The 230,686-nt window shown below is 72.1% G+C and carries 198 protein-coding genes, 4 tRNA genes, 3 pseudogenes and 1 riboswitch (2 of these 206 running past the window's edge); of the genes and pseudogenes, 120 read left to right on the top strand and 85 right to left on the bottom strand.

Annotated elements, in window-relative coordinates:
- Positions 1-413: the 5' portion of a PP2C family protein-serine/threonine phosphatase gene (locus QUY26_RS22915; protein WP_289949641.1), read on the bottom strand. It extends 712 nt beyond the left edge of the window; only the first 413 of its 1,125 coding nucleotides appear in the window; its start codon is at positions 411-413; the stop codon falls past the left edge of the window.
- A gap of 343 nt (positions 414-756) precedes the next feature.
- Entirely contained in the window at positions 757-2,121 is a 1,365-nt protein-coding gene (locus QUY26_RS22920) for a hypothetical protein (RefSeq protein WP_289949644.1), read from the bottom strand.
- A gap of 350 nt (positions 2,122-2,471) precedes the next feature.
- Between QUY26_RS22920 and QUY26_RS22925 the strand changes: the two genes are divergently transcribed.
- Positions 2,472-4,655 carry an ATP-binding protein gene (locus QUY26_RS22925; RefSeq protein WP_289949648.1) on the top strand — a complete coding sequence of 728 codons (2,184 nt, stop codon included), beginning with the start codon at positions 2,472-2,474 and terminating at the stop codon, positions 4,653-4,655.
- Positions 4,656-4,851: 196 nt separating this feature from the next.
- On the opposite strand, the gene QUY26_RS22930 is transcribed toward QUY26_RS22925, so the two are convergent.
- On the bottom strand, positions 4,852-5,532 hold the full coding sequence (locus QUY26_RS22930; protein WP_289949649.1) for a TetR family transcriptional regulator: 681 nt from the start codon (positions 5,530-5,532) through the stop codon (positions 4,852-4,854).
- A gap of 347 nt (positions 5,533-5,879) precedes the next feature.
- Between QUY26_RS22930 and QUY26_RS22935 the strand changes: the two genes are divergently transcribed.
- Both QUY26_RS22935 and QUY26_RS22940 read left to right on the top strand, forming a co-directional pair.
- Positions 5,880-6,362 (top strand): antibiotic biosynthesis monooxygenase, encoded by a 483-nt coding sequence (locus QUY26_RS22935; RefSeq protein WP_289949651.1) that lies wholly within the window; start codon positions 5,880-5,882, stop codon positions 6,360-6,362.
- Positions 6,352-7,614 (top strand): MFS transporter, encoded by a 1,263-nt coding sequence (locus tag QUY26_RS22940; protein WP_289949653.1) that lies wholly within the window; start codon positions 6,352-6,354, stop codon positions 7,612-7,614. The genes QUY26_RS22935 and QUY26_RS22940 overlap by 11 nt, the downstream gene beginning before the upstream one ends.
- Before the next feature lie 54 nt (positions 7,615-7,668).
- Here QUY26_RS22940 and QUY26_RS22945 read toward each other — a convergent pair whose 3' ends face one another.
- Complete coding sequence (locus QUY26_RS22945) at positions 7,669-9,108, bottom strand: MFS transporter (RefSeq protein WP_289949656.1); 1,440 nt, start codon at positions 9,106-9,108, stop codon at positions 7,669-7,671.
- A 98-nt stretch (positions 9,109-9,206) separates the two neighbouring features.
- On the opposite strand from QUY26_RS22945, the gene QUY26_RS22950 reads away from it, so the two are divergent.
- Positions 9,207-9,836 carry a TetR/AcrR family transcriptional regulator gene (locus QUY26_RS22950; RefSeq protein ID WP_354670704.1) on the top strand — a complete coding sequence of 210 codons (630 nt, stop codon included), beginning with the start codon at positions 9,207-9,209 and terminating at the stop codon, positions 9,834-9,836.
- Here QUY26_RS22950 and QUY26_RS22955 read toward each other — a convergent pair.
- Complete coding sequence (locus tag QUY26_RS22955; protein ID WP_289949661.1) at positions 9,814-10,218, bottom strand: MerR family transcriptional regulator; 405 nt, start codon at positions 10,216-10,218, stop codon at positions 9,814-9,816. The two genes, QUY26_RS22950 and QUY26_RS22955, sit on opposite strands and share 23 nt — an antisense overlap.
- A gap of 407 nt (positions 10,219-10,625) precedes the next feature.
- Here QUY26_RS22955 and QUY26_RS22960 point away from each other — a divergent pair, with 407 nt between their 5' ends.
- The 3 genes and pseudogenes from QUY26_RS22960 to QUY26_RS41195 all read left to right on the top strand — a co-directional run.
- On the top strand, positions 10,626-12,131 hold the full coding sequence (locus QUY26_RS22960) for a SulP family inorganic anion transporter (protein ID WP_289949663.1): 1,506 nt from the start codon (positions 10,626-10,628) through the stop codon (positions 12,129-12,131).
- 125 nt (positions 12,132-12,256) lie between these two features.
- Positions 12,257-12,415, top strand: a pseudogene (locus tag QUY26_RS22965) (transposase); the annotation flags it as partial.
- A 20-nt stretch (positions 12,416-12,435) separates the two neighbouring features.
- Positions 12,436-12,534 (top strand): annotated as a pseudogene (locus QUY26_RS41195) (tyrosine-type recombinase/integrase); the annotation flags it as partial.
- A gap of 53 nt (positions 12,535-12,587) precedes the next feature.
- On the opposite strand, the gene QUY26_RS22970 reads toward QUY26_RS41195, so the two are convergent.
- A tRNA-Arg gene (locus QUY26_RS22970) sits at positions 12,588-12,663 on the bottom strand.
- Positions 12,664-12,772: 109 nt separating this feature from the next.
- Positions 12,773-13,861: a LysR family transcriptional regulator gene (locus tag QUY26_RS22975; RefSeq protein WP_289949665.1), complete on the bottom strand. Its 1,089-nt coding sequence runs from the start codon at positions 13,859-13,861 to the stop codon at positions 12,773-12,775.
- Between the two features lie 113 nt (positions 13,862-13,974).
- On the opposite strand from QUY26_RS22975, the gene QUY26_RS22980 reads away from it, so the two are divergent.
- The 3 genes from QUY26_RS22980 to amaB all read left to right on the top strand — a co-directional run bounded on the left by QUY26_RS22980 (position 13,975) and on the right by amaB (position 18,380).
- Entirely contained in the window at positions 13,975-15,153 is a 1,179-nt protein-coding gene (locus QUY26_RS22980) for an NAD(P)/FAD-dependent oxidoreductase (RefSeq protein WP_289949667.1), read from the top strand.
- A gap of 33 nt (positions 15,154-15,186) precedes the next feature.
- Positions 15,187-16,710 (top strand): 2-oxoadipate dioxygenase/decarboxylase, encoded by a 1,524-nt coding sequence (hglS, locus tag QUY26_RS22985; RefSeq protein WP_289949669.1) that lies wholly within the window; start codon positions 15,187-15,189, stop codon positions 16,708-16,710.
- Between the two features lie 119 nt (positions 16,711-16,829).
- A complete protein-coding gene (amaB, locus tag QUY26_RS22990; protein WP_289949671.1) occupies positions 16,830-18,380 on the top strand; it encodes an L-piperidine-6-carboxylate dehydrogenase in 1,551 nt (516 codons plus the stop codon).
- Positions 18,381-18,473: 93 nt separating this feature from the next.
- Here amaB and QUY26_RS22995 read toward each other — a convergent pair whose 3' ends face one another.
- On the bottom strand, positions 18,474-19,001 hold the full coding sequence (locus QUY26_RS22995; RefSeq protein WP_289949673.1) for a GNAT family N-acetyltransferase: 528 nt from the start codon (positions 18,999-19,001) through the stop codon (positions 18,474-18,476).
- Positions 19,002-19,879: 878 nt separating this feature from the next.
- On the opposite strand from QUY26_RS22995, the gene rho reads away from it, so the two are divergent.
- On the top strand, positions 19,880-21,070 hold the full coding sequence (gene rho / locus QUY26_RS23000; RefSeq protein WP_436840382.1) for a transcription termination factor Rho: 1,191 nt from the start codon (positions 19,880-19,882) through the stop codon (positions 21,068-21,070).
- A gap of 35 nt (positions 21,071-21,105) precedes the next feature.
- Here the strand turns inward: rho and QUY26_RS23005 are convergent, their stop codons facing one another.
- From QUY26_RS23005 to QUY26_RS23025, 5 genes are all read right to left on the bottom strand, one after another.
- Positions 21,106-21,606: a hypothetical protein gene (locus tag QUY26_RS23005; RefSeq protein WP_289949677.1), complete on the bottom strand. Its 501-nt coding sequence runs from the start codon at positions 21,604-21,606 to the stop codon at positions 21,106-21,108.
- A gap of 9 nt (positions 21,607-21,615) precedes the next feature.
- Complete coding sequence (locus QUY26_RS23010) at positions 21,616-22,101, bottom strand: hypothetical protein (RefSeq protein WP_289949679.1); 486 nt, start codon at positions 22,099-22,101, stop codon at positions 21,616-21,618.
- A gap of 62 nt (positions 22,102-22,163) precedes the next feature.
- Positions 22,164-23,501: a hypothetical protein gene (locus QUY26_RS23015; RefSeq protein ID WP_289949681.1), complete on the bottom strand. Its 1,338-nt coding sequence runs from the start codon at positions 23,499-23,501 to the stop codon at positions 22,164-22,166.
- Between the two features lie 20 nt (positions 23,502-23,521).
- The gene (locus QUY26_RS23020; protein ID WP_289949684.1) at positions 23,522-23,992 is read right to left on the bottom strand and encodes a hypothetical protein; all 471 of its coding nucleotides are present in this window, start codon (positions 23,990-23,992) and stop codon (positions 23,522-23,524) included.
- A 180-nt stretch (positions 23,993-24,172) separates the two neighbouring features.
- Entirely contained in the window at positions 24,173-25,507 is a 1,335-nt protein-coding gene (locus QUY26_RS23025) for a M6 family metalloprotease domain-containing protein (protein WP_289949686.1), read from the bottom strand.
- A gap of 417 nt (positions 25,508-25,924) precedes the next feature.
- Here QUY26_RS23025 and QUY26_RS23030 point away from each other — a divergent pair, with 417 nt between their 5' ends.
- Entirely contained in the window at positions 25,925-26,641 is a 717-nt protein-coding gene (locus QUY26_RS23030) for a TetR/AcrR family transcriptional regulator (protein ID WP_289949688.1), read from the top strand.
- A gap of 98 nt (positions 26,642-26,739) precedes the next feature.
- Positions 26,740-28,269: an MFS transporter gene (locus QUY26_RS23035; RefSeq protein WP_289949689.1), complete on the top strand. Its 1,530-nt coding sequence runs from the start codon at positions 26,740-26,742 to the stop codon at positions 28,267-28,269.
- A gap of 49 nt (positions 28,270-28,318) precedes the next feature.
- Here QUY26_RS23035 and QUY26_RS23040 read toward each other — a convergent pair whose 3' ends face one another.
- Both QUY26_RS23040 and QUY26_RS23045 read right to left on the bottom strand, forming a co-directional pair.
- Positions 28,319-28,870 (bottom strand): MarR family winged helix-turn-helix transcriptional regulator, encoded by a 552-nt coding sequence (locus tag QUY26_RS23040; protein ID WP_289949691.1) that lies wholly within the window; start codon positions 28,868-28,870, stop codon positions 28,319-28,321.
- A gap of 79 nt (positions 28,871-28,949) precedes the next feature.
- Positions 28,950-30,104, bottom strand: a complete 1,155-nt coding sequence (locus QUY26_RS23045) for a questin oxidase family protein (protein WP_289949693.1) — start codon at positions 30,102-30,104, stop codon at positions 28,950-28,952.
- Between the two features lie 604 nt (positions 30,105-30,708).
- On the opposite strand from QUY26_RS23045, the gene QUY26_RS23050 reads away from it, so the two are divergent.
- Positions 30,709-31,731, top strand: a complete 1,023-nt coding sequence (locus QUY26_RS23050) for a sigma-70 family RNA polymerase sigma factor (protein ID WP_289949695.1) — start codon at positions 30,709-30,711, stop codon at positions 31,729-31,731.
- Positions 31,732-32,028: 297 nt separating this feature from the next.
- Here QUY26_RS23050 and QUY26_RS23055 read toward each other — a convergent pair whose 3' ends face one another.
- A complete protein-coding gene (locus QUY26_RS23055) occupies positions 32,029-33,009 on the bottom strand; it encodes a helix-turn-helix transcriptional regulator (RefSeq protein WP_289949697.1) in 981 nt (326 codons plus the stop codon).
- Between the two features lie 128 nt (positions 33,010-33,137).
- Between QUY26_RS23055 and QUY26_RS23060 the strand changes: the two genes are divergently transcribed.
- The 6 genes from QUY26_RS23060 (at position 33,138) to QUY26_RS23085 (ending at position 39,806) form a co-directional block, all read left to right on the top strand.
- Positions 33,138-34,700 carry an MFS transporter gene (locus QUY26_RS23060; protein ID WP_436840383.1) on the top strand — a complete coding sequence of 521 codons (1,563 nt, stop codon included), beginning with the start codon at positions 33,138-33,140 and terminating at the stop codon, positions 34,698-34,700.
- A 215-nt stretch (positions 34,701-34,915) separates the two neighbouring features.
- The gene (locus tag QUY26_RS23065) at positions 34,916-35,677 is read left to right on the top strand and encodes a DeoR/GlpR family DNA-binding transcription regulator (protein ID WP_289949700.1); all 762 of its coding nucleotides are present in this window, start codon (positions 34,916-34,918) and stop codon (positions 35,675-35,677) included.
- 53 nt (positions 35,678-35,730) lie between these two features.
- The gene (gene pfkB / locus QUY26_RS23070; RefSeq protein ID WP_289955938.1) at positions 35,731-36,678 is read left to right on the top strand and encodes a 1-phosphofructokinase; all 948 of its coding nucleotides are present in this window, start codon (positions 35,731-35,733) and stop codon (positions 36,676-36,678) included.
- Between the two features lie 135 nt (positions 36,679-36,813).
- Entirely contained in the window at positions 36,814-38,832 is a 2,019-nt protein-coding gene (locus tag QUY26_RS23075) for a PTS fructose transporter subunit IIABC (RefSeq protein ID WP_289949702.1), read from the top strand.
- 136 nt (positions 38,833-38,968) lie between these two features.
- Positions 38,969-39,391: a hypothetical protein gene (locus QUY26_RS23080; RefSeq protein WP_289949704.1), complete on the top strand. Its 423-nt coding sequence runs from the start codon at positions 38,969-38,971 to the stop codon at positions 39,389-39,391.
- 163 nt (positions 39,392-39,554) lie between these two features.
- The gene (locus QUY26_RS23085; RefSeq protein WP_289949706.1) at positions 39,555-39,806 is read left to right on the top strand and encodes a hypothetical protein; all 252 of its coding nucleotides are present in this window, start codon (positions 39,555-39,557) and stop codon (positions 39,804-39,806) included.
- Between the two features lie 45 nt (positions 39,807-39,851).
- Here QUY26_RS23085 and QUY26_RS23090 read toward each other — a convergent pair whose 3' ends face one another.
- The 4 genes from QUY26_RS23090 to QUY26_RS23105 all read right to left on the bottom strand — a co-directional run bounded on the left by QUY26_RS23090 (position 39,852) and on the right by QUY26_RS23105 (position 44,636).
- Positions 39,852-40,616, bottom strand: coding sequence for a DUF6227 family protein (locus QUY26_RS23090; RefSeq protein ID WP_289949708.1), 765 nt, complete (start codon positions 40,614-40,616; stop codon positions 39,852-39,854).
- Between the two features lie 233 nt (positions 40,617-40,849).
- Positions 40,850-42,079, bottom strand: a complete 1,230-nt coding sequence (locus tag QUY26_RS23095) for a L,D-transpeptidase (protein ID WP_436840384.1) — start codon at positions 42,077-42,079, stop codon at positions 40,850-40,852.
- Positions 42,080-42,256: 177 nt separating this feature from the next.
- A complete protein-coding gene (locus QUY26_RS23100) occupies positions 42,257-43,318 on the bottom strand; it encodes a P1 family peptidase (RefSeq protein WP_289949711.1) in 1,062 nt (353 codons plus the stop codon).
- A 103-nt stretch (positions 43,319-43,421) separates the two neighbouring features.
- Complete coding sequence (locus QUY26_RS23105) at positions 43,422-44,636, bottom strand: low temperature requirement protein A (protein WP_289949714.1); 1,215 nt, start codon at positions 44,634-44,636, stop codon at positions 43,422-43,424.
- Between the two features lie 455 nt (positions 44,637-45,091).
- Between QUY26_RS23105 and pflB the strand changes: the two genes are divergently transcribed.
- The 3 genes from pflB to QUY26_RS23120 all read left to right on the top strand — a co-directional run bounded on the left by pflB (position 45,092) and on the right by QUY26_RS23120 (position 48,704).
- Entirely contained in the window at positions 45,092-47,377 is a 2,286-nt protein-coding gene (gene pflB / locus QUY26_RS23110) for a formate C-acetyltransferase (protein ID WP_289949715.1), read from the top strand.
- Between the two features lie 129 nt (positions 47,378-47,506).
- Positions 47,507-48,403 carry a pyruvate formate-lyase-activating protein gene (gene pflA / locus QUY26_RS23115; RefSeq protein WP_289949717.1) on the top strand — a complete coding sequence of 299 codons (897 nt, stop codon included), beginning with the start codon at positions 47,507-47,509 and terminating at the stop codon, positions 48,401-48,403.
- Between the two features lie 82 nt (positions 48,404-48,485).
- Complete coding sequence (locus tag QUY26_RS23120) at positions 48,486-48,704, top strand: hypothetical protein (RefSeq protein WP_289949718.1); 219 nt, start codon at positions 48,486-48,488, stop codon at positions 48,702-48,704.
- Between the two features lie 7 nt (positions 48,705-48,711).
- On the opposite strand, the gene mscL is transcribed toward QUY26_RS23120, so the two are convergent.
- The 6 genes from mscL to QUY26_RS23150 form a co-directional block, all read right to left on the bottom strand.
- Positions 48,712-49,236, bottom strand: a complete 525-nt coding sequence (gene mscL / locus QUY26_RS23125; protein WP_289949719.1) for a large conductance mechanosensitive channel protein MscL — start codon at positions 49,234-49,236, stop codon at positions 48,712-48,714.
- 165 nt (positions 49,237-49,401) lie between these two features.
- Positions 49,402-50,025, bottom strand: coding sequence for an RcpC/CpaB family pilus assembly protein (locus tag QUY26_RS23130; RefSeq protein WP_436840385.1), 624 nt, complete (start codon positions 50,023-50,025; stop codon positions 49,402-49,404).
- 318 nt (positions 50,026-50,343) lie between these two features.
- Complete coding sequence (locus QUY26_RS23135; RefSeq protein WP_289949723.1) at positions 50,344-51,195, bottom strand: S-methyl-5'-thioadenosine phosphorylase; 852 nt, start codon at positions 51,193-51,195, stop codon at positions 50,344-50,346.
- A gap of 112 nt (positions 51,196-51,307) precedes the next feature.
- A complete protein-coding gene (locus QUY26_RS23140; RefSeq protein WP_289949725.1) occupies positions 51,308-51,646 on the bottom strand; it encodes an FmdB family zinc ribbon protein in 339 nt (112 codons plus the stop codon).
- Positions 51,647-51,713: 67 nt separating this feature from the next.
- The gene (locus QUY26_RS23145; RefSeq protein WP_289949727.1) at positions 51,714-52,979 is read right to left on the bottom strand and encodes an MFS transporter; all 1,266 of its coding nucleotides are present in this window, start codon (positions 52,977-52,979) and stop codon (positions 51,714-51,716) included.
- A gap of 378 nt (positions 52,980-53,357) precedes the next feature.
- Complete coding sequence (locus QUY26_RS23150; RefSeq protein ID WP_289955940.1) at positions 53,358-54,857, bottom strand: potassium/proton antiporter; 1,500 nt, start codon at positions 54,855-54,857, stop codon at positions 53,358-53,360.
- A 229-nt stretch (positions 54,858-55,086) separates the two neighbouring features.
- On the opposite strand from QUY26_RS23150, the gene QUY26_RS23155 reads away from it, so the two are divergent.
- Positions 55,087-57,948, top strand: coding sequence for a penicillin acylase family protein (locus QUY26_RS23155; protein ID WP_289949730.1), 2,862 nt, complete (start codon positions 55,087-55,089; stop codon positions 57,946-57,948).
- A 99-nt stretch (positions 57,949-58,047) separates the two neighbouring features.
- On the opposite strand, the gene QUY26_RS23160 is transcribed toward QUY26_RS23155, so the two are convergent.
- Complete coding sequence (locus tag QUY26_RS23160) at positions 58,048-58,659, bottom strand: 5-formyltetrahydrofolate cyclo-ligase (RefSeq protein WP_289949732.1); 612 nt, start codon at positions 58,657-58,659, stop codon at positions 58,048-58,050.
- Positions 58,660-58,753: 94 nt separating this feature from the next.
- Between QUY26_RS23160 and galU the strand changes: the two genes are divergently transcribed.
- From galU to QUY26_RS23200, 8 genes are all read left to right on the top strand, one after another.
- Positions 58,754-59,656: a UTP--glucose-1-phosphate uridylyltransferase GalU gene (gene galU, locus QUY26_RS23165; RefSeq protein WP_289949734.1), complete on the top strand. Its 903-nt coding sequence runs from the start codon at positions 58,754-58,756 to the stop codon at positions 59,654-59,656.
- 3 nt (positions 59,657-59,659) lie between these two features.
- Positions 59,660-61,012, top strand: a complete 1,353-nt coding sequence (gene glp, locus QUY26_RS23170; protein ID WP_289949736.1) for a molybdotransferase-like divisome protein Glp — start codon at positions 59,660-59,662, stop codon at positions 61,010-61,012.
- A gap of 121 nt (positions 61,013-61,133) precedes the next feature.
- The gene (gene moaC / locus QUY26_RS23175; protein WP_289949739.1) at positions 61,134-61,637 is read left to right on the top strand and encodes a cyclic pyranopterin monophosphate synthase MoaC; all 504 of its coding nucleotides are present in this window, start codon (positions 61,134-61,136) and stop codon (positions 61,635-61,637) included.
- A gap of 50 nt (positions 61,638-61,687) precedes the next feature.
- Positions 61,688-62,185, top strand: coding sequence for a MogA/MoaB family molybdenum cofactor biosynthesis protein (locus QUY26_RS23180; RefSeq protein WP_289955942.1), 498 nt, complete (start codon positions 61,688-61,690; stop codon positions 62,183-62,185).
- A complete protein-coding gene (locus QUY26_RS23185) occupies positions 62,182-62,805 on the top strand; it encodes a GNAT family N-acetyltransferase (protein ID WP_289955944.1) in 624 nt (207 codons plus the stop codon). The genes QUY26_RS23180 and QUY26_RS23185 overlap by 4 nt, the downstream gene beginning before the upstream one ends.
- 255 nt (positions 62,806-63,060) lie before the next feature.
- Positions 63,061-64,398: a divisome protein SepX/GlpR gene (sepX, locus tag QUY26_RS23190; protein ID WP_289949741.1), complete on the top strand. Its 1,338-nt coding sequence runs from the start codon at positions 63,061-63,063 to the stop codon at positions 64,396-64,398.
- A 70-nt stretch (positions 64,399-64,468) separates the two neighbouring features.
- Positions 64,469-64,542: transfer RNA gene (locus tag QUY26_RS23195), tRNA-Ala, on the top strand.
- Between the two features lie 452 nt (positions 64,543-64,994).
- Positions 64,995-65,843, top strand: coding sequence for an arylamine N-acetyltransferase family protein (locus tag QUY26_RS23200; RefSeq protein ID WP_289949745.1), 849 nt, complete (start codon positions 64,995-64,997; stop codon positions 65,841-65,843).
- A gap of 50 nt (positions 65,844-65,893) precedes the next feature.
- Here QUY26_RS23200 and QUY26_RS23205 read toward each other — a convergent pair whose 3' ends face one another.
- Positions 65,894-66,856 (bottom strand): sigma factor, encoded by a 963-nt coding sequence (locus QUY26_RS23205; RefSeq protein ID WP_289949747.1) that lies wholly within the window; start codon positions 66,854-66,856, stop codon positions 65,894-65,896.
- 86 nt (positions 66,857-66,942) lie between these two features.
- On the opposite strand from QUY26_RS23205, the gene QUY26_RS23210 reads away from it, so the two are divergent.
- Genes QUY26_RS23210 through QUY26_RS23220 form a run of 3 tightly spaced genes read left to right on the top strand, consistent with a single transcriptional unit; the run spans position 66,943 to position 69,412 of the window.
- A complete protein-coding gene (locus QUY26_RS23210; protein WP_289955947.1) occupies positions 66,943-67,668 on the top strand; it encodes an FMN-dependent NADH-azoreductase in 726 nt (241 codons plus the stop codon).
- Between the two features lie 28 nt (positions 67,669-67,696).
- Positions 67,697-68,173: a hypothetical protein gene (locus tag QUY26_RS23215; RefSeq protein ID WP_289949749.1), complete on the top strand. Its 477-nt coding sequence runs from the start codon at positions 67,697-67,699 to the stop codon at positions 68,171-68,173.
- Positions 68,174-68,179: 6 nt separating this feature from the next.
- Entirely contained in the window at positions 68,180-69,412 is a 1,233-nt protein-coding gene (locus tag QUY26_RS23220) for a sensor histidine kinase (protein ID WP_289949750.1), read from the top strand.
- Here QUY26_RS23220 and QUY26_RS23225 read toward each other — a convergent pair whose 3' ends face one another.
- Positions 69,413-69,892 (bottom strand): GNAT family N-acetyltransferase, encoded by a 480-nt coding sequence (locus QUY26_RS23225; RefSeq protein WP_289949752.1) that lies wholly within the window; start codon positions 69,890-69,892, stop codon positions 69,413-69,415.
- Between the two features lie 81 nt (positions 69,893-69,973).
- Between QUY26_RS23225 and QUY26_RS23230 the strand changes: the two genes are divergently transcribed.
- Together QUY26_RS23230 and QUY26_RS23235 are read left to right on the top strand one after the other, a co-directional pair.
- Complete coding sequence (locus QUY26_RS23230; protein WP_289949754.1) at positions 69,974-70,765, top strand: exodeoxyribonuclease III; 792 nt, start codon at positions 69,974-69,976, stop codon at positions 70,763-70,765.
- Between the two features lie 217 nt (positions 70,766-70,982).
- Positions 70,983-72,056, top strand: a complete 1,074-nt coding sequence (locus tag QUY26_RS23235) for a DUF6528 family protein (protein ID WP_289949757.1) — start codon at positions 70,983-70,985, stop codon at positions 72,054-72,056.
- 115 nt (positions 72,057-72,171) lie between these two features.
- Here QUY26_RS23235 and QUY26_RS23240 read toward each other — a convergent pair whose 3' ends face one another.
- On the bottom strand, positions 72,172-72,813 hold the full coding sequence (locus tag QUY26_RS23240; protein WP_289955950.1) for a MerR family transcriptional regulator: 642 nt from the start codon (positions 72,811-72,813) through the stop codon (positions 72,172-72,174).
- Positions 72,814-73,020: 207 nt separating this feature from the next.
- Between QUY26_RS23240 and QUY26_RS23245 the strand changes: the two genes are divergently transcribed.
- From QUY26_RS23245 to QUY26_RS23255, 3 genes are read left to right on the top strand one after another with little or no spacing between them, the layout of a single operon-like run.
- Positions 73,021-74,568: a flavin-containing monooxygenase gene (locus tag QUY26_RS23245; protein WP_289949758.1), complete on the top strand. Its 1,548-nt coding sequence runs from the start codon at positions 73,021-73,023 to the stop codon at positions 74,566-74,568.
- Entirely contained in the window at positions 74,565-75,524 is a 960-nt protein-coding gene (locus QUY26_RS23250; RefSeq protein ID WP_289949761.1) for an alpha/beta fold hydrolase, read from the top strand. The genes QUY26_RS23245 and QUY26_RS23250 overlap by 4 nt, the downstream gene beginning before the upstream one ends.
- A complete protein-coding gene (locus tag QUY26_RS23255) occupies positions 75,521-76,399 on the top strand; it encodes an SDR family oxidoreductase (RefSeq protein ID WP_289949763.1) in 879 nt (292 codons plus the stop codon). The genes QUY26_RS23250 and QUY26_RS23255 overlap by 4 nt, the downstream gene beginning before the upstream one ends.
- A gap of 102 nt (positions 76,400-76,501) precedes the next feature.
- On the opposite strand, the gene QUY26_RS23260 is transcribed toward QUY26_RS23255, so the two are convergent.
- Positions 76,502-76,720 (bottom strand): hypothetical protein, encoded by a 219-nt coding sequence (locus QUY26_RS23260; RefSeq protein ID WP_289949765.1) that lies wholly within the window; start codon positions 76,718-76,720, stop codon positions 76,502-76,504.
- Positions 76,721-76,846: 126 nt separating this feature from the next.
- Positions 76,847-80,188 (bottom strand): S41 family peptidase, encoded by a 3,342-nt coding sequence (locus QUY26_RS23265; RefSeq protein WP_289949768.1) that lies wholly within the window; start codon positions 80,186-80,188, stop codon positions 76,847-76,849.
- Positions 80,189-80,403: 215 nt separating this feature from the next.
- Between QUY26_RS23265 and QUY26_RS23270 the strand changes: the two genes are divergently transcribed.
- Together QUY26_RS23270 and QUY26_RS23275 are read left to right on the top strand one after the other, a co-directional pair.
- On the top strand, positions 80,404-80,997 hold the full coding sequence (locus QUY26_RS23270) for a TetR/AcrR family transcriptional regulator (RefSeq protein ID WP_289949774.1): 594 nt from the start codon (positions 80,404-80,406) through the stop codon (positions 80,995-80,997).
- Between the two features lie 157 nt (positions 80,998-81,154).
- A complete protein-coding gene (locus tag QUY26_RS23275) occupies positions 81,155-83,395 on the top strand; it encodes an MMPL family transporter (RefSeq protein WP_289949778.1) in 2,241 nt (746 codons plus the stop codon).
- A 1-nt stretch (position 83,396) separates the two neighbouring features.
- On the opposite strand, the gene QUY26_RS23280 is transcribed toward QUY26_RS23275, so the two are convergent.
- A complete protein-coding gene (locus QUY26_RS23280; RefSeq protein WP_289949779.1) occupies positions 83,397-83,738 on the bottom strand; it encodes an SsgA family sporulation/cell division regulator in 342 nt (113 codons plus the stop codon).
- 267 nt (positions 83,739-84,005) lie between these two features.
- Here QUY26_RS23280 and QUY26_RS23285 point away from each other — a divergent pair, with 267 nt between their 5' ends.
- Genes QUY26_RS23285 through QUY26_RS23300 form a run of 4 tightly spaced genes read left to right on the top strand, consistent with a single transcriptional unit; the run spans position 84,006 to position 87,962 of the window.
- Positions 84,006-85,172, top strand: coding sequence for an energy-coupling factor ABC transporter permease (locus QUY26_RS23285; protein ID WP_289949780.1), 1,167 nt, complete (start codon positions 84,006-84,008; stop codon positions 85,170-85,172).
- A gap of 1 nt (position 85,173) precedes the next feature.
- Positions 85,174-85,938, top strand: coding sequence for a cobalt ECF transporter T component CbiQ (gene cbiQ, locus QUY26_RS23290; protein ID WP_289949782.1), 765 nt, complete (start codon positions 85,174-85,176; stop codon positions 85,936-85,938).
- Positions 85,923-86,696: an energy-coupling factor ABC transporter ATP-binding protein gene (locus tag QUY26_RS23295; protein ID WP_289949783.1), complete on the top strand. Its 774-nt coding sequence runs from the start codon at positions 85,923-85,925 to the stop codon at positions 86,694-86,696. Before cbiQ ends, QUY26_RS23295 begins: the two co-directional genes overlap by 16 nt.
- A 36-nt stretch (positions 86,697-86,732) precedes the next feature.
- Positions 86,733-87,962 carry a serine hydrolase domain-containing protein gene (locus tag QUY26_RS23300; protein ID WP_289949784.1) on the top strand — a complete coding sequence of 410 codons (1,230 nt, stop codon included), beginning with the start codon at positions 86,733-86,735 and terminating at the stop codon, positions 87,960-87,962.
- A 198-nt stretch (positions 87,963-88,160) separates the two neighbouring features.
- On the opposite strand, the gene QUY26_RS23305 is transcribed toward QUY26_RS23300, so the two are convergent.
- Entirely contained in the window at positions 88,161-88,829 is a 669-nt protein-coding gene (locus QUY26_RS23305) for an ATP-binding protein (RefSeq protein ID WP_289949785.1), read from the bottom strand.
- A 111-nt stretch (positions 88,830-88,940) separates the two neighbouring features.
- Here QUY26_RS23305 and QUY26_RS23310 point away from each other — a divergent pair, with 111 nt between their 5' ends.
- The 3 genes from QUY26_RS23310 (at position 88,941) to QUY26_RS23320 (ending at position 91,139) form a co-directional block, all read left to right on the top strand.
- Positions 88,941-89,729, top strand: coding sequence for a helix-turn-helix domain-containing protein (locus tag QUY26_RS23310; RefSeq protein ID WP_289949786.1), 789 nt, complete (start codon positions 88,941-88,943; stop codon positions 89,727-89,729).
- Positions 89,726-89,905 (top strand): DUF397 domain-containing protein, encoded by a 180-nt coding sequence (locus tag QUY26_RS23315; protein WP_289949788.1) that lies wholly within the window; start codon positions 89,726-89,728, stop codon positions 89,903-89,905. Before QUY26_RS23310 ends, QUY26_RS23315 begins: the two co-directional genes overlap by 4 nt.
- 265 nt (positions 89,906-90,170) lie before the next feature.
- Positions 90,171-91,139 (top strand): hypothetical protein, encoded by a 969-nt coding sequence (locus QUY26_RS23320; RefSeq protein WP_436840386.1) that lies wholly within the window; start codon positions 90,171-90,173, stop codon positions 91,137-91,139.
- Between the two features lie 117 nt (positions 91,140-91,256).
- Here the strand turns inward: QUY26_RS23320 and QUY26_RS23325 are convergent, their stop codons facing one another.
- The 5 genes from QUY26_RS23325 to QUY26_RS23345 all read right to left on the bottom strand — a co-directional run bounded on the left by QUY26_RS23325 (position 91,257) and on the right by QUY26_RS23345 (position 98,225).
- Complete coding sequence (locus QUY26_RS23325; RefSeq protein WP_289949790.1) at positions 91,257-92,108, bottom strand: DMT family transporter; 852 nt, start codon at positions 92,106-92,108, stop codon at positions 91,257-91,259.
- Entirely contained in the window at positions 92,105-92,647 is a 543-nt protein-coding gene (locus QUY26_RS23330) for a YbaK/EbsC family protein (RefSeq protein WP_289949792.1), read from the bottom strand. Before QUY26_RS23330 ends, QUY26_RS23325 begins: the two co-directional genes overlap by 4 nt.
- Before the next feature lie 188 nt (positions 92,648-92,835).
- Complete coding sequence (locus tag QUY26_RS23335) at positions 92,836-94,557, bottom strand: penicillin-binding transpeptidase domain-containing protein (RefSeq protein WP_289949793.1); 1,722 nt, start codon at positions 94,555-94,557, stop codon at positions 92,836-92,838.
- A gap of 191 nt (positions 94,558-94,748) precedes the next feature.
- Positions 94,749-96,383 carry a penicillin-binding transpeptidase domain-containing protein gene (locus QUY26_RS23340; protein WP_289949797.1) on the bottom strand — a complete coding sequence of 545 codons (1,635 nt, stop codon included), beginning with the start codon at positions 96,381-96,383 and terminating at the stop codon, positions 94,749-94,751.
- Positions 96,384-96,482: 99 nt separating this feature from the next.
- Positions 96,483-98,225, bottom strand: a complete 1,743-nt coding sequence (locus QUY26_RS23345) for a dolichyl-phosphate-mannose--protein mannosyltransferase (RefSeq protein WP_289949799.1) — start codon at positions 98,223-98,225, stop codon at positions 96,483-96,485.
- A 152-nt stretch (positions 98,226-98,377) separates the two neighbouring features.
- Between QUY26_RS23345 and rsmI the strand changes: the two genes are divergently transcribed.
- The 6 genes from rsmI to QUY26_RS23375 all read left to right on the top strand — a co-directional run bounded on the left by rsmI (position 98,378) and on the right by QUY26_RS23375 (position 105,023).
- A complete protein-coding gene (rsmI, locus tag QUY26_RS23350; RefSeq protein WP_436840521.1) occupies positions 98,378-99,202 on the top strand; it encodes a 16S rRNA (cytidine(1402)-2'-O)-methyltransferase in 825 nt (274 codons plus the stop codon).
- A 403-nt stretch (positions 99,203-99,605) separates the two neighbouring features.
- A complete protein-coding gene (locus tag QUY26_RS23355; RefSeq protein WP_289949805.1) occupies positions 99,606-100,043 on the top strand; it encodes a hypothetical protein in 438 nt (145 codons plus the stop codon).
- Between the two features lie 154 nt (positions 100,044-100,197).
- Positions 100,198-101,070 carry a TatD family hydrolase gene (locus QUY26_RS23360; protein WP_289949807.1) on the top strand — a complete coding sequence of 291 codons (873 nt, stop codon included), beginning with the start codon at positions 100,198-100,200 and terminating at the stop codon, positions 101,068-101,070.
- Between the two features lie 158 nt (positions 101,071-101,228).
- On the top strand, positions 101,229-102,905 hold the full coding sequence (locus QUY26_RS23365; protein WP_289949808.1) for a resuscitation-promoting factor: 1,677 nt from the start codon (positions 101,229-101,231) through the stop codon (positions 102,903-102,905).
- 319 nt (positions 102,906-103,224) lie between these two features.
- Complete coding sequence (rsmA, locus tag QUY26_RS23370; protein WP_289949811.1) at positions 103,225-104,127, top strand: 16S rRNA (adenine(1518)-N(6)/adenine(1519)-N(6))-dimethyltransferase RsmA; 903 nt, start codon at positions 103,225-103,227, stop codon at positions 104,125-104,127.
- On the top strand, positions 104,124-105,023 hold the full coding sequence (locus QUY26_RS23375; protein WP_289949813.1) for a 4-(cytidine 5'-diphospho)-2-C-methyl-D-erythritol kinase: 900 nt from the start codon (positions 104,124-104,126) through the stop codon (positions 105,021-105,023). Before rsmA ends, QUY26_RS23375 begins: the two co-directional genes overlap by 4 nt.
- An 8-nt stretch (positions 105,024-105,031) precedes the next feature.
- Here the strand turns inward: QUY26_RS23375 and QUY26_RS23380 are convergent, their stop codons facing one another.
- The gene (locus QUY26_RS23380; protein ID WP_289949814.1) at positions 105,032-105,634 is read right to left on the bottom strand and encodes a Uma2 family endonuclease; all 603 of its coding nucleotides are present in this window, start codon (positions 105,632-105,634) and stop codon (positions 105,032-105,034) included.
- 145 nt (positions 105,635-105,779) lie between these two features.
- On the opposite strand from QUY26_RS23380, the gene QUY26_RS23385 reads away from it, so the two are divergent.
- The 4 genes from QUY26_RS23385 to QUY26_RS23400 all read left to right on the top strand — a co-directional run bounded on the left by QUY26_RS23385 (position 105,780) and on the right by QUY26_RS23400 (position 112,590).
- A complete protein-coding gene (locus QUY26_RS23385; protein WP_289949816.1) occupies positions 105,780-107,591 on the top strand; it encodes an ABC-F family ATP-binding cassette domain-containing protein in 1,812 nt (603 codons plus the stop codon).
- A gap of 146 nt (positions 107,592-107,737) precedes the next feature.
- Positions 107,738-109,522, top strand: coding sequence for an outer membrane protein assembly factor BamB family protein (locus tag QUY26_RS23390; protein WP_289949818.1), 1,785 nt, complete (start codon positions 107,738-107,740; stop codon positions 109,520-109,522).
- Between the two features lie 49 nt (positions 109,523-109,571).
- The gene (locus QUY26_RS23395) at positions 109,572-111,551 is read left to right on the top strand and encodes an outer membrane protein assembly factor BamB family protein (RefSeq protein ID WP_289949821.1); all 1,980 of its coding nucleotides are present in this window, start codon (positions 109,572-109,574) and stop codon (positions 111,549-111,551) included.
- 328 nt (positions 111,552-111,879) lie between these two features.
- Positions 111,880-112,590, top strand: a complete 711-nt coding sequence (locus tag QUY26_RS23400; RefSeq protein ID WP_289949823.1) for a helix-turn-helix transcriptional regulator — start codon at positions 111,880-111,882, stop codon at positions 112,588-112,590.
- Positions 112,591-112,757: 167 nt separating this feature from the next.
- Here the strand turns inward: QUY26_RS23400 and QUY26_RS23405 are convergent, their stop codons facing one another.
- The 4 genes from QUY26_RS23405 to galT form a co-directional block, all read right to left on the bottom strand.
- Positions 112,758-113,231 (bottom strand): carboxymuconolactone decarboxylase family protein, encoded by a 474-nt coding sequence (locus QUY26_RS23405; RefSeq protein ID WP_289949827.1) that lies wholly within the window; start codon positions 113,229-113,231, stop codon positions 112,758-112,760.
- A gap of 104 nt (positions 113,232-113,335) precedes the next feature.
- Positions 113,336-114,499, bottom strand: coding sequence for a galactokinase (gene galK, locus QUY26_RS23410; RefSeq protein ID WP_289949828.1), 1,164 nt, complete (start codon positions 114,497-114,499; stop codon positions 113,336-113,338).
- Between the two features lie 7 nt (positions 114,500-114,506).
- A complete protein-coding gene (gene galE / locus QUY26_RS23415) occupies positions 114,507-115,478 on the bottom strand; it encodes a UDP-glucose 4-epimerase GalE (RefSeq protein WP_289949830.1) in 972 nt (323 codons plus the stop codon).
- Positions 115,478-116,554, bottom strand: coding sequence for a galactose-1-phosphate uridylyltransferase (gene galT / locus QUY26_RS23420; RefSeq protein ID WP_289949833.1), 1,077 nt, complete (start codon positions 116,552-116,554; stop codon positions 115,478-115,480). The genes galE and galT overlap by 1 nt, the downstream gene beginning before the upstream one ends.
- A gap of 247 nt (positions 116,555-116,801) precedes the next feature.
- Between galT and QUY26_RS23425 the strand changes: the two genes are divergently transcribed.
- Together QUY26_RS23425 and QUY26_RS23430 are read left to right on the top strand one after the other, a co-directional pair.
- Positions 116,802-118,499, top strand: a complete 1,698-nt coding sequence (locus QUY26_RS23425; RefSeq protein ID WP_289949836.1) for a sodium:solute symporter family protein — start codon at positions 116,802-116,804, stop codon at positions 118,497-118,499.
- A 45-nt stretch (positions 118,500-118,544) separates the two neighbouring features.
- On the top strand, positions 118,545-118,829 hold the full coding sequence (locus QUY26_RS23430) for a hypothetical protein (RefSeq protein ID WP_289949838.1): 285 nt from the start codon (positions 118,545-118,547) through the stop codon (positions 118,827-118,829).
- A gap of 220 nt (positions 118,830-119,049) precedes the next feature.
- On the opposite strand, the gene QUY26_RS23435 is transcribed toward QUY26_RS23430, so the two are convergent.
- A complete protein-coding gene (locus QUY26_RS23435) occupies positions 119,050-119,493 on the bottom strand; it encodes a GNAT family N-acetyltransferase (RefSeq protein WP_289949840.1) in 444 nt (147 codons plus the stop codon).
- A 240-nt stretch (positions 119,494-119,733) separates the two neighbouring features.
- Here QUY26_RS23435 and QUY26_RS23440 point away from each other — a divergent pair, with 240 nt between their 5' ends.
- On the top strand, positions 119,734-120,510 hold the full coding sequence (locus tag QUY26_RS23440; protein ID WP_289949842.1) for a response regulator transcription factor: 777 nt from the start codon (positions 119,734-119,736) through the stop codon (positions 120,508-120,510).
- Here QUY26_RS23440 and tamR read toward each other — a convergent pair.
- On the bottom strand, positions 120,469-120,966 hold the full coding sequence (gene tamR / locus QUY26_RS23445) for a MarR family transcriptional regulator TamR (protein WP_289949844.1): 498 nt from the start codon (positions 120,964-120,966) through the stop codon (positions 120,469-120,471). The genes QUY26_RS23440 and tamR overlap by 42 nt on opposite strands.
- 171 nt (positions 120,967-121,137) lie before the next feature.
- Between tamR and QUY26_RS23450 the strand changes: the two genes are divergently transcribed.
- Positions 121,138-121,977, top strand: coding sequence for a trans-aconitate 2-methyltransferase (locus QUY26_RS23450; protein WP_289949846.1), 840 nt, complete (start codon positions 121,138-121,140; stop codon positions 121,975-121,977).
- Positions 121,977-122,354: a VOC family protein gene (locus QUY26_RS23455; protein WP_289949847.1), complete on the top strand. Its 378-nt coding sequence runs from the start codon at positions 121,977-121,979 to the stop codon at positions 122,352-122,354. The genes QUY26_RS23450 and QUY26_RS23455 overlap by 1 nt, the downstream gene beginning before the upstream one ends.
- 126 nt (positions 122,355-122,480) lie before the next feature.
- Here QUY26_RS23455 and QUY26_RS23460 read toward each other — a convergent pair whose 3' ends face one another.
- Positions 122,481-123,200, bottom strand: coding sequence for a TetR/AcrR family transcriptional regulator (locus QUY26_RS23460; protein ID WP_436840387.1), 720 nt, complete (start codon positions 123,198-123,200; stop codon positions 122,481-122,483).
- Entirely contained in the window at positions 123,197-124,228 is a 1,032-nt protein-coding gene (locus tag QUY26_RS23465; protein ID WP_289949848.1) for an acyl-CoA desaturase, read from the bottom strand. The genes QUY26_RS23460 and QUY26_RS23465 overlap by 4 nt, the downstream gene beginning before the upstream one ends.
- A 369-nt stretch (positions 124,229-124,597) precedes the next feature.
- Between QUY26_RS23465 and ppc the strand changes: the two genes are divergently transcribed.
- On the top strand, positions 124,598-127,366 hold the full coding sequence (gene ppc / locus QUY26_RS23470; protein WP_436840388.1) for a phosphoenolpyruvate carboxylase: 2,769 nt from the start codon (positions 124,598-124,600) through the stop codon (positions 127,364-127,366).
- A gap of 108 nt (positions 127,367-127,474) precedes the next feature.
- Here ppc and QUY26_RS23475 read toward each other — a convergent pair whose 3' ends face one another.
- The 7 genes from QUY26_RS23475 to QUY26_RS23505 all read right to left on the bottom strand — a co-directional run bounded on the left by QUY26_RS23475 (position 127,475) and on the right by QUY26_RS23505 (position 133,140).
- Positions 127,475-127,930 carry a hypothetical protein gene (locus QUY26_RS23475; protein WP_289949850.1) on the bottom strand — a complete coding sequence of 152 codons (456 nt, stop codon included), beginning with the start codon at positions 127,928-127,930 and terminating at the stop codon, positions 127,475-127,477.
- Positions 127,931-127,994: 64 nt separating this feature from the next.
- Positions 127,995-128,591 (bottom strand): aminoacyl-tRNA hydrolase, encoded by a 597-nt coding sequence (pth, locus tag QUY26_RS23480; RefSeq protein WP_289949851.1) that lies wholly within the window; start codon positions 128,589-128,591, stop codon positions 127,995-127,997.
- A gap of 88 nt (positions 128,592-128,679) precedes the next feature.
- A complete protein-coding gene (locus QUY26_RS23485) occupies positions 128,680-129,270 on the bottom strand; it encodes a 50S ribosomal protein L25/general stress protein Ctc (protein WP_289949854.1) in 591 nt (196 codons plus the stop codon).
- Positions 129,271-129,493: 223 nt separating this feature from the next.
- Complete coding sequence (locus QUY26_RS23490; protein WP_289949855.1) at positions 129,494-130,480, bottom strand: ribose-phosphate diphosphokinase; 987 nt, start codon at positions 130,478-130,480, stop codon at positions 129,494-129,496.
- Positions 130,481-130,606: 126 nt separating this feature from the next.
- Positions 130,607-132,064, bottom strand: coding sequence for a bifunctional UDP-N-acetylglucosamine diphosphorylase/glucosamine-1-phosphate N-acetyltransferase GlmU (gene glmU / locus QUY26_RS23495; RefSeq protein WP_289949857.1), 1,458 nt, complete (start codon positions 132,062-132,064; stop codon positions 130,607-130,609).
- 117 nt (positions 132,065-132,181) lie between these two features.
- A tRNA-Gln gene (locus QUY26_RS23500) sits at positions 132,182-132,253 on the bottom strand.
- A gap of 29 nt (positions 132,254-132,282) precedes the next feature.
- Positions 132,283-133,140 carry a hypothetical protein gene (locus QUY26_RS23505; RefSeq protein ID WP_289949858.1) on the bottom strand — a complete coding sequence of 286 codons (858 nt, stop codon included), beginning with the start codon at positions 133,138-133,140 and terminating at the stop codon, positions 132,283-132,285.
- Positions 133,141-133,352: 212 nt separating this feature from the next.
- Here QUY26_RS23505 and QUY26_RS23510 point away from each other — a divergent pair, with 212 nt between their 5' ends.
- Positions 133,353-134,696 (top strand): sensor histidine kinase, encoded by a 1,344-nt coding sequence (locus QUY26_RS23510; RefSeq protein ID WP_289949859.1) that lies wholly within the window; start codon positions 133,353-133,355, stop codon positions 134,694-134,696.
- A 66-nt stretch (positions 134,697-134,762) separates the two neighbouring features.
- On the opposite strand, the gene QUY26_RS23515 is transcribed toward QUY26_RS23510, so the two are convergent.
- Complete coding sequence (locus QUY26_RS23515; RefSeq protein WP_289949861.1) at positions 134,763-135,251, bottom strand: SUKH-3 domain-containing protein; 489 nt, start codon at positions 135,249-135,251, stop codon at positions 134,763-134,765.
- 83 nt (positions 135,252-135,334) lie between these two features.
- Positions 135,335-135,901, bottom strand: coding sequence for a YwqJ-related putative deaminase (locus QUY26_RS23520; protein ID WP_436840522.1), 567 nt, complete (start codon positions 135,899-135,901; stop codon positions 135,335-135,337).
- A 266-nt stretch (positions 135,902-136,167) separates the two neighbouring features.
- Between QUY26_RS23520 and QUY26_RS23525 the strand changes: the two genes are divergently transcribed.
- The 3 genes from QUY26_RS23525 to QUY26_RS23535 all read left to right on the top strand — a co-directional run bounded on the left by QUY26_RS23525 (position 136,168) and on the right by QUY26_RS23535 (position 141,470).
- Entirely contained in the window at positions 136,168-137,157 is a 990-nt protein-coding gene (locus QUY26_RS23525) for an SMI1/KNR4 family protein (protein ID WP_289949864.1), read from the top strand.
- Between the two features lie 8 nt (positions 137,158-137,165).
- Positions 137,166-140,213: an SUKH-4 family immunity protein gene (locus QUY26_RS23530; RefSeq protein ID WP_289949867.1), complete on the top strand. Its 3,048-nt coding sequence runs from the start codon at positions 137,166-137,168 to the stop codon at positions 140,211-140,213.
- Between the two features lie 303 nt (positions 140,214-140,516).
- The gene (locus tag QUY26_RS23535; protein WP_436840389.1) at positions 140,517-141,470 is read left to right on the top strand and encodes a cellulose-binding protein; all 954 of its coding nucleotides are present in this window, start codon (positions 140,517-140,519) and stop codon (positions 141,468-141,470) included.
- A gap of 104 nt (positions 141,471-141,574) precedes the next feature.
- Here the strand turns inward: QUY26_RS23535 and QUY26_RS23540 are convergent, their stop codons facing one another.
- The 3 genes from QUY26_RS23540 to QUY26_RS23550 all read right to left on the bottom strand — a co-directional run bounded on the left by QUY26_RS23540 (position 141,575) and on the right by QUY26_RS23550 (position 145,287).
- On the bottom strand, positions 141,575-143,188 hold the full coding sequence (locus tag QUY26_RS23540; protein ID WP_289949870.1) for a cation acetate symporter: 1,614 nt from the start codon (positions 143,186-143,188) through the stop codon (positions 141,575-141,577).
- Positions 143,172-143,585: a DUF485 domain-containing protein gene (locus tag QUY26_RS23545; protein WP_289949873.1), complete on the bottom strand. Its 414-nt coding sequence runs from the start codon at positions 143,583-143,585 to the stop codon at positions 143,172-143,174. Before QUY26_RS23545 ends, QUY26_RS23540 begins: the two co-directional genes overlap by 17 nt.
- Positions 143,586-143,694: 109 nt before the next feature.
- Positions 143,695-145,287, bottom strand: coding sequence for an MFS transporter (locus QUY26_RS23550; protein ID WP_289949874.1), 1,593 nt, complete (start codon positions 145,285-145,287; stop codon positions 143,695-143,697).
- A 496-nt stretch (positions 145,288-145,783) separates the two neighbouring features.
- Here QUY26_RS23550 and QUY26_RS23555 point away from each other — a divergent pair, with 496 nt between their 5' ends.
- Complete coding sequence (locus QUY26_RS23555) at positions 145,784-146,572, top strand: ABC transporter ATP-binding protein (protein ID WP_030360651.1); 789 nt, start codon at positions 145,784-145,786, stop codon at positions 146,570-146,572.
- Complete coding sequence (locus tag QUY26_RS23560) at positions 146,569-149,154, top strand: ABC transporter permease (RefSeq protein WP_289949876.1); 2,586 nt, start codon at positions 146,569-146,571, stop codon at positions 149,152-149,154. Before QUY26_RS23555 ends, QUY26_RS23560 begins: the two co-directional genes overlap by 4 nt.
- Before the next feature lie 73 nt (positions 149,155-149,227).
- On the opposite strand, the gene QUY26_RS23565 is transcribed toward QUY26_RS23560, so the two are convergent.
- The gene (locus tag QUY26_RS23565) at positions 149,228-149,476 is read right to left on the bottom strand and encodes a type II toxin-antitoxin system RelE family toxin (RefSeq protein ID WP_289949878.1); all 249 of its coding nucleotides are present in this window, start codon (positions 149,474-149,476) and stop codon (positions 149,228-149,230) included.
- Positions 149,473-149,727 (bottom strand): type II toxin-antitoxin system Phd/YefM family antitoxin, encoded by a 255-nt coding sequence (locus tag QUY26_RS23570; RefSeq protein ID WP_289949880.1) that lies wholly within the window; start codon positions 149,725-149,727, stop codon positions 149,473-149,475. Before QUY26_RS23570 ends, QUY26_RS23565 begins: the two co-directional genes overlap by 4 nt.
- A 154-nt stretch (positions 149,728-149,881) precedes the next feature.
- Here QUY26_RS23570 and mfd point away from each other — a divergent pair, with 154 nt between their 5' ends.
- Complete coding sequence (mfd, locus tag QUY26_RS23575; RefSeq protein ID WP_289949883.1) at positions 149,882-153,445, top strand: transcription-repair coupling factor; 3,564 nt, start codon at positions 149,882-149,884, stop codon at positions 153,443-153,445.
- A 107-nt stretch (positions 153,446-153,552) separates the two neighbouring features.
- Here mfd and QUY26_RS23580 read toward each other — a convergent pair whose 3' ends face one another.
- Together QUY26_RS23580 and QUY26_RS23585 are read right to left on the bottom strand one after the other, a co-directional pair.
- Positions 153,553-154,917, bottom strand: coding sequence for an SGNH/GDSL hydrolase family protein (locus QUY26_RS23580; protein ID WP_289949884.1), 1,365 nt, complete (start codon positions 154,915-154,917; stop codon positions 153,553-153,555).
- A gap of 111 nt (positions 154,918-155,028) precedes the next feature.
- Positions 155,029-155,472 carry a nuclear transport factor 2 family protein gene (locus QUY26_RS23585; RefSeq protein WP_289949885.1) on the bottom strand — a complete coding sequence of 148 codons (444 nt, stop codon included), beginning with the start codon at positions 155,470-155,472 and terminating at the stop codon, positions 155,029-155,031.
- A 250-nt stretch (positions 155,473-155,722) separates the two neighbouring features.
- On the opposite strand from QUY26_RS23585, the gene QUY26_RS23590 reads away from it, so the two are divergent.
- The 17 genes and pseudogenes from QUY26_RS23590 to QUY26_RS23670 all read left to right on the top strand — a co-directional run bounded on the left by QUY26_RS23590 (position 155,723) and on the right by QUY26_RS23670 (position 175,372).
- Positions 155,723-156,514 (top strand): HNH endonuclease family protein, encoded by a 792-nt coding sequence (locus QUY26_RS23590; RefSeq protein WP_289949886.1) that lies wholly within the window; start codon positions 155,723-155,725, stop codon positions 156,512-156,514.
- A gap of 165 nt (positions 156,515-156,679) precedes the next feature.
- Positions 156,680-157,423, top strand: coding sequence for an N-acetyltransferase (locus QUY26_RS23595; protein ID WP_289949888.1), 744 nt, complete (start codon positions 156,680-156,682; stop codon positions 157,421-157,423).
- 316 nt (positions 157,424-157,739) lie between these two features.
- Positions 157,740-157,963, top strand: a pseudogene (locus QUY26_RS23600) (hypothetical protein); the annotation flags it as partial.
- Between the two features lie 225 nt (positions 157,964-158,188).
- Complete coding sequence (locus tag QUY26_RS23605) at positions 158,189-158,785, top strand: hypothetical protein (protein ID WP_289949890.1); 597 nt, start codon at positions 158,189-158,191, stop codon at positions 158,783-158,785.
- Positions 158,782-160,320 (top strand): serine/threonine-protein kinase, encoded by a 1,539-nt coding sequence (locus QUY26_RS23610; RefSeq protein ID WP_289955960.1) that lies wholly within the window; start codon positions 158,782-158,784, stop codon positions 160,318-160,320. Before QUY26_RS23605 ends, QUY26_RS23610 begins: the two co-directional genes overlap by 4 nt.
- A gap of 176 nt (positions 160,321-160,496) precedes the next feature.
- On the top strand, positions 160,497-161,168 hold the full coding sequence (locus QUY26_RS23615) for a SurA N-terminal domain-containing protein (RefSeq protein WP_289949893.1): 672 nt from the start codon (positions 160,497-160,499) through the stop codon (positions 161,166-161,168).
- A gap of 95 nt (positions 161,169-161,263) precedes the next feature.
- Positions 161,264-162,268 carry a nucleoside triphosphate pyrophosphohydrolase gene (locus QUY26_RS23620; protein WP_289949895.1) on the top strand — a complete coding sequence of 335 codons (1,005 nt, stop codon included), beginning with the start codon at positions 161,264-161,266 and terminating at the stop codon, positions 162,266-162,268.
- A gap of 91 nt (positions 162,269-162,359) precedes the next feature.
- Complete coding sequence (locus QUY26_RS23625) at positions 162,360-164,351, top strand: zinc-ribbon domain-containing protein (RefSeq protein ID WP_289949896.1); 1,992 nt, start codon at positions 162,360-162,362, stop codon at positions 164,349-164,351.
- Between the two features lie 37 nt (positions 164,352-164,388).
- Complete coding sequence (locus tag QUY26_RS23630) at positions 164,389-165,675, top strand: cytochrome P450 family protein (protein ID WP_289949899.1); 1,287 nt, start codon at positions 164,389-164,391, stop codon at positions 165,673-165,675.
- 167 nt (positions 165,676-165,842) lie between these two features.
- Positions 165,843-166,919: a transglycosylase family protein gene (locus tag QUY26_RS23635; RefSeq protein ID WP_289949901.1), complete on the top strand. Its 1,077-nt coding sequence runs from the start codon at positions 165,843-165,845 to the stop codon at positions 166,917-166,919.
- Between the two features lie 203 nt (positions 166,920-167,122).
- A riboswitch (cyclic di-AMP (ydaO/yuaA leader) is annotated at positions 167,123-167,306 on the top strand.
- Between the two features lie 4 nt (positions 167,307-167,310).
- Positions 167,311-168,036 carry a transglycosylase family protein gene (locus QUY26_RS23640; protein ID WP_289949903.1) on the top strand — a complete coding sequence of 242 codons (726 nt, stop codon included), beginning with the start codon at positions 167,311-167,313 and terminating at the stop codon, positions 168,034-168,036.
- A 399-nt stretch (positions 168,037-168,435) separates the two neighbouring features.
- The gene (eno, locus tag QUY26_RS23645; protein ID WP_289949905.1) at positions 168,436-169,722 is read left to right on the top strand and encodes a phosphopyruvate hydratase; all 1,287 of its coding nucleotides are present in this window, start codon (positions 168,436-168,438) and stop codon (positions 169,720-169,722) included.
- 84 nt (positions 169,723-169,806) lie between these two features.
- Positions 169,807-170,310: an FtsB family cell division protein gene (locus QUY26_RS23650; RefSeq protein WP_289949907.1), complete on the top strand. Its 504-nt coding sequence runs from the start codon at positions 169,807-169,809 to the stop codon at positions 170,308-170,310.
- Positions 170,311-170,366: 56 nt separating this feature from the next.
- Positions 170,367-170,888, top strand: coding sequence for a DUF501 domain-containing protein (locus QUY26_RS23655; RefSeq protein ID WP_289949909.1), 522 nt, complete (start codon positions 170,367-170,369; stop codon positions 170,886-170,888).
- Between the two features lie 135 nt (positions 170,889-171,023).
- Positions 171,024-171,968, top strand: coding sequence for a Ppx/GppA phosphatase family protein (locus QUY26_RS23660; protein ID WP_289949911.1), 945 nt, complete (start codon positions 171,024-171,026; stop codon positions 171,966-171,968).
- Positions 171,969-172,424: 456 nt separating this feature from the next.
- On the top strand, positions 172,425-173,822 hold the full coding sequence (locus QUY26_RS23665; protein WP_289949914.1) for an NAD(P)/FAD-dependent oxidoreductase: 1,398 nt from the start codon (positions 172,425-172,427) through the stop codon (positions 173,820-173,822).
- A gap of 233 nt (positions 173,823-174,055) precedes the next feature.
- A complete protein-coding gene (locus QUY26_RS23670; RefSeq protein ID WP_289949916.1) occupies positions 174,056-175,372 on the top strand; it encodes an SAM-dependent methyltransferase in 1,317 nt (438 codons plus the stop codon).
- Positions 175,373-175,487: 115 nt separating this feature from the next.
- Here the strand turns inward: QUY26_RS23670 and QUY26_RS23675 are convergent, their stop codons facing one another.
- Both QUY26_RS23675 and QUY26_RS23680 read right to left on the bottom strand, forming a co-directional pair.
- Positions 175,488-178,010, bottom strand: coding sequence for an ABC transporter permease (locus QUY26_RS23675; RefSeq protein WP_289949917.1), 2,523 nt, complete (start codon positions 178,008-178,010; stop codon positions 175,488-175,490).
- Between the two features lie 144 nt (positions 178,011-178,154).
- Positions 178,155-178,928: an ABC transporter ATP-binding protein gene (locus QUY26_RS23680; protein ID WP_289949919.1), complete on the bottom strand. Its 774-nt coding sequence runs from the start codon at positions 178,926-178,928 to the stop codon at positions 178,155-178,157.
- A gap of 531 nt (positions 178,929-179,459) precedes the next feature.
- Between QUY26_RS23680 and QUY26_RS23685 the strand changes: the two genes are divergently transcribed.
- A tRNA-Leu gene (locus QUY26_RS23685) sits at positions 179,460-179,543 on the top strand.
- A 67-nt stretch (positions 179,544-179,610) separates the two neighbouring features.
- On the opposite strand, the gene QUY26_RS23690 is transcribed toward QUY26_RS23685, so the two are convergent.
- Positions 179,611-180,408: a VOC family protein gene (locus QUY26_RS23690; protein ID WP_289949922.1), complete on the bottom strand. Its 798-nt coding sequence runs from the start codon at positions 180,406-180,408 to the stop codon at positions 179,611-179,613.
- A gap of 156 nt (positions 180,409-180,564) precedes the next feature.
- Between QUY26_RS23690 and QUY26_RS23695 the strand changes: the two genes are divergently transcribed.
- A complete protein-coding gene (locus tag QUY26_RS23695; protein ID WP_289949923.1) occupies positions 180,565-181,740 on the top strand; it encodes a 4-hydroxybenzoate 3-monooxygenase in 1,176 nt (391 codons plus the stop codon).
- A gap of 152 nt (positions 181,741-181,892) precedes the next feature.
- Positions 181,893-182,816: a Bax inhibitor-1/YccA family protein gene (locus tag QUY26_RS23700; RefSeq protein ID WP_289949924.1), complete on the top strand. Its 924-nt coding sequence runs from the start codon at positions 181,893-181,895 to the stop codon at positions 182,814-182,816.
- A 147-nt stretch (positions 182,817-182,963) separates the two neighbouring features.
- Here QUY26_RS23700 and QUY26_RS23705 read toward each other — a convergent pair whose 3' ends face one another.
- The gene (locus tag QUY26_RS23705; protein ID WP_289949927.1) at positions 182,964-183,194 is read right to left on the bottom strand and encodes a DUF4287 domain-containing protein; all 231 of its coding nucleotides are present in this window, start codon (positions 183,192-183,194) and stop codon (positions 182,964-182,966) included.
- A 101-nt stretch (positions 183,195-183,295) separates the two neighbouring features.
- Between QUY26_RS23705 and QUY26_RS23710 the strand changes: the two genes are divergently transcribed.
- Positions 183,296-183,607: a hypothetical protein gene (locus QUY26_RS23710; protein WP_289949930.1), complete on the top strand. Its 312-nt coding sequence runs from the start codon at positions 183,296-183,298 to the stop codon at positions 183,605-183,607.
- A gap of 45 nt (positions 183,608-183,652) precedes the next feature.
- Here the strand turns inward: QUY26_RS23710 and QUY26_RS23715 are convergent, their stop codons facing one another.
- From QUY26_RS23715 to QUY26_RS23725, 3 genes are all read right to left on the bottom strand, one after another.
- The gene (locus QUY26_RS23715) at positions 183,653-184,468 is read right to left on the bottom strand and encodes a hypothetical protein (protein WP_289949934.1); all 816 of its coding nucleotides are present in this window, start codon (positions 184,466-184,468) and stop codon (positions 183,653-183,655) included.
- Positions 184,469-184,790: 322 nt separating this feature from the next.
- Entirely contained in the window at positions 184,791-186,011 is a 1,221-nt protein-coding gene (locus QUY26_RS23720; RefSeq protein ID WP_289949936.1) for an acetyl-CoA C-acetyltransferase, read from the bottom strand.
- Between the two features lie 372 nt (positions 186,012-186,383).
- Complete coding sequence (locus QUY26_RS23725; RefSeq protein WP_289949938.1) at positions 186,384-187,397, bottom strand: SGNH/GDSL hydrolase family protein; 1,014 nt, start codon at positions 187,395-187,397, stop codon at positions 186,384-186,386.
- Between the two features lie 264 nt (positions 187,398-187,661).
- On the opposite strand from QUY26_RS23725, the gene QUY26_RS23730 reads away from it, so the two are divergent.
- Positions 187,662-189,053, top strand: a complete 1,392-nt coding sequence (locus tag QUY26_RS23730) for a cystathionine beta-synthase (RefSeq protein ID WP_289949939.1) — start codon at positions 187,662-187,664, stop codon at positions 189,051-189,053.
- A gap of 337 nt (positions 189,054-189,390) precedes the next feature.
- Here QUY26_RS23730 and QUY26_RS23735 read toward each other — a convergent pair whose 3' ends face one another.
- The gene (locus QUY26_RS23735) at positions 189,391-189,816 is read right to left on the bottom strand and encodes a hypothetical protein (RefSeq protein WP_289949942.1); all 426 of its coding nucleotides are present in this window, start codon (positions 189,814-189,816) and stop codon (positions 189,391-189,393) included.
- A gap of 85 nt (positions 189,817-189,901) precedes the next feature.
- Positions 189,902-190,675, bottom strand: a complete 774-nt coding sequence (locus QUY26_RS23740; protein WP_289949943.1) for a carbonic anhydrase — start codon at positions 190,673-190,675, stop codon at positions 189,902-189,904.
- A 566-nt stretch (positions 190,676-191,241) separates the two neighbouring features.
- Between QUY26_RS23740 and QUY26_RS23750 the strand changes: the two genes are divergently transcribed.
- A complete protein-coding gene (locus tag QUY26_RS23750; RefSeq protein WP_289949947.1) occupies positions 191,242-192,861 on the top strand; it encodes an aromatic amino acid ammonia-lyase in 1,620 nt (539 codons plus the stop codon).
- Positions 192,858-193,691: a MurR/RpiR family transcriptional regulator gene (locus QUY26_RS23755; RefSeq protein ID WP_289949949.1), complete on the top strand. Its 834-nt coding sequence runs from the start codon at positions 192,858-192,860 to the stop codon at positions 193,689-193,691. The genes QUY26_RS23750 and QUY26_RS23755 overlap by 4 nt, the downstream gene beginning before the upstream one ends.
- Before the next feature lie 84 nt (positions 193,692-193,775).
- Here QUY26_RS23755 and QUY26_RS23760 read toward each other — a convergent pair whose 3' ends face one another.
- The 7 genes from QUY26_RS23760 to QUY26_RS23790 all read right to left on the bottom strand — a co-directional run bounded on the left by QUY26_RS23760 (position 193,776) and on the right by QUY26_RS23790 (position 199,542).
- Entirely contained in the window at positions 193,776-194,150 is a 375-nt protein-coding gene (locus QUY26_RS23760) for a hypothetical protein (RefSeq protein WP_289949951.1), read from the bottom strand.
- Positions 194,151-194,215: 65 nt separating this feature from the next.
- A complete protein-coding gene (locus tag QUY26_RS23765) occupies positions 194,216-194,632 on the bottom strand; it encodes a roadblock/LC7 domain-containing protein (RefSeq protein WP_289949953.1) in 417 nt (138 codons plus the stop codon).
- Between the two features lie 82 nt (positions 194,633-194,714).
- Positions 194,715-195,461, bottom strand: a complete 747-nt coding sequence (locus QUY26_RS23770) for a transcriptional regulator (RefSeq protein ID WP_289955961.1) — start codon at positions 195,459-195,461, stop codon at positions 194,715-194,717.
- Between the two features lie 59 nt (positions 195,462-195,520).
- Entirely contained in the window at positions 195,521-195,931 is a 411-nt protein-coding gene (locus QUY26_RS23775; RefSeq protein ID WP_289949955.1) for a hypothetical protein, read from the bottom strand.
- Between the two features lie 235 nt (positions 195,932-196,166).
- Positions 196,167-197,534 carry an APC family permease gene (locus QUY26_RS23780; protein ID WP_289949956.1) on the bottom strand — a complete coding sequence of 456 codons (1,368 nt, stop codon included), beginning with the start codon at positions 197,532-197,534 and terminating at the stop codon, positions 196,167-196,169.
- A gap of 288 nt (positions 197,535-197,822) precedes the next feature.
- Positions 197,823-198,824 carry a GNAT family N-acetyltransferase gene (locus tag QUY26_RS23785; protein ID WP_289949958.1) on the bottom strand — a complete coding sequence of 334 codons (1,002 nt, stop codon included), beginning with the start codon at positions 198,822-198,824 and terminating at the stop codon, positions 197,823-197,825.
- A 76-nt stretch (positions 198,825-198,900) separates the two neighbouring features.
- Positions 198,901-199,542 (bottom strand): hemerythrin domain-containing protein, encoded by a 642-nt coding sequence (locus QUY26_RS23790; protein WP_289949960.1) that lies wholly within the window; start codon positions 199,540-199,542, stop codon positions 198,901-198,903.
- 143 nt (positions 199,543-199,685) lie between these two features.
- Here QUY26_RS23790 and QUY26_RS23795 point away from each other — a divergent pair, with 143 nt between their 5' ends.
- Entirely contained in the window at positions 199,686-200,573 is an 888-nt protein-coding gene (locus tag QUY26_RS23795; RefSeq protein ID WP_289949962.1) for a LysR family transcriptional regulator, read from the top strand.
- 20 nt (positions 200,574-200,593) lie between these two features.
- On the opposite strand, the gene QUY26_RS23800 is transcribed toward QUY26_RS23795, so the two are convergent.
- On the bottom strand, positions 200,594-202,087 hold the full coding sequence (locus tag QUY26_RS23800; protein WP_289949964.1) for a diaminopimelate decarboxylase: 1,494 nt from the start codon (positions 202,085-202,087) through the stop codon (positions 200,594-200,596).
- 115 nt (positions 202,088-202,202) lie between these two features.
- Here QUY26_RS23800 and hutU point away from each other — a divergent pair, with 115 nt between their 5' ends.
- The 4 genes from hutU (at position 202,203) to hutI (ending at position 208,176) form a co-directional block, all read left to right on the top strand.
- The gene (gene hutU / locus QUY26_RS23805; RefSeq protein WP_289949966.1) at positions 202,203-203,933 is read left to right on the top strand and encodes a urocanate hydratase; all 1,731 of its coding nucleotides are present in this window, start codon (positions 202,203-202,205) and stop codon (positions 203,931-203,933) included.
- 137 nt (positions 203,934-204,070) lie between these two features.
- On the top strand, positions 204,071-205,273 hold the full coding sequence (locus QUY26_RS23810; protein ID WP_289949968.1) for an allantoate amidohydrolase: 1,203 nt from the start codon (positions 204,071-204,073) through the stop codon (positions 205,271-205,273).
- Positions 205,270-206,625: a formimidoylglutamate deiminase gene (locus QUY26_RS23815; RefSeq protein ID WP_289955962.1), complete on the top strand. Its 1,356-nt coding sequence runs from the start codon at positions 205,270-205,272 to the stop codon at positions 206,623-206,625. The genes QUY26_RS23810 and QUY26_RS23815 overlap by 4 nt, the downstream gene beginning before the upstream one ends.
- A gap of 381 nt (positions 206,626-207,006) precedes the next feature.
- Positions 207,007-208,176: an imidazolonepropionase gene (gene hutI / locus QUY26_RS23820; protein WP_289949970.1), complete on the top strand. Its 1,170-nt coding sequence runs from the start codon at positions 207,007-207,009 to the stop codon at positions 208,174-208,176.
- 166 nt (positions 208,177-208,342) lie between these two features.
- Here the strand turns inward: hutI and QUY26_RS23825 are convergent, their stop codons facing one another.
- Positions 208,343-209,359: an RNA polymerase sigma factor SigF gene (locus QUY26_RS23825; RefSeq protein ID WP_436840523.1), complete on the bottom strand. Its 1,017-nt coding sequence runs from the start codon at positions 209,357-209,359 to the stop codon at positions 208,343-208,345.
- Between the two features lie 272 nt (positions 209,360-209,631).
- Between QUY26_RS23825 and QUY26_RS23830 the strand changes: the two genes are divergently transcribed.
- From QUY26_RS23830 to QUY26_RS23855, 6 genes are all read left to right on the top strand, one after another.
- Positions 209,632-210,000, top strand: coding sequence for an STAS domain-containing protein (locus QUY26_RS23830; RefSeq protein WP_289949973.1), 369 nt, complete (start codon positions 209,632-209,634; stop codon positions 209,998-210,000).
- 286 nt (positions 210,001-210,286) lie between these two features.
- The gene (locus QUY26_RS23835; protein ID WP_289949975.1) at positions 210,287-210,796 is read left to right on the top strand and encodes an ATP-binding protein; all 510 of its coding nucleotides are present in this window, start codon (positions 210,287-210,289) and stop codon (positions 210,794-210,796) included.
- Positions 210,797-211,282: 486 nt separating this feature from the next.
- Positions 211,283-212,041, top strand: a complete 759-nt coding sequence (locus QUY26_RS23840; RefSeq protein ID WP_289949976.1) for an LPXTG cell wall anchor domain-containing protein — start codon at positions 211,283-211,285, stop codon at positions 212,039-212,041.
- Between the two features lie 39 nt (positions 212,042-212,080).
- Complete coding sequence (locus QUY26_RS23845) at positions 212,081-213,058, top strand: COG1470 family protein (RefSeq protein ID WP_289949977.1); 978 nt, start codon at positions 212,081-212,083, stop codon at positions 213,056-213,058.
- Positions 213,051-214,289, top strand: coding sequence for a hypothetical protein (locus QUY26_RS23850; RefSeq protein ID WP_289949978.1), 1,239 nt, complete (start codon positions 213,051-213,053; stop codon positions 214,287-214,289). The genes QUY26_RS23845 and QUY26_RS23850 overlap by 8 nt, the downstream gene beginning before the upstream one ends.
- Positions 214,290-214,363: 74 nt before the next feature.
- Complete coding sequence (locus QUY26_RS23855; protein WP_289955963.1) at positions 214,364-215,800, top strand: hypothetical protein; 1,437 nt, start codon at positions 214,364-214,366, stop codon at positions 215,798-215,800.
- 19 nt (positions 215,801-215,819) lie between these two features.
- Here the strand turns inward: QUY26_RS23855 and QUY26_RS23860 are convergent, their stop codons facing one another.
- Entirely contained in the window at positions 215,820-216,773 is a 954-nt protein-coding gene (locus tag QUY26_RS23860) for an alpha/beta hydrolase family protein (protein WP_289949980.1), read from the bottom strand.
- A 108-nt stretch (positions 216,774-216,881) separates the two neighbouring features.
- Entirely contained in the window at positions 216,882-218,372 is a 1,491-nt protein-coding gene (locus QUY26_RS23865; RefSeq protein WP_289949982.1) for a peptide MFS transporter, read from the bottom strand.
- Between the two features lie 545 nt (positions 218,373-218,917).
- Here QUY26_RS23865 and QUY26_RS23870 point away from each other — a divergent pair.
- Together QUY26_RS23870 and QUY26_RS23875 are read left to right on the top strand one after the other, a co-directional pair.
- Entirely contained in the window at positions 218,918-219,595 is a 678-nt protein-coding gene (locus tag QUY26_RS23870; RefSeq protein ID WP_016644465.1) for a response regulator transcription factor, read from the top strand.
- 1,431 nt (positions 219,596-221,026) lie between these two features.
- Positions 221,027-222,343 (top strand): ATP-binding protein, encoded by a 1,317-nt coding sequence (locus QUY26_RS23875; protein ID WP_289949987.1) that lies wholly within the window; start codon positions 221,027-221,029, stop codon positions 222,341-222,343.
- 57 nt (positions 222,344-222,400) lie between these two features.
- Here QUY26_RS23875 and QUY26_RS23880 read toward each other — a convergent pair whose 3' ends face one another.
- The gene (locus QUY26_RS23880) at positions 222,401-222,961 is read right to left on the bottom strand and encodes a GtrA family protein (protein ID WP_289949989.1); all 561 of its coding nucleotides are present in this window, start codon (positions 222,959-222,961) and stop codon (positions 222,401-222,403) included.
- Between the two features lie 262 nt (positions 222,962-223,223).
- Between QUY26_RS23880 and QUY26_RS23885 the strand changes: the two genes are divergently transcribed.
- The 11 genes from QUY26_RS23885 to QUY26_RS41200 all read left to right on the top strand — a co-directional run.
- Entirely contained in the window at positions 223,224-224,375 is a 1,152-nt protein-coding gene (locus tag QUY26_RS23885; protein ID WP_289949990.1) for a 5-(carboxyamino)imidazole ribonucleotide synthase, read from the top strand.
- Positions 224,372-224,914 (top strand): 5-(carboxyamino)imidazole ribonucleotide mutase, encoded by a 543-nt coding sequence (gene purE / locus QUY26_RS23890; protein WP_289949992.1) that lies wholly within the window; start codon positions 224,372-224,374, stop codon positions 224,912-224,914. The genes QUY26_RS23885 and purE overlap by 4 nt, the downstream gene beginning before the upstream one ends.
- A gap of 4 nt (positions 224,915-224,918) precedes the next feature.
- A complete protein-coding gene (locus QUY26_RS23895; protein ID WP_289949993.1) occupies positions 224,919-226,115 on the top strand; it encodes a dipeptidase in 1,197 nt (398 codons plus the stop codon).
- A gap of 204 nt (positions 226,116-226,319) precedes the next feature.
- The gene (locus QUY26_RS23900; protein ID WP_289949995.1) at positions 226,320-227,231 is read left to right on the top strand and encodes an alpha/beta fold hydrolase; all 912 of its coding nucleotides are present in this window, start codon (positions 226,320-226,322) and stop codon (positions 227,229-227,231) included.
- 452 nt (positions 227,232-227,683) lie between these two features.
- Positions 227,684-227,902 (top strand): hypothetical protein, encoded by a 219-nt coding sequence (locus QUY26_RS23905; RefSeq protein WP_289949997.1) that lies wholly within the window; start codon positions 227,684-227,686, stop codon positions 227,900-227,902.
- A complete protein-coding gene (locus QUY26_RS23910; protein WP_289950000.1) occupies positions 227,886-228,383 on the top strand; it encodes a DUF6879 family protein in 498 nt (165 codons plus the stop codon). Before QUY26_RS23905 ends, QUY26_RS23910 begins: the two co-directional genes overlap by 17 nt.
- Positions 228,380-229,213 (top strand): helix-turn-helix domain-containing protein, encoded by an 834-nt coding sequence (locus tag QUY26_RS23915; RefSeq protein WP_289950001.1) that lies wholly within the window; start codon positions 228,380-228,382, stop codon positions 229,211-229,213. Before QUY26_RS23910 ends, QUY26_RS23915 begins: the two co-directional genes overlap by 4 nt.
- Positions 229,214-229,423: 210 nt before the next feature.
- Positions 229,424-229,600 carry a hypothetical protein gene (locus tag QUY26_RS23920; RefSeq protein WP_289950003.1) on the top strand — a complete coding sequence of 59 codons (177 nt, stop codon included), beginning with the start codon at positions 229,424-229,426 and terminating at the stop codon, positions 229,598-229,600.
- A 38-nt stretch (positions 229,601-229,638) separates the two neighbouring features.
- On the top strand, positions 229,639-229,869 hold the full coding sequence (locus QUY26_RS23925; RefSeq protein WP_289950005.1) for a DUF397 domain-containing protein: 231 nt from the start codon (positions 229,639-229,641) through the stop codon (positions 229,867-229,869).
- A gap of 98 nt (positions 229,870-229,967) precedes the next feature.
- A complete protein-coding gene (locus QUY26_RS23930; RefSeq protein ID WP_289950007.1) occupies positions 229,968-230,465 on the top strand; it encodes a hypothetical protein in 498 nt (165 codons plus the stop codon).
- Positions 230,462-230,686, top strand: partial view of a DUF7848 domain-containing protein gene (locus tag QUY26_RS41200; protein ID WP_436840390.1) — the 5' portion only. 123 nt of this gene lie beyond the right edge of the window; only the first 225 of its 348 coding nucleotides appear in the window; the start codon lies at positions 230,462-230,464; its stop codon lies off the right edge, out of view. Before QUY26_RS23930 ends, QUY26_RS41200 begins: the two co-directional genes overlap by 4 nt.

The following is a 230,686-nucleotide window of genomic DNA, read 5'->3' on the forward strand; positions in this document are numbered from 1 at the left end:
ATCGGCCGCAGGATCGCGTTCTGGGACGCCTGCGCGACTGCGGTGGCCCGGGCCAGCGCGGCCGCGTCGGCCGTGTGCCGGGCGGCGTCGCGGACGGCCAGCGTGCCGCCGACCAGCAGGACGAGGAACTCGATGGCGAAACCCGGAGTCACCATGAGGCCGCTCGCGGCGCCCGCTCCGAGAGCGAGCAACAGCGACGAGGCCGCCACCGCCGCGGTGTGCCGTGCGTCCAGGCGGGTGCAGGCCAGCACGGGACCGATGACCAGTACAGCGACTCCCGGGTGCCGGCTGCCGAGACCGCTGAGGACGGCGAGCAGGCCACTCACCACCAGCGCGAGCACCGGACGGCCCCGGCTGCGCCAGCGCCGCGTGCTCGTCTTCCGCCACCACCGCTCGACTGCCCTGACGGCCATGTGCAGCTCCAGCCTCCCCTTGCGTCTCGTGAGTCCGCGGCAGAGGACGGCCACTCTGGTCCAACGCGCCGCCGGGCGGGTCCGGCCGACCGGAGCGGACCGAGAGGTGGTCGGGTGTGTTCGCCGTGGTGCGGTCATGTGAGCGCCTTGCTCGAAGAATCGGGCCTCTCGTGACGTGCGCGGCCCGGGGACGGAGCCGGGGAGAACGGACTTGGGAGAGGGCGCCGTGGCGCGGCGTGCCCGCTGCGCGGGGCCGCCTCCCCTGGCACCCGGGTACGGGCACGGGACGGCGGTGATCCGGGAACGCCGTCCCGGATCACCGCCGCCGTCCGCTGTGGCCGCCCTACCCCTGGAGCTTGGCCAGGGCGAAGTCGAGCCCGGTGCTGCTCGATGTCGCGCCGCCGGCGATGACGATGTCGTCGCTGCCCGTCAGCGCGATGCCCCGAGCGACATCGGCCCCGCCGGAGAAGTCGACGGTGGCGATGCCGTCCCCGCTGAAGCCGGTGTCCAGGCTGCCGTCGGAGTTGTAGCGGACGACGAGGGCGTCGCCGTCGACGGGGTCGACGGGAAACACGACGGACTCCCCGGCCAGTCCGGCGATCACGATCTTGCCGTTGCTGTCCACGGCGACATCGCGCGCCTCGTCGGCGAGCAAGGTGTGCACGTCGGTCGTGACCTTGCCGTCGCCGCTGAAGCCCGTGTCCAGGCTGCCGTCGGAGTTGTAGCGGGCCACGCCGGTCTTGATGGGGCCCGCGATGCCGAACGGCTCGGGGGCGTCGACCGCGCCCGCGATCACGTAGTCGCCGCCGGGCGCCTGGGCGAAGCCGAACGCGAGGTCGGAGAGTCCGTTGAAGTCGGTGGTCACGATGCCGTCGCCGCTGAAAGAGGTGTCGAGGCTGCCGTCGGAGTTGTACCGGACCAGCAGGAAGTCACTGTTGGCGCTGCCGGCCGCGATCATCTTCCCGGTGGACAGCTCCTCCAGCGCGAAGAGGTGGTCGCCGGTGCCGAAGTCCGTGATGACGACGCCGTCGCCGCCGCCGAAGCCGGTGTCCAGGGTTCCGTCGGAGTTGTAGCGGGCGATGAAGGAGTCCGCCCCGGCCGCCCCGGCCGCCAGGATCTTGCCGCCGCTCGTCAGGCTCAGGCCGCGGATGCCGTCGCCGAGCCCGCCGGTCAGGTCGGTGGTGACCTTGCCGTCGCCGCCGCCGAAGGAGGTGTCGAGGGTGCCGTCGGAGTTGTACTTCGCCAGCGCCAGGTCGGCGATCTGCTCCCCTCCGGTGAACCCGCCCACCAGGATCTTCCCGTTGCCGGCCTCGATGACCGACCGGGCCATCGACAGGGTGTCGCCGAAGCCGGTGGCGACCTTGCCGTCGCCGCTGAAGCTGGTGTCCAGTGCTCCGCTGGAGGTGTACTTGGCCACACCGAAAGTGCCGGGGCCCACGCCGGGGGTGCCGAAGCCCCGTCGCCCGGCGACGAACAGGGACCCGTTGGACGTACGCAGCAGGTCGTTGCCGACCTCCGGCTCCGACGGGGTGGCGCCGAAGTCGGTGGTGACCTTGCCGCTGGTGCCGAAACCGGTGTCCAGGTCACCGGGCGCGGCCGCCGCGCTGGGCGCGAGAACCAGCATCAGGCCCACGGCCAGTGCGGACACGGCTGCCACGTGGGCTCTCCACGTCGGGCGCTCTTCGAAGAGCGGGAAACGTCTGTTCATGAGTGGGACTCCTCACGGTTGCCGAGGCAATATGCCCCCGGTACGGCGGGCACCATTCCGCGCCCTTCACCCACGGACAACCGGCGCACCGGCGGCGCTCGGATGGGCGTCAGGGCGCGCTGGCCATTCGCCGGAGCGTGCCCATGGTGACGCTCCGTAGCGCGCGCCGTGCGCTCGTCAGCCCCACCGGTCATGGACGGGGGCGAACTGGTCGCCGCGTACCCCGAAGCGAACAGGGACGGCCAGGCGATGCCGTGTTTCTGTCCGCATGGCCGGTGCCTCCCCTGGACGGGTACCGGCGGAGCAGACTCAGCCGGGTTCGGTCAGGGAGGAAGCCAAGGGAGGGTCCCGTGTCACACGGCGTGCCGGAAGAGACGGAGATGAGCGAGTGGTCGGGAAACCTGCCGTCGGAGACTCCCAGTTTCGTCGGACGGAAGGACGAACTCGCCCGGCTCGACGCCATGCTGCGTCCGGATGACGGGCCGGCCGACGGCGGCGGGGGACGGAGGGACCGGAACGGCCGGAGCCGCCTTGTGACGCTCCTGGGACCCGGTGGGATCGGCAAGACACGCCTCGCGGTGGAGGCCGCGCGCCGGATGCGGTCCGCCTACCCGGACGGTGTGTGGCTGGTGGAGCTCTCCTGCCTGTACGACAGCGGTCTGACCGGCCCCAGCACGCTGGGGCTTGTGACGATGGAGGCGCTGCGGGTGGCCGACCAGACGACGCGTCCGGCAACGGAGGCGCTGGCCGCGTGGATCGCCGACAAGCAACTGCTGCTGGTACTGGACTCCTGCGAGCACCTGCTGGAGGACTGCGCGGCCTTCATCGACGAATTGCGGTCGGCTCCGCACGTGCACATCCTGGCCACCAGCCGCCGACGGCTCGGGCTGCCGGGGGAGCGGTGTCTGGAAGTCGAGCCGCTGCCGGTGGACGAGTCGGGCACCGCGGCTCGGGAGGACGCGGTGACCCTGTTCGCGGAGCGGGCGACCGCCGTGCGCTCCGGCTTCGTGCTCGACGAGGCCACCCGGCCGGTCGTGGTCTCCGTCTGCCGGTACCTGGACGGCATCCCGCTGGCCGTCGAACTGGCCGCGGCCCGGCTGTCCACCCTGTCGCTCACCGAGCTCGACGACCACCTCGGGACGCGGACGGACCACCGACTGGCCCTGCTGGCCTCGGACGACGGCACCGAGGACCCGTCGCGCCACCAGGCCCTGCGCACCACCATCGGCTGGAGCCACGAGCTGTGCGCTCCGCTGGAGCGGCTGCTGTGGGCCCGGCTCGCGGTGTTCACCGGCGGCTTCGACGCCGAGGCCGCCCAGGAAGTGTGTTCCGGGGGACCGCTGGCGGCCGGACAGGTGCCCGTCCTCCTTGACGAGCTCGCCGCCCAGTCCATCGTGCAGCGCGACCAGCGCACCGGCACCGCCCGCTTCCGGATGCTCGACACGGTGCGCGAGTACGGCGCGGACTGGCTGGGGGAGTTGGGAGAGGAGGACGCCGTACGGCTGCGCCACCGCGAGTACTACCGACGGCTGGCCCGCGACGGCTGCGCCGAGTGGAACACCGGCCGCCAGGTGCAGTGGAGCGCGCGCGTGCTGACCGACCACGCCAACCTGCGCGCCGCGGTGGACTGGTCCCTCGACCGGCCCGATCGGCGGGCCGCCCTGGAGATCGCGGGCACCGCGGGCTTCCTGTGGCGGCACTGCGGCCATGTGCGCGACGCGAACCACTGCCTCGACCGGGCGCTCGCCGCCGATCCGCCGCCAGGGCCCGATCTCCTCCGGGCCCTGTGGACACGTGGCGCCGGAGCGATCATGCAGGGCGACGTGGACACCGCCGCTGAATACGGGCGCCGGTTCACCGCCGTGGCACGGCAGCAGGCGGACCCGGCCGCCCTCTCCGTCACCGCCTACCTCACGGGCAGCCAGCTCGCCCTGCGCGGCCGGTCGGCCGAGGCGGTCGGCCTCATGTCCGTTGCCCCCCGCCTCCCCGTCCGGGACGACTGGCTCGGTTCGGCACAGATCCAGACGATCGGCGCCCTCGCGTACGCGCACCTGATGAGCGGCGATCACGAAGCGGCCCGCGCGGTGTCCGAAGAGGTCCGCGCCGAGTGCGCCCGGCGCGGCGAGCACTGGACGCGCTCGACCTCCGACGTGATCGTGGCGAAGCTGGACCTCGCCCACGGTGACACCGCCTCGGGGGCCCGCAACGCCACCCGGGCCGTCGCCGCACACCGGCTGCTGCACAACGTCAGCATCCTCGCGGCCACGGCCATCGAAACCCTGGCATCCGCCACCGTCGCCGCGGGCGAAGCCCACCGGGCGGCCGAACTGCTCGGCATCGCCCAGCGCCTGTGGGACCGCGCCGGCGGCCGCGCCCAACTGAACTCCCCGGACTTGATCGCCGCCCGCCAAGCCTGTGAACGCGCCATCCGCGACAGGACCGGCGACCCGGCCTACGAGCACAGCTACGAGGCGGGCCGCGCCATGTCGTACGAACAGGGAATGAGCTACGCGGCCGCGAGGACGGCGCCTTGACGCGTTGTGCCCCGGCAGGATTCGAACCTAGGACACCCGTTTTAGGAGCGGGACGGAATCCATGATCGGTGGTGCTTGATCCTGCCGCGTGGTGCTGTTCTGTCTGATCAGCGCCACGCGGCGGGATCGCCGATCCTGTCCGAGCTGGCCTGTGACGCGCAGTCCGCTCACGCATCGCCCACGCAGGCGGAGATGCTCAGCCGCCATCGTGCAGGTCAATCGTCAGTGCGGTCGGGATGGCGTCGAAGGCTTCTTCGACGCGGCGGGCGAGGGTCTTGGTGCCGCCGTGGCCGCGGCGTTTGTCGTAGCCGTCGGGTCCTCGGCCGGCGACCCAGTTGCGGGCGCCACAGCGCCAGGCGCTCAGCGCGAACTCGCCGAGCAGGCGCAGCCGTACGTCCTCGCGGCTGTCGACGTCGAGGCGTGCTTCGAGGATCTCCACCAGGCGGTGCTGGACCTTCATGGAGGACACGAGGCTGTGGTCGTGCAGGACGGGGGTGCCGGCGGCGAGGCGGCGGGTGCGCAGGAAGCGCTGGTCCCAGCCGTCGGGCATGGACAGGATGGCTGCGGTCAGTGAGGTGCGCAGTGCGTCGAGTGCCGGGCCGGGTGCGGTGTGGGCTTCGAAGTGGGCGGTGTAGGCACCCCAGAGTTCGCTCTCGGCGGCCATGGCGACGTCCTCTTTGGTGCCGTAGTAGCGGAAGAAGGTGCTGCGGCCGATCTCGGCGTGGGCGGTGAGTTCGTCGAGAGTGACGCGGTCGAAGCCGCGCTCGCTGAAAAGCGTCAGCGCGGCGTCAGCGAGCGCGCGGCGGGTGCGCTGCTTCTTGCGCTCGCGCAGCGGCAGGGCGCTGTCGTCGTCCGGGTCTTGGGTGTTGGTGGCCACCAAGCCAGCCTATCGAAGCGGCACTTGGGCCTGTATGGAACTGGAGTCATTTCGGCACTCATGACACTCTGGGACTGAGTCTCACTTTATCGGAATGGGTAGGCCGGGGCTTCGTCCTGCCCGCTTGGCTGACGTGTGGGGAGAACCGACGTGATCCGCCGTACTGAAACTCCGCCCGAGATCACCCGTGCCGATGCGCGCACAGTGGTGATCACCGTCCGGTACGTCGACGATTCGGCCCGCCAGCAGTCCCTGGCCCAGGCGGCGACAGCCCGCCGTGAGCAAGAGTCGTGGCCGGATGGGCTGTTGACCTGGTCGCTGTTCGCCTGTACCGACGGTCAGGCGCGATGGCGTACGAGCAGTGGACCGATGACGAGGCCCTCGATGCGGCCGTGGCCTCGTCGGCGCCGTACGTGACAGGGATACCGGGCACCGAGCTGTCCACACCGGTTCGCTACCGGGTGCACCGCTCCCATGTGAGCGTGATCGGGCAGGGCGAGGTGGGATGCGTGGTCACGCCGGTGTTCGACGTGGACGGGCCGGAGCGGCAGCGGCACTTCATCGACGAGGTGTTCGCGATGACCAAGCACGTACCGCCGATGCCCGGCGCGATCGCCGCGCACTTCCACACCAGCACCGATGGCACTCGGGTCCTCAACTACGCGGAGTGGAGCGACGAGCAGGCCCACATCAACCTGGTCAGCGCGGACGACCCGCGAGGCATCCGGCGCCGCATCACCGGCGAGATCCCGGGCGTGCGGCCGTGCGGATACCGCCGCTGGCGCCTGCATGCCGCCTTCACCGTGGCAGGGAGCGGCGATGTCCGCTGACGCCATGAGTCCCGTCGGCGCCCAGGGAGCGGGGCGGGGTGCGCTGACGGTGCTGCTGCTGGCCTCCACACTGGGGGTGATGGGCGGCGCCACCATCGCCCCGGTCATCGAGGTGATCCGCCAGGCCCTCGATGTGGGCGGCACCGAGGCCGGCCTTGTACTCACCTCCCACAGCCTGGCCATCGCCCTGGTCAGTCCGCTGGTGGGCCGGGCCACCGACCGCTTCGGCGTCCGCCTCCCACTCGCCGCAGGGCTGGTGGTGTACGGCCTCGGCGGTGGCGCGGGCCTGGTCATCGACTCCTACCCGGTACTGTTCGCCTCCCGCCTGGTCCTGGGGGTGGGCACTGCGGCGGTGTTCACCTGCTCCACCGCGGCCCTCCTTGCCCTGTACCGGGGCGGGATGCGCGACAAGGTGATGGGCTGGCGTACCGCCGCCACCACGGCCGGCGGTTTCGTCTATCCCCTGGCGGCGGGCGCGCTGGGCAACCACTCCTGGCACGCCCCGTTCGCCATCTACCTCATCGGGCTTCCGCTGGGCATCGCCACCCTCCTCGCGCTGCCCAAGACGGCCCCGACGAGTGAGAGCACCTCGAAGGTGAAGGGGGAGCGGGGCGGGGCGGTTCGGCTGCTGCGCGAGCATCCGTTGGTCCTGGGGCTGTGCGGGTTGTGGGTGGCCAGCACCGGGTTGATGATGGTGCTGGCGGTCTCCCTGCCGCGGCGCCTGGACCAGCTCGGCATCCACGACACGCTGGTGGTCGCCCTGTATGGCATCGTGCTGTCCTCCGGCGCCGCGAGCCTGATCGGCTTGACCTACGCCAAGCTCACTGCCCGCTTCGGTTATGCGGTGTTGATGCGGTGCGCGGTCGGTGCGTGGACGGCAGGGCTGGTGTTGTTCGCCGTGGCCGGACACTGGGGTCCATTGCTGCTGGTGCCGGTGCTGACCGGAATCGGCAGCGGCATCATGATGCCCACCCTGACCGTCCTGGTCGACCGGGCAGCCCCTGCCGAACAGCGAGGCACCGCGACCTCGTTGCAGGCCACAGCGCTGTTCGGCGGGCAGTTCGCCTCGCCTCTGGTGTTCGGCCCGCTGGTCGACGCCACCTCGATCGCCACCGGCGCCCTGGCCGCCGCGATCAGCACCGCAGGCATCCTGGCGGCTCTGTTCCGCCTGCGCGAACCCGCCCCGCTGAGCGACAACGGGGTGGCGAGTAAGGGTGATCCGTACGAAATTCCAGTCGACGAACAGCCTTGACCGGGCCTGGCGGGAGCAACGCTCCGTGTGCGCGGGCGGAGTCCCGGGCTGCGCCTACTGCTCCGGCGCCTGGGCTGCCCCTGGCCGGTGCGGGGCCGGCAGCGCGAAGGCGAGCGCGGCAACGGCTGTGCACACGGCCGCGATGGCCAGGAACACCGTGCGGTAGGAGGCGGTCGCATCGGTGGCGGTGGCGGCGAGGGTGACCAGGGCGGCCAGGCCGACGGCGCCGCCGATCTGGCGGGCGGCGTTCATCAGCCCCGAGGCCGCACCGGCATCCTGTGCGGCGATGCCGGAGGTGACGGTGGTGGTGATCGGGGTGATCAGCAGGCCCATCCCGGCCGACATCACGATCGCGGGCCCCAACAGGCCCTCCATGTAGCTGCTGTTGGCGCCGATCCGGCTCTGCCACACGAACCCCGCCGCGGCGAGCAGCGCGGCCAGCATGATCAGAGTGCGGGGGCCGGTCCGGCGCATGACGGCCGGGGCGAGGCGGGCTCCGGCGATGCCGACCAGGGTGTGCGGCAGGAAGGCGACGCCGGTGGCCAAGGCCCCGTAGTGCATCACGTCTTGCATGTAGAGGGAGAGGAAGTACCACATGGGGATGAAGCAGGCTCCGGCCAGCAGCATCACCGCGTTGCCCGCCCAGATGGGCCGCATCCGCACCAGGCGCGGTGGCACCAGCGGCGCCGCCGCGTACCGCACTTCGGTCACCGCCAAGGCGGCCAGCGCCAGGACGCCAACGGCAAGGCCGGTCAGGGTGGTTGGCCCGCTCCAGCCGTGATCCTGGGCCTGCGTGACGCCGTGGACGAGGGCGGTGACACCGAGGGTGGCGAGCATCGCACCCGGCAGGTCCAGCTTCCCGGCCTGCGTACGGGTGTGGTCGGTGGGCAGCAGACGCAGGGCCGCGAGCACGGAGACGACGCCGATGGGCACGTTGATCAGCAGGATCCACCGCCAGGACAGCGACTGGGTGAGGACCCCGCCGATCAGGTTGCCCGCCGCTCCGCCCGCCGAGCTGACCGCGGTCCAGATCGCCAACGCCTTTGTACGGGATGGTCCTTCGGTGAAGGTGGTGGTCAGGATCGTCAGCGTGGCCGGGGCCAGGACTGCGGCTCCCAGGCCCTGTACGACCCGCATCCCGACCAGCAGTCCGGGCGTGGAGGCGAGCCCGCCCACCAGGCTGGAGGCGGCGAACAGAGCCAGCCCCCACAGGAAGACCCGTCGCCGCCCGTAGACGTCGGCCAGGCGGCCTCCGAGCAGCAGGAATCCGGCGAAGACGAGCGCATAGCCGCCCACCACCCACTGCAGGCCGGCGGCGCTGAAGCCCAGCGCGGACTGGATCGAGGGCAGCGCGACGTTCACCACGGACACGTCGAGCACCACCATGAACTGCGCCGCACAGGCCAGCCACAACACCGCCGCCCGCCCCGCGCCTTCGACCGCCGGTTCCGTGTCCGCGTGGCTGGTGGTGTCGTGCGCTTCGCGAAACCCCATGACCCTCACCCGTCGTCGCCCGCCGATTTTTCATCGTACAGCGGTACTATGAAAACGCATGGGCCGCAGAAGGGAAGAGGTTCGGGGTGCCGAAGAGGGTGGATCACGCCCAACGGCGGGCGCACGTCATCGATGCCCTGGTGCGGGTGGCGGCGGCCGAGGGCCTGCACGCGGTGAGGCTACGAGCGGTCGCCGCCGAGGCGGGCATGTCACTCAACCTGGTGCAGTACTACTTCGAGACGAAGGCGCAGTTGCTGCACGCCGCCCTGGAGCGCTTGGAGCAGCAGAGCCACGCGCGGTGGTCGGCCCGCCTGGACGGTCTGCCGCACCCGGTGACCGCGCCCGCCTTCATCGAGGCGTTCCTGGCCGAGGCGCTGCCCACCGACGAGGCCAGCCGGGCCTTCCACCTGGTGTGGACCTCGTACGCGGTCCTGGCGATGACCGACCCGGAACTGGCTGCGCAGCCCTTCGTGGAAGGACCCGACCGCCTGGAACGACAGCTCACCGACGTGCTGGAACAGGCCCAGCGGGACGGCGCCCTGGACCCGCTGCGGGATGCGGCAGCCGAGGCCGCCCATCTGCTGTCCCTCGGTCACGGTCTGGGCACCAGTGTCCTGGTCGGCCAGCGCAGTGCGGACGCGGCCATGGAGATCCTGCGCGCCCACCTCGGCCGACTGTTCGCGCCCTTGCCTGCGGTCGAAGGTGTCAGAGGGCGGGGACGCGGGTGAGTCGTTCGCGCAGGGTGGCGGCGAACTCCTCGGCTCGCGCCAGCTGCGTACGGAGCTTTTCCACCTGTCCGGCCGCGTCCTGCTCAAATCCGCGCACGCGCTCCAACAGGGCTTGGCGCTCGTCCGCCGTGAGCTCCTCGCTGGAGTCGAGGCGGTCAGTCGCGGCCAGCAGCTCCCGCATCTGATCCAGGGTGAAGCCGAGCGGTTTCATCCGGCGGATGACCATCAGGCGGGCGACGTCGGCCTCGGTGTAGAGGCGGAAGCCGCCTTGGGAGCGGGCGGAGGGGGTGACCAGGCCGGTCTCCTCGTAGTGCCGGATGGTGCGCAGCGACAGTTCGGTCCGTGCGGCGACCTCGCCGATCTGCATGTGCTCGCTGCTCACGCGGGCGCCCTTCCTCTTGTGTCGCCAAGGCCACAGGCGGCCGACGTCGATCTCTACCGTAACGTTAGGGTAGAGTAAGCGATCGTCGAGGTCGGCTCCGTGCCGTCCCCGCTCCCATGGTGCGGGATCGTTCCCGTGACCGTCAGCCGTGTCGGGGCCGACGATGCCCCCGGCGAAGACCGATGCCTGCAGGAGAGAGCGTGCGCATGTCCACGATGCCCAGCGCCGCCGCCTGCCCGCCGTGAACCTTCGCCCCTGAAGCAGTGCCCGGAGCCTCTGCTCGCGCCTGCTTTCTGAACTTCGGCCCGCCGTACGTGGGCTCCGCGGATGGCCGCCTCGGCCTTCCCGCGCCTTCCCGCACGCCCACGCCACGGCCGGGTGTGCCCGAGCACGACAGGTATCTGCTCTTGTCTACGTCCGCACTGTCCCCGGCCGCGCGGCTGCGTGGCCGCAAGCCCGACTGGCTGAACGACCCGAAGGTCTGGCGCACCGAGGTCCTGGCCGGCCTCGTGGTCGCCCTCGCCCTGATCCCCGAGGCGATCTCCTTCTCGATCATCGCCGACGTCGATCCGGCGATCGGCCTGTTCGCGTCCTTCACCATGGCCGTGGTGATCTCGATCGTCGGCGGACGCCGGGCGATGATCTCCGCCGCGACCGGCGCGGTGGCCTTGGTCATCGCGCCGCTCAACCGCGAACACGGCCTGGGCTACCTGATCGCCGCGGTCATCCTGGCCGGCGTCTTCCAGGTCGTCCTGGGCGCGCTCGGGGTGGCCAAGCTGATGCGGTTCGTGCCCCGATCGGTGATGGTCGGTTTCGTCAACGCGCTGGCCATCCTGATCTTCATGGCGCAGGTCCCCGAGATGCATGACGTGCCCTGGCCCGTCTACCCGCTGATCATCGGCGGCCTCGCGCTCATGGTGTTCTTCCCGAAGGTCACCAAGGTGATCCCGGCGCCGCTGGTCTCCATCGTCATCCTCACGGTGATCACGGTCGCCGCCGGGATCGCGGTGCCGACCGTCGGAGACAAGGGCGAGCTGCCCTCGTCCCTGCCGGTGCCGGGGCTGCCGGACGTGCCGTTCACGATGGACACCCTGACCACCATCGCCCCCTACGCGCTCGCGATGGCGCTGGTCGGCCTGATGGAATCCCTGATGACGGCCAAGCTCGTCGACGAGATCACCGACACCCACTCCAGCAAGACTCGTGAGTCCATCGGCCAGGGCATCGCCAACATCGTCACCGGCTTCTTCGGCGGCATGGGCGGCTGCGCCATGATCGGCCAGACGATGATCAACGTACGGGTGTCCGGCGCCCGCACCCGCCTGTCCACGTTCCTGGCGGGCTCGTTCCTGATGGTGCTGTGCGTCGTCTTCGGGCCGGTCGTCTCCGACATCCCGATGGCCGCCCTGGTCGCCGTGATGGTGATGGTGTCCTTCGCGACCTTCGACTGGCACTCCATCGCGCCCAAGACCCTCAAGCGGATGCCCACCGGCGAGATCGCCGTCATGGTCATCACTGTGGCCTGCGTGGTCGCCACCCACAACCTCGCCATCGGCGTCGTCGTCGGATCCCTCACGGCCATGGTCATCTTCGCCAAGCGCGTCGCCCACCTCGCCAACGTCACCGCGGTCACCGACCCCGACGGCGACAGCGTCGTCTACTCCGTGACCGGCGAGCTGTTCTTCGCCTCCTCCAACGACCTCGTCGGCCAGTTCAACTACGCCACCGACCCCGACAAGGTCGTCATCGACCTCACCGCCGCCCACATCTGGGACGCCTCCTCGGTCGCCGCTCTCGACGCGATCGAGACGAAGTACGCCCAGCGCGGCAAGACGGTCGAGATTATCGGCCTCAACAAGCCGAGCGCCCAGATCCACGAGAAGCTCAGCGGCGAACTCACCGGGAGTCATTAGCTCGCATCGGTACGATTGATGGCCGCAAGAAGCCGTGGGCTTCTTGCGGCCATCGTTCTGCGCAGACCAACAGTGTCCCTCCCCTCGTAGCGTGGAGTCCGTGATTGCAGGGGAAGTTGGGGTTCATGGGGCTCAAGCAACGGACGTACACGCCTGAGTTTCGTGAGGGTGCTGTACGCATCGTGATCGAGACGGGCAGGCCGATCCCGGAGGTCGCCGAGGAACTCGGCGTGCACTCCGGCACGCTGCACAGCTGGGTGTCGCGGTGGCGCCGCAACGGCTCCGCGTCGTCCGACCGGCCGGCATCACCATGGACGTGTACACGCACGTTGTGCACGACACCCAGCGGGAAGCGATCAGCCACATGGATAGGCTGCTCAAGCGCCGTCGACCGGCCGCCTGAGGGGGACTGCCGTCAAAAGGCCCCGGACCATGATCGGTCCGGGGCCTTTTGCCTGGTGCCCCCGGCAGGATTCGAACCTGCGACACCCGCTTTAGGAGAGCGGTGCTCTATCCCCTGAGCTACGAAGGCAGACCAGGACAGCGTAGCGGATCGAGGTGTGGGGCCGGATGGTGGTGGGGGCGGTGCCCGGCAGGGGGCCGAGGTGTCCTGTGGACGGCCCCGTGCCCGCTCGCGGGTGCTACCCCGCGTCGCCTTCGAGGAGCGCGATCAGCGAGGTGAGCGTGGGCAGGGATGCCGACGCGGTCCGGTAGACCATCACGATGTGGCGCTCCGGGGGCGGGGTGAGGGGGAGGACGTCCACCCGAGAGGGGCGCAGGCGGAGCATCAGGTCCGTGACCGTGGCGACGCCGACCCCCGCCTCCACGAGGGCCAGCGTCGCCGCCGTGTCCGTCACCTCGTGGTGGACCCGGGGTTCGAAGCCCGCCCGGCGGCAGGCCGTGCGGATCGCCCTGCCGTAGTACGTGGACGGGGACGGCAGGATCCAGGGGAGCGGCTCGGCCTCGGTGAGGGGCAGGGGCGCGGGCGGGCGGTCGGCGTACGTCCCCGGCGGCAGCGCCAGCGCGAAGCGTTCCGTGCGCAGGTGGCGTACGCGCAGGCCGGGGTCGCGGGGGATCGGCACGTCCGGGTAGTCCAGGCCGAGCGCCAGGTCCGCCGTCCCCGACGCCACCGCGTCGTACACGTCGTCCACCTCCATGTCCCTGCTGCGCACCTCCAGGCCGGGATGCGCCTCGCGGGCCCGGCGCAGTGCCTCGGGCAGGATGTCCGCCGCCGCCGTCGCGAACAGCGCCACCCGCAGGACCCCGGTGATCTCGGTGCGGGTTCGCTCCACGGCCGCCATCGCCTCCGCCTCCGCGGCGAGGATCCGCTCCGCGTGCTCGGCTAGCGTGCGGCCCGCCTCGGTCAGCTCCACCCTGCGGCCCGCCCGGCGCAGCAGCTCCCGGCCCGTGGCCCGCTCCAGTGCCGCGATCTGCTGGGACACGCCGCCCGGCGTGTACCCGAGCGCCGCGGCCACCGCCGTGATCGTTCCTCTTCTGGACAGTTCCATGAGGGAGCGCAGCTGGGCGCTGGTCCAGTTCACGGGGCGGGGGAGGGCGCGGGGCCGCGGCACGGTGCGGGGGCGCGGTCGGGGGTCGGCATCGTGCGCCTCCGTCTTCTCGTACTTCTCGCTCTGCTCGTACTGCTCGTACTTCTCGTTCCTGGGCGCGTTCGTCCAGCGGTGTTCCTTCGTATAGCGGTGTTCCTTCGTATAGCGATGCTCAACGGTCACGCGCAGGATCTGTTCATGGACGTCAATGGTCGCGCTGCTGCACGATGACCGGTAGATCGCGTCGAGCTCCTGTTGACTGCCCCTTGCCCCTGCCGAGTGGGAGGGATCGCACCGTGACCGCTACGTCCGGCACCCCCTCGACCGTCATCGTCGGCGGCGGCGTCATGGGCGTCTCCATCGCCTTCCACCTCGCCGAGGCCGGGGTCGAGGACATCGTCGTCGTCGAGCGCGGCACGCTCGGGTGCGGCAGTTCGGGCAAGCCGATCGGGGGCGTACGGGCGCAGTTCTCCGACCCGGTCAACATCGAGCTCGGGCTGCGGAGCCTGCGGGCGTACGCGGACTTCGGGCGCAGGCCCGGCGGCGACATCCGGTTGGAGCAGGTCGGGTATCTGTTCCTGCTGAGCGAGGAAGCCGATCTCGCGGCCTTCGAGGAGAGCGTCGCCACGCAGAACGCCCTGGGGGTGCCGAGCCGCGTCATCAGCCCCTCGCGCGCTCGCGCGCTGTGTCCGTACGTACGTGAGGACGGCCTCGTCGGCGCCGTCCACTCGCCGGACGACGGCCACGCGCGGCCCGGCCTCGTCATCCAGGGCTACGCCCGCGCCGCCGCCCGCGCCGGAGTCCGGTTCCGCACCGGCACCACGGTCACCGGCGTGGACCTCGACGACGGCGGCGGGCGCGTCACCGCCGTCCGCACCGACCGCGGCGTCATCCCCTGTTCCACCCTGGTGTGCGCCGCCGGCGCCTGGTCCGCCGGGGTCGGCGAGGCGGCCGGGGTGCGGCTGCCCGTGCGGCCCGTGCGGCGCCAGATCGCTCTCACCCGGCCCCTGGACCCGCCCGCCCCGCGCATCCCCTTCACCATCGACTTCTCCTCCACCGCCTACTTCCACAACAGCGACGACGGGCTGCTGATCGGGCTGGCCGACCCCGCCCAGGAGGAGGGCTTCGACACCACCTGGACCGAGGAGTGGGTCGAGCTGTTCCGGGACGCGGCGCGGCGGCGCGCCCCCGCCCTCGCGGACCTGGAGATCGCCGAAGGATGGGCCGGGCTCTACGAGGTCACACCCGACCGCAACGCCCTGATCGGACGGGACGCACGCGTCTCCAACTTCCTTTACGCCACCGGGTTTTCCGGTCATGGGTTCCTTCAGGCCCCGGCTGTGGGAGAGGTTGTACGGGATCTCCACCTCGGGCGGCCGCCGTGCGTCGACGTCACCCCGCTCGGCGCCGACCGCTTCCAGGACGGCGACGGCGACGCGGCCGGCGGCGGGCGCCCCGAGGCCCACATCGTGTGACGAGCAGGATCTGGCCGACAGGGAGGCACGTTGATGGATCATCAGGCCGCGCGCGAGGTGTCCGGCGCCGACCCCGAGGGGGCCGCATGGCTCACTCCGTGGCAGCTCCGCGCCGCCTTCGCCGCCCGCCTCTCCACCATGTACGGGCGCGAGGTCCCCGCGTACACCACCCTCGTCGACGTCTCGCGCGAGGTGAACGAGGGCGTGCTGCGCGAGCGCGGCGCGGACGCCGAGCGGCTCGGGGCGATCGGGCGGGTGACCGCCGAGCGGCACGGGGCCATCCGGGTCGGGACGCCCGCCGAGCTGGCGCAGGTCGGCCGGGTCTTCGGCGCGCTCGGGATGCGGCCCGTCGGGTTCTACGACCTGCGCGAGGCCGCCGCCAGCGCCGTGCCCGTCGTGTCCACCGCCTTCCGGCCGGTCGACGGCGACGAGCTGGCCCGCAACCCCTTCCGCGTCTTCACCTCGCTGCTCACGCCGGCCGACCCCCGCTTCTTCGACGCCGACCTGCGGGCCGGGCTCGAACGGTTCCTGGGGGAGCGGGAGCTGTTCCCCGCCGAGCTGCTCGCCCTCGCCGACCGGGCCGAGGCGGAGCAGGGGCTGCCGGGCGGCGACGCCGAGCGGTTCCTGCAACTCGCCGTAGGAGCCTTCGAGTTGTCGCCCGAGCCGGTCGACCGGGCGTGGTACGAGACGCTGGAGCGGGTCTCCGCCGTCGCCGCCGACATCGGGGGCGTGCGCAGCACGCACATCAACCATCTGACCCCGCGCGTACTCGACATCGACGAGCTGTACCGGCGCATGACCGACCGGGGCGTCCGCATGATCGACGCCATCCAGGGGCCGCCGAAGTGGGACGGACCGGACGTGCTGCTTCGCCAGACCTCCTTCCGGGCCCTCGACGAGCCGCGCGCCATGCGGGAGCCGGACGGCAGCGTGGTGGCGGGGGCGCTGCGGGTGCGGTTCGGGGAGGTGGAGGCGCGGGGGATCGCGCTGAGCCGACGGGGACGTGCGCTGTACGACGAGTTGCTGGCGCGGCTCGACGCGGAGGGGGCGGACGGAGCGGCCGGGGCGTCCGGGACGGCCGGGGCGTCCGGAGCGTCCGGAGCGGCCGACCGCGCTCCCGCTGCCCCGACCACCCGCGCGGACCGCTCCCGCGCCCTCTGGCCCGACCACTTCCCCCGCACCGAGCACGGCCTCGCCGAACGCGGCCTCGCCCACTTCACGTACCACGTCGTCGCCGACCGGCCCCGCGACGGCCGCACGCCGCCGACGGACCTGCCCGGGCTCCTGAGCGAGGGCTGGGTGCGCGCCGACCCCATCGTGTACGAGGACTTCCTGCCCCGGTCCGCCGCCGGGATCTTCCAGTCCAACCTGGACGGCTCCGGCACCCGCAAGGACGGCGAGGCGGGTGCCGCGTACGACAGCGACTGGCTGTCCGGCGCCGTCGGTCGCGAGGTGCTGGATCCGTTCGCCCTGTACGAGGGGCAGCAGGCGGAGTCCCTCGGGCGGGTCGCGGAGGAACTGCGGCTCGAACGGGTAGAGGTGACGCCGACTGTCTGACCGACCGCCCTGACCCGGACAGGTTCTGTCCTGGTCCCGAGCCCGGGTGCTGTCGACATTCCGCCACCCGGGCCGCTCGCCCCCGGCCCGCTCACGGCCCGCCGATCCGAAGGAGACCCATGCCCCGCACCCTCCCCACCACCGACGACCTCCGTACCCGGGCCCGCGCCGCCCTCGACCGCGTCGGCGTCACGCTCGACGAAGGCGCGGGCGGCGGCGGAACCGAGCGCGAGGTCTGCCACGCGCGTACGCCGCTGACCGGCGAGCGCCTGTTCCCCGTGCGCGCCGCCACCCCGGCCGATGTCGAGGAGGCCGTCGCCGACGCGCACCGGGCCTTCCTCGACTGGCGCTCCACCCCGGCCCCGCGCCGGGGCGAACTGGTTCGCAGACTCGGCGAGTTGCTGCGCGAGCACCAGGAGGACCTGGCCGACCTCGTCACCGTCGAAGCGGGCAAGATCCGCTCCGAGGCGCTCGGTGAGGTCCAGGAGATGATCGACATCTGCGACTTCGCGGTGGGCCTGTCCCGGCAGCTGTACGGACGGACCATCGCCTCCGAGCGGCCCGGGCACCGGCTCACCGAGACCTGGCACCCGCTGGGCGTCGTCGGCGTCGTCTCCGCGTTCAACTTCCCCTGCGCGGTGTGGTCGTGGAACACGGCCGTGGCCCTGGCCTGCGGCGACACCGTCGTCTGGAAGCCGTCCGAGCTGACCCCGCTGATCTCCCTCGCCTGCGCGCGGCTCCTCGAACGGGCCGCCGAGGACGTCGGCGCCCCCGACGGCGTGCACCGGCTCGTCATCGGCGACCGGGCCGTCGGCGAACAACTCGTCGACGACTCCCGGGTCGCGCTCGTCAGCGCCACCGGGTCCACCCGCATGGGGCGCGAGGTGGGGCCCCGCGTCGCCGCCCGGTTCGGCCGGACGCTGCTCGAACTCGGCGGCAACAACGCCGCCGTCGTCGCGCCCTCCGCCGACCTGGACCTCGCCGTGCAGGGCATCGTGTTCGCGGCGGCGGGCACGGCCGGACAGCGGTGCACCACGCTGCGCCGCCTCATCGTGCACCGCGACATCGCCGACACCCTCGTGGCCCGGCTCACCGCCGCCTACGCCAAGCTGCCCGTCGGCGACCCCTTCGACGAGGCCACCCTCGTCGGGCCGCTGATCTCCACGGCCGCGCTCGACCGCATGCAGGAGGCCGTGGCCCGCGCCCAGGCCGAGGGCGGCAAGGTGCTCGCGGGCGGCGGCCGGAGGTTCGCGGACCTCGCGCCCGACGCCGCGTACGTCGAGCCGGTGATCGTCCGCGTCGGCGCGCAGACCGGGATCGTCCGCGAGGAGACCTTCGCGCCCATCCTGTACGTCATGACGTACGAGACGCTGGAGGAGGCGATCGCCCTGCACAACGACGTGCCGCAGGGCCTGTCCTCCAGCATCTTCACCCGCGACCAGGCCGAGGCCGAGCTGTTCCTGTCCGCCGAGGGGTCCGACTGCGGCATCGCCAACGTCAACATCGGCACGAGCGGGGCGGAGATCGGCGGGGCGTTCGGCGGCGAGAAGGAGACCGGCGGCGGGCGGGAGTCCGGGTCCGACGCGTGGCGGGCGTACATGCGGTCCGCGACGAACACCGTCAACTACTCGGGGCGGCTCGCGCTCGCGCAGAACGTCAGCTTCCTGTGACGGTGGGGCGGTTGAGGCGGCTGTGACCGTGGGGCGTACGGGCCGTGTGGGGCCGCCGCGACCCCCGGTACGCGAATCGCCCTGAACGGCCCCTTATGTGGTGTACCGTCGCCCGGACACGGCCCCTGTCCGGGCGCGGCCCGTCAGGTCCCTGGAGTACGTGACCCCGGGCCGGCCGTCGAGCTCGATCTCGCCCGCCGGGACGAATCCGCAGCGGGCGAGGACCGCCTGGGAGCCGGGGTTGTCGTGGGTCGTCGACGCGTGCAGGGACGTCAGGCCGTACTCCGTGGCCGCGAGCCCGCACACCTTCTCCACCGCGGACGTGGCGAGGCCCTGCCGGGCGGCCTTCTCGGCGATGCGGTAGCCGAGCTCGGCCGTGCCGTCCGCCACGTCGATGAGGTTGACCCGCCCGAAGATCTCGCCGTCCCCGCCCACGAGGACGTGGAAGTGGCAGGTCCCGGCCTCCTGCTCGGCCAGGAGTGCCGCGTGACGCGCGTCGAATTCGGCGAAGTAGGCGTCACCGCGGTCCGGTACCGACGCGGCGAAGTACGCGCGGTTCTCCTTTTCGAAGGCGAGCAGGGCCGGGGCGTGGTCGGGGCGCAGGCGCTGGAGTTCGGGCATGGGAGAACGGTACGGCGGGTCGGGGTCCGAACGGCAGGGCGATCGGCCTGAGTTGTTGAGTCTCTTGCGGTGATGGGGGTTGTGAGGCGCTTCGTCCCCCGTGGGGTGCTCGCCGTGGGGTGCTCGCCGTGGGGTGCTCGCCGTGGGGTGCTCGCCGTGGGGTGGGCCGATGCCGCGGCCCCGATGCCCGTACCGGGTCGCTTGCCGGGCCGTCGGCCGGCCTGGCAGCCAGGGTCGCACGCGGCGTTCTGGGACCGCGTGCGACCCTCCCGCCGCCCGTGCCCACCCCCGCACGGCTGCCCGTGGGGGGCGCAGTCGGGCGGGGCGGTCAGGTGTGGGACGGGCTGTCCGAGCGCCGGCCGACGCGCTCAGGGGCATCGGCCGACGCGGTTCGGGGGGACTGGAAGGGTTGGAGAGTTGGAGAGTTGTGGCGGCTGGAGAGCTGGAGCGGCTGGAGGGACTGGGGCGGCTGGAGGGCTGGGAGAGGCGAGAGGTCAGGGAGGGCGATGACGCTTTCACGCCCCCTCGCAGACACTGAACGTACTGGATCACGCACATAGCGTCACCAGGCGTGCGGAGGCTCAAGATCCGCAGCGGATTGCGCCGTGAGCGCCGTGGGTGTGCTACGGTGCGGAAAGTACCTGTGCACGCCCCCTCTGGGCGCCGGTGCTTCTCTCCCCCGTTTCGGGTGTCGCGGTCCGTCTCATCGACTCCCCGCCCGCACGGGTTTCGTTTCCCGCCCACGCGGGGCTCGTTCCACTTCGCTTCACCTTCACTTCACGGCTCGCTCGTGGTCCGCGTTCCTGCGGCCGCGCTCCCGCCGATCCGCCCGTCGTGCCAGGCGTGAACTCCCCGCCGCGCGGGCCCCCTTCATTCGCATGTCCGCGAAAGGACCCACACTCATGACCAGCCAGATCCTCCACAGCGGTGTCCTGGACATCGCGTCCACCCACACCCACCGCGACGACCGCTCCGGCCGCAACGCCCCCAACGGACACCTGCGCGGCGCCCCTTGCCTCCCCGGCCCGGCGGACGTGCTCGTCCCTGCCGCCCTCATCCGCCGACTCGGCCTGCGCGCAGGCGACTTCGTCGAGGGCACCTGCGGCGAGAAGCCGCGCGTGCTCACCGAGGTCGCCCGCGTGAACGGCCGCGCACCCCAAGTGCCCGGCGCCCGACGCAAGTTCGCCGACCTCACCCCGCTGCACCCGCGCGAGCGACTGCGCCTGGAAACCACCGGCAACCCGCACAGCTCCGTCGCGACCCGCGTCGTCGACCTCGTCGCACCCGTCGGCAAGGGCCAGCGCGGCCTGATCGTCGCGCCGCCGCGCACCGGCAAGACCGTGCTGCTCCAGCAGCTCGCCGCCGCCGTCGCCGAGAACCACCCCGAGTGCCACCTCATGGTCGTCCTCCTCGACGAACGGCCCGAGGAGGTCACCGACATGCGGCGCTCCGTACGCGGCGAAGTCCTCGCCTCCACCTTCGACCGCCCGCCCAGGGCCCACATCGCCCTCGCCGAACTCGCCGTCGAACGCGCCAAGCGGCTCGTCGAGGAGGGCCGCGACGTCGTGATGCTCTTCGACTCCCTGACCCGCCTGTGCCGCGCCTACAACAACTCCGCCGCGTCCGGCGGCCGCACCCTCAGCGGCGGCGTCGACGCGGCCTCCGTCCAGGGCCCCAAGCGCCTCTTCGGCGCCGCCCGACTGGCCGAGGAGGGCGGCTCCCTGACCATCCTCGCCACCGTCCTCGTCGAAACCGGCTCCCGCGCCGACGACTACTACTTCGAAGAACTCAAGTCGACCGGCAACATGGAACTCCGCCTCAACCGCGCCCTCGCCGACCGCCGCGTCTTCCCGGCCGTCGACGTCACGCCTTCCGGCACGCGGCGCGAGGAACTCCTCGTCCCGGCATCCGAGTTGGCGGCCGTGCGAGGTCTGCGCCGCGCACTGGTGCGCCGAGAGGGCCAGGACGGCGTGGAGGCCCTGCTCAGCCACCTGCGCAAGACACCCAGCAACGCGGTGTTCCTACGCCAGGTCCGCGAGACGGTGCCGTCGGCGGCCGTGGCCGCATGAGGCCCGGGGCGCCCCAGGTGCGGAGTGCGGCGCGGTCACAGCTTCGAGAACCTGGCCCGCCAGGACCAGCCCATGTCGAGCACGGTGTCCCGCAGGTGGTTCTTCAGGTCCGCGGTGTCGGTCCTTGGCAGCCTCTCGAATCGACGCTTGCCGTCCGGTCCGCGATTGAGCTCCCAGGCGGCGGAAACGTACCGGTACTGGCCTTTGCCCCAGGTGTAGATGTCGCCTGTCGAATTGCCCAACTGCCAATAGCAGTCGAGCGCGCGGACCTGGTGCTCGTCCGGCATCAGACGCATTCGCGTCTGGAGGACCGACTGGTCGTTGACCCGGTAGAAGTACGTGCGCCAGGCGGGGTCCGTGCAATGCCAGTCCGCAACCAGGTCGGCCCCCTCCTTCGGCTCACCGTCGCGCACGGTCCAGGGGGCGTCGGGCCCGTTGAGGTCGAGCAGCGCCTCGATGACCTCCTCCGGTGTGCAGGGCGGTGCGGTGTCGTCAGGTGGATGCGTGACGCGTTCGAAGCGGCTGAAGATACCCATGGGAGCAACCTAGTTGGGCCGCACCGTGGCCACGATGTCCCGGAAGTCCTCCAGGACGTCGTCGTGCTGGGCCGTGGTGGCGGTCAGGATCAGCCGGACCACCGTGCGGCGGCCCGGGGCGCGGACATCGAGGAGGGACAGATACACCTGGGACTGCGTGAGCTCGCGGCGCACGCCGTTCACGACGGTGGTGAGGGCCAGTGTCTGCGTGAGGCCGGGGGCCGCGGCGGAGCCGATCTCGTGGCGGCTCATGACGTCCAGCGACTCGGCGACCACGCTCAGGTCTGCCACTGACTCGTCCCCGAGCTCGGCCAGGGTTGCGGTGTCCGGCCGGTACGCGCTGTCGACGGTCACGTTGGCGGTGAAGCCGTCGTCCGGATGCGCGTGGACCGCGACGAAGGCGGCGTCCGGGACACCCACCAGCTCCGGGGGCGCCGCCTGCCAGCTCTCCGGGAGCCGCAGTTCAAGGGGCACGGTTATGGGGTGGTTGGACATGGAGTTCTCACTTCCCTGGCGTGGGGGGGGGCGTGGGTGCGGGCCGCCGCAGCGGAACGGGCTCAGGGCCGCAGGCTGCGTAGCCCGTCCGTGACTCCACCCGCGATGTCCTTGACCTTCTCGGCTCCGTCTCCGAGCACTCCGGCCGCGTCCTTGGCGGTGTCCACTACCTTGCCCGGCTCCACCGTGAACTCCAGTCCGACGGCGCCGGGCCCGAGGCCGGCCTTGCCGCCGAACTTGTACTTTCCGTCCTCGTCTCTGAAGAGCAGCTTGCCCTCCACACCGGCACCCTTCCAGCCCTCGGCTGTGACGCCCACGCCGATGCCGCCGAGGTCGCCGCCCCCGGCGACCCCGTCCTTCGCCCCGGCGAACAGCTTTCCCCCGATCGCGAACCCGTCCAGGCCCGCCTTCGCTTCGCCCGAAGCCTCGGCCCCCGCGAACCCGGTCCCCCGGCCGTAGACGCCGAAGTTCCCAGCCTCCGCCCGCCCTTCGGCCATGCCCCGTACCCCCGCGGATGCTTCGCCGTTGAGGCTGACTCCGGTACCGCTGATGTCGAGACCCCCCGTGACCCTGGCCCCGCCATAGACGTCCGCGATGCCGGAGAACGTCCGGTGGCCGTCGGTCAGCTTCCCGTCCGCGGTCACGTGGAACCCGTCGGCCGCCAGCTTGAGCATGCCCTGCCTGCCGTAGCCCGGCCCGCTGAGGGCGTAGTCGGTGCCGGGCCCGGTGAGGACGACACCACCCTCGGCCTGCCACGAAGTACCGTCCGACGAGGCGCCGCCCGAGGGGGCGACGCAGGGTTTGTCCAGGTTCCCGTCGGCGTAGGGGTTGAAGCCGATGGCGCCGCCGCGCTTCGCGGGGTCGCCGCCCGCCGCGCGCGTCAGGGCGCGGCGCACGCTCTGGTCGGCGTCGTCCACGGCCCGTACCGCGTCGGCGATCCGCTCGGTCCACTCCTGCGCCGCGCTGCGGGCCTTGGCCATCATGGCGGCGTAGTCGGGATCGTTGTCGGTGCTGCCGTCCGGCGAGGGTTTGTCGAGGCCGACATAGGTGGCTCTGCCCGAGCTGTCGACCTTGAAGTCCTTCGCCTCGGCGTCGCCGACCAGGTCCCGCAGGGACTTCTGCATTCCGGTCAGCTTGTTGTGCGCCTGCTTGAGGAGGCCGGCGAGGGCCAGTGCCTCCTGCCTCGCCGCCGCATACTCGAACCCGGTCGCCGTGGCCGTCTTCTGGTGCGCGCGGAAGGCCTCCCCCTCCCACTTGCCGTTGGCCAGCGCGCGTGGGACCAACTTCTCGTAGTCGTCCTTGAGTTCACCGAATCGGTCGCCCATCTTCCGCCAGGCGTCGGACACGTCCGACAGCGGCGAGAGATCGGCGGTCATCACGTCCTGATACGTCAGTGCCACGGTCCGATCCCCCTGGCCGGTCACATGCCGTCGAACGCGCTGGCCGGGCGCCGCAGCACGCCGATGCCCGCGACCTGGGACCCGATGTCGGCGTCCGGGGAGTGCAGGGCGTTCTTCGCGCCGCGCAGCCCGTTCATCTCCTGGTGCAGACGTCCGAGCAGCGCCGAGGTCTGGCCCTGCCACGTCGCCATGGCGTCGGAAAGCCCCTTGTACGTGGCCCAGCTCGACAGGCCGCCGCTCAGGCCCGTGTCGGGCTTTCCCATACCGCCCTGCGGGGAGCCCGGACCGGCCAGCGGCGCGTGCACCTGGCCGCCGCCCTCGGCCATCCGTCCGGCGGCCTTCGTGTCAGGCAGCAGCCGGTTCTCCATGAACTGGACGGCGCGCTTCTTGTCCGTCGCCGAACTCGCCAACGACGCCTCCCCGGCACCGCCCCACGCCGGATCCGTCTGAGCCAGTTGCATGCGCTGGTCCGCTTCGTTCTCAGAGCTCATTGCCCCCCCCGGTTTGCTGTTCACGCCCTGCCTGGTCATGGCTGAGTGAAAAGGCGCACTTCTGTTGTCAGCGTAGCGTCAATTCCCCTGTGCAAACTAGGGAGTTGGCTGAGGGTGCGCGCCGGGAGGTTTCTCGGTGGCTGATTCTCGGCGTGGAGGTCCCGGAGGCGGTACGGGGATTCAGCCGGACCCACGCGTGACGTGCACCCGGTAATTCCCGTCCAGGTCCGCCCCCGCGACCTTCACCCGCACCCCCGCGTCCCGGTCCCGGAACGTCTCGCCGGGGGTGTACGGGGCGTCCGAGAGCTCCGCGTGGACGTTGGGGCTGCGGGTGCAGCCGCCGCTGTCGGGGGTGGAGTCGGAGACGGTGACGGGGCCGTGGCCGGTGTCGACGTCTGCGTCGACGCGGTAGATGAGGACGCCGGGGCGGCAGACCGCCTCGTCGTTGCCCGCCTGGGTGCGGACCTCGACGGCGTAGCCGGTCTTCTTGGTGAGGGGGACGAAGACGAGTTTGGTGCCGCCTTCGGCGGCCAGGGGGGTGAGGAGGTGCTCCGTGGTGCCGGGGGACGCGGCGCAGTTGACCTGGGTGTCGTCGAGCCAGCCCAGCTTCCACTTGTGCCAGGCGAGCAGGTCGTTCCCCGCGCCCCAGTCCTCGCTCATGATGTCCCAGTGGCCGACCGCGCCCCCGCCGTCCTGCGTGTACAGGTCGGGCAGGCCGAAGACATGGCCGTTCTCGTGCGGGAGCACGCGGTAGCCGGTCTGGTCGTAGCTGCCGGAGCCGTCGTCCTGGCGGCTGTAGACGAACGAGGCGTTGGAGATCGGGACGCCGTCGGCGACGGGCGCCTCGTGGTTGCCCGCGAACGTCACGGACAGGACGGTGTCGAGCGCGGAGGGGCCCGCGTTCGGGGTCACGAGGACGTTCACCAGGTCGTACGCGGAGAAGTCCACGTCCGGGTCGGCCGCGGCCACGATGTCGTCGACCAGCTCCCGGTAGCCGGGGTCGAAGGGGGCGCCGCGCTCTATCCCGTACTTCTTGAAGGGCTTCGGCATCCGCAGCCAGTCCTGGACGGGCGCCTCCGCGCGGTAGTCCACGCGCCCGTACGAGCTGGTGCGGAACCAGTCCGTGGTCTGCGGGAAGAACTCCCCGAGTCGGTCGAGCGCGGAGCCCTCGCCGGGGGCGTCGGAGAAGTCGATCATCAGGTTCAGGGCGCGCACCGTGCCGGTGGAACGGGCGTAGCCGGGGCCCGTGGGGATGCCCTCCGGCATCTGCACCCCGAGGTCCCCGCTGATCATGCACGGGCCGAGCGCGGTCGGCCGCGCCTGCGCCGTGGACCCCGCGGCCGAGGGTGTCTCGGCGAGGAGCCGCCCGGTGCTCGCCGAGGCGGTGACCGCGAGGGCGAGCGCCGTGAGCGTGGCGAGGGCCGCCGTGCGCGGCGAGACCCGCCCGGCCGCCCGGGCCGCAGCCCGGGTGCGCGAGCGGGGGCGGGCTATGGCCTTCCGGGTCGGCTGCTGCATGCGGTGAGCCCTCCACTCCGCGGCAGCCGCCGATCCTGGCTGCACCCTGTTCGCTCACCCTGTGCCGGGGTGTGCGCGGGCGCTCGCTGAGCGCGACCGATCGTGGGTTTCTGCCGGTGGGAGGGGGTGCCCGCGGGGATCGTCGCGGGGGTTTGCGCCATTGGGAGGGCGGGGGTGGGGGAGGGGATCGGTGCCGAGGGCGCAGGGGGGAGAGGGGAGCGATTCGAGTGTGACTCAGGTCACATCAAAGTCTGGAAATAAGCGGGGATCGTTTCCCCGTTTAGACCGGTGTCCGCGCGAAACGGGGATCCACTCCCCGGATCGCGCACCTCAGTTCTCCCACCGGGAAAATCGTTGGACCCGCCACCGCGGGCCCTGCGAGCCTGAGGCCTTTGACCGCTTCGAGGAGTGTTCGCCGTGGAAACCGCCACCGTCGCGCAGCGTCGAGTAACCCGCCCGCGGGCCGACGCCCTGCGCAACCGGGAGCGGATCGTCGCCGCCGCCCGCGAGATGTTCGTCGAGCAGGGCCCCGACGTGCCCCTCGACGAGATCGCGCGCCGCGCCGGCGTCGGCAACGCCACGGTCTACCGCCACTTCCCCGACCGCGGCGAACTCGTGCACCACGTCGTCCTCTCGGTCACCGACCGCGTCACGGCCCAGGCCGACGACGCCATCGCGGCCGCCGAGGCCGACCCCGGGGCCGCCTTCGAGGCGCTGCGGGCCTTCGTCCACGCCGCGGTGGACGAGCGCATCGGCGCCCTCTGCCCGATCCTGTCCGAGGCCATCGACCCCGACCATCCCGATCTGCACGCCGCCCGCATCCGGCTCGAAGACGCCGTGGAAGGGCTGATGGCGCGGGCCCGCGCCGCCGGGCAGCTGCGTACCGACATCGCTGTCGGAGATCTGATGGTCGCCCTCTCCCAACTGACCAGGCCGCTGCCCGGCGCCGGCTGCCTGGTGGACTTCGACCAGTTCGTCCACCGCCATCTCCAGCTGTTCCTGGACGGCCTGATGGCACCGGCGCGTTCCGAACTCCCGGGGCACGCCGCGACGTTGGAGGAGCTGCGTCGCGATCTCGACGCGTCGCGGCCGCGGCAGCCGCGAAAGAGCGAGGAGGGCCTGGGCCAAAAGTAGGACCCGATCCCGCGACCGGGGGCCCATGCGTTCGCGCGCCCATCTGGTGTCTCGTTTACCCCGTACTCACCTCTTTGTCTTCCTAGGTGGACCCACCCATGTCTCAATCACCCGTCACCCCACCCGCTCCCGACCCGATGCGCTGGAAGGCGCTCGTCTTCATCGCCCTGGCGCAGCTGATGGTCGTCCTCGACGCGACCATCGTGAACATCGCGCTGCCGTCCGCCCAGGAGGACCTCGGCATATCCGAGGGCAACAAGCAGTGGGTCATCACCGCTTACGCCCTCGCCTTCGGCGGTCTGCTCCTGTTCGGCGGCCGCATCGCCGACCTGTGGGGCCGCAAGCGCACCTTCGTGACCGGCCTCATCGGCTTCGCCGCGGCCTCCGCCCTCGGCGGCGCCGCGACCGGCGAGGCCATGATGCTCGGCGCCCGCGCGCTCCAGGGCGTGTTCGGCGCGCTGCTCGCGCCCGCCGCCCTGTCGCTGCTCGCGGTGATGTTCACCGAGGCCAAGGAGCGCGCCAAGGCGTTCGGCATCTACGGTGCGATCGCCGGTGGCGGTGGCGCCGTCGGCCTGATCCTCGGCGGCTTCCTCACCGAGTACCTGAACTGGCGCTGGACGTTCTTCGTGAACATCCCCTTCGCGGTCATCGCCGCCGTCGGCGCGTACTTCGTGATCCGTGAGCCCTCCGAGGGCCGCAACCGTTCGCCGCTCGACATCCCCGGCGTGGTCCTGTCCACCCTCGGTCTGGTCGCGCTGGTCTACGGCTTCACCCGCGCCGAGTCCGACGGCTGGTCCGACGCCGTGACCGTGACGATGTTCGTCGCCTCCGTCGTGCTGCTCGCCGCGTTCGTCGTCACCGAGGCCAAGGTCAAGTCGCCGCTGCTCCCGCTGCGCGTCCTGACCGAGCGCAACCGCGGTGGCGTCTACCTCTCGCTCGGCCTCGCGATCATCGCGATGTTCGGCCTGTTCCTGTTCCTCACGTACTACCTCCAGATCGTCCAGGGCTACTCGCCGGTGAAGACCGGCTTCGCGTTCCTGCCGATGATCTTCGGCATGATCGTGGGTTCGACGCAGATCGGCACCCGCCTGATGACCCGCGTCGCGCCGCGCTACCTGATGGCGCCCGGCTTCCTGCTGGCCGCGGTCGGCATGCTGCTCCTGACGCAGCTGGAGGTCGACACCTCCTACGCCGGTCTGATCCTGCCCGCGCAGCTGATGCTGGGTCTCGGCATGGGTACGGCGTTCATGCCCGCCATGTCGCTCGCCACGCACGGTGTCGAGCCGCGTGACGCCGGTGTCGCCTCCGCGATGGTCAACACCTCGCAGCAGGTCGGCGGCGCCATCGGCACGGCCCTGCTCAACACCATCGCGGCCTCCGCGACCACCGCGTACCTCACCGACCACGCGGCCTCCGCCACCACCCCGGCGGCGCAGAAGCTGGTCGCGGCCCAGGCCATGGTCGAGGGCTACACGTCCGCCATCTGGTGGGCGGTCGGCATCCTCGTGGCGGCGTCGGCGATCGCCTTCGTCCTGGTCAACACCGGCGCCGACGACGGCTCCGCGGCGGCCGCCGGCGATGGCGAGGGCGTCGAGGACGCGGTGAAGATCCCGGTCGTGGCGCACTGACGCCACGCACCACCCGCACGACCCCGGGGGCCGGACCCGCCCGGTGCTCCTAGCGGAGCCAGGGCAGGTCCGCCCCCACGTCCTTGGGCTGAAGTCCCTCGGCGACGATCCGCATGATCTCGCCGAGGGACTTCTGCTGTTGCGGGCTGAGCCGGTCGAAGAGGGCCTGGCGCACCGCGTGCACATGGCCGGGGGCGGTCTGGCGCAGCACCTCGAACCCCTCGTCCGTGAGGATCGCGAACTGCCCGCGCTTGTCCGTCGCGCAGTCCTCGCGCCGCACCCAGCCGCTCTTCTCCAGGCGCGCGATCGCGTGCGAGAGCCGGGAGCGGGTGATCTTCGAGCTCTTCGCGAGCTCGGTCATGCGCAGCCGCCGCCGGGGCGCGGCGGACAGCTGCACGAGCAGGCCGTAGTAGACGTGCGGCATGCCCGCGTCGCGCTGGAGCTGCCGGTCGAGATAGTCCTCCAGGAGCGTGGAGGCGTGTATGTACGCCAACCAGGTGCGCTGTTCCTCGTCATCGAGCCAGCGCGGCCCGTCGGCGTCGACGGTGTCCGCGGTCGTGGTCGTCGTCGCGGTCGCGGTCGCGGTGGATGGCGTGTCCATGTATCCCACTGTACGAGGCCTTTCTGTGTGCCTCGGAGCGGCGCTCGTCCGTGTCCCCGGGCGGGGCGCGTCAACTGCCTCAGAGCGCGGGCGGATTGAGTTCCACGCCCCGCAGCGCGGCGGCCCGCGCGGTGCGGTCGCCCACGTCCAGGGCGGTGTCCGCGAACTTGATCGTGTGGTCGTCGCCGTGCGCGGCGGCGCGCGCGAAGACCTCGTCGAAGGTGCTGCGGCCCGCTTCCGCTTCGGCTTCGCGGTACGCCTGCGGGGTGGCCGGCGAGTAGGCCGCGGTCACCGCCGCGCTCGCCGCCCAGGCCGCGTCCAGGGAGGCGGGCCACAGCGCGCGGGGGAGCGCGGGCAGGGTGCGCAGGACGGCGTTGGGGGCGGTCGCGGCGTGCACCAGCATGATCGGGTCGCCGTGGCCGTGGGAGGCGAAGCGGTGGACGGCGGCGGTGACGAGGTCGGCGAGGCGGGCGCGGGCGGCTTCGGGGTCGGGGGCGGGGTCGGGGTCGGGGTGCGCCGGGCCGTCGGGCGTGGGGCCCGCGTCCGGGACGGAGCTCGGGCTCGGGGGCCACACCGGGACCGTGGTGAGCTGGGCGAAGCGGTCCGGGAGGCTGCCGTCCTGCACGGGGATGCGCTCCACCGCGGCGAGTGCGACGGCCGCCCCGGGCTCGCTGGGCTCCCCGGTCTCCCCGGCCTTCCCGGTCTCCCCGGCCTTCCCGGTCGACGACGGCAGGGCGACGGGGGTGCGCGCGGGCAGCGGGGTGTGCCGGGCGGCCCAGTAGCCGAGGCCGTGGGCCAGCTCGGCGACGCGGGGCGCGGTCTCGCCGCCGGGGCCGAGGAGGGTGCGGACGGCGTGGCCGACGCGGATCACGGGGTGCGTGGAGCCGCCCGAGATGCCCGGCAGGAGCACCGGCCACCAGGCGGCGAGCACCTCGCGCCAGGGCCGCTCGGCGAGGGCGCGCTCGAAGTGGCCGATCCAGTCGGCGGCGCGCCGCGGGTCGCCCAGGGCCGCGCGCCAGTCGGCGTCGGTGACCCGGGTGACGGGGGCGGGCATGTCCTCCAGCTTGGCGCGGTAGTGGTCGAGCCAGCGGTGCACGGTGCGGGCCTGGCCGCCGCGCACCAGGGCCTCGACGGCCATCGGTCCGTGGTTGGTGAGGCGGCCGAGCCGCTCGGGCCCGGAGGCGTGCAGGCGCTGCAGGGCTTCGTCGAGGATCCCGCTGGTGTCGTCGGTCATGGCGGCACGGTAAGCGGGGCCGCCGGCGTCCGTAACGGTCTGCGGTCCTAGGTTCCTGGCCCCGGTCCGCGGGCCTGGTCCCCCGGCCCGAGCACCTGATCACGGGCAGCCGAGACCCTGATCACGGGCAGTCGGCGCCGGTCCGGGCAGCCGAGCACCGGATACAGGAATGCCGGATTTGTCCCGCTGGGCAACCATCGGGCGACGCGGACCGTCTTCTGGGTGGGAGAGCGGCCGAAGGCGACCGTTTTCCGGTGGGGCCCCGGCAGGAATGAGCCTGTATCGGTGTGACGGCGGTCTCATGTACAGGGTGGTTGCGGCTGTCGGCGAGCGCTTGGGGATCGCCTCGGGTCCGGGTCTGACCTGCACCTCTGTGCGTCTGGACGGTGGTGCCCCGCCCGCTGTGGCGGCACAGGGTACTGCATGATCACGAAAACGGGTGCGCGGCTTGGGAATTCTGTCCGGATTCCAGTCGTTGTTTCCATCGGATGCAGAGCACCTGGGAAGGTGTGCCGTCCACCACAGGCCCGGCCCCCGGGCCCGGACCATCAGGGCCACCGGTCCATGACGGACCGACCAGTGACAACCACGCAAGGGAGCACGCATGGCAACCCGTGCCGTCGCCCGTCGTAAGTCCGCCGCCACCGGCGGGACCGACGCGGCACGCAGTGTTCGCGCCGTAGGCGGCGAGATCGCCGACCGCGACCTGGTCGGCATGTACCTCGACGAGATCGCACGCACCCCCCTGCTCGACGCCGCCAAGGAGGTCGAGCTGTCCCAGATCATCGAGGCGGGCGTCTATGCCCGGCAGATACTGGACGGTGTGGTGGGCGCGGACGCCGACGGAATCGAGGCGTCCGCCGTGTCCGCGTCGCGCGAGGAGCTCGAAGCCCTCGTCGCCGACGGCGAGCGCGCCAAGGACGTCTTCATCCGCTCGAACCTCCGCCTGGTCGTGGCCGTGGCCCGGCGCTATCCGCGCAGCGGCCTGCCCCTGCTCGACCTGATCCAGGAGGGCAACGCGGGCCTGGTCCGAGCGGTGGAGAAGTTCGACTACGCCAAGGGCTTCAAGTTCTCGACGTACGCGACCTGGTGGATCCGCCAGGCCATCACCCGCTCCATAGCCGACCAGTCGCGCACCATCCGGCTGCCCGTGCACCTGGTGGAGGAGCTGGGCCGGATCCGCCGTGTGCAGCGCGAGTTCAACCGCGAGCACGGCCGGGATCCGGAGCCCACGGAGATCGCCGCCGAGCTCGCGTCCACGCCCGAGCGCGTGGTCGACGTCCTGGACTGGGCCCGCGACCCCGTCTCGCTGAACATGTCGGTGGACGACGAGGGCGAGACCCAGTTCGGCGACCTCCTGGAGGACACCTCCGCCGTCTCCCCCGAGCAGTCCGTCCTCACGCTGCTTCGCAGTGAGGAGCTGGACGACCTCATCGGCCGCCTCGACCAGCGCACCGCCTCCATCATCAAGATGCGGTACGGCATCGTGGACGGCCGTGAGCGGACCCTGACGGAGGTCGGCAAGGAGCACGGGCTCACGCGTGAGCGCATCCGCCAGATCGAGAAGCACGCGCTCCTGGAGCTGAAGAAGCTGGCGCGGGACACGGGCTTCGACGCGGCCGCCTGAGGCCGGCGGGGCGAGCAGGGGGGTTCGTTGCCCCTGGGCCCCGGTTCGCGGCGGTGCGTTTCCGGTGGTGCCGGTCACCCCCTATCGGCGCTCCGCGCCTCGTCCTCAATCGCCGGACGGGCTGGAATGGTCACCGGTTGGGCTGGATGGCCGCCCGCAGCCGCGATCACTGCTTCGCCTGAGACGGCGGTTGGCCGCGGCGTTGAAACTCCGTTCGGGAGTAGACGGGTGGGCGGGTGGGAGAAAACCCCGCGCGGAGCGCGGGGCACCCCCACCGGCGGAGAGCCGAACAACGCCCTACCCCACGCCGGAGGCGGCCCGGACCAGGCGCATGCCCAACTCGCGCACACGCACGATCAGTTCCTCCGGCCCGTGCACGACGAAGTCGCACTCGAGCCAGAGGAGCCGCGCAGCCACCCACTCCACGGGCTCCGTCACCGTGCCCCGCAGACGGCACCGTTCAGCGCCGACAGGCACCAACTCGCCCAGGGAGGTGGGCAACCGCCCACCCACCCGGTCCGGCGGGGCGTCGAACTCCACATCCACCTCGTACGCCGTCCTCTCCTGCGGCCGCGCAAGCACACTGCGCCGCACATAGGCGTCCGCGCTGCCACCGGGCAGCATCCGCTCGGCGAACCGCACCCCCGTGGCGAACGGCTCCGAGACCCGGTCCACCCGGAACGTCCGCCAGTCCTGCCGCTCCAGGTCGTACGCGACCAAGTACCAGCGCCGCCCCGTGGACACGAGCCGGTGCGGCTCCGTCAGGCGCCGCGACGGCGTGCCGTCCTTCGCCTCGTACGCGAACCGCAGCTGCTCGTGCGCGGCCGTCGCGGAGGCCATCACCGTCAGCGTCTCCGGCGCGACCCGCACGCCGTCCCCCGTGGCGAGCGACATCGTCGCGGCGCCGAGCGCGGACACCCGGTGCCGCAGCCGTGACGGCAGCACCTGCTCCAGCTTGGCGAGCGCCCGCACCGACGCCTCCTCCACGCCGTCCACGGCGTGCCCGGCCCCGGCCCGCAGCCCCACCGCGATGGCCACCGCCTCCTCGTCGTCGAGGACGAGCGGCGGCATCGCCTTCCCCGCGACCAGGCGATAGCCCCCGCTCGCGCCGTGCGTGGCCTGCACCGGATACCCCAGCTCCCGCAGCCGGTCGACGTCCCGCCGCACCGTGCGCCGGCTGACGCTCAGCCGGTCGGCAAGCTCACCGCCCGGCCACTCGCGCGGGGTCTGCAACAAGGAGAGGAGCTGGAGGAGCCGTGCCGGTGTGTCCGTACTCATGAAGGGCCTCCCGTACGCCGTGGTCCCGAATCCGTCCCGAGCCCGTCCCGAAATCCATCCCGAACCTGATCCCAGGATCCCGTACATCTAGGACGCGAACTGACCTATATGGCCCCTAGCCTTACGGCATGACTTCTCCCAGCAGCACCTCCACGTCACCGGGGCACCAGCCCACGACAGCCGGGTCCCCGACGGACCGGCGCCGCTGGTTCGCCCTCGCCATCGTCATGACGGCCGCCTTCATGGACCTGGTCGACGTGACGATCGTGAACATCGCGATCCCGTCCATCCAGCGGGACGAGGGGGCTTCGTTCAGCCACATCCAGTGGATCACCGCGGGGTACGCGCTCGCGCTCGGCGCGGGCCTGATCACCGGCGGGCGGCTCGGCGACATCTACGGCCGCAAGAAGATATTCCTCGTCGGCATCACCGGCTTCACCATCGCCTCCGCGCTCTGCGGCTTCGCCGCCAACCCGGACATGCTGGTGGCGTCCAGGATCCTGCAGGGCGCGATGGCCGCCCTGATGGTGCCGCAGGTCCTCTCGATCGTGCACGCCACCTTCCCGGCGCACGAACGCGGCAAGGTCTTCGGCCTGTTCGGCATGGTCGTCGGCCTCGGCGCGGTCTCCGGACCGCTGCTCGGCGCGCTCCTCACCGAGTGGAACCTCTTCGGCCTCGAATGGCGCCCGATCTTCCTCATCAACCTCCCCGTCGGCATCGCGGGCCTGATCCTCGGCCGCAAGTTCATCGAGGAGTCCAAGGCGCCGAAGGCCCTCAAGCTGGACCTGGTCGGCGTCGTCCTGGTGACGGCGGGCGCGCTGATGCTGCTCTACCCGCTGACGCGCGGGCGTGAGCTGGACTGGCCGGTGTGGGGGTACGTGATGATGGCGGGCGCGCTCGTCGTCTTCGGCGCCCTCGTGGCGTACGAGAAGCAGAAGTCCAAGAAGGACGGTTCGCCGCTCATCGAGCTGTCGCTGTTCAAGGTGAAGAGCTTCGCCGGAGGCATCGCCGTGCAGACCGTGTTCGGCGTCTCGCTCGGCATCTTCTTCCTGGTCTGGACGATGTACATGCAGGTCGGCCTCGGCTGGAGCGCGCTGCGCGCCGGTGTCACGGGCGTGCCCTTCTCCATCGCGGTGTCCGCCGCGGCCGGTCTCTCCGTGCAGGCGCTCGTGCCCCGCTTCGGCCGCAAGGTCCTCCAGGCCGGCGCGCTGACCATGGCCGCGGGCGTCCTCATCTACATCTGGGAGGCCGACCGGTACGGCACCGGCATCGCGTCCTGGCAGATGGCGCTTCCGCTGGTCGTCATGGGCCTCGGCATGGGCCTGATCGTGGCGCCCCTGACGGACGCGATCCTCTCCGAGGTGCCGCGTGAGCACGCCGGTTCGGCGTCCGGCCTCCTCAACACCGTCCAGCAGATGGGCAACGCGTTCGGCCTCGGCCTGGTCTCCGTCGTCTTCTACGGCGTCATCGACGAGAAGGTGACCCCCGACCGCATCCCGGCCGAGTTCGTCAACGGCTTCCAGCACGCCCTGTGGTGGGTCGTTGCGGTCCTCGTCGCCATCTTCTTCCTGATGCTCACACTGCCGAAGAAGCCGAAGCAGCACATCGAGGGCGCCGACTCGGCCGACGACCAGCCGGACACCCCGGTGTCGAAGACGCCGGAGCCCCGCGAGGCAGCCCTGACGCACTGACCTCACGGCTCGACACGGCAGCGCCCCGCCCACCTCCTGGTGGACGGGGCGCTGCCGTGTGCCGCCCCGCGCCCGGGAGGACCTCAGTCCCGCCTGCACCAGGACCGAAGCCCGAATGTGTCTGCTGAATGCCCGTTCATGTTTACTTCCGAGGTTGCGGGACGTACGCTCCAGGTGAACCCACACAACCGGGCAGAAGCAGGAGGCCCCGAGCCATGTACGGCCCAGAACGCCAACAGGAGATCCTGCGCCTCGCCCGCGAGGGAGGCCGCGTCGACGTCCTCTCCCTCGCCACCGAGTTCCAGGTCACCGCGGAGACGATCCGCCGCGACCTGAAGGCCCTGGACCGCGCGGGCCTGCTGCGCCGGGTGCACGGCGGCGCCATCCCGGCCGGCCGCCTGGACTTCGAACCGGACCTCGCGGAACGCGAGAGCACGGCCGCCGACGAGAAGGACCGCATCGCCCGCGCCGCCCTCGCCGAACTCCCCGCCGAAGGCAGCGTCATCCTCGACGCGGGCTCCACGGTGGCCCGCCTGGCCGCAGCCCTCCCGCTGGAGGCGGAGCTGACGGCGGTGACCCACAGCCTGCCCACGGCGGCCCGCCTGGCCGACCACCCGGGCATCCAGCTCCACCTGGTCGGCGGCCGCGTCAGGCACCGCACGCGCGCGGCCGTGGACGCCTGGTCCCTGCGCGCCTACGGCGAGATCCGCGCCGACGTCCTCTTCCTCGCCGCCAACGGCTTCTCCGCCGCCCACGGCCTGACCACCCCCGACCTGGCCGAGGCCGCCGTGAAGCGCGCCGCCGTCGCCGCGGCCCGCCGCGTGGTCCTGCTCGCCGACTCCGGCAAGCACGGCCAGGAGCACTTCGCCCGCTTCGGCGACCTCACGGACGTGGACCTGCTCATCACGGACACGGGCCTGCCCGCGGCCGAGGCCGCCGCCATCGAGAAGGCGGGCACGGAGGTCGTACGCGCATGACGCCCCACGAAGCCGCGGCAGCCGCCCCCGAAGCAGCAGAAGGCCCCACCCGCATGATCCTCACGGTCACCCCCAACCCCTCCCTCGACCGCACCTACGAGGTCCCCGCCCTCGACCGGGGCGAGGTCATCCGCGCCACCGGCGAGCGCATGGACCCCGGCGGCAAGGGCGTGAACGTCTCCCGTGCCGTCGCCGCCGCGGGCGTCCGCACCCTCGCCGTCCTCCCGCTCGGCGGCGCCCCCGGCGCCCTCGTGGCCAGCCTGCTCGACGAGCAGGGCATCGAGGTCGCCCCCGTCCGCGTATCGGGCCAGACCCGCTCGAACATCTCCGTCGCCGAACCGGACGGCACCCTCACGAAGATCAACGCCCCGGGCCCCGAACTGAGCCCCGAGGAGCGGGAGTCGCTGCTCGCCGCCGTCGGGGAGAAGTCACCGGGCGCCGACTGGATCGCCTGCTGCGGCAGCCTCCCGCGGGGCCTCGCCCCCTCCTGGTACGCCGACCTGGTCGCCCGCTGCCACGCCGCCGGGGCCCGGATCGCCCTCGACACCTCGGGCCCGGCCCTCCTCGCCGCGCTCGCCGAACGCCCCGACGTCGTCAAGCCCAACGCCGAGGAGCTCGCCGGAGCCGTCGGCCGCCCCCTCACCACCGTCGGCGACGCCGTCAAGGCCGCCGAGGAACTGCGCGACCTGGGCGCCCGCGCGGTCCTCGCCAGCCTCGGCGCGGACGGCCAACTCCTCGTCGACGACTCCGGTACGTACTTCGGCTCCGCCCACGTCGACGTCGTACGCAGCAACGTCGGCGCGGGCGACAGCTCCCTGGCCGGATTCCTGATCGCGGGCGGCATCGGACCCCGCGCCCTCGCCTCGGCCGTGGCCCACGGCGCCGCCGCCGTCCAACTCCCCGGCAGCGCCATGCCCACCCCGTCCGACCTGTCCCCGGACACCGTCACCGTCACGTCCGAAGTCCCCCTGGACCGCGCCCTGACGGAACCCGCCCCATAGCCCCTCGGCACGAGCCCACCCCCTCGGCACGACCCCACCCCCCCGGCACGACCTCACCCCCCCCGCCACGACCCCCGTCCCCCGTCCCCCGCCCTCATCCCCGCCCCGAGGGATACGCGTGCGAAGGAGCCCGCGATGAGCAGCGAAATGATCACCGCGGACCTGGTCGACCTCGAACTCGACCGGTCCGCCGACACCAAGGAAGCCGCCGCACGCGCCCTCGCCACCCGCATGGTGACCCTCGGCCGCGTGACCGACCTCGACGGCTTCCTCGCCGATGTGGCGGCCCGCGAGGCCCAGATGCCGACGGGCCTCGACGGCGGCATCGGCATCCCGCACTGCCGCAGCGCTCACGTCACGGAGCCGACCCTGGCCTTCGGCCGTTCGACCACCGGCATCGACTTCGGCGCCCCCGACGGCCCCGCCGACCTGATCTTCCTCATCGCGGCACCCGCGGGCGCGGACGACGCCCACCTGACGATCCTGTCGTCCCTGGCCCGCCAGCTGATGAACGCGGAGTTCACGGACGCGCTGCGCGCGGTGGCCGACGCGGAGTCGGCAGCGGCCTTGATCCGCGGCGAGGACCAGCCGAGACCAGACTCCGACGCAGACTCCGACGCGGACGGGGACGCAGACGGGGACGCGGGCAGGACGGCCCCGACGCCGGCACCGCCCTTCCGTATCGTGGCTGTCACCTCCTGCCCCACAGGCATCGCCCACACCTACATGGCAGCCGAGTCCCTCGAGAACGCGGCCCGCGAGGCAGGCGTAGAGCTGACAGTGGAGACCCAGGGCTCCGCGGGCTTCACCCGCCTCGCCCCCGAGACGATCGCAGCCGCCGACGCGGTCGTCTTCGCCCACGACGTCCCCGTACGGGACAAGGCCCGCTTCGCGGGCAAGCCCACCGTCGACGTGGGCGTGAAGGCAGCCATCAACCGCCCCGCGGAACTCCTCGCGGAGGCGAGGGAGAGGGCAGCCCGGGGCGAGGTCACCACTCCCGCGGGCCCGACGCCCGTCGACAACGCCGGGGACACCGGCGACAGCTACGGCACCAAGCTGCGCAAGTGGCTGATGTCGGGCGTGAGTTACATGGTCCCCTTCGTGGCGGCCGGCGGCCTCCTCATAGCCCTGGGCTTCGCCATCGGCGGCTGGAAGATCGACAAGGCCCCGTCCGTGGCGGACCACTTCGTCTGGACCGACCACACCAGCTGGGCGGCCCTCCTCTTCCAGATCGGCGGCCTCGCCTTCGCCTTCCTGGTCCCGGTCCTCGCGGGCTACATCGCCTACGGCATGGCGGACCGCCCCGGCCTGGTGCCCGGCTTCGTCGGCGGCTCGGTCGCCGTCACCATCGACGCGGGCTTCCTCGGCGGCCTGGCCGCGGGCCTGATCGCGGGCGCGGTGGTGCTCGGCATCCAACGGGTCCGCATCCCACCCGTACTGCGCGGCATCATGCCGGTCGTGGTGATACCCCTGATCTCCGCGGCGGTCGTCGGCTTCCTGATGTTCCTCGTCGTCGGCAAGCCCATCGCCTCGCTGCAGAGCGCGCTGACGGACTGGCTGGAGGGCCTGAGCGGCGCCAACGCGGTCATCCTCGGCGTCATCCTCGGCCTGATGATGTGCTTCGACCTCGGCGGCCCGCTCAACAAGGTCGCGTACGCCTTCGCCGTCGGCGGCCTCGCCCACCCGACGGACGGCTCCCTGAAGGTCATGGCCGCGGTGATGGCGGCGGGCATGGTCCCGCCCCTCGCGATGGCCCTCGCGACCACCGTACGGGGGCGGCTCTTCACCAGGACCGAGCGCGAGAACGGCAAGGCGGCCTGGTTCCTCGGTGCCTCCTTCATCACGGAGGGCGCGATTCCGTTCGCCGCCGCCGACCCGCTGCGGGTCATCCCGGCGTCGATGGCGGGCGGCGCGGTCACCGGTGCCCTGTCGATGGCCTTCGGCTGCACCCTGCGCGCCCCGCACGGCGGCGTCTTCGTGGTCCCGCTGATCGGGCAGCCGCTGCTGTACCTGGTCGCCGTCGCGGCGGGCGTCTGTGTGTCGACCGTCGTGGTCGTCCTCCTGAAGGGAGCGCGCCGGACGGCGGACCCGGCCGGTGACGGCGGCGCGGCCGCCGCGGCGGCGGACGAGGCCCGGGTGCCGGTGGCCGCCTGAGCGCGCGGGGCACGAGCGGGGTGTGAAGGGCGCGTCGGCAGCGGCGCGCCCTTCACACGTTCCCGTACGCCGCACGCGTGGGCATACTGCTGGTACTGCGGTTCGAACCCGATGACGGGCACTGGCAGGGGCCAACGTGAGCCACCTTCAGCAGAGTCACCTCACAAGCCTGCTCGACATGGTCGGCCGACTCACCGAGCAGGCGCGGGCCGGCCTCGAGACCGACACCGAGGCGGGGCGCGTCTTCCTCGCGGTCTACTCCGGCTTCCTCATCGAGACCGGTACGGGCATCCGCTGGATCCTCGAACCGGACCTGATCGAGCACGCCACCGAGGTCGTCGGCCGTCGGGCGCCGGGCGTCGGTCCGGCCGACGCGGACCTCGCGGCCCGGCTGCTCGCCACGCTGTGGGCCAGTTGCGTGCTCGCGGGCGTCGACACCGAGGACTGGGCCCGCGAGGCGCCCGAACTGCCCGCGATCTGTGTCCGGATGGCGGGTTTCCTCAGGGGCGAACGCGAAGCGACCCCGGAGAAACGAACAAAAGGCATGTGTGACGACTGAGGCGTGACGTACTGAGGCGTGACGACTGAGGTGTGACGACTGAGGTGTGACGGGTGAGGCGTGATGGGTGAGTGAGCCGTGATGTGCGAGATGCGTCACTTCAGGACCAAAGGCCCATTAATGCCTCTGTTGTAGATCCGGCCACTGTTGTCTACTGAGCGGCATGTTCCAGGGTGCATCGATCGTTCAGCAGACAGGCTTGGTCCTGCTCGCCGCGCTGACTGCCGTCTGGGCCGTCACGTTCCTGCATGTGCAGCGCCGTCGCGCGGCGGAACCCGCGACGGGCGGCAGCTCCTCGTTGGGCTCGCTCCCAGTCCAGTCGGGGCCACCGCGTGCGGAGTCCGTCGAGCTGACCCCGGACGAGCGCGCCGCGTTCGCCGGTCTGATACGTCAATTCGGCCGGGGCAGGCCGTAATCGGCGTGGGCAGGCGTGGCTCCCCGGGGCGGCGTGGCCGCGTGACTAGCGGGATCTGGTCGTCGGATACGTCCGGGCCCGGCGCGCCATCGCCGCCCGTGCCGCGCGCTCGCTGACGTACACCTCGCACATGTGCCTGCCGTCGGCCGTCGCCGTGTGCTCGACCTCCCAGAGGCTGACCTCGGAGCCGTCGAACAGCAGGAACGCGTGCTCGTACAGCGAGAAGCCGAGCCTGGGTTCGCCGGTGCGGCCGAACGCCTGGGTGATCTGGTGGGCGAACGCCGAGCGCAGCAGGCGCGCCATGTCGTCGCCGGGGCGGTCCGCGCCCGCCGGGTTCTCCGCGCGCCGCAGCAGCCTGCGGGCGTGGTCGGCGGAGTCGTCCGGGACGTAGGTGTGCCGGGGCTCGGGCGGCGGGGCCGCCTGGAGCAGGGCGGGCAGCTCGCCCGCGGGGGTGTCCGGCGGGAGCGGCAGCCGGGCCGTGGCGACGCCCGCCTCCTCCTCGTCCAGATACAGCTCGTACTGCGGGTGGCTGCCGGGGCCTGTGTTGTGCGCCAGCTCCCAGAGGGTGAGCGCCTGGCCGTCGGCGAGCAGCCAGGTGTGGCGGTACGTCTCGCGGTGCATGCCCGCGCTGTGGTGCGCGGAGTGCAGCGAACTGTCGTACGCGAGGGACCGTTCCAGGCGCCTGATGGCGTCGTCCGGCAGGTCGAAGGAGTTCAGGGCGCGGCTGAGCAGTCGCTCGAGGTGCTCCTCGGGGGAGGTCGGCTCGGGCGACTCGGGTGGTTCGTACGCGGTCTCGTACGGAACGCTCACGGATACTCCCGGATGCTTCCGGCGTTGCTGCATGTCACCTTGTGCGTGCATACCGTAGCCCCTGGGTCCGACATCATGTCCGGGAACGGGAAAACGATCGAGCCGCACGGCGGGTTCCCGTGCGGCTCGTTCCGTTGGCGCTGCGAGGGCGGCGAGTGCGCCCTTGCGGGACGCCGAACGCGCCCCGCGCTGTGGGCCTTTCAGCCCTTTCGGTGCCCGCGGGCACCTTCCGGTCAGACGGCGCTGCCGGCCGTCCACTGGCTCCAGGACATGTTCCAGCCGTTCAGGCCGTTGTCCGGGGCGATGGTCTTGTCCGGCGAGCCCTTGACCGTCACGACGTCGCCGATCAGGGAGTTGTTGAAGAACCACGCGCCCGGCGTGCTCGGGTCGCCCGCGCCCTGCGCGTCCCGCAGGCCGACGCAGCCGTGGCTGGTGTTGCCGCTGCCGAACGGCGCGCCCCAGTAGTTGCCGTGGATGAACGTGCCGGAGGTGGACAGCCGCATCGCGTGCGGGACGTCCTTGATGTCGTACTCGCCGCCGAAGCCGACCGTCGAGCCGTTCATGCGCGTCTGCGTGAACTTCTCGGAGATCACCATCTTGCCGTTGTACGTGGGGTTCTGCGGGCTGCCCGCCGAGATCGGGATGGTCTTGATGACCTTGCCGTCGCGCTCGACCGTCATCTGGTGGGACTTGGCGTCGACGGTGGAGACCTGGGCGCGCCCGATGGTGAAGGTGACCGTCTTGTTCTGCACGCCGGTGGCGCCGTTCGCGCCCTTCACGCCGTCCAGGGCGATCTTCATCGTGACCTTGGAGCCGGCCTTCCAGTACTCCTGGGGCCGGAAGTCCAGGCGCTGGTTGCCGAACCAGTGGCCGACGACCTTCTGACCGCTGCTGGACGTGACCGTGATGGCCGACTGGACGTCCTTCTTCTCCGTGATCGCCTTGTCGAAGGTGAAGGAGACGGGCATGCCGACACCGACCTTGGTGCCGTCGTCGGGCGTGTAGGTGCCGATGAAGCTGTTGGCGGAGGAGACCGTGGTGAACGTCGCGTTCTCCGTCGCCGCGTTGCCCTTGTCGTCCTTGGCGTTGGCGGTCACCTTGTACTTCGTGCCGCGCTCCAGCTGAGCCTTGGGCTTCCAGGAGGAGCCGTCCCCGGAAATGGTGCCCTCGACCGCGGCGCCGGACGTCACGGACGTCATCTTCACGCTGGTCAGCTTGCCGCCCTCGACCTTGACGCCGGTGGCGTTGATCGAGGCGTCGGTGGCGCCGTCCTTGGAGGAGATGGTGATGTCGGCGCCCTTGGCCGTCGAGCTGCCGCCCTTCTTGTCGTCCTTGGAGTCGGAGCCGCCACCGCAGGCCGAGAGGGCCAGCGCGCCGACGGCCGCGAGCGCGGCTGTCGCCAGCAGCACCCGCCGGCGGCGACGGGGCTGAGGCTGCTGCGCTGCTATGTCCGGCGTTGTCACGAGCTGCTCCAAGTACGTCGTCCGGTCCAGTACGAGTAAGGAGCGCCCTGGCGGCGGAACGGTTCCGACGCGAGGGTGTGAGTGCAGGCACACCGGGGGCGCCCCCCCGTCCGACGCTAACAACACGAGATTAAAAGGGACTTAACGCCCCTTGCTGATGGTTCGCCGACGACTGGGCTATTGCTGATAAAGATCCCGATATGCCGGGTATGTTCCTCCCGGTGTCTCCACCGACTCCGCCGCGAGCAGTGCCCGGACGATCGCCTCCGTGACCATGTCCGCGCCCGCCGCAAGCACCTCGTTCAGCGCCAGCGGATCGGCCTCGTCCAGCGACCGGGTGCCGGTCGACAGGGCGAACACCGTGTCGCCGTCGTTCAGCAGGTGCACCGGCCGCACCGCCCTGGCCATGCCGTCGTGCGACGTGCCCGCGAGCTTCTGCGCCTGGGCCTTGGTGAGCGCCGCGTCGGTGGCGACGACGGCCAGCGTCGTGTTCAGCGGCGGCGCCGTGTTCCCCGCCGCGGCCTCGGCGAGCCGCCGGGTCGCGGCCGCGTGCACCTCGGGCGGGGGCGCGGGGGTGGCGGCCCCGCCCCCGAAGAGCTGTCCGTACAGCACCCCCGTCCGCGGTTCGACCGCCGACCCCGCCGCGTTCGCCGCCACCAGCGCGGCCACCGTCACCCCCGAGCCAAGGACCGTGCTCGCCGTGCCGATCCCGCCCTTGACCTGCCCGACCACCGCCCCGATGCCCGCGCCCACCGCACCCAGGTCCACCGCGTGCCCGCTCTCCCTGGCCGCCGCGTCCACCACCGCGGCCCGCCCCATCGCCGCGTCCGGCCGCGCCCCGAAGTCGCCGCCCCGCCCCAGGTCGAACACGCACGCCGCGGGCACCACCGGAACCACATGCGCCGGGTCGGGGCCCACCCGCACCCCGCGGCCCTGCTCCTCCAGCCACGCCATCACCCCGCCCGCCGCGTCGAGCCCGTACGCACTGCCGCCGGTCAGGACCACCGCCTCCACCCGCTGCACCAGGTTCCGCGGGTCCAGCGCGTCGGTCTCCCGCGTGCCCGGGCCACCGCCGCGCACGTCCACGGCCGCGACCGCACCGCCCTCGGGGGCGAGTACGACCGTCGTGCCGGAGAGCCAGCCGTCACCGACCCGCCCCGCGTGCCCCACCCGCAGCCCCGCCACATCGGTGAGACCGCTGACCCACCCGGCTTCCTTCGGTACGTCACGTGTCGTCATGTGCCATGCGTATCACGCGTGTTGGCGGCACGGGCGAGGCCGTGTCGACTCGGCCCGAGCTGTGGGTGAGGTCACGCGGACTCGGCCCGCGCCGTCCCCGAAGTCACGCCGACTCGGCCCGCACCATCCGCGACGTCAGCGTCACCCCGGTCGCGACCGCGAGCGCCGCCACGACCCCCGCCGCGAACACCCCCCAGTGCCCCGCGAACGTGCACGCGAGCACCGCCAACGCCGTCACCGGAAGCACCAGCTGCTGCGCGAGACCGACCTTGAAGTAGCGCGAGTGCAGCAGCCACACCGTGAACATGTACACCGCCGCCGGGATCGTCACCGCAGCCGACGCCGCCGTCTCCGAGATGTGCGCCTTGCCGACGGCCTGCTCCACCGCCACCTCGATGCCCGCCCCGATCGCCGCCGCCGACGCGAAGATCACGAAGTGGCCGTAACCCCACAGGAAGGCCTGGCTGTTGGAGCGCAGATGGCCGTGGATCGGCACCACGAAGTAGATCCACCAGGCGGCGAAGACGAGGAGGAGCCCGCCCGCGGCGATCGGCAGGACCTCGCCGAGCGCGTCGTTCTCGTCGATGCCCGACTTCACCGCGACCGTCGCCGCGGCGATCGTCTCGCCGAGCACGATGATCGTGAAGAGGCCGTACCGCTCGGAGATGTGATGCGGGTGCCAGGGCGTCGCCCGGGCCCGCTCCGCCCACGTCGGCACCGCCATCTCGGCGATCGCCATCACCAGGAACGTCCAGCCGCGCGCATCCTCCGGCAGGAGCAGCAGTCCCAGCCAGCCGACCTGGCACAGCGCGACCCCGCCCGCGTACCGCAGGGCCGTGCGCCGCTCGTCCCCCGTCGTCGAGGCCGCCGCCCGCAGCCACTGGGTGATCAGGGCGAGCCGCATGATCAGGTAGCCGAGCCAGACGACCAGGAACTGGTGGTCCTGGAAGGCCTTGGAGACCCCGGCCGCGAGGACCAGGACACCGGCGATCTGGACGAGCGTCACGACCCGGTACAGCGTGTCGTCGTTGTCGTACGCCGACGCGAACCAGGTGAAGTTCATCCAGGCCCACCACATCGCGAAGAACACCATCGCGTAGTTGAGGACCCCTTCGCCCGGGTGCCCCTCGGCGACCGCGTGCACCAGCTGCACCCCGGCCTGGGCGACCGCCACGACGAAGCACAGGTCGAAGAAGAGCTCCAGCGGTGTCGCGGCGCGGTGCTCCTCCTCGCGGCCGCGGGCGACCATCGGGCGCAGTGGGGGAGGCGGTGCGGGTGGGGCGGTCGCGGCACCCGGCGGGGGAGTGGTCGACGTCATGGGCCAACAACAGCAGAGCCCGGCGGCCAGCCGCCCCGGTGCGAGCCGTGTCGGGGCCGGAGCACCCGAGTGGGCGGTGCGGGCACCGGCGGTGCGGGCGTGTCCTCGCCGCGGCGCTCCCCATGGCGGCGCTCCCCGCCGCGGCCCTTCCCGTGGCGGTGGTCCCCGTGGCGAGGTTTCTCACCACGGCGCTCCCCGCCACGGCACGCCTCACCACGCCGCGCCTCACCACGCCTCACCACGGCGCTCCTCAGCGAAATATTGTGAATACTTTCACAAGCGAACGTGGGACCAAAGTCCTCCACGAACCCCCAGCTCACCCCCGACCGCCCCGCGAAACCCCGGCCGCCGAAGGGACTTGTGGCCCTCAAGCCAGGACCAACGCGGCGCCACGGGCCGTCCGCACGGGAGTGCAATGGAGCCGTAGCGACACGGCGACTCGGAAGGTGCGAGCTATGACTGCGACTCCGGCGGATGCGACTCCTGCGGAAAACTCGGTGCGCGGCGGGGCCTGGGACGGCTTCAAGGGCGGTCTGTGGCGCGACTCCATCGACGTCCGCGACTTCGTGCAGCACAACTACGCCCCGTACGAAGGCGACGCGGCCTTCCTCACCGGCCCCACCCGGCGCACCACCGCCGTCTGGCAGCGGCTCCTCGCGATGTTCCCGGAGGAGAACGAGCGCGGCGTGCACGACGTCGACACCTCGACACCCTCCCGCATCGACGCCTTCGCGCCCGGCTACGTCGACGGCACCGCCGCCGACCACCAGGACCTGATCGTCGGCCTCCAGACCGACGCCCCGCTGAAGCGCGCCATCATGCCCAACGGCGGCTGGCGCATGGTCGAGAGCGCGCTCAACTCCTACGGCTACGCGTCCGACCCCGCCGTCAAGGACATCTACACCCACCTCCGCAAGACCCACAACGAAGGGGTCTTCGACGCCTACACCCCCGAGATCCGCGCCTGCCGCTCCGCCGGCCTCATCACCGGCCTGCCCGACGCCTACGGCCGCGGCCGCATCATCGGCGACTACCGCCGCGTCGCCCTCTACGGCGTCGACCGCCTCATCGCCGCGAAGGAGGCCGACAAGGCCAGGCGCTGCCTCGACTGGCCGACCGAGCACGTCATCCGCGACCGCGAGGAGATCTCCGAGCAGATCAAGGCCCTCGGCGAACTGAAGGCCATGGCCCTGTCGTACGGCTACGACATCTCCGGCCCCGCCCGCACCGGCCGCGAAGCCGTGCAGTGGCTGTACTTCGGCTACCTCGCCGCCGTGAAGGAGCAGAACGGCGCCGCCATGTCGATCGGCCGCATCGACAACTTCCTCGACATCTACCTCCAGCGCGACCTCGACCGCGGCCTCATCACCGAGTCCGACGCCCAGGAGCTCATCGACGACTTCGTCATCAAGCTCCGCATCGTCCGCTTCCTGCGCACCCCCGAGTACAACGAGAGCTTCTCCGGCGACCCCACCTGGGTCACCTGGTCCATGGCGGGCATCGGCGAGGACGGCCGCCCGCTGGTCTCCCGCACCACCTTCCGCGCCCTGCAGACCCTCTACAACCTCGGCCCCGCCCCCGAACCCAACCTGACCGTCTTCTGGTCCGCCCGGCTGCCCCGCGCCTTCAAGGACTTCGCCGCCCGCGTCGCCATCGACACCTCGGCCATCCAGTTCGAGTCCGACGAGCTGATGCGCCCCAAGTACGGCGACGACACCGCGATCGCCTGCTGCGTCTCCGCGATGGCCGTCGGCAAGCAGATGCAGTTCTTCGGCGCCCGCGTCAACGTCGCCAAGGCCCTGCTCTACGCCATCAACGGCGGCCGCGACGAGCTCACCGGCAAGCTCGTCGTCGAGGGCTTCGAGCCCATCGAAGGCGACCACCTCGACTACGACACCGTCGTCGAACGCTACGACGCGATGCTCGGCCGGCTCGCCGAGACCTACGTGCACGCGCTCAACGTCATCCACTACATGCACGACAAGTACGCCTACGAGCGCCTGGAGATGGCCCTGCACGACCAGGACGTCCTGCGCACCATGGCCTGCGGCATCGCCGGACTCTCCGTCGCGGCCGACTCGCTCTCCGCCATCAAGCACGCCCGGGTCAAGGTCGTCCGCGACGAGACCGGCCTCGCCGTCGACTACGAGATCGAGGGCGACTACCCCGCCTACGGCAACAACGACGAGCGGGCCGACGCCCTCGCCCAGCGGATCGTCTCCGACTTCATGGGCAAGATCCGCCGGCACCCGACCTACCGCGACGCCGTGCACACCCAGTCCGTCCTGACGATCACCTCGAACGTCGTCTACGGAAAGAAGACCGGCAACACCCCCGACGGCCGCCGCGCGGGCCAGCCCTTCGCCCCCGGCGCCAACCCGATGAACGGCCGCGACGCACACGGCTACATCGCCTCGGCCCTGTCCGTCGCCAAGCTCGACTACGACGACGCCGAGGACGGCATCTCGCTGACCAACACCATCACCCCGGACGCCCTCGGCCGCACTCCCGACGAGCGGGTCGCCAACCTCGCCGGAGTCCTCGACGGCTACATGGCGAGCGGCGGCTTCCACATGAACGTCAACGTGCTCGACAAGGCCACCCTCCAGGACGCCATGGACCACCCCGAGAACCACCCGCAGCTGACCATCCGCGTCTCCGGCTACGCGGTCAACTTCGTCCGGCTCACCCGCGAACAGCAGCTCGACGTCATCAACCGCACCTTCCACAGCTCCCTGTGAGCCCCGGGCGCGCCCCGGGCCACACCCCCGCCGCGCCCCACCGACTCGCGGCCCCGGGGCCGGGCCCTCACCCCGGCCCCGGGTGCCGCGACCACCACGTCCCGTCCACGGAAGTCCGGGAGCCCCGCCATGACCGCCCTGCTCGGACCCGACACGACCGCCACCCCGGGGACCGCCGCAAAGGCCCCGAACAAGCCCCCGTCCGACGCTGCTGCCTCCGCCACAACCCCCGCTGCCTCCGCGGCGACCCCCACCTCCCCCGCGGCGACCCCCGCTGCCGCCGCCACTCGCCGCCCCGTGACCGGCTCCGTCCACTCCTGGGACCTGTCCACCGGGGTCGACGGGCCCGGCACCCGCTTCGTCACCTTCCTCGCGGGCTGCCCGCTCACCTGCCTGTACTGCCACAACCCCGACACCTGGCGGATGCGCTCCGGGCGCCGCAGCACCCCCGACGACGTGCTCGCGGAGGCCGCCAAGTACACGGCGTTCATCGCGGTCGCGGGCGGCGGTGCCACCGTCAGCGGCGGCGAACCCCTGCTCCAGCCCGTCTTCACCGGCGAACTCCTGCACCGGTTCAAGCACGAGCTCGGTCTGCACACGGCCCTCGACACCTCCGGCTTCCTCGGCGCCCGGGCCACCGACGCCCTGCTGCGCGACGTCGACCTCGTCCTGCTCGACATCAAGTCCTGGGACCGCGCGACGTACCGCGAGGTCACCGGGCGCCCGCTGCGGCCGACCCTCGACTTCGCCGACCGCCTCGCCGCCCTCGGCAAGGACGTCTGGGTGCGCTTCGTCCTCGTGCCCGGCCTCACCGACGACCCGGCCAACGTCGACGGGGTCGCCCGCTTCGCCGCCGGCCTCGGTAACGTCTCCCGCGTGGACGTGCTGCCCTTCCACAAGCTCGGCGCGGCGAAGTGGGACGCCCTGGGCAAGGACTTCACCCTCCGGGACACCCCCACGCCGACCCGGCGGCAGCTCGCGGAGGCCAGGGAGATCTTCGCCGCACGGGGCCTGCGCGCCGTCTGACGGTCCCCGCAGCCCCGTCCGCCCCGGCCACCTCGGCAGCTCCCGGCCCCCTCCGCGCCCCCGGCGGACGTACGCTGGAGGCATGAGCACCGCCCCCGCCCCCGAACCGCGCGATCCGAAGGACGCGAAGCCCCGGCAGGACGCCAAGAAGCCGGCGAGCGCGCTGGTCTTCGACGACCCGCTGGCGCAGCAGTCCTCGGACGACACGGATCGCGGGTGGGGTGAGCGGCCGACGCCGTCCGGCGACAGCGCCGCCGACCTCGCCCGCTTCCTGGACGAGAAGCCGCCCCACCACCTCTGAGCCCGGGTTACAGCCCCGAGCCGCCCGGCCTGCCCCCGTCGCCGGACGTCTGGCCGCCGCCCGGCCGGTCGTCCCCGCCGCCCCGCTGGGCGACCAGCGCGTCGCGGATCTCCTTGAGCACCTCCAGCTCCGAGACCTCGATGACCTCCTGCGTGCCCTCCTTCGCCGCCTGCCGCGCGGCCGCCTTGGCCAGGTACTTCGCCATCGGCATGACCATCAGGAAGTAGACGACCGCGGCGGTGATCACAAAGCTGAGGGTGGCGCTGAGCACCGAGCCCCACAGGATCGGGATGCCGCTGACCGCCTCGCCGTTCTTCACCACGCACGGCGATTTCAGGCAGGAGCTGTAGTGGTCGAGATCCTTGGTGCCCAGGGCGCCGACCAGCGGGTTGATGACGCCCTTCACCACCGAGTTCACGATGTTCGTGAACGCGGCTCCGATGACGACCGCGACGGCCAGGTCGACGACATTGCCGCGCATCAGGAAGGCCTTGAAGCCCTGCCAGATGCCCGGATCCTTCTTCTCGCTCACCACTGAGCCTTTCGTTGCATGTGCGGATTGTGCGGCAAACCGCCTTGCAACCTACGGCAGGGCGTGGCAGCCCTGTCCAATTCCATAACGCGAATGAGCGACTTGACGGGTGGTCAGTCGTGTCGTAGGCCGCCCTTCTGCCCGCCGGACGGGTAGGTACCCCGCTCATCGCAGCGTCACCGCGAGCCGGGCGGTCGCGCTCGCCCCGGCGAGCCTCGCCGCCGTCGCGCGCGGCACCGTGAGGACGACCAGGGCCCCGCCCTCGGCCACCGCGTCGGAGGGGTCCGGCACCTCGGACACCCGCGCCCCGGCCGCGACCACCCGCACCGCCCCACCCGGCCGCGCACCCGCCGCACCGGCACCCGTGCCGTCCACCCCAGCGCCGTCCGCGGCCACGACATCCACCCGGTCGCCCGGCCGCAGCAGCCGCACCGTCGCCGCGTCCGCGATCCGCACCGGCGCCGTCACCAACCGGGCCGCCCGCCGCGGCCGTTGCGGTGCCCGGTCCTCGCCGCTCTCCCCGGCGCTCACGGGCGCCGCGGACCCCTGCGGCTGTGGGCGCCCGGGCTCAGGCGGCCCCGCGGCGGCCAGCGCGGCCGCCGTCATCGCGAGACCCACGGCCAGTGCCCGCCGCCGGTGCCGCAGCAGCCGTCGCAGCCGCTGCCGCCCTCCGCGTACATGCAGCGGGGAGAAGTGCGGCACCTGGCAGGGCGGCGGCGCGCCGCCGCCCCGGCCGGACGGAGACGGAGACAGAGACTGAGACAGAGACGGAGACAGAGACGGAGACATGTGTGTACGTGAAGGGACCTGCGCCATGACGACCACCACCCACCGTGAGAGGTCCGGACCCTGATTCCGGCCCGGATTCCGTTCCCACGATGCAAGCCGCCGCCGATTCCCGCTGAGCCCCGTGCACTACTCGTCGGTTGTGGACAACTCCCTCACCCGAAGGGGAAGTTCTGCCGCCGCTCGAAGGGGAGGCTCCACCGCGCGCCGCCCCGCGCTGACCCCCGCCGCCGACCCGCGCTGATCCACACCGACCCACACCGACCCATACCGACCCACACCGACCCGCGCCGAAACCCCCGCCGCCCCCGGCCCCACCCCCTACGGCAGCCGAATCCCCGTCTCCATCCCACCCAGCGCCCCCACGCACAGACAGTCCCGCTCCGCGTTCGCCGGCAGCCCCGCCACCGCGTCGAACAGCACGGTCCGCAGCCGTCCCACATTCGCGGCGAAGACCCGGAGCACCTCGTCGTGCGAGACGCCCTCGCCGGACTCGGCGCCCGCGTCGAGGTCCGTGACAAGGGTCAGAGAGGCGTAGCAGAGCTCCAGTTCACGGGCGAGGATCGCCTCGGGGTGGCCCGTCATGCCCACCACGGACCAGCCCTGTGCCGCGTACCAGCGCGACTCGGCGCGGGTCGAGAACCGGGGCCCCTCGATCACCACGAGCGTGCCGCCGTCCACCGGCTCCCACTCGCGGCCGTGCGCGGCCTTGAGGGCGGCGGCGCGGCCCGTCGGGCAGTAGGGGTCGGCGAGCGACACGTGTACGACCTTCGGTGTGCTGCCGTCGGCGAGGGGAAGGCCGTCGAAGTAGGTCTGTGGACGGGACTGCGTGCGGTCCACGAGCTGGTCGGGCACCAGGAGCGTGCCGGGGCCGTACTCGGGCCGCAGTCCGCCGACGGCACAGGGGGCGAGCACCTGGCGCACGCCGACGGAGCGCAGCGCCCACAGGTTGGCGCGGTAGTTGATGCGGTGCGGAGGCAGATGGTGGTCGCGGCCGTGGCGCGGCAGGAAGGCGACCCGGCGCCCGGCGATCTCGCCGAGGAACAGGGAGTCGCTGGGGGAGCCGTAGGGAGTGTCGACGTGCACTTCGGTGACGTCGTCGAGGAAGGAGTAGAGGCCGGAGCCGCCGATGACGCCGAGCTCGGCCTGAGTCGCGTTCGCCGTGTTCACCATGGCGAGCACAGTAGCCGGGCCCGGATGCGCCGAGGACCCCGCCGTCGTACGACAGCGGGGTCCTGGGAAGTGCGGGGTGCCGGCGGGGAACCGGGGTCCCTGTGGGGCCCGGTCAGGCCGCCGAGGAGCTCGTCGACGACGAGGAGGAGCTCGACGACGAGGACGCGGAGGCAGACGAGGCCGAGGAGGACGACGTCGACGAGGAGGTCGACGAGGAGTCCGACGCCTTCGAGGAGGAGGACGACGTCGACGCGGGCGAGCTGCTGGACGACGAGCCGCGGCTGTCGTTGCGGTAGAAGCCGGAGCCCTTGAAGACGATGCCGACGGCCGAGAACACCTTCTTGAGGCGTCCGTCGCAGTTCGGGCACACGGTCAGGGCGTCATCAGTGAACTTCTGCACCGCCTCGAGGCCCTCGCCGCACTCGGTGCACTGGTACTGGTACGTCGGCACTTGCTTCCTCCTGGCACTCTCACTCGATGAGTGCTAACGACGGTCCATAGTGACGTATTCCGCGGGATCAGTCCACCGTCACCGGCACGCGGTGACCGACGCCACGTGCCACGGTGCGGCCCGGGCTCTTCGGAGTGAGGCGGGAACGCAGCGACAGGAGCACCGTGAGCGCGAGTGCCGTGCCGCCGAGGGGCACCAGGAATCCGGCGCCGTCCCAGAAGCGGTCCTCCAGCTGTCCGGCGACCGTGACGGCCGCCGCCTGCCCGAGCGCGACCGCGCCGGTGAGCAGGGTGAACGCCTCCGTGCGGGCGGTCGGCGCGACCAGGCTGTCGACCAGCGTGTAGCCGGTGATCAGGGCGGGCGCGATGCAGACGCCGACGAGCAGGCCGAGCCCGGCGAGCAGCAGCGCGGAGTGCGCGGCCCACAGGCCGGACGCCATCAGCGTCAGGCCGGCGTACCCGAGGACGAGCCGCCGCTGCGGGGCGATCTTCCAGGCGATGGCGCCGCAGGCGATTCCGGAGAGCATGTTGCCCGCGGCGAACGTGCCGTACAGGACGCCGTTCAGACCGGGCTGTCCGATGGACTCGGTGAAGGCCGCCAGGGAGACCTGCATGCCGCCGAAGACGGTGCCGATGCCGAGGAACGCGACGATCAGGACGCGGACGCCGGGCACCCGCAGCGCCGAATCGTGCGCCACGCGCGCGTGGCCCGCGCCCGCGGGCTTCGGCTGGGTGCTCTTCTGCGCGGCGAACAGCAGACCGCCGACGAGGGTGAGTCCCGCCTCGGTGAGCAGTCCTGCCGCCGGGTCGATGCCGGTGCACAGGGCGGTGGCGACCAGCGGGCCGAGGACGAAGGTCAGCTCGTCGGTGACGGACTCGAAGGCCGCCGCGGTCTGCGCGAGCGGGGTGCCCTGGAGCTTGACGCCCCAGCGCGCCCGCACCATGGGCCCGATCTGCGGGGTCGAGGCACCGGTCGGAACGGCGGCCACGAAGAGCGCCCACAGGGGGGCGTCGGTCAGTGCGAGCACGGTCAGCGTGACGCCGGACGCGGCGTGCACGAGGACGCCGGGCAGCAGCACGGCGCGCTGCCCGAAGCGGTCGGCGAGCTTGCCGCTGAGGGGCGCGAACAGGGCCATGGAGACGCCGGTGACGGCCGACACCGCACCGGCGGCCCCGTACGAGCCGGTGGTGTGCTGCACGAGCAGCACGATGGAGATGGTGAGCATCGCGAACGGCTGTCGCGCGGCGAATCCCGGAAGCAGGAAGGTCCAGGCGCGAGGGGTGCGCAGAAGCTGTCCGTAGCCCGGGCGGGTTTCGGTGACCGTGGACGCCACGGCCCTTGCCTTTCTGCTGCCTGGTAGCGCGGCCGCTCTTCCAGGGCGACGGCACCGAGAGCTGTCCTCTTGCGCAGAACTGCGGTAGATACCGGTCGCCCACTGCGAGGGGGCGCCACGGCCGCCATACGGTCGCGCCAGCTCTGCGTCAGACAGAGTTGGTTCGATGTGTGCCTTCATCGTACAGGTGCTACGTAAAACGCACCTGGGATTACGAGAAGTGAGACCCCCACCACCTGCGATTGCCCCCTGCGGCCCCCCGTACTGCCCCCGAGACGCCCCCACGCGGACCCCGCCCGCGCGCACCCGGGCCCCCGCCCGGTCGCCGGACCCCCGTCCGGCCTCGCACCGCCGGCGGCCGTCAGGCCGCGGGCGCCCTCATCGCTGCCCGTCCGGCAGCCCCAGCCAGCCCACCAGCTTGCCGCCCTGGGCGACGGCCCGCAGCCGCTGCTCGGCCGCGTCGCGCACCGGGTCCGTGGCCACCACCAGGAGTTCGTCGCCGTTCCGGAGCACGGTCGTGGGGCCCGGTACGAAGGATTTGCCGTCGCGCACGATCAGGGTGACGGCGGACCCCGTGGGCAGCCGCAGCTCGCTGATCTCGACGCCGTGGAGGCGGGAGCCCTCGGGCACGGGCACCGAGAGCAGATGGCCCCGCAGGCGCTCCAGGGGCGCCGACTCGATACCCAGGTCGGAGGCCTCCGCGCCCTTGCCGATGCCGAGGAGGCGGGCCAGGCCGGGCAGGGTGGGCCCCTGCACCAGGGTGTAGACGACGACGAGCACGAAGACGATGTTGAAGATCTCCTCGTTGTTGTCGACGCCGTTCACCATCGGGATCGTGGCGAGAATGATGGGCACGGCGCCGCGTAGCCCGGCCCAGGACATCAGTGCCTTCTCCTGCCAGGGCATCCGGAACGGCAGCAGACCCACCACGACGGACAGTGGCCGGGCGACCGCGGTCAGGACGAGCCCGATGAGGACCGCGGGCCAGATGTCGTCGAGCAGCCGGTGCGGTGTGACCAGCAGGCCGAGCAGGACGAACATGCCGATCTGGGCGATCCAGCCGACGCCTTCGGCGAAGCCGCGGGTGGCCGCCCAGTGCGGCAGCTTGGCGTTGCCGAGCACCATGGAGGCCAGGTACACGGCGAGGAATCCGCTGCCGTGGGCGATGGCCCCGGCGGCGTAGGCGGCGACGGCGATGGCCATCACCGCGATCGGATAGAGACCCGATGCGGGCAGCGCCACGTGCCGCAGCCCGTACGCGCCGAGCCAGCCCACCGCGAGCCCGATGGCCGCGCCGATGGCCAGCTCCAGGGCTATCTCCCCGACCAGGACGTACCAGTGGTGCACCGGTCCCGCGGTGGAGAAGGCGACGACGAGGATCACCACCGGGGCGTCGTTGAACCCCGACTCCGCCTCCAGGACCCCGCTGATCCGGGACGGCAGCGGCACCCTGCGCAGCACCGAGAAGACGGCCGCCGCGTCCGTCGAGGACACCACCGCGCCGATGATGAGGGCCTGCCGCCACTCGAGCCCGACCAGGTAGTGCGCTCCGGCGGCGGTCACGCCGACGCTGACCGCGACGCCGACGAGGGCGAGACAGGCCGCGGCGGGCAGCGCGGGCTTGATCTCTTTCCACTTGGTGCCGAGACCGCCCTCGGCCAGGATCACGACCAGCGCCGCGTAACCGATGACCTGGGTGAGCTGGGCGTTGTTGAAGGTGACGTTGCCTATGCCGTCCTGGCCCATGGCGACGCCGATGCCCAGGTAGAGCAGCAGGCTCGGCAGCCCGCTGCGCGAGGACAGGCGCACCGCGACGACCGCGACGAGCAGGACGAGTGAGCTGATGAGCAGAAGCTGGTTGAGGTCGTGGACAGACAGGGGCTGATCCTTCCGTCGTGCGAGCCATGATACTTCGTTACGTTACCTAAGCTTTAACGCACCCTTGACGCACGCCCCCGTGCTCCGCCCAGCATCTCCGAGCCTGCGTTCGACGCCGGTTTCCGACTCCGCGTCCGGGGCCGTATCGCCCTGCGCCTATGGTTGCTCCAGCACTCCAGGACCCGCACAAGCCCCGCCCTGCCGCTCGCGAAGGACAGCAAGGACAGCGATGCCCTCCAACACCAACGCCTCTTCCGGTCGCAAGTCCGGTAGGAAGAAGGGGCGCCGAGCCCGACTGATCGTGATCGTCCTGGTCCTGGCCGTCGTAGGAGGCATCGGCTTCGGCGCGTACTGGAGCATCAGCACCGTCCGCGCCTCCTTCCCGCAGACCAAGGGCTCCATCGACCTCAAGGGCCTCTCGGGCACGGTCGAGGTCAAGCGCGACGGCAACGGCATTCCGCAGCTCTACGCCGAGTCCGACGAGGACCTGTTCATGGCGCAGGGCTTCGTGCAGGCCCAGGACCGCTTCTGGGAGATGGACGTACGCCGCCATATGACCTCCGGCAAGCTCTCCGAGATGTTCGGCAAGAGCCAGGTCAAGACCGATGAGTTCCTGCGCACTCTCGGTTGGCACCGCGTGGCCAAGAAGGAGTACGACTCCAAGCTCTCGCCGAAGACGAAGAAGTACCTCCAGGCTTACGCCAAGGGGGTCAACGCCTACCTCGACGGCAAGGAGGGCAAGGAGATCTCCGTGGAGTACGCGGCGCTCTCCTTCGAGAACGACTACAAGCCGCAGCGGTGGACGCCGGTCGACTCGATCGCCTGGCTCAAGGCCATGGCCTGGGACCTGCGCGGCAACATGCAGGACGAGATCGACCGCGCCCTGATGACGAGCCGCCTCGGCCCGTCCCAGATCAAGGACCTCTACCCGGAGTACCCCTTCGACCTGCACAAGCCCATCGTGCAGGAGGGCCGCTACAACGAGGTGACCGAGAAGTTCGACGGCGACGACTCGACGGGCGGGGACGCGGGCACGGGTACCGGTACCGGTACGGGGACCGGTACGGGCACAGGGACCGGTACGGGGACGGGCATCGGTACGGGCACAGGGACCGGCACCGGTACGGGCACAGGGACCGGCACCGGCACGGGCACCGGAACCGGCACCGCGGGCGCCGGCAACGGCCTGCAGTCCCAGCTCTCCGGCCTCTCCGACGTCCTCGACAAGATCCCGGACGCGGGCCTCGGCTCGAACGGCAACGGCATCGGGTCCAACTCCTGGGTGGTCGCCGGGGCGCACACCATCACCGGCAAGCCGCTCCTCGCCAACGACCCGCACCTCGCGCCGCAGCTGCCCTCCGTCTGGTACCAGATGGGTCTGCACTGCAAGTCGGTGTCGGCCAAGTGCCAGTACGACGTCAGCGGCTACACCTTCTCCGGCCTGCCCGGCGTGGTCATCGGCCACAACAAGGACATCGCCTGGGGCATGACGAACCTGGGTGCCGACGTCACCGACCTGTACCTGGAGAAGTTCACCGCCGACGGCTACCAGTACGGCGGCAAGGTCGTGCCCTTCAAGTCCCGCGAGGAGAAGATCAAGGTCGCGGGCGGCAAGACCAAGACGATCACGGTCCGGGAGACGAACAACGGCCCGCTGATCTCCGACCGCGACGACGAACTGGTCGAGGTCGGCAAGAAGGCCCAGGTCGACGCGTCCGCGCCGGACCGCGGCGACGGCTACGGCATCGCCCTGCGCTGGACCGCCCTGGAGCCCGGCAAGTCCATGGACGCCGTCTTCGAGCTGAACAAGGCCAAGGACTTCAAGGACTTCCGCAAGGCCGCCGCCGACTTCGAGGTGCCCTCGCAGAACCTGATCTACGCCGACACCGAGGGCAACATCGGCTACCAGGCGCCCGGCAGGATCCCCACCCGCGGCAAGGGCGACGGCTCGCTGCCCGCGCCCGGCTGGGACCCCGACTACCGCTGGGGCGACCCGATCCCGCAGGACGCGCTGCCGTACGAGTACAACCCCAAGCGCGGCTACATCGTCACCGCCAACCAGGCCGTGATCGACGACGACGGGGGCAAGAAGTACCCGTACAAGCTCACCTCCGACTGGGGCTACGGGGCGCGCAGCCAGCGCATCGAGGACCTCATCAAGTCCAAGACGAAGAACGGCGGCAAGATCTCCACGGAGGACATGCGGCTGATGCAGACGGACAACAGCAGCGAGATCGCCCGGCTGCTCGTGCCCAAGCTGCTCAAGATCGACATCGGTGACAAGCACGTCCGTGAGGCCCAGAAGCTCCTGGAGGGCTGGGACTACACCCAGGACGCCGATTCGGCCGCCGCCGCGTACTTCAACGCCGTCTGGCGCAGCATCCTGCAGCTCGCCATCGGCAACAAGCTGCCCAAGGAGCTGCGCGTCAAGGGCCAGTGCCTGTCCGTCGAGCCGACGGGCAACACCCGCCCGGCCGACGAGGAGAACCGGGTCCGCGAGTGCGGCGAGCGCGACGCGGACTCCGCCCAGCCCGACGGCGGCGACCGCTACTTCGAGGTCATCCGTAAGATCCTCGACGACCAGGACAACGACTGGTGGAAGACGCCGGGCACGCGCCTCGACAAGGAGACCAAGAACCGCGACCAGCTGTTCGCGCGGGCCATGGAGGACGCCCGCTGGGACCTGACGGCCAAGCTCGGCAAGGACATCGACACCTGGAGCTGGGGGCGTCTGCACACCCTCACGCTGAAGAACCAGACGCTCGGCACCGAGGGACCCGGCTGGCTCCAGTGGGTGCTCAACCGCGGCCCCTGGAAGCTCGGCGGCGGCGAGGCCACGGTCAACGCCACCGGCTGGAACGCGGCCGGCGGGTACGGAGTGATCTGGGTGCCCTCGATGCGGATGGTCGTGAACCTGAAGGACCTCGACAAGTCCCGCTGGATCAACCTCACCGGCGCCTCCGGACACGCCTACAGCGACCACTACACCGACCAGACCAGCAAGTGGATCAAGGGCGAACTGCTGCCGTGGGCCTACTCCGAGAAGGCCGTCGAGGACAGCACGGACGACACCCTGGTGCTCAAGCCCTGACGGGCGCCCGCCGCGAGCCCCACCGGGGCAGGTGACACGGAAAGGGCCCTCCACGCGCGCGTGGAGGGCCCTTTCGCCGCACAAAAGGCGCGTGCCGCCTCATGTGAAGCGGCGCACCGCCGACGGCGTCACCACGGCGTGCACCGGCCGGTCGTGCGCCTCCCCGGGGACGTGCGCGACCACTTCGGAGTCGTACAGGAGCACCACCAGGGCGGGGGAGAGCGCCGCGCGCTCCAGCCGGGCGAGCACCCGGTCGTACGACCCGCCGCCGCGGCCGAGCCGCGTCCCGTGCGCGTCCACCGCGAGCCCCGGGAGCAGCACGGCGTCGGCCTCCAGGACGGTGTCGGGTCCCAGGCGCGTGCCCGCCGGCTCCAACAGCGTCATCTTTCCCGCGTGTTGGACGGGGGCGAGGGAGTCAGGGCCGTCGTACGCGGCCCAGTCCAGGTCGTTGTCCGGGAGCAGGACGGGCAGCAGGACACGTGTCCCGCGCGCGTGGAGGCTGTCCAGGAGGGCACGGGTGCCGGGTTCGGTGCCTACGGAGACGTATGCCGCGACCGTGCGGGCGCCGGAGAGTTCGGGCAACTCCAGGGCGCGCTCGGCGAGGGCGGCGGCAGCCTTCTGCGCGTCACCGGGCGTCAACCCACGTCTTACCGTGAGGATCTCCGCGCGCAACGCGCGCTTGTTTCCCTTGCCCGGGCCGGGTTGATCCATGGTGAACTCACATATCCTTCCTATTGTGCGCACATGTGGGCCTATATTCCGGAACCACAGATTCCACACATAGGCACCGGTTAAGGTAACGCTCATGACTGAGTCTCCCCCCAAGATCACCAAGGCTGTCATCCCAGCAGCGGGACTTGGCACTCGCTTCCTGCCCGCCACGAAGGCGACGCCCAAGGAGATGCTGCCGGTCGTCGACAAGCCGGCGATCCAGTACGTGGTCGAAGAGGCGGTCGCCGCCGGCCTGGACGACGTCCTCATGATCACGGGCCGCAACAAGCGCCCCCTGGAGGACCACTTCGACCGCAACTACGAGCTGGAGTCGGCCCTGGAGAAGAAGGGCGACGAGTCCCGGCTCGCGAAGGTCCAGGAGTCCAGCGACCTGGCGACCATGCACTACGTCCGCCAGGGCGACCCCAGAGGACTCGGTCACGCCGTCCTGTGCGCCGCCCCCCACGTCGGCAGGGAGCCCTTCGCCGTCCTCCTCGGTGACGACCTGATCGACCCGCGCGACCCGCTGCTCGCCCGCATGGTCGAGATCCAGGAGCGGCACGGGGGCAGCGTCATCGCGCTCATGGAGGTCGCGCCCGAGCAGATCCACCTCTACGGCTGCGCGGCGGTCGAGCCCACCGCCGACGGCGACGTCGTGAAGGTGACCGACCTGGTCGAGAAGCCGGAGGCGGCGGACGCCCCGTCGAACTACGCGATCATCGGCCGCTATGTCCTCGACCCCCACGTCTTCGACATACTGCGCAAGACCGAGCCGGGCCGCGGCGGCGAGATCCAGCTCACCGACGCGCTCCAGCAGCTCGCGGCCGACGAGAAGATCGGCGGCCCGGTGCACGGCGTGGTCTTCAAGGGCCGCCGCTATGACACCGGCGATCGCGGCGACTACTTGCGTGCCATTGTCAGACTCGCGTGCGAACGTGAAGACCTGGGCCCGGACTTCAAGGCCTGGCTTCGCAGTTACGTCACCGAGGAGATGTAGCACTTGAGCAGCAGTGGCACGACGACGCACCACACCGCGGGACGGGACCGGCTCTGGTCGGTGGACGAGCATCTGGACGACGTCCTCGCCACCGTCCGCCCCCTGGAGCCCATCGAGCTCCAGCTCCTCGACGCCCAGGGCTGCGTCCTGATCGAGGACGTCACGGTGCCCGTCTCGCTGCCGCCGTTCGACAACAGCTCCATGGACGGGTACGCGGTGCGGGTGGCCGACGTCGCGGGCGCGAGCGAGGAGTTCCCCGCCGTCCTCACGGTCATCGGGGACGTCGCCGCGGGCCAGGGCGAGCAGCCCACCGTCGGCCCCGGCGAGGCCGCCCGCATCATGACCGGTGCCCCGCTGCCCCCCGGCGCCGAGGCCGTCGTGCCCGTGGAGTGGACCGACGGCGGGCTCGGCCAGGGCCCCGTCACCGGCATGCGTGCCCACAGCGCGGCCCCCGAGGGCGCCTCCGGCGAGGTCCGGGTGCACCGCCCCGCCGAGGCACGCGCCCATGTGCGCGCACGGGGCAGCGACGTCCGCGCGGGGGACCGCGCCCTCACCGCGGGCACGGTCCTCGGCGCCCCGCAGATCGCCCTGCTCGCCGCGATCGGCCGGGGCACGGTCAAGGTCCGCCCGCGCCCGCGCGTGGTCGTCCTGTCCACCGGCAGCGAACTGGTCCAGCCCGGCGAGGAGTTGGCCGACGGCCAGATCTACGACTCCAACAGCTTCGCCCTCACCGCCGCCGCCCGCGAGGCCGGAGCCATCGCCTACCGCGTCGGCGCGGTCACCGACGACGCCGAGATCCTGCGCTCCACCATCGAGGACCAGCTGATCCGCGCCGACCTGCTCGTCACCACGGGCGGCGTCAGCGTGGGGGCGTACGACGTCGTCAAGGAGGCGCTCGACTCCATCGGGGACCCGGACGACGAGGAGGGCCTGGGCGCGGGCGGTGGTGTGGAGTTCCGCAAGCTCGCCATGCAGCCGGGCAAGCCGCAGGGGTTCGGCACCATCGGCCCCGACCACACCCCGCTGCTCGCCCTGCCGGGCAACCCCGTGTCGTCGTACGTCTCCTTCGAGATGTTCGTACGGCCCGCCGTGCGCGCCCTGATGGGCCTGCCGGACGTCCACCGGCCCACCGTCCGCGCCCGCCTCACCGCCGACAAGGCGCTGACCTCGCCCGCCGGGCGGCGGCAGTTCCTGCGCGGACGCCATGACGCGGACGCGGGCACGGTGACGCCGGTCGGCGGCTCCGGGTCGCATCTGATCGCCGCCCTCGCCCACGCGGACGCCCTGATCGTCGTCCCCGAGGACACCACGTCCGTGGAGCCGGGCACGGACGTCGACGTGGTGCTGCTCGGCTGACGGGCCCCGTGTCCGGGCGGGCGCGCGGCTCGGGCCGCGCGCCACCGGGGCGGTACTGTGTCGCGCACAGCAGGCCCGCGCACCGCACCGCGCGGGGCCCGGACCGGGAGCGCCACAGCACATGAGCACGCAGCAGCGACTGACGCACATCGACGAGGCGGGCGCCGCCCGCATGGTCGACGTATCCGAGAAGGACGTGACCGCCCGCACCGCCCGCGCCAGCGGCCGCGTCCTGGTCTCGCCCCGCGTGATCGAGCTGCTGCGGGCGGACTCACCGGAAGAGGGCCTGCCCAAGGGTGACGCCCTCGCGACGGCCCGGATCGCGGGCATCATGGGCGCCAAGCGCACCCCCGACCTGATCCCGCTGTGCCATCCGCTGGCCGTCTCCGGAGTGAAGGTCGACCTGAGCGTCGCCGACGACGCCGTGGAGATCCTGGCCACCGTGAAGACGACCGACCGCACCGGCGTCGAGATGGAGGCCCTCACCGCGGTCGCCGTCGCCGCCCTCACCGTCATCGACATGGTCAAGGCCGTCGACAAGGGCGCCGTCATCACGGACGTGCGGGTCGAGGAGAAGACGGGCGGCAAGTCCGGCGACTGGAACCGGCGGGGAGCGGGGGCATGACGGGCCGCGCGCCCGCCGACGCCGGGGCGACGGCCGAGGGGAGCGAGGGCATGACGTACCGGGCACTCGTCGTCACCGCCTCCAACCGCGCTGCCGCGGGCGTCTACGCCGACAAGGGCGGCCCGATCCTCGCCGAAGGGCTCGCCGCCCTCGGCTTCGCCGTCGAAGGGCCGCTCGTGGTGCCGGACGGCGACCCCGTCGAGCGGGCCCTGCGCGAGGGCGTGGCCGCCGGGTACGACGTCATCCTCACCACCGGCGGCACCGGCATCTCGCCCACCGACGCCACCCCCGAGGCGACCCGCCGCGTCCTCGACCACGAGGTCCCCGGCATCCCCGAGGCGATCCGCGCGTACGGCCGCGAGAAGGTGCCCACCGCCGTGCTCTCCCGGGGCCTCGCCGGGGTCGCGAGGCGCACGCTGATCGTGAACCTGCCGGGTTCGAGCGGCGGCGTGCGCGACGGAATGGCCGTCCTGACACCTCTGTTGATCCACGCCGTCGACCAGCTGCGCGGCGGCGACCATCCGAGAACCGACGGGGGTGCGAGCTGAACAGCCCCAGCTGGCCCGTCGAGCTGACGGACGGCGACGTCGTCCTGCGGCCGATAAAACTGCGCGACCAGCGCGCCTGGCGCGAGGTCAACCGGCGCAACCGCGACTGGCTGCGCCCCTGGGAGGCGACGATCCCGCCGCCCACCCCCAGCGGCCCCGTCGCCCACCGCCCCACCTACCGGCAGATGGTCAGGCACCTGCGCGCCGAGGCGAACGCGGGCCGCATGCTGCCGTTCGTCATCGAGTTCCAGGGCCGCCTCGTCGGGCAGTTGACGATCGCCGGCATCACCTGGGGGTCGATGTGCTCGGCCCACGTGGGCTACTGGGTCGACGAGTCGGTCGCCGGGCGCGGGGTGATGCCGACCGCCGTGGCGCTCGCCGTCGACCACTGCTTCCGCACCGTCGGGCTGCACCGCATCGAGGTCTGCATTCGGCCCGAGAACGCGCCGAGCCGCCGGGTCGTGGAGAAACTGGGCTTCCGCGAGGAGGGGCTGCGGCCCCGCTATCTCCACATCGACGGGGCCTGGCGCGACCACCTGGTGTTCGCGCTCACCGTGGAAGAGGTGCCCGAGGGACTGCTGCGGCGCTGGCAGCAGGCGCGTCCGCAGAACACCGCGTGACACCGTGTGATGTCGTCCGCAGCGTGGAGAACGGGCGCCTGACGGACCGTCGCGCCCCTGGTGCGGCACAATGCTGCCACTCTCATAAATGAAATACCTGTTCGAAATTGATCGGTGAGTGACCGTTAAATTCGGGGCTTCGTCGGCCTGTTGATCGCATCAGTCACAAAAAAAGTTCGAGATATCAGCCAGATCGTGCGACACACCGGCTCAATTGGCGGATGGCCTCGACAAAACCCCTCTACCGTGTGAGGCGTGAGCAGCAGCGGCCTCATCTACGCAGTCATCGTCGGGGCCTGGGCCGCCTACTTGGTGCCGATGTGGCTCCGTAGGCAGGACGAGCTCAACGAAGCCCGTCCGACGGAACGCTTCAGCACCGCCATCCGGCTGCTGTCCGGACGGGCGGGAATGGAGCGCCGGTACGCCAAGGACCTGCAAGCGCGCTCGCCTGAGGAGGAGTCGCGCAGCGACCCGGACGCCGTGACCGACTCGGTCGACGTCCGGGCCTTCGCCGTGCCTCCGGGGCAGGAACGCGAGGGGCGCGCCACGGACTCCCGCGGCCGTGCCCCGGCCGCCCGGCCCAAGCCCCGCACGTCCGCCGCCGAACAGGCGCCGCACGGCGCCCAGGCGCGCGCCGGCGCGCGCCCGGCCGCCAAGCCGGGGCCCGGGCAGGGGCCCGGGACGGTCGGGGGCTCCGGCGCGGAGCGGGGCCAGGGCCAGCCGTACGGACAGGGTCAGCCGCACGGGCAGGGTCAGCCGCACGGGCAGGGTCAGGGGCCGTCCGCCGCCGCCCGGCGTGCCGCCGCTGCCGACGCCGCCGCGCGGGCCCGGCGCACGAAGGTGCTCGCGCGCCGTCGCCGCACCACGGTGATGCTGTTCCTCGCCTTCACCGTCGGCACGATCGTCGCCGCGGTCGGCGGCTTCGCGTTCCTGTGGGCGCCCGCCGTCCCGGCCGCGCTGCTGAGCGCGTACATCGTCTACCTCCGGCGCCAGGAGCGGCGCCGCTTCACGTACACGATGGACCGGCGCCGGGCCGAGGCCGCCGCGCGGCGGCTGCGCGAACGGCAGCCGCGCGGGCGCGAGGCGAGCGCCGAGCCCGCCGCCGAGGAGCCCGCACCAGAGTCGGAGACAGGTCTGTCGGCGCTCGCCGCCGACCGCCGCGCCCTCGTCGAGCAGACCGACCACGCCGAGTGGGTCGACCAGCAGCGCGAGCGTCAGCACGGCCCCGGCCGCGCCGACAGCTGGGACCCGGTCCCGGTGCCGCTGCCGACGTACGTGACGGCGCCGGTCGCCCCGCGCGCCCCCGGCAGCGTCGACCTGGGCGCCCCCGACACCTGGAGCTCGGCCCGGTCGAGCACCGCCGAGCCCGCCGCCGACCGCAGGTCCGCGCCGGGCGCGGCGGCGGCCGAGGCCGCCGAGGCCGCCGAGGAGCAGCGGGCTGACGGCGAGGGCGGCGAGGGCGGAGCCGACGGCGGCCGCAGCGACGCCCGCCGCGCGGCCTCCGCCCGCCGCTCCCGCGAGCGCGGCCGCACCCCGCTGTTCGACCAGTACGACGACAGCGCCGACGGGCGCCCGCGCGCCGCCAACGAGTGACCGGCCTGACCAGCACGGGAACGGATTTCCAAGCACCCGGATGGGGATGCTAGAGTTTCACTCGTTGCAAGGGCCTGTGGCGCAGTCCGGTAGCGCACCTCGTTCGCATCGAGGGGGCCAGGGGTTCAAATCCCCTCAGGTCCACTGCATCGCTCTTCTGGAGTCCGCTCAGGAAGAGTTCACAAGATCCCGTCCGATCTGCTTGATCGGGCGGGATCTTGGCGTTTCCAGAGTCTGTGTCCGAGGTGGCGGGCCTCAGTTGTAGTGCGTCGCCAGTTGTAGTGCGTCGCCATGGACCGGATCGTCGCGGCGATCCGAGCCCGCCGCTCTCACCCGGAGTTTCAGCTCGGCCGCCGGCGTGCCCCGCCTCGCCGTGGACCGGCCCGGCCACCGCGCAGTGGTCGTCGTACCGGGTCGGCAAGCGCACCGGCACCCTCTTCCCGCCGGTCACAGGAAGCTTCGGCCCCACGTCGGTGCCGAAGATCGCGTCCCGGTCGAAATATCGGGCGGGATCTTGTTCGTTGTGCCGTACGTACGTCGGCCAAGCGTCCCGCGTACGTCGGCCATTGACGTGATGACACAAGGAGATCTCCCGGATGTGGAACGGTGACGGACTCGACCTCGACGCCTATCTGGCGCACCTGGGGCACGAGGGGGACCGCTCGCCTTCGCTCGCGACGCTGCGCGCCCTGCACCGGGCCCATGTGCTCTCCGTGCGCTGGGAGAACATCGAGGCCGTGCTGCGCAAGTACCGGCCGCTCGACCTGGAGTCCGTCCAGGCCAAGCTGATCGGCAGCCGTCGCGGCGGGACCTGCTTCGAGCACGTCACCCTCTACGCGGCCGCCCTGGAACGCCTCGGCTTCCGGTTCGTCGTGGTGCAGGGGCGGGTGCAGATGGGCGAGACGAGGATCAGGCCCGAGACGCACGCAGCGGTGATCGTGGAGCTGGACGGGAAGCGCTGGCTCAGTGACGTCGGGTTCGGGGCCAGCCCGCTGGAGCCCATCGAGCTGACCGACGCGACGGACGTGACGGACGGCACCTGGGCGTACCGGCTGCGGCGGCAGGAGGTCACGCCCGGCGCCGACGGGTGGGCGCTGTACCAGCCCGCGGGCAAGGGCCAGACCGACAACTCCGGCGACGGCTGGATGGTCCGGCACACCTTCACGCTCCACCCGCAGTACCCCACCGACCTGCGCGTCACCAACCACTTCGGGGCCAGCAGCCGCCACTCGGCCTTCAGCGACCGCGTCTTCGTGCAGCGCCTGCACCCCGACCGGCTGCACCTCTTGGACAACCGGCGGCTGACCACGGTCACGCCGGGGCGGCCGGGCCCGTCGGAGAGCCGGGAGCTCGCACCGCACGAGGTGCCCGGCGTGCTCGCCGAGGTCTTCGGGATCGAGCTGTCGGCGGAGGACGTCGAGCTGCTGCTGCCCAAGCTGGTCTGAGGCGGCCGCCCCGGCCGTCACCCCCGGGGGTACGTCACTCCGGAAGTACGTCACTCCGGGAGTACGGCGAGAGTCAGGCCGCGCAGCCGGGACGGGGCCGAGACGACCTCGTACGACGTGATCCTGCCCGACCGCACCGTGAGGGTGAGGGCGAGCAGGAGGCGGCCGCGCGGGGCCACGACGATGCCGGGGGCGCCGTCGAGCAGGAGCACGGCCGCGTGCCGGGCGTTGCGGGCGAGCAGGACCGTCTCGCGGGCCACGGCGTCGGCGCCGTGGAGCTCGGTGGCGGCGCCCGGCGGGAGGGCCGCCGGGTCGGCGCGGCGGACGACGTCCGGGGCGAGGACGGTCAGGAGGGCGTCGATGTCGCCGCCGCGGGCCGCGGCGAGGAAGGCCTCGACGGCCCGCCGGTGTCCGGTGGGGGCCGTGTCCGGGACGTCCGGGGTGCCGCGCACCTTGGCGCGGGCGCGGCTCGCCAGCTTCTTCGTGGCCGTGGGCGAGCGCTCCACGATGGCCGCGATCCGGTCGAAGGGCACGGCGAAGGAGTCGTGCAGCACGAAGGCGACCCGCTCGGCCGGGCCCAGGGTGGCGAGGACCACGAGCAGGGCGCGGCCCACCGACTCGATCAGGAGCGCCTCCTCCTCGGGGGTGTGCGCCTCGGCGGCGGCGATGTGGTCGGGGACGCGGCCGCCGACGAAGTCCTCCCTGCGCGTCCCGCGGGTGCGGAGCATGTCCAGGCAGACGCGGGAGACGACGGTCGTCAGCCAGGCGGGCAGGTTCTCCACCGGCTCGGGGCGACCGGCGGCCGGATCGGGGCGACCGGCGGCCGGATCGGGGTCACCGTGGGCCGGGCCGGGGCGCTCGGAGGTGCGGGCGGCCGTGCGGCTCAGGCGCAGCCAGGTCTCCTGCACCGCGTCGTCCGCCTCGTGCAGCGAGCCGAGCATGCGGTAGGCGATGCTCCGCAGCTGCCCGCGCTGCGCCTCGAAGCGGTCCGCGAGGCCGGTCTGCTCGTCCATCGGTCACCTTTCCCCGGCTTGCTCCGTCACCTCCATGACGAACCGGACCACGGGGATGTGACAGGAGATGAGTCGACGTGAGCGACATGGGTGACGTCAGGGCGGGGCTGCTGCATCTGGACTCCAGTGCCGACCGGCGCGGGGGGTCCGTGACGCGGACGCTGACCGGGCTGTTCGCGCGGAGCTGGCGGGAGCGGTACGGGGACGCCGGATACCGCTACCGGGACCTGGCCGCCGAGCCGGTGCCCCTGGTGGGGCCCGGCTACGTCGCGCTCGGGACGCGCACGGAACGGCAGGGCGCCGTACCGCTCGCGAAGGTGGCCGCGCTGGCCGAGGGCGCCGACGAGGAGCGGGAGTGGGCGCTGACGCTGCCGCTGGTCGAGGAGGTGCGGGCGGCGGGGACCGTGCTGATCGGGGTCCCCATGTACAACTTCGGGGTGCCCGCGGCGCTGAAGGCGTGGATCGACCGGGTGTCGTTCCCGGGGGTGTACACCGACCCGGACAGCGGGCGGCCGCTGCTCGGCGGGACGCGGGTCGTCGTGGTCGCCGCGTGCGGCGGTGGCTACGGGCCGGGGACGCCGCGCGAGGACTGCGACTTCCAGGTGCCCTACTTGCGGTCGTTCTTCGGTGCCCTCGGGGTGGCCGACGAGGAGCTGCACGTCGTGCGGGCCGAGCTGACGCGGGCCGGGGACATTCCCGCGCTCGCCCCGTTCAAGGACCTCGCGGCGGACTCGCTGGCGGCGGCGCGGGCGGCGGTCGCCGAGCTCGCCGTACGCCCTTACGGCGGGCGTCCGGCCGCTCTCCACATGTGAGGAATGTCCTGATCGATACATTTGAGGCATGTGGAGCAGCCTCGGCGGCCCCGTCAGGGCCGTCGCCGCCGTCTGCGGCACGGCCCTGACGGCCGCGGTCGCCGGTGGCTGCGCCGAGCACGGCGGCCTGTACGTCGAGGGGCCCGCGCTGCGGCCCTCGCGGATCAGCGGGCCCGTCTACGTCGCCGACGCGCTCGGCTCGCCGCTGCAGAAACCGGCCGTCATCGGGCTCACCGACGACGTCGCGATGTCCTCGCTGCGCTGGAAGGACTGGGGCGGACCCACCGCGCGCGCCACCGGGAAGCTGAGCGGCACCTGGTGTCTGCCCGGGTGCTCGCGGGAGCCGTACGCCGCGACCCTGACGCTCAGCGGGGTGGAGCGGCAGGACGAGGCCGCGTACGCCTACCGGCGGGCGACCGTCGAACCGGCCCGGCCCGAGGTGCTGCCGCCCGCCGCGGTGAACGTGCAGTTCCAGGGGATCCGCCTGATGGTGCCCGAGTTCTGAGCCGCCATGGGGCTGCGGACGAAGATCGGGATCGCCATCGCGGGCACGGCCGCCGTGGTGTCGGTCGTGATCGGTCTCCTCGTGCACCACCGGACGGTCGAGGCGCAGTACGCGAGCGCCCGCAGCCAGGCCAGGGACCGGTTGCAGACCGCCGTGCAGGACCACGCCGCGGGGATCGACAGCGACCGCACCCTGATCGACCCGCCCGACCTGCCGAAGCCGCTCGCCGACGCCGTGCGGCAGGGGCACTGGGGCAGCTATCTCGACTGGGGCGGGAAGGTGCCGCAGATGTGGGCGGCCAGCGTGTACCGCGACGAGGTCGTCGCCCTGAAGCGGCCCTACGAGCGCGAGGCCGAGACCGTCCGCGGCCTCGACCGGGTGCTGTGGATCTCCGGCGCCATCGGGACGGCCCTCGCCTGCGTCGCCGGGCTCGTCGTCGCGACCCGGCTCGGGCGGCGCCTCACCGCGTCCGCGGACACCGCGCAGCGCATCGCCGACGGGGATCTGGCCGCGCGCCTGCCGCTGCGCGGCCAGGACGAGATCACCAAGCTGGCCGCCGCCGTGAACACCATGGCGGACGCGCTCGCCGGGCGGCTGCGGGCCGAGCGCGAGGTCACCGCCAACATCGCCCACGAGCTGCGCACTCCGGTCGCGGGGATGGTCACCGCCGCCGGGCTGCTTCCGCCCGGGCGCCCCACCGAGCTGGTGCGGGAGTCCGCCGCGCGGTTGCGGGAGCTGGTCGACGACGTGATCGAGGTGGCTCGGCTCGACGGCGCGGGGGAGGAGGTGCGGGCCGAGGTGCGCGGGGTGACGGAGGTGGTGCGGCGGGCCGTCGCGGGGGTCCGGGGGGCTGCCGGGGGTGGCGGCGCGGGCGGGGTGCGGGTGGAGGTGGTGCGGGACGTGTCCGTCGAGACCGATCCCCGGCGGGTGGAGCGGATTCTCGTCAACCTGGTCACCAACGCGCTGCGGCACGGGCGGGCGCCGGTGGTGGTGGAGGTCGACGGGGGTGTGGTGCGGGTGCGGGACGCCGGGGGCGGGTTCCCGCGGGGGTTGCTCGCGGGTGGGCCGCAGCGGTTCCGCACGGGGGCGGAGGGGACCGGTCTCGGGCTCGGGCTCACCATCGCGGTGGGGCAGGCGCGGGTGCTGGGGGCGTCGTTGCGGTTCGCCAATCCGGCGGGGGGCGGGGCCCTCGCCGAGCTGGATCTCACGGGGGCCGTGGTGCGGGACGGCGCCGGTTAGCTAGCGCAGCGGCTTGGCGAAGCAGCGGCTCAGGGGGCTGTCGCGGTAGTGGCCGAACTTGGGGCAGGGTTCGTAGGCGGTGGAGGTGTAGAGGGCGATGGCCTCGGGCTGCTTGGTGCCGGTTTCGAGGACCATGCGGATGCGGCCCGCCTCGCGGGCGTCGGTCTCCAGGGCGGCGAGGATGCGGCGGGCGAGGCCGAGGCCCCGGGCCTCCGGGGTGACGTACATGCGCTTGATCTCGGCGTCCCCGTCGGAGTACCCCTCGCCGTTCTGGTCCATCGCGCGCCAGCCGCCCGTGGCGAGCGGGGTGCCCGCGTCGTCGTACGCGATCAGGTACAGGCCGTACGGCGGCTTGAACATGGCCGCGTCCAGCGGCGTCGCGTCGCCCTCGTCGCCGTAGCGCTCGGCGTACTCGAGCTGGACGCGGTCGTTGAGCTTGACGGCGTCCGGGTGGTCGAAGGCGACGGGCTGTATGTTCATGCTCTCCATCGTACTTCTATGCAGGCCGCGGGGGCGGCGGCGGATTCCGGGCGCCTACCAGTGTGCCGGTATCGTGCCGGGATGCTCACAGTGACCAGCGTGAATGTGAACGGCCTGCGTGCCGCCGCCAAGAAGGGCTTCGTGGAGTGGCTCGCCGGGACCGGCGCGGACGTGCTGTGCCTGCAGGAGGTGCGGGCCGAGCCGCAGCAGCTCCCGGAGGAGGTCAGGGACCCGGAGGGCTGGTACGTCACGCACGCCCCGGCCGCCGCGAAGGGCCGCGCGGGGGTGTCGCTGTACACGCGCCGCGAGCCGGAGCGGGTGCGGGTGGGCTTCGGGTCCGAGGAGTTCGACGGCAGCGGGCGGTACGTGGAGGCCGACCTGCCGGGCGTCACGGTCGCGAGCCTGTACCTGCCCTCGGGCGAGGTCGGCACCGAGCGGCAGGACGAGAAGGTCCGGTTCATGGCCGAGTTCCTCCTGTATCTGAAGGACCTCAAGGAGCGGGCCGCCGCCGACGGGCGCGAGGTCCTGGTCTGCGGCGACTGGAACATCGCCCACCAGGAGGCCGACCTCAGGAACTGGAAGGGCAACAAGAAGAACTCCGGCTTCCTGCCCGAGGAGCGGGCCTGGATGGGCGAGGTCTTCGAGGACTTCGGCGTCGACGTGATGCGCGCGCTGCACCCGGACGTCGAGGGCCCCTACTCCTGGTGGTCCTACCGCGGCCGCGCCTTCGACAACGACACCGGCTGGCGCATCGACTACCACGTGGCGACGCCGGGCCTCGCCGGCCGCGCCGTCAAGGGGTACGTGGAGCGGGCCGCCACGCACGCCGAGCGCTGGTCGGACCACGCGCCGGTGACGGTCGTCTACGAGTAGGCCGGTCGAGCGGACCGGTCGAGCGGGCCGGCGTACGGCCGGCCGGGAGCGGGCCGGCCCGCTCCCGGCCGCGAGGGGGACGACCGGCGACCGGTGGGCGAAGTCGCGGCCAAAAGTCCGGCGGGGGGCTGTCCGGCCGCCGCGTGGCGTGACAGATTGCGGTCGCGCTCATCGTTCATGATGGGCGCGCCAACTGTCGCTCGTGCGGGGGTGCTTCATGTCCGCTGGTCCTTCCGGAGGTCTTTCCAGACGCGGGCTCCTGACCGGTGCCGCGGGCACGGTGGCGGGCGCGGGGCTCGCGGGGGTGCTGCCCGCGGCGTACGCGGCCTCCCCGTCAGCCGCGTCGCCCCCGTACGCCACCGGCCCCGGCGTGCCCCCGGGCACCCCGCCCGTCCTCGTCACCGAGCAGGCGAGCAAGAGGCTCCTCGTGCTCGACCCGCGCCGCCGCGTCTGGGACCCGGCGGCCGAACCGGCCGTCGTGCGCTGGCAGTTCTCGCCCCTCGGTGACCCCCGCTACCGGGACCTCCGGCCGGAGGCGAGCTGGGTGTACCCGTGCGAGGCGAAGGTGCGCGTGCACCGCAAGCGGACCCTCGTCCTGACCACGGCGTCGTTCGGGTTCGTGGCCGCCGTCGAGTACCCGAACGGGCGGCGCTACTGGGGCGCGGCGCTCGGCCCCGGCGACGACCTGTTCAACCCGCACAGCGCGGAGATCCTGCCGGACGGCAACGTGGCGGTGGCGTGCAGCTCCGGCGCGCTCGTGCGCCTCTACGCCGCCTCGCTCGGCCCCGACGCCACGCGGTACGCCGAGGACCGCCTGAAGGGCGCGCACGGGCTGCACTGGGACCGCGCCCGGCGGGTGCTGTGGGCGCTCGGCGACGACGACCTGGTGGCGTACGCGGTCGGCGGCACCTCCGCGCGGCCCACGCTGACGCGGACGTCCGTGACCCCGCTGCCGGTCGCCGTGCCCGGAAGGACCGCGGGCGGGCACGACCTGTTCCCCGTCGCGGGGCGGCCGGGGCGGCTGTGGGTGACGACCAACGCGGCCGTGTTCCAGTACGACCAGCGCCACGGCACCTTCGTCCGCGACTACCCGGGGCACGAGCTGATCGACCGGGCGTCGGTGAAGGCCGTCGGCAACGACCCGCGTACCGGGCAGGTCCTCAGCACCGTGCCGGAGAAGGGCCTCGAAGAGACCTGGTGGACCACGAAGGTCGGCGTGCACCGGCCCACGGGAACGTACACGCTGGTCAACGGGGGGATCTACAAGGCGCGTTGGTGGCTGCCGCGCTGAGCTCAGGGGTGCGCTGAGCCCAGGGGTGCGCTGGGCCCAGGAGTGCGCTGAGCCCAGGAGTGCGCTGAGCCGCGCCGAGCCCGAGGCCGCCCGAGTCCCGGCCCGCCGGGGCGGCCTAGCCCTGCTCCGGCTTCTCGTCCGCGAGGCGCCGGTCCAGCGCCAGCGAGAGCTCCGCCTCCACCACCGCCTTGGCGACCGGGCGCAGCATCTCGGCGCTGACGTCCGCGTCGTCGGGGGCGTGCGTGCGGACGACCGTCAGGAACAACTCGGCGAGCGCGTCGGTGTGTTCACGCACGCGCTGGCCCGCCTCCAGGACCGCGGCGAGCGGGATGCCCTTGCGCACCAGGGTGGTCGAGGCGTCCAGGAGGCGGCGGCTGATGTGGACGATCTCGTCGCCGTCGGTGCCGAGATAGCCGAGGTCGAGCGCCGCCGACAGGTTCTCCGGGGTGACCTCGCCCGCGAAGCGGTCGGCCAGCTCCTCGGGGGTGAGGCGGACCGGGGTCTCCTCCGACGGGCCGTCCATGCCGAGGAGTTCGGCGACGTCGCGGCCCTGCTCGAAGGCCTCGGCCAGCTCCGCGATGCCGTTCAGGGTGTGGCCGCGCTCCAGGAGGGCGGCGATGGTGCGCAGGCGGGCCAGGTGGTGCTCGTCGTACCAGGCGATGCGGCCCTCGCGGCGCGGTGGCGGGATCAGCCCGCGCTCGCGGTAGAAGCGGACGGTGCGCACGGTGATGCCGGCCTCCTTGGCCAGCTCCTCCATGCGGAACTCGCGTACGTCCGCCGCCTCTGCCGGGTCTCCCGTGTGATCTGCCACGTGAGCAGCCTATGCCGACTAGGTGCGCCCGCGCCGGGGTCGTACCGTCGGTAACTTTGTCCGGCCCGACCCCTACCCATGAGTACGAGGCTGCCCTACGCTCCCCATTGCGCCAGTGCTTACTGGCAGAGTCACACCTCGGGAGGCGTCGGCATGGCCGGGAGCGAACGTGTGGAACACGTACGGGTGGCGGTGATCGGGTCCGGGTTCGGCGGGATCGGTGCCGCCGTCCGGCTGCGCAGGGAGGGCGTCACCGACTTCGTCGTCCTGGAGCGGGCGAGCGCGGTCGGCGGCACCTGGCGGGACAACAGCTACCCGGGCTGCGCCTGCGACGTGCCGTCCCACCTGTACTCGTTCTCGTTCGCGCCGAACCCGGACTGGCCGCGCACCTTCTCCGGGCAGGAGCACATCTGGGACTACCTGGAGCGGGTCGCGGACACCTTCCGGCTGCGCCCGCACATCCGCCTCGACACCGAGGTCCTGAAGCTCGCCTGGGACGCCGACGAGCTGCGCTGGCTGATCGAGACCAGCACCGGAAAGCTCACCGCCGACGTCGTGGTCTCCGCCACCGGACCGCTCTCCGACCCCAAGACGCCCGACATCCCGGGCCTGGACACCTTCCCCGGCAAGGTCTTCCACTCCGCGCGCTGGGACCACGACTACGACCTGCGCGGCAAGCGCGTCGCCATGGTCGGCACCGGGGCCTCCGCGATCCAGATCGTGCCGGAGATCCAGCGCGACGTCCGGCGGCTCACGCTGTTCCAGCGCACCCCGCCCTGGGTCCTGCCCCGCGCCGACCGGGCCATCACCGGCGTCGAGCGCTGGCTGCACCGGCAGTTGCCGTTCACCACGCAGGCGCGCCGGGGCATCCTGTGGGGCATCCGCGAGCTCCAGGTGCAGGCCTTCACCAAGCGGCCCGACGAGCTCGGCCTGATCGAGCGGATCGCCAAGCGGAACATGGAGCGGTCCGTCAAGGACCCGGCGCTGCGGGCCAAGCTGACGCCGACGTACCGCATCGGCTGCAAGCGGATCCTGCTCTCCAACGCCTACTATCCGGCGCTCGCCGAGCCCAACGTGGACGTCGTCGCGAGCGGTCTCGCCGAGGTGCGCGGGTCCACCGTCGTGGCCGCCGACGGCACCGAGGCCGAGGTCGACGCGATCGTCTTCGGCACCGGCTTCCACGTCACGGACATGCCGATCGCCGAACGCGTCGTCGGCGCGGAAGGACAGACGCTGATGGAGTCCTGGAAGGACGGCATGAAGTCGCTGCGCGGCGCCACCGCCGCGGGCTTCCCGAACTTCTTCACCGTCATCGGCCCGAACACCGGCCTCGGCAACTCCTCGATGATCCTCATGATCGAGTCCCAGCTGAACTACCTCGCCGACTACATGCGGCAGTTGAACACCATCGGCGGCCGCACCGCGCTGTCCCCGCGCACCGCCGCCGTCGACGCCTGGAACCACCGCGTCCAGGAGCGCATGAAGCGCACCGTCTGGAACACCGGCGGCTGCACCAGCTGGTACCTGGACGCCAACGGCGTCAACACCACCGTCTGGCCCGGTACGACGACGGAGTTCCGCACCGCCACGCGCCGCGTCGACCTGTCCGAGTACGAGGTCGTGCGCGCCCCCGCGGCCGACAGCGGCCCCCGGCGCCGCAAGCCCGGCAGGACGGCCGCGAAGGCGAGGGTCGGCGCATGAGCCGTCTCACCCACGTCCGCGGCGGGCCCTACGCGCCGCCCGTCCCCGCGCACGAGCTGACCGCCGTCTCCGCCGACGGGGCGCGCGTCCACGTCGAGGTGCACGGGCCCGAGCACGCGCCCGCGATCGTCCTCGCGCACGGCTGGACCTGCTCCACCGCGTTCTGGGCGGCGCAGATCCGGGCCCTGTCGGGCACGTACCGCGTGATCGCCTACGACCAGCGCGGGCACGGGCGCAGCGAGCCGCCCCTGGAGGCCGCCGGGTACGGCACCCGGGCCCTCGCCGACGACCTGGAGGCCGTGCTCACCGCGACCCTCGCCCCCGGCGAACCCGCCGTCCTCGTCGGCCACTCGATGGGCGGCATGACGCTGATGGCGGCGGCCGGACGGCCCGGGGTGCGCGAGCACGCGGCCGCGGTACTGCTGTGCAGCACGGGCAGTTCGCAGCTCGTCGCCGAGTCGACGGTCCTGCCGCTGCGCGCCGGGGCGCTGCGGACCCGGCTCACCCGCCGCGTGCTCGGCGCGCGGGCACCCCTCGGGCCCGTCACGCCGATCGCCCGCCGGGTCCTCAAGTACGCCACCATGGGCCCCGGTTCGGCGCCCGAGCGGGTCGAGGCGTGCGCGCGGATCGTGCACGGATGCCCGCGCGTCGTGCGCTACCGGTGGGCGCACGTCCTGGACGAGCTGCACCTGGACGCCGGGGTGGCCGCGCTCACGGCGCCCACGGCGGTGATCGCCGGGACGGCCGACCGGCTCACCCCCGTCGTGCAGGCCCGGCGGATCGCGGCCGCGCTGCCGCACTGCCTGGGCCTGACCGAGCTGACCGGAGTCGGGCACATGACGCCGGTGGAGGCGCCCGAAGCGGTCACCCGCAGGATCACGGAACTGGCCGAGGCATACGCCGTACGACAGCCGCAGCGGGAGTCCGCGCGGCAGCACGAGAAGGAGGGCGCGTGAGCAAGGTGAGCCTGGAAGGACAGGTCGCGGTCGTCACGGGGGCCGCGCGCGGAGTCGGCGAACTCCTCGCCCGCAAGCTGTCGGCGCGCGGCGCGCACGTGGCGCTGGTCGGCCTCGAACCCGACGAGCTGAAGCAGGTCGCGTCCCGCCTGCACGGGGAGGCCGCGTACTGGCACGCCGACGTCACCGACCACGAGGCGATGGCGCGCGTCGCCCAGGAGGTCAAGGAGCGGTTCGGGAAGGTCGACATCGTCGTCGCCAACGCCGGGGTGGCGTGCGCGGGGCCGTTCCTCGGCTCCGACCCCGTCGCCTGGCGGCGGGTCATCGAGGTCAACCTGATCGGCAGCGCGGTGACGGCGCGGGCGTTCCTGCCCGTGCTCATGGAGAGCCGCGGGTATCTCCTCCAGATCGCCTCGCTGGCCGCGCTGACGCCCGCGCCGATGATGACCGCGTACTGCGCGTCCAAGTCGGGCGTGGAGGCGTACGCGCACGCGCTGCGGGCCGAGGTCGGCTACAAGGGCGTCAAGGTCGGCGTCGGCTATCTGTCCTGGACGGACACCGACATGGTGCGCGGCGCCGATCAGGACGATGTGATGCGGGAGCTGCGGTCGCGGCTGCCGTGGCCGTCCAACAAGACGTACCCGCTCGGGCCCGCCGTCGACCGGATCGTCGCCGGGATCGAGCGGCGCTCGGCGCACGTGTACGCGCAGTGGTGGCTGCGGGGCATGCAGGGGGTGCGGCCCTACCTGCCGGGGCTCATCGCCTCCGTCGGGCAGCGGGAGATGCGGCGGTTCGAGCCGCGGCTCGGGGAGGTCACGACGGGGCTCCTCGGGGAGGGCGGCTCCGCGGACACGGCGGCGCACGCGGGGCGGTAGCGCGCCCGACGGGCCCGCCGGTACGGGAAACGGGGCCCACCCGGAAGTCCGGGCGGGCCCCGTCCGCGTTCCGCTCAGGCGCGGGAGGCCATGGCGGGGGGCCTAGGCGTCGTAGTCCTGGTCGAACTTGTCCTGAGCCTCCTGCGCGGCGCGCTGGGCCGAGTCCGGTGCCTGGTCCTGTGCCTGGGAGGCACGGTCACTCGCCTCGTCCCGGGCCTGCGAGGCGCGGTCGCCCGCTTCTCCCTTGCGGCCGCGCATGGCGTCCTGCGCCTTGTCGGAGAGTTCCCGCGCCTTGTCCTCGAACTGGTCCTTGATGCCCATGCTGGTCACTCCCGTTGTGGGTGAGGGGATTGGGCCTCGACCAGACTCACACGGCCGCACGGGCAGCGCATTTCGATCACTCACCCTCAGTGATGCGCCCCGCTCAGCGCCCCGCTCAGCGCCGCGTCAGGCGTCCCGCGGCGGCAGCTTCGGGCGCCGCCGGTCCGGCACGTCCGCATAGCCCGGAGGTACCGCCGCCGGGCGCAGCGCGAGCAGGTCCAGGGCCACCCGCACCGCGTCGTCGAGCTGCGCGTGCCGCCCCTCCGCCCAGTCCAACGGCGTGCGCAGGACGGCGAGATCGGGTTCCACGCCGTGGTTCTCCACGGACCACCCGTACCCCTCGAACCACGCCGCGTTCATCGGCACCGTGATGACCGTGCCGTCGCCCAGCGTGTGCCGCCCGGTCATCCCGACCACCCCGCCCCAGGTCCGCTGCCCCACCACGGGCCCGAGCCCGAGGAGCTTGAACACGGCCGTGATCATGTCGCCGTCGGAGGAGGTCGCCTCGTCGGCGAGGGCGACGACCGGGCCGCGGGGCGCGTTGGAGGCGTACGACACCGGCTGGGCGTCCCGCGTGAGGTCCCAGCCGAGGATCTTGCGGGTCAGCTTCTCCACGACCAGCTCGCTGATGTGCCCGCCCGCGTTGCCGCGCACGTCCACCAGGAGCGCGGGCAGCGACATCTCCAGGCGCAGGTCCCGGTTGAACTGCGCCCAGCCCGAACCGCCCATGTCGGGGATGTGCAGATAGCCGCACTTGCCGTCACTCAACTCCCGTACCACCTCACGGCGTTTGGCGACCCAGTCCTGGTAGCGCAGGGGGCGTTCGTTGATGAGGGGCACGATCGCGACCCGGCGTGAGCGGCCTTCACCCTCCGCGGGCCGGAAGGTGAGTTCCACCGTGGTGCCGCCCGCCGCCGCGAGCAGCGGGTAGGGCCCGGTGACCGGGTCGACGGGCCGCCCGTCGACGTGGGTGAGGACGGCGCCCTCGCGGATCCCCGCGCCGGCCAGCGGCGAGCGCGCCTTGGAGTCGGAGGACTCGCCCGGCAGGATCCGCTTGACCACCCAGCCCTCGTCCCTGCGCACCAGGTTGGCGCCGAGGAGCCCCATCGCCCGCTGGTAGTGGGGCGGGCCCTCGTTGCGGCGGGCGGCGGTGACGTAGGCGTGCGAGGTGCCGAGTTCGCCGAGGACCTCACGGAGCAGGTCGGCGAACTCGTCGGGGGACGCGACGCGTTCCACCAGGGGGCGGTACTGGTCGAGGACGCCGTCCCAGTCGATGCCGCACATGCCCGGCTCCCAGAACAGGGCGCGGATGAGGCGGCCCGCCTCGTCGAAGGACTGCCGCCACTCGGCGGCCGGGTCGACTTCGTGCAGGATGCGGCGCAGGTCGAGCCAGACGGTGCTGTCGCTGTCGCCGGACTCGGTGGAGGGCACGGCCCGCAGGTCGCCCTCGTCCACCACGACGAGCCGGGAGCCGTCCCCGCTGGTCGCGAACCAGTCGAGGTGGTCGACGAGTTCGGACTTCTTGGCCTTGGTGATGTTGAAGTACTCCAGGGTCGGCCGACCGGAGGTGTCGGCGGGGTTGGCGAAGGTCTCGCCGAGCGCGCCGGAGATCGGCCAGCGCAGCCACACCAGGCCGCCGCCGCTCACCGGGCACAGCGCGGAGTACTTCGACGCCGCCACCGGGAACGGCGTCACCCGGCTCGCCAGGCCCTCCGCCTCCACGGTCACCGCCCCGTCGCCGAAGCCGTCGTCGCCCGCGCCGTCCGAGCCGTCCGCGTGCGGGTCGAGCCCGCCCGCCGCCGGCCGCCCGTCGGGCAGCAGCGCGAACGGCGAGGGGGTCGCGGACGACAGGGGCACGAGGTAGGGGCGGCAGCCGAGCGGGAAGGACAGGTCGCCGGTGTGCACGTCGTAGACGGGGTCGAAGCCGCGCCAGGACAGGAAGGCGAGATAGCGGCCGTCCCGGGTGAACACCGGGTTCTCGTCCTCGAAGCGGCCGTTGGTGACGTCGATGATCGTGCGGGCGCCGGGCCCGGCGATCCTGGCCAGCTTGATCTTCCGCAGGGAGCGGCCGATGCCGGGGTGGGACCAGGTGAGCCAGGCGCCGTCCGGTGAGAAGGCGAGGTCGCGGACGGGGCCGTTGAGGGACCGGATCAGCTCCGTCACCTCGCCGCCGGAGCCCGCGCCGTCCGGGGCCGCGCCGTCCGTGCCCTCGGCGGTCGCGTCGGGGGCCGTGTCGTCGGGCACGGTGACCAGGAGCAGCCGCCCGTCGTGGGAGGCGACGGCGAGCCGTTCCCCGTCCGGGTCGGACACCAGTTCCTGCACCCGCCCGAGCCGCCCGCCCGCCAGCCTGCGCGGCTCCCGGGCGCCGCTGGCCCGGGGCAGGTAGGCGATCTCGATCGCGTCCTCGCCCTCGGCGTCGGTGACGTACGCGACCTGTCCGCCCGTGCCCAGCATCTCCGGCAGCCGCACCCGGACGCCCGGGGTGTCGGCGATGGTGCGGGCGGGGCCGTCGCGGTGGGTGAGCCAGTACAGGCTGCCGCGTACGACGACGGCGCTCGCGCGGCCCGTGGTGTCCACCGAGAGCGCGTCGACGTGCTGCGCGGCGGGCACCTGGTACGTCCGCCGCCCCGCGCGCGGGCCGCCGATCTCGACCTCGACCCGGCGCGGCACGGAGTCGGCGGCGAGGTCCTCCACCAGCCAGATCTCGCCCGCGCACTGGTAGACGACGCGGGTGCCGTCGCTGGCGGCGTGCCGGGCGTAGAAGGAGTCGTGGTCGGTGTGGCGGCGCAGGTCGGTGCCGTCGGGGCGGCAGGAGTACAGGTTGCCGACGCCCTCGTGGTCGGAGAGGAACGCGATGCGCCCGGACACGAACATCGGCGCGTCCAGATGCCCCCCGAGGTCTTCGAGCAGCCGCTCGCCGTGCAGCCACAGGCGGCCCGTCGCGCCGCCCCGGTAGCGCTTCCAGGCGGCGGGCTCGTGCGGTGGCTTGCCGGTCAGGAGCAGGGTGCGGCGCTCGCCGTCGCCCTCGCCGTCGAGCACGGCGATGTCGTGCACCGGCCCCCAGGGCAGCTTGCCGCCGGGGGAGCCGTCGGTGGGCACGCTGTAGGCCCAGCAGAAGTGGGAGAAGGGCTGGCCGTGCGAGGAGACGGCCAGGATGTCGCCGTCGGGCGACCAGCCGCAGACGCGGGTGTCGGTGGAGCCCCAGTAGGTCAGGCGGCGCGCCGGGCCGCCCGCCACCGGCGCCAGATGGATCTCGGGGTCCAGGCTGCGCCAGCTCGTGTACGCGATGTGACTGCCGTCGGGGCTGAAGCGGGGGTGCCCCACCTTGGTGCGGTCCGCCGTGATTCGCCAGGCCCGGGCGGGTGGGGTGCCCTCGGGGGCGAGGGGGGTCACCCAGAGGTCGTCCTCGGTGACGAAGCAGAGTCGGTCGCCGCTGACGTGAGGGAATCTTAGGTACGCCTGAGTCACCTCCCCATGCTTTTCCTTGGCGTCGGGTGCGGCAACTTATGGGGCTGCGCCCCTTTCCCCCCTTGTTGGCGCTTCGCGCCTCGTCCTCAAGCGCCGGACGGGCTGGACGGGCCGACCTCGCCGTGTGGCCCACGACACGTACGAAACCGTTTCGTTTCGATAGGAGATCCCGTAGAGTACTCGGCGTAGCAATGGAATCGGGAAGGAGTCGGCCCATGACCGAAGTGACCGCGTCGCCGCGGCGGAGCCGGATCTCGCCCGAGCGGGAGGCGGAGCTGTACGAGGCCGTCCTCGATCTGTTGCGCGAGGTCGGGTACGACGGGCTGACGATGGACGCCATCGCCACCCGCACCCGCTCCAGCAAGGCCACGCTCTACCGCCAGTGGGGCGGCAAGGCGGAGCTGGTGGCGCGGGCGCTGAGGCACAACAAGCCCGCGTCCATGGCGGACATCGACACGGGGTCCCTGCGCGGGGACTTCATGAAGATGGTCACCCTCCAGGACGACTGCCAGATGGAGCAGGACCAGGCGCTGATGCGGGGCCTGTTCCACGCCATCCACGACAACCCCGAACTGCACAAGGCGCTCCGGCAGTTGCTGATCGAGCCGGAGATCACCGGGCTCAACGAGCTGCTGCGCCGCGCCGTCGCCCGGGGCGAACTCGCCGCCGACAACCCGGCGCTCGAGTACGTGATCCACATGCTGGTCGGCGGCTTCGTCGCCCGGGACCTGGTCGAGGAACGCCCCGCCGACCAGGAGTTCCTCCGCAGTTACATCAACGCCGTGATCCTCCCCGCCCTCGGCGTCTGACGCCCGCCAGGGCGGAGCTTCCCCACCGTCGCACCCCCGCGGCCACCCCCACCTGACGTCACCGCTCACGTCGTCGGGCCGATCACCCCTGCCCCTCGGGCCGATCACCCCTGCCCAGAAGCCATCAGCCACCACGACCTGACCGGGAGTACTCCCCGTGGCCACATTCCTCTACAAACTAGGCCGGCTCTCCTTCCGGCGGCGGCACTTCGTCGCCCTGATCTGGGTCGCGCTGCTGACCCTCGCCGGTGTCGGCGCGGCGTCCGCGCCCACCGCGGCCTCCAGCTCGTTCTCGATTCCCGGCACGGAGGCGCAGAAGGCCTTCGACCTGCTCGACGAGCGCGCGCCCGAGGCCAGCGCCGACGGCGCCAGTGCCCGCGTCGTGTTCAAGGCGCCGGACGGCGAGAAGGTCACCGACCCGGCGAACAAGGCCGAGATCCAGAAGACGGTCTCCTCGCTCAAGTCCGGCTCGGACCAGGTCGCTTCGGCCGCCGACCCGTTCGCCGCCAAGGCCGTCTCCAAGGACGGCACGACGGCGTACGCCTCCGTGACGTACAAGGTCACCTCCATGGAGCTGACCGACGACAGCCGGGACGCCCTGGAGAGGACCACCGACGAGGCGCGCGACGGCGGCATGACCGTCGAGGTCGGCGGTGACGCGCTGCAGGCCATGCCGCACACCGGCGCCACCGAGATCATCGGCATCGCGGTCGCGGCTGTGGTCCTCGTCATCACCTTCGGCTCGCTCGTCTCGGCGGGGCTTCCGCTGCTCACCGCGCTGATCGGCGTCGGCATCGGCGTCTCCTCGATCGCCGCGCTCGCGAACGCGCTCGACCTCGGCACGACCACGTCGACGCTCGCGATGATGATCGGCCTCGCCGTCGGCATCGACTACGCGCTGTTCATCGTCTCGCGCTACCGCGCCGAACTCGCCGAGGGCCGCGAGCGCGAGGACGCCGCGGGCCGCGCCGTCGGCACGGCCGGGTCGGCCGTCGTCTTCGCCGGTCTGACCGTCGTCATCGCGCTCGTCGGGCTCGCCGTGGTCAACATCCCGATGCTCACCAAGATGGGCTTCGCGGCGGCCGGAACCGTCGCCATCGCGGTCCTGATCGCCCTCACCATGATCCCGGCGCTGCTCGGGTACGCGGGCGGGAAGGTCAAGCCGGCGGGGGAGAAGGGCAGGCTGTTCGGCGGGCGCGAGAAGGCCGCCGCGGCCGGAGCTGTCGAGGGTGACGCCCCGGCCAAGGAGAACCTCGGCACCCGCTGGGCCCGCTTCGTCGTCCGGCGCCCCGTCGCCGTCCTGCTGCTCGGCGTGCTCGGCCTCGGTGCCGCCGCCCTGCCCGTATCGCAGCTCGAACTCGGTCTGCCCGACGACGGCGCGCAGCCCACGTCCACGACCCAGCGCAAGGCCTACGACCTCATCGCGGACGGTTTCGGTCCTGGTTACAACGGTCCGCTGATGGTGGTCACCGACCTCAAGGGCGTCGACGACGCCAAGGGCGAGGCCGCCGCCGTACAGAAGAAGATCTCGGGCCTCGACGACGTGCTCGCGGTCAGCCCGCCCCGGTTCGACAAGGCCGGCGACACCGCGATGATCAGCGTCGTGCCGTCGTCCAAGCCCAGCGGCACCCAGACCGAGAGCCTGGTGCACGCGATCCGCGGCGAGGCGAAGGACGTCAGGGCCGACAGCGGCGCCGAGGTCATGGTCACCGGCACCACGGCCATGAACATCGACGTCTCCGAGAAGCTCAACGACGCCCTGCTGCCCTACCTCGCGCTGGTCGTGGGTCTCGCGTTCCTGCTCCTGATCGTGGTCTTCCGCTCGGTCCTCGTCCCGCTCAAGGCGGCCCTCGGCTTCCTGCTCTCGGTGCTCGCCGCGCTCGGCGCCGTGGTCGCGGTCTTCCAGTGGGGCTGGCTCGGCTCGCTGTTCGGCGTCGAGCAGACCGGCCCGATCATGAGCATGATGCCGATCTTCATGGTGGGCGTGGTCTTCGGCCTCGCGATGGACTACGAGGTGTTCCTCGTGACCCGGATGCGGGAGGCGTACGTCCACGGCGAGAGCCCGGCCGAGGCGATCGTCACCGGCTTCAAGCACGGGGCGCGGGTGGTCTCGGCGGCGGCGGTCATCATGATCGCGGTGTTCGCCGGGTTCATCGGCTCCAGCGAGCAGATGGTCAAGATGATCGGCTTCGGCCTCGCCATCGCCGTCTTCTTCGACGCGTTCATCGTGCGCATGGCGCTGGTCCCGGCCGTCCTCGCGCTGCTCGGCCGCAAGGCCTGGTGGCTGCCGAGGTGGCTGGACCGCGCGCTGCCGAACGTGGACGTCGAGGGTGAGGGGCTGCGCACCCCCGCCGACCAGGGCGACCCCGACGAGAAGCGGGAGCTGGTGGGCGTCTGAGTCAGTGGGGCACGGGGGCGGCCGCGTACGTACGGCGCAGGAAGCGGATCAGCGCCGAGGCGTCGAACTGCACGACCGCCACCCCCTGCGCCGAGTGGAACTCCAGGATCGTCTGGACCCGCCCGCACGGCCAGATGCTCACGTCGCCGCTCGCCGTCGGCGCCCGCAGCCCCTGTTCGAGCAGCTCGCGGCTGAAGGTCCAGTCGCGCGAGCCAGGGAGGTCGACCCGCACCGAGCGCGGGTCGGCCTCCGGGTCGTAGCGCAGCGCGACGGGGACGACGACGTGCTCGTCGGGGGAGTCGGTGACCAGGTGGGCCCGGGTGTACTGCTCGACGGCGGACATGCTGACTCCTCGTAGTCGTTCCGGCCCACGGAAAGCGGCTCTCTCCCAATGTCCCATATGTACGTATATGTCACACAAGGTGAGGGGGAGTGAGGGCGGCCCGGAGCGACCCCGGCCCGCCCCCAATCGTTGCCGGACCGCTCTTGCAAGCGATTCGCAACAACGCCCATCATTGAAAGGTTCACGAGCGACCCGCTCGGAGCGATCCCGCTCTCGTCATGGGTGCCTCCCCACACTCATGACATGCGCCTTTCCAGGAGCACGCGCATGCATGTCCCCGATGGCTTCATCAATGCTCCCGTCTCCGCCGCCGCCGGAATCGCCGCCGCGGGCGCGGTGGCCGTCAGCCTCCGGGGCGCGCGCAGAGAGCTCGGGGGCGTCTCCGGCGCGGCCGAGAGCGGTGGCGAGCGCACGGCGCCGCTCGCCGGACTCGTCGCCGCCTTCATCTTCGCCGTGCAGATGCTGAACTTCCCGGTCGCGGCCGGGACCAGCGGCCATCTCCTCGGCGGCGCGCTCGCGGCGATACTCGTCGGGCCCTTCACCGGGGTCCTGTGCGTCTCCGTCGTCCTGCTCATGCAGGGCCTGCTCTTCGCCGACGGCGGCCTGACCGCGCTCGGTGTGAACATCTGCGTCATGGCCGTCGTGACGACCGTCGTGGCGTACGCGATCTTCCGCGGTCTGGTGAAGATCCTGCCGCGCGGTCGCCGCTCGGTGACCGCCGCCGCGTTCACGGCCGCGCTCGTCTCCGTACCGGCGGCGGCCGCCGCCTTCACCCTCATCTACGCCGTCGGCGGCACCACGGACGTGCCCCTCGGCAAGGTCGCCACGGCCATGATCGGCGTCCACGTCCTGATCGGCATCGGCGAGGCCGCCATCACGGCGCTCACCGTCGGCGCGGTCATCGCGGTCCGGCCGGACCTCGTGCACGGGGCGCGCGGCCTGACGGCGCCGCTGAAGCTGCGCGTGGGCGGCGAGCTGATCGACGCGAACACGACACCCCCGGCCGCCCCGGCCCCCGCTGCCGCCACCGCCCGCTCGCACCGCAAGCTGTGGGCCGTGGGCCTCGCCGCCTCCGTCGTCCTCGCGGGTTTCGTGTCCTTCTACGCCTCCACCAACCCCGACGGCCTGGAGAAGGTCGCCCACGACAAGGGCTTCGACAAGGGCGAGAAGGAGCACGCGGCCGCCGACTCGCCCCTCGCGGACTACGGCGTCAAGGACATCACCAACACCCGCCTGTCCGGCGGCCTCGCGGGCGTCATCGGAGTCGGCGTGACGGTGGTCGCGGGCAGCGCGGTGTTCTGGGCGGTACGACGGCGGCGCGCCGGGGACGGCGGCCCGGCGTCGACGGCCACGGACGGCGTCGCGGCATCGGCCACCCCTGCGGGCGAGCCCGCGGCCACCCCCGCGGCCACCGAGCCCGCGGAGAACGCCTGACATGGGTGCGGGCCACGCCCACCGCCTCTACCGGCACGGGCACTCGCCGGTGCACGCCCTGCCCCCGCACACGAAGCTCACGGCCGTCTTCTGCTTCGTGGTCGTGGTGGTCTCCACGCCGCGCGAGGCCATGTGGGCTTATCCCGCGTACGCGCTGCTGCTCGCGTCGGTGGCGTACGCGGCCCGCGTCCCCCTCCTCTTCTGGCTGAAGCGGCTGCTCATCGAGATCCCCTTCGTGGCGTTCGCCCTGCTGCTGCCCTTCGTGGCGCAGGGCGAGCGCACCGAGGTCCTCGGCATGTCCCTGAGCGTCCACGGCCTCTGGGGCGCCTGGAACGTCCTCGCCAAGGGCACCCTCGGCGTCGCCGCGTCCGTCCTGCTCGCCGCCACGACCGAGCTGCGCGAACTGCTCCTCGGCCTGCAGCGCCTGAAGCTCCCGCCGCTCCTCGTCCAGATCGCCTCCTTCATGATCCGCTACGGCGACGTCGTCACCGACGAGATGCGGCGCATGCGGATCGCACGCGCGTCCCGAGGCTTCGAGGCGCGCGGCGTGCGCCACTGGGGCGTCCTCGCCAAGTCCGCGGGCGCGCTGTTCATCCGCTCCTACGAACGGGGCGAACGCGTGCACCTCGCCATGGTCAGCCGGGGCTACGCGGGGTCGATGCCGGTCATCGACGAGGTGTCGGCGACCCGCGTCCAGTGGACGTACGCCCTGACCCTGCCCCTGACCGCCCTCGCCGTCTGCCTGTTGGGATGGACCCTGCCGTGACCACCGCCCCGCCCGCCTCCCTGGAGGTCAGCGGCCTCGCCTACGCCTACCCCGACGGCCATCAGGCCCTGTTCGGCGTCGACCTGCGCATCGCGCGCGGCGAACGCGTCGCGCTGCTCGGACCCAACGGCGCGGGCAAGACGACCCTGGTCCTGCACCTGAACGGCATCCTCACCGCGGGCGCCGGGACCGTCACCGTGGCCGGACTGCCCGTCGGCAAACGGCACCTGGCGGAGATCCGCCGCAAGGTCGGCATCGTCTTCCAGGACCCCGACGACCAGCTGTTCATGCCGACGGTCCGCGAGGACGTGGCCTTCGGGCCCGCGGCGGCCGGGATGCGCGGGCCCGAGCTCGAAGCGCGCGTCCACAAGGCCCTCGGGCAGGTCGGCATGGCGGCCTACGTCGACCGGCCGCCGCACCACCTCTCCTTCGGCCAGCGCCGCCGCGTCGCCGTCGCCACCGTCCTCGCCATGGAACCCGAGATCCTCGTCCTGGACGAGCCGTCCTCCAACCTCGACCCGGCGTCCCGCCGCGAACTCGCCGACATCCTCCGCTCCCTGGACGTCACCGTCCTCATGGTCACCCACGACCTGCCCTACGCCCTCGAACTCTGCCCCCGCGCCCTGATCCTCAGCGAGGGCGTCATCGCGGCCGACGGCCCCACCGGCGAACTCCTCTCCGACGCCGACCTCATGAGCAGCCACCGCCTGGAACTCCCCTTCGGCTTCGATCCGAAGTCCGTACGGGAGAAGAGCTAGTGGAATCTTCGGCGGCGGGTGGCTGTTGTGCGTGACATGAGTGCTGCTGAGGTCGAGGCCGGGAACGCCGGGGTGCACGGCACGGTGTCCGAGGGCTTCGAGCCCGTACGGGACGCCTTCGTACGCAACTTCGCCACGCTCGGGGAGCGTGGGGCCGCAGTCGTGGTGTACCGGGACGGGCGGCCGGTGGTGGACCTGTGGGGCGGCATCAGGGACTTCGACGGGGCGGAGGCTCTCGACGGGGCGGAGGCCGAGGTCGACGGTGCCGCGCCCTGGGAGCGGGACACCGCGCAGGTCGTCCGCTCCGCCACCAAGGGGATCGCCGCGGCCGTCCTGCTCCTCCTCCACCAGCGCGGCGAGCTGGACCTGGACGCCCCCGTCGGCGCGTACTGGCCCGAGTTCAAGGCCCACGGCAAGGATCGGGTCCTCGTACGCCACGTCCTCGCCCACCGCGCCGGGGTGCCCGCCCTCGACCGCCCCCTGACCCCCGAGCAGGCCCTCGCCCCCGACGTGGCCGCCGCCGCGGTCGCCGCGCAGCGCCCCTTCTGGGACCCGGGGACGGACCACGGCTACCACGCGCACACGTACAGCTGGCTGACCGGGGAGCTGGTGCGGAGGGTCACCGGACGCTCCATACGGGACGTCGTCGCCGAGGAGATCGCCGGGCCGCTGGGCCTCGACCTGTGGGTCGGCCTTCCGGCCGCCGAGGCGGGGCGGGTGGGAAGGCTGGGGCGACTGGACGCACCCGCCGCCGCCCCGGGGCTCCGCACCCGGCCCAAGCCGCAGGTGTCCGAGGCCTACCGGAACCCGGACTCCCTCACCCGGCGTGCCTTCGACGCGGTCTCCCCCTTCCCCGACGAGAACTCCGCCGCGTACCACTCGGCCGTCCTGCCCGCGTCCAACGGCATCGCCACCGCCGGTGCGCTGGCCCGCTTGTACGCCTCCCTCATCGGCGAAGTCGAAGACGGCGCCCGCCTGTTCACCCCCGGCACCCTCGCCCTGGCCCGCGCGGAGGCGTCCGCCGGTGCCGACCGTGTCCTCGTAGTCCACACCCGCCTCGGCCTCGGCTACATGCTCCACGGCGCCGCGTCGCCCCTCCTCGCCCCGACGTCCTTCGGCCACCCCGGCCGGGGCGGCGCCCTCGCCTTCGCCGACCCGGAGTCCGGGCTCGCCTTCGGCTACGTCACGAACGGGATGGGCAAGGGGGTCACGGCGGACGCGAGGGCCCAGGGGCTGGTCCGCGCCGTCCGCACCGCCGCCGCGTAGGTCGCCCCCGATCGGCGCTCCGCGCCTCGTCCTCAATCGCCGGACGGGCTCTCTCCCACCCACCCGCCCCCGCCATTGCTTCGGCCGGAGCGGCCCGCACTGCCTGCCCGGTGTGCCTTGGAGGCGGAGCCCTCATCCTGCGAAGGACTGTGTGACAGCTTCCGCCCGTCCGTGTGACGTCACCGTGGTCGCCCTCGGTCAGGGCCACGCCCCCCGCGCGACGGTGAGTTCGAACCAGACCGTCTTACCGATGCCCCCAGGGCGAAGTTCCGTGCCCCAGCGGTCCGACAGCGTGGCGACCAGGGTCAGGCCCCGGCCCGACTCGTCCTCCGTGCATGCCTGCCTGGGTGCGGGCGGTGTCGTGTTCGCGTCCGACACCGCGATGTGGAGGAGGCCCGCCGTCAGCACGCAGCGGGTCCAGATCTCTCTGCCCGGGGAGACCTTCGCGTGCCGGTACGCGTTCGTCATCAGCTCGCTCAGGAGGAGCGTCGCCGTTTCCGTGGTCTCACGCGGCAGTTCCCACGAACTCGCTTGCTCCCACAGGAGGGTTCGGGCCCGCCCCACGCTCCTGGCGTGGCGCGGCAGGCGCCATTCGATCTCCTGGGGGAGGGGTTCGTCGTCGCTCCTGCTCTCCTCCGGCGTGCGGCTGGCGATCTCGAATTCCCGTCGCTCCCCGGGGAGGGCCTGGCGGCAGTTCTGTCGCCTCGTCTCCCAGGAGAGGCCCGCTGGCCGAGTCACCGTCAGCACCTCACCGTCCGCAGCCGTCACTTGGACGACGCGCCCTCGGCGCGTGTCCACGACGACGTCCCCCACGGCCGCTGCCGCAGACGGCTCCATGCGCTGGTGCGTCCCGTTGTCGTTGTTCATCGGTGGTACCTCGTAGGGGAGTTGGTCCGTCCGTGGGACTCCCAGACTGCTCACCTGCGGGTACGTTTACCAGGAGTAGCGATTCCGGTACCGGACTGTGGAACGGGGCATATGCCAGGCGCTAACGAGCTCGATCCGGCCGAGAGCCTTGAGGCGTACATCGGGAATCAGGTCAGGGAGGCGCGGCGGGCGAAGGGCTGGTCCCAGACCGACCTCGCGGCCAAGGTGTTCAGCAACAAGAGCAGGATCTCCGAGGTGGAGAACGGGGAGGCGCTGGACCGCGCCCTGGCGGCCAAGCTGGGTGTGGTGCTCGAACTGGGCGACTCGCTGTCGGACTTGGTCAGGATCCAGGAGCGGAAGACTGTTCGCGAATACGCCAAGCCGTATCTGGCGAAGCAACAAAAGGCCGCGCTGATCCACACCGCTGGATTCGTCGTTCCTGGACTGCTTCAGACCCCTGACTATGCACGCGAGCTCATCCTGGCTGGCCAGGATGATGACCCGTCCGTCGTCGAGTCGTACGTCGAGCAGCGCATAGAGCGCCAGAAGCTGTGGGGGCGGGATGATCCCCCGTGGTTCGCTGCCGTCCTCGACGAGGCCGCCATCGCTCACGCCACAGTCCCTCAACTGGAACGCCTGCGTGAGGCGCAGGAGCAGCCGAACATCACGCTCCAGCTTCTCCCCTTCGGAGCTGGCAAGATCATGGGAACCATGGCTGTCCTGACGCAGCCGGACGGTTCGCGAGGCGCGTACACGGAGGGCCTTCTGGTTGGCCAGTACTTCGAGGAACCAGCAGCTGTCCTGCGGCTCCAGCGAATCTATGATCGGCTCGCCTCCAGATCATTGACGGCTGAAGCGACCACAGTTCGCATCGAAGAAGCATTGAAGAGGTACAAGTGAGCAACCCGAATTGGCACAAGTCGACTTACAGCGAAAACGCCACCAACGACTGCGTCGAGGTCGCCGACAACCAGCCGCTCATCCTGATCCGCGACACCAAGGACCATGCGGCCGGACTCATAGAGGTGACCCCCGCGGCCTGGGCCGCGTTCACCGGCCACGTGAGCCGCGGCTGAGGCTGACGGAGCCCCGGGCCCCGGGCCCCGGGCCCCGGGCTTCGAGGGTCGAGATCCGAGCGCCTTTTGTAAGGATTGGGTGGTTGGGCACCTACCACCCACCCCCTCCAACTCCCGCCCGCACCACCGCACATCACTTTTCGTGACCGACTTGCCACGTGGCGTCGCGACCCTCTAGCGTTCGCGGCAACAAACGAAAACGACCCCGACCGGGTGCTACCAACACCCGCCGGGGTCTCACCCCAAGATCGGTAAGGACGATCCCGTGGCTTACGAAGACTCTAACGCCGCCCTGCCCGCCTCCGCACACCCCATGGCCAAGCCGGGCTACGGCAAGCGATCCGCACCTGATCAAGAGCCCGCCCGCGCCCGGGACTTCGGGCACCTCCCCGCCCGCGAGGCCTACCTCGCCGCCTTCGTCGACCGGCTTCCCGAAGGCGCTGCCATGGACGCCAAGACCCTCGCCGGGGCCCAGCCCCTCTACGGTCAGCAGGCCGTCCGCACCGCCCTCAACGAACTGTCGCGAGCCGGGCACCTGCGACGCGTACGGCGGCTGGCTCAGGGTGAGGGCGACGCCGGGACCGGCACGCGTTGGGTCTTCCGCACGTACTGGACCCGTACCGCACGTGACAGCGAATGGTGGAACCGGTTCCTCGGCGATGACGCGCCGTCGCCCTCGCCGACCGAGGCCCGAGGCGGTGGCGCCCCCGACGGCGTACCCAAAGAGCGGCAGCAGCTCACGACCCAGCCCGCGCCGCCCTCCTCCGCGTACAGCGCCCTCGCCCAACTCGGCCGAACTACCCCGCAATTGATCCTCTCCGCCGCCGACTGCGCCGCCCTGGAAGACCTGGCCGCCGCATGGCTCGACCGGGGAGTCACCACCGACCACCTCACCCTCGCCCTCACCGCAGGGCTCCCCGCCCAGGTCCACGCACCCCGCGCCTTCCTCCGGCGGCGCCTCCTCGACAAGATGCCGCCCGTTCCCCCGCCGAGTACGCCACGTGCACCGCACCGCACGATCATGGAGTGCACCGGCTGCAGCGTGCCAGGGCGCCCGGAAGCCCTGCCCGAGGGCCTGTGCCGAGCCTGCCGCGCGCCGGAAGGAACGGGGGACTCAGGCAGCCGTCGGCGGCCCGTACCCGCCACCCCTGAACCCGTCGACGCGCACCGCCACGCCTCCCAGGTCCGCCGCGCCCTCGCCGGGCGGCGGAGTCTCAGCCCGTCCGGCGCTTGAGGACGAGCCGCGAAGCGGCGATAGGAGGGAAAGGGGCGCAGCCCCATGTGTGTGGGGGCCCGGGGGCGCAGCCCCCGGTTTCGGGAAGGGGCGGGATTGGGGAAAGCCCCGCAGGGATCAACCCGCATGCAGCATCAAGCCGATCCCCGCCACCATCACCCCCGCCGCCACGATCCGCGACCACCCGAACCTCTCCTTGAAGAAGAGCGCCCCGATGGCCGCCCCCACGATGATGGAGGACTCGCGGAGGGCGGAGATGGGCGCGAGGTCGGCCCGCGTCTGGGCCCAGAGGACGAGGCCGTACGCGGCGACGGACAGCGCGGCCCCGAAGAGCCCGACGGCGGCGAACGGCCGCAGCCGGGCACCGACTTCCCCGCGCCACCGGTAGCAGGCGTACGCGGGCACGGCGATGCCTTCGAGGATCATCAGCCAGGCGATGTACCCGATGGACGTCCCGGAGGCCCGCACCCCGAGCCCGTCCACGACGGTGTACGCGGCGATGGACACCCCGGTCGCGAGCGCGGCTCCGATCGCCGCCCAGTCGGGCCGCCGCCCGGACCCCCGGATCCCCCACACGGCGAGCCCGGTGAGCCCGGCGGAGCAGACGAGAACCCCGGCGGCCTGCCACCCGCCGGGCACCTCACCGGCGAAGACGGCGGCGAGCACGGTCACGACGAGCGGCGCGCTGCCACGGGCGATGGGGTAGGCCTGCCCGAAGTCCCCGAGCCGGAAGGACCGCATGAGCAGGACCATGTAGGCGACGTGCAGGGCGGCGGAGAGCAGGAGGTAGGGCCAGGCCTCGGCGGCGGGGAAGGGGGCGAAGGGGGCGAGGAGGAGGCCGATGAGGGTGCCGCCGCCGGCTATGAGGGTGAAGCCGAGGAGCTTGTCGGTGATGTGGTGGGCGATGGCGTTCCAACTGGCGTGGGTGACGGCGGCCAGCAGCACGGCCCCCGCGACCAGGGGGGTCACTGAGCGGGGCCGGAAGCACCGGACGCGTCGGCCGCCGCCTCACGTACGTCCACGAGCAACCCGCCCGCGTGCGCGACCAGCGCCTCCGGCGCCATCGGGAAGACGGTGTACGGCGTACCCGCGGCGGCCCACACCACGGAGTGCCCGAGCAGCGACCGGTCGGCGAGCACTCGCGTCGGGTTGGCGTGCCCGAAGGGCGGGACACCCCCGATCGCGTACCCCGTGGTCTCGCGCACCACATCCGCCCTGGCCCGCGTGACCTTCTCCGCGCCCAGCGCCCGCCGCACCAGCTCCACGTCGACGCGCGAGGAGCCGTCCATGAGGACGAGGACGGGCACGCCGTCGGCGGCGAAGATCAGGGACTTGCAGATCTGGCTCAGCTCGCAGCCGATCGCGGCGGCCGCCTCCGCCGCGGTACGGGTCTGTTCCGGGAAGCGGCAGATGCGGTCGGGGAGGTCGTCGAGGCCGAGCGCGCGCAGGGCCTCGACGAAGCGGGGGTGGGCGCCGGATGCGCCCGTGGCGTTGTCCGTAGTGCTCATGCGCCGCACGCTAGCGGTACGTGTGTGGGCCACGCGACCATGAATCGTGCCCGGAACCGGGGCGAGGCCCGGGGGCTGCCGCCCCCGGACCCCCGCTGTCGGCGCTCCGCGCCTCGTCCTCAAACTCCCCCAAGCTCTTAAGGAGCAGGGGGGACCCCCACGACGGGCTGAGTTACCCCCGGCGCTCCCTACTTCCCTACCAGCAGCATCGCCCGCACCACCGGCCCCGCCGTCTCCCCGCCGTGCCCGGCGGCCTGCACGACCGCCGCCGCGGCCACGTCCCCGCGGTACGCGGTGAACCAGCCGTTGGGCTTCTTCTGGCCGTCGACCTCCGCGGAGCCGGTCTTCGCGCCGGAGTCGGCGCCGAGGCCCGCCATGGGCTTGGCGGCGGTGCCGGAGACGCCGGTGTAGTGCATGAGCTCACGCAGCGCGGACGCCGTCCTGCCGGACATCTTGCGCGGCGCCGTGGCGAGTTGGCGGTCGTCCAGGTCGGGCGAGACCAGGTAGGGCTGGCGGAACGTGCCGGACTTCACGGTGGCGGCGACCGACGCCATGTTGAGCGGGTTCATCCGGACCCCGCCCTGGCCGATGAGGGAGGCCGCCATCTGCGCGTGCGACTGCACCGGCACCGCGCCGTCGAACGAGGAGACGCCGATGGACCAGTTGTCACGGCCGAGGCCGAACACGTCCTGGGCCTGCTTCGTCAGGTCGTCGTTCGACAGCTTCTCGGCCTGGGTGATGAAGGCCGTGTTGCAGGACCGCGCGAAGCTGGCCCGGAACGTGCCGTCCTTGATCTGGAACTTGTCGTCGTTCTGGAACTTCCAGCCGCCGTACGCCTTGTACTTCGGGCACGGGTGCTTCTTGTCGACGCCCGCGAGCCGCTTCTCCAGGAGCATCGACGAGGTGATGACCTTCATCGTGGAGCCGGGCGCGAGGGAGCCCTGGAAGGCGGTGTTGAAGCCGCCGGGGTTGGAGTTGGCGACGGCCAGGATCTCGCCCGTGGACGGCTTGACCACGACGACCGAGGCCCGCTTGCGCTTCTGCGTCTGCTTCTCCGCCGCGGCCTGCGTGCGCGCGCTGATCGTCGTCTTCAGCGTGCCCGGGGTGCCGGGGGAGAGGGCCAGGAGCGTCTTGTCGGGGGTGTCCTTCGCGTCACCCTTCTTCGCGGTGCCCTTGGCGTCTCCGCCGCCCTTGCCGCCCTTGGAGTCGTCGGCCGACTTCGCGTCGGCGCGCACCACCCGCAGCTCGACGCCCGCCTTGCCGCCCGCCTCCTTGCCGAACTTCTCGCGCAGCCCGTCGAGGACCGTGCCGAGGGACGGGTACTTCGCGGCCGTCAGCGGGTCGCCGTCCCGGTCCACGGCCTTGATCGGCGGCACGCCCGCCGGGCCCGTGACCAGCCGGTCGCCGTCCCGCAGTTCGGGGTGGACGACCGAAGGCCGCCAGGAGACGAGGACCCGGCCGTCGGCCGCGCGGCGCGCGACGCTCAGCGTGGAGTCGTACGCGTAAGCCTTGTCCTTTCCCCCGTACGAGATCGTGGCCGCCGCCTTGAACGGCACCTTCGCGCTCTTGGGGGTGGCGGGCTTGCCGGGCCTCAGGCGCACCGCGGAGACCTTGGCCTCCTCGCGGTAGGCGGTGAGCGCCGCGCGGGCCGCCTTCCTGTCGTCCGTCAGCGCCGCGGCCCCGGCCACGTCGCCCTTCTCCCAGGCGGTGAGGAACGCCCTCGTGGTGGTGCGCACTTCGGCGGCCGTGGGCGGACCCGTCGCCACCGTCTTGCCGTCGGAATCGCCGCCGCCCCCGCCGGACAGCGCGTACGCGGCGACCCCCACGCCGCACACGATCGCCACCGCCGCGCCGCCGAGCACGGCCGGGTGCGCCTTCTTGCGCTCGGTCGCACGTCTTCTCTTGCCCACAGACCCTCCGCCAATCCCCTTCGGCCCCCGCCGCGCCCAACTCACCGGTTGCCCAACCTAGCGGCACCCGCGCACCCCTTCGACCACGGCATCGCCCGCCCGGGCGAGGGGGCACCCCCTACGTGGTCGATCGTGCTCTTGCTCCGTCCCGTCGTCCGTGGCCGCCGCTCACTCGCGGCGCCCCACGTCCGTCACGCGCCCGCGCGCAGCACCGCCGCCACGATCGGCCCCGCGGTGTCCCCGCCGTGCCCGCCCTCCTGCGCCATCGCGGCCACCGCCAGGTCCCCGCGGTAGCCCGTGAACCAACTGTTGGGCCGCCGCTGCCCGTCGACCTCCGCCGACCCCGTCTTCGCACCGATGTCCCCGCCGAGTCCCGCCATGGCCCGCGCGCCCGTGCCCGAGACCGCCGTCCGCCGCATCATCTGCCGCAGTTGGGCGACCGTGCCCGCCTTCAGGCCGCGCGCGGTGGCCAGTTCGTCTCCGATGAGGGACTTCGGTACGAGGACGGGCTGGCGGAACGAGCCCGTCATGGCCGTCGCCGTCACCGACGCCAGGTTCAGCGGGTTCAGCTGCACCCGGCCCTGGCCGATGGCGTTGGCGGCGCGGTCGGGTCCGGTGGACGGGGGCACGGCGCCGTCCGACGACCTGATGCCGGTGTGCCAGTCGTCCCGGCCGAGCCCGAAGCCGCCCTGCGCCTCCTCGGTCAACGAGGCGTCCGTGAGCGGCTTCTCGTCGACCAGCTTCACGAACGCGGTGTTGCAGGACCGCGCGAAGCTGTCCGCGAGCGTCGCCTTCGCGTTCGGCGCCATGCCCTTGAGGTTGTGGAAGGTCTGGCTCTGCCAGGTCGCCTCGGGGGTGCAGGGCGCGGGTCCGGACGCCTTCGTGACGCCCCGTTCGATGAGCATGGCCGCCGTCACGATCTTCATGGTGGAGCCGGGCGCCAGCTTGCCCTCGAAGGCCGCGTTGAACTGGTCCTCGCGGTGGTTGGCGACGGCGAGCACCTCGCCGGTGCTGGGCTTGACGGCGACCACCGACGACTCGGCGTGCCGCGCCACCGCGCCCTCCGCGGCCCGCTGCGCCGAAGCGCTCAGCGTCGTCCGCAGCGTGCCGGCCCGGCCCTCGGCGAGCGTGAGCAGCGTCTTCGTACCGGCGCCCGCGTCCGCACGATCGATGTACAACTCGATGCCGGGCCTGCCGCCCGCCCGGTCGCCGTACTTCGAGCGGAGCTGGTCCAGGACGGGCGCGAGCGACGGGTACGCCTTCGCGGTCAGCGCCCGTCCGTCGCGGTCGACGGCCCTGATCGGCGGCGCGGCGGCCTCCCCGGTCTCCAGGGTGTCGCCCCTGCGGAGGTCCGGGTGCACGACGTCGGCCCGCCAGTCCACCAGGGCCCGCCCGCTGCGCACGCCGCGCACCACCTCGAAGGCGGAGGAGTACCGCAGCGGCTTGCTCTTCCCCTCGTACGCGACCGTGGCGCGGACCGTGAACGGCACCCGCGTCCCGCTGATCCGGCCCGCCGTCAGCCGCACCTTCTCGATGTGCGCGTCCTCGCGGTAACCGGTCAGGGCCTCGGCGGCCACCTGCGCGTTGTCGGTGTACGCCGCCGCGCCGTCCGCGTCGCCCTTCGCCCAGGCGGCGAGGAACGCGGCGGCCGTCTCCCGCACTTCCTCGCGCGTCGGCGGGCCGCTCCTGCGCGCGGTGTTCTTCCCCGACGACGAACCGCCGTCGGCGTTCACCGCCGTCACCACGTTGTACGCGCCGTACCCGGAGCCCCCCACCAGGACGGCGAACACCCCACCGACCAGAGCAGCCTTCGCTCCCTTGCGCATCAAGCACTCCCTCCCCAGGAATACCGTCAGCCTAAGAGGCCCCAGGGCAGGAGACGCGAAAAGCGCCGGGTGTTATCCGAAGGTGTCCGTTTATCGCTGTCAGACCCAGGTATCGAGCCACATTCTCGACCGCCACGAGTCGATCGGGATCGCCTGCCCCGTATAGATCGGCCAGAAGTAGATGAAATTCCAGAAGATCAGCAGGACAAGGACGCCGGAGGCCGCGGCGCCCACCACCCGGCGGCGTTCCGAGGAGCCCGGTGGTCCCAGGATCGCGCCGATCATCATGGCGAGGGCCAGGCACAGGAACGGCACGAAGACCACGGCGTAGAAGTAGAAGATGGTCCGTTCCTGGTACATGAACCAGGGCAGATAGCCCGCCGCGACCCCGCACACGATCGCGCCCGCGCGCCAGTCCCTGCGGAAGAACCACCGCCACAGCACGTACAGGAGCGCGATGGCGGCCGCCCACCACAGCAGGGGCGTGCCGAGGGCGAGGACCTCGCGGGCGCACTTCTCCTTGGTGTCGGCGGGGCAGCCGTCGGTGCCGGGGGACGGCGACTCGTAGAAGTACGAGACGGGGCGGCCGTCGACGATCCAGCTCCAGGGGTTGGACTGGTAGGTGTGCGGCGAGGACAGGCCGACGTGGAAGTCGTAGACCTTGTTCTCGTAGTGCCACAGGCTGCGCAGCCAGTCCGGCAGCCAGGACCAGCCGCTGTCCTTGCCGTCGGTCGCCGCCCAGTTGCGGTAGTAGCCGCCGCTGCCGTCGCTCGGCGAGAGGATCCAGCCGAGCCAGGACACCAGATAGGTGAACACCGCGACCGGCACCGTGGCCACGAACGCGGGCAGCACGTCCCGCCGCACCGCCGCCAGGTAGGGCCGGTCCGCCCCGGCCACGCGCCGGGCGCCCGCGTCCCACAACACGGTCATCAGGCAGAAGAAGACCATGATGTAGAGGCCGTTCCACTTCGTGGCGAAGGCCAGGCCCAGGCAGAGCCCGGCCGCCCAGCGCCACGGCCGCCACCCCAGGCGCAGGGTGTGCGCCACGTACGCGTCGGGGCGCGCGATCCCGTCCGCGTCCACCGGAAGGGCCGCCGCGAGTCTCGCGCGCGCCTTGTCCCTGTCGATGAGCAGACAGCCGAACGCCGCCAGCACGAAGAACATCAGGACCTGGTCGAGCAGCGCCGTGCGGCTCATCACGAAGTGCAGGCCGTCCACGGTGAGGAGCGCGCCCGCGAGACAGCCGAGGAACGTCGAGCGGAACAGGCGCCGCCCGATCCGGCACAGCATCAGGACCGACAGCGTGCCGAGCACCGCCGTCATGAACCGCCAGCCGAACGGGTCGAAGCCGAACAGCCACTCCCCGACGCCGATCACGTACTTGCCGACCGGCGGATGCACCACGTACGCCGGGTCCGTGGGCAGCGCGATGTCACTGCCCTGCTTGATGACCGAATCGTTGATCTTGTCCGGCCAGCTCAGTTCGTAGCCCTTGTGGATGAGGGCCCAGGCGTCCTTCGCGTAGTACGTCTCGTCGAATATCACGTCCTTGGGGCTGCCGAGATTCCAGAACCGCAGCACCCCCGCCACCAGCGCGACCGCCAGCGGCCCCAGCCAGCCCGCCCACCGCACCAGCGGCTCCGACACCTGCCGGGGCACGCCGAGCGCCACCCACAGCCGATCACCCGGCCGCGCGTACGGCGGGACGAGCCGCTCCCGCACGTCTCCTCTGGGCCGTGCCGCGTAGCCGAAGCGGCGCAGCCGGTGCTGCCACGACGACGGCTGGCGCTCCTCGGCTGCCTGGCCCTGGCGGGTGTCCGGGGAAGACGCGGTACTGGTCACCGCGCCATCGTAGGGAACTCGACTGTGACAGTCCCGCGCCCGGCCCCTGCGAGGATGGATCCGTGACAGGAAGCGCAGATTCAGTCGTCAGTCCGTCCGGAAGCGCCGAGGCCCCGGCTTCCGTCGGCACCCTCGTCCTCGCGGGCACCCCCATCGGCGACGTCGCGGACGCTCCGCCGCGCCTCGCCGCGGAGCTGGCCGGGGCCGATGTCGTGGCCGCCGAGGACACCCGCAGGCTGCGCCGGCTCACGCAGGCGCTCGGCGTGCAGGTGGGCGGCCGGGTCGTGTCGTACTTCGAGGGCAACGAGGCGGCGCGCACGCCCGAGCTGGTCGAGGCCCTGGCCGACGGGGCGCGGGTGCTCCTGGTGACGGACGCGGGCATGCCGTCGGTGTCCGACCCCGGGTACCGCCTGGTGGCCGCCGCCGTCGAGCGCGGCATCCGGGTCACGGCCGTGCCGGGGCCCTCCGCCGTCCTCACCGCCCTCGCCCTGTCCGGGCTGCCCGTGGACCGCTTCTGCTTCGAGGGCTTCCTGCCGCGCAAGGCGGGCGAGCGGCTCTCGCGGCTTCGCGAGGCGGCCGGGGAGCGGCGCACGCTCGTGTACTTCGAGTCGCCGCGCCGCCTGGACGACACCCTCGCCGCGATGGCGGAGGCCTTCGGCGACGACCGGCGCGCCGCAGTGTGCCGGGAGCTGACCAAGACGTACGAGGAGGTCCGCCGCGGTTCGCTGAAGGAGCTCGCCGAGTGGGCCGCGCCCGGCGACGTGCGCGGCGAGATCACCGTGGTGGTCGAGGGCGCCCCCGAGAAGGGCCCCGCGGAGCTGGGTCCGGACGAGCTGGTGCGCAGGGTCCGGGTGCGCGAGGAGGCGGGGGAGCGGCGCAAGGAGGCCATCGCGGCGGTCGCGGCCGAGGCGGGGCTGCCCAAGCGGGAGGTGTTCGACGCGGTGGTGGCGGCGAAGAACGCGGGGCGCGAGGGCTGAGCGCGGGCCGGTCTGGCCCCGTCCGGTCTGGCCCGGTCCGGTCTGGCCCGGTCCGGTCTGGCCCGGTCCGGTCTGGCCCGGTCCGGGCCGGAGCGGTCCGGACCGGATGGGGCGGGTGACCCGGCGCGTATGCCCGGCGCGCAGGTCACGGTTACGGCGCAGGGGCCGCGCGGAAGAGCCCATCGGCGGGCAAAGGACTATCGTGAAGGTTAAAGCGCGGGCCCGCGCACCAGGCCTGTTTTCTATGGAAAGGCCAAATCGCGCCCAACAGTCGACAGGTCTGATGCGCTCGCTTCGGGAAAGGCGTCCACTGGTTCCAGGGACGCACCCGTCCCACACCGCCGGACCGGGTCAGGAAAGACCCCGGCCGACGGTGCTTGTCCAGCGGACAAGAGGAGCTGGCATGAGTGAGATCGCAGACACCGGTCACCGCACCACGGCTGCCAATGTCGTCCATGAGTCCTACGCCTTCGCCTGCATGCGCTGCGGGCACGGCTGGGAGCAGTCGTACGAGATCGAGCACCACGTCGACGGCAAGGGCCAGGAATTCGTGATGTACCTGGCGAACGGCCGGCGGGTGCCGTCGCCGCTGACCCGGCCCACCTGCCTGAACTGCGGCGGGCACGTGGTGCGCATCATGCGGGCGGGGCAGGTGTCCTCGGTGCGGTCGGCACTCGAGTCCCTGCACCACCGGCAGGCCGCGCAGGGCGTGGCCCGGGGCGGGAAGGCCGCCGCCGCCGAGGGTGCCGCGTCCGCCGACGACGAGTCGGGCGCCGCGCCCAAGCACCACCACTGGCACCTGTCGGACTTGCTGCACCCCTTCCACCGCAAGGCGGGCTGACCTTCGCGGGGCGCCCCGGGGCTGAGAGATTCAGCCCGTCCGGCGTTTGAGGACGAGGCGCGGAGCGCCGATAGCGGGGGTCCGGGGGCGCAGCCCCCGGTTCGGGAAGGGGCGGGATTGGGGAAAGCCCCGCAGGGCTTCGTACGATCGACGCATGCCCGCCGACAAGAACGCCGCACCCCCGCAGCCGGAACCCCTGCGGGTGCCGGTCGCCGACTCCCACACCCACCTCGACATGCAGTCCGGCACCGTCGAGGCGGCCCTCGCCAAGGCGGCCGAGGTGGGCGTGACGACGGTCGTGCAGGTCGGCTGCGACGTGGCGGGCTCCCACTGGGCCGCCGACACGGCGGCGGCACACGCGGCGGTGCACGCGGCCGTGGCCCTGCACCCGAACGAGGCCCCCCGCATCGTGCACGGCGACCCCGACGGCTGGTCCCGCCAGGGCGCCCGCCCCGCCGGGGGCGAGGGCGCCCTCGACGAGGCGCTCGCCGAGATCGACCGCCTCGCCGCACTCGCGCACGTGAAGGGCGTCGGCGAGACCGGCCTCGACTACTTCCGCACCGGCCCGGAGGGCAAGGCCGCCCAGGAGCGCTCCTTCCGCGCCCACATCGAGATCGCCAAGCGGCACGGCAAGGCCCTGGTCATCCACGACCGGGAGGCCCACGAGGACGTCCTTCGGGTCCTGAAGGAGGAGGGCGCCCCCGAGCGCACCGTCTTCCACTGCTACTCCGGCGACGCCGCCATGGCCGAAGTCTGCGCGGAGCACGGCTACTTCATGTCCTTCGCGGGCAACGTCACCTTCAAGAACGCCCAGCCGCTGCGCGACGCGCTCGCCGTCGCCCCGCTGGAGCTCGTGCTCGTCGAGACCGACGCGCCCTTCCTGACCCCCGCCCCGTACCGCGGACGGCCCAACGCCCCCTATCTCATTCCGGTCACGCTGCGCGCCATGGCCGAGGTCCGGGGCATCGACGAGGACGCCATGGCCGCGGCGATCTCCTCGAACACGGCCCGCGCCTTTGATTACTGATCGATAACGACCGAAGGTTTCCCCGGCCTGACAGCTCGGGTCAACACAGCGACACAGAGTAGTCACCCTGCTTTGGAGAGTGACGGCGCCTCCGCTAGGTTCTGCAAGCCGATCTGCACTTGGCTTGTCAGTGGTCACTTGTCAGCTGGAGCGTCGTCGTGAGCAAACCGCAGTACGAGACGTATGGGCAGCCGCAGTACGCGCCGCACGGGCCGTCGGGTTCGTATGACGCCTACGACGCGTACGACCCGTACGGGTCGGCGTACGGGTACGGGGGCGCGGGGGCCGTCGGCGGGGGCGGCGCGGCGGAGGGGCCCGCGACGCAGGTGTTCACCGCCGCGGAGTTCAGCGCGGCGGACGGGTTCGACCGGGCCGCCGGATTCGCCGGGAACGGGGTGCCCACGCAGGTCTTCGGGGCGGGCGGCGCCGTCGTGGACGAGCTGCCGACGCGGGCGTTCACGCCGGACGCGTTCGCGGGGGGCGGCTTCGCGGTGGATCCGCCGCTGGGGCCGGACGGGGGCCCGGAACTGGGCTCGGACGCGGGCTCGGGTGGGGGCGCGTACGGGTATCCGCACCCCGGTGCGCAGGGGTACGCGGAGGTCGCGGACGGGCGGGAGCGCCGGGGGGCCGGCGGAGGGGTGGCGGGGGACATGGGGTTCGACGACGAGGCGCTCGCCGACGGCGAGGCCGTCGGGGAAGGGCGGGCCGAGGGGCGGCGGGAGGCGCGGCGCAGGCGGACCGCCGAGCGGCCCGACGGCCTGCGCAGGCTCGTGCCGCAGGCGCTGGTCGTCGCGTTCCTCGCGGGCGGCACCTCCGCCTTCGTCGCCAACGACAAGGCCGTCCAGCTCACCGTCGACGGCAAGGCCCGCACCCTGCACACCTTCGCCGACGACGTGGGTGAACTCCTCGCCGACGAGGGCGTGGACGTCGGCGCGCACGACATCGTCGCCCCCCCCACGACCACCGCCCTCGCCAGCGGCGACGAGATCGCCGTCCGCTACGGCCGGCCCGTCCAGCTCACCCTCGACGGCCACCGCCGCGAGGTCTGGACGACCGCCCGCACCGTCGACGGCGCGCTCCAGCAGCTCGGGGTGCGCGCCGAGGGCGCCTACCTGTCGGCCTCGCGCAGCAAGCGCATCGCCCGCGAAGGGCTCGACCTGGACGTCCGTACCGAACGCACCGTGACGATCATGGCCGACGGGCGGTCCCGGACCATCCGTACGAACGCCGCGACCGTCGGCGAGGCCGTCGAGGAGTCCGGCGTCACCCTGCGCGGCTCCGACACCACGTCCGTGCCCCCCGGCAGCTTCCCGCGCGACGGGCAGACCGTCACCGTCATGCGGATCTCCGGCCGCAAGGAGGTCCGCGAGGAACCCATCCCGTACGACGTCCGCAAGACCGAGGACCCCTCGCTGCCGCGCGGCACGGAGGTCGTGGCCCAGGCCGGGCGGGAGGGCGCGCGACGGATCACGTACTCGGTGCGCACCGTCAACGGCGTGCGGCAGAAGCCGAAGCGGTTGCGCAGCGAGGTGGTGCGGGAGCCGCAGACGCGGATCGTGAAGGTCGGCACCAAGGTCGTGCCGACGGCCGTCGCCGGGGCCGAGGGCCTCAACTGGGGCGCCCTCGCGGCGTGCGAGTCCGGCGGGCGCCCCAGCGCCGTCGATCCCTCCGGTACGTACGGCGGGCTCTACCAGTTCGACACCCAGACCTGGCAGTCCCTCGGCGGGTCCGGTCGCCCCCAGGACGCCCCCGCCGCCGAACAGACCCACCGCGCGAAGAAGCTGTACGTCCAGCGGGGGGCCAGCCCGTGGCCCCACTGCGGCCGCCGCCTCTGACGTCCCACTCGGGTGACCGGCGTCCCACCGGGACCGGTGGGGCCGCGGACGAGGTCGGCGCCGGGAATATCAGCCCGTCCGGCGTTTGAGGACGAGGCGCGGAGCGCCGATGGCGGGGGACAGGGGCGGAGCCCCATGAGCGGGGGCCGAGCTCGGGCCCGGCGGCGGGCCCAGGCGCGGCGATGGGCCCGAGCTCGGCCGGCCCGGCGGGCTCGGCAGGGCGCGCCCCGGGCCGACCGGCACTGCGGGTCCGGCCCGGCGCGCCCCCGGGGCGGCCGCACGAGCAGGTGAGCGGCGGACCCAGGGCTACCCTGGGGCGGTGAGCACCACCGACCAAGGCCCCCTCCTCGGCCCCGCCGACATCCGCGACCTCGCCGCGGCCCTCGGCGTACGCCCGACCAAGCAGCGCGGCCAGAACTTCGTCATCGACGCGAACACGGTCCGCCGCATCGTCCGTACCGCGGACGTCGGCCCGGACGACGTCGTCGTCGAGGTCGGCCCGGGCCTCGGCTCGCTGACCCTGGCCCTCCTGGAGACCGCGTCCCACGTCACCGCCGTGGAGATCGACGACGTGCTCGCCGGGGCGCTCCCGGCCACGGTCGAGGCCCGCCTGCCGGGGAAGAAGGAGTCCTTCGACCTGGTCCACAGCGACGCCATGCTCGTCCGCGAACTCCCGGGCCCCGCCCCGACGGCCCTGGTCGCGAACCTCCCGTACAACGTCGCCGTACCGGTCCTGCTGCACATGCTGGACACCTTCCCCAGCATCGAGCGCACGCTGGTGATGGTGCAGGCGGAGGTCGCCGACCGCCTCGCCGCCGCCCCCGGCTCGAAGGTGTACGGCGTGCCGTCGGTGAAGGTCAACTGGTACGCCGAGGTCAAGCGCGCCGGCGCCATCGGCCGCAACGTCTTCTGGCCCGCCCCGAACGTCGACTCGGGCCTGGTGTCGCTGGTGCGCCGCGCGGAGCCGCTGAAGACGACCGCGTCCAAGCGGGAGGTGTTCGCCGTCGTCGACGCGGCCTTCGCCCAGCGCAGGAAGACGCTGCGCGCGGCCCTCGCGGGCTGGGCGGGCTCCGCCGCGGCGGCCGAGGCGGCGCTGGTGGCGGCGGGCGTCTCGCCGCAGGCGCGCGGCGAGTCCCTGACGGTGGAGGAGTTCGCGCGGATCGCCGAGAACAAGCTGCCCCCGTCCGACACCCCCGCTGAAACCGAGGCCCCCGGCAAGTGAGCACCCCCCGCAGCATCACCGTCCGCGTCCCCGCCAAGGTCAACGTCCAGCTCGCCGTCGGTGCCGCCCGCCCCGACGGCTTCCACGACCTCGCGAACGTCTTCCTGGCCGTCGGCCTGTACGACGAGGTCACGGCGACCCCGGCGGACGAGCTGCGGGTGACCTGCGCGGGCCCGGGCGCCGACCAGGTCCCCCTGGACCGGACGAACCTGGCGGCGCGCGCGGCCGAGGCGCTGGCCGCGCGGTACGGCCGCCGGGCCGACGTGCACCTCCACATCGCCAAGGACATCCCCGTCGCGGGCGGCATGGCGGGCGGCAGCGCGGACGGCGCGGGCGCCCTGGTGGCGTGCGACGCGCTCTGGGGGACCGGGGCGTCCCGGGACGAACTCCTCGACATCTGCGCCGAGTTGGGCAGCGACGTGCCGTTCAGCCTGGTCGGCGGCGCGGCCCTCGGCACCGGGCGCGGCGAGAAGCTGACCGAGCTGACGGTCGGCGGCACCTTCCACTGGGTGTTCGCGGTCGCCGACGGCGGCCTGTCCACGCCCGCCGTGTACCGAGAGTTCGACCGGCTCACCCCGGACGCCCCGGCACCCGCCGCGTCCCCCGTGCTGCTCGACGCTCTGCGGACGGGGGACGCCACCGCTCTCGCCGGAGCCCTGGTGAACGACCTCCAGCCCGCCGCGCTCTCCCTCTTCCCCGCCCTCACTGACACCCTGAAGGCGGGCACGGAGGCGGGCGCCCTCGCGGGCCTGGTCTCCGGGTCCGGGCCGACGACGGCGTTCCTGGTGAAGGACGCGGAGTCGGCGGAGCGGGTGGCGGCGGCGCTGCGCGCGTCGGGCACGTGCCGGACGGCGCGGGTGGCGTCCGCCCCGGCGCCGGGGGCGACGGTCCTCTAGGGCCGGGCCTACAGTTCGTCGATCGCGGTCAGGTCGATGTCGATGTCGTACGGCACGCTGAGCTTGAGGCGGTCGTGGTGGATGCCGGTCAGGGCGTAGGTGCCGGAGGCCTGACCCAGTTCGTGGACCTGGACGACCGGGTGGTTGTCCTGGCCCGCCATTTCGACCAGCCAGAAGTGGGGGATGCCCGCGGCGGCGTACTTGAGCGGCTTGGCGTCGCGGTCACGGGCTTCGGAGTCGGGGGAGACGACCTCGACGGCGAGCAGGACGTCGGCGACGTTGTAAAAGGTCTGCATGGGGTTCTTGACGGCTTCTCTGCGGACGAGGGAGACGTCGGGCTCGGGGCCGTTGCGCCTGTCGATGACGACGGTCATCTCTCGCTTGACCCTCAGCTCGGGCGGCACGGTTCGGCGTAGGCCACTGACCAGAAGGTCGATCACATCAGCGTGGAAGTTCCGCTGCGGACTCACGAAGACCAGGCTCCCGTCGATCAGCTCGGTGTGCGGCGGGAGATCCGGCAGTGTGAACAGGTCATCCACCGTGTACCCGTTCGTCGGCGGCAGCGGCCAGCGGGGGTGCTCGGTGGACTCGGCGGTCATGGTTCCTCCCATGCCAGGGATTCTTCGGCCTGCCCCTCCACCGTAGCGACCCGCTCTCGATCACGTCATTACATCGAGTGACCGTTCGACCCCGGCTCGGCTTCGCCGCCCCACGCCCTACCCTTGAAGGCTGATCCACCCCCTCGTCAGGAGTGAAATGGCCGTCAACCTGGTCAATGTCGAAAACGTCAGCAAGGTGTACGGAACCCGCGCCCTGCTCGACGGCGTCTCGCTCGGCGTCTCCGAGGGGGACCGGATCGGCGTCGTCGGGCGCAACGGCGACGGCAAGACCACCCTCATCCGCATGCTGGCCAAGCTGGAGGAGGCCGACACCGGGCGCGTCACGCACAGCGGCGGGCTGCGGATCGGGGTGCTCACGCAGCACGACTCGCTCGACCCGGCGGCCACCGTGCGGCACGAGGTCATCGGCGACCTCGCCGACCACGAGTGGGCGGGCAACGCCAAGATCAGGGACGTGCTCACGGGCCTGTTCGGCGGGCTCGACCTGCCGGGGTTCCCGCAGGGGCTCGACACCGTCATCGGCCCGCTCTCCGGCGGCGAGCGGCGGCGCATCGCGCTCGCCCAGCTCCTGATCGCCGAGCAGGACCTGATCGTCCTCGACGAGCCCACCAACCACCTCGACGTGGAGGGCATCGCGTGGCTCGCCCGGCACCTGCGCGAGCGCCGCTCGGCGCTGGTGTGCGTGACCCACGACCGGTGGTTCCTCGACCAGGTGTGCACGCGGATGTGGGACGTGCAGAAGGGCACGGTCTACGAGTACGAGGGCGGGTACTCCGACTACGTGTTCGCGCGCGCCGAGCGTGAGCGCATCGCCGCCACCGAGGAGGCCAAGCGGCAGAACCTGGTCCGCAAGGAGCTGGCGTGGCTGCGGCGCGGCGCCCCGGCCCGCACGTCCAAGCCCCGCTTCCGGGTGGAGGCGGCCAACGAGCTGATCAAGGACGTGCCGCCGCCCCGGGACACCAGCGAGCTGATGAAGTTCGCCACCACCCGGCTCGGCAAGACCGTCTTCGACCTGGAGGACGTGAGCGTCCAGGCCGGGCCGAAGCTGCTGCTCAAGCACCTGACCTGGCAGCTCGGGCCCGGCGACCGCATCGGCCTGGTGGGCGTGAACGGCGCGGGCAAGACCTCGCTCCTGCGCGCCATGGCGGACGCGGCCCGGTCGGCCGGTGAGACACAGCCCGCCGCGGGCCGGGTGGTCGTCGGCAAGACGGTCAAGCTGGCCTATCTGTCGCAGGAGGTCGCCGAGCTGAAGCCGACGCTCAGGGTCCTTGAGGCCGTGCAGCAGGTGCGGGAGCGGGTCGACCTCGGCAAGGGCCGGGAGATGACCGCGGGGCAGCTGTGCGAGACCTTCGGGTTCGGCAAGGAGAAGCAGTGGACGCCCGTCGGCGACCTGTCCGGCGGCGAGCGCAGGCGGTTGCAGCTCCTGCGCCTGCTGATGGACGAGCCGAACGTCCTCTTCCTCGACGAGCCCACCAACGACCTCGACATCGAGACGCTGACGCAGCTGGAGGACGTGCTCGACGGCTGGCCCGGCTCGATGGTGGTGATCTCCCACGACCGGTTCTTCGTCGAGCGCACCACGGACCGCGTCTTCGCCCTCATGGGTGACGCGACGATGCGGATGCTGCCGCGCGGCATCGACGAGTACCTGGAGCGCAGGAACCGGATGGCGGCGGCCGCGGCCCCGGCCGCCCCGGCGCCCGCCGCCGCCCCGGAGGGGACGAAGGCCGTGTCGGCCGCCGACGCGCGCGCCGCGAAGAAGGAACTGCAGAAAATCGAACGGCAGCTGGACAAGATCTCCGAGAAGGAGACCAAGCTGCACGCGCAGATCGCCGATAACGCCACAGACTTTGAAAAGGTGGCGAAATGGGACGCCGAGCTACGCGAACTTGTCGGCGAGCGCGAGGAGTTGGAACTGCGTTGGCTTGAACTCGCGGAGGATGCGTGAGTTTCCCGTAACAGACGCATTACAGGCCGGTCCTCCCTTGGGTACAGGCGCAGGACCGGCACCCTCGATGGCTGGATCGGAGTGATAGAAAGGGCAGCCTGAGCACCGCTTGGCGTGCCGAAAAATCAGTGAAGGGGGAAGCGCTGATGACTCAGCCGCCCAACCAGCCGCCGCACGGCGGCTTCGGAGCTCCACAGGACCCACAGCAGGGTGCGAACCCGCAGCCCGGCTACGGCTACCCGCAGCAGCAGCCCGGCCAGCCAGGTCCCTACGGCTACCCGCAGCAGTCGGGCCCCTACGGCCAGCCCACCCAGCCGGGCCAGGCAGGCCCCTACGGCCAGCCCACGCAGCCGGGTCAGCCGGGTCCCTACGGGCAGCAGCCGGGCCCGTACGGCCAGCCCACGCAGCCCGGTCAGCCGGGCCCCTACAGCCAGCCCACGCAGCCGGGCTACGGCTATCCGCAGCAGATGCCCACCGGCGCCCCGGGCACCCCGCCCCCGAGCGGCGGCAAGGGGCCCTTCAAGGGCAAGACCGCCGTGATCATCGGCGCGGCGGCCGTGGCTGCCCTCCTGGTCGCGGGCGGCGCCGTCTTCGCGCTCTCCGGCGGTGACGACGACAAGAAGAAGTCCGAGTCGAAGAAGAAGGACCCCAAGGCCTCCGCCCCGGTCAACCCGGGCGACGGCAGCGGCGACGGCCACGCGGGCAAGGAGGACCTCAACGAGGGCCGCCAGGCCGGCGAGGCCAAGGTCCTCTGGTACAAGGAGGCCCCCAAGGCCCCGGGCAAGGGCGCCGAGGCCCCCGGCATGTGGGTCAAGGACGGCATCGCGGTCAAGGCCGCGTACAAGGAACTCCTCGCCTACCACGTCGATTCCGGCAAGCCCGCCTGGACCGCGATCGAGCTGCCGCAGGAGATCTGCGCGGCCACGCCGCAGGTCAGTGACGACGGCAAGATCGTCGTCGCCTACAAGGCCGGTGTGAAGCGGACCGCCAATTGCGACCAGCTCCAGGTCATCGACCTGAAGACGGGCAAGAAGGGCTGGCACAAGCAGACCACGAAGAAAGGTCTCTTCGACTCCACCCTCGGCCTGGAGCTGAGCATCACCGGCGACACGCTGATGGTCGGCCGCTCCCAGTCCGGCACCGCCTACAGCGTCAGTGAGGGCGACGAGCTGTTCGTGGCGGAGAAGAAGGACGAGGGCACCTGCTTCCCGGCCGGGTTCACCGGCGGCGACCGCATGCTGATGAAGTTCTCGTGCGGGGCGAGCACGCCCACCGAGCACGACGAGGTCGTGGAGCTCGACCCGAAGACCGGCAAGATCCAGTGGACGAAGAAGTTCCCCAAGGGCTGGCGCCTGGAGCACGTCTACTCCACCAGCCCCACGGTCCTCTACGCCACCAACAAGGACAAGAAGCAGTGGAACATCACCACGCTGAAGTCCGGCAGCAGCAAGACCCGCTCCGAGGTCCAGGTGAACGAGGACTTCGCGCCCGAGTGCGGCTGGGGCAGCCTCGGTGGTGACCTGCAGGCCTGCTCCGGTGCCGTCGCCGACGACAAGTACCTCTACCTGCCGACCAAGAAGACCTCCGGCGCCAACCAGATCGTCGCGATCAGCCTGGCCAGCGGCAAGGCGGCCTGGCGGGTCAAGTCCCCGCTGGACACCTCGATGGTGCCGATGAAGACCCAGGGCGACGACCTGGTGGCGTACGTCGAGCCGTCGTACGACTCCGGCGGCCGCGTAGTGTCCATCGGGACCAGCGGCTCGCACACACCGAAGACGCTGCTGCAGAACCCGGCGGGGACGTCGAAGATCGAGAACGGCTTCTACTCGAAGGCGGTCGACTACGTGGACGGGCGCTTCTACCTCTCCACCACCCGGCTCTCCGGCACCGCTCAAGGCCGCGAGAAGCTGATGCTGGCCTACGGCAAGTGACCCTCCCCACCGCTCAGTCACCCCATCCGTCCCCCCAAGGAAAGACGTCATGACACAGCCGCCCCAGCCGCCCAACCAGCCGCCGCAGGGTGGGTTCGGCGCCCCCCAGGACCCGTCCCCAAGCTCTCAACAGAGTTCGAGCAGGGGAGGCCCCAACCCCGGAGGGTTCGGCGCTCCCCAGACGCCCCCGCAGCCCGGCTACGGCTACCCGCAGGCGCCGCAGCCCCCGCAGCCCCCGCAGACCCCGCCGCCCGCCGCCCCGGCGGCCCCGCCCGCGGCCCCGCAGACGCCTCCGCCGCCCCCGCAGGGCCAGCCGAACCAGGGCTACCCGCAGGCACCGGCGGCCCCGGGCACCCCACCGCCCGCCGCGCCCGGCACCCCGCCGCCCGCCTACGCCCAGCCGACGCAGGCGGCTTTCCCGGCCGTGGGCCAGCAGCCCGGCTACGGCTACCCGGGCCAGCCCGGTCAGCCGGGGCAGCCCGCCCCGCAGCAGGGCTACGGCTTCCCGCAGCCGCCGACCATGCCGATGCAGCCCCAGCCGGGCGGTGGCGGTGGCGGCAAGAAGCCCAACAAGCAGATGCTGATCATCGTCGCGGCCGTCGCGGCCATCGGCCTGATCGTCGGCGGCGGTGTCATCTACGCCGGTTCGAAGAAGGACGACGACAAGAAGAACAGCGCGGACGGCGGCGACGGCAAGGGCGGCAAGGGCAAGAAGGGCGGCTCCGAGGGACCGCCCGCCGCCGGCGGCCCCGCCAAGGAGAAGGTCCCGGCGAACACCAGCGCCAAGGTCGGCTTCCAGGTCCCGGCGCCCGCGGTGCCCAAGGACAGCGTGTGGAGCGTCGCGGGCTCCTGGCTCACCGACGACACGTACGTCAAGAGCGGCTACACGGGCAAGGACAAGGACCACGCCCTCATCGCCTACGACCCCGTGTCCGGCAAGCAGAAGTGGACGATCCCGCTGACCGGTGAGACCTGCGCGGTCTCCAAGGAGGTCACCGACGAGGGCATCGCCGCCGTCGTCTACAAGGACGCCAAGTCCACCAAGGCGAACAAGTACCCCGACTGCACCCAGGTCGCCGCGGTCGACCTGAAGTCCGGCAAGAAGCTGTGGACGGAGAGCGTCACCGGCAGCGGCTCGCCCGTGGAGTTCGAGGAGATCGCCATCTCCGGCGACACCGTCGCCGCGGGCGCGGGCACCGGCGGCACCGGTGCCGCCTGGAACCTGTCCGGCAAGCTGCTGTGGAAGCCGAAGATCGGCGACGAGTGCAAGGACGCCGGTTACGCGGGCGGCGACCAGCTCGTCGCGGTCCGCAAGTGCGGTGGCTACGGCGACGAGAAGCTCAAGATCCAGCTCCTCGACCCGAAGACCGGCAAGGACAAGTGGAGCTATCCGGTGACCCCCGGCGTCGACAACGCCAAGATCATCTCGACCAATCCGATCGTGTTCGGCCAGGACACCGAGGAGATCACGGCGAGCGGCGCCACGGACGTCTTCTCGCTGAGCAACGCGGGCAAGCTGCGCGCCCGCATCAAGCTGGAGGACGGCAAGTACTCGCACGACTGCGAGGTCAACAAGTGGGCCAGCTGCAGCGCCATCGCCGTCGGCAACGACAAGCTGTACGTGCCCACGCGCCAGCACGACGCGGGCGGCTCCAGCTACGGCTTCACCAACGAGATCATCGCGTTCTCGCTGGCCACCGGCAAGACCACCGGTGACCGCGCGGACGCGGGCGACGACGGCGAGATGTTCCCGATCCGCATGGACGGCGGCAACCTCCTCGCGTACAAGGGCGGCGGCTACAAGAAGGGCGCCAAGGTCGTCTCGCTCGACGGCAAGTCGATGAAGGAGACCACGCTCCTTCAGACGCCCGCGACCGAGCCGGTCAGCCGCGCCATCAGCGGCATGTCCCCGAAGTCCAACGAACTCCTCTACGCCGGCGGCAACTTGTTCTTCGGCAAGAAGCTGATCAGCAAGCCGTACTCCAAGGACGACAAGGCGTTCATCGCGCTGGGCTTCACCACCCAGTAGCCGCCCCGCAGCGATCACACGGCCCCGCGCTCGCCCGAACGAGTGCGGGGCCGTTTCGCGTTGTCCGGTTCACGCTCCGTACTCGCGTGCTGGACCCGCCGCGCGCATGCCGGGCCGCCGCCGTGTCCATGCTTCTGAACGGCCGTGATTGAGGCATTCCGGGCTGCTTCTGCCCGATAGGGGCAGCGCGAAGTCGAACAAGCGTGTAGCTTCCGGGGGATGAAGGGCCGGGGCCCTGATCCGTGGGGGGATCATCGGGGAAAGCCGTGGGGATCATTAGGGGAATCCGTGGGGGACTTTGGGGGGTTGTGCTGTGGGTGTGCGGCTCATGGTGGTCGACGACCATCGATTGCTCGCCGAGGCACTCGCCTCGGCGTTGAAGCTGCGTGGGCACCGGGTGCTCGCCGCGGCGGCGCCCGCCGCCGGGGCGGCGGACCTGGTGATCAGCAGGGCGCCGGAGGTGTGCCTGCTCGGCACGGCCACACCGGCGGAGCCGGGCATGTTCGACCCGGTGGTGCGGATCAAGCGGGAGCGGCCGCAGGTCGCCGTGGTGGTGCTCGGGCCCGTTCCCTCGCCCCGCGGCATCGCGGCGGCGTTCGCCTCCGGCGCGTCCGGATACGTACGTCATGACGAGCGCATCGAAGGAGTCGAGCGCGCCATCATGAAGGCGCGCGCCGGGGAAGCCGCCGTCGCGCCCCAATTGCTCCAAGGCGCCTTCAGCGAGCTGCTCAACCCCGCCGCCCAGCCCGACGACGAGGGGCAGCGGCTGCTGCAGATGCTCACTCCCCGTGAGGTGGAGGTCCTCGTGCGGGTCGCCGACGGGGAGGACACCCGCCTCATCGCCGCCGGGATGGGGATCGCCCCCAGCACGGCGCGCACCCACGTGCAGCGGGTGCTGATGAAGCTCGGCGTCGGGTCGCGGCTCGAGGCGGCCGCGCTCGCCGCGCGGACCGGGCTCCTCGACCGGGCCGAGCGGACCGGGGGAGCGGAGGAGCAGCACGTCGGGGGCGGGGAGCCCCCGACGGGGCTGAAGGTCTAGGGGCTGGTCCGCGCGGATCCGCCGGACCGGTCCTGGGCGGACCGGTCCTGGGCGGACCGGTCCTGGGCGGACCGGTCCTGGGTGAACCGGTCCTGGGTGAACCGGTCCTGGGTGAACCGGCTCCAGGTGAACCGGCTCCAGGCGAAGCGGCTCTAGGCGAAGCGGCTCTAGGCGTACTGGCCCGGTACGTAGTCGCCCGCGACCTGCTGGGTGATGACGTTTCCGCGGTTGAAGGTGTTGATGAGGGCGATCTGGCCGACCAGGGCGGCGAGTTGCTCCTCGTCGTAGTGCTTGGCGGCGTTCGCCCAGGCCTCGTCGGTGACGCCGCCCGCCGCGTCCGCGATGCGGGTGCCCTGCTCCGTCAGCTCCAGGGCGGCGCGCTCGGCGTCGGTGAAGACCTTGGCCTCGCGCCAGGCGGCGACCAGGTTGAGGCGCAGCGAGGTCTCACCGGCGGCCGCGGCGTCCTTGGTGTGCATGTCGAGGCAGCCGCCGCAGCCGTTGATCTGGCTGGCGCGGATCTTCACCAGTTCGAGGGTCGCGGCGGGGACCGTCGACTCGGCGAGGACCTTGTTCGCCGCGATGATGTGCTTCCAGAACTTCATCGCGGTCGCGTTCTCGAACATGTTCAGACGGGCTTCCATGGCGTGCTCCTCTGCCGTTGTCGTGGGCTACACACCTAGGACGGGGCAGGGCGGGGCGATGTGACATGCGCGGGTGTGACCTGCGTCGCAAGGCCCTGGGCGGGCTACAGGCGGCGCGCCCCCGCCGACGCCACCGCCGGGAACACCCGCGGCGCCGCGTACCCGGCCGCGGCGAACGCCTCCTGGACCGACTTCGTGAGGAACTCCGCGTCCGCGGCCTCGGCCAGGACGATCGCGGAGCCGCCGAAGCCGCCCCCCGTCATCCGGGCCCCGAGCGCCCCCGCCGCGCACGCCGTCTCCACCACGAGGTCCAGCTCCGGGCAGGAGATGCGCAGGTCGTCCCGGAGCGAGGCATGGCCCTCGATGAGGACCGGGCCGATGCCGCGCACGTCACCGGCGTCGAGGAGGGCGATGACCCGCTCGACGCGGTGGTCGTCGGAGACGACGTGCCGGACGTAGCGGCGCACCTTCTCGTCGGACAGCCGGTCGAGGGCGGCGGGGAGTTCGGCGAAGGGCACGTCGCGCAGGTGGGAGACGCCGAGCGCCCGCGCCCCCGCCTCGCAGCCGGCCCGCCGCTCCGCGTACGCCCCGTCGCCGAGCGCGTGCTTGACGCGGGTGTCGACGACCAGGAGCGTCAGGCCGTCCGCGGCCAGGTCGAAGGGGACCTGGCGCACGGACAGGTCGCGGCAGTCCAGGTGCAGGGCGTGCCCCGGCTCGCAGGCCGCGGACGCCATCTGGTCCATGACCCCGCACGGCACGCCCACGAAGGCGTTCTCGGCGCGCTGGGCGAGCAGCGCCAACTCGCGACGGGACAGGCCCAGTTCGTAGAGGTCGTCGAGGGCGAGGGCGGTGACCACTTCCAGGGCGGCGGAGGAGGAGAGGCCCGCGCCGGTCGGGACGGTGGACGCCAGGTGCAGGTCCGCGCCGCCGACCGCGTGGCCCGCGTCCCGCAGCGCCCAGACGACGCCCGCCGGATACGCGGCCCAGCCCCCGTCGGACCGCGGGGTCAGGGAGTCCACCGCGAGTTCGACGACCGGGCCCTCGATGTCCGCGGAGTGCAGCCGCAGGACCCCGTCGTCGCGCCGGGCCACCGCGGCGACCGCGGTGTGCGGCAGCGCGAGCGGCATCACGAAGCCCTCGTTGAAGTCCGTGTACTCGCCGATGAGGTTGACGCGGCCCGGTGCCGCCCACACTCCGGCGGGCTCGCGGCCGTACAACGCCCGGAAGGCATCGATGAGTTCGGCGGTCGGCTCCGTGGCGGCGGACATCTTCCGGTTACCCCCTCTGCTGGGCGAAGGCCCAGGCGTCGGCGACGATGCCCGCGAGGTCCGCGCGGGACGGGTTCCAGCCGAGCCGCTCGCGGGCGGTGGCGGCGGAGGCCACGAGGACCGCCGGGTCGCCGCCGCGGCGCGCCGCCACGACCTCGGGGATCGGGTGCCCGGTGACCTTGCGGACGGTCTCGATGACCTCGCGCACGGAGAAGCCGTTGCCGTTGCCCAGGTTGCAGATCAGGTGCTCGCCGGGGGTCGCGGCGGCCAGGGCGAGCAGATGGGCGTCGGCGAGGTCGGCGACGTGGATGTAGTCGCGCACGCAGGTGCCGTCCGGCGTCGGGTAGTCGTCGCCGAAGACGGAGATGGCCTCGCGCTTGCCCTGGGCGACCTGGAGGACGAGCGGGATGAGGTGCGACTCGGGGTCGTGTCGCTCGCCGCAACTGCCGTACGCGCCCGCCACGTTGAAGTACCGAAGGGACACGGCACCGAGTCCGTGCGCCGCGGCCTCGCCGGTGATCATGTGGTCGACGGCGAGCTTGGAGGCGCCGTAGGGGGAGGTGGGGGCGGTCGGGTCGGTCTCGGTGATGGGGGTGTGCACCGGCTCGCCGTACGTCGCCGCCGTCGAGGAGAACACCAGCTTGCGCACGCCCGCCTCGCGCATCGCGGCGAGCAGCGCCATGGTGCCGCCGACGTTGTTGTCCCAGTACTTCTCGGGCTTCACGACGGACTCGCCGACCTGCGAGAAGGCGGCGAAGTGCAGCACCGCGTCGTAGGGGGCCTCGCCCTCGGCGTGCAGCCACTTGGCGGCGTCGCGGATGTCGCCCTCGATGAACGCCGCGCCCGCGGGCACGCCCTCGCGGAAGCCGGTGGAGAGGTTGTCGAGGACCGTCACCTCGTGCCCGGCCTCGATCAGATGCTGGGCGACGACACTGCCGACATAGCCGGCGCCACCCGTGACCAGGTACTTCCCACTCATCAACTCGCTACCTCTCGCAGTCGCTGGGCCGCGGCCTCCGGCGGCACATCGTTGATGAACACACTCATGCCGGATTCGGAACCCGCGAGGAACTTCAGCTTGCCCGAAGTGCGGCGAATGGTGAAAAGCTCGAGGTGGAGCGCGAAGTCGTCGCGGTTGACGCCTTCGTACTCCGTGAGCGCCGTGAACGGGGCCTGGTGCCAGGCCGCGATGTACGGCGTCGGCGGCTCGCTGCCGCCCTCGCGCTCACCCTTGCCGAAGATCCGGTCGAAGCGCCGCAACAGTTCCAGATAGACCTGGGGAAACTCTGTGCGAGCCGCCTCGTCGAGGCCGAGCAGGTCGGGGACGCGGCGCTTGGGGTAGAGGTGCACCTCGTAGGGCCAGTGGGCGGCGTACGGCACGAAGGCCACCCAGTGCGCGGCGTCCAGGACGACCCGCTCACCGGCGCGCTCCTCGGCGAGGACGTCGTCGAAGAGGTTGCGTCCTTCGGTGGCCGCGCGGTGCTCGGCCAGGGAGCGCAGCATCAGGGCCGTGCGCGGGGTGACGAAGGGGTAGGCGTAGATCTGCCCGTGCGGGTGGCCGAGGGTCACGCCGATCTCCGCGCCCCGGTTCTCGAAGCAGAAGACCTGCGCGACGGACGGCAGGTGGGAGAGCTCGGCGGTGCGGTCGGTCCAGGCGTCCAGGACCAGCGCGGCCTGCTCCTCGGTGAGGTCGGCGAAGGACGCGGTGTGGTCGGGGGTGAAGCAGACCACCTCGCAGCGGCCCGCGTCGCCGGCGAGGGAGGGGAAGCGGTTCTCGAAGACCACGACGTCGTACGAGGAGTCGGGGATCTCGGTGCGGCGGCCACCGGTGGAGGGGCACAGGGGGCACTCGTCGGCCGGAGGGTGGTAGGTGCGGCCCTGGCGGTGCGAGGCGATGGCGACGCTGTCGCCGAGGAGGGGGTCGCGGCGGACCTCGGAGGTGGTGGCGACGGGGTCCAGGGGCCTGCTGTCGGCCGCCGTGCGGACGGTGTCGTCGCGCACGTCGTAGTAGATGAGCTCACGACCGTCGGCGAGACGAGTCGAGGTCTTCTTCACGTTCGGGGCTCCTTACACCGCCCGCCAACAGAACCGAACACAACAAACCACAAGCCAACAGGCGCGTCAATGCCGACGGCGCCTGTCGGGTCGTCGCCCCCTCGCCCAGCTCACCTGATGATCCGCAGCGAGGAGCGATCTTGGACTCGATCACAATCAAACAAAGAACATCAACAGAACTGTTCACTTCCTGAAGGTCGAGGCGTAGGTTCCGGTCTGATCAGTTCGCGCGACGAAGCGAGTTCACATGCAGTCCCCTCCTTCCGCTACGCACGTCACCCTCGCCGAAGGGCTCCGGCTGCCCACCAACGGGCTGGACTACGCGATCCTGGCGATCTACTTCGTGGTCGTCCTCGGCATCGGATTCGCCGCCCGGCGCTCTGTGAGGACCAGCCTCGACTTCTTCCTCTCCGGGCGCTCCCTGCCCGCCTGGGTCACCGGCCTCGCCTTCGTCGCCGCCAACCTCGGCGCCACCGAGATCCTCGGCATGGCGGCCACGGGCGCGCAGTACGGCGTCGCGGTCGTCCACTGGTACTGGATCGGCGCCATCCCGGCCATGGTCTTCCTCGGCCTGGTGATGATGCCCTTCTACTACCGCTCCAAGGTCCGCTCGGTCCCCGAGTTCCTGCTCCAGCGCTTCGACAAGTCCGCCCACCTGCTGAGCTCGGCGCTCTTCGCCTTCGCCGCCGTGCTCATCGCGGGCGTCAACCTCTACGCCCTCGCGATCGTCGTCGAGGCGCTGCTCGGCTGGCCGCAGTGGGTCGCCATCGTCGTCGCCGGGTTCTTCGTGCTCGCGTACATCACCATCGGCGGCCTGTCCTCGGCGATCTACAACGAAGTGCTCCAGTTCTTCGTCATCCTCGCCGCGCTCATCCCGATCTGCGTCATCGGCATGAAGAAGGTCGGCGGCTGGGACGGGCTCACCGGCTCCATCGAGAAGCAGCACGGCGACAACTTCATGACCGCCTGGGGCGGCACCGGCATCGGCGACGCCAACCCGCTCGGCGCCAACTGGCTCACCATCATCCTGGGCCTCGGCTTCGTGCTCTCCTTCGGCTACTGGACGACGAACTTCGCCGAGGTGCAGCGCGCCCTCTCCGCGAAGAACCTCTCCGCCGCCCGGCGCACCCCGCTGATCGCCGCCTTCCCCAAGATCTTCATCGTCTTCCTGGTGATGATCCCCGGCCTGGTCGCCGCCGTCCTCGTCCCCAAGATCGGCACGCCCGGCTCGGACCTGACGTACAACGACGCGATCCCCTACCTCATGCAGGAGTTGCTGCCCAACGGCGTCCTCGGCATCGCCGTCACCGGTCTCCTCGCCGCCTTCATGGCGGGCATGGCGGCCAACGTCTCGTCCTTCAACACCGTCTTCACGTACGACATCTGGGCCAAGTACGTCGTCAAGGGCCGCGAGGACGGCTACTACCTGCAGTTCGGGCGGCTCATCACCGCGATCGGCGTCTTCGCCTCCATCGGCACCGCCTTCATCGCCTCGTCCTTCTCGAACATCATGGGCTACCTCCAGACCCTCTTCTCCTTCTTCAACGTCCCGATGTTCGTCGTCTTCATCATCGGCATGTTCTGGAAGCGGGCCTCCATGAAGTCCGGCGTCTGGGGGCTGCTCGCCGGCACCACCGCCGCGATGGTCAACTACTTCTGGATCTACAAGCAGGGCGTCATCGACATCCCCACCGACCAGGGCGCCAACTTCGTCTCCGCCATCGTCGGCTTCGTCGCCGGAGCGGTCGTCATGGTCGGCGTCACCCTCTTCACCGCCCCCAAGCCGGAGGCCGAGCTGGCCGGGCTCGTGTACGGGACGGCGTCGCCGGGCCTGGAGGACGACGGTGCCGAGCCCGGTGACGACGCGTGGTACCGGCGTCCCGCGTTGCTCGGGTGGGGCGCGGTGGTGCTGGCCACCGCGTGCTACGTCCCGTACTCGTTCTGACCGGCCCCGCCGAACAGGCCCCTCCTACTCACACTCCGAGGAATCATGTCCGACCTGCAGAAGGAAGTCACCGACCTTGAGCGGAAGTCCGCGACAGCCGCTCGTCTCTTCGACATCCGGCGCATCATCGGCGGGCTGTTCGTCGTCTACGGCGTCATCGTCACCGTCGCCGGGATCACCGCGTCCGACGCCGACCTCGACAAGGCCGAGGGCATCAACATCAACCTCTGGACCGGCCTCGGCATGCTCGCCCTCGGCCTGTTCTTCCTGACCTGGCTGTGGCTGCGGCCGGCTGCGGCGCCGGGGCCGGAGGGGGAGGGGGAGGGGTAGGCCTCGCGGGTGCGCCCCGGTCCCGCCCCTTCTCCGAAACTGGGGCTCCGCCCCAGACCCCGCTCCTCAAACGCCGGAGGGGCTATAAATTTCGCCGGTGCGGCAAGGTTTTAGCCCGTCCGGCGTTTGAGGGCGAGGCGCGGAGCGCCGATAAAGCGGGGTCCAGGGGGCGCAGCCCCCGGTTTCGGAGAAGGGGCGGGACTGGGGCGCCCCGCGAAGGTCAACCCAGCCGCTTCGTCAAGGTGAACTCCTTGTGCCCCTCGGGGTAGTCGGGGATGACGGCGACGACCTCGTAGCCCTGCCGGCGGTAGAAGGCGGGAGCCTGGAAGTCCCAGGTCTCCAGGCGGGAGTTGAGACAGCCGCGCTCGCCGGCGGCGACCCGCTCCGCCTCGGCGAGCAACCGCCCCCCGAGCCCCGCGCCCCGCGCCTCCTCGGCCACCCACAGCAGACTCACGTGCAGCCACCGCCCCCACGTGTACCCCGAGAGCCCCCCGACCAGCTCACCCTGGTCGTCCAACGCCCAGACGCCGAGCGGCTCTTCCCGCTCCTCGGGCGTGCCCTGAAGAGCACGAAGGGCCGCTGAGGCGTCCCGGTTCGCGTCCCGCAACCGCCCCCGAAGCAGACGGAGACGTTCTTTGTCGACTCCTGTCTCCATACGAAACATACGGCCCACCATAAACGCGTCGGCCAATCAGTTCTGCAAATCCACTTCCGCTCGGGGCCCCCGTCCGTACTCTGAAGGGCAGCGCCGGTGGGGGCCGGCGCCGATCAGGGGGCGAGACAGTCGGGTGCGACGCCCGGCGTGGGGGTGGCAGTCACGGCACGGCGGCGGCCGTGCGGCTGCGGCGTACCCACTCCGGGTGCCGCGCCCGCGTCGGTCGCTCTCCGACCTGTGGGGGTTTCCGTGGTTCGAATCCGAGTCCTGGTCGTCGACGACCACCGTATCTTCGCCGAGTCGCTGGCCGCGGCGCTCGCCGCGGAGCCCGACGTGGAGGTGTCCGCCGCGGGCAGCGGCCCCGCGGCCCTGCGCTGCCTGGACCGCGCGGCCGCCGAAGGCCGCAGATACGACGTCCTGCTCGTGGACGCCGACCTGGGCAGCTCCGCGCCCGCACTGCAGGGCGCCCGCCCCGCCGTGCCGGTGCACGACGGCCAGGCCGACGGTCTCGTGGACGGCATCTCGCTGGTGGCGGGCGTGCGTTCGGGCCAGCCCGCCGTGCGCACGGTCGTGCTCGCGGAGAAGGACGACCCGCGCCGCGCGGCCCTCGCCCTCGGCGCCGGGGCGTCCGGCTGGGTGGCGAAGGACTGCTCGCTCTCGCGGCTGCTCACGGTCATCCGGGGCGTCCTGCGCGACGAGACGCACCTGCCGCCCGCGCTGCTCACGGGCGTCCTGCGGGAACTGACGGCGGCACGCAAGCACCGTACGGAGAGCGAGCGGCTCGTGGAGTCCCTCACCCCGCGCGAGCGCGAAGTGTTGCGGTGCATGGTCGCGGGGCTCGGCCGCAAGGCCGTCGCCGAACGGCTCTTCCTGTCGCCGCACACCGTCCGCACCCATATGCAGAACGTCCTCGGCAAGCTCGGCGTGCACTCCACGCTCGCCGCCGTCGCCCTCGCCCGCAGGGCGGGCGTCGGCCCCGCCGACCTAGCCGGGGATGTTGTCGAACGGGGCGGTCAACTGGCGTAGCAGCCCCGCCAGTTCACCGCGCTGGGCGCGCGAGAGCTCACCGAGGATCGCCCGCTCCTGGTCGAGCAGGCCCGCGAGGGCCTGGTCGGCCCGGTCGCGGCCCTCTTCGGTGAGCCGCACGAGCACGCCCCGCCGGTCACTGGGATCCGGCAGCCGCTCAACCAGGCCCTTCTTCGTGAGCCTGTCGATGCGGTTGGTCATCGTGCCGGACGTGACCAGGGTCTGGGTGAGGAGCTGGCCCGGCGAGAGCTGATACGGCGCGCCCGCGCGCCGCAGCGACGTCAGCACGTCGAACTCCCAGGGCTCCAGCTCATGCTCGGAGAACGCCAGCCGACGCGCGCGATCGAGATGGCGCGCCAGCCTGCTCACGCGGCTCAGCACCTCGAGCGGTTCCACGTCGAGGTCAGGGCGCTCCCGGCGCCATGCAGCGACCAGCCGGTCGACCTCGTCCTCCATGACGATCAGTGTAGGGGGTCTGTCGACATGAAGTCTCTTGACGTCAAGATACTTGGGGAGTCAGGATGGGGCAACCGGTTCGGTACGCGTTCACGGCGACGTCGGCCGTGGGCCACCCCGCCGTCGTGACCCCCGCACTCTCCCTCGCCTCCCGTCGCAGAGGAGCAGCCCATGCCGCCCACCGCGTCGCCCACCTGGGACCCCGACCAGTACCTGCGCCACTCCGGGCACCGCGCCCGCCCCTTCCACGACCTCCTCGCCCGGGTGGCCCCGCTCCCCGCGGGCCCCGAAGGGCGCCCGCCCCGCATCGCCGACCTCGGCTGCGGGCCCGGCAACGTCACCGTCCTGCTCGCCGAGCGCTGGCCCGACGCCCACGTCACCGGCTTCGACAACTCCCCGCAGATGCTCCGGCAGGCCGCGGCCCTCGCCGGGCCCACGGCGGGCGGCGGCCGCCTGGAGTTCGCGTCCGCCGACGCCGGGGCGTGGACGCCCGCCCCTCGGACGTACGACCTGATCCTGTCGAACGCGACCCTCCAGTGGGTGCCGGGGCACGCCGACCGCTTCCCCGACTGGGTGGCCGCGCTGCGGCCCGGCGGGGTGCTCGCCGTCCAGATGCCCGCCAACTTCGGGGCGCCGAGCCACACCCTGATGAGGGAACTCTGCGCGAGCGGGCGGTGGCGGGAGCGGCTCGGCGGAGTGCTGCGGCACGCCGACGCCGTGCTCCCGCCCACCGCCTATCTGGAGCTCCTCACCGGGCTCGGCTGCGCGGCCGACGTCTGGGAGAGCACGTACCAGCACCTGCTCGGCGGCGACGACCCCGTCCTCGACTGGGTCAAGGGGACCGGCCTGCGGCCCGTCCTCACCGCACTCGCCGACGACCCGGCCGCGCGGGACGCCTTCCTCGGTGAGTACCGCGACCTGCTGCGCGAGGCCTATCCGGCCGGGGCGCACGGGACCGTCTTCCCCTTCCGGCGGCTCTTCGCGGTGGCCCGCGCGGGGGGTGCGGTCTGATGCTCGCCGCCGTCGACCATGTGCAGCTCGCCGCCCCGCCCGGCAGCGAGGGGGCGCTGCGCGGCTTCTACGTGGACGTGCTCGGCATGACCGAGGTGCCGAAGCCGGGCGGGCTCGCGGGGCGTGGCGGGTGCTGGTTCGAGGCGGGGGCCGTCCGGCTGCACCTCGGGGTCGAGGCCGGCTTCCGGCCCGCCCGCAAGGCGCACCCCGGACTCCGCGTCACCGGCATCGAGGCCTACGCGGCCCGGCTCGCCGCCCTGGGGGCGCCCGTCACCTGGGACGACCTTCTCCCCGGCCACCGGCGCTTCTACTCCGAGGACCCGGTCGGCAACCGCCTGGAGTTCCTGGAGCCGTACCCCGCGGCTCCCCCCGCCTGACCCGCCCGGCAACCCCGCCGCCGCGCGCGGCGCGGTGGATGGTCCACCGGGTCGCGCGCGAGTACGAGACAGTCGCGCCGGGCGCCCCCCCCGGGTACACGGGGCACCGCCCCCGACGGTGTGACGTCAGGACTTGCGATGGCCTATCAGGCGCGGCTTCGGCTCCAGGCCGTCCAGGCCGTGCCAGGCCAGGTTGACCAGGTGGGCCGCCACCTCCGCCTTCTTGGGCTTGCGGACGTCCAGCCACCACTGGCCGGTGAGGGCCACGCTGCCGACCAGGGCCTGGGCGTAGAGCGGGGCGAGCTTCGGGTCGAAGCCGCGGGTCTTGAACTCCTGGCCGAGGATGTCCTCGACCTGCGTGGCGATGTCGGAGATGAGGGAGGCGAAGGAGCCGGTCGACTGGGGGATGGGGGAGTCCCGGACGAGGATGCGGAAGCCGTCGGTGTACTCCTCGATGTAGTCGAGGAGGGCGAAGGCGGCCTGCTCGCAGAGCTCGCGGGGGTGCCCGGCGGTGAGGGAGCCGGTGACCATGCCGAGGAGCTGGCGCATCTCACGGTCCACCACGACCGCGTACAGCCCTTCCTTGCCGCCGAAGTGTTCGTAGACGACGGGCTTGGAGACACCGGCCTTCGCCGCGATCTCCTCCACCGACGTGCCTTCGAAGCCCTTGGCGGCGAACAGGGTGCGGCCGATGTCCAGCAGCTGCTCACGGCGCTCGGCGCCGGTCATCCGGGTCCGGCGGACGCGCCGGGGCTTGTCGCTGTTCGAACCCGCGGAGCCCTGCGGGGCCCGCGTGGAGCGCGTCGTACTCGGATTGCTTGGGTCGGTCGCCACGTGGTCCATCATGCCGCGTCTGCGGCCTGGGGCTTGCCAGGGGCGGGAATCGCACCCGCCCCGTCCGCCCCGTCGGGAGCCTTGCGGCGGGCGTCGATCCGGGTCTTGGTGGGCCACCGCACGTCGTACGCCCAGCCGAGCTGTTCGAACCAGCGGATGAGCCGCGCGGACGAGTCGAGCTGGCCGCGCATCACGCCGTGGCGCGCGCTCGTCGGGTCGGCGTGGTGCAGGTTGTGCCAGGACTCGCCGCAGGACAGGACCGCGAGCCACCACACGTTGCCGGAGCGGTCGCGGGACTTGAAGGGACGCTTGCCCACCGCGTGGCAGATCGAGTTGATCGACCACGTCACGTGGTGAAGCAGCGCCACCCGGACGAGTGAGCCCCAGAAGAAGGCCGTGAACGCGCCCCACCAGGACATCGTGACCAGACCGCCCACCAGCGGCGGCAGCGCGAGCGACACCACGGTCCACAGGACGAACTGGCGCGAGACGGCCCGGATCGCCGGGTCCTTGATCAGGTCGGGCGCGTACTTCTCCTGCGACGTCTGCTCCTCGTCGAACAGCCAGCCGATGTGCGCCCACCACAGGCCCTTCATCAGGGCCGGGACCGTCTCGCCGAAGCGCCACGGCGAGTGCGGGTCGCCCTCCGCGTCGGAGTACTTGTGGTGTTTGCGGTGGTCGGCCACCCAGCGGACGACGGGGCCCTCCACCGCCATCGAACCGGCCACCGCGAGCGCGATCCGCAGCGGCCGCTTGGCCTTGAAGGAGCCGTGCGTGAAGTAGCGGTGGAAGCCGATGGTGATGCCGTGGCAGCCCAGGTAGTACATGAACACGAGCAGGCCGAGATCCAGCCAGCTCACCCCCCAGCCCCAGGCCAGCGGGACCGCCGCCACCAGGGCCAGGAACGGGACGGTGATGAACAGGAGCAGCGCGAGCTGCTCCGCGGACCGCTTCTGTTCACCGCCCAGGGTCGCGGACGGGGGCGGGGCGCTCGACGGCGCCCCCTTCGATTCGGCGATGACGTCGGGGCTCGTGGTCATAAAGGCTTCCCCTGGGGGGTCGAGGGTGACTGCCGGCATCTGGCGATGCGGAGCGCTGGGATACGGAATTCGCAGGTGTCGACACGCGCCGGGCGGGAAGGCACCGGACGGGCGGGTGCCCATGGGCGGGGCCGCTCATACGCGAGGCTACGGAGCCGTAGGTTACGGCCTCGTAAGTATCGCAGTGCGCGGCATCACGGCAAGAGGCCGCGAGTCTGCCAAGACCCATCGACACCTATCCTTGGATCGGTCGGACAGCGCGGTCCGCTCTGTATCTCCCCCGGTTCCACGGCCGGGACCCCTCCCAGACGTGCCCACCCCCGTTCTCCGGCCGGAAAACGGCGGGCTTCACCGCAAGGAGCCGCACCTGTGAGCAGTGCCGACGACCAGACCGCTACCACGGCCACCGCGAGCACCACGTCCACCTCGGCCGGGGCCAACAGCGAGCTGCGCGCCGACATCCGTCGCCTCGGCGACCTCCTCGGCGAGACCCTCGTCCGCCAGGAGGGGCCCGAACTCCTCGACCTGGTGGAGAAGGTCCGCCGCCTGACCCGCGAGGACGGCGAGGCCGCCGCGCGGCTCCTCGGCGGCACCGAACTGGAGACCGCCGCCAAGCTCGTGCGCGCCTTCTCCACCTACTTCCACCTCGCCAACGTCACCGAGCAGGTGCACCGCGGCCGTGAGCTGCGCGCCCGCCGCGCCGCCGAGGGCGGCCTGCTCGCCCGCACCGCGGACCGCCTCAAGGACGCCGACCCCGAGCACCTGCGCCAGACCGTCGAGCACCTGAACGTGCGCCCGGTCTTCACCGCGCACCCCACGGAGGCCGCCCGCCGCTCCGTCCTGAACAAGCTGCGCCGGATCGCCGAGCTCCTGGAGACCCCGGTCATCGAGTCCGACCGGCGCCGCCACGACACCCGTCTGGCCGAGAACATCGACCTCGTCTGGCAGACCGACGAGCTGCGCGTGGTCCGCCCCGAGCCCGCCGACGAGGCCCGCAACGCCATCTACTACCTGGACGAGCTGCACGCGGGCGCCGTCGGCGACGTCCTGGAGGACCTGACCGCCGAGCTGGAGCGCGTCGGCGTGCAGCTGCCGAGCGAGACCCGCCCGCTGACCTTCGGCACCTGGATCGGCGGCGACCGCGACGGCAACCCGAACGTGACGCCCGACGTCACCTGGGAAGTCCTGATCCTCCAGCACGAGCACGGCATCAACGACGCCCTGGAGCTGATCGACGAGCTGCGCGGCTTCCTCTCCAACTCCATCCGCTACACCGGCGCCACCGAGGAACTGCTCGACTCCCTCCAGTGCGACCTGGAGCGTCTCCCGGAGATCAGCCCCCGCTACAAGCGCCTCAACGCCGAGGAGCCCTACCGCCTCAAGGCCACCTGCGTCCGGCAGAAGCTGGAGAACACCAAGCAGCGCCTGGCCAAGGGCACCGCGCACGAGCCGGGCCGCGACTACCTGGGCACCGCCGAGCTGCTGCACGACCTCACGCTCATCCAGACGTCGCTGCGCGCCCACAAGGGCGGCCTGTTCTCCGACGGCCGCATGAACCGCACGATCCGCACCCTCGCCGCCTTCGGCCTGCAGCTCGCCACGATGGACGTGCGCGAGCACGCCGACGCCCACCACCACGCCCTCGGCCAGCTCTTCGACCGGCTCGGCGAGGAGTCCTGGCGCTACGCCGACATGCCGCGCGAGTACCGCCAGAAGCTGCTCGCCAAGGAACTGCGCTCGCGCCGTCCGCTCGCGCCCTCGCCCGCCCCCCTCGACGCGGCCGGCGAGAAGACGCTCGGCGTGTTCGGCACGGTCAAGAAGGCCCTGGACGTGTTCGGGCCGGAGGTCATCGAGTCGTACATCATCTCCATGTGCCAGGGCGCCGACGACGTGTTCGCCGCCACCGTCCTCGCCCGCGAGGCCGGCCTGATCGACCTGCACGCGGGCTGGGCGAAGATCGGCATCGTGCCGCTCCTGGAGACCACGGACGAACTGCGCGCCGCCGACGTCATCCTGGACGAGATGCTGGCCGACCCCTCCTACCGGCGGCTCGTCGCGCTGCGCGGCGACGTCCAGGAGGTCATGCTCGGCTACTCCGACTCCTCCAAGTTCGGCGGCATCACCACCTCGCAGTGGGAGATCCACCGCGCCCAGCGCCGCCTGCGCGACGTCGCCCACCGCTACGGCGTGCGCCTCCGGCTCTTCCACGGCCGCGGCGGCACCGTCGGCCGCGGCGGCGGCCCCTCGCACGACGCGATCCTCGCCCAGCCCTGGGGCACCCTGGAGGGCGAGATCAAGGTGACCGAGCAGGGCGAGGTCATCTCCGACAAGTACCTGGTGCCGTCCCTCGCCAGGGAGAACCTGGAACTCACGGTCGCCGCCACCCTCCAGGCCTCCGCCCTGCACACCGCGCCCCGCCAGTCCGACGAGGCCCTGGCCCGCTGGGACGCCGCGATGGACGTCGTGTCCGACGCCGCGCACGCCGCGTACCGCAAGCTGGTCGAGGACCCGGACCTGCCGACCTACTTCCTCGCCTCCACGCCGGTCGACCAGCTCGCCGACCTGCACCTGGGCTCCCGGCCCTCGCGCCGCCCCGGCTCGGGCGTCTCGCTCGACGGCCTGCGCGCCATCCCGTGGGTGTTCGGCTGGACCCAGTCGCGGCAGATCGTGCCCGGCTGGTTCGGCGTGGGCTCCGGCCTGAAGGCGCTGCGCGAGGCGGGTCTCGACACCGTCCTCGACGAGATGCACGAGCACTGGCACTTCTTCCGGAACTTCCTCTCCAACGTGGAGATGACGCTCGCCAAGACCGACCTGCGCATCGCCCGGCACTACGTGGACACGCTGGTGCCGAGCGAGCTGCAGCACGTCTTCGAGACCATCGAGGCCGAGCACGCGCTCACCGTCGCCGAGGTCCTGCGCGTCACCGGCGGCGAGCGCCTCCTCGACTCCAACCCGGTGCTCCAGCAGACCTTCTCGATCCGCGACGCCTACCTGGACCCGATCTCCTACCTCCAGGTCGCGCTGCTCAAGCGGCAGCGGGACGCGGTGGCCGCGGGCGACGAGGCCGACCCGCTGCTCGCGCGGGCGCTGCTCCTCACGGTCAACGGGGTCGCGGCGGGGCTGCGCAACACCGGCTGACGCCGCGCCTTGATGTGCACGAGGGCCCCTCACCCACGCGGGTGAGGGGCCCTCGCGGGTCGGCAGGCCGGTGCCTCAGAGGCTCAACGCCGCGAACGCCGCCGACAGTCAGAGGCTCAACGCCGCGAACGCCGCCGACAGTTGGACGCCCCCGGCGAGCGCCAGGACACCCGCCGTCCGGTTCAGCCGCAACCCCCCGGCCACCACCACCGCGGCGAGGAGCAGCGCGCCGCCCAGCGGCAGCCACGCGTGCAGGAAGCCCGGGCCGCCGCTGCGGACGGCCTCGTCCGAGTCGGGCTTGACCACGACCGGGATGCGCTCGCCCTCGCGGGCCGCGACCGACTCGTCGATGACGACGCGGTCGCGCGCCCTGCTCCCGGACGCGGGGGCGTAGGGGCCGGTGCACTCGTCCCCGCCGCAGCGCGCGACGGACAGCATGCCCCGCTCCCGCCCGTCGTCGGGCACCATCACATACCGCGCCGTCCCCCACGACGCCCAGACGCCGGCGATCAGGATCAGGGCCGCGACGAGCCCCGCCGCGCCCCGCAGTACGTAAGCGGGCATGGCGGCGATCCTTGGGGAGGGGAGCACGCTGCGTCAACAGGCGACGGCGCGAACGTCCCGTACGTCAGGAGTTGTACGCGCTCTGCGCCCGCTCCAGGCCCTCGGACACCAGGCACTCCACGGCGTCCGCGGCCCGGTCCACGAAGTAGTCCAGCTCCTTGCGCTCCGTGCTGGAGAAGTCCTTGAGGACGAAGTCGGCGACCTGCATCCGGCCCGGCGGGCGGCCGATACCGAAGCGCACCCGGTGGTAGTCGGAGCCCATCGCCTTCGTCATCGACTTCAGACCGTTGTGGCCGTTGTCGCCGCCGCCCAGCTTCAGGCGCAGCACGCCGTAGTCGATGTCGAGTTCGTCGTGCACGGCGACGATGTTCGCCGTGGGCACCTTGTAGAAGTCGCGCAGGGCGGTGACCGGACCGCCCGAGAGGTTCATGTACGAGGCGGGCTTGGCGAGGACGACGCGACGGCTGCCGGGGCCCATCGGGCCGATCCGGCCCTCCAGGACGTGCGCCTGCGCCTTGGCGGCCCGCTTGAAGCTGCCGCCGATCCGGTCGGCGAGCAGGTCGGCGACCATGAAGCCGACGTTGTGGCGGTTCATGGCGTAGCCGGGGCCGGGGTTGCCGAGCCCCACGATCAGCCAGGGGGCGCTGGGGTCCGTCGTCATCCGTGTGTCTCCTTCATGGCACCTTCATAGCGCAACCGCCGCCCAGCGCCAGGGCGCTGAGCGGCGGTCGGTACTGCCGCGTCGAGGATCAGGCCTCGGCGGCCTCGTCGCCCGCGGCCTCGGCCGGGGCCTCCTCGGCCTGCGCGGCCAGGATCTGCAGGACGACGGTGTCGTCCTCGACGGCCAGGGAGACGCCGGAGGGCAGCGTGATGTCCTTGGCGAGGACGGAGGCACCGGCCTCCAGACCCGCGATGGAGACGCTCAGGGACTCGGGGATGTGGGTGGCCTCGGCCTCGACCGGAAGCGCGTTGAGGACGTGCTCCAGGAGGTTGGCGCCCGGGGCCAGGTCGCCCTCGGCGACGACGGGGATCTCGACGTTGACCTTCTCGCCGCGCTTCACGAGGAGCAGGTCGACGTGCTTGAGGATGCCCTGACGCAGGACGTCGCGCTGCACCGCCTTCGGGATGGCCAGCTCGGTCTTGCCCTCGATGTCCAGGGAGATCAGGACGTTGGAGGTGCGCAGGGCCAGGAGCAGGTCGTGGCCGGGCAGGGTGATGTGGACCGGGTCGGTGCCGTGGCCGTACAGGACGCCGGGGACCTTGTCCTCGCGGCGGATGCGGCGGGCGGCGCCCTTGCCGAACTCGGTACGGACCTCGGCGCTGAGCTTGACCTCAGACATGGTGCACTCCTCGTAGAAAAGGTGAACTGACGTGGTCACCCGGCCACGACTGGCCTGCTACGAAGAGCGCGTCGATAACGGACCGCCGCAGCTGCGTTCGTGAAAACGCGAGTGCGGCCTCCCTCGCCGAGCAACTTCGACAGTCTACTCGGTGAGGGAGGCCGCACCCAAAAGGATCTTGCGGGACGCCCGGGGAGGCCCGGAGCGGCCGCGGCGGAGCGCCTTACGCGGGGCCGCTCTGCTCCTCGAAGAGGCTGGTCACCGAGCCGTCCTCGAAGATCTCCCGGACGGCGTTGGCGATCGTCGGGGCGATCGAGAGCACCGTGATCTTGTCGAGCTCCAGCTCGTTCGGCGTCGGCAGCGTGTTGGTGAACACGAACTCGCTGACCTTGGAGTTCTTCAGGCGGTCCGCGGCCGGGCCGGAGAGCACGCCGTGCGTGGCCGTCACGATGACGTCCTCGGCGCCGTGCGCGAACAGCGCGTCGGCGGCGGCGCAGATCGTGCCACCGGTGTCGATCATGTCGTCGACGAGGACACAGACGCGGCCCTCGACGTTGCCGACGACCTCGTGCACGGTGACCTGGTTGGCCACGTCCTTGTCACGGCGCTTGTGCACGATCGCCAGCGGGGCGCCCAGGCGGTCGCACCAGCGGTCGGCGACGCGCACGCGGCCGGCGTCCGGGGAGACGACCGTGAGCTTGTCCTTGTCGACCTTCGCGCCCACGTAGTCCGCGAGGATCGGCAGGGCGAAGAGGTGGTCGACGGGGCCGTCGAAGAAGCCGACGATCTGGTCGGTGTGCAGGTCGACCGAGACGATGCGGTCGGCGCCGGCGGCCTGCAGGAGGTCCGCGACCAGGCGGGCCGAGATGGGCTCGCGGCCGCGGTGCTTCTTGTCCTGGCGGGCGTAGCCGTAGAACGGCACGATCACGGTGATGCTGCGCGCGGAGGCGCGCTTCAGGGCATCGATCATGATCAGCTGTTCCATGATCCACTTATTGATCGGAGCCGTGTGGCTCTGGATCAGGAAGCAGTCCGCGCCGCGCGCCGACTCCTGGTAGCGCACGTAGATCTCGCCGTTGGCGAAGTCGAAGGCCTTGGTCGGCACGACGCCGATGCCCAGCTGGTGTGCGACCTCCTCGGCCAGTTCGGGGTGGGCGCGGCCGGAGAAGAACATCAGCTTCTTCTCGCCGGTCGTCTTGATCCCGCTCACAGCACAGTCTCCTCAGACGTGTTCCCTGGCCGCGAGGTGTACTCGCGCGAACCAGCCGATTTCATGCACCTATCAAGGTTTCGTGCACCTATCACGGTACGCGGTGTCAGGCGCACCTGTTTCCGGTCAGCTTTCGCCGACCGGGGTCTCGGAGGTCAGGGCGGCGGCTTCGGCGGCCCGGGCCGCCGCGCTTCCCGGACGCTTGCGGGCCACCCAGCCCTCGATATTCCGTTGCTGGCCACGGGCGACGGCCAGCGAACCGGCCGGTACGTCCTTCGTGATCACGGAGCCCGCGGCGGTGTAGGCACCGTCGCCAATCGTGACAGGAGCCACAAACATGTTGTCCGAACCCGTCTTGCAGTGCGACCCCACCGTCGTGTGGTGCTTGGCCTCGCCGTCGTAGTTCACGAACACGCTCGCGGCGCCGATGTTGGAGTACTCGCCGATCGTCGCGTCGCCCACGTAGCTCAGGTGCGGGACCTTGGTGCCCTCGCCGATCGTGGCGTTCTTCATCTCCACGTACGTACCCGCCTTGGCCTTCACGCCGAGCCGGGTGCCGGGCCGCAGGTACGCGAACGGACCGACGCTCGCCCGCTCGCCCACCTCGGCGCCGTCCGCGACGGTGTTGTCGACGCGGGCGCCCGCCCCCACCGTGGTGTCCTTCAGGCGGGTGTTGGGGCCGACCTCGCAGCCCTCGCCCAGGTGCGTGGCGCCCTGGAGCTGGGTGCCCGGGTGCACCAGGGCGTCGCGCTCGAAGGTGACGCTCGCGTCGATCCACGTCGACGCCGGGTCGACGACGGTGACGCCCGCGAGCATCGCCGCCGTGAGCAGCCGGTCGTTCAGGACCCGGCGGGCGTCGGAGAGTTGGACGCGGTTGTTGATGCCCGCGATCTCGCGGTGGTCCCCGGCGACACAGGCGCCGACACGGTGCCCGGCCTCGCGCAGGATGCCGAGGACGTCCGTCAGGTACTCCTCACCCTGGCTGTTGTCCGTGCGGACCTTGCCGAGGGCGTCCGCGAGCAGCTGTCCGTCGAAGGCGAAGACACCCGAGTTGATCTCGCGGATGGCGCGCTGCGAGTCGGTCGCGTCCTTGTGCTCGACGATCGCGGTCACGGCGCCGGAGACGCCGTCGCGCACGATGCGGCCGTAGCCCGTCGCGTCGGGCACCTCGGCGGTCAGGACGGTGACGGCGTTGCCGTCGGCGCGGTGCGTGGCGGCCAGGCTCGTGAGCGTCGCGCCGGTGAGCAGCGGGGTGTCGCCGCAGACCACGACGACCGTGCCGTCGACGCTGCCGCCCAGCTCCTCAAGGCCCATCCGGACGGCGTGGCCCGTGCCGTTCTGCTGGGCCTGGAAGGCGGTGCGCACCTCGGGGTCGATCCCGGCCAAGTGCGCGATCACGCGCTCGCTCTCGTGCCCCACGACGGCGACCAGGCGCTCGGGGGACAGCTCGCGGGCGGCGGCGAGCACGTGCCCGACGAGGGAACGGCCGCAGATCTCGTGCAGGACCTTCGGCGTGGCCGACTTCATACGGGTGCCCTCACCCGCTGCGAGGACGACGACGGCTGCCGGGCGATTGGCGCTCACAGGGGTGCCCTTCGGCTTCGGATGCTTGGGGAGTGGACATCCGCAGGATACCGGGGCGTAGTGGGGCGGAAATGAGGGCGGGTCCCGACCTTGACGGTCAGGACCCGAACCTTGAAGCTCCCCTGCCAGGACTCGAACCTGGAACAAATCATCCAAAGTGACCCGTGTTGCCGATTACACCACAGGGGATGGTTAATGCCTTCAAAGCGGACAAAAGGTCAGTCCGTTGAGGTGGCGGCCTCCACTATGCCGCACCAGGCGCCCTCGATGCGACGGTACAAGTCGGCGCTCTGCCGGACTTTGATCACCAGGCAGCCGCGATAGGCGTCGCCCACGTTCTTTCGGACGGTCTTCGGGTTGTGCTTCTTGACCGTCGTCTTGTTGAAGGCGGAGGCGTCCGCGCCGACGAGATCGGCCCAGTAGCGCTCGGCTTCCGGCACGTCGGCGGTCTCGTGGATCATCACGCAGAACCGCAGCCGCTCCCGCTCCACTTCCAGCAAGCCGAGCCAGCGCAGGAAGACCTTGATCATGCCGGGGTCGCTGTTGACGAAAGCGACGCTCTCCCGTCGGTCGTACGGCTTGTCCTTGCCGCCTTCGGCCCAGTAGAGGCCCACTCCCAGGAGGAACAGCTCGCGGTCCGACATGGGGCCCACCTCCTGCCGGGCCGCCTCCTTCGTCCGCCGTCGCTCCTCGTCCCGTACCGCGGACTCGTGCTCCCACCGCTTTCGGGCCGCCAGCCTGGCCTGCTCCGAGGGGTCCCGTCGCTGCGGCCTCGGCAGGTCACGGACCCACAGGGAGACCGAACTCCTCGAGCAGCCCAGCTCCACCTCGATCTGGTCGTACGTGAACCCTTGCAGCCGCAGCTCCCGCGCCCTCGCCCGCAGCTCGTCCTTCGCGTTCGGCCGCCGCGTCCACTCCGGCGGGGGCTCTCCCTGGACCAGGCGGTGCAGGAGGTCGTTGTTGAAGACCTTCAGTTCGTCGCGGATCTGGCGCAGGCTGCGTCCCTCGCGCCGCAGGGCGACCGCCCGCGCCCGCAGGTCCTCGAAGTCGGCGTACTTGCCGGTGATCTCGGTCATGCGATCACCTTCGTCCGGAATGCGGACGTCCGGCTCGGAAATTAGGGCGATTCAACTGTTCGAGGGTTACTGGGGGGTTTCGCTGGCGCGGGGCATCGCCCGGTACTGGCGCGGGGCATCGCCCGCTACCGGATCCTGCCCCGCCCTGCCCGGGATCACAGGGCGGGAAACTCACCGGATACGGGAGCGCCGACGCCCGTACGCTGGGAGGCATGACCACGACGGGGGAAAGCGGCACCGCGGCCAGGACCGGGCCGTGGTGGTGGGAGCGGCGGCGCAGTGCCGCCCTGGACGTCGGCCTCGGCCTCGCGTCCGCGGCCGAGTGCGGCGTCGAGGGCGTGCAGTTCGCCGACGACGCGGGCATCCCGGTCGCGGTCGGCGTGACGTTCGGTGTGCTCGCCGGGTCCGCCCTCGTCCTGCGGCGCCGCTGGCCGATCGCGGTCGTGCTGATCTCCGTCGCGATCACGCCCGCCCGCATGGGCATCCTGATGGCCATCGTCGGCCTCTACACCCTCGCCGCCTCCGAGCTGCCGCGCCGCATCATCGGCGCCCTCGCCGGGATGTCCCTCGCGGGCACCCTGATCGTCACGTTCGTGCGCACCAACCAGGACATGGCCAACGGCGACCTGGCCATCGGTGAGGGCTTCATACCGTTCATCGCCATCAGCACCTCCCTCGGCGTCACCGCCCCGCCGGTCCTCCTCGGTCTGTACGTGGGCGCGCGCCGCCGCCTGATGGAGTCCCTGCGCGAGCGCGCCGACAGCCTGGAGCGGGAGCTGCAACTGCTCGCGGAGCGCGCCGAGGAGCGCGCGGAGTGGGCCCGCGGCGAGGAGCGCACCCGCATCGCCCGCGACATGCACGACGTCGTCGCGCACCGCGTGAGCCTGATGGTCGTGCACGCGGCGGCGCTGCAGGCGGTCGCCCGCAAGGACCCCGAGAAGGCCGTGAAGAACGCCGCCCTGGTCGGCGACATGGGCCGGCAGGCCCTGACCGAACTGCGCCAGATGCTCGGCGTCCTGAGAGCGGGCGACACCCCGCCGAAACCGACGCCCGCCCCCGTCCCCGTCCCGCTGGCCGCCGTCGGCGAGGCCGCCGACCGGGCCGCGCCGCGCGCCGAGCCCGCCGAGGGCCCCGCCGCCCCCGATGTCCCCGAGGGGCCCTGCCTGGCCGAGCTCGACGAGCTCGTGGACCAGTCGCGGGCCGCGGGCATGGCGGTGGACCTGTCCGTGGAGGGCGACACGCGGGCGTACGCGGCCGACGTGGAGGAGACCGCGTACCGCGTGGTGCAGGAGGCCCTCACGAACGTCCACAAGCACGCGGCGGGTGCCAAGACCTATGTGCGGCTCGCGCACCGCGCCGCCGAGATCGCCATGCAGGTGGAGAACGGCCCGCCCCCGGAGGCGGGGCCGGCCGAGGTGCTGCTGCCCAGCGGCGGCAACGGCCTGGTCGGCATGAAGGAGCGGGTGACCGCGCTCGGCGGCGTGTTCGTCTCCGGGCCGACGGACGCGGGCGGCTTCAAGGTGTCGGCGGTGCTCCCGGCGTCGGCCGGTCAGTGATCTTCCTCATACGGGTACGGGTCCTCATCCGGGTACGGCAGGCGGGCCCGTGCCGCCGCGGGGTGCTCAGCCCGTTGTGAGCCGTACCGGCTGCGTGCCCGCGACGAGCGTGGTCAGGGCCTGGTCGAGATGGCGGCCCAGGAACCAGTCGCCGCTGTGGTCGAGGCTGTAGACCCGGCCCTCCGCGTCCATGGCGAGCAGCGCCTGCGTCTGTGTCTCCTCACCGATCGGACAGACCTCCGTGCCGAGCGCCCGCCCCAGGTCACCGAGGGTGCGGGCCATGTGCAGGCCGTACATCGGGTCGAGGTGCAGGGTCGCCGGGGCTATCTGGCGGCCGGGGCCCTGCGGGGTGATGTGCAGCCCGCCGAACTCCGCCCACGCCTCCACGGCCGCCGGGAACACCGCGTGCTGGTGGCCCGCGGGTGAGGAGTGGCGGCGCAGGACGTCGGCCCAGATCTCGGCCTGCTTGATGTCCCAGCGGCCCGGCGCCCAGCCCGCCGCGCGCAGGGCGGCGTCGACGGGCACGGGGAAGCGGGTGGAGTGGTCGGTGTGCATGGCATGGCCCTCGTGGTGCGGGTGCGGATGGCGGCGGCCGGTGCGTGGGGCACCGGGGGTCGTCAGCTGGTGGGCGCCCCGCGTCACGCGTCGGACGCGGTCGGGTCGACGACGCGGACGCCGAAGTGTGCGGTGAGGGCGGTGCAGGAGCGGCACGGGCGGGCGAAGGAGCCGTGCAGGGGGTCGCCGTCCTCGCGGATGCGGCGGGTGGTGAGTTTGGCGTGTTTGAGGGCCTTGCGTGCCTCGCCGTTGGTCATCGGCTTGCGCGCGGCCCGTTTGGAGCGGCCGGCGTCGGCGGTGGTCAGGTGCCGGGAGATGAGGACGGCCTCCGCGCACCGTCCGGTGAAGCGCTCGCGCTGGCCGCTGGTGAGGGTGTCGAGGAAGTCCTGGACGAGCGGGTGCAGGTCCGGGGGGTCCTCGCCGCGCCTCGGGGTGCTGGTGAGGGTGGTGCCGCGGACCGAGAGCGCGGCGGCCACGGTGGGCAGGATGCCGTCGCGGCGGTGGTGCAGGACCGGGGCGCCGACGGGCTCGCTGCTCCAGCCGACGCGCGGGTCCCCTGGCTCGGCGGTGGCGGTCGTCCCGGTGGTCGGGCCGGGTGCCGTGCGGGTGGTTCCGGAGTCGGTGACAGGTGTGCCGTGCGCGTTGGACATGCCGGTTGGTGCCGTGTGCATGTGGTGTTTCCCTCCCCGTGCCCGCGGTGTCAGCCGCTGGTGCCACGCCCCCGCGTTGCGGGAACAGACTGCCAAATGGGGCGCGTGGTGCGGAAGCTGGGGCTGTACGACACGCCTGGGTTTCGCCTCTGGGTGACCGGCTCGTGGCGGGTGGTCACGGTTTCGGGGCCCGGTGACCGGTGTCGTGCTTGCGCATAGGCTGTCGATGTCCGTGAACCCCACAGTGCCGCAGGAGGGCATCCGCCATGACGCAAGGTCGGCCAGGTCGGCTCGGGCAGCAAGCCGCGCCGCCGAACGCGGCCTACGCCGGGCAGGTGGTCCACTTCCCGGACCCGGTCCGCGCCGCCCGCCATCCCAGAGGGGTGCGGGTCGACGGTGACGGTTACCCGGACTTCTCGCCGTACGCGCGTGCCGCGGCCGAGATCGCCGAGCCGCCCGAGGGCTTCGGCGTGGACGAACTGCGCCTCACGGACTACGTCTCGGCGAACGCGGCGCTGGCCGCCTCCGGCCACGAACTGTGGGACACGATCCCCGCGGTCGCGACCCCGCACGGCTGGACCTGGCACCACGCGCCGCACGGCCGCCGCCTGGAGCTGGTCCCCGTCGAGGTCAAGGCGCTGCTGCGGCACCACGGCGGCATCTCCACGGCGCCCGTCGACCAGGACAAGCGCGGCACCCGCCCGCTCCAGGAGACCCGCCCGGCGCACCTGGCGCTGCCGAAGGCGGCCGTCGCCGTCACCGAGGGCCAGATCACGGGTGTCGAGGAGGACCTCGGCTACCGCCTGCCCGGCGCCTACCGCTCCTTCCTGAAGGCGGCGGGCGGCTGCGCACCGGTCGGCACGGCCCTCGACGCGGAGCTGGGGCTCCTCATCGACCAGCCGTTCTTCACGGTCCGCGACGAGGCCGCGATCAACGACATCCTGTACGTCAACAAGTGCCTGCGCGACCACCTCACCAAGGACTACCTGGGCGTGGGCTTCGTGCAGGGCGGTCTGCTCGCCGTGAAGGTCAAGGGCGACCGGATCGGTTCGGTGTGGTTCTGCGCGTACGACGACGTGCGCGACGTGGACCCGTCCTGGACGCCCGCCGAGCGCGTGCAGCGCTTGCTGCTGCCGTGCGGCGACGACTTCGACGCCTTCCTCTCCCGGCTCGCGGGCAGCCCGCCCGAGCTGGAGACCGTGGCGAACCTGATGGTGGACGGCGGCTTCGCGCGCGCCGTCCCGGTGGGGGAGTGAGCGATCCGATGGTGACCTTCGCGCAGGCGCAGGAGCGCGCCGAGGAATGGATCAACGGTGACGTGCCCGGGCCCGGCCACCGCGAGGTGCGGGTGCGGGAGTTCGAGCTCGGCTTCGTCGTGTGGGCGGAGGACCGCGAGGGTGGCCCCCGCTCGGACGGCGGCCACCAACGGCTCGTCATCGCCCGGGACAGCGGCGAGGCCACGCTGTGGCCCGCGCTGCCGGTGGGCGAGGTGATCCGCCGCTACGAGGAGGAGTACGGCGTGCCGGAGGCGGCGCCCGAACCGGCCCCCGAGCCCCCGCAGCGGATGGACCTGAACCAGACGTCGTTCCTGTTGAGCCCCCCGGAGTGGCTCCAGGAGGCGGCGGACAAGCTGGGGATCCCGGACCGGCGCTCCGGCAGCTCCGGCAGCGGGGACGCCCAGGGCGCGGCCGGTGCTTCCGGGGCGGCTGGTGCTCCTGGCGTTTCCGGGCAGTCCGAGGGCGAGCCGCTTCCGACGATGGCCGGGCCCGGTCCCGCGGCCGCGCAGCCCGCTCCTGGCGGGCCCGACGGCGGTACGCCGTGGCCCTCGGCCGGGACGCCGGGCGACGAGCCGGGCGCCGGGGCCGGTGGCGGCGGGGCGGCGCCGGGTGTGCCCGCGTCGGCGACGCCGTGGGCCGGTACGGACACCAACACCGACGCCGACGACGTGGCGGTGCCGCTGCCCGCCACGGTGTTCTCGCCGCCGCTGACGTTCGACGGCGGCGACGGCGACGAGGAGCAGCCGCCCGCCGCGCCCCCCGAGGCCAAGACCGCGCTGATGTCCGGCGGCAGCCAGCTCCCGAAGACGGCCATCGCGCCCGCCCTCGACGAGCCGGTGCCCGGCGCGCCGGGAGCCGGTCCGCACCTGCCGCCGCCCGCGGGTGCGGCGGTGACGGGGCCCGACGTGCCGCCGCCGCCCGCGGGGTACGCCCCCGCCGGTTCCCCACCGCCGCCCGCCGGTCCGCCGGCCGGTGGCCCGAACCTGCCGCCGCCTCCTGCGGGTTCGGCGGTGAGCGGTCCCAACATGCCGCCGCCCCCGACCGGTTCGGGAGCGGGTGCCGCGCCCCCGTACGGATATCCGCAGGGGCCGGACGCGTCCGGCGCGGGGGCTCCCAGCGCCCCTGGCGCGCCTGCCGCTCCCGCCGGGAGTACGCCGCCTCCGGGCGCGCAGCCCGCTCCTGGTGCTCCCGCGCCGGGGGACACACCGCCGCCGGCCGGGGCCGGTGCTCCGGGCGCGCCCGCGGGTGGCTACGTACCGACGCAGCTGATGTCGCCGCTCGGCCCGGACGGACAGACTCCTGGCGCCCCCGGTGCACCTGGCGCGCCTGCCGCGCCCGCGGCTCCCGGTGCGCCCGCGGCTCCCGGTGCGCCCGCGGCTCCCGGTGCGCCCGCGGCTCCCGGTACGCCCGGCGCTCCGCAGCCTCCTGGTGCTCCCGGTGCTCCGGGTACGCCCCCCGGTGGGGTGCATCACGCGGCGACGATGCTGGCCGACCCGAGCCTGGGTGGCGGTGTGAAGCCTCCGGGTGCGCCGGGTGCTCCTGGTGCGCCCGGGGCCCCGCAGCCTCCCGGTGCGCCCGGTGCGCCCGGTGCTCCTGGTGCGCCGGGCGCACCGCAGCCCCCCGGTCCGCCCGGTGCTCCCGGCACGCCTCCCGGTGGCGTGCACCACGCCGCGACGATGCTGGCCGACCCGAGCCTCGGTGGCGGCCTGAAGCCTCCTGGTGCTCCTGGTGCTCCTGGTGCTCCTGGTGCGCCCGGCGCCCCGCAGCCTCCCGGCCCGCCCGGAGCCCCCGGTGCGCCCCAGGCCCCCGGTGCGCCCGGCGCCCCCGGCGCTCCGGGCGGCGGCGTCCACCACGCCGCCACCATGCTCGCGGGCCCGGCCGTCGGCGGTCCCGGCGCGCCCATGCCGCCGGGTGCTCCCGGCGCACCCGGTATGCCCGGCGCCCCCGGCGCGCCCCTGCCTCCCGGCGTGCCCGGTGGTCCGGGCGCCCCCGGCATGCCCCCGCCCGCCCAGGGCATGGGCCCCGGCCAGTCGTACGGCTACCCCCAGCCGCCGACCGGCCAGCCGACCGTCGGGCCCGGCTACCAGGCCGTGCTGCGCTACCGCGCGCCCGACGGCTCCGAGCAGCAGGTCATCCGGCGCTCGGCGCCCGGGACGCCGCACCCGGAGTGGCAGATCTTCCACGAGCTGCGCTCCATGAACATCCCGCCGGACCAGGTCCTCGAACTCCACACCGAGCTGGAGTCCTGCGACCTGCCGGGCGCGTACTGCGCGCGGATGATCCGGGAGACCTGGCCGCAGGCGCGCATCACCTCGATCGCGCCCTACGGCAAGGACCACGCGTCGCGGCAGCAGGGCATGCACCAACTGCTCGCGCACCAGGGCGAGCTGCACCAGGTCGCCGACGGTCCCGCGCGCCCCGCGCCGGTGCGCGCGCCGCTGCCGCAGGTGCCGCCCGCGCCCGCGGTGCCGCCGGAGGGCGTGGCCCAGGAGCTCGCGGGGGCGTTCGGCCCCGGCGTGTTCCGGTTCGACCAGCGGGCGGTGTCCCGTCAGGGCGTGCCGGACGTGGTGGCCCACACCCTCGTCGTGGCCGGGCTCCCGGTCGACTTCGGGCCGTTCTTCTGGGCGCAGGCCCAGCCGGGGCGGCCGGTGCCCACGCTGGCCGAGATGGCGCAGGAGCGGGGTGTGCAGCCCGCGTCGGACGCCGGTTCGTACCTGGTCATGGGCAGTGACTTCGGACGGGCGATCTGCGTCCAGTACGGCACCGCGAACATCGTGGCGGTGCCGGTGGAGGCGGGTCCCGCCGCCGCCCCCGTGCCGCCGCAGTTCGTGAACACGGGCCTGCCCGAGTTCACCCGCTGCCTCGGGCTCCTCGGCCGCATGTGGCGGCTGCGCTACGGACTCAACCAGGAGCAGGCGGGCCGCTGGACCGTCGACTTCCAGACCCAGCTCGCCGCGCTCGACCCGGCCGCGCTCGCCTCGCCGGAGAGCTGGTGGTCGGTGCTGCTCGAGCAGATGTGGGACGGACTCCTGTAACCCGTACGAGGCACTGGGAAACAGCTGAACGAGGCGTCCGACCTGGGCATCAGGTCGGACGCCTCGCTCGTGCGCGCTCGCGTACGCGGGTGGCTCGGAGGGCTCGCTCAGAGCTTCGTCGCACTGCGGAACGACAACTCGATTCCGACTTCTGACCCCAATTGACGCATCCTTGACCGGATGGGGCGGGCGGAGTGTCGCGTTATGACCACTTCCGCTTGATCCATCAAGATGTGCGCCAATCGCGTTGTACGCGGTCGGCGTGACGGCGAGAGTCTGTGTGGGCGAAAGAGGGGATCAAGGATGAGCGGCAGCGGTGTGTCGGTATCACCTCATGGCTTCGTCGCCGTGCGCGGGCGCGGCTACCGTCCCGGGCAGGTGGACGTCTACGCCGACGCCCTGTCCCGGGACCGCGACGCGGCGTGGGAGCGGGCCGCCCGCCTCACCGTCCTCGCGAAGGAGATGGACGCGGAGGCCGCGCACATGCGCGAGGTCGTCGCGCGGCTCGCTCCGCAGACGTACGAGTCGCTGGGGCAGCGCGCGCAGTACCTGCTCGCGCTGGCCGAGGAGGAGGCCGCGGCCGTGCGGGACGGGGCGGCGGCCGCGGCGCGCGAGACCGAGGAGGCCACCGCCGCGGGCGCGGCGGCGCTCGCAGGGGCCGCGCGGGCGTACGCCGACTCGGTGTGCGGCGAGGCGGAGGAGCGGGCCCGGCAGCGGCTGCTGGCGGACGGCGCCGCCGCGGACGAGGTGCGCCTCGCCGCCCGTACGGACGCCAAGCAGTGGCGCGGCGAGGCGCTGGCCGCGCTGCGGGACATGCGGCAGCGCACCAGTGGGCTCCTCGCCGACCTGGAGAAGGAGCACGCCGAGCGCTGGGACGCCGCCGAGCGGGAGATCGCCGAGCGGGAGGCCGAGGCCGAGGCGCGGGAGGCGTCCCTCGTCGCCGCCGCCGAGGCCCGCCTCGCCGAGGCCGAACGGGCCAGGGCCGAGGCCGAGGAGGCCGCGCGGCACGGGCAGGAGGACGCGGAGGCGCGCGCCGCGGACGTGCTCGCGCGGGCGCGGATGCGCGAGGAGCGGATCGGGCGGGAGACGGAGCGGATCCTGCGGGAGCACGGGGAGCGGTGGGACGAGGTGCGGGCGCACATGGACCATGTGCGCAGCAGCCTCTCCGCGCTCACCGGGCGGGACGCCCAGGAGGACGGCCCGCGCCCCGGCGACCCCGGCACGGTGCCGGGGCCCGCCCCGGGCACGGACTCCTGACCCCCGGCGGCAACCGTCCGTCCCCGCCGCGCGGGCGCTTCCCCCGGGGCGCCGGGAAGCAGCCGAGCTCTGCGGGCGGGTGGGACGCGCTCCCGAGGCGGGGCTCACCGGCCGCGCGTCCCGCGGGCCCCCGCGAGTATGAACGGTTCCACCGCCTCGTACCGGGCCCGTTGTTCGCGTTGGACGCAGGGGCGGGAGGTGATCGTGCCCAGCCAGCCGAGGAGGAAGCCGAGGGGGATGGAGGCGATGCCGGTGGTGGTGAAGGGGAACCAGTTGAAGTCGTGGGTGGGGAAGGCGGAGTTGGGGGAGCCGGAGACCAGGTTGGTGCCGGTCATGAGCACGGCGCAGCCGACCGTGCCGCCGATGAGGGTCCACAGCAGTCCCGCCCGGGTGAAGCGGCGCCAGAACAGGGTGTAGATCAGCGCGGGCGCGAGCACGGACGCGCCGAGGCAGAACGACAGGGTCACCAGCGGCTGGAGGCTGCGGTCCTGGATGAGGACGGCGAGGGTGATCGCGACGGCGCCCACGGCGAGCGCGCAGCCGCGGGCGAGCGTCATCTCCCTGCGGGGCGCCAGATCGCGGCGGCAGGCCGCGAACACGTCGTGCGCCAGGGAGTTGGCGCAGGCCAGGATCATCCCGGCCACGGACGCGAGCAGCGTCAGGAAGATGGCGGTGGCGACCGTTGTGAAGAGCAGGGTCTCGGCACTGGACGCGTCCGCGCCGAACACCGCCCGCGTGCCCAGGAGATACGCCGTGTTGCCCTGCGCGTCGTGCGCCGCGACCGCCGCCCGCCCGAGCATCGCCGTCGTACCGAATCCGATCACCGTGATGACGAGGACGAACAGCGCGATCGAGGACACCGCCCAGGACAGGGAGCGTCTGATCTCGGGGGCGCTGCGCGCCGTGTACATGCGCATGGTGATGTGCGGCAGGCACGCCCCGCCGAGCACCACCGTCAGCTCGGAGCTGATCATGTCGAGGCGGGGTGCCGCGCCCCCGTCGAACTGCAGCCCCGGCTGGAGGTAGGCGGGGCCCAGATCGCTGCCGTGGCGCGCGGCGGCGAGCAGCGCCCCGGGGTCCCAGTCGAAGCGCCGCAGGATCAGCACGGCGACCACCGTCCCCGACCCGAGCAGGATCACCATCTTGAGGATCTGGATGAGGGCGGTGCCCTTCATGCCCCCGATCGCCGCGTAGCTGATCATCAGCGCCCCGAGCGCGATCACGCACCCGGTCTTCAGGCCGGGGCTGGAGAAACCCAGGACGAACGCCAGCAGGTCGCCCGCGCCCGCCAGTTGGACCAGCATGAGGGGCAGCAGCGCGGCCAGCGTCGCCGCGCATGCGGTCACGCGCACCACCCTGCCGGGCATCCGGCGCGCGAGCACGTCCCCCATCGTGAACTTGCCCGCGTTCCTGAGGGGTTCGGCCAGCAGGAACATCAGCAGCATCAGGGAGAGCGACGTGCTGAGGGCGAGGACCACGCCGTCGTAGCCGAGCAGCGCGATGACGCCGGTCGTGCCGAGCACGGACGCGGCGGAGATGTAGTCGCCCGCGATGGCGAGGCCGTTGCGCAGCGGCGTGAGGGCGCCGTACCCGGTGTAGAACTCGCCGAGCCCGTCGCGGTCCGGACCCGTCATCACGCACAGCAGCAGCGTCAGCGTGACGACGGCCGTGAACGCCACCAGGGTCAGGCTCTGGGTCGTGTCAGCGGCGGTGGTCACGGTTCGCCTCCAGTTCCGCCAGCTTGCGCAGGCGCGCGGCGAGCCGGTCGAGCCTTCGTCGCGCCGTGAACTCGTACAGCGCTATGGCGACGCACATCACCGGCAGTTGTACGAGTCCGAGGAGCAGGCCTGTCGTCAGGCCGCCGGAGACCTCGGTGTTCATCAGGGCCGGCGCGCAGCCGGACAGGACGAGGAAGAGCGTGAAGTAGCCGAGTGCGGTGAGGGTGGCGACGCGGCGCTGTCTGCGGTAGGCGGTGCGCAGGATCCGCAGGTCGCGGTGGCTGCCGAGGGCGGGGTGGCGGGGCGCGGTGCGGGGCGGTGGCGGCGCGGGCGGCGGCACGGGCTGCCAGGGGTAGGTGGCGTAGGACGGGGACGAGTCGTGCGGAGGGTGGTTCATCCCGGTTCCTCTCCAAGCGCGGCTTCGGTCCGGTGCGGACCGCGAGGGAGTGAGGGCCGAGAAGGCTACTTGCTGGTAGTGGGCGTGCGCGGGCTTTTCGCCGTACTGGTCAGTCGGTATGGGGCTCGTCGGGTGATGAATGGGTCAACCGGGGCTTTGGGGGCGGCAGTTGAGTGTCAGGGGCGCCTGGTTCGTCGGGGGCGGCGGACTCCGCGGGTGCCTCCTGGATGACGGGGAACCGGCGCGGTGCCACGAAGAGCAGGACGAGCAGACACACCACCGCCGCGCACGCCGCACCCACGTACACGGAGTCGACGGCCGCGTCCACCGCGCGCCGCAGCCGGTCCGGGTCCGCCACCGAGCCCGGGTCGTCCAGGGACTTCGCCACCGAGTCCAGGGAGCCCGCGCCGCCGAGCTCGGCGCTGAGCACCCCGTTGGCGACCGCGCCGAACAGCGCCGCGCCGACGGTCTGGCCGATCTGGCGGCAGAACAGGACCGACGCGGTGGTCGTGCCGCGCTCCGCCCAGCCGACGGTCGACTGGACGCCGACGATCAGCGGGAGCTGGAAGAGGCCGAGCGCCGCGCCGAGCAGCAGCATGAGCAGGGCGGGCTGCCAGGCCGAGCCGGGGTAGGGCAGCAGCGGGAAGGCGAACAGGACGCAGGCCGCGGCGCCGATGCCGAGCATCGCCGTGTTGCGGAAGCCGATGCGCCGGTAGACGTGCTGGCTGAGCGCCGCGGACACCGGCCAGCTCAGGGTCATCACGGAGAGCACGAACCCGGCGGCCACGGGCGCGAGTTGGAGCACCGACTGGGCGTACGTCGGCAGGAAGACCGTGGGCGCCACCATCACCAGGCCGAGCGAGCCCAGCGCCAGGTTCACGGCGGCGATGGGGCGGCGCCGCCACACCCACCCGGGTATCACGGGGTCGGCCGCGCGCCGCTCGATGACGACGACCGCGGCCACGCACAGCAGACCGGTGCCGAACAGCGCGAGCGACGGCGCCGACAGCCACGCCCAGGCGACCCCGCCCTGCACGAGCGCGGTGAGGAGCACCCCTCCGGCGGCGAAGACGGCGAGCGCCCCGGGCCAGTCGACCCGCTTCCACGCCTCGCCGCGCGGCCCGGCGGCCGGGCTCGTACGGGCGGGCTCCTGCAGGTGGCGCACGATCAGCCAGAGGGCGAGCGCGCCGACCGGCAGGTTGATCAGGAAGATCCAGCGCCAGTCCGTGTACGCCGTGATGAGGCCGCCGACCGCGGGGCCCGCGACCGCCGAAGTGGCCCACACCGTCGACAGCTTGGCCTGGATCTTCGGGCGCTCCTTGAGCGGGTACAGATCGGCGGCGAGGGTCTGCACGGTGCCCTGGAGGGCGCCGCCGCCGAGGCCCTGGACGACGCGGAAGGCGATCAGGGCGCCCATGTTCCAGGCGAGCGCGCACAGCGCCGAACCGAGCAGGAACAGGACGCAGCCGGCGATCAGGACGGGCTTGCGGCCGAAGGTGTCGGAGAGCTTGCCGTACACCGGCAGGGTGACCGTTGCGGCCAGCAGATAGCCGGAGAAAAGCCAGGAGAAGACGGAGAAGCCGCCGAGGGTGCCGACGATCTGCGGGACGGCCGTGGAGACGATGGTGGCGTCCAGCGCGGCGAGCGCCATGACGAGCATGAGCGCGGCGACGACGGCCCCGCGCCTGTCGGTACTCGGCATCCCAAGTTCCCTTCCCCCTGCACCTATTGCCTCGGGTCACTTTCTCACCGGGCGGGGCCCTCAGGGGAGGGTGGAGGGACTCTCGGCTGGTAGGACGGGATCTCGCTCACCGGGAAGGTGGAGCGACCCTGAGAGCCGCTCCACCGGCGGGTGGAGAACCCCTAGGGGGATCTCCGTACTACGGACAGGGAAACGTTGGTACCGGCGGAGGACGAAGGCGCCTGACCTGGTCCTTAGATTGGCTTTATGCCGCGGGGCCGGGAGTACGGCCCCCAGCACTGAGACGAACCGCAGCTTCGGGGGTGGGGTTTTCCCCAGGAAAAGACTGCGCTCCGCACCAGGGCGCCGGGGCACCCCCGCGGACCAGACTGATCCACGTGAGCAAGTGGTGCGACCGGCGGCCGACGGGGCGGTCGGACAGGCGAAGCACGGTGCGCCAACGCAAGCAGACAGCGCGGCAACGGGCTCATCTCATCACCGACATAGGAGACTTACCGTGACAACGGCTGTAACCACTCCCAGGCACGGGGGTACTGGAGGGCGTACGGCCGTGGCGGCGCGGGCACGCCAGGTCGTCAAGGCGTACGGCACCGGCGAGACCCGGGTCGTGGCCCTGGACCACATCGACGTGGACATCGCCCGCGGGCAGTTCACCGCGATCATGGGCCCGTCCGGGTCCGGCAAGTCCACGCTGATGCACTGCCTCGCGGGCCTCGACACCGTCTCCTCCGGGCAGATCTACCTGGACGAGACCGAGATCACCGGCCTGAAGGACAAGAAGCTCACGCAGCTGCGCCGTGACCGGATCGGCTTCATCTTCCAGGCCTTCAACCTGCTGCCGACGCTCAACGCCATCGAGAACATCACGCTGCCCATGGACATAGCGGGCCGCAAGCCCGACCGCGGCTGGCTGGACCAGGTCGTCGAGACCGTCGGCCTCGCCGGTCGCCTCAAGCACCGTCCGACCGAGCTGTCCGGCGGCCAGCAGCAGCGCGTCGCCGTGGCCCGCGCCCTGGCGTCACGCCCGGAGATCATCTTCGGCGACGAGCCGACCGGAAACCTGGACTCCCGCGCCGGCGCCGAGGTCCTCGGCTTCCTGCGCCGCTCGGTGACCGAGCTCGGCCAGACCATCGTGATGGTCACGCACGACCCGGTCGCCGCGTCGTACGCCGACCGCGTGCTGTACCTGGCCGACGGCCGCATCGTCGACGAGATGTACAACCCCACCGCGGACCAGGTCCTGGACCGCATGAAGCACTTCGACGCCCGGGGGCGCACGTCATGACCGTCCTCAAGACCTCGATGCGCAACTTCCTCGCGCACAAGGGACGCATGGCGCTCTCCGCGGTCGCCGTGGTCCTGTCGGTGGCCTTCGTGTGCGGCACGCTCGTCTTCTCGGACACGATGTCCACCACCTTCGACAAGCTCTTCGCGGCGACGGCGTCCGATGTCACGGTCAAGCCCAAGGACGCTGCGGACGAAGGCGACGAGGGGCCGAAGACCGGCAAGCCCGAGACGCTGCCCGCATCCGCGATCGCCCAGGTCAAGAAGGCCGACGGGGTGAAGTCCGTCGAGGGCGCCATCACCAGCGACAGCGTCACGGTCGCCGACTCCGACAACAAGAACATGGGCCCGTCCAGCGGCGCCCCCACCCTCGCGGGCAACTGGACGAAGAACGACCTGCGTTCCATGGAGATCACCTCCGGGCACGCCCCGCGCGGACCCACCGAGGTGATGGTCGACGCCGACACCGTCGACAAGCACAACCTCAAGATGGGCGAGGAACTGCGCACCATCACCGCCGTCGGCGACTTCAAGGCGAAGATCGTCGGCATCGCCACCTTCAAGGTGACCAACCCGGGCGCGGCCGTCTTCTACTTCGACACCGAGACCGCCCAGCGCGAACTGCTCGGCACCACCGGCCGGTTCACCCACCTCAGCGTCACCGCCGCGAACGGCTTCAGCGACCAGCAGGTCAAGGACAGCGTCACCAGGACGCTGGCCGGGGACGCCGCTGCGTACAAGGTCAAGACGCAGAAGGAGAGCGCGGACGAGAGCCGTGAGTCCGTCGGCAGTTTCCTGGACGTCATGAAATACGCGATGCTCGGCTTCGCCGGGATCGCCTTCCTCGTCGGCATCTTCCTGATCATCAACACCTTCTCGATGCTGGTGGCCCAGCGCACCCGCGAGATCGGCCTGATGCGGGCCATCGGCTCCAGCCGCAAGCAGGTCAACCGCTCGGTCCTGGTCGAGGCGCTGCTCCTCGGCGTCATCGGCTCGATCCTCGGCGTCGGCGCGGGCATCGGCCTCGCGGTCGGCCTGATGAAGCTGATGTCCGGCATGGGCATGGAGCTGTCCACGAAGGACCTCACCATCGCCTGGACGACCCCCGTGGTCGGCATGGCGCTCGGCGTCATCGTCACCGTCCTCGCCGCGTACCTCCCGGCACGCCGGGCCGGCAAGGTCTCCCCGATGGCCGCGCTCCGCGAGGTGGGCACGCCCTCCGACGGCAAGTCCAGCGCCCTGCGCGCCCTGATCGGCCTGGTCCTCACCGGCGCCGGAGGCTTCGGCCTCTACACCGCGGGGCAGGCGGACAAGGCCAGCGAGGGCTCCCTGTTCCTCGGCGGCGGCGTCGTCCTCACCCTCATCGGCTTCGTGGTCATCGGCCCGGTCCTGGCCCGCTTCATGGTCCGCGTCATCAGCGCCGTGATCCTGCGGATGTTCGGCCCCGTCGGCCGCATGGCCGAGCGGAACGCCCTGCGCAACCCGCGCCGCACCGGTGCCACGGGCGCCGCCCTGATGATCGGCCTCGCCCTGGTGGCCTGCCTCTCCGTGGTCGGCTCCTCCATGGTCGCCTCGGCCACGGACGAGCTGGACAAGTCGGTGGGCGCGGACTTCATCATCCAGGCCGGTTCGCAGAGCATCACGGCCAAGGCCGAGAAGAAGCTGGAGAAGACCCCGTACATCTCGCACTTCACCCGCAACAAGGAGATCGACGCCGACCTCACCCTGCCCGACGGCAAGACCGCCAAGGGCGCGAGCCTCAGCGCCGCCGACCCGACGTACGCCAAGGACCTGCGCCGCGACACCGTCGCCGGTGAGCAGTCCGCGGCCTACGGCAAGAACGCGATGTCGGTGGGCGAGGACTTCGCCAAGAAGCACCACCTGAAGGTCGGCGACGAGCTGAAGGTCGCCTTCGACCACGGCCGTACCGCCGAGCTGAAGCTCGCCGCGATCACGTCGGAGGACGGGTCGTTCGACAAGGGCGCGATGTACGTGAACATCGCCACCGTCGAGCGCTATGTGCCCGCCGACCGGATGCCGCTGACCGAGATCGCCTTCGCCAAGGCGGTCGACGGCAAGCAGGACGAGGCGTACAAGGCGCTCAAGGACACCCTGGCGGTCTACCCGCAGTACAAGGTCCAGGACCAGACCGACTTCAAGCAGGACCTGAAGGACCAGGTCGGCCAGATGCTGAACATGGTCTACGGCCTCCTCGGCCTCGCGATCATCGTCGCCATCCTGGGCGTCGTGAACACCCTCGCCCTCTCGGTGGTCGAGCGGACCCGGGAGATCGGCCTGATGCGGGCCATCGGCCTCTCCCGCCGCCAGCTGCGCCGCATGATCCGCTTGGAGTCGGTGGTCATCGCCCTCTTCGGTGCCCTCCTCGGCCTCGGCCTCGGCATGGGCTGGGGCGCCACGGCTCAGAAGCTCCTCGCCCTGGAGGGCCTGAAGGTCCTGGAGATCCCCTGGCCGACGATCATCACGGTCTTCATCGGCTCGGCCTTCGTGGGTCTGTTCGCCGCGCTGGTCCCGGCGTTCCGGGCGGGCCGGATGAACGTGCTGAACGCGATCGCCACGGATTAGCCACCGCGACGGGGGAACGGGGGAGGGCCGGGGTCAGGGGAACGTTCCCCTGACCCCGGCCCTCTGCGCCTGCTCAGGCGGCGCGGCCGAGATGCATGATCATAATGGTCACGGTGCTCTCGGTGATCTCGTAGATCACTCGGTAGAACCCCACACGCATGCGGTACACGGTCGGACCGTACGCGGCAGCGCCTGAGGGGCGGGGATCGTCGGCGAGGAGATCGACCGAGGCGAAGACTTGCTGTAACCCGTGCGGGTCGTCCTTGAAGAACCGGGACGCAGCAGCGAGGGCCGGGTCGTCCCAGATGATCTGATACGTCAATCGTTGTCCAGCCCCAGGAGCTTGCGGACCTCCTCGTGGGGCACGCCTGTCACTTGGCCGTTGGCCTTGCGGAGGCGGTACTGAGCAACCGCCAGCTCGTCCTCCAGGTCCTCCAGCTCCTGTGGGCTTATCAAGACGGCCGCGGGCTGGCCGTGGTCCGTGATCGTGATGCGCTCGCGGGCGTGTGCGGCCCGGCGCACCAGGGAGCCGAACCGGGCCCGCGCCTCGGTGATGGGCAGCGTCTCGCTCATGTAAGGAAGCGTACGCTTCCTGCACCTTCTGTACAGTCCCTCGATCGGGCGACTGTCACACCGCCGACGTACCCTGGACACCCCCGGCCCGTGCGACGAGTCGGGCTGTTCGCGTTGTCCGCATCGTTCTCTGCCCCGGACTGGATGCCCCTTCATGAGCCTGCACGGACTGCTGGACGCCGTCGTCGAGGACCCGGCCCTCACCGAAGCGGTGAAGGCCGCCGCCGACGGCAACCGGCACCACATCGACCTCGTCGGCCCCCCGGCCGCCCGCCCCTTCGCCGTGGCGGCCCTCGCGCGGGAGGCCCGCCGCACGGTCCTCGCGGTGACGGCCACGGGCCGCGAGGCCGAGGACCTGGCCGCGGCGCTGCGGACGGTGCTGCCGCCGGAGGGGGTCGTGGAGTACCCGTCGTGGGAGACGCTGCCGCACGAGCGTCTTTCCCCGCGCTCGGACACGGTCGGCCGCCGCCTCGCGGTCCTGCGCCGCCTGGCGCACCCGCGCCTGGACGACGCGGCGGACCCGGGGACGGGCCCGGTCTCGGTGATCGTGGCACCGGTGCGCTCCGTGCTGCAGCCGCAGGTGAAGGGCCTCGGTGACCTGGAGCCGGTGTCGCTGCGCACGGGCGAGTCGGCGGACCTGAACGAGACCGTGGAAGCCCTGGCCGCGGCGGCGTACGCGCGCGTGGAGCTGGTGGAGAAGCGCGGCGAGTTCGCCGTACGAGGAGGCATCCTCGACGTCTTCCCGCCCACCGAGGAGCACCCCCTGCGGGTGGAGTTCTGGGGCGACGACGTCGAGGAGATCCGCTACTTCAAGGTCGCCGACCAGCGCTCCCTGGAGATCGCGGAGCACGGCCTGTGGGCGCCGCCGTGCCGTGAGCTGCTGCTCACCGACGAGGTCAGGGGACGCGCCGCCGCCCTGGCCGAGCAGCACCCGGAGCTGGGCGAACTGCTCGGGAAGATCGCCGAGGGCATCGCGGTCGAGGGCATGGAGTCCCTGGCCCCGGTCCTGGTGGACGACATGGAGCTGCTGCTCGACGTGCTGCCGAAGGGGTCGATGGCGCTGGTCTGCGACCCGGAGCGGGTCCGGACCCGGGCCGCCGACCTGGTGGCGACGAGCCAGGAGTTCCTCCAGGCCAGCTGGGCGGCGACGGCGGGCGGAGGCGAGGCCCCGATCGACGTGGGCGCGGCCTCGCTGCGGGGCATCGCCGACGTCCGGGACCGGGCCCGTGAGCTGGGCATGATGTGGTGGTCGGTGAGCCCGTTCGCCGCCGACGAGATCCCGGACCCCGCCGACCGCGCGGACCTGGCGGACGCCGACACCCTCAAGCTCGGCATGCACGCCACGGAGACCTACCGCGGGGACACCGCGAAGGCCCTCGCCGACACCAAGGGCTGGCTCGCCGACGGCTGGCGCACGGTGTACGTCACCGAGGGCCACGGCCCGGCCGCCCGCACCGCCGAGGTCCTGGGCGGCGAGGGCATCGCGGCCCGCCTCGACGCCGACCTGACCGAGCTGACCCCGTCCGTGGTGCACGTGGCGTGCGGCTCCATCGACTACGGCTTCGTCGACCCGGCCCTGAAGCTCGCCGTCCTCACGGAGACCGACCTCACCGGCCAGAAGGCGGCGGGCAAGGACGGGCAGCGCATGCCCGCCCGGCGCCGCAAGACCATCGACCCGCTGACCCTGGAGCCGGGCGACTACATCGTCCACGAGCAGCACGGCGTCGGCCGCTACATCGAGATGGTGCAGCGCACGGTCCAGGGCGCGACCCGTGAGTACCTGGTCGTGGAGTACGCCCCCGCCAAGCGCGGCCAGCCCGGCGACCGCCTCTACATCCCCACCGATCAGCTGGAGCAGATCACCAAGTACGTGGGCGGCGAGGCCCCGACCCTGCACCGGCTCGGCGGCGCCGACTGGACGAAGACCAAGGCGCGCGCGAAGAAGGCGGTCAAGGAGATCGCCGCCGACCTGATCAAGCTGTACTCCGCGCGGATGGCGGCGCCGGGCCACACCTTCGGCCCGGACACGCCCTGGCAGCGGGAGCTGGAGGACGCCTTCCCGTACGCGGAGACGCCCGACCAGCTCACGACCATCGCCGAGGTCAAGGAGGACATGGAGAAGTCGGTCCCGATGGACCGTCTGATCTGCGGTGACGTGGGCTACGGCAAGACGGAGATCGCGGTCCGCGCGGCCTTCAAGGCGGTCCAGGACGGCAAGCAGGTCGCCGTCCTCGTCCCCACGACGCTCCTGGTCCAGCAGCACTTCGGGACGTTCACCGAGCGATACGGCCAGTTCCCCGTGAACGTGCGGGCGCTCAGCCGCTTCCAGACGGACACCGAGTCCAAGGCGACCCTGGAGGGCCTCAAGGACGGCTCCGTCGACATCGTCATCGGCACCCACCGCCTGTTCTCCTCCGAGACCAAGTTCAAGGACCTGGGCCTGGTCATCGTCGACGAGGAGCAGCGCTTCGGCGTCGAGCACAAGGAGCAGCTGAAGAAGCTGCGCGCGAACGTCGACGTCCTGACGATGTCGGCGACCCCCATCCCCCGTACGCTCGAAATGGCCGTGACCGGCATCCGCGAGATGTCGACCATCACGACCCCGCCGGAGGAGCGGCACCCGGTCCTGACCTTCGTCGGTCCTTACGAGGAGAAGCAGATCGGCGCCGCGATCCGCCGTGAACTGCTGCGCGAGGGCCAGGTCTTCTACATCCACAACCGCGTCGAGTCCATCGACCGGGCGGCGGCCCGCCTGCGCGACATCGTGCCCGAGGCGCGCATCGCGACCGCCCACGGCCAGATGTCCGAACAGGCCCTGGAGCAGGTCGTCGTGGACTTCTGGGAGAAGAAGTTCGACGTGCTCGTCTCGACGACGATCGTCGAGTCCGGCATCGACATCTCCAACGCCAACACCCTCATCGTGGAGCGCGGCGACAACTTCGGCCTGAGCCAGCTGCACCAGCTGCGCGGCCGCGTCGGCCGAGGCCGCGAGCGCGGCTACGCCTACTTCCTGTACCCGCCGGAGAAGCCGCTCACCGAGACCGCGCACGAGCGGCTCGCGACGATCGCCCAGCACACGGAGATGGGCGCGGGCATGTACGTGGCGATGAAGGACCTGGAGATCCGCGGCGCCGGAAACCTCCTCGGCGGCGAGCAGTCGGGCCACATCGCCGGCGTCGGCTTCGACCTCTACGTCCGCATGGTCGGCGAGGCCGTCGCCGACTACCGCGCCTCTCTGGAGGGCGGGGTGGAGGAGGAGCCGCCGCTGGAGGTCAAGATCGAGCTGCCGGTCGACGCGCACGTCCCGCACGACTACGCCCCCGGCGAGCGGCTGCGCCTGCAGGCGTACCGCTCGATCGCCTCCGCCGACTCGGAGGCCGACATCAAGGCGGTCCGCGAGGAACTCACCGACCGCTACGGCAAGTTGCCGGAGCCGGTGGAGAACCTGCTCCTGGTGGCGGGCCTGCGCATGCTGGCGCGGGCGTGCGGGGTCGGCGAGATCGTGTTGCAGGGCACCAACATCCGCTTCGCGCCGGTGGAGTTGCGCGAGTCCCAGGAGCTGCGCCTGAAGCGGCTCTACCCCGGCTCGGTCATCAAGGGGGCCACGCACCAGGTCCTCGTGCCGCGCCCGAAGACCGCGAAGGTCGGCGGCAAGCCGCTGGTCGGGCGCGAACTGCTCGGCTGGGTGGGGGAGTTCCTGACGTCCGTGCTCGGGTAGGGCGCGGCGGCCCCGGCGGGGCCCTGGGGTCCGGAGGCCCGGCGGTGCCCCGTGGGGCGCCGCCGGGCCTTTCGTGGGCTCCCGGACTCATTCGTGGGCTCCCGGACTCAGAGGGTGCGCAGGTCCAGGGCGTCGGCCATGGCGCGGTAGCCGGCGTCGTTCGGGTGCAGGGCGTCGCCGGAGTCGTAGGCGGGCCGGATGCGGTCCGGGTCGCCCGGGTCGGCGATCGCGCGGTCGAGGTCGACCACCTCGTCGTACGCGCCGGAGGTGCGGATCCAGTGATTGACCGCGTCGCGCTTGGCCTCGTTGGCCGGGGTGTCGTAGAAGGAGCCCTTGACGGGCGTCAGGGTGGCGCCGACCACCTTGATGCCGCGGGCGTGGGCCTGGCGGATCAGGGAGCGGTGTCCTTCGATGAGCTTCTTCACCGACACCTCGGGGGTGGGTCCGCCGGGGTAGGCGGGCCCGCTGCCGCCGATGTCGTTGATGCCTTCGAGGACGATGACGGTGCCGACGTTCGGCTCGCTCAGGACGTCCTTCTTGAAGCGGACGAGGCCCTTCTCGCCGGCCCAGGAGCTGTCGTTGGTGACCTGGTTGCCGGAGATCCCGTGGTTGAGGACGCTGCGCGGCTTCCCGGCGGCGGCGAAGCGCTCGGCCAGCTCGTCGGGGTAGCGGTTGTCCGTGTCGAGAGTGGAGCCGGTGCCGTCGGTGATGGAGTCGCCGAAGGCCACCACGGAGTCCCGGCGGGCGGTCGTCCGGCCGCTGACCTCGACGCCGGAGAGGTAGTACCAGGAGTCGCTGGTCTCCGTGAACGCGGCGCCGTCGCGGTCGGCCGTGTGGTCGCCCTGGGCGCGGTAGCTGGTGGCGGAGGAGGTCATGTGGAAGGTGGTGGGTCCGGTCGGCTCCGCCAGGTACAGCGTGACGGTCAGTGACTCCAGGGCCCGCACCGGGAACGGCACGCTGTCGCTGTACGCGGTCCCGCCCGCCGGAATCGTCAGCGAGCCCTTCTTGCCGAAGGCCAGCTTCCGCACCGAACCGCCCTCGACCGAGGCCCCCTTGGCGGTGCGGGCGATCGTCGCGCCGCTGATCCGCAGCGGTGTCCTGCCGTACCGGTTCGACAGCTCGACGCGGGCCTTCGTGCCGCCCTTGCTGACGCGGACGACCTGCCGGACGGAGTGCCGCGCGAAGCCCTGCTTGGACCAGTTGGGCGCGAAGACCTCGGTCGGCGCCTGCGGCGAGGCGGCCCAACCACCCTGCCAGGCACCGCTCTTGAGAGTGCCGTGTGTGCTCCCGTGCGCGGCGCTCGGGGCCGCGGTGTTCTTGTACGTGGTCGCGTCGGGCCCGGCCGCCGCGGCGCCGGCGGGGCCGGTCAGCCCCTGCGCGCCGACGACGGGCAGTGCGGCCAGCGTGGCCGTCGCGAGCAGCGCGGCGCCCGCGCGGCGTGCCGAACCCTTGGACGTGGTGCGTCCCGTCATGTGTCCCACCCCCGGTTTCCGTGCCCCGTCCGGATCTTCCGGCGAGGTCACTGCCCTTCAAGCGGAGTGGGGCTCCGGCTATTCCCGGGGGTACGAGGTTCTGGCGGTACGTCAGGGGGTGCAGGCCGCCGCGATGGACAGGCTGTTCTCGTAGAGGTGGTGCCGGGTGATCCGCCCGTCCTCGACGGTGAGCCGCAGCGCGAACGGACCCCCGAAGGACTTCCCCGTGGCCCGCACGATCCCGGACAGGTGCCCCATGAGGACGGCGTCCCGCCCGGTCACCAGGTACGTGTCCACGCTGGCGCGGGCGTCCTCGGCGACGGTGTACCGCGCCAGGTCCTCGGCCTGGTTGGCGCACTCGGCACCGGTGCTCCGCGGGCGTATCCACGGGACCACGGGGTTCTCGGCGAGCAGCCAGTCGACGTCGTCGGCGAACAGCTCCGCGAGGCGGGCGGTGTCGCGTGCGGCGGTCGCGGCGAGGAAGGCGTCCGCGGTCGCCCGGGTGGTGTCCTCGACGGCGGTGGTCGCGGCGGTTCCCGTGGGCGTGGTGGACATGGCGGCTCCCTCGTCGCGTACGGCTGGACCTGCTGGTGTGCGGCCCTTGTTGACGTTCCCGAGGATGCCGGGGGAGGGGCGGGGGCGTCGATTACCTTCCGGGTCATGGCCGGGTGCGCCGCGGGTCATGGCCGCGTCGCCGACGTCGGTCAGGGCCCGTCGACCTGCCGGGAATGTGCGGCTTGCGGGCCGAAGAGCGATATGGTCTGGACCACTTGGCCGCTACCGTGCGGCCGTTTCAGGGGAGGACATGACTGTGAGGCTCGGGGACACCGTGACGTTCGGCGGTCCGGCGGGGAGCGGACGGGGACGGCGGCGGCGCGCGGGCGCGGGCGCGGTGGCCGTCCTGCTCGTGCTCGGCGGCGCGCTGTCCGCCTGCGACGGCGAGGACGGGAAGAAGGGCGACGCGGGCGGCGCGCCCGGCTCCGGCACCCGGGGCGGTCCCGCGCTCGCCGCCGTGGACTCGCTCACCGTCAAGGGCCGCGCCCCGAAGACCGGTTACGACCGCGCGCGGTTCGGCAGCCCCTGGGCCGACACCGACTCCAACGGCTGCGGGACCCGCGACGACATACTCAAGCGGGACCTGGACGCCGTGAAGTTCCGCGGCGGCGACTGCACGGTGGTGTCCGGCACCCTCGCCCCGGACCCGTACACCGGCAAGGACGTGACGTTCACGCGCGGTCGCAGCCGCGTCGACATCGACCACGTCGTCGCCCTCTCGGACGCCTGGCAGAAGGGCGCGAACCGCTGGGAGGCCGGCAAGCGCATCGCCCTGGCCAACGACCCCCTGAACCTCCTCGCCGTCGACGCGGGCCCCAACCGCGGCAAGGGCGACGGCGACACGGCGACGTGGCTGCCCGCGAACAAGTCCTACCGCTGCGCGTACGTGGCGCGGCAGGTCGCCGTGAAGAAGAAGTACGGCCTGTGGGTGACCGCAGCCGAGCGCGACGCCATGCGGAAGGTGCTCGCGCGCTGCCCGCAGGAGAAGCTCCCGGGCGGCGGCAACCCGACGACGGCGCCGGAGCGGTTCCGGGCCCGCTGAGGCGAGGGTGCGGCGCGGGCCGGGCGCGCGGGCGGTGCGCGGGCGGTGCGGGTGCGGTGCGCGGGCGGTGCGGGTGCGGTGCGGCCCGCGCACCGTCTCGACCTGCGGTTTCGCCCGTGCGTTAATTCGGTTTCCGGGTCGTGCCGCTGCCGTTAGCGTGCGGGCATGGACCTCACGATCACCTCGCTCGCCGAGCGGCCCGAACTCGCCGACGCGATGTGGGCGATGGACGACACCTGGGCCGAGTTCGTGCAGTACGACCCGGTCGCCTGGTCGCTGATGACGCGGATCCCGGTGGAGTGGCCGCAGCACGTCCTGGTCGCCACCGACACCGGGGGGAAGGTCGTGGGGCGGGCGTTCAGCGTGCCGTTCGCGCTCGGGGCCGAGGGGCGCGGCGAGCTGCCCGGGGGCGGCTGGGACGCGGTCATGCTGTGGGCGTTCTCGGACCTCAAGCGGGGCCGGGAGGCGGACACCGTCAGCGCCATCGAGATCACGGTCGCCCCCGACGCGCAGGGGCACGGCGTCTCAGGGCGGGTGCTCGCGGCCCTGCGGGAGAACGCCCGCGGCCTCGGTTTCGGCGAGGTCGTCGCGCCGGTGCGGCCCAACGCCAAGCACCTGGAGCCCGCGACGCCGATCGAGGAGTACGCGCGGCGCACACGGCCGGACGGCCTGCCGCACGACCCGTGGCTGCGCGTCCACGTCCGCGCGGGCGGCGTCATCGAGAAGGTCGCCCCGGCGTCGATGACGGTGTCCGGCACGCTGGAGCGGTGGCGCGCGTGGACGGGCCTGCCGCTCGACGAGGAGGGGCTCGTCGAGGTGCCGGGGGCCCTGGTGCCGGTGCACTGCGAGCCCGGCCGCGGATACGCGGTGTACGTGGAGCCGAACGTGTGGGTGCGGCACGCCCTGTGAGGCGCGGCCCGCGGCCCGTCGTTCAGCGGGTCGAGGCCGCTTCGTCCTGTCAGGGTCGAGGACGTCGCCGCTCGGGGCCGTCGTGTCCACCGGCTTGTCGTGGTCGCCGAACGTTCGCGACCCGGACCGCTTCGCGGTGTTGTTGACGATCTTCAGCAGATACGGCCCGCCCTCGGTGGCGACGTAGACCGTGTACACCGTGTACTCGGTATTGGGTACTTGCCCTTGCCCTCGGTCCCGTGCGGAGCGAGGGCCGGAGTGCCGTCGACGGACGCCTGCGCGCCGCGCCACGCGGCCGGTTCGACGTCCTTGCGTCCTCGAACTCGCCCGCGCGGACGCCCTCGACCCCCGGTTCCTCGCCGGATTCCTGCGCGGCACCGCCAACAACCGCCCGCCCGGCAGCTACGCCCCCACCTCCGCCCGGCTCGACGTGCGCCGACTGCAACTGCCCGCCTCCCGCCCGCCCAACAGCGCGGCTACGGCGAGCGGCTGGTGCGCGGGATGCGCGACGGACTGACCGACGGCCGTGTGTCGCCGTAGTACCGAAGGAGCCGTCGTGCCGACGGAACGGAGCCGCCGGAAGGGTGTCGCCGCAGCGACATGACCAGTACGGCAACGGTTCGGTACAACCCGGGACCGGTTGTCCGGGTCGGCCTATACGCTCGATTCAGGATTCGTTCGTTCGTCGGCCGTACGCCACCGGGACGCGCCCAAGAGCGCCGCACCGGCAAAGTCGTACGGCCGCGTCAGGTATCAGGAGCAGCCATGCACGGCCACGGCTACGGGCCGCAGCACCCCCCGGCCCCCTCCGGCGGACCGACGGTGACGCTGCGCGCCATGTTCGTGGTGCTCGCCGTCGTGACGTGCGGCTTCCTCGCGGCGGCGCCGATGCTGCGGCTGGCGCTCCTGACGCGCAGGACGCGGGACTGGGCGGCGTTCGGGGCCGTCGTCACCCTCGACGTCGCGGCCGTCGCCTTCGTCGCCAACGACCCGGGCGAGGAGATCTCCACCTGGCGCGGCGAGCTGGGCGTGGCCCTGCTCCTCGGCACGCTCGTGGCCGCCGTGACGTACTACCTGATCCTGGAGATCCGCCACTTCCGCCAGGCCGACGCCCAGGCCCGCTTCCTCTACCACCAGACGCAGGCCATGGGCTACGCCACCGGCCCCCAGCAGGCCTACGGCTACCCGCAGCAGACCGGCCCCGTCCCGCACCCCGGCCCGCTGCCGTCCGTGCCCGCCCCCGCCCGGACACCCCCGACACCCCCGCCGCCCACGCGCCCCGCCCCGGCCCGCATCCACCAGGTCCGCGCCGAGCTGGACGAGCTCAGTGACTACCTGCGCAAGCAGCAGGGCGGCAACTGACCGTGGCAGGGGGGACGGACCATCGCCTGATCGCCGGTCGCTACGAACTCTCCACGCTCATCGGCCAGGGCGGCATGGGCCAGGTGTGGACGGCGTACGACCAGCGCCTCGACCGCCGGGTCGCGGTCAAGCTGCTGCGGCCCGACAAGGTCGCGGGCGCCGAGGCCGACGAGCTGCGCCGCCGCTTCCTGCGCGAGTGCCGCGTCACCGCCCAGGTCGACCACCCCGGCCTGGTCACCGTGCACGACGCGGGCGCCGAGGACGAGGACCTGTACCTGGTCATGCAGTACGTCGACGGCGCGGACCTCGGCGACCACCTCGCCGAGCACACGCCCTACCCCTGGCAGTGGGCCGTCGCCGTCGCCGCCCAGCTGTGCGCCGTGCTCTCCGCGGTGCACGCCGTGCCGATCGTGCACCGCGACCTGAAGCCGCGGAACGTGATGGTCCGCCAGGACGGCACCCTCACCATCCTCGACCTCGGCATCGCCTCCGTCCTCGACACCGACACCACCCGCCTCACCCACACCGGCTCCCCGATCGGCAGCCCCTCGTACATGGCGCCGGAGCAGGCCATGGGCGGCGCCGTCGGCCCGTACACCGACCTGTACGCGCTCGGCGTGCTCCTGCACGAACTCCTCAGCGGCGACGTGCCGTTCTCCGGCTCCACCGCCCTCGGCGTGCTCCACCGCCACCTGTACGAGCCGCCCCTGCCGGTGCGCCGGCTGCGCCCCGAGGTCCCCGAAGCCCTCGAAACCCTCGTCCTGCGGATGCTCGCCAAGGACCCGCAGCACCGCCCGGCCAGCGCCCAGGACGTGTACGAGGAACTGGCGCCGATGCTTCCGGGCCGCTCCCGGCCGACCGGCCACCCCCTCGACCCGACCCGCCCGTTCCTGCGCCCGCACGCCCCCTGGCCCGACCGCGCCGCGACCCCCGCGCCCGCCCCGCAGACCGGTCCGCCCGGCCCCGCCCGCGGCCAGGACGTCGCCGCCGCCGTCGACGAGGTCAAGCGCCTCCTCGGCGAGGGCCGCATCACCCAGGCCGTGGACACCCTCGGCGCGATCCTGCCGACCGCCGCCGCCCAGCACGGCGAGCACTCACCCGTCGTCCGCACCCTGCGCAAGCAGTACGCGGCCACCCTCATGGACGACGGCCAGTACCGCCGCGCCCTGCCCGAACTGCGCCGCCTCGCCGACCAGCGCGCCGCCGAGTCGGGACACGCCGACCCGCAGTCCCTCCAGTTCCGCTACGAGGCCGCCCAGTGCCTGGAGCAGCTCGGCGAACCGGCGGCGGCCCTCGCCGAGTACCGCACGCTGCTCCCCTATTACGAGAACCAGTACGCCACCGACGACATCCGCCAGTCCCTGGAGATCCGCCGCCGCATCGGCCAGCTCCTGCTCGCCCTCGGCGACCGCTCCGCCGCGCACGACACGCTGGGCCGCCTCGTCCTCGACGCCGAGCGGGTGCACGGCATCGGCCACCCCTTCCCCGTGGAGATCCGGCGGACCCTGCAGTGGCTGGGGCAGGTGCGCGGGTAGCCGCGCGGGTGGAGGAGAGGGCGGAGGGTGCCCCAACTCGCGGCGAATCGTTGGTTTCGGCGAATCCCCCGAACGAAGTTCGTGGGGAAGGGTGGCCGAGCCGACCACCACTGCCTACCATCGATCACCGCAAGACTTTGTGCAGCGAAGCACAATCTCTCCACCGGGAGGCCCACTTGCACCGCCGCAGCAGCCGCCGTCGCTCCGCGCTCGTCCTCACCGCCGCCGCCCTCGTCGCGGCCCCGCTCCTGACCGCCTGCGGCAACGACGCGCACCCCGGTGCCGCCGCCGTCGTCGGCGACCAGCGCATCACGGTCGCGCAACTGGAGAACAGGGTGAACGAGGTGCGCTCCGCACAGCGGGCCGCCCTCCCGGACGACCGGCAGTACGAGCAGGTCATCGCCAAGACCGGCGGTCTGACCCGCAGCACGCTGCACACCATGGTCCTCGACAAGGTCCTGCACCGGGCCGCGCGCGACGCCGGGGTGAGCGTCTCGCGCAAGGAGATCCAGACCATGCGCGGCCAGCTGGAGAAGCAGGCGGGCGGCAAGAAGGCACTGGAGGCGGGCTGGCTCCAGCAGTACAGCGTCGCGCCCGAGCACCTCGACGACAGCATCCGCACGGAGATCGAGGCGCAGAAGCTTGCCCGCGCGCTCGGCGCCGACATGAACGCCCAGGACGGCCAGAACACCTTCTGGGCCACGCTGTCCAAGACCTCCAAGAAGCTCGACGTCGACCTGAACCCGCGGTACGGCACCTGGGACGTCAAGACCAGCAAGCGCGCCGACCTGCGCACGCCGTGGGTGCGCGAGGTGTCCGGCGGCGGCTCGGCGCGGACCGAGGTCTAGCGGCCGGGCCGGGCCCGGCCGGGGCGGTGACCAGGGGCCCCACCGCTCCTGTCGCCGATGGCGGGATTGTCGGTGGCGTGGGTTACGTTCGAGGCGTGAACGAGATCGAGACCGGCCGGGTCGTGCTGCTCACCACCAGCCATCGCGTCGCCCCCGGCCTGCTGTCCTGGACGGCCTGGCGGCTGCTGCACGACGCCGACGAGGTCCTGTGCGCCGACGCCGCCCACCCGCAGCTGCCGTATCTCCGTGAGGCGGGCGTCGAGGTCAAGCAGGCCTCGCCGACCGCCGAGGAGCTGGTGCGCGCGTGCTCCGGCGGTCGCACGGTCCTGGTGATCGCCACGGCCGAGGGCGACCGCTCCCTCACCGACGGCCTGGCGCGGCTCGCGGGCTCGGGCCGGGTCGCGATGCCGGACCTGGAGCTGCTCCCCGGTTCGTACGACCTGCCCGGCGCCCGCCTCCTCGACCTCGTCCAGGTCATGGACCGCATCCGCGCCGAATGCCCCTGGTCGTCCCGCCAGACCCACCGGAGCCTCGCGAAGTACGGCATCGAGGAGGCGTACGAACTGGTCGAGGCGATCGAGGAGGGCGACGCGGACGAGCTCCGCGAGGAGCTGGGCGACGTTCTGCTCCAGGTGGTCTTCCACGCGCGGATCGCCGAGGAGGGCCACGACGCCGAGGACGGCGACGACGACTCCGCGAGCACCGGCGGGTTCTCCGTCGACGACGTCGCCGCGGGGATCGTCGACAAGCTCATCCACCGCCACCCGCACGTCTTCGGCGACGACACCGCGACCACGCCGGAAGAGGTCAAGGCGCACTGGCTGCGCACCAAGGCCGAGGAGAAGCAGCGCGACTCCGTCACCGACGGCATCCCCCTCGGCCAGCCCGGCCTGGCCCTGGCCGCGAAGCTGTCCTCCCGCGTCCGCACGGCGGGCCTGGAGGTCCCGCTGCCGACGGGGGAGGGCGTCGGGTACGAGCTCCTCGCGATGGCCGCCCGCGCCGAGGCCGAGGGCGTGGACCCGGAGGCGGCGCTGCGGGCGGCGGCGCGGGCGTATCGGGACGCGGTCCGTGAGGCCGAGCGGGCCGACCCGTCGGGCTGATCCGAGTACCGTTGCCTCCTGGGTCGCTTCGGGGGACCGCGCGGCCGAACTCGATGTGGCTGAGCGGGAGTTATGACCCGAGGAGGCGACGGTGGACTGCCCTGAGTGCCGAGCGGCGCTGCCCGACGAGGATCGCTTCTGTTCGGAGTGCGGCCACGCCTTCGACGGAGGACCCGCCGGCGGAGGGCTCGCGCCCGCACGGACGCCGCCGGAGGGCCCGCTCGGGCGCGACCTGCCGCTCACGCGTTGGAGCCGCAGCCCTCGGAGGCTGTCCTTCTGGGACACAGAGCCCTCGCAGGCCTCGCTCGACCTGAGCCCCCTGCCTTCAGAGCCCGAGGAACCACGGGAGCCCGAGTCGTCCCCGGCACCCACGACCCACAACACCCTCTCCGGCGGCGTGACCGACGGCCCGGTGATCCAGGCGGGCACCATCACGGGCGGCGTCACCATCCACAGCGGGGCGCCCGCTCAGGCCGCCGCGGACAACTGGCCCCGCGTCGGGCGGCTGCACCGCTCCTGGTTCGGGGTGCGCCCCACGAGCCGCTTCGGGGACGAGCCGGGGCTGCCGCCGTACGTGGGGCGGGACTGCGACGGTGAACTGCACCGGCTCGTCGGGCGGGGCCTGGCCGAGGGCGGCCTGGTCGTCGTCACCGGCGGGCCGCTGTCCGGGAAGACGTCGACGGCCGCCTGGGCGGCGCTGACCGCCTGGGACTCCGTCGGCGCCGATGAACCCCGCGTGCACGCACCGCACCCTGGCGCGGACCTCTCCGACCTCCCCTTCCAACTGCACGACCGCACCGGGCCCTTCATCGTGTGGCTCGACGACCTGGAGGGCCATCTCGGCCCGCGCGGCTTGACCACGGCGCTGCTCGCCCGCTTCGCCCAGGAGCGGGTCCTCGTCCTCGCCACCATGCGCGACAAGGCGTACGACGAGCACCGCTTCGGCGAAAGACCGGCCGCCCGCGTCCTCAGCGGCGCCCACACCGTCGAGCTGAGCCGCCGCTGGAGCGACGCGGAGCTGCGGCGGCTCGGGGAGGCCGACGACCCGCGCCTCGCGGACGCGCGGGAGTGGCGCGGGAAGCGAGGCGTCACCGAGTACCTCGCCCTCGGCCCCGAGCTGTGGGACGAGTGGCGCAGGGCCCGCCGCGCGCAGGCGCACCCGCGCGGTCATCTGCTGGTGCGGGCGGCCGTGGATCTGGCCCGGTGCGGGCTGCGGCAGGACGTCCCGCTGCCGGTGCTGAGCGCGGTGCAGGAGCTGTACTCGGAGTACTCGGCGCAGAACCCGCACGCGGTGCTTCCCGGTGAGAGCGAGCTCTTCGAGGACGCCCTCGCCTGGGCCACCCGGCCCCGGTACGAGGCGACGGGCCTGCTCGTCCCCGGTGCGACGGAGGGCACGTACCGGGCGTACGGCTCCCTCGTCGCGGACGCCGTCCGCTCCGGCGCGCTCGGAGCGGTGCCGGACGAGGTGTGGGCCGATGTGTGCACGGTGGGGAGTGCGCACGGCCTCGACGTCGCGCCGGTGGCCGAGGCGTGCCGCGCCGCCCTGGCCTCCCGTGGGGCCGAGGGCGACATCGACGCGTGCGTCGTCCTCGGCATCGCCACCGAGTTCGCGGGCGACGTGTCGGAGGCGGAGGGCTGGTACCGCAAGGCCGCCGACCAGGGGCACGCCGGAGCCTGCAACCAGCTGGGTCACATCCTCGCGGGCCGGGGCGCCGCCGTGGAGGCGATCCACTACCTGGAGCAGGCCGCGGCGGGCGGCTGCCAGGACGCGTACGTCACCCTGGGCAAACTGCACCGCGACCGCGCCCGCCACTGGCTCACCAAGGGAGCCGAGGCCGGTGACCCGCAGGCCGCCTTCCACCTGGCCGAGCTGCTCCTGCGGCCGGGGCGGGTGGAGCGGTCCGTCCACTGGTACCGCGAGGCGGCCGAGGCCGGGCACCGCGACGCGGGCTTCGCCCTGAACGTCCTGCGGGTCGGGATCACACTGCGTCCGGAGCGGGAGGACAAACCGGCCAAGAGGCGTCGCCCCGCCCCTCCCACCCCACGCCCCGACGTTCCCCCCACCCCGCCCGCCTCCCGCTGACCCGCCCCCGCCCCCGCCCCCCGTATACGGTCGACCCATGCACGACAAGGCCCCGTCCGCCTGCCCCCACGGCACCCCGGCCCCGCCGAAGACCCCCGCCCCGGACCTGTTCACGTGGGAGTTCGCGACCGACCCCTACCCCGCGTACGCCTGGCTCCGCGAGCACGCCCCCGTGCACCGCACGGAGCTGCCGAGCGGCGTCGAGGCCTGGCTGGTGACGCGCTACGCCGACGCCCGGCAGGCCCTCGCCGACCAGCGCCTCAGCAAGAACCCGGCGCACCACGACGAGCCCGCGCACGCGAAGGGCAAGACGGGCATCCCGGGCGAGCGCAAGGCCGAGCTGATGACGCATCTGCTCAACATCGACCCGCCGGACCACACCCGCCTGCGCCGCCTGGTCTCGAAGGCGTTCACCCCGCGCCGGGTGGCCGAGTTCGCGCCCCGCGTGCAGGAGCTGACGGACCAGCTCATCGACCGGTTCGCCCAGGAGGGCACCGCCGACCTCATCCACGAGTTCGCCTTCCCGCTCCCCATCTACGCGATCTGCGACCTGCTCGGCGTCCCGCGCGAGGACCAGGACGACTTCCGGGACTGGGCGGGCATGATGATCCGGCACGGGGGAGGGCCCCGGGGCGGCGTCGCGCGCTCGGTGAAGAAGATGCGCGGCTATCTCGCGGACCTCATCCACCGCAAGCGCGGCGACCTTGGCGACGACCTGATCTCCGGCCTCATCCGCGCCTCCGACCACGGCGAGCACCTCACCGAGAACGAGGCCGCCGCGATGGCGTTCATCCTTCTCTTCGCCGGGTTCGAGACGACCGTCAACCTCATCGGGAACGGCACGTACGCGCTGCTGACCCACCCCGAGCAGCGCGAGCGGCTGCAACGCTCCCTCGCCGCGGGGGAGACCGCCCTCCTGGAGACCGGCGTCGAGGAACTGCTCCGCTTCGACGGGCCCGTGGAGCTCGCCACCTGGCGCTTCGCCACCGAGCCGCTGCGGATCGGCGGCCAGGACATCGCCGCGGGCGACCCCGTCCTCGTCGTCCTCGCCGCCGCCGACCGCGATCCGGCCCGCTTCCCCGACCCCGACCTCCTCGACCTGTCCCGGGCCGACAACCAGCACCTCGGCTACGGCCACGGCATCCACTACTGCCTGGGCGCCCCGCTGGCCCGCCTGGAGGGCCAGACGGCGCTCGCGACCCTGCTCCGCAGGCTGCCCGACCTGCAACTCGCCGTCGAACCGGAGGAGTTGAGGTGGCGCGGCGGCCTCATCATGCGTGGCCTGCGGACCCTGCCGGTGACGTTCACTCCGCCCGGCCACTGACGGCCGCCCGACGTGTGACTGACGTACAGTCAAGACTGTGACTTTCACGTGATCTGCGCTGCATCGACTTGTGACTGACGTTCGAGTGCGGCTACGTTCACGACGGCTCGGCACCCCTCGGCACCACGTGTCGCAGCTGTTCTTGTCGTCGCTCGAAAGGCACGTGCATGCTCTCCGGCCAAGGCCGTCACCGCCGTCCCCGCCAGGCCCCGGCGATCGTCGTCGCGGCGGGCGTCACCGGATCCGCCATCGCCATCCCGCTGCTCGGCGCCACGGGTGCGCACGCGGCTGACGCCACGACGTGGGACAAGGTCGCGGAGTGCGAGAGCGGCGGCGCGTGGAGCGCCAAGGGCGAGGGGTACTACGGCGGTCTGCAGCTGACGCAGGAGACCTGGGAGAGCTACGGCGGCCTCGCCTACGCGCCGAGTGCCGACCAGGCGAGCCGCTCCCAGCAGATCGCCGTCGCCGACAAGGTCCTCGCCGACCAGGGACCCTCCGCGTGGCCGAACTGCGGCCCGGCCGCGGGCCTCAGCAAGGGCGGCGCGGCCGCCGACGTCGACCCGGGCCTGCCGCCCGCGCCGTCGAAGCCCGCGGAGCCGTCCGGCGACGCCGAGGACTCCCAGGGCGACGGGAAGGGCTCCGAGGACGGCGAGAAGGCCGACGGGGCCGACAAGGGCGCCGAGGACTCCGCCGACGCGAGCGACAAGGGCGACAAGGGCGACAGGGGAAGCACCGGCAAGCACCGCAAGCCCGACAGCGGCGGCTCGGCCGACGAGAGTGACGAACGCGACAAGGCCGGACGGAAGGGCGAGAAGGGCGCGGCGGACGGCAAGTCCGGCGACCGCGACAGCACTTCGCCCGACGCCGAGTCCGACCCGGGCCGTGAGCCCTCGGGCGCCGACGAGTCCGCGGAGGGCTCGGAGGGCTCGCCGTCCGGCCGGCATCGCGGCTCCAGCGCCGACGAGGGCGACGGGGTGCAGAAGGGCGGCGCGGGCTCCGCGGGCCGCCACGCGTCGCGTGGTGAAGGACGCGACGCACGCGACGCCGCCGACCCCGCGGACACCTACACGGTCCGCTCCGGCGACAACCTCTCGCAGATCGCCGACCGGCACGACCTTGACGGCGGCTGGACCACTCTCTACGCCGAGAACAAGCGGACCGTCGGCGGTGACCCGGATCTCATCCTCCCCGGTCAGCGACTTGACCTGAGGGAGCGCCAGGCCGCCGAAGCGGACCGGAAGTAGGCATACCGGGGCGGAAGTTGACCGGCGGTTCGGGGTGAATGTCCGATTTAAAGACGGTGAGAGGCAAGTGAGAGATGGGTCTCAGAAGCCCTGATCGTCTTTGAAATTCCGGTGATTGCCTGTCTACGGTCGTGACCGCTCGCCACAGCGGGCCCCGCCGGTCGGTACGCCGAATCCTGCCAACGGCCGGACGGGAACAGTCGTCGCTTCGAGCGCCGAAGGCAGGAGCGGGGGACCCAAGGTAAGCGCCGGGCCCACGCGTTGAACGGCCAGTGGCCGAGCGACGCGCAGGACCGGCTAGGGGTGAAGTCGTACGGAAGCCGTACGGCCGGGCACTCACCCGCCCGAACCCGACAGCTCACCTCGCAGGCGTCGGTGAGGGGATCAATCCATGCTGCTTTCCGGCAAGGGCAAGCACCGTCGTCCGTCCAAGGCCACCCGCGCGGCCACCGTCGTCGGTGTCACCGGCGCCGCCGTCGCCGCGCCGCTGATGGCCGCCGGCACCGCGAACGCCGCCACCGTCGACCAGTGGGACCGGGTCGCCCAGTGCGAGTCCGGCGGCAACTGGTCCATCAACACCGGCAACGGCTACTACGGCGGCGTGCAGTTCTCCGCCTCCACCTGGGCCGCTTACGGCGGTACGAAGTACGCGGCCACCGCTGACAAGGCCTCCAAGGCCCAGCAGATCGAGATCGCCGAGAAGGTCCTCGCGGGCCAGGGCAAGGGTGCCTGGCCGAGCTGTGGCGTGGGCCTCACCAACGCCCCGTACAACGGCGGCGGTGCCGAGAAGCCGCAGCAGCAGGCCAAGCCCCAGCAGCAGGCCAAGCCCCAGCAGCAGCCGCAGCAGCAGGCTCAGCCGCAGCAGCAGGCCAAGCCGCAGCCGAAGCCGCAGCAGGCCGCCCCGCAGACCGAGTCGAAGAAGACCGTCCAGACCCCGACCGGCAAGGTCGTGAAGAAGGGCGACGGCGAGTACAAGGTCAAGACGGGCGACACCCTGTCCAAGATCGCCGACGAGCACGACGTCAAGGGCGGCTGGCACAAGGTGTACAAGCTCAACGGCGACATCATCTCCGACGCCGACATGATCTACCCGGGCCAGCAGCTGCACCTCAGCTGAGCCTGAGCCCGACCCGCGCCCTGTCCGGTCCGTCCGGCCAGGGCCCCCGCTCCGCCCCGCGGAGCACCCCCGTCCCCACGGGTCTTTCTCGCCCCGGTGCGCGTACGCACCGGGGCGAGGTGCTGTCCGGGGCGGCCCCGCCGGTCCCGGAGCGGGCCGAGGCCGTCCCCGAGTACGCCCAGGGCGAAGCTACCGGCCGGTAAGAGCCTGTGGTTCCGTCCTGATTCCCAGGGAATTGGCCCGATGGCCGTCCCACGGGGCGGGCGGTCGGCTGGCCGAAGCTCCCGGGCCCGTTAGGCTCAGGAGACGCAGGGCCGATGAAGACCATGCAAGCCATGCGCAAGCCCGCGCCCCCAGTGGTGCACGCCATGCGCCCCTAGCGTCACATCCCAGAAGGAGATGCTCGTGCCGTCCATCGACGTCGTCGTAGCCCGGGAAATCCTGGACTCCCGAGGCAACCCCACGGTCGAGGTCGAGGTCGGCCTCGACGACGGGTCCACCGGCCGCGCCGCGGTCCCGTCCGGCGCCTCCACCGGTGCCTTCGAGGCCATCGAACTGCGTGACGGAGACGCCAACCGCTACGGCGGCAAGGGTGTCGAGAAGGCCGTCCTCGCCGTCATCGAGCAGATCGGCCCGGAGCTCGTCGGCTACGACGCCACCGAGCAGCGCCTGATCGACCAGGCGATGTTCGACCTCGACGCCACCGACAACAAGGGCTCGCTCGGCGCCAACGCCATCCTCGGCGTCTCCCTCGCCGTCGCCCACGCCGCCTCCGAGGCGAGCGACCTGCCGCTCTTCCGTTACCTGGGCGGCCCGAACGCGCACCTGCTGCCCGTTCCGATGATGAACATCCTGAACGGCGGGTCCCACGCGGACTCCAACGTCGACATCCAGGAGTTCATGATCGCCCCGATCGGCGCGGAGTCCTTCTCCGAGGCGCTGCGCTGGGGCGCCGAGGTCTACCACACGCTGAAGAAGGTCCTGAAGACCAAGGGTCTGTCGACCGGCCTCGGCGACGAGGGCGGCTTCGCCCCGAACCTGGAGTCGAACCGCGCCGCCCTCGACCTCATCGTCGAGGCCATCAAGCAGGCCGGTTACGTCCCCGGCGAGCAGATCGCGCTCGCGCTCGACGTCGCCGCGTCGGAGTTCTACAAGGACGGCACGTACGAGTTCGAGGGCAAGTCCCGCTCGGCCGCCGAGATGACCGAGTACTACGCCGAGCTCGTCGAGGCCTACCCGCTCGTGTCCATCGAGGACCCGCTGTTCGAGGACGACTGGGCGGGCTGGAAGGTCATCACCGACAAGCTGGGCGACAAGGTCCAGATCGTCGGCGACGACCTCTTCGTCACCAACCCCGAGCGCCTGGCCCGCGGCATCGAGGAGGGCTCCGCCAACGCCCTCCTGGTCAAGGTCAACCAGATCGGCTCCCTGACCGAGACCCTGGACGCCGTCGAGCTGGCCCAGCGCAACGGCTTCAAGTGCATGATGTCGCACCGCTCCGGCGAGACCGAGGACGTCACCATCGCCGACCTCGCCGTCGCCGTGAACTGCGGCCAGATCAAGACCGGCGCCCCGGCCCGCTCGGACCGCGTCGCCAAGTACAACCAGCTCCTTCGCATCGAGGAGATCCTCGACGACGCGGCGGTGTACGCGGGCCGCTCGGCGTTCCCGCGCTTCAAGGGCTGAGCCCTAGCCAGTCGTACGTACGTCCCCGTACTCGGTCCCGTACCGTGTGCGGGGACGTACGCGCGTACTGGGGAGGCGAGACACATGGCCGGGAAAGTCCGGGACAAGGACCGGTTCTCCACGGCGACCCGGCTGCGGCTGCTCGGCGAGCAGACCGCCGAGCGCGTCTACCGCTCGCAGACCAAGCGCCAGGCCCGCCGCTCCCGGCTCACGGGCCGGGCCGCGCTCCTCGTGCTCGTCGTCTGCTCGCTGGTCGTGGCCCTCGCCTATCCGATAAGGCAGTACGTGTCGCAGCGCGCCGACATCGCCGAGCAGCGGCAGAAGCAGTCCGAGCACCGCGAGAACGTGGAGCGGCTGCGCGACGAGAAGGCCCGCTGGCAGGACGACGCGTACGCCGAGCAGCGCATCCGGGACCGGCTGCACTACGTGAAGCCCGGCGAGACCGGGTTCACCGTCATCGACCCGGCGGCCACCGACGGCCACCGCGGGGACGAGGGCGCGGCCGACCGGCCCTGGTACGCGAACGTCTGGGACGGCGTCGACGAGGCCGACAGGGCCGGTGTCGCCGAGCGCGCCGACGACAATTGACACCGTCAGTCCAGTACGAACAGTCCAGTACGACCAGTACGAAACGAAAGACAGGCATGCAGACGCCCCCGCCCCAGACCGAGCCCACCGCGCCCACGGACGCCGACATCACCGCGTTCCAGGAGCAGCTCGGGCGCCCGCCGCGTGGTTTGCGCGCCATCGCGCACCGCTGCCCCTGCGGCAACCCGGACGTGGTCGAGACGGCGCCCCGGCTGCCCGACGGCACGCCGTTCCCGACGACGTACTACCTGACGTGCCCGCGGGCCGCGTCGGCGATCGGGACGCTCGAAGCGAACGGCGTCATGAAGGAGATGACGGAGCGGCTCGGCACCGATCCCGATCTCGCCGCCGCGTACCGGGCCGCCCACGAGGACTACATCGCGCGGCGCGACTCCATCGAGGTGCTCGAAGGCTTCCCCTCGGCCGGTGGCATGCCGGACCGCGTGAAGTGCCTGCACGTCCTCGTGGCCCACTCGCTGGCCGCGGGCCCCGGCGTGAACCCCCTCGGCGACGAGGCGATCGCCCTCCTGCCGGAGTGGTGGCGGAAGGGCCCTTGCGTGGGCCCCGCCCAGGACTGACCTGCCGCACCCGGCACCGGGGCGACCCTGGCCCGCCGCTCCGCGACGGGCCCGCCCGCCCTCACCACCTGCGGCAGGCCGGAGCGTGGGCACAGCCCCGTCCCACGGCACCGTAACGACATAGGAGAACGCCCGATGACCCGCGTGGCAGCCATCGACTGCGGCACGAACTCGATCCGTCTGCTCGTGGCCGACGCCGACCCCGCGACGGGGCAACTGGTCGACCTGGACCGCCGGATGGAGATCGTCCGGCTGGGGCAGGGCGTGGACCGGACGGGACGGCTCGCGCCGGAGGCGCTGGAGCGGACGTTCGCGGCCTGCCGCGCGTACGCCGAGGTCATCAAGGAACACGGCGCGGAGCGCCTCCGCTTCGTCGCCACCTCCGCCTCCCGCGACGCCGACAACCGCGACGAGTTCGTGCGCGGCGTCCTCGACATCCTCGGCGTCGAACCGGGGGTGATCAGCGGCGACCAGGAGGCCGAGTTCTCCTTCACGGGCGCGACCAAGGAGCTCAAGGGCCACCCGGACATGGCGGGCCCGTACCTCGTCGTCGACATCGGCGGCGGCTCCACGGAGTTCGTCGTCGGCGACGACAACGTCCGCGCGGCCCGCTCCGTGGACGTGGGCTGCGTGCGGATGACGGAGCGCCACCTCGTCCGGGACGGCGTGGTCCTCGCCGACCCGCCCACCGAGGCCCAGCTGGCCGCGATCCGCGCGGACATCGAGGCGGCCCTCGACCTCGCGGAGGAGACGGTCCCGCTGCGCGAGGCGCACACCCTCGTGGGCCTCGCGGGCTCGGTCACCACGGTCGCCGGCATCGCGCTCGGCCTGGACGCGTACGACTCCGCGGCGATCCACCACTCCCGCTTCCCCTACGCCCGCGTGGCGGAGATCGCCGACATGCTGGTGCGCTCCACGCACGCCGAGCGCGCGGCGATCCCCGTGATGCACCCGGGCCGGGTGGACGTCATCGCCGCGGGTGCCCTCGTCCTGCTCGCGATCATGGAACGGGCCGGTGCGGCCGAACTGGTCGTGAGCGAGCACGACATCCTCGACGGCATCGCCTGGTCGATCGCCTGACCCGCACCCGGGACGGGCTTCACGCGGATCCGACGGGCCCTGCCGTACCGTGAACGGCTGAGCGCGCAAGGCGACGTCTGAGCGGCCCGGAGGGGTTGGAACGCCTCCTTCCGAGGCGCCGCCGAGAAAGTTCGTGAAGTTCTTCACAAGGAAATCGGCCCTGTTGGGCGAGGTTTTGAGGAGTTCGGCCCGGGAACGGGCGGGGTGCGGGCCCGAAGGCGGGCGCCGGGAGTGCTTCCGCCGTGTTGCCGGGGTGTGAACGACGGTGTGGTTCACCGGGCGGCGGAGCCAGGAGCGGCAGCTCACGAGGGGTTGACAACGACTCGCGTGGGGCGGTGGTTCCCCCGTGCGGTCATGACCTCCGTCACGTGGGCGGCGAAGTGTAGCAGAGGCCCCGCCCATGCTTGTGAAGGGGCGCACGAGCGACCCCCGGGGAGGGGGTGGATACTCGATGGCATGAGCACCACGGAGCGTCCCAGGATCCTCGTAGTAGGCGGTGGGTACGTAGGCCTGTACGCAGCTCGACGCATTCTGAAGAAGATGCGCTACGGAGAGGCGACCGTCACGGTCGTCGACCCGCGCTCGTACATGACGTACCAGCCCTTCCTCCCCGAAGCCGCGGCCGGCAGCATCTCGCCTCGGCACGTCGTCGTCCCGCTGCGACGCGTGCTGCCCAAGGCGGAAGTCCTCACCGGCCGGGTCACCACCATCGACCAGGACCGCAAGGTCGCCACGATCGCGCCGCTCGTCGGCGAGGCGTACGAGCTGCCGTTCGACTACCTGGTCATCGCGATGGGCGCGGTCTCCCGCACCTTCCCGATCCCCGGTCTCGCCGAGCAGGGCATCGGCATGAAGGGCATCGAGGAGGCCATCGGCCTGCGCAACCACGTGCTCGAGCAGCTCGACAAGGCCGACTCCACGACGGACGAGGAGGTCCGCCGCAAGGCGCTGACCTTCGTCTTCGTCGGCGGTGGCTTCGCCGGTGCCGAGACCATCGGCGAGGTCGAGGACATGGCCCGCGACGCGGCCAAGTACTACAAGAGCGTGACGCGCGAGGACATGCGCTTCCTGCTCGTCGACGTCGCCGACAAGATCCTCCCCGAGGTCGGCCCGAAGCTCGGCGCCTACGGCAAGGAGCACCTGGAAGGCCGCGGTGTCGAGGTCTACCTGAAGACCGGCATGGACTCCTGCGTCGACGGACACGTGGTCCTCAACAACGGCCTCGAGGTCGACTCCAACACCATCGTGTGGACCGCCGGCGTCAAGCCGAACCCGGCCCTCGCGCGCTTCGGTCTGCCGCTCGGCCCCCGCGGCCACGTCGACACCCAGACGACCCTCCAGGTCCAGGGCACCGACTACATCTGGGCCGCGGGCGACAACGCCCAGGTGCCGGACGTCGTCGGCCGCAAGGCGGGCAACGAGAACGCCTGGTGCCCGCCCAACGCTCAGCACGCCCTGCGCCAGGCCAAGGTCCTCGGCGACAACGTGATCTCCGGCATGCGGGGCTTCCCGCAGAAGGAGTACAGCCACGCCAACAAGGGCGCGGTCGCGGGCCTCGGCCTGCACAAGGGCGTCGCGATGATCGTCATGGGCAAGATGAAGATCAAGCTCAAGGGCCGTCTCGCCTGGTACATGCACCGCGCGTACCACGGCATGGCGATGCCGACGTTCAACCGCAAGATCCGCGTCTTCGCGGACTGGACGCTCGGCATGTTCCTCAAGCGCGAGGTCGTCTCGCTCGGCGCCATGGAGACGCCCCGCGAGGAGTTCTACGAGGCCGCCAAGCCGGCCCCGAAGCCCGCGGTCAAGGCCGAGGCTCCGGCCGCCCCGGTCGAGGAGAAGGCCGCTTCCTGACGGCAGCCGCCAGGGCCGCCCGACGGCCCGCAGCAAGACCCGCAGTACAGCGCGAAAGGGTCCCCGCCATCCGTGGTGCGGGGGCCCTTTCGGCGTTCCCGGCAGCCCCTAGATGCCTGCTACATGCATTTTGCATATTCGTAACGGCGCAACGGGACTGCGCGGGCGGCCCGTTGGTGTTTACGTGGTGCTGGACCGTTCCGTTCCGGGATCCGATCACGGAGGTGTGCGCCATGCAGGACGCCGCACTGCGGCTGCAGAACCTTGCCGAGCAGTTGGTGGGAACCGAGCTGCCGGTTCGAATCCGGGCCTGGGACGGTTCGGAGGCGGGGCCGCCGGGCGCCCCCACCCTCGTCGTACGCCACCGCCGCGCCCTGCGCCGACTGTTGTGGAAGCCCGGCGAGCTGGGGCTCGCGCGGGCCTGGGTGGCCGGGGACATCGATGTCGACGGCGATCTGTACGCGGCCCTCGACCTGCTCGCCGAGTTCATCTGGGAGCGCGCGGACGACGCCCCGGGCCTCACCGACAGACTCCGCGACCCGCGGGTCAGGTCCGCCGCCCGCTCGCTGCTCGCGCTCGCCGCTCCGTTCGTGCCGCCGCCCGTGCCCCGCGAGGAGATGCGCAGGCCCGGCAGGCTGCACCGGCACACCAAGGGCAGCGACAGGAAGGCCATCAGCCACCACTACGACGTCGGCAACGACTTCTACGAGCTGGTGCTCGGCCCCTCGATGGTCTACTCCTGCGCCTACTGGGAGTCCCCGGACTCGACGCTGGCCGACGCCCAGCGCGACAAGCTCGACCTCATCGCCCGCAAGCTCGCCCTGAAGCCCGGCATGCGGCTCCTGGACGTCGGCTGCGGCTGGGGCTCCATGGCCATCCACGCCGCCCGCGAGTACGGCGTCCGCGTCGTCGGCGTCACGCTCTCCCAGGAGCAGGCCGCGTACGCCAGGAAGCGCGTCGCCCAGGAGGGCCTCACCGACCGCGTCGAGATCCGCGTCCAGGACTACCGCGACGTCCGCGACGGCCCGTACGACGCCATCTCCTCCATCGGCATGGCCGAACACGTCGGCGCCGAGCGGTACCTGGACTACGCCGGTGACCTCTACGCCCTCCTGAAGCCCGGCGGCCGCCTCCTGAACCACCAGATCGCCCGCCGCCCCCAGCTCGACGAGTCCGCGTACTCCGTCGACGAGTTCATCGACGCCTACGTCTTCCCCGACGGCGAACTCGCCCCCCTCGGCACCACCGTCGGCCTCCTGGAACGCGCCGGCTTCGAGGTCCGCGACGTCGAGTCCATCCGCGAGCACTACGCCCTCACCCTGCGCCACTGGGTCACCAACCTGGAGGCGAACTGGCCCCGCGCGGTCCGCCTGACCACCCCCGGCCGCGCCCGCATCTGGCGCCTCTACATGGCGGCGTCGGCCCTGGCCTTCGAGAACAACCGCATAGGGGTCAACCAGGTCCTGGCGGTCCGCACACCGCAGAAGGGCAGGTCGGGCATGCCCCTGCGGGCGAGGACCTGGAGGGAACCAAGCCCGTCCGGCGTGTGAGGACGAGCCGCGAAGCGGCACCAAGAGGGGCCAGGGGGCGCAGCCCCCGCAGGACGACGGTGGGGCCCGGGGTGACTGTCACCCCGGGCCCCACCGCCTCAGCACAGCGCCGGCGTCACTCGGACTTGATGGCCTGCAGCGGGTTGAGGCGAGCCGCGCTGCGCGCGGGCCACACCGCGGCGAGGACACCGACCACCGCCGCGATGGCGAGGAAGACCACGATCCGCCCGACGGGCACCTCCATGGAGTACGTGGTCACGGTCCCGGAGATGCTGTCCCCGGCCACCCATCCGAGGAACAGGCCGAGTCCCACGCCGAGCACCGCGCCGAACAGCGAGATGACGACCGACTCCAGGCGCACCATCTGCTTGATCTTCGCGCGGTCGAGCCCGATCGCGCGGAGCATCCCGATCTCGTGCTTCCGCTCGAAGACGGACATCGCCAGGGTGTTGATGACACCGAGGACGGCGACGAGGATCGCCATGGCGAGCAGGCCGTACAGCATGTTCAGGAGCATGTTGATGGCGCCGCCGACCTCGTTGCTGATGTCGTCCTTGTCCTGGATCTTGATGGCGGGGTTGTCGCCGAGGGCCTTCACGATGGCGTCCTCGGCCTTGTCGGACGCGCCGTCCTTCATCTTCAGCAGGAGCTGCTGGTCCTGGACCTTCGACAGGTGCGGGGTGACGACGGAGACCGGGGCGAAGAGCCCGTCGAGCATCTCGTTGGACTTGTAGACGCCCGCGACCTTCAGGCGGGTGGTCCTGTCGTCGTCGAACTTCACCGGGACGGTGTCCCCGGCCTTCAGGCCCTTGGCGTCGGCGGTCTCCTTGTCGACGAGGACGGCGTCGCCCTTGAGCCCGGCGGCGGAGCCGCTGGTGAAGTCCAGGCCGACGAGCTTGTCGAAGGCCTTGGGGTCGACGCCGGAGATCCGGGTGTCGCGGCCGTCGGCCTCGCCCCAGGTGGTGCGCAGCGGGCTGCTGGCCTCGACCTCGGGCAGCTCGGCCAGCTTCTCGTGGACCTTGGGGGTCAGCGGCTGGAAGTTCGCCATCGAGACGGCGTAGTCGGCCTTCAGGGAGTCCGTGGCCATCTTGTTGATGGCGCTGCCCATGGAGACGGCGACGACGGTCATCGCGGTGATGAGGGTCAGGCCGATCATCAGGGCCGACGCGGTGGAGGCCGTGCGGCGCGGGTTGCGGACCGAGTTGAGGCGGGCCAGCTTGCCGGTGACGCCGAAGGGCTTCAGGAGCGGGCCCGCGGCGGCGATGAAGGGGCGGGACAGCAGCGGCGTGAGGACGATGACGCCGACGAGGATCGTCGCGGCGCCCCCGGACTTCACGTAGTTGTCCTCCATGAACAGCATGACCGCGCCGAGGGCGACGATGAGCGAGCCGATGGTGTTGCGTACGACCAGGCCGCGCACCGTGGGCGAGGCGTGCACGGCGTTCATCGCGGCGACCGGCGGGATCTTCGCGGCGCGACGGCCGGGCAGCCAGGCGGCGAGCATGGTCACGACCACGCCGATGACCAGCGCCGTGACGATGGTGGTCGGGCCGATGACGAGCGGGCCGTCGGGCAGCGAGGCGCCGCCCGCGTTCATCAGGGACTCCAGGCCGACGGCGACGCCGATGCCGAGGGCGAAGCCCGCGACGGCGGCGACCAGGCCGACGAGGAAGGCCTCGATGAGGACCGAGCGCGTGACCTGGCGGCGGGACGCGCCGACGGCGCGCATCAGGGCCAGCTCCTTGGTGCGCTGGGCGACCAGCATGGTGAAGGTGTTGGCGATGATGAAGATGCCGACGAACAGCGCGATGCCGGCGAAGATCAGCAGCACCTGGCTCATGGAGCTGGTGTTCTGCTCGATCATGCGGTCCTGCTCGTCCTTGAGCGAGGTGCCGGTCTCGGCCTCGGTGTCCTTCGGCAGGATCTTCTCGACGGCGCTCTTCAGGGCGGTCTCGGACGTGCCGGCGGCGGCCTTCACGTCGATCTCGTCGTACGTCATGTTCTTCTTGCCGAGGACCTTGCGCGCGGTGTCGTTGTCGAAGACGACGAGGCTGCCGCCCGCGACGACGCTGCCGTCGTCGGTGTCGAAGATGCCGCTGACCTTGGCGGTCCGCACCGGTCCGTCGGTGGAGTAGCGGACCGTGTCGCCGACCTTGAAGCCGGTGCGGTCGGCGGTACGGCTGTCCAGGGCGATGTCACCGGCCGACTTCGGGGCCGCGCCCTCGGTGAAGTCGTAGCGCGGGTCCTTGCCGCCCTCGCCGGGGAAGTAGTTGGAGCCCGTGGTGCCCCACTCGCCACCGACCAGCTTGCCGTCCTTGTCGGCGAGGGCGGTGAAGCCGGAGACGCTGCCGAGGGCCGCCTGGGCGCCGGGCAGCTTCCCGGCGCGGCTGAGCAGGGAGTCCGTCAGCCGGTCCGGCTGCTTGGCCTCCTGGCCGTCGTCACGGGAGCCGCCGTCGGGCTTGATGGCGACGGAGACGTGGTCGAAGCTCTTCGCCGACTTGTTCTTGTAGGCGGAGCCGAAGGTGTCGGTGAAGACCAGGGTGCCGGAGACGAACGCGACGCCGAGCATGACGGCGAGTACGGTCATCAGCAGCCTGGCCTTGTGCGCGAGCACGTTGCGCAGGGCGGTACGGAACATGGGTGAGAGTCCAGGTGAGTGTGCACGGTGAGGGGAGCGCCCCGAAGGGGCGCGGGGAACTGCGCGACCAGCCACAACAGGCCCGCAGCCCCGGCGAGAGCTCAGCCCTCGCGGCGGTGGGGCGACCGGCGGGGCCGACCAGCGCTAGCTCGTCCGGCCCTTCGCGTCGAAGTCCTTCATCCGGTCGAGGACCCCGTCCGCGGTCGGCTGGATCATCTCGTCCACGATCCGCCCGTCGGCGAGGAAGATCACGCGGTCCGCGTACGAGGCGGCCACCGGGTCGTGGGTGACCATCACGACGGTCTGGCCGAGCTCACGCACCGAGTTGCGGAGGAAGCCGAGCACCTCGGCGCCGGACCGCGAGTCCAGGTTTCCGGTCGGCTCGTCACCGAAGATGATCTCGGGCTGGGAGGCGAGGGCGCGGGCCACGGCGACGCGCTGCTGCTGGCCGCCGGACAGCTCGGTGGGCCGGTGGGAGAGGCGCCCGGCCAGGCCCACCATGGAGATGACCTGCTCCAGCCACTGCTTGTTCGGCTTGCGGCCGGCGATGTCCATGGGCAGCGTGATGTTCTCCAGGGCGGTCAGCGTGGGCAGCAGGTTGAACGCCTGGAAGATGAATCCGATCTTGTCCCGGCGGAGCTTGGTGAGCTGCTTGTCCTTGAGCGTGGAGAGCTCGGTGTCCCCGATGCGCACGGAGCCGCCGCTGAAGCTGTCCAGACCCGCCACGCAGTGCATCAGCGTGGACTTGCCGGAGCCCGAGGGGCCCATGATCGCGGTGAACTCGCCCTGCCCGAAGTCCACGGAGACGTGGTCCAGAGCGACCACCTGGGTCTCACCCTGGCCGTACACCTTGGACAGATCCGTGGCGCGGGCGGCCACCTGGGTGGCGCGGGCGGCGAAGGAAGTGGTGGTGGTCACGGGCGGGTGCTCCTGTCGGGACGGCGAGTGGGTACGTACTCCATCGTCACGGCGGAACGGCTCCGTGGAGTCAGCCGCTGTTCCGGTTCCTGGGGGCGACTCCGGTCGGACTCGGTGGGGGCATGTCATACCTGGGGATGACGGCCCGCCCCTACTCGGGACCGGGGGCGGGGGCCCTGGCGCGGGCGTTCACGAGGTCCTCGCGCGGGTGGCCACGAGGGGCTTCGCGCAGATGTTCACGAAGCCTTCGGGCAGGAACCACCGCAGGGGCCACCACAGGGGTCATGAGGGGGCGCTAAAGGGGCGCGAGGAGGCGGCGCGGACGTGTCGCCCGTGGACGGCTAAATTCCGTCAATTCCCTCACCGGCGCGCGCCCCTGCTCACAAGGCCGATGGCAAGTACCACCGGCCAGTACCGCGTGCTGATGCACCCTCAGACGTCAATAAAATAAGACAACGTCGGGCTGTCGTTCCGCTGTTCGGGGGATGCCTCCCGATAGGGTCGAAGCCTTGTTGCGGAGCCCACGCACCTGCCCGGATGGTGGAATGCAGACACGGCGAGCTTAAACCTCGCTGCCCCTTAGCGGGCGTACCGGTTCAAGTCCGGTTCCGGGCACCTCCGCCTCCTCTCCGCTTCGCGCGCACGCGGCGTGCAGCATGCGCACCGCGTGCGTGACGGTCTGTCAACTCGCCTGCGCCTGCTCGCTCTTGATGATCGCGAACGCCGCTCCCGCGGGGTCGGTCAGCATGGCCATCCGGCCGATCCCCGGAGCGTCCATCGGCGGGATGAGCGTCGTGCCCCCGGCCTGAAGCGCCTTGGTGCAGACCGCGTCGCAGTCGGCCACCTCGAAGTACGGATGCCACTCCGGGCCCGAGCCCGCGTCCAGGTTGTCCTGGTGGAGCTGCATGAGGCCGCCGTGGCTGTTCTCCTCCGTGCCACCCGCGGGGGTCAACACGGTGTACGTCATGTCCGGGCCCATCTCCACGTCGGTCAGCTGCCAGGAGAACACCGCGCGGTAGAAGTCCTTGGCCGCTGCCGCGTCCGTGGTGTACAGCTCGGCCCAGGTCAGCGAATGGGGCGTGCTGACGAGGTCCACGCCCTTGGTGTCGCCCGGCTGCCAGACGGCGAAGTCCGCGCCCGCCGGGTCGCTGAACTGGCCCATCCGGCCGAAACCGAAGACGTCCCCCGGGGGCACCCGCACCCGGCCGCCCGCCTGCTCGACGGCCTTGGCGGTGGCGTCCGCGTCCGCCGTGTGGAAATACAGCGTCCAGGCGGAGGACGCGCCCTCCTCGGTCAGCGGGCCGAGCCCGGCGACGGTCTTGTCGTCCTGCACGAAGAAGCCGTACCCGCCGCTCTCCGGGCCCGCCGACTGGAACTGCCAGCCGAAGACGGCGGAGTAGAAGGACACCGCGGCGTCGGTGTCCCGGACACCGAGATCCAGCCAGTTCGGGGCGCCGGGGACGAAGTCGGTGGAAAGCATGTCCTGCCCTTCGAAGGTGGGTTCCTGGGCTCTTCTCAGCATGGCAGCCACCCCTGACAACCGCGCCACGAGCGCGGGGGCACCAGGGGCACGGAGTCGGCCCCGGCACGCCGCCCCACCGTTGACACCCGCCCCGGGCGGTCCGACACTCCCGTGATGCGCACCACCGTCGCGATCATCGGAGCGGGCCCCGCGGGCCTCCTGCTCGCCCGTCTCCTGGACGCCGCGGGCATCGAGTCCGTCGTCCTGGAGAGCCGCGACCGCGCCCACGTGGAGCGGCGCCAGCGCGCCGGGATCCTGGAGCAGTCCACGGCCGACGCGCTGCGCGCGGCCGGGGCGGGCGCCCGCATGGACCGCGAGGGCCTGCGCCACACCGGCATCGAGCTGCGCTTCGAGGGCCGCAGGCACCGCGTCGACTTCTCCTGCCTCGCCGACGGCCGCGCGGTGACCGTCTACGCCCAGACGGAGGTGTGCAAGGACCTGATCGCCCTGCGGTTCCGCGGCGGCGGCCCGCTGCTCTTCGGGGCCGAGGCGCTCGCCGTGGAGGACGCGGACACCGACGCGCCCCGGGTGCGCTACCGCCACGAGGGCCGCGAGGGGGTCCTGGACTGCGCGTACGTCGCCGGGTGCGACGGCTACTGGGGTGTGTCCCGGGCCGCGGTGCCCGCCGCGCTCTCGCGGACGTACGAGCGCAGGTACCCCTACGCCTGGCTCGGGGTCCTCGCGGACGCGCCGCCCTCCCACGACGAGCTGGTCTACGCCCGCCACGACCGCGGCTTCGCCCTCCTGAGCATGCGCTCGCCCACGGTCTCCCGGCTCTACCTCCAGGTCCCCGAGGGCACCCGCGCCGCCGACTGGAGCGAACGGGCGATCTGGGACGAGCTGGACCTGCGCCTGGCCACCGACGACGGCTGGCACCTCACGCGCGGCCCGATCACGGCCACGTCCGTCACCCCGATGCGCTCCCACGTCCACGAGCCGATGCGGCACGGCCGGCTCTTCCTCGCCGGTGACGCCGCCCACATCGTGCCGCCCACCGGCGCCAAGGGCCTCAACCTCGCCGTGGGCGACGTCGTCACCCTCGCCCGCGCCCTGGTCGCCCACCACACCAGCGGCGACCCGACGGGCCTCGACGCGTACTCCGCGACCTGTCTGCGCCGGGTCTGGCAGGCCGAGCGGTTCGCGTACGCGATGACGGCCATGCTGCACCGCGACCCCGACGCCACCCCCTTCGACGACCGGCTCCAGCTGGCCCGGCTCGACCGGATCGCCACCTCGCGGGCGGCGGCGACGGACCTGGCCGAGAGCTACACGGGACTGCCGTTCGGCTGAACGGGGTCACCCGCGGGGGCCGGAACACCTGAGCCTCGGCGAGCGTTCCTCGTAACAGATGGGGAAAGATCCTCCCTGAGCACTAGGGCCGGATCTTTGCCAGCCCATTACTCTTGAACCAAAGCCACGCACGGTGGCCATGGAGGAGTGAGATGAGGAGCAGTAACCCGGTCTTCTCGCGACGGGGGTTCAGCCGCGACAACGGCTACGCCGGCTTCAACGCCCAGCCGCAGGCCGGGGGAGCCGCCGCCGTCGGGACGCAGGCCAATCCGTACGCGCAGGGCAACCCGTACGCGGGCGCGGGCCAGCAGGCCCCCGCCAACCCGTACGCCAACAACCCGTACGCCCAGCAGGACCTCCAGGGCGCCCCGCCCCAGTCCCCGGTGACCACCGGCCGCATGACGATGGACGACGTCGTCATGCGCACGGCCACCACGCTCGGCGTCCTCGTCGTCACGGCCGCGCTCGCCTGGGCGCTGCTGCCCGTGGACGACGCCAACATCAGCAAGTCCTACGGCATCGCGATCGGCGCCGGTCTCGTCGCGATGATCCTGGGCTTCGTGCAGGCCTTCAAGCGCAAGGCGTCGCCGCCGCTGATCCTGACGTACGCCGCCCTGGAGGGTGTCTTCCTCGGCGTCGTCTCCAGCGTCGTCGACAACCGCATCGCGAGCGGCGCGGCCATGCAGGCCGTGCTCGGCACGATGGCCGTCTTCCTCGGCGTCCTCGTGGCGTACAAGGCCGGCTGGATCCGCGTGAACCGCCGGTTCTACGGCTTCGTGATGGCGGCCGCCCTCGGCTTCATCCTGCTGATGGCGGTGAACCTGCTGTTCGCCGTGATCGGCGGCGGTGACGGCCTCGGCTTCCGCAGCGGTGGCCTCGGCATCATGTTCGGCATCATCGGCATCCTGCTCGGTGCCTGCTTCCTGGCCCTGGACTTCAAGCAGGTCGAGGACGGCATCGCGTACGGCGCCCCGCGCGAGGAGGCCTGGCTCGCCGCCTTCGGCCTCACGATGACGCTGGTGTGGATCTACATGGAGTTCCTGCGGCTCATCGCGATCCTGCAGGGCAACGACTGACGCCGCCCCCTGGGCGGCTGACGTCCTGAAGACGGCCGAAGGGCCCGCGGAATACCTTCCGCGGGCCCTTCGTCGTCTGCCGTTCGTCTGATGCTTGTCCTGCTGCCTGTCCTGATGTCTGTCTTCGCGGGGGAACGGGGGTCGGGGTCAGAGCAGTTTGCGCGCGGCACGACGGAGGTCGTACTCGTGGATGATCGCCTTGGCGTGGCCGTACGCGAGGTTGTGTGCGCCGCGGAGCCAGCTGACCTTCTCCTCGAAGCGGAAGAGAGAGGGGCCCTCGTCGACGGTGCGCAGCCAGTCGGAGACTTCACGACCTGTGCAGTGGGGGATTCGCGCGAGCAGATTTCGGTGGGTCTCCTCGGAGAAGACTTGGGACATCGGCGCCTCCGGACGCGTTCGATGTGGTCCGTCCTTCACGCCACCGTGCCTGAGCGTTCGGGTATTGGCAACAGTCCCCGCTCGACGCGTAGGGTCGCACAGTGCTCGATACGACGCCTTTGATCACGGCCGTTGACCGATTCGCGGACCGGCTGCGGGCCGCCCCGCAGTCCAGACTGCAGCGTGGGGCGGCGGCCGAAGCGCTCGAGCTCGCCAGGGAGTTGGCCCTGCGCACCCAGGTGCGGGAGGCGCCGGGCGAGGAACCGCGCCGGATGCCGGACGCCGGAATGTTCGCGGCGGCCGACCAGATCACCGTCGCGGGACGGGACTTGGCCCTGGTGCTCGCCGACGAGCGGGAACTCGCGGAGGCCGTGGAACTGGTGGAGCAGGCCCTCGGACGGGCCGGAATCTGACCGGAAACCGCTGTCGGACGCTCGCGGTCACCCAGCGGTGACGGCTCAGACGCTCGCGATCACACGGTCGGCCAGGATGTAGACGTTCTCCGCGCCGCACGCGAACGTCAGGGCGTACGCGCCCGAGACGCCGGAGCCGCCGAGCAGGACCGGGGCCTGGCCGTCGCGCAGTGCGGCGGCGAGCAGCTCCGCGGTCTCGCGGTGGCCCGGGGTCATGCAGAGCGTCGTGCCGTCCGTGAAGACGTAGACGTCCAGGGTGCCGAGGGGGCCGGGGCGCACGTCGGCGAGCGCCGTGCGGGCGTCGGCCAGCTCCTCCAGGCAGGCCACGGTGCGCTCGTGGTCGCCGTGCGCGCTGGACTGCACCGGCACGAAGTCGGGGTGGGAGGGGTGGCGGCGGCGGGCCGCGGCCAGCTCGGGGGAGTCCGCGGCGAACTCGTCCACGGCCCCCGCCGGGTCGGCGAAGGGCTCCACGACCGGCTCCAGGCTCTCCGCCTCCAGGCCCGCGAGATCGGCCTGGCGCGGCAGGAACAGCTCGTCCGCGATGCTCTCGGGCAGGCCGCTGAGGAGCGAGGGCGTGTCCGCGATGTCCCGCGCCTCCTGGGCGGCCCAGAACGCGCGCGCCTCGGCCAGCTCGCGCTCGCGCTCCTCGGCGAGGGCCTCGGCGACCGCCGCGCGTATCTCCTCGGTGTCCACGGCGGTACGTGCCGCGGGTACGGAGACGCGGCTGACGGCCGCGCCGCGGCTCTCGGCCAGCTCGGTGCGCAGCTCGGTGATCTGCTGCCGCAGGCCCCGCACGGTGTGCAGGGTCGCGGTGCCCACGGCCGTGGCAGCGGCCGCGGAGAGCAGCAAGGCAAGATGCATGGCGCTCACTGACGTACTCCCGGTTTCAAGTCGACCCCCGACTTCCTACATCAGCTTGAAGCCTGCACCATCCCGCTGTCAGTGCATTACGTCACGAATTGGACAGGACTTTCGGCCCGGTGTTTATTCGCGCATCCGTGCTGACCTGGGCAATTGCGCCTCCCCCAGGAGATTGGTCACATCCTGGGGGAGATTGGGTCACGAATGAGTGGAGGGGGCGAAGTGGCCGCTGTGTCCCGGCCCTTGAGACGAGCGGCCACTCAGGGTGCGGGTCCGGCCGCTCGCGGCGCCGGTCCCGGCGGGGCCGTGGACGGGCTCGGTCTCAGCTCAGGCGCTCGATGACCATCGCCATGCCCTGGCCGCCGCCGACGCACATCGTCTCCAGGCCGAACTGCTTGTCGTGGAACTGGAGGCTGTTGATCAGCGTGCCGGTGATGCGGGCGCCGGTCATGCCGAAGGGGTGGCCCACGGCGATGGCGCCGCCGTTGACGTTCAGCTTCTCCAGCGGGATGCCGAGGTCGCGGTAGGACGGGATGACCTGGGCGGCGAAGGCCTCGTTGATCTCGACCAGGTCGATGTCGCCGACGCCGAGCCCGGCGCGCTTGAGCGCCTGCTTGCTGGCCTCGACCGGGCCGAGGCCCATGATCTCCGGGGAGAGGCCGGAGACGCCGGTCGACACGATCCGGGCCAGCGGGGTCAGGCCGAGCTCGCGGGCCTTGGTGTCGCTCATGATCACCAGGGCGGCGGCGCCGTCGTTCAGGGGGCAGCAGTTGCCCGCGGTGACCAGGCCGTCGGGGCGGAACACCGGCTTGAGGCCCGCCACGCCCTCCAGGGTGACGCCCGCGCGCGGCCCGTCGTCCTTGCTGACGACCGTGCCGTCGGGCGTGGTGACCGGCGTGATCTCGCGCTCCCAGAAGCCGTTCTTCAGGGCCTCCTCGGCGAGGTTCTGGGACCGGACGCCGAACTCGTCCATGTCCTCGCGGGTGACGCCCTTCAGCCGGGCGAGGTTCTCGGCGGTCTGGCCCATCGCGATGTACGCGTCCGGGACCAGGCCGTCCTCGCGCGGGTCGTGCCAGTCGGTGCCGGTCTCCTGGGCGCGGGCCGCGGTGCGGGCCTCGGCGTCCGCGAAGAGCGGGTTGTGGGTGTCGGGCTGGCCGTCGCTGGTGCCCTTCACGGAGCGGGACACCATCTCCACGCCCGCCGAGATGAAGACGTCGCCCTCGCCGGCCTTGATGGCGTGCAGCGCCATCCGGGACGTCTGCAACGAGGAGGAGCAGTAGCGCGTGATGGTGCAGCCGGGGAGGTGGTCCATCCCCATCTGCACCGCGACGATCCGGCCGAGGTTGTGCCCCTGCTCGCCGCCGGGCAGGCCGCAGCCCAGCATCAGGTCGTCGATGTCCTTCGGGTCGAGCGCGGGCACCTTGGCGAGGGCCGCCTGGACGATCGTGGCGGTCAGGTCGTCCGGGCGCAGCTCCTTCAGGGAGCCCTTGAAGGCGCGGCCGATGGGGGAGCGGGCAGCGGAGACGATCACGGCTTCGGGCATCACGGGCTCCTACTGGCGGGGGCGCCCTGGGGGCAGGGCAGGACTCCCTGGGAAGTTACCTGCACGTATCGCTGTCGGTCACGGGGCGGGAGCTGTGACGCGGGCCGCATTTCTAAGCGGCTGCTCAGGTCGAGGCCTCGCGGGGCGCCCCAGTCCCGCCCCTTTCCCGAAACCGGGGCCGCGCCCCTGGACTCCGCTGTCGGCGCTCCGCGCCTCGTCCTCAAACGCCGGACGGGCTGAAATGCCCCCGGGGCGGGCTGGAAGCCGGCTCCACCGGCGAGAATTCTCAGCCCCTCCGGCGATTGAGGAGCGGGGTCTGGGGCGGAGCCCAGTTTCGGGCAGGGGCGGGACTGGGGCGCCCCCGCGAGGCCGCTACGGAATCGGCGACGGGTCCGGTTCCTGGATGCGGCGGCGGCGCCTGCGCTTGAGGAGGGCCCAGGGGCCACGGGGGCCCGTGGGCATGGCGCCGGTGACCTCCGTGCCGCCCTCGGAGGCGGCCTTGGCGGCGGCACGGGCCACGGGCAGGAAGCCCTCGCGGCGCGACACGTCGGGCCGCTCCTCCTCCGGCCACAGGCCGAGCGCGGCGCACAGCGTGGGCAGGACGGCCATCGCCGCGGTGGCGTACCCCTCCGCGGAGGGGTGGTAGTTGTCGGGACCGAACAGCTCCCGCGGGTTCGCCGCGAACTCGGGCCCGAGCAGATCGCCCAAGGACACCGTCCGGCCCCCCTGCTCCACCACCCCGATGGTCTGCGCGGCGGCGAGCTGCCGCGACACCCGCCGCGCCAGCCAGCGCAGCGGCTGGTAGACGGGCTCGATGGTCCCGAGGTCGGGACACGTCCCCACCACCACCTCCGCCCCGGCCGTCCGCAGCCTGCGCACCGCCGCCGAGAGCAGCCGCACGGAGCGGGTCGCCGGCATCCGGTGGGTGACGTCGTTCGCCCCGATCATCACCACGCACACATCGGGCACCCAGCCTGTCTCGTCGGACAGGACCAGCGACACCTGCCGCTCCAGGTCGTCGGACTGCGCCCCCGGCTGCGCCACCACCCGCACGTCCACCGGCCGCTCCGCCACCGCGGCCAGGCCCGAGGCGAGGAGCGCCGCCGGGGTCTGCTGCGCCCGGCGCACGCCCTGGCCCGCGGCCGTGGAGTCGCCGAGCACGGCGAACCGCAGCGGCTCCCCGCACTCGGAGCGCTCGGCGAACGCCGCCCCGTAGCGTCCGTTCGCCCGCGGCGGCGCCCCGTACCCGCCGTTGCCCACCGAACGCTTGGCCAGCTGCACCTCGGCGAGGACGACCCCGACCGTGGCCGCGCCGAGCAGCCCGATGCCTCCGCCGCCGTACGCCGCGCCCGCGGCGATGCGCCGCGCCACCCTCGCCCTCGACATGCTCCGCCGTCACCCCAGTCCAGTCGTGTGGAGCCCATTTCGTCCCGTACATCCAGTCATTGCCCCGTCGGACCGGGCGGCCAATCGCGAGCGGAGGTGAACGGGGGAGTCCGAGCCGTAGGCTGACGGGACCGAAAACCTCGTGCGGCGACCCCGGGCGCGAGCCGGTGGGGCCGTGCGACACCCGCGGCCCACGCGGCTCGTCCGTCACGGTGGGCGGCCACGACATCGCAGCCCGGATACCCCGGAAAAACGGAGACCACGGTGCATTTCCACGACTCGATGATCAGCCTCGTCGGCAACACCCCGCTGGTGCGGCTCAACAACGTGACCGCGGGCCTCAAGGCCACGGTCCTCGCCAAGGTCGAGTACTTCAACCCCGGCGGCTCCGTGAAGGACCGCATCGCGCTGCGCATGATCGAGGCGGCGGAGGCGAGCGGCGAGCTGCGCCCCGGCGGCACGATCGTCGAGCCGACCAGCGGCAACACCGGCGTCGGCCTTGCCATCGTGGCCCAGCAGAAGGGCTACAAGTGCGTCTTCGTGTGCCCGGACAAGGTGTCGACCGACAAGATCAACGTGCTGCGCGCGTACGGCGCCGAGGTGGTCGTCTGCCCGACCGCCGTCGACCCCGAGCACCCGGACTCGTACTACAACGTCTCGGACCGCCTCGTACGCGAGATCCCCGACGCCTGGAAGCCGGACCAGTACTCCAACCCGAACAATCCCCTCTCGCACTATCACTCCACCGGCCCCGAGCTGTGGGAGCAGACGGAGGGGAAGATCACCCACTTCGTCACCGGCATCGGCACCGGCGGCACGATCTCCGGTACCGGCGGGTACCTGAAGGAGATCTCCGGCGGCAAGGTCAAGGTCATCGGCGCCGACCCCGAGGGGTCCGTGTACTCCGGGGGCTCCGGGCGGCCCTACCTCGTCGAGGGCGTCGGTGAGGACTTCTGGCCGACGGCCTACGACCGGAACGTGACGGACGACATCGTCGCGGTCTCGGACAAGGACTCCTTCCAGATGACCCGGCGCCTGGCCAAGGAGGAGGGCCTGCTCGTCGGCGGCTCCTGCGGCATGGCGGTCGTGGCGGCGCTGCGCGTCGCGGAGGGCCTCGGCCCGGACGACGTGGTGGTCGTGCTGCTCCCGGACTCCGGCCGCGGCTACATGAGCAAGATCTTCAGCGACGAGTGGATGAACGACTACGGCTTCCTGGAGGAGGCCGGCGACCAGCCGCGCGTCGGCGACGTGCTGCGCCGCAAGGAGGGCGGCGAGCTGCCCTCCCTCGTCCACATGCACCCCGAGGAGACCGTCGGCGAGGCCATCGAGGTCCTGCGCGAGTACGGCGTCTCGCAGATGCCGATCGTCAAGCCCGGCGCGGGGCACCCGGACGTGATGGCCGCCGAGGTCATCGGCTCCGTCGTCGAGCGCGAGCTGCTCGACGCGCTGTTCGCCCAGCGGGCCTCGCTCGGCGACCCGCTGGAGAAGCACATGTCCGACCCGCTGCCACAGGTCGGCTCCGGCGAGCCCGTCGCCGACCTGATGTCGGTCCTCGGCTCCGCCGACGCCGCCATCGTCCTCGTCGAGGGCAAGCCCACGGGTGTGGTGAGCCGTCAGGACCTGCTCGCGTTCCTCGCGGAGCAGCAGGGGGCGTAGGCGTTCCTCGGGTGCGGGCGCGGCCGGCCGGTGCCGGTCGTGCCCGCACCCCGGCCGCGGGGGAGGGAACTTCGCGGAAGCGGTACGAAGGCGACACGTCCGCGCAGCACCCGCTTAACACGCGTACGGCACCTTGGTGGGTGTCGGCGTCAGGACTTCCGGAGCGGCTCCCGGACCTCCAGGACGCCTCGGACGCGGAGCCCGGCCCTGACCCGGCCCGCGTTCCTCGCGGGGACCGCCGTCGTCCCGCCCCCCGGGCCCGCCCTGGGGGTGCGGCGGTCCCCGCGCTACCCGCGCCCTCCATCCGGCCTCGGCCCTGCCGGGCCCCGGACAGGCCCTAGTCCGACCACTCGGATTTGCGGCCGCGGCGCAACGCCGACAGCAGGCCGGTGCCCCGGGCCGCGTGCACCGCGTTGACGCCCACGATGCCGAACCAGGTCACGAACAGGCCGGGGAGGTCCGCGTTGACCACGCCGATCGCGGAGAGCGGGATGGCGAGGATCAGGGAGACCACGCCGAAGCCGAAGCGCTCGCCCCAGGAGTCGACGCCGCTCGCGGGGTTGCGCGCGCCCCGGGCCATGATCATCTGCTGCTCGGCCAGGTGCCTGCGCATCTGGCGGTCGATCGTGCTGTCGAGGCGCTTCTCGACCTTTTCGAGGAACGAGTCGACGAGCGCGGACTCGTACTCTTCGCCGAGGTCCTTGCGCGCGTGCAAGGCGGCGTCGAGTTCCTTCTTGAGTTCGGCGTCACGAGGGGCTTCCATAGCCCATACGGTACGCAGCGTCGGCCCCGCGGGCAGTGGGGGTATCCCCCCTTTCCGCCCTGGGCCAGGCCCCCTGGGGTCCAGGTCAGGGCAGTACGCGCGCCAGGCCTGAGTCCAGGTCGAAGCGGGCGGCGAGGACCGTGGTGGGCCGGAACGCGGGGTCCGCGCGCAGCGTGTCCCGCATGCGCCGGGCGTGCGCGGCCACGGTGTGGTCGACCCAGTCCCCGGGCTCGTCCCGGCAGGCCCACGCGGACGGGACGATGCCCTCGACGAGCCGGGCGAGGTGGCCCGGCACCTGCTTGCCCGTCCGCAGCTGCTCGATCGTCGCCGCCACCGCCCCGCACCGCTCGTGCCCGAGGACGAGCAGCAGCGGAATGTGCAGCTCCGCCACCCCGAACTGGAGGGAGCCGAGCACCGCCTCGTCCAGGACCTCGCCCGCCGTGCGGATGACGAGGAGATCGCCGAGCCCCTGGTCGAAGACCAGCTCCGGCGGCACCCGGGAGTCGACGCAGGACAGGACCGTCGCGAACGGGTGCTGCTCTTGGGTGACCTCCAGGCGCCGCGCCCGGTCCTCGTGCGGATGGCGGGAGCGGCCCTTCGCCCAGCGCCGGTTGCCTTCGAGGAGGGCGGCGAGCGCCTGCTCGGCGGTGCCGGGGCGGGCACGGCCTGCCGCCGGGCGGGTGCTGGCGGGCGCCGCGGAGGCCACGGCGGTGGCGGAGGTGAGCACGGTGGCGGCCGTCGCCGTCAGGAAGGCCCGGCGGTTGGCCGGGGATCTGCGGGCGGTGGGGTCGGATCCGGGCGGGGTGGCGGGAGGTGTCGCCGGGGTGGCGGGAGGTATCGCCGGGGTGGTGGCGGGCATGACGCGTCCTTCGGGGTCCTGGGCGGGACCGCTCGCGCGGGGTCCTCGGCGGGGTCGCTCGGGCGGCGGGTGGCGTGCGGCGGTTCACCGTAATCAGCGCCCCCGGGGCATCAAGTGCCCTTGGTCCAGGCTTTGTTGATTTCGCGTCAGGTCATGGCGTGCCCGATACCGGCTCTTGAACCGGCGCCGGGGTCCCATGCGGCGCTCGCTCCGGGATGTGGGCCGTGTTCCGGCGCGCCACCGCCCGGTACAGGAGCGCGGGGACCGCGAGCCCCGCCATCCAGGAGATGTCCGCGCCCGCCATGGGGGTCCTCCCTGCTCCTTCAGGGCTTTTTTTGGGGGGGGGAGGGTCTGGGGTGGGGCCGCTTCTTCGTGATGCCGTGTTTCGGCGCTCAGTCGTTCGCCACGTCCTCGGGGTGAAGCGGCGCGGTTCGGTTGCCCGGCTGTATATCGTCATGCAGAGTTCTCGGTACCTGAATAGGTTGTCGATGCTCCGGCGTGAATCACTGGTGATGAGTGCTCGACGGGCCAGATGTGCGGTCCGGTTTGAGGAGGAAATGCGCGTGATGCCGTCTCATGTCGCGGACGCGGTGGCTGACGGAGGTTCCGGTTCCGGCGCGGTGTCCCCGGCCGTCGAGGTCGGCGGGGCCGCCGAGGCCCCCGTGGTCGTCCTCGACGGGCTCGGCCTGCCCGTCGCCGACGTCGTCCGCCTCGCCGACTCCGCCGCGCGGCCCGTCGCGGGCACCGACGCCCTCAAGCGCGTCGAGGAGTCCTGGCACGCGGCCCGCCGGATCGCCTCCTGGGGCCGCGTCTACGGCCGGTCCACCGGTGTCGGCGCCAACCGCACCGAGGACGTGCCCACCGAGGCCGCCGCCGACCACGGCCTGAGGCTCCTGCGCTCCCACGCGGGCGCCATCGGCGCCGAACTGCCCGCCCGCGAGGTCCGCGCCATGCTCGCCGTACGCGCCAACCAGCTCCTCGCGGGCGGCGCCGGACTGCGCCCGAGCGTCGTGACCGCGCTGTGCGAGGCCCTTGAGGCCGGGGCGTACCCGGTGGTCAACGAGTTCGGGTCCGTCGGCACCGGCGACATCGCCGCCCTGTCCCAGATGGGCCTCGCCCTCGCCGGTGAACACCCCTGGCGGGGCGCGGCCCCCCGCCCCCAGTCCCTGGACAACAACGACGCCCTCGCCCTGATCAGCAGCAACGCCCTCACTCTCGGCCAGTCCGCCCTCGCCCTGCACGAACTGCGCGGCCTCCTCGGCGCGACCCAGGTGGTGGCGGGCCTCTCCCTGCTCGCGGTGGACGGCTCCTACGAGGCGTACGCGCTGCCCGTCCACGAGGCGCGGCGGCACCCCGGCTCCTACGCCGTCGCCGAGCGCATGCGCCGCCTGCTCGGCGCCGCCGACCGCCCGACGCCGCCGCTCGGCCGGATCCAGGACCCGTACGGATTCCGCTGCGTCCCGCAGATCCACGGCCCCGCGCACGACGCCGCCGACGCCCTGGAGAACGTCCTGACCGTGGAGATCAACGCGGCCGCCGAGAATCCCCTGATCTCGCCCGCCGACCTGGCCGCCTACCACCACGGCGGCTTCTACATGGCCCAACTCGCCCTGTCCCTGGACCACTTCAGGCTCGCGGTGACCCAGGCCGCCCGGCTGTCCAGCTCCCGCCTGTCCACCCTCAACGAACCGGCGTTCACCCGCCTTCGCCCCTTCCTCGCCGACGCGGAACCCGCCTCGTCCGGGGTGATGATCCTGGAGTACGCGGCCGGTGCCGCCCTCGGCGACCTGCGGGCCTTCTCGGCCCCCGCCTCGCTCGGCCACGCGGTCCTGTCCCGGGGCGTCGAGGAGCAGGCGAGCTTCGCCTCCCTCGCGGCGCGCCAGACCCTGCGGGCGTGCGGCGCCTACCGGCTCGTGGTCGGGTGCGAACTGGTCGCCGCGGTACGGGCGTTGCGCCAGCGCGAGCTGCGCCTCGAGCCCGGGCTTCCGGTGGCGTGGGCGTACGAACTCGCCGCCGAGGTCCTTGATCAGGACACCGCGGACCGCCCGCTGACGGATGATGTGACGGCGGCGGCCGCCCTCCTCGACCGGTTCACGGAGCTGTGGGAGCACCTGGGCCGGGCGGACACGGGGGACGCGGGCGCCGACGAGGGGATCACGTGGACAGAGCGACGAGGTACGGCATGAGTGACAGTCCCGCGGCACGGCTTCAGGTGCTCTTCGAAGGGCACCGGCTCACGCCCACCCAGCGGCGCATCGCCCACTGCATGGTGCGGCGCGCCGCCGACGCGCCCTTCCTCTCCAGCGTCGAGCTCGCCGAACTCGCCGGCGTCAGCCAGCCGTCCGTGACCCGCTTCGCCGTCGCCCTCGGCTTCGACGGCTACCCCGCGCTCCGCCGCCACCTGCGGGAGGTCGCCCCCGCCGAGGCCGGTACGGACGCCGACCTCAACGAGTACCAGCAGGCCGTGCAAGCCGAGATCGAGAACCTCCGGCACCTGTCCGAACTCCTCGCCGACCCGGCGCCGGTGGAGCGGGCCGGACACGTCCTCGCCTCCTCCCGGCCGCTGCCCGTCCTCGGCCTGCGCGCCGCCGCGTCCCAGGCCTACGGCTTCTCCTACTTCGCCGCGAAGGTCCACCCCGACGTGCGCCTCCTCGACGAGGGCGGCTCCATGCTGACCGACCGCGTCGACGCGGCCGTGCGCGCCGGGGCCTCCGCGCTGCTCTGCTTCGCGCTGCCCCGCCACCCCCGCGAGGTCGTCGACGCCCTCGCCTACGCCCGGTCCGCCGGGCTGACCGTGGTCACCGTCGCCGACTCCGCGTTCGCGCCCGTCGCCGCGCACTCCGACCTCCTGCTGCCCGCCGCCGTCGGCACGGGGCTCGCCTTCGACACGGCGTGCGCGCCGATGCTGCTCGGGCGGGTGCTCCTCGAAGCCATGTGCGACGGGCTCCCGGACGCGCAGGCGCGCCTGGAGGAGTTCGACGTGGGGGCGGCGGAGCGGGGGCTGTTCGTCGAGTAGCGGCGGCTGTCCGTCGAGCAGTCGGGGAGCCGCCGGGCGGGCGGTACCGGGGCCCGGAGGCCGGGTCCGCCCGCCCGGGGCCGGTCAGACGTCCAGTCCCGACTCGATGCGCTTGAGCTGGTGCCGGGCCATGGCCAGGTTGGCCCTGCTCTTGTCGAGCGCCAGATAGAGGAACAGGCCGTTGTTGTTGCGCCCCTTGATGAGGCGGATGAGGTGGTACTGGGAGCCGAGCGAGATCAGGATGTCCTCGATCTCGTCCTTCAGGCCCAGCATCTCCATGGTGCGCAGCTTGGCGCGGACCACGTCCGTGTTGCCCGCGGCGGCCACGGACAGGTCCAGGTCCTTGCCGCCGCCGAGCGTGCCGAGCGCCATGCCGCTCGTGTAGTCGACCAGGGCGGCGCCGATGACGCCTTCGATCGACGCGCTCGCTTCTTTGAGTGCCGTCTCCGTGTTGGCCATGGGGGTTGCACTTCCTTTCCGTCTGGTGGATGCCCGTGACGAGGGCGATGAGGGTGTGGTGGGGGTCATGGCTCGGCGTCCTCCGTATCTCGGGTGCCGACGCCCCTTCCGGTCGCGGCGTCGACCAGCTCACCGATCAGAGCGCTGGAGCGGCGGCCTTCCAGGTGCAGTCGGCCCACGTTCACGCGGGGCTCGGCGAGCAGGGTGAGCACCGCTGTCGAACCCGCCGTGTACGTGGCCAGGTAGCCCTGTTCACCGCGGATCAGCAGTTCCCGGAAGCCGCCTTGATGGGTGGCCTCGGACAGCCGCAGCGCCACGCCGAGCGCTGCCGCGGTCAGCGCGCAGACGCCCTCCGCCTCGATGTCGGTGGTGTCCTGCGCGAGGACGAGCCCGTCGACGCTGGCGGTCAGGGCCCCCCTGAGCTGAGGGATCCGGGTGCGCAGCCGTCTCAGTTCACCGAGTACGTCGGCTTCGGCAGCCATGAGTTGTCTCCTCCCGGCGCGCCTCCAGGGCACGGTGAACTTCATGGGACCGAGGGTTCGGTCCGGCGGGCGGTGCGGAGCGTCACAGGTGTGCCTCCAACGCGTCGCGGAGTCGGCGCAGCAGGGCGATGTCCGGCTCGGCGCAGTCGAGCGAGGCGGGCAGCGGGGACAGCGGGAGGGCCGGGGCCGGGTCCGGGGCCTGCGGGGTCTCCACGAGTCCGGCGGCGGCCATGCGTCTGATCTCGACCAGGGTGTGGAACGTGGGTCGGCCGAGGGCCCAGGCGATGGCCGTCGGCGTGCGGATCCCGTCGGCGAGGCGCAGCACGGCGTGCTGGCGCCCCGTGACCGTCTGGCCGGGCGCCGGCGGTCGGGGAACGACCGGGGCGGTGTCCACGTCGGGGCAGGGCCAGACGCTGTCGAGGAGCGCCCTGCGCCGCCGCGCCTCCCGCTCCACGGCGGCGGCGGGCACCGGCCGCACCTGGCCGAACCAGTGCGTGACGCCGTACCGGAAATGGGTGGGCCCGCTCGCCGGACCGAGCACGAAGAACGCGGCGTCGAACAGCGCGCCGAGGTGGCACAGCTCCAGCTCGCCCGCGGCCACCCGGCCGCTGCCGACCAGGTCCCGGCCCACCTCGTGCCGGGCCCCGGCCCGGGTCAGGGCGTCCTGCCAGCCCTGCGCGGGCAGTGTGCCGCCGACCGTGAGCAGCACGTCGAGGCCGGGCGCCGAAGGGCTCTCGGCGTGCACGACGTGCCCCTCCGCGAGGTAGAGGACGCCCTGGTCGCGCAGGAACGCGCCGGTGGCCCGCTCGTCGGCCAGGCGCATCAGCATCGGGAAGGCGGCGGTCGCGACCGCCGGTGCCCGCTCCGGCGCGCTCGTCCGCACGGCCGTCACACCAGCACCAGCCGCTCGGACAGGTCCCGCAGCCGGATGCGCGCGAGGGCGAGGTTGCCGGTGTCCCGGTCGAGCCAGAGGTACAGGAAGACGCTGCTGTCGAAGGTCGTCTCCACGAAGCGGATCACGTGGAAGCCGTTCCTCGTGCTGAGCAGGAGGTCCTCGACCGGGAGCCGCTTGGTGGGCGGGTTCTCGCCGGGGAAGCCCGCGTCGAGGTCCACGAACGCCCGGTACTCGGCCGCCGAGCGTGCCACCTCGGCGGTCTCCGCGGCGGTGGCCTCGTGGTCCTTGTTGGGCGAATCGCCGACCGAACCAAGGGCGAGCCCGCTGGTCCAGTCGACGATCGCTGCACCGCGCGCGCCGGGCAGTGTCATCGCCTCGAGCAGACACTCGTCGATTCCGGGCACGCGGCTTCCCCTTCCCCAGGGTGGAACAGGGGTGGCCCCCACCACCCCACCGGGAGGCCCCAGCCGCCCGGTGGGAGGAAAGTACGCAGCGAAGTCGAAGTGCCGTGTGGAATGGGCATTTCCCTGGGGAACATGCCCAAGCCCGACAAGATCGGTTCGGCGGGTGTTTCGGGAACGGCTAGCCGCTGATCGGATGTATCGGGCAAGTGATCGAGCCGTCCCTCTGGCCGGTGGCTCAGTCCTCGTCGCGGACCCGCAGCACCACCTTGTTCACCGCCCACAGGCCGATGCCGATCGCCAGCAGCACCCCGGCGCGGATGTAGACGTCCGCGGCGCGGTCCGCCAGTGGGCTCGCCAGGATCAGCGCGGTGATCGCGCCGAGGACCGGCAGGGCGGTGGGGGCGCGGAAGTGCGGGTGGTCCACCGGGTCGCGGCGCAGGACGAGGACGGCGACGTTGACGACGGCGAACACGCACAGGAGCAGGAACGCGGTCGTGTCGCCGAGGCCCTCGATCTCGCCCGTCGTCACCAGGCCGACGGCCAGGAGCGAGACGAAGACGATGCCCACGATCGGGGTGCGCCGCCGGGGCAGGACGCGGCTCATGGCGCGCGGCAGGATGCGTTCGTTGGCCATGCCGTAGCAGAGCCGGGAGGCCATCATGATGTTGATGAGGGCCGAGTTGGTGACCGCGAACAGGGCGATCAGGGCGAAGAGTTTGTGCGGGAAGTCGACGCCTCCGGCCTTCACCACTTCGAGCAGCGGCCCGCTGGAGCCCGACAGGGTCTCGTAGTCGACGACGAGCGACGAGACGAGGGCGACCAGGACGTAGATCGTGCCGGTGACGGCGACACCGATGAAGATCGCCTTGGGGAACGTGCGCGTCGGGTCCTTCGTCTCCTCGGCCATGTTCACCGAGTCCTCGAAGCCCACGAAGGCGAAGAAGCCGAGCGCGGTCGCTCCCAGTACGCCGGTGAGCAGGGCGTACCCGGTGCCGTCCGCCTCGAACTCGGTGAGCCTCGCCGGCTCCCCGTCCCCGCTGAACACCGCCCACGCGCCGATCGAGAGGATGATCAGCAGGCCGGTCAGCTCGACCACGGTCAGCACGACGTTGGTCTTCACGGACTCCGAGACGCCGCGCAGGTTCAGCGCCGCGAGGACCAGGATGAACGTGATCGCCACGAGCGTCGGCGGCAGCGCGTCCCCGGTCAGCTCGCTCAGGTAGTCGCCGCTGAAGGCGCGGGCCGCCGCGCTCGCCGACGCGAGGCCCGACGCCATCACCATGAACGCGATGATGAAGGTGAGGAAGGGGACCTTGAACGCCTTCTGGGTGTAGAGCGCGGCCCCGGCCGCCTTCGGGTACTTGCCGACCAGCTCCACGTACGACGCGGCCGTCAGGATCGCCACGACGAACCCGATCGCGAACGGCAGCCACAGCGCGCCGCCGACCTTTCCCGCGACCTTGCCGGTGGTGGCGTAGATGCCGGTGCCGAGGATGTCGCCGATCACGAAGAGGATGAGCAGCTTGGGGCCGAGCACCCGCTTCAGGCCCGGGTCCTCGGGCTCCGCCGGTCTTGTGGTGCCGCTGGTTCCTGACGTCGTCACAGGAGCCTCCCCCGAGGGTGACGGGTGTGCCGTTTCCGGTTGGGAAGGATCTTCTTCCCGGTGGAGGGACCGGTGAAGCGGGAGTTCGACAACAACCCGCCGTCGGCTCACCCGGATCAGGCGGCGTCGGGGGCGGCGTCCGCATCGTCGTCGGTCAGGGACAGGGCGGCGGCGGACACGTTCATGGGCGCTCCTCGACGATGAAGAGGATCACGAGGAACACGAAGATCACTGGGATCACGGGGAACACGACGATGACGAGGTTCACGGGGACGGCCGGCAGCGGGGTCAGGACGTCGGCACGTCGAGCTGGAACTCACGCGTGCGCCGGTGGGGGCGAAAGCCCAGGGCGTGGTTGACCGCCAGCATGTGGACGTTGTCGTCGGCGTTGTCCGTCTCGATCTCGGTGACGTCGGGGTGCTCGGCGCGCAGTCGGCGCAGCATGGCGGCCTTGACCCACAACCCGAGCCCGTGGCCCCGGTGTTCGGGCACGACCGCCGTGTCGTACTGCTGGACCCGGGGCGGCGCGCCCCGGGGGATCAGGATCTCGGTGTAGCCGGCCATGGTGCCGTCGTCGTGGAGGGCGGCGATCGTCAGGAGGGTGTCCCCGCGGTCGGCCACCACCTTCGCCATCGCGTGGACGCGGGCGGTGTCCCAGGCGACGCTGCCGAAGTCCAGGTCGCCGACGGGCATGTCGTTCATCGCGTTCTTGGCCGCGGCGAACGCGTCGGCGAGGTCGTCGGGAACCGCGCCGGTCCAGCCGGTGAGGCGGTAGCCGGGGTGCTCGGCGTCGGCGAGCTTCACCAGGTCGGCCTCGGCCACGTCGTCGAGGCGCAGCAGCAGGTGGTCCAGGGTCAACGCCCGGCGGAAGCCCCGCTGTTCGCAGAAGGCCTCGCCGGGCCCCGCGGCCGCGGCTTCGACGATCAGGCTGCGCCGGCCCTCGGCGCGGCAGGCCGCCACGACCGCCGCGAGGAGGCGGGAGCCGGTGCCGAGGCGCCGGTGCGCGGGGTCCACGTGGAGTTCGAGCTCGGCCAGGTGGTCGCGCCCCGGGGACGCGAAGAGGCGCAGGCCCGCGACGCCGACCGGCACGCCGTCCGCCCCCGCGGCCAGCCACGTCAGCCGGTGGCTGTCCAGGGCGGGCTTGGTGAGCCGGGCGAGGGTCTGCTCGGGGTCGGGCGGCAGCACGCCGGGCAGGTCGTGGGCCGTGGAGGCGGCGACGATCCGGTGCCAGGCGGCCGCGTCGGCGGCCGTGACCTCGGGGAGCGGGCGGAGGATGGCGGGCTCGGACAAGGTGAGGACTCCCGGGACGAGTGGTCGAAAGCGGTTCAAGGGGGAGAGGGCCGAGGAGGGGCGGGGCGGGTGCGTGTCAGGTCGCGGTGCCCGCGCTCCAGCGGTCCAGCAGGGCGTACGCCGGGGCCCACCGGGTGAGGTACGCGGCGTACTCGGACGCGGGCAGCGGAGCGAGGAGCGTGGCCACGGTCGGCTCGTCGGCGCCGTCGAGCAGCCACGGCAGCAGTAAGGGCGCGTCCCGGCCGATCCGCCGGGCCTGGACCCGGCCGAAGCGGTCCCACTGCTCGGCCGTCAACGCCCGCAGGAGCAGCGGCAGGGCCGCGTCCTCCCTGTGCGCGAGGTGCCCGGCGAGTCCGCCGGCCAGGGCGTCGGTCAGCTGGCCGAGGCGCAGCGCGTCGGCCCCCGGGTCGGCCAGCGTCGCGTCGATGGCCTCGACGACCGGGGCGATGGCGGCGTGTTCGGCCTCCATCACCGCCAGGACCACCAGGTCCCGCGGGCGTCCGGTCAGCCGGTGGCGCAGCGGCGGCCACAGCGCTTCGTCCGCCGCGGACTGGTGGGCGTGCAGCGCCTTCTTCAGGAGCTGCCATCCGGGGGCGGTCGCGAGGACGTGCCGGGGGTCGTGGTGCGCGCTGGTGGTGACCCGGTCCAGATGGGCCAGCTCCCGGCGCAGGGCGTCGTGCATCGCGTACAGCGCGGCCGGACCGGTCGCGTCGCTCACGGCCGGTACAGGGGGCTTCGTACGCGTACTCGCATGCCCACCACCCTCGTGCGGCCCGCACGTATGATCAAGGCGAATTTTCGCGGCGTCCGATAACCGCTGGGTTATCGCCGTGACACCGAGGGCTTGGGGCTGGGGGGCCGGTGGAGCTGCGGGACATCGAGATCTTCCTGGTCCTCGCCGAGGAGCTGCACTTCGGCCGGACCGCGCAGCGGCTGCACGTGTCCCAGGCGCGGGTCAGCCAGGCCATCAAGAAGCAGGAGCGGCGCATCGGCGCCGAGCTGTTCACGCGCAGCAGCCGCGCGGTGTCCCTGACGGAGGTCGGCCGGCAGTTCCGCGACGACCTGCAGCCGGTCTACGCGGGCCTGCACCAGTCCCTGGAGCGCGCCCGGTTGGCCGCCCGCGGCGTCACGGCGCAGCTCCGCGTCAGCATGCTGCCCTTCAACCTCGTCGATCTGCACCCCTATTGGAAGGCGTTCCGCGCGCGGCACCCGCAGTGGGGCCTGCAGATCCGGCAGACCACCTTCACCGACGTGTTCGGCCAGCTCCGCAGCGGTGCCATGGACGTCGTGGTGGCCTGGCTGCCGGTACAGGAGCCGGACTTCACCGTCGGTCCGACGCTGTGCACCGACTCCCGGATCCTGGCCGTGGCCGCCGACCACCCGCTCGCCGGGCGGGACTCGGTGCCCCTGGAGCTGCTGGCGGACTTCCCGCACGGCACCGCCATCGGCCTGCCGGACTACTGGGAGGAGAGCTATCTGCCCTTCCACACCCCGCGGGGCCGGACGATCGAGCGCGTCGCACCCGCGGACAACGCCGACGAGCTGATCGGCATGGTCGGCATGGGCGAGATCGTGCAGAGCTTCCCCGGCCACGTCTCCCGGTACTGGGGCTTGTCGCACATCCGCTATCTGCCGGTCCCCGACCTGTCGTCCCTGACCTACGCCCTGGTCTGGCGGACCGAGGCCGAGAACGACCTCGTGCGCGCGCTGGCCGCCACGGTGCGCGACCTCGGCGTGTGCCGCTTCTGATCCCGCTGCGCCCCGCGCTCTCAGAGCTCGCGCAGCGCGTCCCGGGCCCCGCCGCCCGCCTCGGCGACGATCTCCTCGACGCGCTGTTGCTCGCGCACCACCGAGAACCGCACGGCTCCGCCCTCCTCCCGGGAGTCCGCCGCGAAGCCGTGGATCGCGGGCCTGGCGAGGCTGTTGTACGAGTAGTGGTGGGCGAAGTAGTACGCGCCGGTGTCGAGCACCGCCACGTGGTCGCCCTGTTCGAGGGGCGGCAGCTCCCGGTCCCTGGCGATCAGGTCGCCCGCGAAGCAGGCCGGGCCCGCGATGTCCTGGCCGGCGCCGGGGCCCGACTTGGGGCGCCCCTTCGCGTCGTACGCGGCGACCCGCAGCGGCCAGGACTCGGGCGCGTACACCGTGCGCGTCGCCACCTGCACGCCCGCGTGCGTCAGCGCGATGCCGCGCCCGCCCGCCGACTTCACGTACTCCACGCGCGCGAGCAGCGTCCCGTGCTTGGCGAGCAGCGAGCGGCCGAACTCGGTGACCAGGCCGTAGCGCCCGCTGAACAGGCCGGGGACCTCGCGGGCGAGGAGGCGGGCGTAGTCGGCGTGGGTGGGCGTCTGCTCGTCCGAGGCGAAGTTGACGGGCAGGCCGCCGCCGATGTCGAGGGTGTCGACCTGGCGGCGGCCCGCGCGCGTGTTGATCTCCTCGGCGAGCGCGTACGCGGCCGCGACACCACCGGCCATCAGCTCCAGGGGCATGCCCTGCGACCCGGAGTGCGTGTGCAGGCAGGTCAGCCAGGGCCGGTCCAGATACGCGCGGACGACCCACTCCCGGGCGCCCTCGTCCCGCAGCGGCACCCCGAACTTGGAGGTCGCGGTGGCTGTGGACAGGGCCTCGATCGCGCCGCCGCCGACCTGCGGGTTCACCCGGATCCCGAGGGGCGAGCGGGTCGGGGCGGACTGGACGAGGGCGTCGATGCGGGCCAGTTCCTGCGGGTTGTCGGCGTTGACGGCGATGCCGAGGGCGAGGGCCTCGCGCAGCTCGGCCGGGGTCTTGGCGGGGGAGTCGAGGACGGTGTGCGCGGGCGGCATCCCGGCGGCGCGGGCCAGGGCCAGCTCGCCCGGGCTCGCCACCTCCGCCCCGATCCCGGCGTCGTGCAGCAGCCGCAGGACCGGGACCAGCGGGGTCGCCTTCACGGCGAAGGCGTGCAGGATCCGGGTGCCCGGCGCGCTGACCTCGGCGAACGCGGCGTGCAGGGCGGCGGCGCCCGCCCGGATCCCGGCGACGTCGAGGAGCCCGGTGAGGGGGGCGGCGGGGCCGACGAGCCCCTGCTCGACGGCGGCGCGGATCGCCTGGTCGCGGCGGTCGCCGACGGGGGCGTCCCGAGGTGCGGGGGCGCCGTGGGGCGGGGCCTGCCCGAGGACGCGCGTGAACTGATCGGTTTCGGCTGCGTCCGACGGCCGGGCTGCCGTGCCGTCCGCGCCGCCCTGGTCGCCCTTGCCGTCGATCCTGTCGTCCCTGTCGTCGAGGCCCATGTGATCCAGACAATCACCCGTGCGCCGCCACCGCTGCCCCGCTGCGCTATTGACTAGGTCTATTCACGACCCCAGGATGTGAATATCAACGTCACAGCGTCGAGGAGGCACCGCCATGTCAGTCCCGCCCGTCTCCCACCACCGCCCCCAGTCGGGGCCCTACGGGCCGCCCTCTTCGCCTCGCCCCGTACGGGCCCCGCGCGGTACGGAACTGAGCGCCCTGGGATGGCAGCAGGAAGCCGCCCTCCGGATGCTCCAGAACAACCTCGACCCCGAGGTCGCGGAGCACCCCGACAAGCTCGTCGTCTACGGCGGCACCGGCAAGGCGGCCCGCGACTGGCGCTCCTTCGACGCGATGGTGCGCACCCTGAAGACCCTCAAGCAGGACGAGACGATGCTCGTCCAGTCCGGCCGCCCCGTCGGCGTCATGCAGACCCACGAGTGGGCGCCCCGCGTGCTCATCGCCAACTCCAACCTGGTCGGCGACTGGGCGAACTGGGAGGAGTTCCGCCGCCTGGAGGCGCTCGGCCTCACCATGTACGGCCAGATGACGGCCGGTTCCTGGATCTACATCGGCACCCAGGGCATCCTTCAGGGCACGTACGAGACCTTCGCCGCCGTCGCCGCGAAGCTGCATTCGATGGGTAAAGGGGTCGACGGCACGCTCGCCGGGACCATCACCCTCACCGCCGGACTCGGCGGCATGGGCGGCGCCCAGCCGCTCGCCGTCACGATGAACGACGGCGTCGCGATCTGTATCGACGTCGACCCGCGCGCCATCGAACGCCGCATCGAGCACCGCTACCTGGACGTGCGGGCCGACTCCCTGGAGCACGCCCTCCAGCTCGCCGTCGAGGCCCGCGACGCCCGCCGCCCGCTCTCCATCGGCCTGCTCGGCAACGCCGCCGACCTGCTGCCGCGGATGCTCGCCGAGGGCGCCCCGATCGACATCGTGACGGACCAGACGTCCGCCCACGACCCGCTGGCCTACCTGCCCTCGGGGGTCGACTTCGACGACATGGCGACGGCGGCCGAGAAGGACCCGGCGGGCTTCACCCGGCGTGCCCGCGAGTCCATGGCCAAGCACGTCGAGGCCATGGTCGGCTTCATGGACGCGGGCGCCGAGGTCTTCGACTACGGCAACTCCATCCGCGGCGAGGCGCAACTCGCCGGCTACGACCGGGCGTTCGCGTTCCCCGGCTTCGTGCCCGCCTACATCCGCCCCCTCTTCTGCGAGGGCAAGGGCCCGTTCCGCTGGGCGGCCCTCTCCGGCGAGGCCTCCGACATCCACAAGACCGACAAGGCGATCCTCGACCTCTTCCCCGAGAACGAGTCTCTGCACCGCTGGATCAAGATGGCCGGCGAGCGCGTCCACTTCCAGGGCCTGCCCGCCCGCATCTGCTGGCTCGGCTACGGCGAGCGCGACCGGGCCGGCGAGCGCTTCAACGACATGGTGGCCTCCGGCGAGCTCCAGGCCCCCCTCGCCATCGGCCGCGACCACCTCGACTGCGGCTCCGTCGCCTCGCCCTACCGCGAGACCGAGTCCATGCTCGACGGCTCCGACGCGATCGCCGACTGGCCCCTCCTCAACGCCATGGTCAACGTCGCGTCCGGCGCCTCCTGGGTCTCCCTCCACCACGGCGGCGGCGTCGGCATGGGCCGCTCCCTCCACGCGGGCCAGGTGTCCGTGGCCGACGGCACGAAGCTCGCCGGCGAGAAGGTGCGGCGCGTCCTGACGAACGACCCCGGCATGGGGGTCATCCGTCACGTCGACGCGGGGTACGACATCGCGGAGTCGGTGGCGGACGAGCGGGGCGTACGGGTTCCCATGCGGGAGGGCAAGTGACCGCCGATCGGCCTGCGGCCTCGTCCTCAAGCGCCGGACGGGCTGATTCCGCACCCGCCCGCCCTTCCCGGGGCGGAGCCCCGGTTTCGGGAAGGGGCGGGATCGGGGAGCCCCCGGCAGGGCCCACCTTCCACCAGATGTGGGCCGACCTCAGCCCCATCGGCCGCGACCGCGAGTCGAACGGCTACCGCAGGTACGCCTGGACCGGCGCCGACGCGGACTGCCGCACGTGGTTCCAGGAGCAGGCCGAGACCCGCGGCCTGACCTACGAGACGGACCGCAACGGCAACCAGTGGGCCTGGCTCGGTGACCCGGCCGCCGGGGACGCCGTCGTGACCGGTTCCCACCTGGACTCCGTCCCCGACGGCGGCGCCTTCGACGGCCCCCTCGGCGTCGTGTCGTCCTTCGCCGCCCTGGACGAACTCCGAGCCAGGGGGGCGAAGTTCACCAAGCCCCTCGCCATCACCAACTTCGGTGACGAGGAGGGCGCCCGCTTCGGCCTGGCCTGCGTCGGCTCCCGCCTCACCGCGGGCGAGCTGACCCGCGAGGCGGCGTACGAGCTGCGGGACGCGGACGGCGTCAGCCTGCCGGAGGCGATGGAGGCGGCGGGCTACGACCCGTCGGCGATCGGCGCGGACCCCGAACGCCTCGCCCGCGTGGGCGCGTTCGTGGAACTGCACGTGGAACAGGGCCGTGCCCTGGACCTGTCCGGCGACCCCGTCGGCATCGCGAGCGCCATCTGGCCGCACGGCCGCTGGCGCTTCGACTTCCGCGGCGAGGCCAACCACGCGGGCACCACCCGCCTGGTGGACCGCCGCGACCCGATGCTGAGCTACGCGGAGACGGTCCTCGCCGCCCGCCGCGAGGCCGAGCTCGCGGGCGCCGTCGCCACCTTCGGCAAGATCGCGGTCGAGCCGAACGGCGTCAACGCCATCCCGTCCCTGGTCCGCGGCTGGCTGGACTCGCGCGCCGCCGACCAGTCCACCCTGGACACCGTCGTCACGGCGATCGAGAAGGCGGCCCGCGAGTACGCGGACCGGCACGGCATCGACCTGGACGTCGTACGGGAGTCCTTCACGCCGGTCGTGGAGTTCGAGCACGCCCTGCGCGACGAGCTGGGCGCGGTCCTGCGGGAGCGCACCGGCCGCGAGGTCCCCGTGCTCGGCACGGGCGCCGGGCACGACGCGGGCATCCTGTCCGCGTCGGTCCCGACCGCCATGCTGTTCGTGCGCAACCCCACGGGCGTCTCGCACTCGCCCGCCGAGTACGCGGCCGAGGACGACTGCCTGGCCGGGGTGCGCGCGCTCGCGGACGTACTGGAGGGACTCGCGTGCCGGTGACCCACACCTACTGGGCGGAACACGCCTGGCTGGAGCCGACCGTCGAGGCCGGCGTCGCCCTCGACGTCGACGCGGACGGCCGGATCGCCGCCGTCCGCCGGGGCGTCGACGCCCCGCCGCCCGGCGCGACCGTCCTGCGCGGGCTGACCCTGCCGGGCCTCGCCAACGCCCACTCGCACGCCTTCCACCGCGCGCTGCGTTCCACCGTCCAGGTGGGCAGCGGCACGTTCTGGACGTGGCGCGAGGTCATGTACTCGGTGGCCGACCGGCTCACCCCGGAGACGTACCACGCCCTCGCGCGGGCCGTGTACGCGGAGATGGCGCTCGCCGGGGTCACGGCCGTCGGCGAGTTCCACTACCTGCACCACGCGCCCGGCGGCGCCCGCTACGCCGACCCCAACGCCATGGGCGAGGCCCTGATCGCCGCAGCGGCCGACGCGGGCATCCGCATCACGCTCCTCGACACGGCGTACGTCGCGGCGGGCCTGCGCGGCGCCGCCGAGGGCGAGCCTCCGAACCACCACCAACTGCGCTTCTCCGACGGCACGACCGAGGCCTGGGCCGAGCGGGTCTCCCTCCTGAAGGAGGGCGACCGGGAGCACGTGCGCGTGGGCGCGGCCGTCCACTCCGTACGGGCCGTGCCCGCACGGCAGTTGGGGACCGTCGCCGAGTGGGCCGCCGAGCGCGGCGCGCCGCTGCACGTCCACCTCTCCGAGCAGACCGCCGAGAACGACGCCTGCCTCGCCGTGCACGGCCGTACGCCGACACAGCTCCTCGCCGACCACGGCGTGCTCGGCGCGCGCACCACCGGCGTCCACAACACCCACCTCACCGACGCCGACATCGCCCTCATCGGCGGCTCCGGCACCGGCACCTGCATGTGCCCGACCACCGAGCGCGACCTCGCCGACGGCATCGGGCCCGCGCCCGCCCTCCAGCGCGCCGGCAGCCCCCTCTCCCTGGGCAGCGACAGCCACGCCGTCATCGACCTCTTCGAAGAGGCGCGGGCCATGGAGCTGAACGAACGTCTCCGTTCGCGCACCCGTGGGCACTTCACCGCCGCCGCCCTCCTGCGGGCCGCCTCCGCCGACGGGCACGCCGCCCTCGGCTGGGGCGACGCCGGTGCCCTCGAAGCCGGTGCCCTCGCCGACTTCACCACCGTCGCCCTCGACTCCGTCCGCACGGCCGGGGCGGTGCCGCGGCTCGCGGCGGAGGTGGCCGTGTTCGCCGCCTCCGCGGTGGACGTGCGGCACACCGTCGTCGGCGGCCGCCACGTCGTCCGCGACGGCGCGCACAAGTTGATCCCCGACGTGGCGTCGGCACTGGCGGAGGCGGTGACGGCCCTGCACTGACCTCCGCGGGGCGCCCCGGTCCCACCCCTTCTCCGAAACCGGGGGCTGCCGCCCCCTGGACCCCCGCTTGTCGGCGCTCCCCGCCTCGTCCTCGACCTCCCCCAAGCTCTCAAGGGGCAGGGGGACCCCACGACGGGCTTTCTCCCACCCGCCCACCCGCCCGCCCGAACTTGCACCATCTGGCCAACAGCCCGGCCCGTTCCAGCCCGTCCGGCGCTTGAGGACGAGCCGCGAAGCGGCGATCCGGCGGTGGCTGTCCCACCCGGAGGGGACACCCACCCCGGGGTCCAGGGGCGGAGCCCCGGTTTCGGGAAGGGGTGGGAGTGGGGAGCTCCCGGCAAGGCCCCCGCCCCTCACCCCCCCCACCCCACGGACAGGACCATGACCACCACCCTCCTCACCAACATCGCCAGCCTCGTCACCAACGACCCCGCCCTCGGCGAAGGCCCCCTCGGCCTCGTGGAGGACGCCGCCGTCGTCCTGGACGGAGAGACCGTCGCCTGGGTGGGCCCGGCCGCCAAGGCCCCGTCGGCGGACGAGACGTACGACGCGCAGGGCCGCGCGGCCATCCCCGGCTTCGTGGACTCCCACTCCCACCTCCTCTTCGCGGGCGACCGCACCAAGGAGTTCAACGCCCGCATGGAGGGCCGCCCGTACGAGGCGGGCGGCATCCGCACGACGGTCGCGGCGACCCGCGCGGCCACGGACGCGGAGCTGGAGGCGAACGTCACCCACTACCTCCGCGAGGCCCTGCTCCAGGGCACGACGACGTTCGAGACGAAGTCGGGCTACGGCCTGACGACCGAGGACGAGGCCCGCGCCCTGCGCATCGCGGCCCGCCACACGGACGAGGTGACGTTCCTGGGCGCGCACATCGTGTCCCCCGACCTCGCGGACGACCCGGCGGCGTACGTGGCCCTGGTGACCGGCGAGATGCTGGAGGCGTGCGCGCCGCACGCCCGCTGGGTGGACGTGTTCTGCGAGAAGGGCGCGTTCGACGGGGACCAGGCGCGGGCGATCCTCACGGCGGGCAAGGCGAAGGGCCTGCACCCGCGTGTGCACGCCAACCAGCTCAGCTACGGCCCGGGCGTCCAGCTCGCCGTGGAGCTGGACGCGGCGAGCGCCGACCACTGCACGCACCTGACGGACGCGGACGTGGACGCCCTGGCCAACAGCGGCACGGTGGCGACCCTGCTGCCCGGCGCGGAGTTCTCCACCCGCGCCGAGTGGCCCGACGCCCGCCGCCTCCTCGACGCGGGCGCCACCGTCGCCCTGTCCACGGACTGCAACCCCGGCTCGTCCTTCACGTCCTCCGTGCCCTTCTGCATCGCCCTCGCCGTACGGGACATGGGGATGACCCCGGACGAGGCGCTGTGGGCGGCCACGGCGGGCGGCGCCGCGGCCCTGCGCCGCACGGACGTCGGCCGCCTCGCCCCGGGCGCCCGCGCCGACCTGGCCCTCCTGGACGCCCCGAGCCACGTCCACCTGGCGTACCGGCCCGGCGTACCGCTGGTGTCGGCCGTGTGGCAGCGCGGCACACGGGTGCGCTGACGGGTCCGCGGGCCCGCGGACCAGCAGGAGCCCGCAGACGCAGAGACACAGAGACGTAGAGACACAGAGACACAGAGACACAGAGACGCAGAGACGCAGAACGGCTTGGGGGCCGCCCACCATCAGGGCGGCCCCCAAGCCGTTCGCGTGTCCGCTGCGGACGTCGCTACTCCTCCAGCGTCAGCCCCTTGCGGAGCCGCACCAGCGTGCGGGAGAGCAGCCGTGACACATGCATCTGCGAGATGCCCAGTTCCTCACCGATCTCCGACTGCGTCATGTTGGCGACGAAGCGCAGGGAGAGGATCTTCCGGTCCCGGGGCGGGAGTTCGGCGATCAGCGGCTTCAGGGACTCGACGTACTCGATGCCTTCGAGGCCGTGGTCCTCGTAGCCGATGCGGTCGGCGAGCGCGCCCTCGGAGTCGTCCTCCTCGGGCTGGGCGTCCAGGGAGCTCGCGGTGTAGGCGTTGGACGCGGCCATGCCCTCGACGACCTCTTCGTTCGAGATGCCGAGGCGCTCGGCGAGTTCGGCCACTGTCGGCGCGCGGTCGAACTTCTGGGCGAGTTCGTCGCCCGCCTTGGCGAGGTCGAGGCGGAGCTCCTGGAGCCGACGCGGCACGCGCACCGACCACGACGTGTCGCGGAAGAAACGCTTGATCTCGCCGACGATCGTCGGCATCGCGAACGTGGGGAACTCGACGCCGCGGCTGAGCTCGAAGCGGTCGATCGCCTTGATCAGGCCGATGGTGCCGACCTGGATGATGTCCTCCATCGGCTCGCTGCGGGAGCGGAACCGGGAGGCGGCGAACTTCACCAGGGCGAGGTTCAGTTCGACGAGGGTGTTGCGCACGTACGCGTACTCGTGCGTGCCTTCCTCGAGGGACTCAAGGCGCTCGAAGAGGGTCTTGGACAGCGCGCGGGCGTCCAGCGGCGCCACTTCGTCGTACGGGGGGATCTCGGGGAGCCCGGACAGGCTCTCGGCGATGTGCTCGGCCCGCTCGTCGTCGAGGGTGGCGGGGGCGGCAGCGGTGCAGGCGCCGTCGGCGAGCGGGGGCTCGGCCGTCGCGGCCCGTGCGCCCTCGTGGGCGGGACCCGGGATGCCGGGGGCCCTGTGGGCCTGGGTGCGGTTCGGCGGGGGTGTCGACGTCGCCTGGTCAGTGCGCGATTCGTCGAGCCGGGGTGACATGGTCTCCTCCATCGTTCTCGGCATATGGCTGCCGATGCCACTACGTGCACTGCGGTGTGCGGCGCCTCCATGGCCGTCCGTGTCGATTGGTGTCTCTTCTACCCCTACCCGCTTCCGCGTCGGAGTCGCAAGTGCGCTCTGTGGTGAAATGTCCGAATTCTGGAGGTTGTTCGGCTACCAGAGGCCGTAGGGAAGGCGTAATGTTCAGGGGCGTCACCGTGCGTCTCGGCGCGCGGTAAACAGCCCACGACGGTCGGGAAGAGAGTGACGGCATGGACCGCGGGACGGTCGGCAGTGCACATAGGGGCCGGCTTCTGGTCGAAGTCCGGAAAGAGGGCCGCAGCGCCGTGGTGACCCCGGCGGGTGAGTTGGATCACCACACCGCCGATCTGTTGCGCGAGCCGCTTGAGGCCTGTGTCGACGACGGCTTTCAGCGCCTCGTGGTCGACTGCTCACGACTCGAGTTCTGTGATTCGACGGGACTGAACGTACTCCTCGGTGCCCGGCTCAAGGCCGAGGCCGTGGGGGGCGGGGTCCACCTGGCGGGGATGCTGCCGGTGGTGGCCCGGGTGTTCGAGATCACGGGAGCCGATGCCGTCTTCACCGTCCACGAGACGCTCGAAGCGGCACTGGCCGACTGAGTCGGGGTGATTCTCGCGCATGGCGCAAAGAGTTACGCGTCAGTTGTCGCTGTGTGATCTTTGCGTTACCAGCGTCACACGGTTCGTGCAGAATCCATGGGTGTCCGGGCGATTCGACAGGGCAGGAGAGACTCTGAGTCCGTCGTCCACATCCATCAAGTCATTCAAGTCATTCATCAAGTCAAAGTCAGAACGGCAAGCGGCCGGGAAGGCAGCTGGGCGGGGGTCCGCCGGTCGCCGCACTTCCTCCCTTGTCCAGTCCTCTTGTCGGTGAGGTGAAGTGCTGATGAGCACCACCCGGCCTTACTCGCCGGGCGACCGCGGCCCGGAGTCGGAGGCCGCCGTCGCGGATGCTCCCGCGCCCGCGGCCACCCCGGAGTCCGGGGGCCGCCAGGTCCGCAGGCTGAGCCTGAACGGGGCGAGCGGCGTCGTGCCGCTCTCGCGCGACTTCACCCGGGAGGCGCTGCACGCCTGGGGCTGGCTGCCCGCGGCGGGCGCCGACCGCCGCGCCGCCGCCGAGGACGTGCTGCTCGTCGTCTCCGAGCTGGTCACCAACGCGTGCCTGCACGCGGAGGGCCCCGAGGAGCTGTGGCTCTCGTGCGACGGCAAGACCCTGCGCGTCGAGGTCTCCGACCGCGGCGCGGGCCAGCCCGCGCCGCGCACCCCGCACCGCGCCGGCCGCCCCGGCGGGCACGGCATGTTCATCGTGCAGCGCCTGTGCCTCGACTGGGGGGTCGTGCGCACACCCGGGTCGACCGGCAAGACGGTCTGGGCGGAGCTGGGCGCGCCGGGCTAGCGCGCCCACCGAGCCCGCCACGCCGCTCCACCCCCCCTTCCGCCCTGCTCCACCCACCCCGCTCCGCTCTGTTCCATCCGTTCCGGTCCGCCCGGATCCATTCGCTCCGGATCCCCCCGGATCCATCCGCTCCGGTCCACCCGGATCCATTCGCTTCGGACCGCCCGGATCCATTCGCTCCGGTCCACGCCACCGCGCACAGCCCCGCCTGGATTCGCCCCCACCCCGCCCCCGGCTTCCGGCCATCCGGCCCCCGCCCCCCGGGCCCCTTCCGTCACCCCGGCGCCCTCGCGCCCCCGGCCGCCGTCGCCGAACGGCCGCCGCCCCGCTTCCCCCGACGCGTCGGATCAGCACGGATCCGGCGCGTCCTTTGTCTTCCCTCGGCAAGGCCCCGGGCGTACCTTGAGCGCCAAATCTGATGTGCCGTCAGTAAATTCGCACAGCGGCACGGACTCGCCCGCACCACCGGCATGAGGGGAAAACGAGGTGTCGTACCAGAAACAGACGGCCGCGCTCGTGCTCGCCACGGCCATGGCCGGATCGGCTCTGCTCCTTGCCGCACCCGCCGCCCAGGCCGAGGTCCAGGACGTGGACTACCAGTGCAAGACGCCCATCGGGAACAAGGGGGCGGTCTCGCCCATCGACATCAAGAGCGTCAAGAGCGGCAGCGGTTACAAGCTCACGATGTCCTTCCAGAAGGGCGTCTCCTCCAGCCCCGTCGAACTCGGCAAGGGCGCGATGAAGCCCAGCGCGGTGATCAAGCTGGGCGGCGCCGAGAGCGGCACGGTCGCGGTCTCCGGACCCACCAACGCGGCGGCGATCCCGGCCAACACCCCCATCAAGATCAGCGACTTGTCGGGCACGTACACGCCGAAGAAGTCGGGCAAGGTCACGTTCACGGCCGGGGTCCTGACGATCAAGGCGCTCGGTACGACCACGACGTGTACGCCCGCGAACAACCCCAAGCCGTCCCTGACCCTGGACGTCAAGGGGACCGGCGGCTCCGGCGGTTCCGGCGGTTCCGGTCAGGACACGGGAGCGGGCTCGACGGCCGGCTCGGGTTCCGGCTCCGGTTCCGACGCCGGGTCCGGCTCGGGCGACCAGGCCGGCGGCGAGGAACTCCCGCAGACCGGACCCACCGACTCCGCCATCGCCCTCGGCACCCTCGGCGGCACCGTGCTGCTCGCGGGCGCCGCAGGAGTGCTCTGGCTGACCCGGCGCAACCAGGCGGCACGGTCGCGCTGACCTTTCCCGGAGACCGGGTGCGAACACGGGGAGCCGCCGATGCCGCCGATGCCGCTGATGCCGTCGACGTGGAGCGCGCGCGGGGCGCGGGCGCTGTGCGCGGGCGCCGCCGTGCTGCTCGCGTCGTGGTGCGCGGCACCGGCGCCGGGCGCGCGTGCCGCCGAGGCGGGTGGCCCGGTGCGCGCCGTCGACGTCGGTCACGGCGCTGTCGGCAGCCGCGTCGAGAGCGTCGTCGACAGCGGTACCGCCTGGTCCATCGCGCCCTCCGCGGGCAGCGGCTCGCGGGCCGCGCGGTCCGACGGACGGCCCTGCTTCTACGCGGAGGGCGCCCCCGGCGCCGTGCTCAAGGACACCCTGTCGGTCACCAACCCCGGCGCTGCCCCGCGCACCGTGACCCTGCGCGGCGCCGGACCCGCGGGCACCGGAAAGTGGCTCGCGTTCGCGCGGCGCCAGGTGACCGTGCCGCCGCGGACACGGGCCGAGGTGCCGTTCACGGTGACGGTGCCGCCGGGTGCCGCGCCCGGAGACCGCCTCGGTGAGGTCGTGGCGCGCGGCGGCGGGCGGGACGCGCGGGTCGCCGTGCGGCTGCGGGTGAGCGGGCCCGCGCTCGCCGCGCTCACCGTGGAGCGGGTGCGCGTCGACGCGGGGGCGCGCCGGATCTCGTACGACCTGGTCAACCGCGGCACCACCGTGCTCGCGCCGCAGGTCGTGGTGCGGGCCGACGGGATGTTCGGCGAACTGCTCGACCGGCGGGCGCGGCAGGTCCCGAGCGAACTCGCGCCCGGTCGGCGGGTGTCCCTGAGCGAGCCCTGGGACGGGGTGCCCGCGCTCGACTCGGTGGACGTGCGCCTGACGGTGACCGCGGCGGGCGGGGTGGCGGAGCGGGCGAGCGCCTCCGCCCTGATCGTGCCGTGGCCCGAGGTCGTGGGGAGCGCGGTCGGGGGTGCCGCGGTGGTCGTGGGGGGCTTTGTCTGGGTACGTCGGCGTCGGCGGGCGGAGGTCTGCGGTGATGGTTGAGTCGGCACGGGACCGCTGTGGGTCGGCGCGAGCCCGCTGCGAGTTGGCACGGGACCGCTGTGAGTCGGCGCGAGCCCGTCGTGGGTCGGCGCGAGCCCGCCGGGACGCGGCGGGACGCGTCCTTCTGCGTGCCGCCCTGACCCTGGTGCTGCTGCTCGCCGCCCTCGGCGGCGCCCTGGCCGCGCCCGCCCCCGCCCGCGCCGCCGACAAGCCCACCGTCACCCTCTCCAAGTCCCAGGCGGGAACGGGCGGTTCGGTGACCGTGAAGGGCACGGGCTGGCGGCCCGGAGCCCTCCTGATGATGCTCGTGTGCGGGCAGGCCACGCCCGCCGTCGGCGTGCCCGGCGGCACCAACTCCTGCGCGAACTCCCGGGGCCGGGCCGTCACCACCGACGCCGACGGCACCTTCAGCAAGGCGCTGCCCGTGGCCGAGCCCCCGGAGGCCTGCCCGTGCGTCGTGCACGTCGCCACGGTGACCGGCGAGAAGGCCGCGGCGGACGCGGCGTTCAAGGTCGCCGGGCACCCGGTGCGGCCGCTGCCCGCGCGGCCGCAGGGCGGCGGCAGGCTGTCCGTCCTGACGGACACCCGGCTCGACGGGTCCAGCGGGCTCCTCACCTGGTTCGGCGCCCCGCCGTCGCGACGGCTCGTCCTCACCGTCGGCAACGTCGGCTCCGTACCGGTCAAGGACCCGGTGTTCCAGGTCGGCACCTCGCACGGCGTGTTCGCCCCGCAGTGGGAGGAACAGCAGTGGCGCGGCACCATCGCGCCGGGCCGGAAGGCGCGGATCGAACTGTCGGTCGACCTCCCGGCGGGCGCGCACGGCGACTACCTGGTGTCGCTGCGGTACGCCGACCGGGTCCTGGCCGAGCAGCCGTGGGGCGTGGGCCGGCCCTGGGGCGTCACGCTGTTCTGGATCCTGCTCTGCGTCGTCGTGCCCGCGGCCGTCTTCCGCATCGGCATGGTCCTCGTCGACCGGCTCCGCCCCGACCGGCGGCGCCGACCGCCCGGCCGCCACCGCACCTCCCGCGTCGGCGAGTTCACCCTGCGCCTGCCGCGGCTGCGCCTGCCGCAGTCGGCCGTGACCCCCGCCCGCGACACCACCGCGCCCCCGGCCGCGCCCGGGGCGACCACCACCTTGCCCTGGTTCAGCCCGGACGCCGATCCGGGCGCACCCGCGGGACAGCTCTCCGCACCGTCCGACAACGGCCCCACGACGAAGGGAACCTCATGAGCGGGAAACGGAGCGCGAGGGCGGCGGGAGCGGCACCACCCCGTACGAGAGCGACCGCGGCCGGCATCGCCCTGATGCTCGGCGGCACGGGGCTCGTGGGCGGGACCCTGCTCGCCGCCGCCGGTCCGGCGCAGGCCGCGGAGGTCGCGTACAGGACCGAGTGCGTACCGCCCCCGATCTCCAACCTGCCGCCGGTGCGCGGCACCACGAAGGTCGACGTCAAGGTGCCCGCCGAGGCGAAGGTCGGCGACGAGGTCGAGGTGGTGTGGAAGACCGTCGAGGCCGCGTCCAAGAACCCCGACATCCTCGACCTTGGCAAGGACACGGTCCTGCCGACCGGCACGATCAAGGTCGGCGGCGCGCAGAGCGGCGACCTGAAGCTGGAGGGGACGCGGACCAACCCGCCGATCCCCAAGGGCAGCCCGATGCTCCTGTCCGACATGAAGGGCAGGCTGAAGCTGACCGAGCCGGGTGAGGTGACGCTCACCCCGGACGCGTACGACATCAACGTCAACAAGCCCATCTCCACGGACACCAAGTGCAAGCCGGAGGAGGCCGTGAAGGCCGCGGCGACCATCAAGGTGACGGAGGGCGGCGGCAGTTCGGGCGGCAGCTCTGGAGGCAGCGCGTCGGGCGGGAACTCCGGCGGGAACTCCGGCGGGAACTCCGGCGGGTCCACGTCCGGTGGCAACTCCGGTGGTTCCAGCGGTGGTTCGGCGTCCGGCGGTGGGGACAGCGGTGGTACGACCGCCGGCGGATCCAGCTCCGGCGGCAGCACGTCCGGCGGCTCCGGCGGGTCCACCGGCGGCGGCGACGGGCAGACCGACTTCCCCGGCAAGGAAGTCCAGATCCCCTACCGGTGCAAGACCCCCATCGGCGACAAGGAAGCCACCTCGCCGGTGCAGATCAACGCCAAGAAGGACGGCGGGAGCTACGGCCTCACCGTGCAGTTCAAGAAGTCCGTGATGGACAGCCCCGCCGACATCCCCGCGAACTCAGTCACCCCGTCGATGCAGGTGAAGCTGGGCGGCGCCGACAAGGGCACGGTGCCGGTCGAGGGCCCCGCGAACAAGGAGCCGATCAAGTCCGGCGCCCCGATCACCATCCCCGACCTCAAGGGCACGTACAAGCCGGGCGCCGACGGCAAGTCCACGCTGTCCCCGGGCGTCCTCACCGTGAAGGCGCTCGGCACCACCACGACCTGCACCCCGGCCAAGACCGAGGTGTCCCTGGAACTCGACACGTCGGCGCAGCCGGGCGGCGCGTCCGGCGGCTCCTCGGGCGGCTCCTCGGGCGGCTCGTCGGGCAGCGGTGGCACGGGCGGCAGCGGTACGTCGGGCGGCTCCGGCTCGGCGGGCGGCACGGCGACGTCGGGCGGCGGGCTCGCCGACACCGGCGCCGAGGACAACGGGGCGCTGCGGGCGCTCGGCCTGGTCGCGGGGACGGCGATCCTGCTCGGCGGCGCGGTGTTCACGTTCCTGCCGCGCGGACGCCGCGGGTGGCTGCGCTGAGCCACCGGGACGGCCTCGGCTAGGGCTGGTGGCTGCGGGTGCCCGTGTGCGCCCGCAGCCACGCCAGTACGTCCCGGGCGAGCCCCGGCGCCTTCAGGAGCGGGCCGCCGTGCGCGGAGCCCGGCAGGGTCCGCTCCGTCACGTCCCGCAGGCCCGCCCTGCGCTGGGCGGCGGCGAGCTCGGCGGAGTGCGCGGGCGGGACGTAGTCACCGGCCGAGTGCACCAGGTACAGCGGCGCGTCCCGGGCGCCCGAGGCGTGCGAGGCCGCCGTCAGGTCGCCCCAGCGCTCCCAGCAGCGCCGCCCCCCGGTGTCCGGGTCGCATCCGGCGAGACGTTTCGCCGCCTGCCGCAGCGCCCGCTGCCGGGCCGGGGCGCCGGGCCCCGCCCCGTCCGTCCACGCCCGGTACGGCGAGGCGACCGGGGACAGGGCGGCGACCCCGCGTACGTACGCGCGGCCGTCGCGGTACGCGCCCACGCTCACCGCGAGATGGCCGCCCGCCGACGAGCCGAGCAGCACCGGCCGGGGCGCGCCGGGGCCCTCGCGGCGGGCGATCCAGCGCAGGGCGGCGAGGACGTCGGTGCGCTGGGCGGGCCAGACGGCGTCCGAGGAGAGCCGGTAGTCGGTCTCGTACACGGTGAAGCCCCGGGCCGCGAACCACCGTGACCAGCCGCTCCAGTCGGTGTCCCGCGCCCACGACCCGCCGTGCAGGACGACGAGGGACGGCCGCTTGCCGCCGGAGGGGCCGTACACGGTCACGGTCTGGCGCGCGTGCTCGCCGTAGGAGAAGACCCGGCCCGGCGGGGGAGCCTCGGGCGTGGCCTCGGCGGCGACGCTGGCGGACAGGAGCGTGCCGCACAGGGACAGGGTCAGCAGCGCGCGGCGCAGGTTCGCGGGGCGGTGGCCCGGGGCCGGACGGCGATGGCGCGCGGTCGGGCGGCGGTGGCGCGCGGTCAGGCGGTGGCGCACGGTCATGGGGTGATGGTCCACCGGGCGCCGTCGGCACGCCCCCGGAAACGCCAAGGGCCACCGCACCGGGTGGTGCGGCGGCCCTCAGTTCGTACGAACGGCCTCAGGCGGGTGTCAGTTGACCTCGCCCATGAGCGCCTTGACCTTCTTGCGGTACATGTACACCGCGATACCCGCGACGACCGCGAGAGTGGCCTCCATGGCGACCACGCCGGTCTTGTTCAGGTTCACACCGGCCGTGGACAGCAGGCTGGTGGTGCAGTCACCGGCGGTGACGGCGAGGAACCAGACGCCGAGCATCTGCGAGGCGTACTTCGCCGGGGCCATCTTCGTCGTGACCGACAGGCCGACCGGCGAGACGCACAGCTCACCGACGGTGTGCATGAAGTAGATCGCGACCATCCAGTACGCGCCGACCTTCTCGCCGTCGCCCGCCATGGACAGCGGGAGCAGGAAGAGGAAGAACGAGGCACCGGTGATGACCAGGCCGATCGCGAACTTCACGACCGTGGTCGGCTCCTTGTCGCGGCGGTTCAGCGCCATCCACAGGAAGGCGGCGACCGGGGCCAGGGCCATGATCAGGACCGGGTTGACCGACTGGTACCAGGAGACCGGGAAGTCGAAGCCGAAGATCGAGGTGTCCGTGGAGTTCTTGCCGAACAGGGCCACGGTGGAGGCACCCTGGTCGTAGATCATCCAGAAGACCGCGGCGGCCACGAAGAACCAGATGTACGCCGTCATCCGGGACTGCTCGACCTGGTCCAGCTCCTTGTCCCGCTTGATGCGGGCGAGCACCCAGATCGGGATGACCAGACCGGCGACCGTGATCGGGACGATGGCCCAGTTCAGGGTGTAGACGCCGGTGGCGATCGTGACGCCGTAGAAGACGACGGCGGCGATGATCCACAGCATGGCCTTGCGCAGCAGGCCCATCAGCTCCGGCCGGTCGACCGGCTTCGGGACGACGCTGCTGCGCTCGCTCAGGTGGCGGCCGCCGAGCAGGAACTGGGCGAGGCCGAGGGCCATGCCGAAGGCGGCGAGGGCGAAGCCCAGGTGCCAGTTGACCTTCTCGCCGACGGTGCCGATGGCCAGCGGGGCGAAGAAGGCACCCAGGTTGATGCCGATGTAGAAGACGGTGAAGCCGCCGTCGCGGCGCGGGTCGTCCGGGCCGTCGTAGAGGTGGCCGACCATCGTGGAGATGTTGGCCTTCAGGAGGCCGGAGCCGATGGCCACCAGGACCAGGCCGAGGAAGAACACCGCCTTGCCGGGCAGCGCCAGGGTGATGTGACCGGCCATGATCACCAGGGCCGCGATCGTGATCGTCTTGCGCGGGCCCCACAGCCGGTCCGCGAACCAGCCGCCCGGCATGGCGAGCAGGTACACCATCGCCATGTAGATCGAGAAGATCGCCGTCGCCGTGGCGGCGTCCATGTCCATGCCGCCGGGGGCGACCAGATACAGGGGGAGCAGGGCCTTCATGCCGTAGAAGCTGAAGCGCTCCCACATCTCGGTCATGAAGAGAGTGGCCAGGCCGCGGGGGTGGCCGAAGAAGGTCTTCTCGGAACCAGGAGTGCTGGCCGAGTCCTTCGTCAGGCTGGACGCCATGGGTCGATCCTCGTGGTTCGGGACGCGGCTTGCGGCGGGGGACCGCGGGCGCGCCCGGTGGGGGGCGGTCGGCACCGGTGTCCTGCCGCCCACCCCGCACGCCTGAGGAGGGGTTGGTGCCACGGTGTCCGTGGAACACGAGGGACGGTGACACCGAGATCCACACCCCGGGACGCATCATCGCGTGCGGGGCCCGACCACAGGTCATTCCTTGCGAAGGCCGGTGAAGACAGCACCGGCCCACACACAAAAGCGACCCTTGGCGCGCAATAGCGGGCCAAAGGTCCTTGAGTAGTGCTACAGGCGTCTCGCCACCATACGCCACGACAGAGCGGGATTTGGAAGGACTTGAGATATGGATCACAGGTGACGAAGGAACCAACAGCCCACATTCCAAGGTGTACGCGAGGCCACCCCAAGGATCTCACGCAGCACCCGGTGGAACGTGTTCCTCCGGTCCTGGGGGAGCGCGGGCGTGGCAGGGGGCGTGGAGCCGTCCGGCGATCACCCTCCTGCGCTGGTCCGGCGCGGACTACCATCACCCCATGACCCGTGTACTGCTCGCCGAGGACGACGCGTCCATCTCGGAGCCGCTGGCCCGCGCACTGCGCCGCGAGGGCTACGAGGTCGAAGTGCGCGAGGACGGTCCCACCGCCCTCGACGCCGGGCTGCAGGGCAGCGTGGACCTGGTCGTGCTCGACCTGGGCCTGCCCGGCATGGACGGCCTGGAGGTCGCCCGCCGGCTCCGCGCCGAGGGCCACACGGTGCCGATCCTCATCCTCACCGCCCGCGCCGACGAGGTGGACACCGTCGTCGGGCTCGACGCCGGCGCCGACGACTACGTGACCAAGCCGTTCCGCCTCGCCGAACTGCTCGCCCGCGTCCGGGCCCTGCTCCGGCGCGGCGCCACCGAACCGGCCCAGCCGCCCGCCACCCACGGCGTCCGCATCGACGTCGAGTCGCACCGCGCCTGGATGGGCGAGGAGGAACTCCAGCTCACCGCCAAGGAGTTCGACCTCCTGCGCGTCCTCGTCCGCGACGCGGGCCGCGTCGTCACCCGCGACCAGCTGATGCGCGAGGTCTGGGACACGACGTGGTGGTCCTCCACCAAGACCCTCGACATGCACATCTCCTGGCTCCGCAAGAAGCTCGGCGACGACGCGGCCAATCCGCGGTACATCGCTACGGTGCGGGGGGTCGGGTTCCGCTTCGAGAAGAGCTGAGCCTGGCCGGGGGCCTCCACCACTCCGCGTCCCCGGCCGCACCAGCCTGTCCCCGGGGACGACCTGCCCGGCGGCCGGTCCGCCCGCGACCTGCCCGGAGGCCGGTCCGCCTGCGGCCTGCCTGTGGCCGGTGCTCCTGCCGTCTGCCTGTGGCCGGTGTCTCCGGGCTCGCCCCGGCGCCACCGCCCTGCGGGCTGACCGCGCCCCGCCTCTGCTGGTGGGCCTGCTTGCGCTCGGCAACCCCACCGCCCGCCCGCTCCGCGGCCGGGCGTCTCCCACCCGCCCGCCCGTTGCTGTCGGCCCCGGCTTGCTGCTGGGGCCGCTGCCCGTGCGTGCTGGCCGCGCCCGCTGGGGCTGCTGGCTTGCTTGGGCTCGGCAGCCCCGCCGCCGGTCTGTTGCGCGGTCGGGCGTCTGCTGCCTGCCTGTTGCTGTCGGCCCCGGCTTGCTGCTGGGGCTGCTGCCTGTGCGTGCTGCCTGCCCCCTCCCGGGGCTTGGGCTCGGCAACCCCACCGTTCGCCTGCCCGTTGCTGTCGGCCCCGGCTCGCCGTCGGGGGCGCTGCCGTGCGTGCTGGCCGCGCCCCCGCCTCTGCTGGTGGGCCCGCTTACGGTCGGCGAGCCCGCCGCCGGTCCGCTGCGCGGCCGGGCGTCTCCCACCCGTCCGCCTGCCCGTTGCTGTCGGCCCCGGCCCGCCCCGGCGCCACCGCCCTGCAGGCTGGCCGCCCCGGCTCGCCGGTGGACCTGCTTGCGCTCGGCAACCCCACCGCTCGCCCGCTGCGCGGCCGGGCGTCTCCCACCCGGCCGCCCACTTCTGTCGGCCCCGGCCCTCCGCCGAACCCACCGACTCCCTCCGCCGAACCCGACCGCCCCCCTCGCCGAATCGCCTCCCTCCGGGGAATCGCCCCCCTTCGCCGAACCACCTCGCCCCCGGCCGAACCACCTCACCCCCCGGCCGAACCGCCCCCCCTCGCCGAACCACCGCCCCCGCCCAACCGAGTCCCTCCCCCCCGCCCAACTGCCCCCCCGCCGAACCGACTCTCCCCCCCCGCCGAACCGCCCCCCCCGCCCCGAGTGACCCGGCGCCCACAGCTCCGAGCCCGGTGGTGCCGCGGCGGTGCGTCGGGTTCGGCAGGGCGGGTGGGTGGGTGGGAGAGAGCCGCCGCGGAGCGGTGGCGGGGCGGTTGCCGGGGGGTGGGCCTCCGGCCTGCGGTGCTCTGGGGCGGGGCGTGGGTGCCCGAGCGGTGGGTGCGGGCCGGGGTGCGTCCGGCCAGGCCCGCCGCCGGCGGTGAGGCGGGTTCGACGGTGTGGGTGGGCGGGTGGGAGCAACCCGCCGCGGAGCGGCGGAGGCGGTTGCCGCAGGGGCGCGATGGCCCAGCGGACCCCAGGTGAGGGGCACACTGGGGTGGTCCGTCCCCTGCCCGGCCGGAGGGCCCCGTGCGTCGTCGCCTCATCAACTCGACCCTCGCCGTAGTACTCGTGGTGATCGCCGTCTTCGGCGTCTCCCTGGTGATCGTCGAGACCCGCACGATCAGCAACAGCGCCCAGGAGCGGGTCGACTCGGAGGCCCTGCGCCTCGCGGGCATCGTGGACAGCAGGCTGCTGAGCGACGAGCGCGTCAGCGGAGAGGTGCTGCGCAAGCAGGTCGACACCGACCGCTACGCCCGTATCGAGATCCCGGGCCGCGCCGCCATCGAGGTCGGCACCCGCCCCACGGGCGACGTGATCCGCGCCACTCGGAGCGGCGAGGAGGGCGAGGAGGTCACGGTCGAGGAGCCCCGTACGGCCGTCACCCAGGAGGTCGGCCGCACCCTGCTCATCATCGGCGGCGTGGCCCTCCTCGCCATCGTCGCCGCGGTCCTGCTCGCGGTACGCCAGGCCAACCGCCTGACCTCCCCCCTCACCGACCTCGCCGAGACCGCCGAACGCCTCGGCTCCGGCGACCCCCGCCCCCGCCACCGCCGCTACGGCGTCCCGGAGCTCGACCGCGTCGCCGACGTCCTGGACGGCAGCGCCGAACGCATCGCCCGCATGCTCACCGCGGAGCGGCGCCTCGCCGCCGACGCCTCCCACCAGCTCCGCACCCCCCTGACCGCCCTCTCCATGCGCCTGGAGGAGATCACCCTCACCGACGACCTGGACACGGTGAAGGAGGAGGCCACCGTCGCGCTCACGCAGGTCGAGCGCCTCACGGACGTCGTCGAGCGGCTGCTCACCAACTCCCGCGACCCCAGCACGGGCTCCGCCGTCACCTTCGACCTGGACGAGGTGATCAAGCAGCAGCTGGAGGAGTGGCGCCCCGCCTACCGCAGCGCGGGCCGCGCCATCGTCAGCTCCGGCAAGCGCCATCTGCACGCGGTCGGCACCCCGGGCGCGGTCGCCCAGGTCCTTGCCGCGCTGATCGAGAACTCGCTGATGCACGGCGGCGGCACCGTCGCCCTGCGCACCCGCGTGACCGGCAACCAGGCCGTCGTGGAGGTCACGGACAGCGGCCCCGGCGTGCCCGCCGACCTCGGCGCGCGGATCTTCGAGCGCGCCATCAGCGGTCGCAATTCGACAGGAATCGGCCTCGCGGTGGCCCGGGATCTGGCCGAAGCGGACGGGGGCCGCCTGGAGATGCTCCAGGGCAAGCCGCCGGTGTTCGGGCTCTTCCTGTCCCGTACGCCGGCGTACCGGGACGGCAAGGACGGCAGCGACGGCAGAGACGGCAAGAATCATGCGGAGTCGGATGCTCCGGAGGGCACGGTGCGCTGAGCCGAGCCCACGCGCCGGCCCCGGAGCCCCATTCGCTCCGCCCCGCGCGAGCGGCCCTCAGCCCCGCCCCCGAGCCCCCGAAGCCGTACTCGTACGCCCCTCCTCGCCCCCCGGCGCCCGCTTCCCTTCCTCCAGGTCCTCCAGGTCCTCCAGGAACGATTCCGCATGCGCGACGGCCTCGCGGGCGGGGAGGGTCCGGAACACCCAGGTGCGGTACGACCAGAAGCGGAACAGCGTCGCTATGCCCATGCCGACGAACTTGAAGACGTTGGACTGGAGCCTGCTGTCCCAGTCGAAGCCGTACGTCGCCACGTACAGGACGCCGTTCTCGATGACCAGGCCGACCGCGCTGAACAGCAGGAAGAGCGTCAGCTCCTTGGTGCGGCCGCTCTTGTCGCGGTCACGGTAGGTGAAGTACCGGAACCCCACGTAGTTGAAGGCGATGGCGACGACGGTGGCGATGACGCTCGCGCGCACCACCTGGAGGTCCGTGAGGTGCCGCACCAGGTTGAACACGGCGAAGTTGACCAGCGTTCCGACCGCCCCCACGGCCCCGAACTTGGCCACTTCACGTGCGAGTCGGTCGAACCGCACCCTCAGTGCGCCGCGCTCCGTCATGGTTGGTCGCCCCAGCCCCCGTCGATTACGTGTGGTCCGTCGACGGGATCGATGTCGAGCGGGTGGTGTGCGTGCGCATCGCCGGTCTGTTTCCCCAGTCGATCCGTCGTTCTCCCGGCCGATCCGTCATTTCGTTCGCGTCAACCCAGCCATGCTAACCAGCGGCCTGTGTCGGCGCTCGTGGACGGCGTCACTCCGTGGCACCCCTGTGACGCCCGCGCACGGAATCGGGCCGCTCCCGGATGGCCGATACCCTGTGGGTGTGACGTTCCCGGTAGTCGGCATGGTCGGCGGGGGGCAGCTCGCTCGTATGACACACGAGGCGGGCATCCCGCTCGGCATCAGGTTCAAGCTCCTCAGTGACACTCCGCAGGATTCCGCGGCGCAGGTCGTCAGCGACGTCGTCATCGGCGACTATCGCGACCTCGACACGCTGCGTAACTTCGCGCGGGGCTGCGACGTGATCACCTTCGATCACGAACACGTACCCACCGAGCACCTACGGGCCCTGGAGGCGGACGGCATCCCCGTGCGCCCGGGGCCCGACGCGTTGGTGCACGCCCAGGACAAGGGGGTGATGCGCGCGAAGCTGGACGAGCTGGGGGTGCCCTGCCCCCGCCACCGCATCGTGAAGGACCCGGCGGACGTCGTGGCCTTCGCGGCCGAGGGGGCCACGGAGGGTGACGGCTTCCCCGTCGTCCTCAAGACCGTGCGCGGCGGGTACGACGGCAAGGGCGTGTGGGTCGTGCGCTCGCCCGAACAGGCCGAGGAGCCGTTCCGCGCGGGCGTCCCGGTGCTCGCCGAGGAGATGGTCGGCTTCGTACGGGAGCTGGCGGCGAACGTCGTCCGCTCGCCGCACGGGCAGGCCGTGGCGTACCCGGTCGTGGAGTCCCGCCAGGTCGACGGCGTGTGCGACACGGTGATCGCCCCCGCGCCCGACCTGAGCGAGGAGCTCGCCGGGCAGGCCCAGGAGCTGGCGCTGCGCGTGGCCAAGGAGCTGGACGTCGTCGGGCACCTCGCGGTCGAGCTGTTCGAGACCCCCGACGGCCGCGTCCTGGTCAACGAACTCGCGATGCGACCGCACAATTCCGGCCACTGGAGCCAGGACGGCGCGGTCACCTCCCAGTTCGCCAACCACGTCCGCGCGGTCCTCGACCTGCCGCTCGGCGACCCCCGCCCGCGCGCGAAGTGGACGGTCATGGCGAACGTCCTCGGCGGCGACTACCCCGACATGTACGCCGCGTACCTGCACTGCATGGCGCGCGACCCGCAGCTGAAGATCCACATGTACGGCAAGGACGTGAAGCCCGGCCGCAAGGTCGGTCACGTCAACACCTACGGCGACGACCTTGACGACGTGCTGGAGCGCGCACGTCACGCGGCCGACTACCTCAGAGGGACCATCACCGAATGACTTCTCCCGTTGCCCCCGTTGTCGGCATCGTCATGGGCTCCGACTCCGACTGGCCCGTGATGGAGGCCGCCGCGAAGGCCCTCGACGAGTTCGAGATCCCCTACGAGGTCGACGTCGTCTCCGCGCACCGCATGCCGCGCGAGATGGTCGCGTACGGCGAGCAGGCCGCGGACCGCGGTCTGAAGGCGATCATCGCGGGCGCGGGCGGCGCCGCCCATCTGCCCGGCATGCTCGCCTCGGTCACGCCGCTGCCGGTCATCGGTGTCCCGGTGCCGCTGAAGTACCTGGACGGGATGGACTCCCTCCTGTCCATCGTGCAGATGCCCGCGGGCGTGCCCGTCGCCACGGTCTCGGTGGGTGGGGCCCGCAACGCCGGCCTGCTCGCGGCCCGGATGCTCGCCGCGCACGACGAGGAACTCCTCGGCCGGATGCGGGAGTTCCAGCAGGAGCTGAACGACCAGGCGACGGAGAAGGGCAAGCGCCTTCGCGCCAAGGTCGAGGGCGCGGGTTCCGGATTCGGCTTCGGCTCGGGAAAGTGAGCGCATGACCACGCTGCCCGAATCCCTGGCCGAAGCCCGTTCCCTGCTCGCGGAGTTCCCCGTCGTCGACGGTCACAACGACCTGCCATGGGCGCTGCGCGAGAAGGCCGGGTACGACATCGACCGCCTCGACATCGCCGCCGACCAGACGGGCCGCCTGCACACGGACATCGGGCGGCTGCGGGCGGGCGGCGTCGGCGCGCAGTTCTGGTCGGTGTACGTCCGCACGGGCATGGCGGGCGACTCGGCGGTCAGCGCGACGCTCGAACAGATCGACTGCGTACGGCAGTTGCTCGCCCGCTACCCCGCGGACCTGCGCGCCGCGCTCACCGCCGCCGACATGGAGGCGGCCCGGCGCGAGGGCCGCATCGCCTCCCTGATGGGCGCCGAGGGCGGCCACTCCATCAACAACTCCCTGGCCACGCTGCGGGCGCTGCACACGCTCGGCGTGCGCTACATGACGCTCACGCACAACGACAACATCGCCTGGGCGGACTCGGCGACGGACGAGCCGGGCGTCGGCGGGCTCTCCCCGTTCGGCCACGAGGTGGTCCGGGAGATGAACCGCGTCGGGATGCTCGTGGACCTCTCCCACGTCGCGGCGACGACGATGCGGGCGGCCCTGGACACCTCGGTCGCGCCGGTGGTCTTCTCGCACTCCTCCGCCCGCGCGGTGTGCGACCACCCGCGCAACATCCCGGACGACGTCCTGGAGCGGCTGCCCGCGAACGGCGGCGTGGCGATGGCGACCTTCGTGCCGAAGTTCGTGCTCCAGGCGGCGGTCGACTGGACCCTCGCCGCCGACGACAACATGCGCGCCCACGGCTTCCACCACCTCGACACCACCCCCGAGGCGATGAAGGTGCACGCGGCCTTCGAGGAGTCGACCCCGCGCCCGATCGCCACCGCCGCCACGGTCGCCGACCACCTCGACCACATGCGCGAGGTCGCGGGCATCGACCACATCGGCATCGGCGGCGACTACGACGGCACGGCCTTCACCCCGTCCGGCCTCGACGACGTCGCGGGCTACCCGAACCTGATCGCGGAACTCCTCGACCGCGGCTGGTCCAAGCCCGACCTCGCCAAGCTGACCTGGCAGAACGCGGTGCGGGTGCTCGGCGCGGCGGAGGACGTGGCCCGCGACGAGCAGTCGCGGCGCGGTCCGTCGATCGCGACGCTAGAGCAGCTGGACGGCTGAGGGCCGGCCGGCTCACACCAGCTCAACAGGACTGCGGGGCGCGGCTGTTCGGGCCGCGCCCCGTTTTCACGCCTAGTTCTGGACTGGTCGATCTAAATGAGTTGGCGTTCTCGCGTCGAAGGCGGGCCCCATCGCTCGCCAAGTAATGAACTGATCAGTCTAAAACTGGCGACGGGTACCGCCGCACCCCTGGGGGAGAACGACATGACCGACGCACCGCTGACCGACCGCGACCTTGCCGCCTTCCTGGAGGGCGAATTCACCAGCGCGCACGCCGACGTGAACGGCACCCGGCTGCACTACGTCACCGGCGGCAGCGGCGAACCGCTCGTGCTGCTCGGCGGCTGGCCGCAGACCTGGTGGCAGTTCCACAAGATCATGCCGGAGCTGGCCCGCCACTACCGCGTGATCGCCGTGGACCTGCGGGGGATGGGCGGCTCGGCGAAGCCGCCGTCCGGCTACGACAAGAAGACGATGGCACGCGACATCCACGAACTCATCCGCCGCCTCGGCCACGACAGCGCGCACCTCGTCGGGCACGACATCGGCGCGATGGTCGCGTACGCCGTCGCCGCCAATCACCCCGAGACCACCCGCAAGGTGGCCCTCCTCGACGTGGCCCACCCCGACCAGAACTTCCTCAGGATCCCCATGCTCCCCACGGCCGAGCCCGGCACCGACTGGGAGACCGGCCCCGGCTACTACCTCTGGTGGTTCGCCTTCAACCAGGTCAAGGGCCTCCCGGAGCAGCTGCTCGACGGCCGCATCGGCGTCTTCAACGACTGGCTGTTCGGCTACATGCTCAAGGACCAGTCGTCGATCGACGCGCGCTCCCGTGCCGTGTACGCGGCGGCGTACTCCACACCGGACGCCCTCCGCGCGGGCAACGCCTGGTACCAGGCCTTCCGCCAGGACATCGCCGACTTCGCGACGCACGAGCCGGTGCGCGCCCCCCTCCTCGGTCTCGCCGGCGAGGCCAACCTCGACTACCTGCGCGAGAGCCTCACCCGGCACGGCACGGACGCGGTGGTGCGCGCGGTCCCGGACGCGGGCCACTACCTGCCGGAGGAGCAGCCGGAACTGGTCACCAAGGAACTGATGGAGTTCTTCGCCTGACCCCGCCCGGACACACGCGTCGCCCTCTCCCCGGCGCGGGGAGAGGGCGACGTCTCGTGCGGTGGGGCGACCGACGGAACTACGGCAGTTCCGTGCCATCACGATCCGCTGTACCTGGTTCGTGCCCTCATAAATCTGCGTGCTTTACAGCCAACATGGCTCTGACCTGCGGAGACACCCTCTCTGTGGGGTGCTTCCCCAGCATTTCCCCATGATCGCGAAGCCGACCCCCTTGGAGTCTTTCTCGACCTCCGCTGATCATGTGCTGGCCACATGACTACCCTGTCTCCCTAGGGCTCACGGTCACCTGCTTGACGACCTTCGGTGCCTTGGGAGCCTGCCGCCTCGGACCTGTTTATGCCAACACGCGCATAGTCCCGTCTGTGCATAGACGGGTGTGCCCGCGCCTCCGTACGGTCAGTGCACCACTCACAGACCCTGGGGGTTGTGTCATGGCACGTGAGGAACTGACCAGGCTCACCGGCGTGGACGAGAACGGCAATGGTGGACCCTGCGGACAGGGCGACTGCCCCAACGTCTACCGCACTGCATCGGGCTCGTTCGTCGTACAGGGCGGCGTATCGGACGCCTTTCAACCCCCGGCAGGCGAAGGGCTCGTCGAGATCCCTGAGAGTGTGCTGAGGGAGGCTTTCCGTGCTCTTGGATGGTGATGTGTGGGCGGCCAAGTTCCGAGACTTCCAGACGGAAGCCTGGAGGCTTGAGACCTTGCCGCAGTACCTCGTACCGCAGGAGGCCGAGGAGTTCGCGGCGTTCAAGGATGGAGCGCGGTTCCCCGGCCCGTACGAGGACTCGTGGATTCAGATGGTCCGTACCCTCGATGTGGGGCGCGTGCACATCGTCTCCCGCCCGCTGAGTGACTATCTGCGGTTTGAGTTCGAGCGCTACTACCAGCACCAGGCGCCAGCAGGGGAAGACATCCGAATTCTCGACATCACGGAGCGGGAAAACCCTCTGCCCGATGTCCAGGACTTCTGGATGTTCGATCACTCCACCATCGTGCTCATGCACTACCGCTCGGACGGCAAGCAGATCAGCCGGGAACTCTACGAGGGTGATCCTGCGCCCTTCATCGAATACCAGCGGATCGCCAAGGCTGAGTCCGTGCCATTCCTGGAGTACGTGAAGGAGTGACGTTCGAGCCAGAGCAGCTAGGGCAGTCAGCACACGAGCTGGCTGCCCTGCTGAAGAACCTCCGCAAGACGGCAAAGCTGCCAGGGGAGCGGCTGGCCAAGCGCTGCAACATGTCTCAGTCCAAGATCAGCAGGATTGAGAACGGCAAAGTACGCCCGTCCCTCGTGGACGTGGAGCAGATTCTCAGGGCATTGGATGCGCCGTCCGCATTGGTAGCGGAAGTCATGGCGCTCGCCCGGATCGCCAACACGGAATGGCAGGACTCCAGGAACCTTCGCAGGAAGGGCCTGGACAAGAAGCAGCAAGAGCTAGCGGGCCTGGAGAAGTCTTCAAGGGACTTCCGCTACTTCCTTCTCTCAATGATCACTGGACTCCTGTCCACTCCGGAGTACATCCGAGCCAGCCTCGCCCACATCGCTGGTGACCACAGCAAGACTGTGGCCCGCAAGCTGGAGCGTCAGGAAGCCCTGTACGACAAGTCGAAGCGGTTCACGTTCATCCTCACCGAGCAGGCCGTCAGGTCCCCCTTTGTCTCCCGTGAGGCCATGGCTGTGCAGATCGACCGGCTAGCTTCCCTCACTCACCTGCCGAATGTGCGGCTCGGCGTGCTCCCTATTGAGACCAGCCTGCCTGGCAACCCGCTCAACACCTTCACGGTGTACGACGAGCGGATAGCGACGGCCGAACTGTCGGCCGGAGTAATGGTGTTCCGTGACCCCAGGGACGTTCGTAGCTACCTCGATGAGTTCATATCCTATGAGGAACTGGCCCTGTTCGATGAGGCGGCGAGGTCAAAGCTGGGGGAGTGGGCTGCTGCGTACCGCGCATGAGCCATTCATGATCTTTAGTCCAAGGCGCGCATATCGCTAGAGCCTCGGTCTGAACGGTCCGAGGATGTCTCCATGCCGACCGAACCGAAGAAGGGCACACAGAAGGCCCCGCAGGGTTGGCGGATGGACCCGATCCCAAGCCGTCCGGCGTACCGGGATGTTGATGGGAACATTCGTATTCCTGTGTGGTTGACGAAGAACGGTCGGCACATGGCAGACACGGAAATGGTCCTGCTTCCGTCCGAGGCCGCCCTATTGGCCGACAACCTGACCAACGCCATGACGGACAACTCCAGGTCGGTCCTGCACGAGTTGCTTCGGGAGTCCGCGACGGCTCTTGCCCCTGGCGTTGTGCTCGTGTCGAAGGCGGGGCAGTACCAGTTCTGAGCCTGCCCCTGTCACTGACCTCACAGGAAGGCACACCCATGCCCGGAACCGACCTGTACAGCCTGCCCATCGACGGAGCCACGTTCCTCAAGGCGTGCGGGGGCAACACGCATCCGGACGGCGAGTCCTGCGCCACGCTGGCGAAGATCGGCCCCGACGTGTGGGCACTGGGTGACGACAAGCGCCCCGACATGACCCCGCTGCGCTTCACCACCGCCGAACTGACTGCGGCTGGTATCGACCCGGCCCGCTTCACCGTCTCGGCCTGACGGCCGTTCCTGGTGTCCTCCGGCCCCGGCTCGATCCCCCGAGAGACGGGGCCGGTTGGGCACTTCTCCCCTTCTTCCTGCACTGAACGGGACGACAGTTGCACCACCACGGCTACCTGTGGACCGGCTCCAAGCAACGATTCGACGACGAGGCGCTGAGACGGCCCCCGCACCTTGATCCACCCCCGGCAGACGGCAAGCCGGAACTGATCCAGCGGCACAGGGAAGTGAAGGCGGAGTTCCCCGTAGTGGACCTCCCACCGCTCGAAACGGCGTACTGGCTGATCAAGCCGGAGAAGCTGATCCGGGGCACCTGGGAGGAGCCGAAGGAAGCGGCCCAATGGCTCGGGGAACGGCTTGCCGAGTACGCGCCCCGGTTCGTCTCCGAGTCGGACCGCGACAGTACGCGGCTGGCACTACTGGTCAACTCCGCTGCCGAACGCCTCGGTTGGGGCGGGGACGTGTCCCACGGCTTCTACCTCGAACGGCCCTCGTTCCTGTCTGTTGCCCTGGTGACGTGCTCTCCGAATCGCGCCATGCCGGACCTTCTCTGCCCGACGACCGAACACCTGACGAGGGGGAGCAGGCAACGATGACCCGCTCAATCTTGCGGTACACGAAGCACCGGATCACGCAGCATCCAGACACAGAGGTGACGTTCGAGGCCAAGTGTCTGACGTGCGGCTGGGAGGCTGAGCCTTCGTCGGATGGTGCGATCGTGGACGTGGAGTGGATGAGCCACACCGGCCGGACCCAGCACAACCGGTTCCGGCGCCTGTGGACATCGGTCGCCCTGGTGGAACGGGCCGAGTGGAGC

The organism is Streptomyces flavofungini (assembly GCF_030388665.1).
Lineage (GTDB): Bacteria > Actinomycetota > Actinomycetes > Streptomycetales > Streptomycetaceae > Streptomyces > Streptomyces flavofungini_A.

Coding starts and splice junctions, on each gene's coding strand:
- QUY26_RS23455 (WP_289949847.1), top strand. CDS start 121,977: ATGCTCGCCGCCGTCGACCATGTGCAGCTCGCCGCCCCGCCCGGCAGC.
- QUY26_RS23585 (WP_289949885.1), bottom strand. CDS start 155,472: ATGTCCACCACGCCCACGGGAACCGCCGCGACCACCGCCGTCGAGGAC.
- QUY26_RS23055 (WP_289949697.1), bottom strand. CDS start 33,009: ATGAGTACGGACACACCGGCACGGCTCCTCCAGCTCCTCTCCTTGTTG.
- QUY26_RS23045 (WP_289949693.1), bottom strand. CDS start 30,104: ATGACCGACGACACCAGCGGGATCCTCGACGAAGCCCTGCAGCGCCTG.
- QUY26_RS22940 (WP_289949653.1), top strand. CDS start 6,352: ATGTCCGCTGACGCCATGAGTCCCGTCGGCGCCCAGGGAGCGGGGCGG.
- pflB (WP_289949715.1), top strand. CDS start 45,092: ATGACTGCGACTCCGGCGGATGCGACTCCTGCGGAAAACTCGGTGCGC.
- QUY26_RS23530 (WP_289949867.1), top strand. CDS start 137,166: ATGGTGACCTTCGCGCAGGCGCAGGAGCGCGCCGAGGAATGGATCAAC.
- purE (WP_289949992.1), top strand. CDS start 224,372: ATGACTTCTCCCGTTGCCCCCGTTGTCGGCATCGTCATGGGCTCCGAC.
- QUY26_RS23505 (WP_289949858.1), bottom strand. CDS start 133,140: ATGACCGAGATCACCGGCAAGTACGCCGACTTCGAGGACCTGCGGGCG.
- QUY26_RS23460 (WP_436840387.1), bottom strand. CDS start 123,200: ATGATGGACCACGTGGCGACCGACCCAAGCAATCCGAGTACGACGCGC.
- QUY26_RS23485 (WP_289949854.1), bottom strand. CDS start 129,270: ATGTCTGAGGTCAAGCTCAGCGCCGAGGTCCGTACCGAGTTCGGCAAG.
- QUY26_RS23850 (WP_289949978.1), top strand. CDS start 213,051: ATGGTTGAGTCGGCACGGGACCGCTGTGGGTCGGCGCGAGCCCGCTGC.
- QUY26_RS23905 (WP_289949997.1), top strand. CDS start 227,684: ATGGCACGTGAGGAACTGACCAGGCTCACCGGCGTGGACGAGAACGGC.
- QUY26_RS23590 (WP_289949886.1), top strand. CDS start 155,723: ATGACTGTGAGGCTCGGGGACACCGTGACGTTCGGCGGTCCGGCGGGG.
- QUY26_RS23715 (WP_289949934.1), bottom strand. CDS start 184,468: ATGCATCTTGCCTTGCTGCTCTCCGCGGCCGCTGCCACGGCCGTGGGC.
- QUY26_RS23740 (WP_289949943.1), bottom strand. CDS start 190,675: ATGCCCGCCACCACCCCGGCGATACCTCCCGCCACCCCGGCGACACCT.
- QUY26_RS23675 (WP_289949917.1), bottom strand. CDS start 178,010: ATGTTCCGTACCGCCCTGCGCAACGTGCTCGCGCACAAGGCCAGGCTG.
- QUY26_RS23690 (WP_289949922.1), bottom strand. CDS start 180,408: ATGCTTTCCACCGACTTCGTCCCCGGCGCCCCGAACTGGCTGGATCTC.
- QUY26_RS23395 (WP_289949821.1), top strand. CDS start 109,572: ATGACACAGCCGCCCCAGCCGCCCAACCAGCCGCCGCAGGGTGGGTTC.
- QUY26_RS23650 (WP_289949907.1), top strand. CDS start 169,807: ATGGCCGGGAAAGTCCGGGACAAGGACCGGTTCTCCACGGCGACCCGG.
- QUY26_RS23380 (WP_289949814.1), bottom strand. CDS start 105,634: ATGGGAGGAACCATGACCGCCGAGTCCACCGAGCACCCCCGCTGGCCG.
- QUY26_RS22920 (WP_289949644.1), bottom strand. CDS start 2,121: ATGAACAGACGTTTCCCGCTCTTCGAAGAGCGCCCGACGTGGAGAGCC.
- QUY26_RS23100 (WP_289949711.1), bottom strand. CDS start 43,318: ATGACGACACGTGACGTACCGAAGGAAGCCGGGTGGGTCAGCGGTCTC.
- mfd (WP_289949883.1), top strand. CDS start 149,882: ATGAGCCTGCACGGACTGCTGGACGCCGTCGTCGAGGACCCGGCCCTC.
- QUY26_RS23640 (WP_289949903.1), top strand. CDS start 167,311: ATGCTGCTTTCCGGCAAGGGCAAGCACCGTCGTCCGTCCAAGGCCACC.
- QUY26_RS23035 (WP_289949689.1), top strand. CDS start 26,740: ATGTCTCAATCACCCGTCACCCCACCCGCTCCCGACCCGATGCGCTGG.
- QUY26_RS23860 (WP_289949980.1), bottom strand. CDS start 216,773: ATGACCGTGCGCCACCGCCTGACCGCGCGCCACCGCCGCCCGACCGCG.
- QUY26_RS23040 (WP_289949691.1), bottom strand. CDS start 28,870: ATGGACACGCCATCCACCGCGACCGCGACCGCGACGACGACCACGACC.
- QUY26_RS23425 (WP_289949836.1), top strand. CDS start 116,802: ATGCAGTCCCCTCCTTCCGCTACGCACGTCACCCTCGCCGAAGGGCTC.
- QUY26_RS23300 (WP_289949784.1), top strand. CDS start 86,733: ATGAGTGCTGCTGAGGTCGAGGCCGGGAACGCCGGGGTGCACGGCACG.
- hutU (WP_289949966.1), top strand. CDS start 202,203: ATGTCAGTCCCGCCCGTCTCCCACCACCGCCCCCAGTCGGGGCCCTAC.
- QUY26_RS23705 (WP_289949927.1), bottom strand. CDS start 183,194: ATGTCCCAAGTCTTCTCCGAGGAGACCCACCGAAATCTGCTCGCGCGA.
- QUY26_RS23390 (WP_289949818.1), top strand. CDS start 107,738: ATGACTCAGCCGCCCAACCAGCCGCCGCACGGCGGCTTCGGAGCTCCA.
- QUY26_RS23695 (WP_289949923.1), top strand. CDS start 180,565: ATGCGCACCACCGTCGCGATCATCGGAGCGGGCCCCGCGGGCCTCCTG.
- QUY26_RS23295 (WP_289949783.1), top strand. CDS start 85,923: ATGGACCCTGCCGTGACCACCGCCCCGCCCGCCTCCCTGGAGGTCAGC.
- QUY26_RS23900 (WP_289949995.1), top strand. CDS start 226,320: ATGACCGACGCACCGCTGACCGACCGCGACCTTGCCGCCTTCCTGGAG.
- QUY26_RS22935 (WP_289949651.1), top strand. CDS start 5,880: ATGGCGTACGAGCAGTGGACCGATGACGAGGCCCTCGATGCGGCCGTG.
- tamR (WP_289949844.1), bottom strand. CDS start 120,966: ATGGAGGACGAGGTCGACCGGCTGGTCGCTGCATGGCGCCGGGAGCGC.
- pth (WP_289949851.1), bottom strand. CDS start 128,591: ATGACGACGGACCCCAGCGCCCCCTGGCTGATCGTGGGGCTCGGCAAC.
- QUY26_RS23215 (WP_289949749.1), top strand. CDS start 67,697: ATGTGGAGCAGCCTCGGCGGCCCCGTCAGGGCCGTCGCCGCCGTCTGC.
- QUY26_RS23665 (WP_289949914.1), top strand. CDS start 172,425: ATGAGCACCACGGAGCGTCCCAGGATCCTCGTAGTAGGCGGTGGGTAC.
- QUY26_RS23360 (WP_289949807.1), top strand. CDS start 100,198: ATGCCCGCCGACAAGAACGCCGCACCCCCGCAGCCGGAACCCCTGCGG.
- QUY26_RS23830 (WP_289949973.1), top strand. CDS start 209,632: ATGGACCGCGGGACGGTCGGCAGTGCACATAGGGGCCGGCTTCTGGTC.
- QUY26_RS23235 (WP_289949757.1), top strand. CDS start 70,983: ATGTCCGCTGGTCCTTCCGGAGGTCTTTCCAGACGCGGGCTCCTGACC.
- galK (WP_289949828.1), bottom strand. CDS start 114,499: ATGTCCGCCGCCACGGAGCCGACCGCCGAACTCATCGATGCCTTCCGG.
- QUY26_RS23280 (WP_289949779.1), bottom strand. CDS start 83,738: ATGTCCGCCGTCGAGCAGTACACCCGGGCCCACCTGGTCACCGACTCC.
- QUY26_RS23700 (WP_289949924.1), top strand. CDS start 181,893: ATGAGGAGCAGTAACCCGGTCTTCTCGCGACGGGGGTTCAGCCGCGAC.
- QUY26_RS23400 (WP_289949823.1), top strand. CDS start 111,880: ATGGTGGTCGACGACCATCGATTGCTCGCCGAGGCACTCGCCTCGGCG.
- QUY26_RS23560 (WP_289949876.1), top strand. CDS start 146,569: ATGACCGTCCTCAAGACCTCGATGCGCAACTTCCTCGCGCACAAGGGA.
- QUY26_RS23810 (WP_289949968.1), top strand. CDS start 204,071: ATGTGGGCCGACCTCAGCCCCATCGGCCGCGACCGCGAGTCGAACGGC.
- QUY26_RS23385 (WP_289949816.1), top strand. CDS start 105,780: ATGGCCGTCAACCTGGTCAATGTCGAAAACGTCAGCAAGGTGTACGGA.
- QUY26_RS23135 (WP_289949723.1), bottom strand. CDS start 51,195: ATGGTGAACACGGCGAACGCGACTCAGGCCGAGCTCGGCGTCATCGGC.
- QUY26_RS23760 (WP_289949951.1), bottom strand. CDS start 194,150: ATGGCCAACACGGAGACGGCACTCAAAGAAGCGAGCGCGTCGATCGAA.
- rho (WP_436840382.1), top strand. CDS start 19,880: ATGTCCGCGAAAGGACCCACACTCATGACCAGCCAGATCCTCCACAGC.
- QUY26_RS23310 (WP_289949786.1), top strand. CDS start 88,941: ATGCCAGGCGCTAACGAGCTCGATCCGGCCGAGAGCCTTGAGGCGTAC.
- QUY26_RS23065 (WP_289949700.1), top strand. CDS start 34,916: ATGTACGGCCCAGAACGCCAACAGGAGATCCTGCGCCTCGCCCGCGAG.
- QUY26_RS23355 (WP_289949805.1), top strand. CDS start 99,606: ATGAGTGAGATCGCAGACACCGGTCACCGCACCACGGCTGCCAATGTC.
- QUY26_RS23075 (WP_289949702.1), top strand. CDS start 36,814: ATGAGCAGCGAAATGATCACCGCGGACCTGGTCGACCTCGAACTCGAC.
- QUY26_RS23305 (WP_289949785.1), bottom strand. CDS start 88,829: ATGAACAACGACAACGGGACGCACCAGCGCATGGAGCCGTCTGCGGCA.
- QUY26_RS23535 (WP_436840389.1), top strand. CDS start 140,517: ATGAGCGGCAGCGGTGTGTCGGTATCACCTCATGGCTTCGTCGCCGTG.
- QUY26_RS23020 (WP_289949684.1), bottom strand. CDS start 23,992: ATGAGCTCTGAGAACGAAGCGGACCAGCGCATGCAACTGGCTCAGACG.
- QUY26_RS23920 (WP_289950003.1), top strand. CDS start 229,424: ATGGCAGACACGGAAATGGTCCTGCTTCCGTCCGAGGCCGCCCTATTG.
- QUY26_RS23285 (WP_289949780.1), top strand. CDS start 84,006: ATGCATGTCCCCGATGGCTTCATCAATGCTCCCGTCTCCGCCGCCGCC.
- QUY26_RS23800 (WP_289949964.1), bottom strand. CDS start 202,087: ATGGGCCTCGACGACAGGGACGACAGGATCGACGGCAAGGGCGACCAG.
- QUY26_RS23855 (WP_289955963.1), top strand. CDS start 214,364: ATGCTCGGCGGCACGGGGCTCGTGGGCGGGACCCTGCTCGCCGCCGCC.
- QUY26_RS23220 (WP_289949750.1), top strand. CDS start 68,180: ATGGGGCTGCGGACGAAGATCGGGATCGCCATCGCGGGCACGGCCGCC.
- QUY26_RS23260 (WP_289949765.1), bottom strand. CDS start 76,720: ATGGGCATCAAGGACCAGTTCGAGGACAAGGCGCGGGAACTCTCCGAC.
- QUY26_RS23515 (WP_289949861.1), bottom strand. CDS start 135,251: ATGCACACCGACCACTCCACCCGCTTCCCCGTGCCCGTCGACGCCGCC.
- QUY26_RS23050 (WP_289949695.1), top strand. CDS start 30,709: ATGGCAACCCGTGCCGTCGCCCGTCGTAAGTCCGCCGCCACCGGCGGG.
- QUY26_RS23340 (WP_289949797.1), bottom strand. CDS start 96,383: ATGCGCAAGGGAGCGAAGGCTGCTCTGGTCGGTGGGGTGTTCGCCGTC.
- QUY26_RS23735 (WP_289949942.1), bottom strand. CDS start 189,816: ATGGAAGCCCCTCGTGACGCCGAACTCAAGAAGGAACTCGACGCCGCC.
- QUY26_RS23330 (WP_289949792.1), bottom strand. CDS start 92,647: ATGAGCACTACGGACAACGCCACGGGCGCATCCGGCGCCCACCCCCGC.
- cbiQ (WP_289949782.1), top strand. CDS start 85,174: ATGGGTGCGGGCCACGCCCACCGCCTCTACCGGCACGGGCACTCGCCG.
- QUY26_RS23025 (WP_289949686.1), bottom strand. CDS start 25,507: ATGCAGCAGCCGACCCGGAAGGCCATAGCCCGCCCCCGCTCGCGCACC.
- QUY26_RS23510 (WP_289949859.1), top strand. CDS start 133,353: ATGACCACGACGGGGGAAAGCGGCACCGCGGCCAGGACCGGGCCGTGG.
- QUY26_RS23010 (WP_289949679.1), bottom strand. CDS start 22,101: ATGTCCAACCACCCCATAACCGTGCCCCTTGAACTGCGGCTCCCGGAG.
- eno (WP_289949905.1), top strand. CDS start 168,436: ATGCTCGTGCCGTCCATCGACGTCGTCGTAGCCCGGGAAATCCTGGAC.
- QUY26_RS23725 (WP_289949938.1), bottom strand. CDS start 187,397: ATGTCGAGGGCGAGGGTGGCGCGGCGCATCGCCGCGGGCGCGGCGTAC.
- QUY26_RS23270 (WP_289949774.1), top strand. CDS start 80,404: ATGACCGAAGTGACCGCGTCGCCGCGGCGGAGCCGGATCTCGCCCGAG.
- QUY26_RS23465 (WP_289949848.1), bottom strand. CDS start 124,228: ATGACCACGAGCCCCGACGTCATCGCCGAATCGAAGGGGGCGCCGTCG.
- QUY26_RS23435 (WP_289949840.1), bottom strand. CDS start 119,493: ATGTTTCGTATGGAGACAGGAGTCGACAAAGAACGTCTCCGTCTGCTT.
- QUY26_RS23180 (WP_289955942.1), top strand. CDS start 61,688: ATGACGTACCGGGCACTCGTCGTCACCGCCTCCAACCGCGCTGCCGCG.
- QUY26_RS23545 (WP_289949873.1), bottom strand. CDS start 143,585: ATGAACCACCCTCCGCACGACTCGTCCCCGTCCTACGCCACCTACCCC.
- QUY26_RS23475 (WP_289949850.1), bottom strand. CDS start 127,930: ATGCCCGCTTACGTACTGCGGGGCGCGGCGGGGCTCGTCGCGGCCCTG.
- QUY26_RS23670 (WP_289949916.1), top strand. CDS start 174,056: ATGCAGGACGCCGCACTGCGGCTGCAGAACCTTGCCGAGCAGTTGGTG.
- QUY26_RS23825 (WP_436840523.1), bottom strand. CDS start 209,359: ATGTCACCCCGGCTCGACGAATCGCGCACTGACCAGGCGACGTCGACA.
- QUY26_RS23085 (WP_289949706.1), top strand. CDS start 39,555: ATGTTCCAGGGTGCATCGATCGTTCAGCAGACAGGCTTGGTCCTGCTC.
- QUY26_RS23925 (WP_289950005.1), top strand. CDS start 229,639: ATGCCCGGAACCGACCTGTACAGCCTGCCCATCGACGGAGCCACGTTC.
- QUY26_RS22995 (WP_289949673.1), bottom strand. CDS start 19,001: ATGCCCGAACTCCAGCGCCTGCGCCCCGACCACGCCCCGGCCCTGCTC.
- QUY26_RS23865 (WP_289949982.1), bottom strand. CDS start 218,372: ATGGCGTCCAGCCTGACGAAGGACTCGGCCAGCACTCCTGGTTCCGAG.
- hglS (WP_289949669.1), top strand. CDS start 15,187: ATGGATCATCAGGCCGCGCGCGAGGTGTCCGGCGCCGACCCCGAGGGG.
- QUY26_RS23250 (WP_289949761.1), top strand. CDS start 74,565: ATGAGCCGTCTCACCCACGTCCGCGGCGGGCCCTACGCGCCGCCCGTC.
- QUY26_RS23450 (WP_289949846.1), top strand. CDS start 121,138: ATGCCGCCCACCGCGTCGCCCACCTGGGACCCCGACCAGTACCTGCGC.
- moaC (WP_289949739.1), top strand. CDS start 61,134: ATGAGCACGCAGCAGCGACTGACGCACATCGACGAGGCGGGCGCCGCC.
- amaB (WP_289949671.1), top strand. CDS start 16,830: ATGCCCCGCACCCTCCCCACCACCGACGACCTCCGTACCCGGGCCCGC.
- galE (WP_289949830.1), bottom strand. CDS start 115,478: ATGAGTGGGAAGTACCTGGTCACGGGTGGCGCCGGCTATGTCGGCAGT.
- QUY26_RS23105 (WP_289949714.1), bottom strand. CDS start 44,636: ATGACGTCGACCACTCCCCCGCCGGGTGCCGCGACCGCCCCACCCGCA.
- QUY26_RS23160 (WP_289949732.1), bottom strand. CDS start 58,659: ATGGATCAACCCGGCCCGGGCAAGGGAAACAAGCGCGCGTTGCGCGCG.
- QUY26_RS23880 (WP_289949989.1), bottom strand. CDS start 222,961: ATGACGGAGCGCGGCGCACTGAGGGTGCGGTTCGACCGACTCGCACGT.
- QUY26_RS23245 (WP_289949758.1), top strand. CDS start 73,021: ATGGCCGGGAGCGAACGTGTGGAACACGTACGGGTGGCGGTGATCGGG.
- galU (WP_289949734.1), top strand. CDS start 58,754: ATGACTGAGTCTCCCCCCAAGATCACCAAGGCTGTCATCCCAGCAGCG.
- QUY26_RS23205 (WP_289949747.1), bottom strand. CDS start 66,856: ATGGACGAGCAGACCGGCCTCGCGGACCGCTTCGAGGCGCAGCGCGGG.
- QUY26_RS23405 (WP_289949827.1), bottom strand. CDS start 113,231: ATGGAAGCCCGTCTGAACATGTTCGAGAACGCGACCGCGATGAAGTTC.
- QUY26_RS23155 (WP_289949730.1), top strand. CDS start 55,087: ATGCCCTCCAACACCAACGCCTCTTCCGGTCGCAAGTCCGGTAGGAAG.
- QUY26_RS23240 (WP_289955950.1), bottom strand. CDS start 72,813: ATGGAGGAGCTGGCCAAGGAGGCCGGCATCACCGTGCGCACCGTCCGC.
- QUY26_RS23770 (WP_289955961.1), bottom strand. CDS start 195,461: ATGCTGATGCGCCTGGCCGACGAGCGGGCCACCGGCGCGTTCCTGCGC.
- QUY26_RS23230 (WP_289949754.1), top strand. CDS start 69,974: ATGCTCACAGTGACCAGCGTGAATGTGAACGGCCTGCGTGCCGCCGCC.
- QUY26_RS23570 (WP_289949880.1), bottom strand. CDS start 149,727: ATGAGCGAGACGCTGCCCATCACCGAGGCGCGGGCCCGGTTCGGCTCC.
- QUY26_RS23655 (WP_289949909.1), top strand. CDS start 170,367: ATGCAGACGCCCCCGCCCCAGACCGAGCCCACCGCGCCCACGGACGCC.
- QUY26_RS23550 (WP_289949874.1), bottom strand. CDS start 145,287: ATGCCGAGTACCGACAGGCGCGGGGCCGTCGTCGCCGCGCTCATGCTC.
- QUY26_RS23580 (WP_289949884.1), bottom strand. CDS start 154,917: ATGACGGGACGCACCACGTCCAAGGGTTCGGCACGCCGCGCGGGCGCC.
- QUY26_RS23200 (WP_289949745.1), top strand. CDS start 64,995: ATGTGGAACGGTGACGGACTCGACCTCGACGCCTATCTGGCGCACCTG.
- QUY26_RS23765 (WP_289949953.1), bottom strand. CDS start 194,632: ATGGCTGCCGAAGCCGACGTACTCGGTGAACTGAGACGGCTGCGCACC.
- QUY26_RS22945 (WP_289949656.1), bottom strand. CDS start 9,108: ATGGGGTTTCGCGAAGCGCACGACACCACCAGCCACGCGGACACGGAA.
- QUY26_RS23895 (WP_289949993.1), top strand. CDS start 224,919: ATGACCACGCTGCCCGAATCCCTGGCCGAAGCCCGTTCCCTGCTCGCG.
- QUY26_RS23750 (WP_289949947.1), top strand. CDS start 191,242: ATGCCGTCTCATGTCGCGGACGCGGTGGCTGACGGAGGTTCCGGTTCC.
- QUY26_RS23430 (WP_289949838.1), top strand. CDS start 118,545: ATGTCCGACCTGCAGAAGGAAGTCACCGACCTTGAGCGGAAGTCCGCG.
- pfkB (WP_289955938.1), top strand. CDS start 35,731: ATGATCCTCACGGTCACCCCCAACCCCTCCCTCGACCGCACCTACGAG.
- pflA (WP_289949717.1), top strand. CDS start 47,507: ATGACCGCCCTGCTCGGACCCGACACGACCGCCACCCCGGGGACCGCC.
- QUY26_RS23845 (WP_289949977.1), top strand. CDS start 212,081: ATGCCGCCGATGCCGCTGATGCCGTCGACGTGGAGCGCGCGCGGGGCG.
- QUY26_RS23660 (WP_289949911.1), top strand. CDS start 171,024: ATGACCCGCGTGGCAGCCATCGACTGCGGCACGAACTCGATCCGTCTG.
- hutI (WP_289949970.1), top strand. CDS start 207,007: ATGACCACCACCCTCCTCACCAACATCGCCAGCCTCGTCACCAACGAC.
- QUY26_RS23120 (WP_289949718.1), top strand. CDS start 48,486: ATGAGCACCGCCCCCGCCCCCGAACCGCGCGATCCGAAGGACGCGAAG.
- QUY26_RS23130 (WP_436840385.1), bottom strand. CDS start 50,025: ATGTCTCCGTCTCTGTCTCCGTCTCTGTCTCAGTCTCTGTCTCCGTCT.
- QUY26_RS23870 (WP_016644465.1), top strand. CDS start 218,918: ATGACCCGTGTACTGCTCGCCGAGGACGACGCGTCCATCTCGGAGCCG.
- QUY26_RS23635 (WP_289949901.1), top strand. CDS start 165,843: ATGCTCTCCGGCCAAGGCCGTCACCGCCGTCCCCGCCAGGCCCCGGCG.
- QUY26_RS23630 (WP_289949899.1), top strand. CDS start 164,389: ATGCACGACAAGGCCCCGTCCGCCTGCCCCCACGGCACCCCGGCCCCG.
- QUY26_RS23225 (WP_289949752.1), bottom strand. CDS start 69,892: ATGAACATACAGCCCGTCGCCTTCGACCACCCGGACGCCGTCAAGCTC.
- QUY26_RS23595 (WP_289949888.1), top strand. CDS start 156,680: ATGGACCTCACGATCACCTCGCTCGCCGAGCGGCCCGAACTCGCCGAC.
- QUY26_RS23520 (WP_436840522.1), bottom strand. CDS start 135,901: ATGTCCAACGCGCACGGCACACCTGTCACCGACTCCGGAACCACCCGC.
- QUY26_RS23210 (WP_289955947.1), top strand. CDS start 66,943: ATGGGTGACGTCAGGGCGGGGCTGCTGCATCTGGACTCCAGTGCCGAC.
- QUY26_RS23835 (WP_289949975.1), top strand. CDS start 210,287: ATGAGCACCACCCGGCCTTACTCGCCGGGCGACCGCGGCCCGGAGTCG.
- QUY26_RS23755 (WP_289949949.1), top strand. CDS start 192,858: ATGAGTGACAGTCCCGCGGCACGGCTTCAGGTGCTCTTCGAAGGGCAC.
- QUY26_RS23005 (WP_289949677.1), bottom strand. CDS start 21,606: ATGGGTATCTTCAGCCGCTTCGAACGCGTCACGCATCCACCTGACGAC.
- QUY26_RS23525 (WP_289949864.1), top strand. CDS start 136,168: ATGACGCAAGGTCGGCCAGGTCGGCTCGGGCAGCAAGCCGCGCCGCCG.
- QUY26_RS23605 (WP_289949890.1), top strand. CDS start 158,189: ATGCACGGCCACGGCTACGGGCCGCAGCACCCCCCGGCCCCCTCCGGC.
- QUY26_RS23060 (WP_436840383.1), top strand. CDS start 33,138: ATGACTTCTCCCAGCAGCACCTCCACGTCACCGGGGCACCAGCCCACG.
- QUY26_RS23720 (WP_289949936.1), bottom strand. CDS start 186,011: ATGCCCGAAGCCGTGATCGTCTCCGCTGCCCGCTCCCCCATCGGCCGC.